This is a genomic window from Chryseobacterium sp. TQ-BC-N36, assembly GCF_058382295.1.
In genome coordinates this window covers 4295172-4525857 of the sequence record NZ_CM178175.1, presented here as the reverse complement: position 1 = coordinate 4525857, position 230686 = coordinate 4295172, and the positions used below count along the sequence as shown (strand labels likewise).

At 36.9% G+C, this 230686-nt stretch carries 211 protein-coding genes, 22 tRNA genes and 3 rRNA genes (1 of these 236 running past the window's edge); 88 read left to right on the top strand and 148 right to left on the bottom strand.

The window, feature by feature from the left end:
• Nucleotides 1-988, top strand: the 3' portion of a protein-coding gene (locus AC3FI7_RS20490; RefSeq protein ID WP_343661226.1) for a M23 family metallopeptidase. It extends 41 nt beyond the left edge of the window; only the last 988 of its 1029 coding nucleotides appear in the window; its start codon lies off the left edge, out of view; its stop codon occupies nt 986-988.
• A 56-nt stretch (nt 989-1044) separates the two neighbouring features.
• Here the strand turns inward: AC3FI7_RS20490 and AC3FI7_RS20485 are convergent, their stop codons facing one another.
• The 6 genes from AC3FI7_RS20485 to bamJ all read right to left on the bottom strand — a co-directional run bounded on the left by AC3FI7_RS20485 (nt 1045) and on the right by bamJ (nt 5765).
• The gene (locus AC3FI7_RS20485) at nt 1045-1728 is read right to left on the bottom strand and encodes a hypothetical protein (RefSeq protein ID WP_491460789.1); all 684 of its coding nucleotides are present in this window, start codon (nt 1726-1728) and stop codon (nt 1045-1047) included.
• A gap of 126 nt (nt 1729-1854) precedes the next feature.
• Entirely contained in the window at nt 1855-3027 is a 1173-nt protein-coding gene (locus AC3FI7_RS20480) for a MoaF-related domain-containing protein (protein ID WP_491460788.1), read from the bottom strand.
• A gap of 21 nt (nt 3028-3048) precedes the next feature.
• On the bottom strand, nt 3049-3702 hold the full coding sequence (locus AC3FI7_RS20475; protein ID WP_142724155.1) for an NAD(P)-dependent oxidoreductase: 654 nt from the start codon (nt 3700-3702) through the stop codon (nt 3049-3051).
• Between the two features lie 60 nt (nt 3703-3762).
• A complete protein-coding gene (locus AC3FI7_RS20470; protein WP_142724293.1) occupies nt 3763-4173 on the bottom strand; it encodes an Rrf2 family transcriptional regulator in 411 nt (136 codons plus the stop codon).
• 65 nt (nt 4174-4238) lie between these two features.
• Nucleotides 4239-5189: a hypothetical protein gene (locus AC3FI7_RS20465; RefSeq protein ID WP_142724156.1), complete on the bottom strand. Its 951-nt coding sequence runs from the start codon at nt 5187-5189 to the stop codon at nt 4239-4241.
• Between the two features lie 141 nt (nt 5190-5330).
• On the bottom strand, nt 5331-5765 hold the full coding sequence (gene bamJ, locus AC3FI7_RS20460) for a BamJ family beta-barrel-assembly machinery protein (protein ID WP_052198510.1): 435 nt from the start codon (nt 5763-5765) through the stop codon (nt 5331-5333).
• Nucleotides 5766-6058: 293 nt separating this feature from the next.
• Between bamJ and AC3FI7_RS20455 the strand changes: the two genes are divergently transcribed.
• Nucleotides 6059-7066 carry a catalase family protein gene (locus AC3FI7_RS20455; RefSeq protein ID WP_491460787.1) on the top strand — a complete coding sequence of 336 codons (1008 nt, stop codon included), beginning with the start codon at nt 6059-6061 and terminating at the stop codon, nt 7064-7066.
• 236 nt (nt 7067-7302) lie between these two features.
• Here the strand turns inward: AC3FI7_RS20455 and AC3FI7_RS20450 are convergent, their stop codons facing one another.
• From AC3FI7_RS20450 to AC3FI7_RS20410, 9 genes are all read right to left on the bottom strand, one after another.
• The gene (locus tag AC3FI7_RS20450) at nt 7303-7716 is read right to left on the bottom strand and encodes a DUF1348 family protein (protein ID WP_343661232.1); all 414 of its coding nucleotides are present in this window, start codon (nt 7714-7716) and stop codon (nt 7303-7305) included.
• A 3-nt stretch (nt 7717-7719) separates the two neighbouring features.
• The gene (locus AC3FI7_RS20445; protein WP_491460786.1) at nt 7720-8247 is read right to left on the bottom strand and encodes a TetR/AcrR family transcriptional regulator; all 528 of its coding nucleotides are present in this window, start codon (nt 8245-8247) and stop codon (nt 7720-7722) included.
• 408 nt (nt 8248-8655) lie between these two features.
• A complete protein-coding gene (locus tag AC3FI7_RS20440) occupies nt 8656-9630 on the bottom strand; it encodes a TerC/Alx family metal homeostasis membrane protein (RefSeq protein ID WP_491462105.1) in 975 nt (324 codons plus the stop codon).
• A gap of 157 nt (nt 9631-9787) precedes the next feature.
• Nucleotides 9788-10396 carry a TerD family protein gene (locus tag AC3FI7_RS20435; protein WP_142724161.1) on the bottom strand — a complete coding sequence of 203 codons (609 nt, stop codon included), beginning with the start codon at nt 10394-10396 and terminating at the stop codon, nt 9788-9790.
• A gap of 35 nt (nt 10397-10431) precedes the next feature.
• Nucleotides 10432-11379 carry a hypothetical protein gene (locus AC3FI7_RS20430; RefSeq protein WP_491460785.1) on the bottom strand — a complete coding sequence of 316 codons (948 nt, stop codon included), beginning with the start codon at nt 11377-11379 and terminating at the stop codon, nt 10432-10434.
• A 16-nt stretch (nt 11380-11395) separates the two neighbouring features.
• Nucleotides 11396-12571: a toxic anion resistance protein gene (locus tag AC3FI7_RS20425; protein WP_491460784.1), complete on the bottom strand. Its 1176-nt coding sequence runs from the start codon at nt 12569-12571 to the stop codon at nt 11396-11398.
• Between the two features lie 2 nt (nt 12572-12573).
• The gene (locus AC3FI7_RS20420; RefSeq protein ID WP_142724163.1) at nt 12574-13131 is read right to left on the bottom strand and encodes a TerD family protein; all 558 of its coding nucleotides are present in this window, start codon (nt 13129-13131) and stop codon (nt 12574-12576) included.
• A complete protein-coding gene (locus tag AC3FI7_RS20415) occupies nt 13121-13945 on the bottom strand; it encodes a phosphoribosyltransferase family protein (RefSeq protein WP_491460783.1) in 825 nt (274 codons plus the stop codon). The genes AC3FI7_RS20420 and AC3FI7_RS20415 overlap by 11 nt, the downstream gene beginning before the upstream one ends.
• Nucleotides 13946-13953: 8 nt before the next feature.
• Nucleotides 13954-14622 carry an HAD family hydrolase gene (locus tag AC3FI7_RS20410; RefSeq protein ID WP_491460782.1) on the bottom strand — a complete coding sequence of 223 codons (669 nt, stop codon included), beginning with the start codon at nt 14620-14622 and terminating at the stop codon, nt 13954-13956.
• 626 nt (nt 14623-15248) lie between these two features.
• On the opposite strand from AC3FI7_RS20410, the gene fusA reads away from it, so the two are divergent.
• Nucleotides 15249-17315: an elongation factor G gene (fusA, locus tag AC3FI7_RS20405; RefSeq protein WP_491460781.1), complete on the top strand. Its 2067-nt coding sequence runs from the start codon at nt 15249-15251 to the stop codon at nt 17313-17315.
• Between the two features lie 155 nt (nt 17316-17470).
• Here the strand turns inward: fusA and AC3FI7_RS20400 are convergent, their stop codons facing one another.
• Nucleotides 17471-19009 carry a SulP family inorganic anion transporter gene (locus AC3FI7_RS20400; RefSeq protein ID WP_142724167.1) on the bottom strand — a complete coding sequence of 513 codons (1539 nt, stop codon included), beginning with the start codon at nt 19007-19009 and terminating at the stop codon, nt 17471-17473.
• Between the two features lie 605 nt (nt 19010-19614).
• Between AC3FI7_RS20400 and AC3FI7_RS20395 the strand changes: the two genes are divergently transcribed.
• Both AC3FI7_RS20395 and AC3FI7_RS20390 read left to right on the top strand, forming a co-directional pair.
• Nucleotides 19615-20043 (top strand): helix-turn-helix domain-containing protein, encoded by a 429-nt coding sequence (locus AC3FI7_RS20395; RefSeq protein ID WP_142724168.1) that lies wholly within the window; start codon nt 19615-19617, stop codon nt 20041-20043.
• Nucleotides 20044-20054: 11 nt separating this feature from the next.
• Nucleotides 20055-20393 (top strand): helix-turn-helix domain-containing protein, encoded by a 339-nt coding sequence (locus AC3FI7_RS20390; RefSeq protein ID WP_142724169.1) that lies wholly within the window; start codon nt 20055-20057, stop codon nt 20391-20393.
• Nucleotides 20394-20823: 430 nt separating this feature from the next.
• Here AC3FI7_RS20390 and AC3FI7_RS20385 read toward each other — a convergent pair whose 3' ends face one another.
• The 5 genes from AC3FI7_RS20385 to AC3FI7_RS20365 all read right to left on the bottom strand — a co-directional run bounded on the left by AC3FI7_RS20385 (nt 20824) and on the right by AC3FI7_RS20365 (nt 25870).
• Nucleotides 20824-21663 (bottom strand): hypothetical protein, encoded by an 840-nt coding sequence (locus AC3FI7_RS20385; RefSeq protein ID WP_343661242.1) that lies wholly within the window; start codon nt 21661-21663, stop codon nt 20824-20826.
• 546 nt (nt 21664-22209) lie between these two features.
• A complete protein-coding gene (locus tag AC3FI7_RS20380) occupies nt 22210-22431 on the bottom strand; it encodes a phosphate ABC transporter substrate-binding protein (RefSeq protein WP_142724171.1) in 222 nt (73 codons plus the stop codon).
• A gap of 342 nt (nt 22432-22773) precedes the next feature.
• Entirely contained in the window at nt 22774-23301 is a 528-nt protein-coding gene (locus AC3FI7_RS20375) for a DUF6584 family protein (protein ID WP_343661244.1), read from the bottom strand.
• 237 nt (nt 23302-23538) lie between these two features.
• Entirely contained in the window at nt 23539-24201 is a 663-nt protein-coding gene (locus AC3FI7_RS20370) for a hypothetical protein (RefSeq protein ID WP_343661245.1), read from the bottom strand.
• Nucleotides 24202-24352: 151 nt separating this feature from the next.
• Nucleotides 24353-25870: a TROVE domain-containing protein gene (locus AC3FI7_RS20365; protein WP_491460780.1), complete on the bottom strand. Its 1518-nt coding sequence runs from the start codon at nt 25868-25870 to the stop codon at nt 24353-24355.
• A gap of 358 nt (nt 25871-26228) precedes the next feature.
• On the opposite strand from AC3FI7_RS20365, the gene AC3FI7_RS20360 reads away from it, so the two are divergent.
• The gene (locus AC3FI7_RS20360) at nt 26229-26681 is read left to right on the top strand and encodes a VOC family protein (RefSeq protein ID WP_343661248.1); all 453 of its coding nucleotides are present in this window, start codon (nt 26229-26231) and stop codon (nt 26679-26681) included.
• 345 nt (nt 26682-27026) lie between these two features.
• On the opposite strand, the gene AC3FI7_RS20355 is transcribed toward AC3FI7_RS20360, so the two are convergent.
• On the bottom strand, nt 27027-29723 hold the full coding sequence (locus AC3FI7_RS20355) for a DUF6493 family protein (protein WP_491460779.1): 2697 nt from the start codon (nt 29721-29723) through the stop codon (nt 27027-27029).
• 739 nt (nt 29724-30462) lie between these two features.
• Here AC3FI7_RS20355 and AC3FI7_RS20350 point away from each other — a divergent pair.
• From AC3FI7_RS20350 to AC3FI7_RS20335, 4 genes are read left to right on the top strand one after another with little or no spacing between them, the layout of a single operon-like run.
• Nucleotides 30463-30888 (top strand): MarR family winged helix-turn-helix transcriptional regulator, encoded by a 426-nt coding sequence (locus AC3FI7_RS20350; protein ID WP_142724176.1) that lies wholly within the window; start codon nt 30463-30465, stop codon nt 30886-30888.
• A gap of 7 nt (nt 30889-30895) precedes the next feature.
• Nucleotides 30896-31234, top strand: a complete 339-nt coding sequence (locus tag AC3FI7_RS20345) for a GIY-YIG nuclease family protein (RefSeq protein ID WP_142724177.1) — start codon at nt 30896-30898, stop codon at nt 31232-31234.
• Between the two features lies 1 nt (nt 31235).
• Nucleotides 31236-31676, top strand: a complete 441-nt coding sequence (locus tag AC3FI7_RS20340) for a DUF1330 domain-containing protein (protein ID WP_142724178.1) — start codon at nt 31236-31238, stop codon at nt 31674-31676.
• Nucleotide 31677: 1 nt separating this feature from the next.
• A complete protein-coding gene (locus tag AC3FI7_RS20335; RefSeq protein ID WP_343661253.1) occupies nt 31678-32562 on the top strand; it encodes an alpha/beta fold hydrolase in 885 nt (294 codons plus the stop codon).
• Nucleotides 32563-32618: 56 nt separating this feature from the next.
• Here AC3FI7_RS20335 and AC3FI7_RS20330 read toward each other — a convergent pair whose 3' ends face one another.
• The 32 genes from AC3FI7_RS20330 to AC3FI7_RS20175 all read right to left on the bottom strand — a co-directional run bounded on the left by AC3FI7_RS20330 (nt 32619) and on the right by AC3FI7_RS20175 (nt 50814).
• Nucleotides 32619-33170 carry a 3'-5' exonuclease gene (locus tag AC3FI7_RS20330; RefSeq protein ID WP_142724180.1) on the bottom strand — a complete coding sequence of 184 codons (552 nt, stop codon included), beginning with the start codon at nt 33168-33170 and terminating at the stop codon, nt 32619-32621.
• Nucleotides 33171-33260: 90 nt separating this feature from the next.
• Nucleotides 33261-33803 carry a 3'-5' exonuclease gene (locus AC3FI7_RS20325; RefSeq protein ID WP_343661254.1) on the bottom strand — a complete coding sequence of 181 codons (543 nt, stop codon included), beginning with the start codon at nt 33801-33803 and terminating at the stop codon, nt 33261-33263.
• Between the two features lie 114 nt (nt 33804-33917).
• Nucleotides 33918-34481, bottom strand: a complete 564-nt coding sequence (locus AC3FI7_RS20320) for a metallophosphoesterase family protein (protein WP_343661256.1) — start codon at nt 34479-34481, stop codon at nt 33918-33920.
• Between the two features lie 209 nt (nt 34482-34690).
• Nucleotides 34691-35635 (bottom strand): MBL fold metallo-hydrolase, encoded by a 945-nt coding sequence (locus tag AC3FI7_RS20315; protein ID WP_343661258.1) that lies wholly within the window; start codon nt 35633-35635, stop codon nt 34691-34693.
• 179 nt (nt 35636-35814) lie between these two features.
• Nucleotides 35815-36831, bottom strand: coding sequence for an RNA ligase, Rnl2 family (locus tag AC3FI7_RS20310; RefSeq protein ID WP_142724184.1), 1017 nt, complete (start codon nt 36829-36831; stop codon nt 35815-35817).
• A 6-nt stretch (nt 36832-36837) separates the two neighbouring features.
• Entirely contained in the window at nt 36838-37401 is a 564-nt protein-coding gene (locus AC3FI7_RS20305; RefSeq protein WP_142724185.1) for a DinB family protein, read from the bottom strand.
• Nucleotides 37401-37772, bottom strand: coding sequence for a cyclic-phosphate processing receiver domain-containing protein (locus AC3FI7_RS20300; RefSeq protein WP_491460778.1), 372 nt, complete (start codon nt 37770-37772; stop codon nt 37401-37403). Before AC3FI7_RS20300 ends, AC3FI7_RS20305 begins: the two co-directional genes overlap by 1 nt.
• A 49-nt stretch (nt 37773-37821) precedes the next feature.
• Entirely contained in the window at nt 37822-38307 is a 486-nt protein-coding gene (locus tag AC3FI7_RS20295) for a ribonuclease H-like YkuK family protein (protein ID WP_142724187.1), read from the bottom strand.
• 97 nt (nt 38308-38404) lie between these two features.
• Nucleotides 38405-38475 (bottom strand) — tRNA-Trp (locus AC3FI7_RS20290).
• A gap of 10 nt (nt 38476-38485) precedes the next feature.
• Nucleotides 38486-38557: transfer RNA gene (locus AC3FI7_RS20285), tRNA-Gln, on the bottom strand.
• A gap of 86 nt (nt 38558-38643) precedes the next feature.
• A tRNA-Phe gene (locus AC3FI7_RS20280) sits at nt 38644-38719 on the bottom strand.
• 83 nt (nt 38720-38802) lie between these two features.
• Nucleotides 38803-38878 (bottom strand) — tRNA-Leu (locus tag AC3FI7_RS20275).
• Between the two features lie 523 nt (nt 38879-39401).
• Nucleotides 39402-39473: transfer RNA gene (locus AC3FI7_RS20270), tRNA-Glu, on the bottom strand.
• A gap of 78 nt (nt 39474-39551) precedes the next feature.
• Nucleotides 39552-39638, bottom strand: a tRNA-Tyr gene (locus tag AC3FI7_RS20265).
• 209 nt (nt 39639-39847) lie between these two features.
• Nucleotides 39848-39929 (bottom strand) — tRNA-Cys (locus AC3FI7_RS20260).
• A 218-nt stretch (nt 39930-40147) separates the two neighbouring features.
• A tRNA-Asn gene (locus AC3FI7_RS20255) sits at nt 40148-40219 on the bottom strand.
• Between the two features lie 4 nt (nt 40220-40223).
• Nucleotides 40224-40297 (bottom strand) — tRNA-Ile (locus tag AC3FI7_RS20250).
• 2 nt (nt 40298-40299) lie between these two features.
• Nucleotides 40300-40374: transfer RNA gene (locus AC3FI7_RS20245), tRNA-Glu, on the bottom strand.
• Between the two features lie 3 nt (nt 40375-40377).
• Nucleotides 40378-40452: transfer RNA gene (locus tag AC3FI7_RS20240), tRNA-Pro, on the bottom strand.
• Nucleotides 40453-40521: 69 nt separating this feature from the next.
• Nucleotides 40522-40595, bottom strand: a tRNA-Arg gene (locus AC3FI7_RS20235).
• Nucleotides 40596-40602: 7 nt separating this feature from the next.
• A tRNA-Lys gene (locus AC3FI7_RS20230) sits at nt 40603-40676 on the bottom strand.
• A gap of 73 nt (nt 40677-40749) precedes the next feature.
• Nucleotides 40750-40823 (bottom strand) — tRNA-Arg (locus AC3FI7_RS20225).
• A gap of 8 nt (nt 40824-40831) precedes the next feature.
• Nucleotides 40832-40899: transfer RNA gene (locus AC3FI7_RS20220), tRNA-His, on the bottom strand.
• Between the two features lie 575 nt (nt 40900-41474).
• The gene (locus AC3FI7_RS20215; RefSeq protein WP_142724188.1) at nt 41475-41603 is read right to left on the bottom strand and encodes a penicillin-binding protein; all 129 of its coding nucleotides are present in this window, start codon (nt 41601-41603) and stop codon (nt 41475-41477) included.
• Between the two features lie 417 nt (nt 41604-42020).
• Complete coding sequence (locus tag AC3FI7_RS20210) at nt 42021-43043, bottom strand: soluble NSF attachment family protein (protein ID WP_142724189.1); 1023 nt, start codon at nt 43041-43043, stop codon at nt 42021-42023.
• Nucleotides 43036-44730, bottom strand: a complete 1695-nt coding sequence (locus tag AC3FI7_RS20205) for an APC family permease (RefSeq protein WP_491460777.1) — start codon at nt 44728-44730, stop codon at nt 43036-43038. The genes AC3FI7_RS20210 and AC3FI7_RS20205 overlap by 8 nt, the downstream gene beginning before the upstream one ends.
• Nucleotides 44720-47098, bottom strand: a complete 2379-nt coding sequence (locus AC3FI7_RS20200; RefSeq protein WP_491460776.1) for a hypothetical protein — start codon at nt 47096-47098, stop codon at nt 44720-44722. Before AC3FI7_RS20200 ends, AC3FI7_RS20205 begins: the two co-directional genes overlap by 11 nt.
• The gene (locus tag AC3FI7_RS20195; protein WP_491460775.1) at nt 47089-47832 is read right to left on the bottom strand and encodes a hypothetical protein; all 744 of its coding nucleotides are present in this window, start codon (nt 47830-47832) and stop codon (nt 47089-47091) included. The genes AC3FI7_RS20200 and AC3FI7_RS20195 overlap by 10 nt, the downstream gene beginning before the upstream one ends.
• Nucleotides 47805-48938, bottom strand: coding sequence for an AAA family ATPase (locus AC3FI7_RS20190; protein WP_491460774.1), 1134 nt, complete (start codon nt 48936-48938; stop codon nt 47805-47807). Before AC3FI7_RS20190 ends, AC3FI7_RS20195 begins: the two co-directional genes overlap by 28 nt.
• A 12-nt stretch (nt 48939-48950) precedes the next feature.
• Complete coding sequence (locus AC3FI7_RS20185) at nt 48951-49532, bottom strand: DUF4919 domain-containing protein (RefSeq protein WP_491460773.1); 582 nt, start codon at nt 49530-49532, stop codon at nt 48951-48953.
• Nucleotides 49519-50175 carry a hypothetical protein gene (locus AC3FI7_RS20180; RefSeq protein WP_172617044.1) on the bottom strand — a complete coding sequence of 219 codons (657 nt, stop codon included), beginning with the start codon at nt 50173-50175 and terminating at the stop codon, nt 49519-49521. The genes AC3FI7_RS20185 and AC3FI7_RS20180 overlap by 14 nt, the downstream gene beginning before the upstream one ends.
• A 246-nt stretch (nt 50176-50421) precedes the next feature.
• The gene (locus AC3FI7_RS20175; protein WP_142724195.1) at nt 50422-50814 is read right to left on the bottom strand and encodes a VOC family protein; all 393 of its coding nucleotides are present in this window, start codon (nt 50812-50814) and stop codon (nt 50422-50424) included.
• Between the two features lie 263 nt (nt 50815-51077).
• On the opposite strand from AC3FI7_RS20175, the gene deoD reads away from it, so the two are divergent.
• The gene (gene deoD, locus AC3FI7_RS20170; RefSeq protein ID WP_041462068.1) at nt 51078-51788 is read left to right on the top strand and encodes a purine-nucleoside phosphorylase; all 711 of its coding nucleotides are present in this window, start codon (nt 51078-51080) and stop codon (nt 51786-51788) included.
• Between the two features lie 52 nt (nt 51789-51840).
• On the opposite strand, the gene AC3FI7_RS20165 is transcribed toward deoD, so the two are convergent.
• From AC3FI7_RS20165 to AC3FI7_RS20115, 11 genes are all read right to left on the bottom strand, one after another.
• Nucleotides 51841-52626, bottom strand: coding sequence for a TatD family hydrolase (locus AC3FI7_RS20165; RefSeq protein WP_491460772.1), 786 nt, complete (start codon nt 52624-52626; stop codon nt 51841-51843).
• Between the two features lie 7 nt (nt 52627-52633).
• Nucleotides 52634-53461 carry an SIR2 family NAD-dependent protein deacylase gene (locus AC3FI7_RS20160; protein ID WP_491460771.1) on the bottom strand — a complete coding sequence of 276 codons (828 nt, stop codon included), beginning with the start codon at nt 53459-53461 and terminating at the stop codon, nt 52634-52636.
• 19 nt (nt 53462-53480) lie between these two features.
• Nucleotides 53481-53550, bottom strand: a tRNA-OTHER gene (locus AC3FI7_RS20155).
• Nucleotides 53551-53554: 4 nt separating this feature from the next.
• Nucleotides 53555-55486, bottom strand: a complete 1932-nt coding sequence (locus AC3FI7_RS20150) for a hypothetical protein (RefSeq protein ID WP_491460770.1) — start codon at nt 55484-55486, stop codon at nt 53555-53557.
• The gene (locus AC3FI7_RS20145; protein WP_491460769.1) at nt 55473-55994 is read right to left on the bottom strand and encodes a hypothetical protein; all 522 of its coding nucleotides are present in this window, start codon (nt 55992-55994) and stop codon (nt 55473-55475) included. The genes AC3FI7_RS20150 and AC3FI7_RS20145 overlap by 14 nt, the downstream gene beginning before the upstream one ends.
• Nucleotides 55995-56186: 192 nt before the next feature.
• Nucleotides 56187-56260 (bottom strand) — tRNA-Asp (locus AC3FI7_RS20140).
• Nucleotides 56261-56263: 3 nt separating this feature from the next.
• Nucleotides 56264-56335: transfer RNA gene (locus tag AC3FI7_RS20135), tRNA-Gly, on the bottom strand.
• A gap of 88 nt (nt 56336-56423) precedes the next feature.
• Nucleotides 56424-56552, bottom strand: a complete 129-nt coding sequence (locus AC3FI7_RS20130) for a hypothetical protein (protein WP_491460768.1) — start codon at nt 56550-56552, stop codon at nt 56424-56426.
• 1 nt (nt 56553) lies between these two features.
• Nucleotides 56554-57786: an SDR family oxidoreductase gene (locus AC3FI7_RS20125; RefSeq protein ID WP_491460767.1), complete on the bottom strand. Its 1233-nt coding sequence runs from the start codon at nt 57784-57786 to the stop codon at nt 56554-56556.
• Nucleotides 57787-57989: 203 nt separating this feature from the next.
• Entirely contained in the window at nt 57990-58640 is a 651-nt protein-coding gene (locus AC3FI7_RS20120; RefSeq protein WP_491460766.1) for a tRNase toxin domain-containing protein, read from the bottom strand.
• Between the two features lie 2 nt (nt 58641-58642).
• Nucleotides 58643-59356, bottom strand: coding sequence for a DUF434 domain-containing protein (locus tag AC3FI7_RS20115; RefSeq protein WP_491460765.1), 714 nt, complete (start codon nt 59354-59356; stop codon nt 58643-58645).
• 287 nt (nt 59357-59643) lie between these two features.
• On the opposite strand from AC3FI7_RS20115, the gene AC3FI7_RS20110 reads away from it, so the two are divergent.
• On the top strand, nt 59644-60483 hold the full coding sequence (locus tag AC3FI7_RS20110; RefSeq protein WP_491460764.1) for a DUF4822 domain-containing protein: 840 nt from the start codon (nt 59644-59646) through the stop codon (nt 60481-60483).
• Nucleotides 60484-60651: 168 nt separating this feature from the next.
• Here AC3FI7_RS20110 and AC3FI7_RS20105 read toward each other — a convergent pair whose 3' ends face one another.
• The 3 genes from AC3FI7_RS20105 to AC3FI7_RS20095 all read right to left on the bottom strand — a co-directional run bounded on the left by AC3FI7_RS20105 (nt 60652) and on the right by AC3FI7_RS20095 (nt 65449).
• Nucleotides 60652-61701, bottom strand: coding sequence for an MBL fold metallo-hydrolase (locus tag AC3FI7_RS20105; protein ID WP_491460763.1), 1050 nt, complete (start codon nt 61699-61701; stop codon nt 60652-60654).
• A gap of 12 nt (nt 61702-61713) precedes the next feature.
• Entirely contained in the window at nt 61714-63294 is a 1581-nt protein-coding gene (locus AC3FI7_RS20100) for a Na+/H+ antiporter (RefSeq protein WP_491460762.1), read from the bottom strand.
• Nucleotides 63295-63697: 403 nt separating this feature from the next.
• Complete coding sequence (locus AC3FI7_RS20095; protein ID WP_491460761.1) at nt 63698-65449, bottom strand: helix-turn-helix domain-containing protein; 1752 nt, start codon at nt 65447-65449, stop codon at nt 63698-63700.
• Nucleotides 65450-65643: 194 nt separating this feature from the next.
• On the opposite strand from AC3FI7_RS20095, the gene AC3FI7_RS20090 reads away from it, so the two are divergent.
• From AC3FI7_RS20090 to AC3FI7_RS20075, 4 genes are read left to right on the top strand one after another with little or no spacing between them, the layout of a single operon-like run.
• Entirely contained in the window at nt 65644-65835 is a 192-nt protein-coding gene (locus tag AC3FI7_RS20090) for a hypothetical protein (RefSeq protein WP_142724206.1), read from the top strand.
• Between the two features lie 8 nt (nt 65836-65843).
• Complete coding sequence (locus AC3FI7_RS20085) at nt 65844-68045, top strand: prolyl oligopeptidase family serine peptidase (RefSeq protein WP_491460760.1); 2202 nt, start codon at nt 65844-65846, stop codon at nt 68043-68045.
• A complete protein-coding gene (locus AC3FI7_RS20080; RefSeq protein WP_343661291.1) occupies nt 68046-70274 on the top strand; it encodes a lantibiotic dehydratase family protein in 2229 nt (742 codons plus the stop codon).
• Nucleotides 70267-71121 (top strand): thiopeptide-type bacteriocin biosynthesis protein, encoded by an 855-nt coding sequence (locus AC3FI7_RS20075; protein WP_491460759.1) that lies wholly within the window; start codon nt 70267-70269, stop codon nt 71119-71121. The genes AC3FI7_RS20080 and AC3FI7_RS20075 overlap by 8 nt, the downstream gene beginning before the upstream one ends.
• Before the next feature lie 136 nt (nt 71122-71257).
• On the opposite strand, the gene AC3FI7_RS20070 is transcribed toward AC3FI7_RS20075, so the two are convergent.
• Nucleotides 71258-71331, bottom strand: a tRNA-Ile gene (locus AC3FI7_RS20070).
• A gap of 62 nt (nt 71332-71393) precedes the next feature.
• Nucleotides 71394-71792: a methylmalonyl-CoA epimerase gene (gene mce, locus AC3FI7_RS20065; RefSeq protein ID WP_142724221.1), complete on the bottom strand. Its 399-nt coding sequence runs from the start codon at nt 71790-71792 to the stop codon at nt 71394-71396.
• A 94-nt stretch (nt 71793-71886) separates the two neighbouring features.
• On the opposite strand from mce, the gene rbfA reads away from it, so the two are divergent.
• The 7 genes from rbfA to AC3FI7_RS20030 all read left to right on the top strand — a co-directional run bounded on the left by rbfA (nt 71887) and on the right by AC3FI7_RS20030 (nt 79791).
• Nucleotides 71887-72246 carry a 30S ribosome-binding factor RbfA gene (rbfA, locus tag AC3FI7_RS20060; RefSeq protein WP_002983518.1) on the top strand — a complete coding sequence of 120 codons (360 nt, stop codon included), beginning with the start codon at nt 71887-71889 and terminating at the stop codon, nt 72244-72246.
• A gap of 3 nt (nt 72247-72249) precedes the next feature.
• Nucleotides 72250-73455 carry an ABC transporter permease gene (locus AC3FI7_RS20055; protein ID WP_142724222.1) on the top strand — a complete coding sequence of 402 codons (1206 nt, stop codon included), beginning with the start codon at nt 72250-72252 and terminating at the stop codon, nt 73453-73455.
• A 79-nt stretch (nt 73456-73534) separates the two neighbouring features.
• Nucleotides 73535-75325 (top strand): endonuclease, encoded by a 1791-nt coding sequence (locus AC3FI7_RS20050; RefSeq protein ID WP_142724223.1) that lies wholly within the window; start codon nt 73535-73537, stop codon nt 75323-75325.
• 62 nt (nt 75326-75387) lie between these two features.
• Nucleotides 75388-76125 carry a shikimate dehydrogenase family protein gene (locus AC3FI7_RS20045; protein ID WP_491460758.1) on the top strand — a complete coding sequence of 246 codons (738 nt, stop codon included), beginning with the start codon at nt 75388-75390 and terminating at the stop codon, nt 76123-76125.
• Nucleotides 76126-76199: 74 nt separating this feature from the next.
• Nucleotides 76200-78002 carry a DUF349 domain-containing protein gene (locus tag AC3FI7_RS20040; RefSeq protein ID WP_172617046.1) on the top strand — a complete coding sequence of 601 codons (1803 nt, stop codon included), beginning with the start codon at nt 76200-76202 and terminating at the stop codon, nt 78000-78002.
• Nucleotides 78003-78065: 63 nt separating this feature from the next.
• Complete coding sequence (gene ribD / locus AC3FI7_RS20035) at nt 78066-79091, top strand: bifunctional diaminohydroxyphosphoribosylaminopyrimidine deaminase/5-amino-6-(5-phosphoribosylamino)uracil reductase RibD (RefSeq protein ID WP_491460757.1); 1026 nt, start codon at nt 78066-78068, stop codon at nt 79089-79091.
• Nucleotides 79092-79131: 40 nt separating this feature from the next.
• A complete protein-coding gene (locus AC3FI7_RS20030) occupies nt 79132-79791 on the top strand; it encodes an IMPACT family protein (RefSeq protein ID WP_172617052.1) in 660 nt (219 codons plus the stop codon).
• Here the strand turns inward: AC3FI7_RS20030 and AC3FI7_RS20025 are convergent.
• The gene (locus AC3FI7_RS20025; RefSeq protein WP_172617047.1) at nt 79788-80498 is read right to left on the bottom strand and encodes a zinc metallopeptidase; all 711 of its coding nucleotides are present in this window, start codon (nt 80496-80498) and stop codon (nt 79788-79790) included. The two genes, AC3FI7_RS20030 and AC3FI7_RS20025, sit on opposite strands and share 4 nt — an antisense overlap.
• 105 nt (nt 80499-80603) lie before the next feature.
• On the opposite strand from AC3FI7_RS20025, the gene AC3FI7_RS20020 reads away from it, so the two are divergent.
• The 19 genes from AC3FI7_RS20020 (at nt 80604) to AC3FI7_RS19930 (ending at nt 101740) form a co-directional block, all read left to right on the top strand.
• A complete protein-coding gene (locus tag AC3FI7_RS20020; RefSeq protein ID WP_491460756.1) occupies nt 80604-81731 on the top strand; it encodes a GNAT family N-acetyltransferase in 1128 nt (375 codons plus the stop codon).
• A gap of 55 nt (nt 81732-81786) precedes the next feature.
• Entirely contained in the window at nt 81787-81963 is a 177-nt protein-coding gene (locus AC3FI7_RS20015) for a hypothetical protein (RefSeq protein ID WP_172617048.1), read from the top strand.
• A gap of 121 nt (nt 81964-82084) precedes the next feature.
• On the top strand, nt 82085-82456 hold the full coding sequence (locus AC3FI7_RS20010) for an NADH-quinone oxidoreductase subunit A (RefSeq protein ID WP_034693436.1): 372 nt from the start codon (nt 82085-82087) through the stop codon (nt 82454-82456).
• Between the two features lie 103 nt (nt 82457-82559).
• On the top strand, nt 82560-83120 hold the full coding sequence (locus tag AC3FI7_RS20005; RefSeq protein WP_002983540.1) for an NADH-quinone oxidoreductase subunit B: 561 nt from the start codon (nt 82560-82562) through the stop codon (nt 83118-83120).
• A gap of 6 nt (nt 83121-83126) precedes the next feature.
• Nucleotides 83127-83621, top strand: a complete 495-nt coding sequence (locus tag AC3FI7_RS20000) for an NADH-quinone oxidoreductase subunit C (protein WP_065400513.1) — start codon at nt 83127-83129, stop codon at nt 83619-83621.
• Between the two features lie 77 nt (nt 83622-83698).
• Entirely contained in the window at nt 83699-84922 is a 1224-nt protein-coding gene (nuoD, locus tag AC3FI7_RS19995) for an NADH dehydrogenase (quinone) subunit D (protein WP_065400512.1), read from the top strand.
• Between the two features lie 104 nt (nt 84923-85026).
• Nucleotides 85027-85536, top strand: a complete 510-nt coding sequence (locus AC3FI7_RS19990; protein ID WP_002983545.1) for an NADH-quinone oxidoreductase subunit NuoE family protein — start codon at nt 85027-85029, stop codon at nt 85534-85536.
• A 102-nt stretch (nt 85537-85638) separates the two neighbouring features.
• Complete coding sequence (nuoF, locus tag AC3FI7_RS19985; protein WP_491460755.1) at nt 85639-86997, top strand: NADH-quinone oxidoreductase subunit NuoF; 1359 nt, start codon at nt 85639-85641, stop codon at nt 86995-86997.
• 5 nt (nt 86998-87002) lie between these two features.
• Nucleotides 87003-87878 (top strand): hypothetical protein, encoded by an 876-nt coding sequence (locus AC3FI7_RS19980; protein ID WP_142724227.1) that lies wholly within the window; start codon nt 87003-87005, stop codon nt 87876-87878.
• Between the two features lie 41 nt (nt 87879-87919).
• The gene (locus tag AC3FI7_RS19975) at nt 87920-88918 is read left to right on the top strand and encodes an NADH-quinone oxidoreductase subunit G (protein WP_142724228.1); all 999 of its coding nucleotides are present in this window, start codon (nt 87920-87922) and stop codon (nt 88916-88918) included.
• Between the two features lie 88 nt (nt 88919-89006).
• Nucleotides 89007-90071 carry an NADH-quinone oxidoreductase subunit NuoH gene (nuoH, locus tag AC3FI7_RS19970; protein ID WP_142724229.1) on the top strand — a complete coding sequence of 355 codons (1065 nt, stop codon included), beginning with the start codon at nt 89007-89009 and terminating at the stop codon, nt 90069-90071.
• 124 nt (nt 90072-90195) lie between these two features.
• Nucleotides 90196-90753: a NuoI/complex I 23 kDa subunit family protein gene (locus tag AC3FI7_RS19965; protein ID WP_002983553.1), complete on the top strand. Its 558-nt coding sequence runs from the start codon at nt 90196-90198 to the stop codon at nt 90751-90753.
• Nucleotides 90753-91250, top strand: coding sequence for an NADH-quinone oxidoreductase subunit J family protein (locus AC3FI7_RS19960; RefSeq protein WP_142724230.1), 498 nt, complete (start codon nt 90753-90755; stop codon nt 91248-91250). Before AC3FI7_RS19965 ends, AC3FI7_RS19960 begins: the two co-directional genes overlap by 1 nt.
• Before the next feature lie 4 nt (nt 91251-91254).
• Complete coding sequence (gene nuoK, locus AC3FI7_RS19955; RefSeq protein ID WP_002983557.1) at nt 91255-91584, top strand: NADH-quinone oxidoreductase subunit NuoK; 330 nt, start codon at nt 91255-91257, stop codon at nt 91582-91584.
• A 2-nt stretch (nt 91585-91586) separates the two neighbouring features.
• Nucleotides 91587-93500, top strand: a complete 1914-nt coding sequence (nuoL, locus tag AC3FI7_RS19950; protein WP_142724231.1) for an NADH-quinone oxidoreductase subunit L — start codon at nt 91587-91589, stop codon at nt 93498-93500.
• Nucleotides 93501-93502: 2 nt separating this feature from the next.
• A complete protein-coding gene (locus tag AC3FI7_RS19945) occupies nt 93503-94996 on the top strand; it encodes a complex I subunit 4 family protein (RefSeq protein ID WP_491460754.1) in 1494 nt (497 codons plus the stop codon).
• 16 nt (nt 94997-95012) lie between these two features.
• On the top strand, nt 95013-96392 hold the full coding sequence (locus AC3FI7_RS19940; protein WP_142724233.1) for an NADH-quinone oxidoreductase subunit N: 1380 nt from the start codon (nt 95013-95015) through the stop codon (nt 96390-96392).
• Nucleotides 96393-96745: 353 nt separating this feature from the next.
• Nucleotides 96746-99211, top strand: a complete 2466-nt coding sequence (locus AC3FI7_RS19935; protein ID WP_491460753.1) for a TonB-dependent receptor plug domain-containing protein — start codon at nt 96746-96748, stop codon at nt 99209-99211.
• A 216-nt stretch (nt 99212-99427) separates the two neighbouring features.
• Entirely contained in the window at nt 99428-101740 is a 2313-nt protein-coding gene (locus tag AC3FI7_RS19930) for a GAF domain-containing protein (RefSeq protein WP_142724235.1), read from the top strand.
• Nucleotides 101741-101887: 147 nt separating this feature from the next.
• Here the strand turns inward: AC3FI7_RS19930 and AC3FI7_RS19925 are convergent, their stop codons facing one another.
• A complete protein-coding gene (locus AC3FI7_RS19925) occupies nt 101888-103063 on the bottom strand; it encodes a Pycsar system effector family protein (protein WP_343661313.1) in 1176 nt (391 codons plus the stop codon).
• A gap of 26 nt (nt 103064-103089) precedes the next feature.
• Between AC3FI7_RS19925 and AC3FI7_RS19920 the strand changes: the two genes are divergently transcribed.
• Both AC3FI7_RS19920 and AC3FI7_RS19915 read left to right on the top strand, forming a co-directional pair.
• Complete coding sequence (locus tag AC3FI7_RS19920; RefSeq protein WP_491460752.1) at nt 103090-106806, top strand: metallophosphoesterase; 3717 nt, start codon at nt 103090-103092, stop codon at nt 106804-106806.
• Nucleotides 106807-107085: 279 nt separating this feature from the next.
• Nucleotides 107086-107808 (top strand): hypothetical protein, encoded by a 723-nt coding sequence (locus AC3FI7_RS19915; protein WP_142724238.1) that lies wholly within the window; start codon nt 107086-107088, stop codon nt 107806-107808.
• A gap of 93 nt (nt 107809-107901) precedes the next feature.
• On the opposite strand, the gene AC3FI7_RS19910 is transcribed toward AC3FI7_RS19915, so the two are convergent.
• From AC3FI7_RS19910 to ruvX, 5 genes are all read right to left on the bottom strand, one after another.
• Nucleotides 107902-108774 carry a hypothetical protein gene (locus AC3FI7_RS19910; RefSeq protein ID WP_491460751.1) on the bottom strand — a complete coding sequence of 291 codons (873 nt, stop codon included), beginning with the start codon at nt 108772-108774 and terminating at the stop codon, nt 107902-107904.
• Nucleotides 108775-108826: 52 nt separating this feature from the next.
• A complete protein-coding gene (gene mazG / locus AC3FI7_RS19905; RefSeq protein WP_142724240.1) occupies nt 108827-109594 on the bottom strand; it encodes a nucleoside triphosphate pyrophosphohydrolase in 768 nt (255 codons plus the stop codon).
• Between the two features lie 237 nt (nt 109595-109831).
• Nucleotides 109832-110392: a DUF5606 family protein gene (locus tag AC3FI7_RS19900; protein WP_142724241.1), complete on the bottom strand. Its 561-nt coding sequence runs from the start codon at nt 110390-110392 to the stop codon at nt 109832-109834.
• Between the two features lie 75 nt (nt 110393-110467).
• Nucleotides 110468-111040 carry a peptide deformylase gene (def, locus tag AC3FI7_RS19895; protein WP_002983577.1) on the bottom strand — a complete coding sequence of 191 codons (573 nt, stop codon included), beginning with the start codon at nt 111038-111040 and terminating at the stop codon, nt 110468-110470.
• Nucleotides 111037-111453: a Holliday junction resolvase RuvX gene (ruvX, locus tag AC3FI7_RS19890; RefSeq protein ID WP_142724243.1), complete on the bottom strand. Its 417-nt coding sequence runs from the start codon at nt 111451-111453 to the stop codon at nt 111037-111039. The genes def and ruvX overlap by 4 nt, the downstream gene beginning before the upstream one ends.
• Before the next feature lie 115 nt (nt 111454-111568).
• Here ruvX and AC3FI7_RS19885 point away from each other — a divergent pair, with 115 nt between their 5' ends.
• Both AC3FI7_RS19885 and AC3FI7_RS19880 read left to right on the top strand, forming a co-directional pair.
• Nucleotides 111569-112045, top strand: a complete 477-nt coding sequence (locus AC3FI7_RS19885; protein WP_142724244.1) for a SixA phosphatase family protein — start codon at nt 111569-111571, stop codon at nt 112043-112045.
• A gap of 10 nt (nt 112046-112055) precedes the next feature.
• Nucleotides 112056-112919, top strand: coding sequence for an archaemetzincin (locus tag AC3FI7_RS19880; RefSeq protein ID WP_491460750.1), 864 nt, complete (start codon nt 112056-112058; stop codon nt 112917-112919).
• Nucleotides 112920-113140: 221 nt separating this feature from the next.
• Here AC3FI7_RS19880 and AC3FI7_RS19875 read toward each other — a convergent pair whose 3' ends face one another.
• Entirely contained in the window at nt 113141-114685 is a 1545-nt protein-coding gene (locus AC3FI7_RS19875) for a serine hydrolase (protein WP_343661323.1), read from the bottom strand.
• Between the two features lie 88 nt (nt 114686-114773).
• On the opposite strand from AC3FI7_RS19875, the gene AC3FI7_RS19870 reads away from it, so the two are divergent.
• The 6 genes from AC3FI7_RS19870 (at nt 114774) to AC3FI7_RS19845 (ending at nt 118218) form a co-directional block, all read left to right on the top strand.
• Nucleotides 114774-115238: a hypothetical protein gene (locus AC3FI7_RS19870; protein ID WP_142724247.1), complete on the top strand. Its 465-nt coding sequence runs from the start codon at nt 114774-114776 to the stop codon at nt 115236-115238.
• Nucleotides 115239-115295: 57 nt separating this feature from the next.
• Nucleotides 115296-115745: a hypothetical protein gene (locus AC3FI7_RS19865; RefSeq protein WP_142724248.1), complete on the top strand. Its 450-nt coding sequence runs from the start codon at nt 115296-115298 to the stop codon at nt 115743-115745.
• Nucleotides 115745-116242 (top strand): metallophosphoesterase family protein, encoded by a 498-nt coding sequence (locus tag AC3FI7_RS19860; RefSeq protein WP_491460749.1) that lies wholly within the window; start codon nt 115745-115747, stop codon nt 116240-116242. Before AC3FI7_RS19865 ends, AC3FI7_RS19860 begins: the two co-directional genes overlap by 1 nt.
• 94 nt (nt 116243-116336) lie before the next feature.
• On the top strand, nt 116337-116831 hold the full coding sequence (locus tag AC3FI7_RS19855) for a DUF8465 domain-containing protein (RefSeq protein ID WP_491460748.1): 495 nt from the start codon (nt 116337-116339) through the stop codon (nt 116829-116831).
• A gap of 18 nt (nt 116832-116849) precedes the next feature.
• Nucleotides 116850-117566: a DUF3822 family protein gene (locus tag AC3FI7_RS19850; protein ID WP_142724251.1), complete on the top strand. Its 717-nt coding sequence runs from the start codon at nt 116850-116852 to the stop codon at nt 117564-117566.
• A 79-nt stretch (nt 117567-117645) separates the two neighbouring features.
• Entirely contained in the window at nt 117646-118218 is a 573-nt protein-coding gene (locus tag AC3FI7_RS19845; protein ID WP_142724252.1) for an RsmD family RNA methyltransferase, read from the top strand.
• Here AC3FI7_RS19845 and AC3FI7_RS19840 read toward each other — a convergent pair.
• The gene (locus AC3FI7_RS19840) at nt 118215-118562 is read right to left on the bottom strand and encodes a winged helix-turn-helix transcriptional regulator (RefSeq protein WP_142724253.1); all 348 of its coding nucleotides are present in this window, start codon (nt 118560-118562) and stop codon (nt 118215-118217) included. The genes AC3FI7_RS19845 and AC3FI7_RS19840 overlap by 4 nt on opposite strands.
• 84 nt (nt 118563-118646) lie before the next feature.
• On the opposite strand from AC3FI7_RS19840, the gene AC3FI7_RS19835 reads away from it, so the two are divergent.
• Nucleotides 118647-119246 (top strand): nitroreductase family protein, encoded by a 600-nt coding sequence (locus AC3FI7_RS19835; protein ID WP_142724254.1) that lies wholly within the window; start codon nt 118647-118649, stop codon nt 119244-119246.
• A gap of 79 nt (nt 119247-119325) precedes the next feature.
• Here AC3FI7_RS19835 and murI read toward each other — a convergent pair whose 3' ends face one another.
• From murI to AC3FI7_RS19810, 5 genes are all read right to left on the bottom strand, one after another.
• The gene (gene murI, locus AC3FI7_RS19830) at nt 119326-120156 is read right to left on the bottom strand and encodes a glutamate racemase (RefSeq protein WP_491460747.1); all 831 of its coding nucleotides are present in this window, start codon (nt 120154-120156) and stop codon (nt 119326-119328) included.
• A 59-nt stretch (nt 120157-120215) separates the two neighbouring features.
• A complete protein-coding gene (hemW, locus tag AC3FI7_RS19825) occupies nt 120216-121340 on the bottom strand; it encodes a radical SAM family heme chaperone HemW (protein WP_491460746.1) in 1125 nt (374 codons plus the stop codon).
• A gap of 51 nt (nt 121341-121391) precedes the next feature.
• Complete coding sequence (locus tag AC3FI7_RS19820) at nt 121392-122342, bottom strand: PorP/SprF family type IX secretion system membrane protein (RefSeq protein ID WP_142724257.1); 951 nt, start codon at nt 122340-122342, stop codon at nt 121392-121394.
• A gap of 51 nt (nt 122343-122393) precedes the next feature.
• Nucleotides 122394-123467, bottom strand: a complete 1074-nt coding sequence (locus AC3FI7_RS19815) for an RluA family pseudouridine synthase (protein WP_172617050.1) — start codon at nt 123465-123467, stop codon at nt 122394-122396.
• A 73-nt stretch (nt 123468-123540) separates the two neighbouring features.
• Nucleotides 123541-124617 carry a PASTA domain-containing protein gene (locus AC3FI7_RS19810; protein WP_343661332.1) on the bottom strand — a complete coding sequence of 359 codons (1077 nt, stop codon included), beginning with the start codon at nt 124615-124617 and terminating at the stop codon, nt 123541-123543.
• Between the two features lie 156 nt (nt 124618-124773).
• Between AC3FI7_RS19810 and AC3FI7_RS19805 the strand changes: the two genes are divergently transcribed.
• From AC3FI7_RS19805 to AC3FI7_RS19790, 4 genes are all read left to right on the top strand, one after another.
• On the top strand, nt 124774-125757 hold the full coding sequence (locus AC3FI7_RS19805) for a D-alanine--D-alanine ligase (protein WP_343661333.1): 984 nt from the start codon (nt 124774-124776) through the stop codon (nt 125755-125757).
• Nucleotides 125758-125761: 4 nt separating this feature from the next.
• Nucleotides 125762-126103: a hypothetical protein gene (locus AC3FI7_RS19800; RefSeq protein ID WP_491460745.1), complete on the top strand. Its 342-nt coding sequence runs from the start codon at nt 125762-125764 to the stop codon at nt 126101-126103.
• A 106-nt stretch (nt 126104-126209) separates the two neighbouring features.
• Nucleotides 126210-126674, top strand: a complete 465-nt coding sequence (gene coaD, locus AC3FI7_RS19795; protein WP_002983612.1) for a pantetheine-phosphate adenylyltransferase — start codon at nt 126210-126212, stop codon at nt 126672-126674.
• 110 nt (nt 126675-126784) lie between these two features.
• On the top strand, nt 126785-127417 hold the full coding sequence (locus tag AC3FI7_RS19790) for a trimeric intracellular cation channel family protein (protein WP_142724261.1): 633 nt from the start codon (nt 126785-126787) through the stop codon (nt 127415-127417).
• Between the two features lie 68 nt (nt 127418-127485).
• Here the strand turns inward: AC3FI7_RS19790 and AC3FI7_RS19785 are convergent, their stop codons facing one another.
• Both AC3FI7_RS19785 and AC3FI7_RS19780 read right to left on the bottom strand, forming a co-directional pair.
• Nucleotides 127486-128055, bottom strand: a complete 570-nt coding sequence (locus AC3FI7_RS19785) for a DUF2892 domain-containing protein (RefSeq protein ID WP_142724262.1) — start codon at nt 128053-128055, stop codon at nt 127486-127488.
• 149 nt (nt 128056-128204) lie between these two features.
• A complete protein-coding gene (locus AC3FI7_RS19780) occupies nt 128205-128702 on the bottom strand; it encodes a dihydrofolate reductase (RefSeq protein WP_142724263.1) in 498 nt (165 codons plus the stop codon).
• 73 nt (nt 128703-128775) lie between these two features.
• On the opposite strand from AC3FI7_RS19780, the gene AC3FI7_RS19775 reads away from it, so the two are divergent.
• The 5 genes from AC3FI7_RS19775 to AC3FI7_RS19755 all read left to right on the top strand — a co-directional run bounded on the left by AC3FI7_RS19775 (nt 128776) and on the right by AC3FI7_RS19755 (nt 133210).
• On the top strand, nt 128776-129381 hold the full coding sequence (locus tag AC3FI7_RS19775) for a LemA family protein (protein WP_002983620.1): 606 nt from the start codon (nt 128776-128778) through the stop codon (nt 129379-129381).
• Between the two features lie 2 nt (nt 129382-129383).
• Nucleotides 129384-129812, top strand: a complete 429-nt coding sequence (locus AC3FI7_RS19770) for a TPM domain-containing protein (RefSeq protein ID WP_172617051.1) — start codon at nt 129384-129386, stop codon at nt 129810-129812.
• Nucleotides 129793-130602 carry a TPM domain-containing protein gene (locus AC3FI7_RS19765; protein WP_142724265.1) on the top strand — a complete coding sequence of 270 codons (810 nt, stop codon included), beginning with the start codon at nt 129793-129795 and terminating at the stop codon, nt 130600-130602. Before AC3FI7_RS19770 ends, AC3FI7_RS19765 begins: the two co-directional genes overlap by 20 nt.
• A gap of 193 nt (nt 130603-130795) precedes the next feature.
• Nucleotides 130796-131317 carry an NAD(P)H-dependent oxidoreductase gene (locus AC3FI7_RS19760; protein WP_142724266.1) on the top strand — a complete coding sequence of 174 codons (522 nt, stop codon included), beginning with the start codon at nt 130796-130798 and terminating at the stop codon, nt 131315-131317.
• A 3-nt stretch (nt 131318-131320) separates the two neighbouring features.
• On the top strand, nt 131321-133210 hold the full coding sequence (locus tag AC3FI7_RS19755; protein ID WP_343661336.1) for a monovalent cation:proton antiporter-2 (CPA2) family protein: 1890 nt from the start codon (nt 131321-131323) through the stop codon (nt 133208-133210).
• A 1-nt stretch (nt 133211) separates the two neighbouring features.
• Here AC3FI7_RS19755 and AC3FI7_RS19750 read toward each other — a convergent pair whose 3' ends face one another.
• Nucleotides 133212-134039, bottom strand: a complete 828-nt coding sequence (locus AC3FI7_RS19750; protein ID WP_142724268.1) for a GIN domain-containing protein — start codon at nt 134037-134039, stop codon at nt 133212-133214.
• Between the two features lie 253 nt (nt 134040-134292).
• Here AC3FI7_RS19750 and AC3FI7_RS19745 point away from each other — a divergent pair, with 253 nt between their 5' ends.
• The 4 genes from AC3FI7_RS19745 to AC3FI7_RS19730 all read left to right on the top strand — a co-directional run bounded on the left by AC3FI7_RS19745 (nt 134293) and on the right by AC3FI7_RS19730 (nt 138315).
• Nucleotides 134293-136434 (top strand): M3 family metallopeptidase, encoded by a 2142-nt coding sequence (locus AC3FI7_RS19745; protein ID WP_142724269.1) that lies wholly within the window; start codon nt 134293-134295, stop codon nt 136432-136434.
• 4 nt (nt 136435-136438) lie between these two features.
• Nucleotides 136439-137272, top strand: a complete 834-nt coding sequence (locus AC3FI7_RS19740) for a hypothetical protein (RefSeq protein WP_291904370.1) — start codon at nt 136439-136441, stop codon at nt 137270-137272.
• A 2-nt stretch (nt 137273-137274) separates the two neighbouring features.
• Entirely contained in the window at nt 137275-137706 is a 432-nt protein-coding gene (locus AC3FI7_RS19735; RefSeq protein WP_491460744.1) for a hypothetical protein, read from the top strand.
• A 231-nt stretch (nt 137707-137937) separates the two neighbouring features.
• A complete protein-coding gene (locus AC3FI7_RS19730; protein WP_491460743.1) occupies nt 137938-138315 on the top strand; it encodes a YchJ family protein in 378 nt (125 codons plus the stop codon).
• A 58-nt stretch (nt 138316-138373) separates the two neighbouring features.
• Here AC3FI7_RS19730 and AC3FI7_RS19725 read toward each other — a convergent pair whose 3' ends face one another.
• The 3 genes from AC3FI7_RS19725 to AC3FI7_RS19715 all read right to left on the bottom strand — a co-directional run bounded on the left by AC3FI7_RS19725 (nt 138374) and on the right by AC3FI7_RS19715 (nt 140138).
• Nucleotides 138374-138874, bottom strand: a complete 501-nt coding sequence (locus AC3FI7_RS19725) for an FKBP-type peptidyl-prolyl cis-trans isomerase (RefSeq protein WP_041462100.1) — start codon at nt 138872-138874, stop codon at nt 138374-138376.
• 145 nt (nt 138875-139019) lie between these two features.
• Nucleotides 139020-139268: a VF530 family protein gene (locus AC3FI7_RS19720; RefSeq protein ID WP_142724272.1), complete on the bottom strand. Its 249-nt coding sequence runs from the start codon at nt 139266-139268 to the stop codon at nt 139020-139022.
• 9 nt (nt 139269-139277) lie between these two features.
• Nucleotides 139278-140138, bottom strand: coding sequence for a hypothetical protein (locus AC3FI7_RS19715; protein ID WP_343661342.1), 861 nt, complete (start codon nt 140136-140138; stop codon nt 139278-139280).
• 166 nt (nt 140139-140304) lie between these two features.
• On the opposite strand from AC3FI7_RS19715, the gene AC3FI7_RS19710 reads away from it, so the two are divergent.
• The 3 genes from AC3FI7_RS19710 (at nt 140305) to AC3FI7_RS19700 (ending at nt 144847) form a co-directional block, all read left to right on the top strand.
• Nucleotides 140305-140457 carry a hypothetical protein gene (locus AC3FI7_RS19710; RefSeq protein ID WP_171006328.1) on the top strand — a complete coding sequence of 51 codons (153 nt, stop codon included), beginning with the start codon at nt 140305-140307 and terminating at the stop codon, nt 140455-140457.
• Between the two features lie 145 nt (nt 140458-140602).
• Nucleotides 140603-141808, top strand: a complete 1206-nt coding sequence (locus tag AC3FI7_RS19705; protein WP_491460742.1) for a metallophosphoesterase family protein — start codon at nt 140603-140605, stop codon at nt 141806-141808.
• A 3-nt stretch (nt 141809-141811) separates the two neighbouring features.
• Entirely contained in the window at nt 141812-144847 is a 3036-nt protein-coding gene (locus tag AC3FI7_RS19700; RefSeq protein WP_491460741.1) for an AAA family ATPase, read from the top strand.
• Nucleotides 144848-144923: 76 nt separating this feature from the next.
• Here the strand turns inward: AC3FI7_RS19700 and AC3FI7_RS19695 are convergent, their stop codons facing one another.
• Together AC3FI7_RS19695 and AC3FI7_RS19690 are read right to left on the bottom strand one after the other, a co-directional pair.
• Complete coding sequence (locus AC3FI7_RS19695) at nt 144924-145949, bottom strand: LLM class flavin-dependent oxidoreductase (protein WP_142724275.1); 1026 nt, start codon at nt 145947-145949, stop codon at nt 144924-144926.
• Nucleotides 145950-146334: 385 nt separating this feature from the next.
• The gene (locus AC3FI7_RS19690; protein WP_491460740.1) at nt 146335-148473 is read right to left on the bottom strand and encodes a S9 family peptidase; all 2139 of its coding nucleotides are present in this window, start codon (nt 148471-148473) and stop codon (nt 146335-146337) included.
• Between the two features lie 443 nt (nt 148474-148916).
• Here AC3FI7_RS19690 and AC3FI7_RS19685 point away from each other — a divergent pair, with 443 nt between their 5' ends.
• The 3 genes from AC3FI7_RS19685 to AC3FI7_RS19675 all read left to right on the top strand — a co-directional run bounded on the left by AC3FI7_RS19685 (nt 148917) and on the right by AC3FI7_RS19675 (nt 151542).
• Complete coding sequence (locus AC3FI7_RS19685) at nt 148917-149429, top strand: YceI family protein (protein ID WP_002983653.1); 513 nt, start codon at nt 148917-148919, stop codon at nt 149427-149429.
• A 79-nt stretch (nt 149430-149508) separates the two neighbouring features.
• Nucleotides 149509-150336: a 4,5-DOPA-extradiol-dioxygenase gene (gene ygiD, locus AC3FI7_RS19680; protein WP_491460739.1), complete on the top strand. Its 828-nt coding sequence runs from the start codon at nt 149509-149511 to the stop codon at nt 150334-150336.
• Nucleotides 150337-150381: 45 nt separating this feature from the next.
• Nucleotides 150382-151542, top strand: a complete 1161-nt coding sequence (locus AC3FI7_RS19675) for a carboxypeptidase-like regulatory domain-containing protein (protein ID WP_491460738.1) — start codon at nt 150382-150384, stop codon at nt 151540-151542.
• Between the two features lie 81 nt (nt 151543-151623).
• On the opposite strand, the gene AC3FI7_RS19670 is transcribed toward AC3FI7_RS19675, so the two are convergent.
• From AC3FI7_RS19670 to hutH, 3 genes are all read right to left on the bottom strand, one after another.
• Nucleotides 151624-153105 carry a S8 family peptidase gene (locus AC3FI7_RS19670; protein ID WP_142724278.1) on the bottom strand — a complete coding sequence of 494 codons (1482 nt, stop codon included), beginning with the start codon at nt 153103-153105 and terminating at the stop codon, nt 151624-151626.
• Nucleotides 153106-153225: 120 nt separating this feature from the next.
• A complete protein-coding gene (locus AC3FI7_RS19665; RefSeq protein ID WP_491460737.1) occupies nt 153226-153672 on the bottom strand; it encodes a GNAT family N-acetyltransferase in 447 nt (148 codons plus the stop codon).
• Nucleotides 153673-153762: 90 nt separating this feature from the next.
• On the bottom strand, nt 153763-155250 hold the full coding sequence (gene hutH, locus AC3FI7_RS19660; RefSeq protein WP_491460736.1) for a histidine ammonia-lyase: 1488 nt from the start codon (nt 155248-155250) through the stop codon (nt 153763-153765).
• 133 nt (nt 155251-155383) lie between these two features.
• Between hutH and AC3FI7_RS19655 the strand changes: the two genes are divergently transcribed.
• Together AC3FI7_RS19655 and uvrC are read left to right on the top strand one after the other, a co-directional pair.
• Complete coding sequence (locus AC3FI7_RS19655) at nt 155384-156142, top strand: hypothetical protein (RefSeq protein WP_491460735.1); 759 nt, start codon at nt 155384-155386, stop codon at nt 156140-156142.
• An 85-nt stretch (nt 156143-156227) separates the two neighbouring features.
• A complete protein-coding gene (gene uvrC, locus AC3FI7_RS19650) occupies nt 156228-158021 on the top strand; it encodes an excinuclease ABC subunit UvrC (RefSeq protein ID WP_491460734.1) in 1794 nt (597 codons plus the stop codon).
• Between the two features lie 419 nt (nt 158022-158440).
• On the opposite strand, the gene AC3FI7_RS19645 is transcribed toward uvrC, so the two are convergent.
• Genes AC3FI7_RS19645 through AC3FI7_RS19635 form a run of 3 tightly spaced genes read right to left on the bottom strand, consistent with a single transcriptional unit; the run spans nt 158441 to nt 161173 of the window.
• Nucleotides 158441-159187: a hypothetical protein gene (locus AC3FI7_RS19645; RefSeq protein WP_491460733.1), complete on the bottom strand. Its 747-nt coding sequence runs from the start codon at nt 159185-159187 to the stop codon at nt 158441-158443.
• A gap of 11 nt (nt 159188-159198) precedes the next feature.
• Nucleotides 159199-160281, bottom strand: coding sequence for a putative type IX sorting system protein PorV2 (locus tag AC3FI7_RS19640; protein WP_142724284.1), 1083 nt, complete (start codon nt 160279-160281; stop codon nt 159199-159201).
• A gap of 13 nt (nt 160282-160294) precedes the next feature.
• Nucleotides 160295-161173: a DMT family transporter gene (locus tag AC3FI7_RS19635; RefSeq protein WP_142724285.1), complete on the bottom strand. Its 879-nt coding sequence runs from the start codon at nt 161171-161173 to the stop codon at nt 160295-160297.
• A gap of 364 nt (nt 161174-161537) precedes the next feature.
• Here AC3FI7_RS19635 and AC3FI7_RS19630 point away from each other — a divergent pair, with 364 nt between their 5' ends.
• On the top strand, nt 161538-163166 hold the full coding sequence (locus AC3FI7_RS19630) for an acyl-CoA carboxylase subunit beta (protein ID WP_491460732.1): 1629 nt from the start codon (nt 161538-161540) through the stop codon (nt 163164-163166).
• Nucleotides 163167-163933: 767 nt separating this feature from the next.
• Here the strand turns inward: AC3FI7_RS19630 and rrf are convergent.
• From rrf to AC3FI7_RS19570, 12 genes are all read right to left on the bottom strand, one after another.
• A 5S ribosomal RNA gene (rrf, locus tag AC3FI7_RS19625) occupies nt 163934-164041 on the bottom strand.
• 171 nt (nt 164042-164212) lie between these two features.
• Nucleotides 164213-166965 (bottom strand): 23S ribosomal RNA (locus AC3FI7_RS19620).
• Nucleotides 166966-167118: 153 nt separating this feature from the next.
• Nucleotides 167119-167192 (bottom strand) — tRNA-Ala (locus AC3FI7_RS19615).
• A 94-nt stretch (nt 167193-167286) separates the two neighbouring features.
• Nucleotides 167287-167360: transfer RNA gene (locus AC3FI7_RS19610), tRNA-Ile, on the bottom strand.
• A gap of 223 nt (nt 167361-167583) precedes the next feature.
• A 16S ribosomal RNA gene (locus AC3FI7_RS19605) occupies nt 167584-169100 on the bottom strand.
• The 16S, 23S and 5S rRNA genes sit together here with 2 tRNA genes alongside, the layout of an rRNA operon.
• A 1003-nt stretch (nt 169101-170103) precedes the next feature.
• Complete coding sequence (locus tag AC3FI7_RS19600) at nt 170104-170481, bottom strand: VanZ family protein (RefSeq protein ID WP_142726080.1); 378 nt, start codon at nt 170479-170481, stop codon at nt 170104-170106.
• The gene (gene gcvH, locus AC3FI7_RS19595; protein WP_142726081.1) at nt 170456-170833 is read right to left on the bottom strand and encodes a glycine cleavage system protein GcvH; all 378 of its coding nucleotides are present in this window, start codon (nt 170831-170833) and stop codon (nt 170456-170458) included. The genes AC3FI7_RS19600 and gcvH overlap by 26 nt, the downstream gene beginning before the upstream one ends.
• Before the next feature lie 107 nt (nt 170834-170940).
• The gene (sov, locus tag AC3FI7_RS19590; RefSeq protein WP_491462104.1) at nt 170941-177981 is read right to left on the bottom strand and encodes a T9SS outer membrane translocon Sov/SprA; all 7041 of its coding nucleotides are present in this window, start codon (nt 177979-177981) and stop codon (nt 170941-170943) included.
• A 57-nt stretch (nt 177982-178038) separates the two neighbouring features.
• Nucleotides 178039-178623, bottom strand: coding sequence for a Holliday junction branch migration protein RuvA (gene ruvA, locus AC3FI7_RS19585; RefSeq protein ID WP_142726082.1), 585 nt, complete (start codon nt 178621-178623; stop codon nt 178039-178041).
• Nucleotides 178624-178851: 228 nt separating this feature from the next.
• Nucleotides 178852-181137: an NADP-dependent malic enzyme gene (locus AC3FI7_RS19580; RefSeq protein ID WP_142726083.1), complete on the bottom strand. Its 2286-nt coding sequence runs from the start codon at nt 181135-181137 to the stop codon at nt 178852-178854.
• Nucleotides 181138-181153: 16 nt separating this feature from the next.
• Nucleotides 181154-182005, bottom strand: coding sequence for an ATPase (locus tag AC3FI7_RS19575; protein ID WP_142726084.1), 852 nt, complete (start codon nt 182003-182005; stop codon nt 181154-181156).
• 85 nt (nt 182006-182090) lie between these two features.
• The gene (locus tag AC3FI7_RS19570; RefSeq protein WP_142726085.1) at nt 182091-182354 is read right to left on the bottom strand and encodes a hypothetical protein; all 264 of its coding nucleotides are present in this window, start codon (nt 182352-182354) and stop codon (nt 182091-182093) included.
• A 363-nt stretch (nt 182355-182717) separates the two neighbouring features.
• Here AC3FI7_RS19570 and AC3FI7_RS19565 point away from each other — a divergent pair, with 363 nt between their 5' ends.
• The 7 genes from AC3FI7_RS19565 to AC3FI7_RS19535 all read left to right on the top strand — a co-directional run bounded on the left by AC3FI7_RS19565 (nt 182718) and on the right by AC3FI7_RS19535 (nt 192622).
• A complete protein-coding gene (locus AC3FI7_RS19565) occupies nt 182718-183176 on the top strand; it encodes a GtrA family protein (RefSeq protein WP_142726086.1) in 459 nt (152 codons plus the stop codon).
• Between the two features lie 3 nt (nt 183177-183179).
• Nucleotides 183180-183917 carry a lysophospholipid acyltransferase family protein gene (locus AC3FI7_RS19560; RefSeq protein ID WP_142726087.1) on the top strand — a complete coding sequence of 246 codons (738 nt, stop codon included), beginning with the start codon at nt 183180-183182 and terminating at the stop codon, nt 183915-183917.
• Between the two features lie 30 nt (nt 183918-183947).
• Nucleotides 183948-185393: an MFS transporter gene (locus AC3FI7_RS19555; protein ID WP_491460731.1), complete on the top strand. Its 1446-nt coding sequence runs from the start codon at nt 183948-183950 to the stop codon at nt 185391-185393.
• A 91-nt stretch (nt 185394-185484) separates the two neighbouring features.
• On the top strand, nt 185485-186444 hold the full coding sequence (locus AC3FI7_RS19550) for a DUF3810 domain-containing protein (protein ID WP_491462103.1): 960 nt from the start codon (nt 185485-185487) through the stop codon (nt 186442-186444).
• A 671-nt stretch (nt 186445-187115) separates the two neighbouring features.
• Nucleotides 187116-188630 carry a thioredoxin domain-containing protein gene (locus tag AC3FI7_RS19545; RefSeq protein WP_491460730.1) on the top strand — a complete coding sequence of 505 codons (1515 nt, stop codon included), beginning with the start codon at nt 187116-187118 and terminating at the stop codon, nt 188628-188630.
• A 188-nt stretch (nt 188631-188818) separates the two neighbouring features.
• Nucleotides 188819-191014 carry a peptidase domain-containing ABC transporter gene (locus tag AC3FI7_RS19540; RefSeq protein WP_142726091.1) on the top strand — a complete coding sequence of 732 codons (2196 nt, stop codon included), beginning with the start codon at nt 188819-188821 and terminating at the stop codon, nt 191012-191014.
• A gap of 309 nt (nt 191015-191323) precedes the next feature.
• Complete coding sequence (locus tag AC3FI7_RS19535) at nt 191324-192622, top strand: HlyD family secretion protein (RefSeq protein WP_142726092.1); 1299 nt, start codon at nt 191324-191326, stop codon at nt 192620-192622.
• Nucleotides 192623-193246: 624 nt separating this feature from the next.
• Here the strand turns inward: AC3FI7_RS19535 and AC3FI7_RS19530 are convergent.
• The 7 genes from AC3FI7_RS19530 to greA form a co-directional block, all read right to left on the bottom strand.
• Nucleotides 193247-193320 (bottom strand) — tRNA-Met (locus AC3FI7_RS19530).
• A gap of 44 nt (nt 193321-193364) precedes the next feature.
• Nucleotides 193365-194657: a TlpA family protein disulfide reductase gene (locus AC3FI7_RS19525; protein ID WP_491460729.1), complete on the bottom strand. Its 1293-nt coding sequence runs from the start codon at nt 194655-194657 to the stop codon at nt 193365-193367.
• Nucleotides 194658-194718: 61 nt separating this feature from the next.
• Entirely contained in the window at nt 194719-194940 is a 222-nt protein-coding gene (locus tag AC3FI7_RS19520; RefSeq protein ID WP_142726094.1) for a signal peptidase, read from the bottom strand.
• A gap of 5 nt (nt 194941-194945) precedes the next feature.
• Nucleotides 194946-196925, bottom strand: a complete 1980-nt coding sequence (locus AC3FI7_RS19515) for a T9SS type A sorting domain-containing protein (RefSeq protein WP_142726095.1) — start codon at nt 196923-196925, stop codon at nt 194946-194948.
• Nucleotides 196926-196999: 74 nt separating this feature from the next.
• Nucleotides 197000-198187, bottom strand: a complete 1188-nt coding sequence (gene clpX, locus AC3FI7_RS19510) for an ATP-dependent Clp protease ATP-binding subunit ClpX (protein ID WP_142726096.1) — start codon at nt 198185-198187, stop codon at nt 197000-197002.
• Between the two features lie 68 nt (nt 198188-198255).
• Nucleotides 198256-198645: an HIT family protein gene (locus AC3FI7_RS19505; protein WP_291905128.1), complete on the bottom strand. Its 390-nt coding sequence runs from the start codon at nt 198643-198645 to the stop codon at nt 198256-198258.
• Between the two features lie 47 nt (nt 198646-198692).
• Nucleotides 198693-199163, bottom strand: a complete 471-nt coding sequence (greA, locus tag AC3FI7_RS19500) for a transcription elongation factor GreA (RefSeq protein WP_142726098.1) — start codon at nt 199161-199163, stop codon at nt 198693-198695.
• A 109-nt stretch (nt 199164-199272) separates the two neighbouring features.
• Between greA and AC3FI7_RS19495 the strand changes: the two genes are divergently transcribed.
• The 3 genes from AC3FI7_RS19495 (at nt 199273) to AC3FI7_RS19485 (ending at nt 202113) form a co-directional block, all read left to right on the top strand.
• Nucleotides 199273-199728: a hypothetical protein gene (locus AC3FI7_RS19495; RefSeq protein ID WP_142726099.1), complete on the top strand. Its 456-nt coding sequence runs from the start codon at nt 199273-199275 to the stop codon at nt 199726-199728.
• 8 nt (nt 199729-199736) lie between these two features.
• Nucleotides 199737-200186: a D-aminoacyl-tRNA deacylase gene (gene dtd / locus AC3FI7_RS19490; RefSeq protein WP_142726100.1), complete on the top strand. Its 450-nt coding sequence runs from the start codon at nt 199737-199739 to the stop codon at nt 200184-200186.
• A 268-nt stretch (nt 200187-200454) separates the two neighbouring features.
• A complete protein-coding gene (locus tag AC3FI7_RS19485; protein WP_491460728.1) occupies nt 200455-202113 on the top strand; it encodes a S8/S53 family peptidase in 1659 nt (552 codons plus the stop codon).
• An 88-nt stretch (nt 202114-202201) separates the two neighbouring features.
• On the opposite strand, the gene AC3FI7_RS19480 is transcribed toward AC3FI7_RS19485, so the two are convergent.
• The 11 genes from AC3FI7_RS19480 to AC3FI7_RS19430 all read right to left on the bottom strand — a co-directional run bounded on the left by AC3FI7_RS19480 (nt 202202) and on the right by AC3FI7_RS19430 (nt 209658).
• Entirely contained in the window at nt 202202-202714 is a 513-nt protein-coding gene (locus tag AC3FI7_RS19480; protein ID WP_291905136.1) for a hypothetical protein, read from the bottom strand.
• A gap of 59 nt (nt 202715-202773) precedes the next feature.
• Nucleotides 202774-203313, bottom strand: a complete 540-nt coding sequence (locus AC3FI7_RS19475; protein WP_491460727.1) for a hypothetical protein — start codon at nt 203311-203313, stop codon at nt 202774-202776.
• A gap of 86 nt (nt 203314-203399) precedes the next feature.
• Complete coding sequence (locus AC3FI7_RS19470) at nt 203400-204071, bottom strand: DUF1361 domain-containing protein (RefSeq protein WP_142726104.1); 672 nt, start codon at nt 204069-204071, stop codon at nt 203400-203402.
• 6 nt (nt 204072-204077) lie between these two features.
• Nucleotides 204078-205448, bottom strand: a complete 1371-nt coding sequence (locus AC3FI7_RS19465) for a DUF4153 domain-containing protein (RefSeq protein ID WP_142726105.1) — start codon at nt 205446-205448, stop codon at nt 204078-204080.
• A gap of 359 nt (nt 205449-205807) precedes the next feature.
• Entirely contained in the window at nt 205808-206293 is a 486-nt protein-coding gene (locus tag AC3FI7_RS19460) for a Coq4 family protein (RefSeq protein WP_142726106.1), read from the bottom strand.
• 23 nt (nt 206294-206316) lie between these two features.
• Nucleotides 206317-206613: a hypothetical protein gene (locus AC3FI7_RS19455; protein WP_491460726.1), complete on the bottom strand. Its 297-nt coding sequence runs from the start codon at nt 206611-206613 to the stop codon at nt 206317-206319.
• Nucleotides 206614-206643: 30 nt separating this feature from the next.
• Complete coding sequence (locus tag AC3FI7_RS19450) at nt 206644-206931, bottom strand: hypothetical protein (RefSeq protein WP_228451323.1); 288 nt, start codon at nt 206929-206931, stop codon at nt 206644-206646.
• 68 nt (nt 206932-206999) lie between these two features.
• A complete protein-coding gene (locus tag AC3FI7_RS19445; protein ID WP_142726109.1) occupies nt 207000-207290 on the bottom strand; it encodes a winged helix-turn-helix domain-containing protein in 291 nt (96 codons plus the stop codon).
• A gap of 232 nt (nt 207291-207522) precedes the next feature.
• On the bottom strand, nt 207523-208092 hold the full coding sequence (locus tag AC3FI7_RS19440; protein ID WP_491460725.1) for a hypothetical protein: 570 nt from the start codon (nt 208090-208092) through the stop codon (nt 207523-207525).
• Nucleotides 208092-208709, bottom strand: coding sequence for a hypothetical protein (locus AC3FI7_RS19435; protein ID WP_142726111.1), 618 nt, complete (start codon nt 208707-208709; stop codon nt 208092-208094). The genes AC3FI7_RS19440 and AC3FI7_RS19435 overlap by 1 nt, the downstream gene beginning before the upstream one ends.
• A 184-nt stretch (nt 208710-208893) precedes the next feature.
• Nucleotides 208894-209658 (bottom strand): enoyl-CoA hydratase/isomerase family protein, encoded by a 765-nt coding sequence (locus tag AC3FI7_RS19430; protein WP_491460724.1) that lies wholly within the window; start codon nt 209656-209658, stop codon nt 208894-208896.
• Between the two features lie 254 nt (nt 209659-209912).
• Between AC3FI7_RS19430 and AC3FI7_RS19425 the strand changes: the two genes are divergently transcribed.
• The gene (locus AC3FI7_RS19425; protein ID WP_142726113.1) at nt 209913-210464 is read left to right on the top strand and encodes a phage tail protein; all 552 of its coding nucleotides are present in this window, start codon (nt 209913-209915) and stop codon (nt 210462-210464) included.
• 36 nt (nt 210465-210500) lie between these two features.
• Nucleotides 210501-211322 carry a T9SS type A sorting domain-containing protein gene (locus tag AC3FI7_RS19420; protein WP_142726114.1) on the top strand — a complete coding sequence of 274 codons (822 nt, stop codon included), beginning with the start codon at nt 210501-210503 and terminating at the stop codon, nt 211320-211322.
• Between the two features lie 85 nt (nt 211323-211407).
• Here the strand turns inward: AC3FI7_RS19420 and AC3FI7_RS19415 are convergent, their stop codons facing one another.
• Nucleotides 211408-212094 (bottom strand): SMUG2 DNA glycosylase family protein, encoded by a 687-nt coding sequence (locus AC3FI7_RS19415; RefSeq protein ID WP_491460723.1) that lies wholly within the window; start codon nt 212092-212094, stop codon nt 211408-211410.
• Between the two features lie 196 nt (nt 212095-212290).
• On the opposite strand from AC3FI7_RS19415, the gene AC3FI7_RS19410 reads away from it, so the two are divergent.
• Nucleotides 212291-212968 carry a CPBP family intramembrane glutamic endopeptidase gene (locus tag AC3FI7_RS19410; protein WP_491460722.1) on the top strand — a complete coding sequence of 226 codons (678 nt, stop codon included), beginning with the start codon at nt 212291-212293 and terminating at the stop codon, nt 212966-212968.
• A 27-nt stretch (nt 212969-212995) separates the two neighbouring features.
• Here AC3FI7_RS19410 and AC3FI7_RS19405 read toward each other — a convergent pair whose 3' ends face one another.
• The 19 genes from AC3FI7_RS19405 to AC3FI7_RS19315 form a co-directional block, all read right to left on the bottom strand.
• Nucleotides 212996-213715, bottom strand: a complete 720-nt coding sequence (locus AC3FI7_RS19405; RefSeq protein WP_142726117.1) for an XAC2610-related protein — start codon at nt 213713-213715, stop codon at nt 212996-212998.
• A gap of 139 nt (nt 213716-213854) precedes the next feature.
• The gene (gene paaZ / locus AC3FI7_RS19400) at nt 213855-216350 is read right to left on the bottom strand and encodes a phenylacetic acid degradation bifunctional protein PaaZ (protein ID WP_491460721.1); all 2496 of its coding nucleotides are present in this window, start codon (nt 216348-216350) and stop codon (nt 213855-213857) included.
• Between the two features lie 105 nt (nt 216351-216455).
• Nucleotides 216456-217283 (bottom strand): alpha/beta hydrolase, encoded by an 828-nt coding sequence (locus tag AC3FI7_RS19395; RefSeq protein ID WP_491460720.1) that lies wholly within the window; start codon nt 217281-217283, stop codon nt 216456-216458.
• A 59-nt stretch (nt 217284-217342) separates the two neighbouring features.
• On the bottom strand, nt 217343-217921 hold the full coding sequence (locus AC3FI7_RS19390) for a transposase (protein WP_491460719.1): 579 nt from the start codon (nt 217919-217921) through the stop codon (nt 217343-217345).
• A gap of 92 nt (nt 217922-218013) precedes the next feature.
• Nucleotides 218014-218607 (bottom strand): acyltransferase, encoded by a 594-nt coding sequence (locus AC3FI7_RS19385; RefSeq protein ID WP_491460718.1) that lies wholly within the window; start codon nt 218605-218607, stop codon nt 218014-218016.
• A 102-nt stretch (nt 218608-218709) separates the two neighbouring features.
• Entirely contained in the window at nt 218710-219915 is a 1206-nt protein-coding gene (pcaF, locus tag AC3FI7_RS19380; protein ID WP_142726121.1) for a 3-oxoadipyl-CoA thiolase, read from the bottom strand.
• Nucleotides 219916-219966: 51 nt separating this feature from the next.
• On the bottom strand, nt 219967-220662 hold the full coding sequence (locus AC3FI7_RS19375; RefSeq protein WP_291905188.1) for a DUF6624 domain-containing protein: 696 nt from the start codon (nt 220660-220662) through the stop codon (nt 219967-219969).
• Between the two features lie 28 nt (nt 220663-220690).
• On the bottom strand, nt 220691-221104 hold the full coding sequence (locus tag AC3FI7_RS19370) for a PaaI family thioesterase (protein ID WP_291905190.1): 414 nt from the start codon (nt 221102-221104) through the stop codon (nt 220691-220693).
• Between the two features lie 9 nt (nt 221105-221113).
• Complete coding sequence (locus AC3FI7_RS19365; protein WP_142726124.1) at nt 221114-221422, bottom strand: hypothetical protein; 309 nt, start codon at nt 221420-221422, stop codon at nt 221114-221116.
• Nucleotides 221423-221502: 80 nt separating this feature from the next.
• Entirely contained in the window at nt 221503-222636 is a 1134-nt protein-coding gene (locus AC3FI7_RS19360; RefSeq protein ID WP_491460717.1) for a 3-hydroxyacyl-CoA dehydrogenase NAD-binding domain-containing protein, read from the bottom strand.
• Between the two features lie 81 nt (nt 222637-222717).
• Entirely contained in the window at nt 222718-223518 is an 801-nt protein-coding gene (locus AC3FI7_RS19355; protein ID WP_491460716.1) for an enoyl-CoA hydratase/isomerase family protein, read from the bottom strand.
• A gap of 150 nt (nt 223519-223668) precedes the next feature.
• Nucleotides 223669-224133: a 1,2-phenylacetyl-CoA epoxidase subunit PaaD gene (paaD, locus tag AC3FI7_RS19350; RefSeq protein ID WP_291905204.1), complete on the bottom strand. Its 465-nt coding sequence runs from the start codon at nt 224131-224133 to the stop codon at nt 223669-223671.
• 3 nt (nt 224134-224136) lie between these two features.
• On the bottom strand, nt 224137-224946 hold the full coding sequence (locus AC3FI7_RS19345) for an alpha/beta hydrolase (protein WP_491460715.1): 810 nt from the start codon (nt 224944-224946) through the stop codon (nt 224137-224139).
• A gap of 6 nt (nt 224947-224952) precedes the next feature.
• Nucleotides 224953-225702 (bottom strand): 1,2-phenylacetyl-CoA epoxidase subunit PaaC, encoded by a 750-nt coding sequence (gene paaC, locus AC3FI7_RS19340; RefSeq protein ID WP_291905206.1) that lies wholly within the window; start codon nt 225700-225702, stop codon nt 224953-224955.
• A gap of 90 nt (nt 225703-225792) precedes the next feature.
• Nucleotides 225793-226074: a 1,2-phenylacetyl-CoA epoxidase subunit PaaB gene (paaB, locus tag AC3FI7_RS19335; RefSeq protein ID WP_027373980.1), complete on the bottom strand. Its 282-nt coding sequence runs from the start codon at nt 226072-226074 to the stop codon at nt 225793-225795.
• 111 nt (nt 226075-226185) lie between these two features.
• A complete protein-coding gene (gene paaA / locus AC3FI7_RS19330; RefSeq protein ID WP_142726130.1) occupies nt 226186-227124 on the bottom strand; it encodes a 1,2-phenylacetyl-CoA epoxidase subunit PaaA in 939 nt (312 codons plus the stop codon).
• A gap of 85 nt (nt 227125-227209) precedes the next feature.
• Nucleotides 227210-228295: a 2Fe-2S iron-sulfur cluster-binding protein gene (locus AC3FI7_RS19325; protein ID WP_142726131.1), complete on the bottom strand. Its 1086-nt coding sequence runs from the start codon at nt 228293-228295 to the stop codon at nt 227210-227212.
• Nucleotides 228295-229611, bottom strand: coding sequence for a phenylacetate--CoA ligase family protein (locus AC3FI7_RS19320; protein ID WP_142726132.1), 1317 nt, complete (start codon nt 229609-229611; stop codon nt 228295-228297). The genes AC3FI7_RS19325 and AC3FI7_RS19320 overlap by 1 nt, the downstream gene beginning before the upstream one ends.
• 172 nt (nt 229612-229783) lie before the next feature.
• Entirely contained in the window at nt 229784-230362 is a 579-nt protein-coding gene (locus AC3FI7_RS19315; RefSeq protein ID WP_142726133.1) for a TetR/AcrR family transcriptional regulator, read from the bottom strand.
• Nucleotides 230363-230686: the final 324 nt, after the last annotated feature.

Here is a 230686-nt window from a genome sequence, read left to right as displayed (position 1 = left end):
CCTGGGGGGACTTTTACTAGTAGTTTTTGCACAGGGTGTATTCATTGCGAAGCTCTTTTCTGAAAGAGATGACAAAACCTACGAAGTCAACCTTGTAAAAATAAACACTGAAAAAGACAGTGTAGATTATTTAAAAATGAAAACTGATCTTACTCTGGTGGATCAGACCGTTGCCCAGCTCAACTCCTTCCTGAAATCTAAAGACGTTCCGAGTGAAAAGCTGATGATGCTTAGCCAGGACAGTATTTCGAATTCCATTTATCTTTCCAAACAAGCCAACCGGTACAGCCAGTATCTGATGGATCTTCAGAAAAAGCTGATGCAGGTACCGTTAGGCATGCCTACAGACGGATATATTTCCTCTAATTTTGGAGTGAGAAAAAATCCTATTCCATTCAAAACTGTTTTTGCATCAGTTAAAACAAATATACCAACAGAAGCAAAATCCACCGTTGCTGCAGCACCAAAGCCTGAAGCAAAAGCAGAACCTGTTGAAAAAACCATTGAACTTACGGACAGCTATGGAAATAAGAGAGAAGTGAAGGTGATGGTTACCCCAAAAGCTGCCCCTGTAGCAACCTCCTCTGCTCCTGCAACAACAAAAACGGCAGCCGGAACGGCTACAGTCAAAACGGGTGTTGCTGAAAAAAATAATCCACCTGCTGAAGCTGATCAGATGCAGTTTCATAAAGGACTGGACATTGCTGTTGCCTATGGATCTGATGTTAGAGCTGCCGCTGCCGGAACCGTTATTTTCTCAGGACAGAAAGGCGGCTATGGAAACTGTGTGATTGTTTCTCACGGAAACGGGCTGGCGACGTTATATGGGCATTTATCCGAACTTATATCTAAAGTGAACGATAAAGTAAAGGTAGGTCAGGTGATTGCCAAATCCGGAAATTCCGGACGTTCTACAGGACCTCATCTTCATTATGAAGTACACAAAAACAATACTCCGGTAAACCCGAAATTGTTTATGAATCTATAAAAAGAAAGGCTGTTCACATAGAACAGCCTTTTTATTTTAATCCTGGAGATCTGTTTTTACGGGAATTCAATATTCAACAGTTTTTTTGTCTTTCTGTCGAATGCTATATTGATAAAAGGGAAAACCTTATCTCTTTGACTTACTTCTCTTATTAAGATCATCTGTCCCAGATTGGGATTATCCAGAAATTCAAATCCCTGAAACTGTATTTTTTTAATTGGGCCTAATTGAGAATCCATTCTTGAAATTGTCTCTTTGACGATTTCTTTTTTAGGCTTAAATTTTGGTTCAAACATCTCAAGAATTCCGTTGTCATCTTTATTAATCAAAAATGAATTGATTTTATCAATTTCCGGATATATATCTTTTACTTCCTGCAGCTCTTTTTGAGTGAATGATTTTGTAAAACTGGCCCCGTCAGCTAAAAGTAATTTTGTTTTGACAACATCATATGCTCCAGGTTTTTGATTCTGAAAAACGATAAATGCAATATTGGCAGCATTGGATATTGCTCTTTGTGGTTGATTATTGATCAGTTTACTGTCTTTAATCTGTACTTCAAAAAAATCACTGGATGTCCCATTCAGCGTTTGCACTCCTTTCATGGTTTCAACATAGCCTCCGTAAAACTTAAGAACTTCGTCAACAGATTTTTTATCTTCGGATGTAGTCGCCAGTTTACCACAGCTGAATAAAAATAAGGACAACAATAGAAAAGGCAGAATTTTAATTAATTTCATGAGTTATTATTTGATTTAAAAAAATAAGCTACAGATCCTCTTCTCTTTTTAAAAGAATGATTTTCTGCAAATCAAATATAACAAAAAGTACATGCAAAAATTTACATGTACTTTTGATTCTTATCATTATTTCAAAATTTTAAGAGTTCCTTTCGGATGGGTAAATGTACCATCAGGACCTGCAATATTTGAATACACTATATTTTTATTATAATCCTGGATATGGGTTACATTGAAGCCAAGATGCGGCTCATGCCAATAGATCATAAAAACATTTTTCGCTACTTCAACAGCCGTATATTCTACAGTATCTGTACTGTTTTTTGAATTTCCGGCTGTTCCGGTAAAGGTCATTATTTTATTATCTTTAAAATCAAGAACAAATTTTACCGCTCCAAAATCCACCTCAACCTTGCGGCCAATTGCCGGATATGGTGATTTTAAATCCCAATCCATTTCCTTAAGGAAAACCTTCACTCCCATCTCCAGTTCTTCTTTTCCCGGCAGATCAGGATATTTCTTAACCATAAAATCTACAATGGAGGATAAAGTTTTATTCTCTGTCACTGCCTTTCTATAATTTTCCAAATAGCTTTTCACAAAATCAAGAGACTGCGGAGTTGTTGATAGCTTTGCAAAATGGGAAGGAATCACCTGCGCCGGATTCAATGCCTTCATGGCGTCAATCTGCCCTATCCACTGATCAATTGCTTTCACATTCTGAGTGTCAGCCATCCAGAGATGTGAGTCTACAGAAACTGAAATACCACCTGCAATGGTTCTAATGGAAGGAATCCAAAGAAAACTATGTGCCGGATCTTCCGGATTCTGTCTGATCTCAATTTTATTTCCTTCAAGATCAGGAATTGAAGCAGCTGCCTCAGGAACTATAATTTCTGACGGAGCATCTGCCTTCAGCTGCGGTTTCCATACTCCCATTTTATCATCTTTTGAGGCTGATATCAGGTAGGCAGTCTGTGCGGTTGAAATAATTTTAACATTGGGGAAAGCCTTCTTTATAACATCCAATCCAAAATAAAAATCCGGATCACTATGAGAAATGAAAACCGTTTTCAGGTTCTTTCCTGTTGCTTTTATTTCTTTAACCAGCTGTTCTGCATATTGCTTCTGGAACTGAGCATCTATCAAAATGGCATCTTTATCCCCATAAATAATGGTGGAAGTAATTGGGAAAATAGCTTTGCTCCCTGGATTATATACTTTTACTTTCAGATTTCCGGCCAATATACTGATAAAGCCCAGCAGTGCCAACACCGACCATAATTTCTTTTGTATCATTTCTGTTCTTTTATGTTTATGTTAGTAAGCTGCGGTAAAACGTTCACGGATGTGATTGTTCTGCTCCAGTTCATCTACTAGAACTACCGCTACATCTTCTACAGACAGTCGGCTTCTTCCGTTTTCATCAAATACCGGAGTTTCCAGTGAAGTTCTGTATTTTCCTGTTCTTTCTCCTACATTCGCCTGGTTCATTTCTATAGCAGGGCTGAAGAATGTCCAATCCAAAGAGTTATTTTCTTTGATTTTGTTTAAGTAATCTCTTGCTGCTGTTGCACCGGGCTTGTAAGCTTCAGGGAAGTCCGGAGTATCTACGATCTGTACATGATCCGGTGTGTAAAGGCTTCCTGCTCCTCCTACTACAATCAGTCTTTTCACCCCTGACTTTTCTACTGCTTTTTCAATGTTTTCAGAACCGTTTAAGAAATCATTGTAAAGATTAGGGTTTGTCCATCCGGCATTGAATGTACTGATGACCGCATCACTTCCTTTTAATGCTTCCGCTAGCTCATCTACATTATTTACATCAACACTTTTAGCGGTTACATTTTCCTGTGCTTTCACCTTCGATGCATCTCTTACCAGTGCCTCCACTGCATATCCTCTGTCTGCTAACTCTGTTACTACGTGTGTTCCTACAAAACCGGTTGCACCGATTACTGCTACTTTTTTCATAATGTTTTATTTTTAAATTAAATTGTAATAATTTTTGTTACATTTAAGGTTAAAAAATTTTTATTCAAACTGGTCAGTGAATTCCTGTAATGACTTGTCTCCTAAAAAATTGATAACCAATTGATCTGTTTCCTGAAATAATGTATTTAAATGATTGTTGATCTCCTTTCCTACACTGCACGCCGGATTGGGATTCTGATTTTTCTTTCCTAATACTTCTGTATTTTTTACTGCCTTATAGATCTCAGAAATTGTGACCGTATCAGCATTTTTTGCAAGCTGACTTCCTCCTTCTTTTCCCTGTCTGCTGATAATAAGACCTGCTTCTCTCAATACGCTGATCTCCTTTCGGATAATCACCGGATTCACATTGATACTACCGGCTATCCAGTCAGAAGTGAGCCACTCCTGAGGACTCTTTGCCAGTAATGTCATTATATGTACTGCCGTAGCAAATCTTGTATTGTTCATTGTAATTACATGGCAAAGATAAGCATTTTTTAAATGTAACAAAATTTATTACAGTTAAATTTTTCTTAAAGGATTAATTTATCCAGATCCAGCAGCAGATAATTAATGTTCTGATTGATGGTACGTGTGGCCGACTGCATCTGATTAAGCATGGCTGCACGGTTATGAAGATCATCTGCCCTGTAATATCCCCCATCACTGAAAATCACCGACTTATCTGCCACTTCTTTATTGTCATCAAACTGATAGTGGAGCCATCTCATCTTCATATTTCCGATGATGGAATGTTCTTCCCTGTTGGAAAATTTTTTCTCGGTATACATATACCAGATAAAAGGAGGAAAGTTGGGAGACTCCAGTTTTTCTTTCCAGATGTCTCTTAAAAGGTTTCTCTGGTGGATGAACTCCACTTTTTTTCCTTTGGGGTTAAGGGTCGCCAAACCAAAACCTGCCCCCAAGATACCTCCACCAATTCCTATTGCATTATCCCATCCATCGCTTTTTACAATTCCTCCGGCAATAGAAGAAGCTGCTCCGGCAATGATAGAATACAAAATCAGCTTATTATTTCTCGAGGAATTCAGATTATCCACATAATTTCCGATCTGTGCCACCCTTTCTCCCTCACAGTCGAATTCTGCAGCCACAGCATCAAGCTCTGTCAGAGCAATGGTAATCCTGCTGTTGATTTTTGTTTTAAGCTGTAATATCTTCACCTGTGAGGTCAGGGAAGAATCTTTTTTAAGCTCTATAATTTGATGAACATCATCCAGATTATTGAGTGCATTTAAAATTAATATACTCTGATCGGTAAACATCCCTTTGAGATCTTTATTGGCTGTTAAAATGGAATCTGAGTTATAAGATGGAAGCTTATTGTTATAATTGTATTTAAAAGGCGCCTTACAATAGCTGTCTTTCAGGGTAAGAATATTCTGCTGAATAGCCTGATTCTTTTTAGAAACACAGGATACCAGTAAGCCCGCAATAGCAAAAAGGTAAAAAAGTTTTTTCATGCAGTCATATTTTGTGTTGCCGGATGTATTGTAAGTTCATTTCTTGATTCTTCCTCATTTACAATTCATCCATACGAATATAATACAAATAAAAAAATTTACCTGAAATCAGGTAAATTTTTAATGTATTTTTAAGAAGGATTATTTAATATCCAGCAATTCAACTTCAAAAACAAGTGTACTGTTTGGCCCGATCTCCTTGCTGATTTCCTGATCTCCATACGCCAGATGCGGAGGGATAATCAGTCTCCACTTACTTCCGACAGGCATCAACTGAAGAGCTTCCGTCCATCCTGAAATCACCCTGTTTAAAGGGAAAGATGCAGGGGTTCCTCTTTTTACAGAACTGTCGAATACTTTTCCGGAAATAGTTGTTCCGTGGTAATGGCATTTTACCGTAGATTTCGGTCCTGGCTTTGGGCCGTCACCCTCTGTGATGATTTCATACTGCAAGCCGCTTGGTAACTGCACAACGCTTTCTCTTTTACCGTACTCTTCCATATATTCTTTACCATCTTTCAGGTTCTTTTCTGCCAATTCTTTTTTACGTTTAAATAACATATCTGCTACTCCCATATGATAATTTTTTACAAAGATAAGGCTTTTTAGTGTTGGGAGATGGCGTGAAGATGAAAATCCAGAATCAAAACATTATGATATTGCATCCTGCTTTTAAATATTCATTCATAACCTAAAATAACTAAACAGCTAATAATCAAAAATTTAACATATTAATTTATAAAATAGCAGGTTTAGTAAGTTGCAACATCCAGCTTCCAGCCTCTGTCTTACTCAAGAATTCAAATAATTGTAATATATTCTTAACACAGATTCCGAAACTTGGCGTTATAATTGGATTTAAAAACTAAATGCCAAATCCATTAAAATATAATAAGAAGTTTGATGAACTGAATGAAGAGGAAAAAAAGCTTCTGGCAATCAATAAAAAAACAATAGCGGATTTTGTTGAACAGTCCTCTTCCATCAGTGACGTCAATTATGCTACCAGGAACGCTCATGCTAAAACCTATGCGGCAGCAGAGGGTACATTATGGATTGAACCTGATATCCCAGAATCTCTTCAACCTTTTTTTGATAAAGACAAGTTTGACCTGATCATAAGATTTTCCAATGCTCAGCTCAAAATTCAAAATTCAAAAAAAGATATTCCTGCTTACGGTTTTGCAGTGCAGATCAGGGACGAAAAAGGATTACTGCTTGCTAATTATCCATTGGTCAATTTTCCATTATTTCCTGTCAATTCTGTTTCCACTTTTTTAAAGCTGTTTACTGCTGTTAATAAATTTTATATAAAAAAATGGAGCAGCCTGTTTCCGTTGCTTTTTCAAGTGATCAAAATGATTCCGTCATTATTAACGGGTGACATGATCCGTCACACGATCAGACTTTTCAGGAAAAGAAATGACTTTATTCTTTCGTTTGATTACTATTCAATAGGAGCATACCGCCTGGGAGATCAGATGATTAAAATAAAATTATGCCCTCAATCTGTTGATAAAAACACCGGCAGAAAACAAAAAATGAAAGATTCACTGCAAAATTATCTGCAGGCACAGGATTTTACTGCGGATGTTTTGATACAGATTTGTTATAACCTTAAAGATCAACCTATCAACAAACTGAATGTTGAATGGAAAAATGCTCCATTTATCAAAATTGGTGAGGTAAGAATAAATAAAGATTCCCTGTTAGACTCCCGTGATTGCACAACTGAGCTTCTTTCATTCAATCCATTTGAAAGTAAAATATTTTTTCAGCCGGTAGGAAAAATACAGAAACTGCGCGATGAAGCTTACAGAGTATCTGTCCAGACAAGGAGGAAAATTAATAAGTTACTGCATGGGAAAAACAGTTAAAATAATGATAAGTGATGAATTTTTGAATGAAGCGATAAAGGTTTATTCAAATAAAATAGGCTGTCTGAAAAATCAAATAATTTGGTCTATACCATTGACTACGCAGAATCTTAGATTTCTGACGAAGGAAGAATCTCATTAATAAATACTTGAGATTCTTCACTACATTTATCAACTGCATTCTCAGACTTTCAGTCTGTGCTCAGAATGACACTTTTGAGACAGCTCGCTCTATTTTATCTAAACTTCCGGTCTTCTTCTTTTATAGCCAGATCATTGATGCTTGCATATCTCTTAGCCATCAATCCATTTTCATCAAACTCCCAGTTTTCGTTTCCGTATGCCCTGAACCAGTTTCCTTCCTTAGTCTGGTACTCATATTCAAAACGAACGGCAATACGGTTATCTGTATGTGCCCAATATTCTTTCTTAAGCTTATAATTAAGTTCTCTTTCCCATTTTTTTTGAAGAAATACTGCTATTTCCTCTCTCCCATTTACAAATGAATCTCTGTTTCTCCATTCACTGTTGATGGTATATGCTTTGGAAACCTTTTCAGGATCCTGACTGTTCCAGGCATCTTCTGCCAGTTGGATTTTTTCCAGTGCCGTTTCAAGAGTGAAAGGCGGAAGCGGATGTTTCTGTTCCATAACTTATTGTATTAAATTGGTAACTAATTTTTTTGATTTTTCAATTAATTCATTGGATTTGAAAAGCTGGCTTTCTATGATGCTGCTTTCAAAAAGCATATAGATATGATCAGAAAGTTCATCATCACTCACCAATTCTGAAAAGAAGTTTCTGAGATCTGCTTTATGGGATTGAATAACACTCAAAATCTTAGTATTATCCATTGGTATCTCCGATAGAATATTCAAAAAGCTACAGCCTCTGAAGTTTTCTTTCCCGTTCATATAGACTAAGAAATCGAAAGTTTTGATAATTTTAGATTTTGAATCTTTTTCTTTTTCTAAAAAGCTATTGAGTTCCTTGAACCAATATTCATTTCTCACCTTCAGAAATTCTACACACAAATCTTCTTTGGATTTAAAATACTGGTAAAAGCTGGCTCTGGCAACTTCTGCCTCAGAAATAATCTGGTTAATTCCGGTGGAATTATATCCTTGTCTGGTAAACAATTGAAAGGTGGTTTCTATGATTCTTTCTTTTGGAGATTTCATATTGCTTTCTTTTATGGAACAAATATATGAAAAAAAATAATGAACAGACTGATCTGTCTGTTTTATTTTGAAAATATTTTTTTGATTTGGAAAAACGCAAAGACGCTAGATTTTTTATTGGTAAAGCATATTAAGGACGCAAGGATTTTATCTCCGATAAAATTTAACACTGTTAACAATATGCTTATGAATAATATAAATAATTTATAAAGCTCCTTGCCGAAAATCTCTGAAGTTTCAATTCTCCTCGTTTTAAAATTCAACATTGCTGAAAATCTTTGATTTTCTTGCGCCTTAAAAACACTATTAATATTAATATTAATCTTTAGCGCTTTTGCTTTTTTCCAACAACAAACAAAAAACCTCCGGAATTATATTCCGGAGGCTTTTATTTTATTTTAAATGTAATTATTTTTCTTCCAGTTCTTTTTTCTTTTCTTCTTCCTTTTCAGGGAAAATGATAGATAAAAGAACAGAGATCACCAGTACACCTCCTACGATTCCCAATGAAACCGGAGACGGAATATGGATCCACGGTGCAATCAGCATTTTAACACCAATAAACGAAAGGATAATCGCCAATCCGTATGGAAGTTTGCTGAACATGTGAATAAAATTCGCTAGCAGGAAATATAATGATCTTAATCCTAAAATAGCAAAGATATTTGATGTATAAAGGATAAACGGGTCATTGGAGATCGCAAATATCGCAGGAATAGAATCTACCGCGAAAAGAACGTCTGTAAATTCAATAACACCCACTACTACTAAAAGAGGAGTTGCCATTTTGATTCCGTTCTGAATGGTGAAGAATTTATCTCCATCATAGTTATCGGAAACTTTCCAGAAACTCTTGATCAGCCTTGCTCCTGCTGTATTGCTATAATCTTCATCGTCATCATCGTCACCATCACCCCATGATTTGATCCCTGCATATACAAGGAACAACCCGAACAATGTCATGACAACATTGATTTTCACAGCCTCTCCGAAGATATTCATTTCAGGAAGATAAGTCAGATTGATTAATCCTACACCCGCAAAGATAAATATAGCTCTGAAGATTAATGCTCCGATAATTCCCCAGAAAAGAACCTTATGATGGAGGTATTTAGGGACTTTGAAAAACCCGAAAACCAGAATAAATACAAATAAGTTATCCACAGAGAGTGCTTTTTCAATCCAGTAAGCCGCCTGATACTGTGTAAATTTCTCTACTGCCAAAGCATGGCTTTCAGGACTTCCATCGGTATTGAATACCCAGTAAACGACCCCTGAAAACACCATTGAAAGTGAGATCCACACGATTGACCAGATCGTCGCTTCTTTGGAAGACACTTCATGGCTTTTTTTGTTAAATACCCCTAAGTCCAGGAGCAGCATGATAACGACCGTTACCGCAAATCCCCACACCAGACCAGGGTGCAGTTCTAAAATACTTTGATGTTTTTCCACTTGAGTTATGTTATTATATGATAAAAGCAATAGATGTACAATGTACAAATATTGCTATTTTATTGACTTTCTGATTGACAACTGACTATAAGTAATTCATCTGTACCGTCTGGATCGTTTGCTCCAGCTTTCTGTCTGCTGTAGGATCTCCGATAGCATTGAATTTCCATTCTCCGTTTCTCTTATAAAAAACTCCCATTACCATGGCAACATGTCCTTTGAAAGAAGCATCATTCGCAATATCATATTTTGCAAAAACTTCTCTCACATTGGTAGGTGTTCCTTCATAGATACGGATAGAAGCAAAAGGAATGGTTCCGAAATCCTGACCTCTGTAGCTGTTCAGTACCATCGCCACATGTTCCACATTGGGTTCCAGTTTACTGAAGTCTACTGTAATCACTTCATTATCTAATCCGTCATCCCCGTCTACATCTCCGGTAAGGTCATCTCCACTGTGTCTTACAGATCCGTTTTTTGATTTAAGATTTCCAAAATAGATTACTTCAGTAACGTTTTTGTTTGAATCATATAAAATACAGCTTCCATCTAAGTCTACTGCTTCTTTTTTAGTTCCGAAAAATCCTTTCTTTTCAATTGCTCCCCAGTTGATTCCTACGCAAGCCTGGGAAAGTTCAGCTCCATTTTCTTTTTTAAGGTTGATTCTCTGACCTTTTTGTAAGTTGATAGCCATCTTTTTATGTTTAGTTGTTATTTACTATTTTATCTTTAGTTATTATTCAAATTTAAATTAAGCATTGCCCGCAGAATATTTGTTTCTTCGTCAAAGTCAAATATTTTGCTCATAATGTCTATATTTTCCAGGTTTCTGATATAATCTTTCAAAACAGCTTCTACCTCTTTGGGCAGGGTACGTTTTCTTTCGTTCATACTGTGTTCCAGCTGTTCATTTTTATTTCTCAGCTGATCAATAATGGAACTCTGATTAGACTGATTTTCAGAAATATCCAGCTTATCCAGTTCTTTATCGAAAAGATACAATTTCTTTCCATCCACACTGAAAATAAAATAATCATCAGACTGAAAGATCCTGAAAAGCTCATAATCATGGGTTCCGATCAGGTAACCACATACAAAACGGACTTTAAATCCCTGTATATTAAGTCTTCCCAACAGTTTCCTTTCAATGGAATAATCTTTATACTGATATGCAGGGAAAGAATCGGGTTTCAGCAACGCTTCGTCTGCCTCTGTCCTGTAAAATTCCTGGGCATATTTTTTATGAAAGTACAGTACATGATCCCAATTGGCAGTAAAGCGATCTTCTGTAAGATCCTTATATAAAGTTTTCAGATGTTGGGAAAATACTCCGCTGTACATTTTCCTGTCGGTTTGAAAACTGTCTACCCGCCTTTCTTCAAAACCTGAAATATATTTGTTGTTGACGTCAATTTCATTAATGACAGCCAGCATATCATTTTCCTTCTGTTTTTTAATTTTGGTAAGAAGCTCTATGAGGCTGTCAGTATACTGCAGGTGGAAAAGTTCCAGTTTATTATAATCCAAAGCCGTATTCTCCTGGAACAGATTGTGGATAATATCTGTTTTGATATAAATTGATATAATGTCAATATGTTCAAAAAAGTTTGCGAGAAGCTTAAGCTTTGTTAATCTTCTTTTGCTTTGCGACAATATGGTTGCTGCATCATCCCCCACCTTAGTAATCTATAAATTAACCTCTGACATTTGCTTTAAGTTCATGCTCCAATGTCTGAAGATCCTGATCCAGTTTTCTTCTGTTATCAGCTCCCTGTTTTTGGATCTGTTTCACTTCATTCAGTGTATTGATAAGCATCGATGTAGTTTCTTTCAATGTTTCCACAGAAACGATAGTCTGCTCGTTTGCTCTGGCAACATTCACTGAATTCTGACCAAGACGTTCCGCATTCTTTCTTAAGATTTCTTCTGTAGTGGAAGATACTTTCTGCTGGATTTCAATATTCTGCTGCTGTCTGTACATCGCTACAGCAAGAGAAAGCTGGTTTTTCCAGACAGGAAGTGTAGTGGTAAGAATTGTCTGTGCTTTTTCAGCAATAGAAACGTTGTTATTCTGTACCAGCCTGATCTGCGGAAGTGACTGCATCATGATCACGCGCACTACTTTAAGGTCAGCCATTCTTCTGTCTAATCTTGCAATGAAATCTCTCTTATCAGCAATCTGATAATCCTGATAGTTCTGAGAGTTAGCCTCCATTACAGCAAGTTCACCTGCGGCTCTTTCCATTCTGATATTACCGGCAATGACAAGCTCTTCAATCTGCTTGATAGAATTCACATTGCTTTCAAAAATAGTCTGAAGCACGGCATTATCTTTTGTAGAAGTAATGATCCCTGCATTTACCTTATAAGAAATCTGCTCGATATTGTTGATGATCTTGTCATATTTTGCAAATAAATTTTCCACCTGAGTCATCACCTTTTTCATGAATGGCAATTTGCTCAGGAAGCTTTTCACTTTATTTCCGTTAAGTTCATCTACATCCACATAATTAAGCTCTACCAAAAGATCATTGATAAGCCCTCCTACTTCTCCGGAATTTGATCTTCTTACATTTCCCAGGAAACTGTCACTCTGGTTTGTTAGCGTTTTCTGAAGTTCCGCCCCGAAATTCACAATGGAACCCGGATTGGCTTCGTCAATGGAGTTCGCAAGAACTTCATATTTCTGACGTTCTTCTGACTGCAGCTGAGTCAGGTTTACATTTCCCTCTCTGTCCACAAGAACTCCCGGCGCCGCATTCTGAACAGGCTGAGCCGGAGCTGGAGGAACCATTGGTGTAGGTTCAAAGGTTTTAAGAGGTTCTATTGATCCTAGCGGATCTATGGGTTGATTTTCCTGATTATCCATGATTACTTCTGATAAATTGATACAAATTTCTCAAGGCCTTCTCTCTGTCCTGCCCCTACAGCCTCAAATTTCCATTCTCCGTTTCTGTTGTAGATTCTTCCGAATTCTACTGCGGTTTCGATTGAAAAATCTTCATCCAATTCATATTTTAAGATTTCTTCATTCGTATCTGTATTGAAAATTCTGATAAAAGAATTTCTCACCTGTCCAAAGTTCTGTTTTCTGGAATCTGCTTCGTGAATTGTTACTACTACTGTAATTTCCTTGATCGCGTTATCAATTTTTGTAAGATCAATTTTAATCTGTTCATCATCTCCAGCTCCTTCTCCGGTAAGGTTATCTCCTGTGTGGATTACTGATTTATCCGGAGACTCAAGGTTATTATAGAAAATGAAATGATTGTCTGAAACTAATTTTTTGTCTTCACCAAGCAAAAATAAAGAAGCATCAAGGTCGAAAGCAGTTCCTGTAGAAGTATTATTGATATCCCATCCTAAACCTACAGTAAATTTAGGTGCGTTAATATTTTCTCTTTGTCCTTTTTGTAAGTTAATAGCCATAATATAATTCCGTTTGTGTTAAAGTATTGATGTTGTTTTTATATTCTTTTATTAAATGATAATTGTTGCTGATGGCCAGCTCCAAAAGCAGATCCATCTGTTCTTTTTTTACTTGAGACGTAAGATAATCAAAATTACTTGAATCCAGGCCTAAAATATATTTTACAATCCTCGTATTGAACTGAAAGCTTTCTTTGTTCATCACTTCTGCAACATGGTTAACATTACTTACCGCGTAGTAATTAAAAAAATTTTCAATCTTAGGATCAAGTTCAAAATTCATCAGTTCTGCATAGTACAGGAACATAAAGTCTGCCTCCACCTTATATTCATTCAGAATTCTGTTCACTGTGTATTCATGGCTTCCTGTAATTTTTATATCGTCTATAAAAATACAAAGTTTTCCTCTTAAAAAATCTTTATCAATATAATAAGTATCATTGGCAATCAGATTCTTACGATCTTCAAAATTAAGATTCCCATAATCTGTGATATACGTATGGTTACGATTGATTTTAGATAAAATACTGGATTTTTTTCCTTTCTGGAACAGATAAAAATCCAGATGTTTTTTAAAGTAAAAGCACAAAAAGTTGGACGCCGTAGGAATAGCCATATACGGGCTTGGAAGCACTACAATTTCTTTGTCGGTCTCTAAAAGCACTTCATTTTCGGAAATAAATCCGTCGAATAATTCTCTTGCAAATTTTTCAGCATACGACTTATCGCCATACTTGAAATAGCTGTATTCCGCCGGTGAGAAACTAAACTCATCTGCGGAATGAATGTGGTGTAAGCTGTATCTTTTATTCATGTTTATTTTTAGTGTTTAAGTAAATATGCGCTGAAACCGAAGTCTTTTGCTCCCTGATAATCGGCGATCGGATTGTCTCCGATATGAAGAACCTGATGCAGTGGCAAATCCTGATCTTTAATATGATTCTTCACCGCCTGAAAAATAAGCGGATTAGGTTTGGAACAGTTAATTTCATCAGAATAAATGTGGAAATCAATATACTGATCCAGGTTTTCATGAATCAGGAATTTTCTCATGGTCTCTCCCTTGATAAATCCTGTGTTACTCAGAACATTAATTGTTTTTCCCTGATTTTTGATATCCTCAAAAATATCATGAATATTCTCGAAAATCACAACCGGACTGTATTCCAGAAACAATTCTTCACTTTTCCTGTAAAACTCATTAAGTTTTTGTTTATTCAACGATTTCACATCTATATTCAAAGCCCCGAGAATCATCAGATAAATTTCAAAAGTATCAATATTCCCACCTGTCACCTCATTAATAGTATTGCAAAGATCATCATAATATTTTACGGTTTTCGCAACCTCCTCTATAGGTTTATCTACATTAAAAAATGAGGAGAACAGCTCAACTCTTTTCGCTTTAAATTCAGGATGAGATTTGATTAAGGTGAGCCACAGGTCAAAGGAAAAATGACAGTGGTTATGAATGTCGATATCTGTTTTCAATAGATTTTAAGTTAAAAGTTTTTATTTAGCTTCTTGAAAAAGATTTAAAATTTTCTAATCATCAAAAAGTGTTTACGATACTATTCTTCCCAAAGATAAAATATTTATCATAAAAGCATTATGTCCGTCGTGTGTTTTAAGATATTTTTATGAAAATTGACGAATCTGACACTTTCACAGAAGAATATTCTGAACCGTTTAATATCCTTTCGCAAAAATATTTTCAAAAATACTTTGAAAATCAAAAAAAAAAATTATAATTTCGCAACCGATTAAAAATCAATAATGTCAACAAAAATGATAAATATTATAACGTTAAGCAATCCTGTCAGAGCTGTGTTCTTTGGCAGCACTGAATATTTATCTGAATAGTTCTATAGATCTTTTATACCTAAAAATATAATAAAGACCTGTCTATTCGGATAGGTCTTTTTTGCTGCCCTTATTTCAGACTTTAACAATTCAAAGAATTTGTGTTATTTGTTAAGATCTCTGAAAATTTTTCATTGTTACAAAATACAAAAATGTTTTGCCGGCTTTATGAAGCCGGAAGGTATTTTGTGATCTTTTTTCTGAGGATCTTTTCTAAACACAAATCTAAAAATCAACAATTTAAATCAAACAAAATGAAATATAACACACGAAACATAGGGATTATAGCACATGTAGATGCAGGAAAAACAACATTATCTGAAAGGCTTTTGTATTACACGGGACTCATTCACAAAATAGGTAATGTAGATGACGGAAATACGACTATGGATAAAGACATCCAGGAAAGAAACAGAGGGATTACCATTTCATCAGCGGCAGTTTCTACCCAATGGAAAAAAGACAATAAAGTTTATAACATCAACATTATTGATACTCCGGGACACATTGACTTCGCCGTAGAAGTGGAACGTTCTCTACGCGTCCTGGACAGCGTTGTCGCAGTTTTCTGTGCTTCTTCAGGAGTTCAGCCTCAGACTGAGAATGTTTGGTTCCAGGCTGAAAAACACGGAACATCCAAAATATGTTTCATCAATAAAATGGACAGAATCGGAGCAGATTTCTTTGCTGTTCTCAATGATATAAGAACCAAACTGAATGCTGTTCCTATGGCACTTCAGATTCCGATTGGAGCTGAAAATGACTTTGAAGGTGTAATTGATCTGGTCAAAATGAAAGCATTATACTGGACCGATGAAAACGGGGAAATCATTGTAGAAAAGGAAATTCCCGGTCATTATATTGCTGAAGCTGATGAATACAGAATAAAGTTAATGGAAACTCTGGCAGAAAATGATGAGAAATTCTTTGAGATCTTTATGGATGCAGAACAAAAAGCCACTTCTGAAATGATCTCAGAAGCCATTCAAAGAGTCTGCAGATCAGGATCAGCGGTTCCTGTTTTATGTGGTTCCGCTTTTAAGAATAAGGGAATCCAGCCTCTTCTTGACGCTGTTGCAGCTTATCTTCCGGCTCCTGATCAACTGGCTGACCTGCAGGGAAAAGATCCTTATACAGAAGAATCCGTTACATTAGAAAGAAATGAAGCGGCTGCTTTTTCAGGACTTGTTTTCAAGGTGGTGATTGATAAACATATGGGAAGACTGGCAATGCTTCGTGTATATTCCGGATTGATCAAATCCGGAGATACAATACTGAATGTAAGGACAGGCGAAAGCTACAGGATTTCGAGAATTTTACAGATGCAGTCGGATAAAACGTTATCCATGGATGAAGCTAAGGCAGGAGATATTGTTGCTTTAACAGGAATAAAGGATGCCAAAACCGGAGATTCCTTATCTTCTCCTGAAAAGCCGGTACTTCTGGAAGCAATCACGATTCCGACTCCTGTGATCAGAGTTGCCATTGAGCCTAAAACCAATGGAGATGAAAAATCTTTCGGTTTGGTACTGGCCAAGATTCAGGAAGAAGATCCTTCTCTGGTTGTTGAAAGAGATCCTCAGACCGGAGAAACTTTATTAAGCGGGCTCGGAGAACTTCATTTGGAGGTAACATTGGAGAAAATCCGTCTGAATCAGGGCATTGAGATCAATCAGGGGAAACCTAAAGTTTCTTACCGTGAGATCTTAACAGAAACCAAAGTTCACAGAGAAAAGCTATCCAAACAAAACGGAGGAAGTGGTCAGTTCGCTGATATCACTTTTGAAATCGGACCGGGAAATGGCAATGAACACAGGTTAGAGTTCATTAATATGATCAAAGGCGGAGTTATTCCGACTGAATTCATCCCTTCTGTTGAAAAAGGATTCAGAGAAGCTATGGAATACGGGCCATTGAAAGGATATCCTTTAGAAAACATGAAGATTACTCTGCTGGATGGTTCTTTCCATGCTCAGGACTCTGCGGCACTTGATTTTGAAATTGCGGCAAGAGAAGGGTTCAAAACAGCAGCAAAGGGATGCAGCCCCAAACTGATGGAACCTATCATGCAGGTAGAGATCCAGAGTATTGAGGAATACACAGGTGCTGTTACTGCGGATATCAACAGAAGAAGAGGAATTATCACTTCTATTGACGAAAGATCAGGAAGAAAGATTTTTGCAGCGGAAGTTCCTTTAGCTTCAACGTTCGGGTACATTTCTGACCTGAGAACACTGACAAGCGGAAGAGCTTCTATCAGCATGAAATTATCGCACTATTCTTTAGTACCTGATTTCATCGCCAATACATTAATAACCTAAACAAGCAAGGACTGTAGATTTTTTTCTTACAGTCCTTGTCTGGTTATGGTATGTGTATTATGAATCGTCAATCGTCAATTCGCTACGCTTGTCAATTTCTATTCTGCAAAAATTCACTATTCGCTTGCAAAGCAAATTACTCATTGCCTTCCTTTCTATTTTTCCGGCATCACCTTATACGTCGGATCTTCCTGAATATTAACTTCTATTACTGCTTCTGCATTTTTAAGTATTTTTCTGCAGTCTTCACTGAGGTGGCGCAAGTACAGTGTTTTATTTTGCTGCTTGTATCTTTTGGACAGCTTGTCTAAGGCTTCTATCGCACTCATATCTACAATCCGGCTTTCCTTAAAATCAACGACGACCTGTTCCGGATCATGTATAGGATCAAATTTATCTGTAAATGCCGTTACTGAACCAAAAAACAGGGGCCCATATATTTCATAAAATTTTACTCCGTTTTCATCAACATATTTTTTTGCTCTGATCCTTTTGGCATTATCCCATGCAAAAACCAATGCTGAAATGATCACTCCAACCAAAACCGCCAAAGCCAGGTTATGTAAAATCACCGTGATCAATGCTACAGTAACTCCTACAAAGATATCTGACTTCGGCATTTTATTCGCAATCCGGATAGACACCCATTGAAAAGTACTGATGGCCACCATCATCATGACCCCAACCAAAGCTGCCATAGGAATTTTCTCTATCACAGGTGCTCCCACCAGTATGATGACCAAAATAAGCAGAGATGCGATAATTCCTGATAATCTTGCCCTGGAGCCTGCATTAAGATTGACCAGAGTCTGCGCTACCATAGCACAGCCACCCATCCCTCCAAAGAAACCATTGGTAATATTAGCCAGTCCCTGTGCGACAGATTCTCTATTGGTATTTCCTTTAGTATTGGTAATCTCGTCTACCATTGATAAGGTCAGAAGAGATTCAATAAGACCTACTCCTGCCATAATCAGGGCATATGGAAAAATAATCTGTAATGTTTGCAAAGAAAAAGGAATCTGAGGGATATGGAAACCTGGAAGATTTCCGCTGATATGGGCAATATCTGCTACTGTTTTTGTTGGGATATTAAAACCAAGAACTATGGCAAATACAATGATAATTGCAACGAGAGAAGCGGGAACAACTTTTGTAATTTTTGGAAAAAAATAAACGATAGCAATGGTCATAGCAGTTAAACCAGCCATGATATATAAGGGCATTCCCTGCAGCCAGCTTACAGCTCCACTGCTGTCTGTAACTTTAAACTGCTCTACCTGTGCCATGAAAATAATAATGGCCAATCCGTTCAGGAACCCATACATAACCGGCTGCGGAATCAGTCTCACAAACTTTCCAAGCTTAAAAATTCCTACCAGCATCTGCAACACACCTGCTAATGCAACTGTGGCAAAGAGGTATTCCACTCCATGAGATTTGATCAGGGCAATCAATACAACGATAGTCGCTCCTGCTCCTCCTGAAACCATTCCGGGACGTCCTCCCAGAACTGCCGTAACCAACCCCATCATACAGGCAGCATACAGTCCGGTAAGCGGAGATAACCCGGCAAGAATAGCAAATGAAAGAGATTCAGGAATCATTGTCATTGCTACCGTAAAGCCGGCCAGAAGCTCATTTTTGTAATTGATTTTTTTCGAAAAATCGAATAAACTTAAAGTATTTTTCATTGATATGCAAAGGTATGCACTGTCAGAATGGAATGCAATTTTTTCTTTTTGTCTTTTGATGAAACACTACGCTCTGAATAATTCACACATTAGTTCGTATAATATGTTAATTTTAATTAAAATTAATAGATAAAGCATGATTTTTATATTTTCGATTGTTTTTACTCCTTATTTTTGTTTACATTTGAAAACGAATAAGCAATTATTTGGTACTAACTAAAATTCAACGCGTAAAAAGCTGTTTATCAAATTGTCTACAGCTTTCACTCATAGAATTGTAAAAACCTTAATAGGTTATATATTATTTTACACAAATGGCAGGAAGGAAGTTTGAAAGAGAAGAAAAGGAAAAACCATTGAAATAAAGAATATATCACAGGTATATTAAGGTAAATGCATCTGTCTGCTATAGGATATTTGGAAAGACAACGAATCTTTTTAAAACTGATCTTAATTAAAACAGTCTGCTATTTTCAAATCGTAATCCTTTTTATGCAACGATTTCAAACTTAGGTGAACTATTTCCACCATATAAAATAATATATATCAATTATTATCGTTTTTTTGATATAAAAATTTAATCAAAAGAATAATATTCAATAAAAATGTTATACAAAGAAATCCATATTGGTAAATTCATTAAGGAAAGGGTTGATGAAAGTGAAATAACGATTGAGAGAATCTGCAAATTCTTAGGTAAAGATGAGGAAGTTATAGAAATGATGTATGACAGCAGATCGATGGATACGGATCTTCTTTTAAGATGGAGCAAATTATTGGAATATGATTTTTTCAGACTGTACAGTTCACATTTGATTTTATATGCTCCTCCTTCTGCGATCAACAAAAGCCAGCAGAAATCCGAAAAAACGCCTTATTTCAGAAAAAATATTTACACACAGGAAATCAAAGATTTTATTATGAAAAGAATTCTTTCCGGTGAAATGACCCAAAGCGAAGTAATTAAAGAATATTCCATTCCTAAAAGCACACTGCACAGATGGCTTCAGAAGAGTGACAATGCAAACAGGTAAACCCCAAAGACATGCGCCCCAATTACAAAAAAATTTATCTGGATATGCTCAGGATAGAATATCCCGACAAATTAAAAGATCCTAAAATTAAAGAACTTCTTGAAAAACTTCACACCAGTGAAGATGTACTTAAATTCAATGAAAAGCTATTCAAGCAGTCCAGAGAAAATCAGAAACTCAAAACATACGACAGGCAGACTATGCTCAAATTGCTGCAATACCAGAAAAAGCATGGTCATTCTACAAGTTATATGTCGAGAAAATACAAAATAAGCAGAACTACACTTTCAAAATGGAAACTCATGTTTGAAGAAGAGCTTGAAGATACAATGAAAAATGCCGGTAAATAATTCACCGGCATTTTTTAAAGGTAATCAAATAAGGAAAAAATCGGGATGTCGTTTACCGGAGTCTAACCGGATAACCTTGCCGGAGTGACCGGCTTCGCTATTCCTCCCGTCATTATGGCCGATGTATTTTTCCTGACGACACTTCAAAATGGTCATATAAAGAAGCTGGGAGTGGAAAGAAGAAAGAACTAAAGTCTGAACATATTCGGACTTTATAGAAAATTATGATACAAAGAGATCTTTCAACGTTCCACTTCCGGCTTCCGATATAAAAAAACAAGGCGACAGACGAATAATGCAGTCGTGCTCTAACCAACTGAGCTACTCTTCCTATATTAATCGTGTTTTTTTGCTGTGGAAGAGACGGGATTCGAACCCGTGACCCCGTCGTGATGAGCGAAGTAACATTTTTCTACGGCACTTGTTTATTTTATTTTTCTTCTTCAGCTATATATGTTTTAACAATAGGATGAATTCTGGCATTATCCGGATAATAGTTTAAACCAAACCCGCTCCATCCGGAAGACCAGTAAAGAATCATTTCTTTCAGATAAGGAATGTCTTTGGCTTCATCATATTTATAGTTTTCATTGAATATTTTTTGTACCTCATCAATAAGTTCCGGATAAAACATTTGATCCTCCTCATCAAAAACATTAATATAAATGTCAAGATGCTCTCTTAACTCATATAAAAGGTAAGTTCTGAAATCCCATCCTACGATGATAACATCTGAACCACTAATACTTACTACAGGATTCCATTTTAAATTTTTACTGTTTACCACACATGATGAATTTCTGACTGGCAGTAATTGAGGAAGCTTTGAAAACCATTCATCAAAGATTTCTTTTTTCCTTTCTAAAGATTTCGGTTTTAATCCCCATGATTTCAACCAAACATGATTTACACTGTTAACATCATTCCACATACTTTTATAAATAAATCTTATGTGACGGATAATTTCCGCCTCATTTTCAAGCCAGTTATAAAAGAAAGTACATTCTTCTGCAATCATTTCTCCTTCGTCTTCGTATTCAACAATTTCCTTTTTATCAATCGCATGAAGAATCTTTAGAAATTCTCGGTGTTCTGGAGTAAAGCTAACTTCATATTTTCTTTCAACCTGATCAATCTGCTCTTCAGAAAGCCCTTGCCATTTGGCACTATAAAATCCTTTGGGACAATTTTCATCATCTACAGACCACAGTTTTTCTGTGCGCTCTTTGATCCAGTATAAAAAATCAGTCAGATTACTTGGTATATTCATGGTTATTCATTTTAAAATAAAAAGAGGCAAGATTTGAAAAGACTTATACAAGATCGTTTTCATGACCTTTTGGAGTCGAACCAAATTAAACCGAAGCAGGCCTTTTCTACGGCACTCTTTTACAGATCAAGGTAATATTTTGAGAATCTTCCGTGCATTTGCTGTACCCGCTGAGCTACCTCTCCTTTTCGAGGAAAAAGGCAGGATTCGAACCTGCGACCCAATGTTTACTCAATCTCGAAGTATGATTCTAAGACGACACTTGACTATATTTTTTATTGGTATTCGTTTTAATAAAAAAGAGGCTAAGTTCGAAAAGACTTTGACAAAACTCTTTCGAGATCTGTTATGGAGTCGAACCAATATTATACCGAAGTAAGTCTTCTCTACGACACTCTTTTTTATAGTATCAGGGCAAAACGGCGGAATCTTTTCTTTTTCTTCTGCTCTATCTTTGAGCTACATTCCGTTTACAACAGGAATGGCAGGAATTGAACCTACATCTGAAGACTTAACTCGAAGTATGACTCCAAAACGGCACCTGATTTAATTTTTCCATTGGGTTTTTCTGTATTTCTTCCAGTTTCTCTGGAACTTTGTATACTTTGCATTCACTACTTCATAACCATGTGGAAAACAGTAGGAGCAACCCATTTCATTTCCATACATCAATCTTGAAATCTGTGTTCCGGAAATTTTCTTTGGAAAGTCAATGAGTCCATTTTCACTGAATCCAAATTTTTGCCTTAATGGTTTATTTTTTTTCATAAGTATTGAGTATTAACCTCAATACAATGTTCCTTTTAAATTGGATTTATAATTTTTCATAATTATTATTTTTATTTTTTCACAAATTTATATTGCGAGTGTGCATTCTTTTTACGCAGTTATTTTTTTATTAAAAACCAAGCAATAAGTTATAAGAGTAGTTGATGTTCAATTGAAAGTTGACGATGAAACTCTTATCTACGGCATTGGTTATAGCTACCGGGCAATCTGGTGAAAGACTCTGTCAGTTTGGAATCGAAGAATGTCTTTCTAACGGCACTGGAATTATTTAACACTGCAAAATTATATTGCATGTACGCAATCTTTTTACGTAGTTTATTTTTATTGAGAAAATAATGATGAAATTATTTCAAAAAGTTTAACAATTCCTAATACAGGAATTAATATTATAAGTCCAATTACTAGACAATTTACTATTTTACTTAAAAACACTGTTTGATTTTCTGAATAATTTTCCTTTTCTCTCGTTTTGGCTTTAAAAACAGGAATCTGTTTTGTGATTTTAAGACTATGTTGTTCAAGTTCAGTAATTACTTTCAATGCATATTCATCAAGCGTATTTTTATCTCCTCTGAAAACAATATCTTTTAAAATAGCATTTCCTGAATTGCTTAAAGACTTTCTGTAAATCTCAACTGCATTTTCCATTTCATTATTTTCCGGAGTATTCAGAATCCAGAATTTTCCTGCTTCATCAAGAAATCCAGCTTCAAAATAAATCTGTCCTAGTCTTTTTCTCAGTGAAAGATCATTGGGAAACTGATTGATCATATTTCTTAATCTGTCGCATGCTTTTTTCTTTCTGCCTACTTTAAGATCCTTTTCAATTCTGTAAAATAGATTCCCCATTGTTTTTTAAGCAGTTTTATTTTTTATTTACATATTTGTTCGTTTTGCCTTGAAGTAAAAGAACCAAAAGTTCAAGACCTGGAAACTCCGGCTAAAAATAATCTACACTCTCTAAAATTCTAAAACTTGCGCGAATGTAATATTACTTCTTCGTTTCAATTTCTGTGTCGCGCTTCAAACAGTAGAATTTTCTTAACGTTCGCATAGCTTATTTTATTAACACCTAAGTTTCCTATGTCATTCTTTAATCCCAGCCAATTGTTTTGAAATTTTCTCTGGATATTTGCAATTCAACGTTTTTAGAACAGATACTACTCTGTTTTTTAAATTGATTTGTTGCATGACTACTTTTCCTAACTCAGCTTTGAGTTCGGATTCTTTCACTTCTGCAACAATTTTTATATTTTCAACGTCTTCAACATTGGATTCTGTATATTCTGAGAAATAGACTTTCCCATTTTCTCTTTTGTAAAATACCCATGGATGTCCTATCCAAAGACCTTTCCATTCCGAAGATGGTGTCTTAAAAATATTTTTCCAATCATCAATATTGCTTATATCACCACAGCAGTTGGGTTGTATCAATATTTTATCTTCTATTTTTAATACAATTCCACCATCAAAAGCCATGACATATATATCTTCTTCAGATTCGTTTGGTGCCGTATCTTCCATTTTGGCTTCTACAATCATCTTCAGATTTTCATCATCTATGGTTTCGATATCTGTCAAGTAAGATCCTTTCTCAATGGTCTCAAAATTAAAATTCAGTTGAGAAACGGCTTCTTCCCATTTTGCAAACCAATCTTCGTGGTCTGGATAATCTGAAACTTCCGGTAATTCGACTTCTTCCCTGGAATACCGTAACGGGCTTATTTCAATGGTATTAATGAGTTTCATAGTATATAGTTTAATTCAATAGCCCCGATTGCAACGGCATCCTTTTTCTTAATGGCTTGAAGAGAGTATTGGCGAAAAAGATAAAGTGGAAAGCGGGATTAAGCTCCTCAATATATTAATTGTTTATCCTATATTTTAAAAGCAGTGCCTGTTACAGCACTACTTTCTGAATCATTTTCAATGCTGATTTTTTGTCCTCCAACGCATTCAGTACATCGAAAATTTTGTCTGACCAGCCTGCAATAAGATGTACATCATTTTTTCTGATATCAAGGGGCTGTTTTCCATAGCCTGCCAGGTCAAAGATATACAGTTTAGCATGAGGAGCAATGGCTTTATATCTGTTCCACACATCTTCGAATGATTTGCTGTTTCCTTTGCTGTCCCACATCTGTGTATCGGTGAACAACATCACTTTATCTGCTTTTTCCTTTCTTTTGATCAGATCTTCGATGACCAGATAACCGTTGGTAGAATATCCTACTTCGCCTTCACGTTTGTAAAATGCATCTACATTCCTTAAAATACCGTTTTTAGGCATTGGAACTCTCAGCCAGCTGTTACCGAAGATACCTGTCACTACGTTTTTACACTGTGACTGAAGGATCATAGACATCAGCAAACCGATATCATACAGCAAAATTTTACTTTTACCGGAAACCGCTTTCTGCATAGAACCTGATACGTCCGCAGCGATTACTACTGAAGTATCAAAACCAAATCCTTTAATATTTTTAGCACTTACCACCACAGCATCCTCCAGTGCTTCCAATACGGAGGACAGATAAGGAGAATCGATATTTTTCAACTCTCTATAAGCTGCGAGGAATCGGAACGGGAGCTGCTTTGAATTGGAAACTGCTCTTTCATCGGAAAGATACCTGCACACTTTATCCATTGCATCAGATGATACTCTCGCTTCCAGGATATTCCTCAGGTTTCTCATGGTTGCCATATAACCCAGCTTATTACTGAAGATCAGTTCTTCCCATTTGTTTTTGAAAGCCAGATTTCTTTCTGCATCGTCAGCAAATTTTGTCTGACCCAAAACAGAAAGTTCAACTTCCCAGGTATAAGGTGTTTCCAGAGTATTGCTCGCAATTTTGTTGAAAACAGCCTGCTGATTTTCATCTTTAGCTTTCGGGTGAATCAGGAAGAGTGCATCTTTCAGGGTCACGTCCGTTTTTCTGTTATACTTAGCAAACTGGTACTCATCAAATTTATTGAATGATTTCACCAGACCTTTCTGGATCTGTTTTGACAGTTTGTTCAGTTTTTTAGTTTCCGTTCTTTTATTGGCAAGCTGGTAATACGCCAGCAGTTCTGTGATTTCATCTGCTCTCTGAATAACATCATCTACGGTTTTGCTCACCAGGTCCGTACCGGAAGTCTGCTTTGCCAGTTCGATAGTCAGAACCAAAGGAATAGAACGGAGGTACATATCTTTTCTTGCATATACAGCCAGCTTTGCAACAAATTCGGGATCATTTTTTCTGATCAGAGACCGGATTCTTTCCAGCCTGTCATTTCCTTTTTCATAGTTGGCGTCTGACAGTCCTGTTGTAACAACAGCACTATATAATTCTTCTGCAGGTGTCATCACATACGCTTTTACACCTTCGTAGTTCTGTACTACTTTATGTTCTTTTTTTAAAAAATTAAATTTCATGGTTACTGTTTTTATTGTTAAACATAGAAGGATCCATACTTCCTCTCTGATTTCTGATGCAAAGTAAAAACAGTATTACGCAATCATTTTGCGTAGATTTTTTTATTTGATTTTTTTTAATTTTTATTTTTTGAAATAAGATTGAAAGCAATTATTGATATTTAACAACAATCTAATATCTAATATCTAATATCTAATATCTAATATCTAATATCTAATATCTAATATCTAATATCTAATATCTAATATCTAATATCTAATTATAAAATTCTTCTATCATTCAGTTTAATTAAAGAAATCAGTGATATATTTTTTTTAAAAGAGTGTTCTTTAGCTTTGTCATATTAAAATTAAAGCTATGATTAAAGGATTATATGAAACTCATGTTCAGGTAAGTGATTTGGAAAATGCGATACAGTTTTATACAGAAGTACTGGGATTGAAGTTAGCTCACAGGGATGAAACCAGGCCCATTGCTTTTTTATGGGTGGGAGAAGGTAAAGAATTTATGTTGGGATTATGGGAACAGAAAGAGAATCTTCAGACCAGACATTTTGCTTTTTCCAGCAGTAAGGAAGACATTTTAAATTACTCGGTAGAATTTTTAAAGAATAAACATTTGAAACCTTATAATTTTCTGAAAAACGGCAGTGTTGAACCTATGGTATTTGCCTGGATGCCTGCGCTGGCTATTTATTTTAATGATCCGGACGGAAACCAGCTTGAATTTATTTCTATTCTTGAAGGTGATGGCAGACCGGAATTGGGAGTGCTTAGTTATGAAGAATGGATAAAGCAATCAAAAAACTAATAAGAAATATTAACCAGGCAATGAAATAATGCAGTAGTGTATTTTTTTGCACTGCTGCTGTTATCAGCTAATAAAAGATATCCCCTTTCTAAACTTTCACCAGCTTTTTCACAGCCAGAATATGTTTACAGGGAGCCCTTTCTCCTGATATTTATTGAACCACAGTACAACGTTGTTTTTTATCTTCATGATCACCGTGTGATGTAATTTCCTCAGAAAAAACATGGGTACCCGTATTTTTATCTGTCTCACTATATATTTAGCGAGAAAAAGTTTTTCCACAGCATCTTTCCTAATCAGGGACGATCTTCCTGAATAGTTCTATATAAGTGTATCTTCCATGGTTTATTTTTTAAGTAGAAGATTACAGATTTTTTTAAGACTTGAGTTTTCTTTCCAGCTGTTTAGTTTGCTGATAATCTCTTTATGTGCTTCTGAATGATTCAAAGCTAATACTTCATGATAAATCTCGAGAATTTTCTTCAGATTGGTGACGGGTGCTTCCATCTGAAATAGTATATTTTCAATCAATTCTTCAAGGGCTATATTATGATTTTTACTGATATTCAGCATATGATGCTGTATAAGGTCTGTTAATCTTTTAACGGGCGCCCATTCCAGCTTTTCATGCAAACCGATCACTCTCCCTAATCTGGCATTGTCCATGATCTGCCCAGAAACTTGCTCCAGCCACATTTCAGCGGCTGTTGCACGAACGGTCTTATCACTGTCCAGAAAAATAGTTCCCAGATAGAGATATCCGATTTCATCCAAAGGCTTTTTGATCTGGTAAAGAGCATTTGCCGTATTCAGGACCAGGCTCCTTTCATACACTTCAGCAATTCCGGAGTAGAAAAGACAGTGCTTAATTACTTTTGCCAGAGCATTTGCCGGCGTATTTGGAAAACAAAGCATCAGTGCAGGAATTTCGATAAGCTCCTTTTGCTCAGCAACAAAATATTCAACGAACAGAGGTTCTTTTCTTTTTTCAAGATGGTATATAGGAATGGTAATGTTTAATTCTGCGGGATAATACGAGTTTTTTTTGCTGTCGATCGTTTTCCATTCGTATGACCCAGAAAAAAATTCCTGAGGAATAGTATCATATCCAAAACTTCTGAATTCTTCAAAGACAGCTTCCGGTGAGCGGGTAATTCCGGCGGTCATCCACCATGAAGGATGTTCATACGGCCCTTGCGGGAAAGTATTTTTTCCGAAAAAGAAAAGCAGCAGTTCTCTATATTCTCCTTTTAATCTTTTTTCAACCAGCTTTATTGCTTCTGAAGTATCATCTAAAGCGCAACGCTGCAATGCAAGCTGAATATCGAGATGATGCGGTATTACATTATTATTCTGATAGGCTTCCAGTCTTTCTACCAGGATGGCAGGAGAAATCCAGCACGGAGCATGGGTGATAGGAAACAACAGAGGAATCTTATCTCCTGACTGTATCTTTTGTACTACATGTATGGCAAGTTCTTTAAAAGCCTGCCTTGCAGGACAGTCTGCTCCTACATTTTCTATGGGACCTAATTTCTTCTGATAATTGGAATAAGATTCTCTCGATATCTCCTCCTCTTGGGTTTTCTGATATATTCTTTCCAGATTTTTTAGCTGCACAGGATATTTTTCAAGAAGGCTCAAACCATAATTGATAATAGCGTTGCACAATAAAACATTCAGAAACGGAACTTCCCATTTCGCAATCGTTTTACAGGCTTTTAAAAATACCGGCTCTATCAGTTTCACAGAATCAGCATCCACATTACCGGCAAAACGGATAAACCCGTTTAAAGCAATATCACAATGATGACTGTATGGGTCATCCATGGCCAGAGGAAGATGAAACATCAGATCTTCAAAGCTGTGAAGTACTCTGACAGCATTTTCGTCCGTAGTCAGAAATAATTGTTTTGAAGCAATAGCCTCAAGCTCATGCTGTTTCTCTTCAATATATTTGATCAAAAGCGGACGCACATTGGTCAGTATATTGTCAGAATAATGGGAAAGCGCTTCTATCATATTTTCAGAAGCGGGAATATATTTAAGGATAATCTTTGCTGCTTTTGACTGTATACCGTCATCTTTGCTTACAAAAGCAGTACTGAGAGGCATTCCCAATATTTCGGGATCAATATTTTTTCTCTGAAATATTTTTTCTATGAGAACCAGGCTTGCCACTACTACTGTTTTCACCTCTGAGCTCAGTAAATTAGGAAGATAGTGTGAGAATTCATCCGTCTTAAAGCCAGGGGTTCCTACAATTTTCTTCAAATGAGATAATATGGTATTGATGGCTTTTGATTGTGGAGAAGATAATCCGGAAAATAATTCGTCCTGTAGCTCATACAATTCTTCTTCCGTTGGCTTTAATGCAGTAAATGCGTCCATAAACCAACCTGTGACATTTTTATTAAAATTCCTGTTGGAAGCCAGAAGACATTCTTTCAAAAATCTTTTTCTTTCGATTTTTTTCTCTGCAATCAGTTTTTGAACAATAGGCAGCCATTCTTTTCGGAAAGGTAAAGATTTAGATGGATATTCACATAAATACCAGAAATGGGTATTGAGAGTTTCGGGGTGACGGTCAAGATCAGCCGGATAATTGCTCAGATGATGTCCCAGCAATTCCGGTTTGGGCTGTACATATCCTTTTTCTGTCCATCCTAAAATATCTTTGTAATTAAAAGCTGTAAATTCCGCTTCTACAGATTCGTTGATAAAGTCTGAGAACCATTCCGGACAACCCCATTCCAGTATCTGTTCTGTCTGTTCTGCGTTACGGAAAAGACTCCAGTAGTTTTTACCGAAATTCTTTTTATCCATGCAGACAAAAGAAGCAATATCAATGATCGAATGCTGGCTAACAGACCCTGCTGTGTGATAGGAATTTTTGGTCATTACGATCTTACTGATCTCACGGTCCATTTTCTTAATAGACGGCACCAATGTTTTTCTTTCCTCTATACTGAGCTGCTGTAGAAAAGGAATGATCTCATGTATTTTTTCCTCATTAAGGATTTCATAAAGTCTTTCTTTCATGTGCTTCTAATTTGATGTATCGTTTTCAGGTTATTTTATGTTTCCATTTTCTGCCAATTCCAGAATAACTCATCTGACTCATAGCAATATTTATTAAACAGCTATAACAAATCCCCTGGTATTTTTAAATACCGAAATCATGGGAAATGCCTTGTTTACTAAGACTTCAAAAGCCATACCACTCTATTCTCTTACTGATTAAACAATTCAACGAAAATAAGCCAACAAAATCTTCCGGAATTGTAAACTCACAATATAATACCTTACATAGCTGATAAAGCTCTACTGTAATGGTGTAATGGTATAAGCTCCTAATAAAAGGATGATGTCCCTCTATTTTATAGTTTCATATATCATCTTAAAATCTTCATCTACAAGAATAAATTTATTCATACCGGCTAAAATAAAAAAAATTGATTGACAGGCAGAAAATTATCCCATAAAAGTGAATTTTTTAACAAAATATTAAGTTAATAAAACGGCTCTAGCTCATTTGTCAATACCAAAAAAATAATTCCCAAACAAAAGATATATAAACAAAACCCAGTCTAAACCCTCTCTATTTTGACATTTAGACATCATTTGGTGTCTTAATTTTAAAAATTGTCCTTCCTTATGGTAAAATCATTTCAGTATACGGATACGTTAATTTTTTTTAAAATAATAAAAACAGTATTGCAATTCATTAAATTTTATATATTTGCAAAACAAAAATACTTGACAGATCAAATACTTCTCAATGATAAGCGATGAATTATTATTTTTAGTTAACCTGAATAAACTGCAGTCCGTAATCGCCAGAAAGTTCGATTCTTTGAGTGCCCATGGCCTGGGTCTCAATGATTTTGTTATTCTTTATATCCTCAGCTCTTCCTCTGAAAGCAAGATGCGGAGGATAGATCTTGCTGAAAAAATAGGGCTTACTGCATCAGGAGTAACCCGTCTATTGAATCCTCTGGAAAAAATTGGACTGGTTGCCAGAGAGGCCAATGAAAGAGATGCCCGTGTGAGCTATGTTGTAATCACACCTAATGGCCAAAAGATATTTGAAGAAGCTAAGCGAAGTGCTGAGCATATTACAAAAGAAATTCTTTCTTCCAGGAAAAGTAAGTCGTTAAAAACAGTGAACGAATTTTTGTTTGATTTAGGAGGAAATATACAATAATGAAAACATGAAAAATGCAATAAAGAAACAGCTACGGGAAAAGGCAAAAGATCACATCACAACGATGGGTGTTCTTGCTGTGACCAATACTTTAAATGGAAAACAGTATATCCAGGGATCTTTAAATCTTGAAGCGCTGGTGAATAGGATGAAATTCCTTTTAAATGGTGGAATGTTCACCCACCCTCAGTTACAGAAAGAATGGAATGAATCCGGAGGTGATGCTTTCATCTTTGAGTTTGTCACCATTGTTCCTGACCAGAACAACGAATACATCAATTACCGTCAGGAGATACAAAAGGCTGAACAGGCCTATATTTCAGAAAACAACATCCAATTATATTAGAATGAAGTCAGAAAAATATCTGTCTCCTACTTTTGAAGCCGGGAAACATTTGTTCACTAAAAAGATCCAGGGATCAATTATCAATCTGAATTTGATCAGACTTAAGAAAGAAGCCGATTATTCGGCACATCCGGATCTGAAGCCTGATGAAAAAACAAGCGGCAGGGATGCTTATTTTACGTATATCAGGGAAACGGAGCCATTTTTAAAAGAAAGGGGCGGCGAAATTTTGTTTATCGGGAAAGGAGATCTGTTTTTGATAGGCCCTGAAAATGAATATTGGGATCTTTGCCTGCTGATTAAACAGAAAAGTGTGAATGATTTTTTCAGTTTTGAACAGAATGAAGCCTATATGAAAATTATAGGGCACAGAATTGCCGCAATTGAAGATTCAAGGCTTTTACCGTTGGAAGAGATCCTGCTGAATGGAAAAAGAAATTAAAATGGAAACAGTCAAAATTGGTGATGTAGACCTTTGTTATGAGGTTTTTGGTGAGAAAAACACTCAAAGTATAGTCCTGATTTCCGGATTAGGGAGTCAGATGATCCGTTGGGATATTCATTTCTGCAATCTTCTGGTTGAAAAAGGATTTAAGGTGATCTGTTTTGATAACAGGGATTCTGGGAGTACAGTTTTTAATACAAAAAAAGAAATTCCTTCTGATAAAGGAATTGAAGAAGTTTTTGCAGCCCTCAGCAAAGAAGGTATTCCTTATTCGTTGATGGATATGGCCAATGATGTTATTGGTCTTCTTAATCATTTAAAGATTGAAAAAGCTCACATTGCAGGACGTTCCATGGGTGGAATTATTGCGCAGCTCTTAGGTTCATATTATCCTGAGAGGGTTTTATCATTGACGATCATTATGTCTACATCTTTGAATCCTGCTCTTCCGAAACCAGATCCTGAAATCATGGCGATGATGACTCAGCCTGCTGCTGATCCAAGTGTTGACAGAGAAGGATATTTCAGGGCAAAAATACATTTTGCAGAAAAAATATCAGGCTCGGGATATGTCTTTGACCTGAATCAGGAAACTGCCTTGCTTGAAGAGGAACTTACCCGTTCCAGAACCAAAAACGGCATAATCCGGCAACTTTTAGCAATGGGTTCCTTTCAGTATCCCCCTGATATGTTGAAAAAAATAACAGTACCAGTACTGATTATCCATGGGACAGATGATCTGGTCTTTCATCCTGACTGTGGAAAAGATATTGCAGATTCTATTTCAGGTTCTGAATTAATGATAATGGAAGGAATGGGACATTCTATTCCGAGGGAACTTAATGATTTTATCACTGATAAAATATGTGATTTAGTAAAATAAAAAGACTGCCTCATTAGGGAGGCAGTCATATTTACAAATCTGTTTTTATTTAGGATTTAATAATTCTTCAGGCACCAATGCAAAATTTTTGCAATGTTTTTTGCATCATCTACTCCTCTGTGGTGTGTCCCTTCCAAAGTCATACCCAATTCACCCAAAGCCCTGTGCATTCCTACACTTTTTCTGATGGTAGGGTGAATTTCACCAAATAATGTCTTCACATTGATGTGGTCATCACTCATTGGATAATCTGTGTAAAATCTCCTTGCCTGATTCTGAAGCATATTCAGGTCATAATTTCCGTAGCTGGCCCATGTAAGCTCTTCCGAATCATACTCTGCTCTCAGAATATCGAACGCATCATCCAGCATGATTCCTTCATGATCCAGCATATTTTGTGTAATGGTAGTCAACTCCGTACAGAATGGACTTACTTTTGAATATTGGGGCTTTATTAAAATCCCTTCATTTTTAGAGATCTTACCGGTTTTTGCATTCATAATACATACCCCGATCTCAATGATCTCACTTTCCTGTCCCCTTGGCGGCCGGTTTTCCCAACACGTTGCCTCGAGGTCTATGATTAATATATTTTCTGTTGTTTTCAATTGTTTAAAATTTAATTGTTAAATGTTGGAAGAAGGGCACTGTTTTACAGTCTGTAATCTACTTCCAGCCTCTTCCATCCTGATAATTACTTACAGAATTTTACTTAAAATCCTGGCTGTATTATAAGCATCGTCCGCTCCGCTGTGATGGGTACCTTCAAAATCCATATTCAGGTGGTTCAGGGCTCTTTTAAGACCCATTGACTTATAAAGTCTGAAATGTCTTTTGAATTCATACATCACATTCAGGTAGTGCTCCGAAAAAGGATTTCTTATCCCAAGCCAGTCACATTGTTCTCTGATCTGCTCTCCATCGAAGTTCCCATATCCTGCCCATGTAAGACATGTGGAATCGTATTGCTCTCTGATCATTTCACACGCTTCTTCGAAATAGATTCCCTTTTCTTCTATCAGCTGCGGGGTAATTCCGGTAAGTTTTGTACAGAATCTGTTGATATCTGACCGTTCGGGAATTACATAGATGCTTTGTTTCTGGGAAATTGCTTTTGATAATATATTTAATTTACAAATCCCTATTTCTATAATATCGACCTTTTGCCCTGCAGGAATTCTGTCGTTTTCCCAGCACGTAGCTTCCAGATCGATAATTATGATCTCATTGGTAGTTTTCATGTTATTATAAAATGTACGATGTAAAAAGTAAAATGTATGATGAAGGCTGTTGAATACTCAATGAAATATCGTTCTCATTTTTCCCTCCATCAAATCATTACTTATTACTCATCATTAATTTCTTGGAGCAAATGGAGGTGTCCATTTTTTTCTCTTCATTATTTCTTTGACTTCCTCGTAAGAAACCGGATAAAAATTGTGGCAGTCTACGCCTACGTCAAAACTCAGAGCCATCTCATCATCCGGGAGTGTTCCGTGCGAATGGCCGTATAACTGCCAGACTCCACGGTGTGAACCATTCCAGGTACGCATAGCATAGTGGAAAAGAATGATTTTCTGTTTCCCGTTATTCTGATCCGGTTCATCAATTTTCAGTTCGTGATAATCTCTGATGGAAGCAAACCGTTTTGGATACGTTAAAGCAGCCCCTTCATGATTACCTTTAATCAAATGGATATTCCCATTTAGCTGATCTAAAATTTCCTTTGTAAAATCCGGTTTTCCTAAACTTATGTCTCCTAAATGGTACACCGTATCGCCAGGATCAACTTTCTCATTCCATCTTTTAATGAGTTCTTCATTCATTTGGTCCAGTGATTCAAAAGGTCTCTCTGAAAACTTTATAATATTCTCGTGACCAAAATGATGGTCTGCTGTAAAAAATATATTGGGTTTCATTTTTTTAATTGTTTGTTTAACTACAAAATTTTCAACGTTTTGCCGTCATTCTGAATACAGGCTGAAAAGTCTGCGAACGCAGTTCATAAGTGGAATAAAGAATCTCTTTCACTTTAAACAGATTTTTCCTTCATCAGAAATCGTAGATTCGACGTAGTCAATGACACATTCAATGTTTACTTCGTAGTTGAGTCTAATAAATATTTTAATTAATTCTTGCGAAATGCTTTATAAAAGGCAGTTTCAATTTCTTCCTGATCGCTTTCCGTATATCTTCTTGAGAAATGGATCGGAACGGCTTCTTTCACCCGGCACTCATTCATGATTTTTCCCGACGCAGAAGCAAAACTGTGATGGTTAACCTTAGCAAATTCCTGATCTGTATCTTTATAAAAGCTTTCGATATATACCAGATCTGCCTCTCCAAATACAGCTTGTATTTTTTTGTAATTGTTCTCATCTGCCGCATGATCCATAATGACACCAAGCTTATATCCGGCATTTCGGGTTAACAGATGAAACAGATCCACTGCTTTACAGATAGCTCCTTCAATTTCGATTTCTTTTTCGCCATCATTATTTTCAAAAGCATTCTTCAGCTCACTGATCCATTTTCCTTTTCTGAAGCCGGAAGCATTTTCATTAAAAGTGACCGAATCTTTTTCCTTAAATAAATAAGCAATAGAATCTGTTTTGTGATCCAGAATAGCAAAGTCAACATTCACATATTTGTCCTCAAAGAGGAAATGCTGAGTTTTTACAAATTCCAGTTTCCATTGTGGCGGACGAAGGGTGTAAACATTAATTTCTTCTTTTGAAACAATCTCACGGATTTCATATACGATTGCGTTTTCATCAATCAGATTCCATGTATAAGATTTTAATCTTGCTTCCACCTGTAAATGAATATTCTTTGGTCCTACGATCACTACTTTTTCCCCACTTCCGATCTGATGCCTGAATATCCCGTCAAAATTTGAAAAGTGATCAATATGGGTATGGCTGATGAATACTGCGGATAAGGACTGCACTTCTTTCACCGTCAGCAAGCTGGCTTCCCCACAATCACACAAATAATGTTTTCCTGAATTCGGAACTTTAATTAATATACTGATGTCTTCCTTTAAAAGACTTTTTATTTCTGCCTGTAACATTTTTTTTCTTTTTTAAACCACCCCGTCAAAAATTCTTTGAATTTTCGCCCCTCCAAAAGATGGGAATTGTCACACTTTCATTAGTATTATTTCTCTTTAATGAAATAAAGTGTTTTCGTTCTTCTGACTTTGATGGTTACATTTATACATAAAAAAGTTCCGGTAAAAATTTACCGAAACTATACTTTAAGAGTCATCATCTCTTCTTTTATAAAATCAATCACAAAAGAATTCAACTTTTTGTTGATCCTTTTCTGTTCCTCTTTTTCAATGCTGGTGAAAGCCACCGGAAAGTCTTTCTCGAAGTCTTCCAAAATATCCTGAGCAAAAAGGCCAATTACCTTACCTATTATTTTAGGTTCGAATTCACCGATTTTGCTGACCACATTATTTAATCTGTTGACAGTCGCATATTTTTGAATTTCTTCCCATATTTCCTGCGCCTTTTCACTGAAATGAACCTGTTTATGAACAGCTTTCGCCTGTTTTTTAACCATTTTGGATTTTTCGACCCATTTTTCATTCTTATTTTTCAGAATGACTCTTGCACCGTTTCCAAAATATCTGGTTTTCAAAGTTTTCACGATGGTACCTTCACACATATTGTCTTCTAAATCAGGTAGTCCAAGCCAGGCTGGAATGTATGAATTAAAAGCATTGGGAAATTTCAAAGCTTCTTCCAGAGTTCCCTGAAATAGGATTTTAGCATAGAAAAATCCTGTTTCTTCAAAAATCTGATTGACAACTTCTGTATCCATATAGGTAATTCCATTCAACTTGATATCGAAAGCGTAAAATTCGTTGTAAGGGGCATACTCAATGCCTTTCTGCACTTTCACTGCATCTTTTACGGGTTCTACTTCGTTATGTTTGTAACCGCCACCGAACAATTCACCGTAGATTACCACAGTTTCTACATCCGGGTGGATGGTTTTCACTTTTTGAAATACTGCCATTACATTTTTTCTGTAGCGTTCCAAAATCTGATGGGCATTGAAAAATTTCTCATCTTTTTCGATGAAAGCAGTTCTCTTCGCGATTTTAATTTCCTTTCCGTCGGTAAAGAAAGAGAAATTAGCGCCATGAACTTTTTCCTGTACTATGAAAACCTCATCCCCAAAACCCTGTATCCTGATCTGTTCAATCACACGGGGTTGGTAAGCATTTTCTATAGAATTATATGTTTTGAAAATCATTTTGTTTTAGTTTTTAATCGTTTCTGATTCATTTTTCTTCATCTGGGTAATGTGCCTTTGGGCATGAAGCGAAAGGAAATAAATATATTCATATACATTAATTTTCCCAAGTCCATTCACTGTCATTGTAGTTGTATACAAAAGTCCTTCTCCATTTTTCATTACTTCCAGATAGTGTAAGCATTGAAGATACTGTTGGCTTATTAAGCTTCTGATTTCATCCGGACTCAGCTCTCCTTCCGGTTGCATATGATCCGGTCTTACCCATTCAAAAGCGCCATGTTTCCCTACTTTATTGAATTTTTCTTTATTGAAACTGTAGTTTTTTATTTCAGATTCAAGGTCAAGATGTAAAGAATTTTTTATTGCTTTTTTTGAGCCTTTCTCAATAAGGATCAGCAGATAAAAATTCGTAAGATAAATATGCTCTAAAATCTGCTGAATCGTCCAGCCTCCATTTAAAGGCTGATGATTCAACGTTTTTTTATCTTTTTCAAACCATCCATCTACATTATCAAATGTGAGTTTAAGATGGTTTCTTATATCCTGAATATGTCTAAAAATGTCCATTACAATTCTTTAAAGTTTTGCAGCAGGTTTAAGATATTTTCTTTTCCTACCGGGTTCATGGAGTGGCAATAGAATTTTGGCAGATCCAGATAATTGTCCATACAGTATTCTATCAGCCATTTGGCACAGTCATATCCTGTTTTTTCAACAAATTCCTGAGAATCCTGTTTCAGATAATGTTCATCAGCCAGATCATGGTCAAAAGAGATCATCTCCGGAAGTCCTTTTTCCAAAATCCTGTTGACAAACTGTTCATAATTCCGGACGATATGCCAGTCACTTCTGAGAAAAATATCCTGTTTCGTATAATGATAAGCCTCGATCGGATATCTTATATCATCCAGAAATAGTAATCTTTTTGTTTTTTCCATGATTTATTTTTTAAACTTCAATCCTTCCTGCATCTCTCTTCCAGCTTTATTACACCATCATATCAGCACAGTTGGAGCTTGCGAAAGCGTAAGGCTTTGCCTTGAACACATACCCCATTCCCAGGATATATCCCATGGCATCTTTTAATGCTACATTGGATTTAAAATCCGGGTCGGTATTAATGTCTGCGTGTACCTCCATTTCCACACCATAAGCATCCAACACAGAGCAGATCGCGTATGCAATTTCAACAGATTTGTTGACTTCATTCAGCATTCGCTCCTTGATACTGATACTCTGTATTTCTCTTTCTTTTCTGATAAAGGTAAACGCTCCTTTTCCCTCACGAATAAACACTACTGCCGTAGCATAACTGATGGCATCCCCGTATACATGAGAGTCTGATCCCACACATACTTTCAGACGGTGTCCGTTGGCCTGTTCGCGAATGATGGCTTCTTCTACCAGCTGTGTGATAGAGTGTTGGAAAATTTTTCCATTCATATTCTGCCATGTTTGTTGTTGCGTTTCCATTTTTTCTACATTTTTAATTCATAAATGATTGTTGATAATTGATAAATGACCATTAGCAGTCCTATTTTTAACACTGGTTTCTGCCTTCTATTTTTTGCACTCCGAACCGGACTCGAACCGATACCATCAGTTTTGGAGACTGAGATGCTGCCATTACACTATCAGAGTAAGTGTACTGTTGATTCATTAGGACTCGAACCTAAACTCCAAGAATCAAAATCTTGTGTGCTGCCAATTACACTATGAATCAATTTTAATGATAATTGATAAATGATGATAGATAATTGATGAATTACTCAGTAATCATTTATCATTGATCTCTTATCATTCATATTTTGGCGGAACAGACAGGAATTGAACCTGTACCTTTAGTTTTTCAGACTAACATGCAGACCTTCTACACCACTCTTCCATCTTATAATTGATCAATGATGGTTGATAATTGATGAATTGCTCAGTAATCATTTATCATTGATCTCTTATCATTCATATTTTTGGTACGGAAAGAGGGATTCGAACCCCCAAAAGCTTGATCCTAAATCAAGAGTGTCTGCCATTCCACCATTCCCGCAGGTTTTTCATAAGTAATGAGTAATTGGTAATTAGTAATATTTTTTATTTTCATTATTACTCATTGCTCATTACTTATATTCTGTACCTCTCCCCAGATTCGAACTGGGACTTTACGGGGTTTAAAGCCGTTTTCTCTGCCTATTGGAATAGAGAGGTGTATTTTATTAATAATGAGTAATGGATAATTAGTAATATGAAAATCTACGTTTATTACTCATTATTCATTGCTTATTATTCATTATAATGCTAGGTTTGAGAAAGCTCTGTCTGTTAATAAACTATGCCTGTTAGTGTTTGTAAAGATCTTCTGCGCTTGACAAACCTTTCTCATTTCCTAATTATGTTGTGTTTAAAAAAAGTAAAAGGCTGTCTGTTTTTATTGATTAAAGATCTTCTGCTCCTGACAGTCCTTTTCTCTTTTCTTCATTTTTGTGTGAATGGTAACTGGTCAATTTTTTTTAAAAAAATCTGAACTTTCATGGTATTATATCAATTCATATTGACCAGCTATTCACATCCAGTACTCTATAAGGGAATCGAACCCTTGTTTTCTGCTCGAAAGGCAGGCGTCCTTACCGTTAGACGAATAGAGCTTTTAAACCACTAACCAGGAATCGAACCTGAACAACAAGAGTACATTTCCTGCATGCTGCCTTTACATTATCAGCGGTTGGTGGAAGTAGTAGGATTCGAACCTACTCAGCAATGAAGCAACAGATTTACAGTCTGCCCCGACTCTCCAACTTCGGCGTACTTCCGGTTTCTCATGAGCAATTAGTAATGAATAATAAGTAATTCCTCATTTTTCCTTTTAAAAAGAAAAGGTCTGTCTTTATATTGAATGTTTGACTAAAGATCTTCTGCGCTCGACAGCCTTTTTCTTTTATTAATAAAGGATATTCTCTGCTATAGATGATAAAAGATCATTGATAAAAGATTCTTTATATCTCCTATATTTTTCATGTTGAGATGGTTATGGGATTCAAACCCACTCAGTTGACACAACGGTTTTGCAGACCGCCCCGACTCTTCCACTTCGGCGAACCATCAGATTAAAAAATAAAGTCTGTCTTCATGTATTGATATAAGAACTTCTGCGCCTGACAAACTTTATTTTTACCTAAAATTTTATAAATGATATGCTGTAATTCTCATTAATCCGGAGAGAAGAAAAGCCTGTCTGTATTTTTCGTGTTTGGCGTAAAGATCTTCTGCGCTCGACAAACTCTTACTTTTTCTCCTGAAACAATTAACAATTAATTACCTGCGATTCCGGAAAGACTCGAACTTTCAACTTCCGGTTTAACAGACCGGTGCTCTGCCATTGAGCTACAAAATCATTGTAATTCCGGAAGGACTCGAACCTTCAACCTTCGGCGTATCAGACCGACACTCTAACCACTTGAGCTACGAAATCATTGGTATTCCATAAGGGAATCGAACCCTTATCGTTCGGTAGAAAGCCGAATGCACTCACCATTATGCTAATGGAACAATTGGTCTGGAAAGCAAGATTCGAACTTGCGACCTCCCGCGTCCAAGACGGGTAAACAACCACCGTTATCTTTCCAGCTTTGGGGTTCACTTCTGTTTCTTTTCCGGGAGACAGCCGGATAGGAAAGTTTCCATGAACCTTTTTTGTGATTCCGAAAGGGCTCGAACCTCTAACCCTGGGTTTAGAAAACCCATGCTCTATCCAATTGAGCTACGGAACCGTTTTTGTAATCCCAGAAAGATTTGAACTTTCAACCCCCGGTTTAAAAGACCGGTGCTCTGACCATTTGAGCTATGAGATTGTTTTAAAGTCGTGAATAGTCAATAATCAATTCGTTTCGCTTGTCAATCTTAATTTCACTATTCATTTTTTTGTAATCTCAGAAGGACTCGAACCCTCAACCTTCGGTGTCGTAAACCGACGCTCTATCCAATTGAGCCATGAGATTATCTATTTTGGGTATCTCCGGGAATCGAACCCTGTTCTCCGGTTCCACAGACCGGCGCTTTACCAAATAAGCTAAAGAAACCATAAAAAAAGCGCCTCTTTTCGGGAGGCGCTTCATCTATTTTAACGTAAGAGATCATTAGCTGACCCACGTATATAAGCACCTTTTATCCACAATTCCACTTTCAAGAATACATGCAACACCTGTCGGCTCCTGTCCGAATAGTCTTGAATATCGATTGAATATGTTGTGTAACTGTTTCATTTTATTTTTGTTTGTTTCTAAATTATTTTTAAATGAATCCTGAAAACCTGTTGCTTTCAATTTTCGGTTGCAAAGTAAATATGAATTTTTGGAATCCGCAAATAAATTTTAAAATTAAATTATTGAAAATCAATTAATTACGTTGTAATTTTAGAATAGAGAATTTCTGTCCGCAATATTTTGCAGATCTCTTAATTACCTAAATGACTGTCTCTCACCGGGTTGCTTATCACTCTATTTTATCGAATTAAAGTTTCATTGTTGATTAAAAAATTTTCATGTTTATGGTTATTTTTTTTCATTCTAAATAATTTCTGACCTAAAAAACAAAAAACGCCTCGAAAAATCGAGGCGTTTCTGTCGTATTTTGATTAATTTTTTACAAGTTTACAGTAAATAATTTCCAAAGTCAGCACATTTCGCCTCATTCCATATCACCTCATCATACCCGAATAACCCTTTGATAGAAGGACTTTCGAATAGTTCTGCATTGATATGTGCTCTTTGTATTGTCATAATTTTCTGGCGCAAAGATAAATCTTTTTTATATTATTTTATAATGTTCATAATTATCGGGAGGTTTTTATATACATAAAGGCGCAAAATAATATCAAAAAATGATGCTTTAAAACACGAGGATTTTATCTGCGATAAAATTTAATACCACTAAAAATATATTTCTGGATAATGCAATAATTAATAAGTTACCCTGCTGAAAATCTTTGATTTTCTTGCGTCTGAAAAATTATACATTACATTTATAAAATCTTCGCGTCTTTGCAATTCCCAACAAAATAGAATTGCAATACTCTCATAAACGAAGTTTTTATTTTCCAAAATGATTATTTTTAATGTGCTAAGGGGAATCAATTAACATTCATTTGATGAAGCAAAAGCGTTTTTAAATATTTAAATTCTTCAATCTTTGAATATTTAATTCCTGAACATTTTATTTCTTCCGGTCTTGAATCTTGAAATATCTTTCAGGATTACCTGATCATCGGGATTAAAATATTTCAGTTCGTTTACAATTTCAGAACGGGTCGCTACTTTTTCGGCTATGATTTCATAAGCTATATTCCTTGTGACTGTATGTAACTTCGGATCTTTTCTGAATTCATATTTCATGGCATCCAGATACATAATTTTTTTATGGGCCGGAGTTTTTTCATACAAATCCCGTATTTCTGATTCCAGTTTTTTAATCTCAAAAATATTGGCAAAATAGTTATTCAGACAGTTGAATGCATCTTTATCCTCTTCCCATCCTTTCAGCAGTACTTTCTGTGCCTCCTCAGGTTTTTCCATTTTCTTACGGTATACCAGTGAAGCTTTCACCATCTGGTTATTCCCCGTATAATCATCCGCTACTATTTGGTAATAATGATGGGCATTTTTAAGATCATTGATTTCTTTATAGAGATCTCCTACTTTTTCCTTCTGTTCCATTTCTTTATAAAGGTCAATGGCTTTTTTATACTGCTTAGCTTTTTCGTAGCAAGCTGCAGCATCAGATTTATTATGCAGTTTTTTAAGATATACTACGGCTGCTTCGTTATAAAACCCTCCATTTTCCAGGGTCTTTGCACCTCTGTAATTATCCTGCAGCAGATTCATATAAACTCTTGCCGCTTTTTTATAGTCATTTTCAGCAATATATTTCTCGGCCAGTTCTTCATATTTACTTCGGATTCTGTCAAAAAGTGAATTTTCCAGATAGAAACTGCTGCTTCCGCTGCCTTTTCTTCCTGCTGCATTTCTTTTATTCTGCTCTTTATCTTTTAAAGAGGTGATCACAAGAAGAATGATGAAGGCTACAATTAAGAAAATGCCTAATGTTCCGACCACACTCCAGAAACTTTCATGGAAAAGCTGGGCAACAATACCGATAACTTTGAGCATTGCCAACAGCACAAATGCTGCCATAAATTTATCTAAAAACTTCTGTTTATTCATCGTCATCGGATTTTAAAATAGTTTTATCTTCCCTGAAAAGGCGATAAAGAATTAACAGCACTCCTATCACCAGAACCCAGACAAACCAGTTGTATCCGAACATTTCTACCAAGGGATAAAACAGATACACCAGCATCGCAACAAGAATTGCAATTAAAACAAATTTCACCCAGGCGGGCACGTTATCTCCTCCAAGGTTCAGGGATTTATTTTTAAACAGGAAAGAATACAGCCCTACCCCGGCAATCATCAGGATTACCATATACAGAATATCCGAAACCGGAGCTTTTTCTTTCAACGGAGTTCCCTCTGTTCCTATACCTTTTACTTTCGATTTGTCAATTGAGGCTGAAGATGGATCCACAATATCCAGGGTTCCATAGAGTTTTCCCAGAGAATCTGCCATCAAAGCTTTTTTCCTTTTCAGAAGATATTTTACTACATCGCCATTTACTGGTTTTCCCTTGGTATACTGCTTCAGGGAATCTGAAATTTTACGTTTCAGCTTTTCCGTTTTCTGTTCAAGATGTTTTGTGATTCTTTTGGTATAAATGGTTTTAAGAGAATCCCTGCTTTGCTTTTCTTTGTTAACAAGCTTACTGATATCTCTTCCTATTTCACTTACATCTCTTCCTCCAGCTTTTTTATAATTTTCTTTGTCTTCTTTTGTTTTGGACTCTATAATACCGGCATTGATAAGCTCTTTGGATAATCCTTTTCTCTGCTCATGATACATTGAATCTATCTTCAGATCGATTTCTGAAGTTCCAGACTGAAAAGCAATCATATCCGATGGTGCTTTTACTGCATTGTTTGCTATAGTTCCCGAAGAAGTAGTATTTTCTTGCTGCTCCTGATTATTTTTATCTGAAGGCAAAGCAATCCTCAGCACAATGGCCGCAATAATGACAGCCCAGAACACCCTGTGGAAATTCCTTGTTCCTGAGCTCCCAGTTTTTCCATCGGCTCCGCCAAATAGTCCTTCCAGCCAGGTAAATTTTCCGAAGCCATCTCCTCTGGAAGTTCCCATAATGTCAAGAGGTATACCTAATTCTACTGCGCGTTCAGGGTATTTTTCTATATACTTTAAGTACTTTTCTATTTCTTTTTTATTCCCGGCCATTACTTTTTTAAGGTCAAAAGGCAGGTTGTTCATCCATTCTTCTTCTGTTTGTTTGGGCTGTAATGTTTCCATGACTTTTTCGTCATCCATTTCAACCGTATAGCTTTCTATTTTTTGAGGAATCGAAACACCATTCAAAGGTTTCCTAACACTTTCATTGATTGTTCCGGGTTGCTGAATTATTGAAATCCAGTCGATTTCTTCGGACAGTTTTACCAATCCGAATTCAGGATGCATAATCAGGAAACGGGAATCAAGCTGTGCCCAGTCTTCCGGATTGATCTTAGGATAAAAAGTAGTGTTTTCAGGGATGAAAAGTCTGTCATCAACACATTGAAAATAAGCGTTCCTTCCTATTTCCTGTGGAGCATAGTCATTAAAAATAAGAAAATAGCCATACAGCACATTGGGACTATTGGCCGGAATAGCGAATGATCTTGCCTCATGTAAATTGATACCCAATATTTCCATTTCCTGCAGCCATACCACGGGTGAAGAGCCTCTGAGCAGAAGTCCTTTTTTAGGATAGTTATTTTTCGGGAAAGGTTTTATTCTAAGCTCCATAATCCAGAATCTGTTCTATAAACGGTTTCAAAAACCTGTCACACATATCATCCATTGTTCTTACCTTCAGCAGGGCGTGTTCCGGAAGATAATATTCTGATCCTCCGAATTCGGTATAGGTAGCCAGCGACAGGAAGCCGCCAAGCGTAGAGGGAATAAAAAATTCTTCAATACTCTTGTTACTGCTTCGGAAGGTCAGCATCCCGCGTGCATCTGTAATCATTTCACTTCCATCGGGAAATGTAAATTTATTTTTGTTCTGCTCGGCAAAAATTTGAATATCATATTTATTTTTAGAAAAATACAGTGTGTTTTCAGAGGCGCTGTACAATTCATTGCCTGAAATAACCAGATTTCCATACTGGTTGATTCCGATCTTATTGAAATTATTGATAATCCGCAACCCACTCCCTTTTAGTTTTGCAACTTCCGCTTCTGCTTTTATTGTATTTTTTTCAAGTTCTTTCTCTTTTGAAGTGATAGTTTCCACAGAGATATTCCCATCGATATTGATTTTGTAATGGTTTGAATTGTCCGGATGATGCAGATAAAAGTTTCGTCCAAAATAAATCAGTTTATAAAACGCCGGAATGTTCATCCCCGTGAGATTCTGTTCGGAATATTCCCCAGTGTTAAGATTAAGCTTTGATATCAACCTCTTATCATACTGATACTGACACAGAATAAAGTGCTGCTGCCTGTTCTTTGCCAGAGCAAACTGTCCTCTGGGTTTTATAGAAATTTTATCAAATAACACTTCACAGCCATGATGTGTTTTATAATAATCGTAAGAGTGCCTGTCGTAATAGTTATCAGAAAGATAAGTCTTCAGCAACTGCTTTTTTGAACTCAGAATGAAAAACTCTCCTTCATACAGGAACTCAGAGATCTTATTAACGGGCGTCGGAAACAGGATAGGATAGTTTTGCGGAAGGTCTGTTTTCTTTCCGTTGAAATTTTGAACAGATCGTTTTTGCTGAGGCGGATTGGCCCACAGCTCCTGCAATGGAAGTTTTATTTTCTGGATATGTTTTCTGGTTCCTTTGTGATGTTTGTAAAAATTTATCTCACCATCCTCAGTGGTGGTCACCAAAAATTTCAGCTTATCCCTGTTCTCGTGTACAATCCGCTGTATTTTTTCATTCTCCATATTATCGTGATGGGTGATGAAGAATACCTCAAGATCTTTTTCTGAATGCTTTTCATTAAAAAACTTTTCCAGGGCTTCAGAAACTTCCAGCACCGGACTTACCTGATTAAGACTTTCCACCACTTCTTCCACTTTATTGAGCGAAACAGGAACCGTTGCCTGTCCTAAGGTAAAAACTTTACATTCGGAGTGGGCTTTCGGATGTTTGATCACGGCAATGGCAGAGGCAAAAGCCAATACTTTTGGGGTTCCCCAGTTTCTGAGGGAAGTATCTATCAGGATAATTCTTTCAAAAATATTTTCTTCAGGCGGAATTTCTCTTTGAATATAAAGCGCCTCATTATTCGCCACACGATTCATAAAGACGTCATCTTCGTTGGCAAATTCGGAAAGGAGCATTCTGTGAAAATCTCCTTTGTTGGTCATATCGGAAATTCCTCCGATAGGCTGTTCACCGGGAGAAAGATGGCGCATTGGGATTTTCAGTCCGCTCCAGATTCTTTTGATCAGACTTCCTACCTGAAATGTTTTCGGTTCTTCAATCAATTCTTTGATAAAGTCTTTATCTGTATCTGCTGTTGTTTCTTCTTCTATTACTTCATCATCCAGTTCCGGTTCATCAATCAGTCCTTTCATGGCATCAATGATAGACTGTACTGTAGGAAACTTTTCATTCAGATTCAAAGCACTCAGATCTTTGTTCAGTACTGATTGGCTTGCATCCTGCTTTTCTGCACTGATGGCAAGCTCCTGTGGTCTTTTATAATAGATTTTTAAATTAACATCTGCTAAAAGAGAGGGTATCTTGTTATGACCATTGCTGAATAAAGTCTGCAGCAATACAATTCTGTTCTGTTTCTGCTTATAAACTTTGGGAAGGGACTGTATCTTTTCAAGGAATTCAATTTGTTTTTCCACGTTGAATTCAAAATCTTCCCCGCTGTAAAATTCAGCTGTGCGTTTTAAAGGTCCTGCAAAATCTGCATAACCCTCCTGCATCGCATACAGAATCATAAGCAATGCTCCAAAGGGAGGCCATCCCTGTGGCTGAAGTTCTTTGAGAATCTCCATCACATAAGGCCTGTAAGCTATCGCTCCCACTCCCGGAACCGAGAGGAGATTGTTTTCATGATAACCGGAATCACCGGGAACATCTTCATCAGTTTTCCATTCCCAAAAGTAATTTTCATAGGACTGGAAATAAGCCTTTAATTCCATTCTCTTGATTTTTCTGTCAGACGGAATGAGCTTACGGATAATGGACGGAAATCTGATTCTTTTACTGAAAGATAATTCCCATTTTCATCCCATAACAGCCATCCTTCCTGCTCTTGATTATATTTTTGCTGTAACAGTGTGCTTAGATTTTTAAATTCAAAATCCAGACCTGCCGGCAGTAAATGCCTGTCTTTGGTCCAATAGGTTTTCCCGGGAAAACTCAATAACGGAACTCCTAGAAATAAGGCTTTATTTCCTAACACCGTCCATTTTATTTTTTCAAGCTTAAACTTTGGTAATGCTGCGATGCTTTCTTTGATATCTGCTATATTGCTTAGTAAAGCGATTACCGGCTGCTCCTCATGGCTTTCTTTTAATTTTACCCGAACCTGTTCCTGAATTCCAAAATAGTTTTGGTTGGAAGGTGGCAGACTAAGCTGTAATGCTTTATCTATAGGTATCCAAAGCAATGCGGTTCTCATTTTTTTACTGGGAACCAGAGCCTCTTTTTTGAATAACAATCCATCACGTAGTTCATACAAAATAAAATCAGGCAACTGCTGTATTTCCGAAGCTTCCGCCTGTTCACCGGTAAAACCTTTCAGCCAGATTGTTTCTTCATCTACGGCAATCTGAATGTTTTTCCAGTCTCTGATTGAGCCCAGAAAATCTTCATCCGCACGGGGAAGTTCCGCCCAGAATTCTTTTAAACGCTTTGAAGAATCTTCTGCCATAAGCTTTCAATTTCCTGCTGTATATACTGCTTCTGTTCCGGGTTTCTGATCCAGTCGCAACGGGTCTGCAGATACCTCAGTTTATCTTTAATTACATTCTGCTCTTCAAAACTCAATGTTCCTCCATTCCATTTTTCCACCAGAATCTTTACGTCTTTCATCACTTCCTCAGGATTGGGTGTTTTGTTCTGCATCGCCTGCGGATGGGAATCCGGATGATCATCTTTCTCGATTGTCCTGTTGATGATTCCCTCCAGAATTTCAATCTGTTCTTCTGTATCCCAGATATGCTTCAATACCCACAGGTCTGAAAGCACCGCTTCTTTTCTACCACAGATCAGAGCACTTGCTGCAATCAGGTTCTGAAGTTTTACGGCTCTACGGTCCGAAATAGCAATTCCCGTATTCCTAAGTGTCATGATCGTATTCAGATAAACTTCATAAATCGGTTTAAGATCTATGGTTCTGCACAGGTTTTGTAACTGCCGGATTTCATCGGCATGAATTTCGGGAATTTCCGTTTCTTCTTCATTTTCCAGTTTTCTTCCTGCCAGAAGGACTTGTTGTAAAAGTTCCGGATTCACATAATCGACATTAATTCTTACCAGAAAACGGTCAAATAATGCGTTCAGCGCTTCATCTTCCGGAAGAACATTACTTGCTCCTACAAACATCAGTGCAGGTAAGTGTTTGGTTTCCTTTCCCCGTTTAAAGATTTTTTCGTTAAGCGCCATCAGAAGGGAATTCAGAATAGCAGAGTTCGCATTGAAAATCTCATCCAGGAAAACCATGGAAGCTTCAGGCATCATTCCTTCCGCATTGGTCAAAAGTTCTCCTTCTTTCAGCTTTCTGATATCAAAAGGACCGAAGATCTCGTTCGGTTCTGTAAAGCGGGTCAATAAATATTCAAAGTTTTTCCCGTCTTTCACTGTTTTCGCCAGCGTTCTGACAATAGCTGATTTTGCAGTTCCCGGGGGACCGTATAAAAAGGCATTTTCTCTTGCCAAAAGACATATTCCCAATAGGTCTACGACATCATTTTTTCCTACAAAAGTATCTTTTACGTAGTTTAAAACTGTATTGAGTTGATTGATATTCTGATTCATTGATTTAAAAAATTAAAATTTCCACCACTTTTTCTTCTGTGGCTTCTCTTCTGCTTTATTTTCTGCCTGTTCATTTCTTTTGCTGAATGAAAAAGCAAGTCGCTGATAAGGCACTTTGATATCGAAGTACAGCTGTGTCCCGTCATCCAGCGTGAGTGCATCCATCATCTTATCTCCGTCCCTGACCAGACTTTGTGATACGTCCTGTTTATTAAGATGCTGCCTGATCAGATCTCTTTCATCGGAAATTCTTGTGATAATATAGGGGGAATCCTTGGTTCCGTCTCCTGTTTTTTCAAGGCATTCAAAAATAATCTGTGCTATGGTCATTTCAATGCTTCTCCCTTTTTCATCGCCCAATTCCTTGTAAGCAAAATATTTATAGATATGTGCTCTTGGGCTTAACAAAATATTGACATTGACATATTGTATAACTTCTTCAAATTTTGCATCATCAAGCAAATCCTGGATATTTTCAAGGTCTTCCGAATAGGGATCATATTCAGGATCGTTGATCACCAGCTCACGGCATTTCAGGAATGTTTCTTTTGTCGGGTCTGCTAAAAATTCAAATACTTTCTCATACGTTTTCATTGTGGTCTTCGGTTATGGTTTTTAGTTCTCGCCAGAATGCGTTTTTGTGCATTCCGAATTCGGCTGTTAGTAGTTTATTGATAAACGGAATTTCTGCCAGTTTATAATCTTTTTTTTCAACAATTCTTTCCAGATAGAGTTTCCTGTAAGTTTTGTCTGCCAGTTCTTCCTGCCAGTTCACATCTTTCAGATCAAGATCATATCCTATTCCTGAATAGTGAAACCCGGTCAGAATATTTTCCAGCATAGCAATCAGCGGATCTTCAGGGTCAACTGTATTTAAAGCAATAATGATCTGGGGCAAAAACCTCAGCGATAAATCTGCAGATAAGATAGAAGAAATATCTCTTGTTCCTTTGAATCCGGGAATAAGTTTTTCAATATTTTTCTCTGTATTTTCTCTGATCAGATAGAGCTGTGCGCTATGATAGAGCACTTTTGCAGCCCATACGGCAGCCTCTTTGTTACAGGATAATTGGTCTGACAAAAACTCAAGCCGTTCTTTTTCGAATTCTGTTTCAAAATAACCTCCTGCTTCCTCCTCTTCCTGAGGGGAGATTTGCTGTAAGCCTGAAAAAAGAGTAATACATTCTTCCTTACGAAGCAAAAAGATCGTGTCTAAAAACGGTGACTTGGTTTCCATGATCTAACAAAAATAAAATTATTTCGTTGAGAATAAAATTTTTGTTGGGAAGATTCGTGTTAAATATGGATTCTTTTTGACGGTTACGAGGTTGGAAAAACGCAAAGGCGCGAAGAGAATAAGTCTTGTAATTATTTTTAAGGCGCAAGAAAATCAAAGATTTTCAGCAAGGCTATCCCTTTTTGCGTCTTTGCGTTTTTAAAATCATCAATAGATTGCTTCGTCGTTTAAGCTCCTCGCAATGACTTACTGTGATACAATTTCAATGATATTATTTTCCGGATCCAGAATGACACTTTCATAATAGCCGTCTCCTGTTGTACGTGGTTCTCCGGCAACTGTATAGCCGTCTTTCCTTAACACTTCCGTAAGTTCATCTACTTTTTCTTTACTGTTTACCGAAAATGCAAGATGGATGATTCCATACTGCTGGGATTCGTATGAGTTTTCACTTTCTTTGATATCCGGTCTGGTCATGATTTCAAGACGGCAGCCATTATCAAAACTTAGAAAATAGGATTGAAAGTTTTTAATAGGGTTATGGTATTTTTCATTGGAGACCGCTCCAAAATATTTCTGATAAAATGCTCTGGATTGTTCAATATCTTTCACCCAAATGGCAATATGCTCGATTTTCATTTTAAAATGTTTTAAATGTTTTACTTCTGCAAAAGTAGCCCGGCTGTTTTCACGATACCTGCTCCTTATTATTATTTTATTGTTTTGTATTTACCGGATTATATTTTGAATAATGTAAAAGACTTTTTATATCATCTCATTTATAGCACTTATTGCTAACATCTTATGTATTCTGATCATGACAGGCAACTTCATTGTTTACATTGACGCAATACCTGAAACAATCTAAAAGTTGTTATCTTTGCCCTATTCAAAATAACATTATGAGTATTCACATCAGTGCAAAAAAAGGAGAAATTGCTAAAGTAGTATTGCAGCCGGGGGATCCGCTTCGTGCACAGTATATTGCTGAAAATTATTTAGAAAATGCAAAACTGGTAAGCAAAACCAGAGGTATCTTTTACTATACAGGTCTTTATAAAGGAAAGGAAATTACTGTAGGGGCAAGTGGAATGGGGTTCCCAAGTATCGGGATCTATTCTTTTGAGCTGTTTACAGAATATGAAGTAGATACCATCATCAGAATCGGGACTTGCGGTGCTTACAATACGGATCTTAAACTTTTTGATATTTTAAATATTGATAAAGCTGCCAGTGAAAGTACTTATGCTAAATACGCATGGGGAATTGAAGACGAAATCCTTTCTCACCAGGGAAATATCTTCAATACCATTAATGAAACGGCTAAAGAACTATCCTTAAACGCAAAAGCAATCAATATCCACAGCAGTGACATTTTCTACAGAAAAGATCCTGCTACTCCGGAAATTGCTACAAAATATAACTGTCCTGCAGTAGAAATGGAAGCTTTTGGTTTATTCGCCAATGCTCAGCATTTAGGAAAAAATGCAGCGACTATTCTTACGGTAACGGATATTATCCCTACCCACGAAAAAATTTCTGCTGACGAAAGAGAAAAAGCTTTGAACCCAATGATGGAACTGGCTTTGGAATCGGCAATTAAGAGTTTGTAAGAACTAAATTCATTATAAAAAAAGAGCTTTACTTCATCAGTAGAGCTCTTTTTTATAGTCTGAAAAAATTTCTGGCAGTCTCTGTAGTTTCGTCTGCCACTTCGGAAATGCTGATCTTCTTCAGATGGGCAATGGTTTGTGCCACATAAGGTAAAAATGAAGGTTCATTCCGTCTGTTCTGTATTCTGGGCATGTTTTTCGGAAGCATAAAAGGGGCGTCCGTTTCAATCATCATCCTGTCAAGAGGGACATATTTTATAACGTCTTCAAGGTGTTTAAATCTTTTCTCATCACTGATAGCTCCTGTAAATCCTAAATAAAATCCTTTATCCAGATAAGTTTTTGCTTCGTTCAATGTTCCGGTAAAGCAATGTACAACCGCTGCCGGTAATTGGGAAAGATATTCATCTGTAATCTCATTAAATCTTTTAAATGCGGATCTTTCATGGAGAAAAAGAGGTTTATCCACTTCTATAGCGAGTTCAAGCTGTGCCTGATAGCATTTTTCCTGAATAGGTCTGGGAGAAAAGTCACGGTCAAAATCCAGCCCGCACTCGCCAACGGAAACCACATGATCCTGTTTTAATAATTTTCTGAGTTCAGCGGTACTTTCTCCGTTAAATGACTTGGCATCATGAGGGTGAATTCCGGCTGTTGAAAATAGAATTTCCGGATATTCCTCTGCAATTCCGGCAGATTCTTTGCTTCCTCTCACGCTGGTTCCGGTAAGAATCATATGCTCAAGCCCGTGATCCAAAGCACGGTTGATAATTTCTTCGTGTTCATTATAGAACTGTTTATTGGTCAGATTAATACCAATGTCAATATAAGTGTTCATTTGTTTTTTACTTTTTTATTATTTCCTGAATTATTGTTTTTAACGTTGGTAATGCTGATGTACTGCTTTCCCGAATTGAATAAAGTCTTTTGCTTCCTTTCAGAATATAATCGAAATAGGTATCACTTTCAGGGTTGACAAGGACAATCCACCTGGCTTTGATTTTTACTGTTTCTACAATATTGACAGGCAATGCAGTAGATCCCGAAGTTCCAATAACAAACAAAATATCGGTATGATCAGCAATATCATAAGCAGTATCAAAATAATAATATTTTTCATTATATGACTCATCAAACCATAAAGTATGAGGTCTTAGCCAGCTTCCGCATTTTTTACATTTCAAACCGTCAAGATCTTCTGATGTAAGATCTTCTGTATACTCTTTCTGCTTTACATTTTCCGGAAAGTCAATAGGTTCACTGCATTCTTTTGAGCAGCGTACTTTCTGTTTATTTCCGTGGATTTCATAAACCTTTTGGGTTCCTGCTCTTTGATGGAGACCGTCTACATTCTGGGTGATTAATTTAAATCTGTCGCCCAAAAGATTTTCAATTTCCGTCAGCGCAAGATGTCCCTTGTTGGGTTGGGCTTCAGCTATGAGTTTTTTCCAGAAAAGATTATACTGCCAGACTTCTTCTGTTTCCTGTCTGAAATATTGTAAGGTTCCGAATTCTTCCGGACGGTGATATTTTGTTCCTTTAATCCAGATTCCATCAATGGAACGATATGTTGGAAGTCCGCTTTCAGCAGAGATTCCGGCTCCGGTAAGAAAAGTGACATATCCTTTTTTCTCTTTAATGATGGTATGTAAAATTGATTCTAATTCTTCCATGATTTTTAGTTTAAAAAATAGAAACAGACCGGGTTCGAACCGATGACCTTCCTTTGAGTGGAATGTTTTTCCAGTTAAACTACTGTTTCTTGTTTATGTTTCTGCTCTCAGGAGATTAAAATACTCTGAAGCCGTCAAAGGCCTTATTTCTCCGGCCGGAGCTATTTTTTCCTTCAATTCGCAGATCAGCAAATCTCCTTGTCTTTTCAAACATCTGATATATGGAATCAGATTACTGTGTATTCTGAAGGTAGATGCAATGGCCGTTAAAGCATCATCTTTATACTCCTGTTCTATCCACAGCCAGTGTTCTTTTTTGGTGGAAGGGCACCAGCATTTCACAGCATAGGAATACTGCTGTCTTCCCCCCCATACAAATATTCCTAGTTTCTGATTTTCAACTTGGTGAACTTCATAACGGTTGGTTTTCCTGATTAACTTTTGGTTTCCGTTTTCATCATATTCAATATAATCAACTTCAATTTCTTTTTCATTGATTTTTTGAGCTTCCAGTTTTTCCATCAGATTTCCTACGCCATAATAGCTGAAACAGAAGAGTTTAAAATTCCGATTTTCTGCATTAAAAAATTCTTCAAACTTCATCGGTTCCACTTTATCCCACAGGCTTTCAATTTTATTTAAAATCTGTGTAAAAAACGGAGTATCAAAACTTTCCCACTGTCTTTCATATTCACGCGTCACAAAATTCTGAAAACTGCTGTGCCGCAATTTTAAAATGGCAATCAGCTTTCTCAAAGGATAACTTTTTTCATGAATCATAAAATGGAATGGCATCCTTGAAACAATGAACTGATCTTTTGTAAGATAGATATTATTATTAATTTTAAAATAAATATTCTTTGCAATCTGTTCAAAACCGTCATAGGTACTATACAAATAATTGTTGATACAGTTCAAAACCAGAAACTGAAGCCCCTGCTGTTTTGAATCACCCCATTCTCCAAGATATTCCAGTGATTTAAAATCTACTTGAACGTCCGCATGATAAGGAATCTGAATTTTCCCGTTAATTTTCTGAAGGTGTCCGAAACTGCCGCTTTCGTGGATGATCAGATCACCTACTTCAGCAATATTGGGAGCAATGGTTTTGAACGCATTGAAACTTCCTTTCACGTATTGAAGTGCATGCAGATAGCAGGTTTCAGAACCATAATACTGGTAGTTCCCATTAATATCTGTCAATACCGGAAATGCAGCTCCACTTCCACCATTGATGATAACATGTCCACATTTCTCAAGCGCCTGAAAGTTAACATAAGAACCACTTTGCAGATTAATGCTTCCGCTGGCTTCCTGAAGTTTTGGAAACAAAACTCTTGTATTATCCAGTCTCAGATTACCAATCAGTTTTTTCAGTTCCGGAAAATGATGGGTAAACCTGTGTCCGGATGCCTCATTACATCTTATTCTAAGCGTACCATGAACAAATTCCAGATTCGGAAATGAAATATTCTTACCTACAACATTGATCTTACCCCGCATTTCCCGATGAGGAATCACAATATTATCTCCAATGATATTGATATCAAAAATACCATCCTTCAGAAGCGCATCGGCCTGAAACTGGTACTGAACAGGAATAACAACTCTTGTTTTCAGCAACTCACCATTCCGGGCATATACCTTAGTATTTTTTACAGAAACATATCCACCGGTTATTTCCAGATTTTTAAAGGTAGCATCTATAATACATTTGAAATGGCCGCTTACTTTTCTAAGCTGATCCAGTTGGGTACGGCAATGCATTTTAAAATATCCTTCCACTGTTTCAAGAAATGGAATTTCACAGTTCGGTGCATCAATAGAAAGATTTCCTTTAATGTGTTTCAGTTCCGGAAACCGGCAGCCTTCGCCACGCAAAAGCAGGCTTCCTATTATTTCGGTGCAATGGAAGGTCATATTTTTAGCATATACCTCTATCAAAGCATATTCATCAAAAACAATATTCGCCCAATCTTCTTCAGAGAATATTTTGTATCGTCGTATGGTATCAGTCGTAGGCATTTTCTATCATTTGGGTTATCGGGTTATATTCCTGCTGGATATATTTTACAAAGCAATCACTTTCTATACGGAGCATTTTATGTTCATTATGAGTTATAAAAGCATCTTTTGCAATCAGGAATGTTTCTGTAGTTCCATTTTTAGCATAGATATGATAGTCTTCTGCTTTCATCATGTGCTGATTGCTTGTTTTCTCAAGACAGTATTCTTTATAGCCTTTGGTATATTCTGCCAGATTTCTAATTCTGTTCAGATAGTTTCTGTTGGATTTTCTTTCTCTTCCTGTTGAAAAGTATTCCGGTATATTTTCATTTTTGGTTACAAGTGTATCTTCAAAAGATTCCTGTTTAATTTCCAACGGAATTACTTCTGTCTTTCTAACCAGATCTGTTTTAGGAATTCTTGGTCTCGTAGTTCTTTCAACCGGTTTTCTTTCCTTCCACTGCATAGGCACTGGAACTTTTACTTCATCAATGATGTTCAAAAAAATCAATAAATCTTTAAGCATGGTATTATTTTTTAAAATGAAAGCCAGACAGACCGGGATCGAACCGGCAACCTATCCTTCAGGGATATATTTTTCCGTCTTAAACTGCCGCTCTGACTTTCGGGTTAGGGAGATAAGCGTGATTCGAACACGCAACCATTCTGGGCAGGAATTATTTTTCCATTTAAACTATTATCTCCATTATTTAAGTTGGGAGTACAGCAGGACTCGAACCTGCAACCTCGTCCGTGACAGGGACGCATTCTTCACTGTTGAACTATGTACTCCTGTGAAACGGGCGGGAATCGAACCCGCAGCCTCTGGCGTGGAAGGCCAACGCTCTTCCGTTGAGCTACCGTTTCAAGAATTGGGAGATAAGCAGGAATCGAACCTGCAACTCATTTCAGCAAAATGTATTTTTCCATTATTACTATTATCTCCGTATGGATTTTACCAGGTATGAACTTTATAGTTTTTCAATAAAACTCCACTGAAGTAATTTCCTTTTATTCCTTCCATCACAGGATGCAGAATTCTGGCTGCACCATCCACAGAGTCCAACGGTGGAATGTAGCCCATCTCAAACTGCTTCTTTCTGAGGCTTTCCTTCTCCTGTAGAAATCCATCCCACATCTACGGCACTCATATAAATCTGATCATTTTCAAATTCTTTTGCAGAAGTAAGAGTCATCATATTCAGCGCCGCTTTTGTCATATTGGTGTGCGGGTGGAAAACCGTTTTATTTTCGTAGCTGAAAATTCCCTCTGATGAGGTCACATTAATGATAAATTTTTCATTAAATGCTGAGTTTTTCATCAATGGTTTCAATTCTTTGATCAGGAAATAAGGCGCTATGTGATTGATGAGATTCACCTCTACCAGTTCGTACATGGAAACCTCTTCCAGCGTGGAATTCCAGCTTGTTTTTTCTCTGTTATCCACAGGCTGTCCGAAACGGGTAAGTGCCACTTGTGTTTCTTCATGATAAGCATATTCCAGTTTCGCAATTTCACTTGAAATATCTGTCTGATTCGGGATCAGGGTCTGAATATTTTTAAATTCTATCAGCTTTTCTTTTTCACGTTTTATTATAGGAAGGTAATATTCATCAGGATATTTTATGGTCTGTGCAGCATTATTGATCAGGATATCCAGTGTATCAAAATTAAATTGATAGAAGTTTATAAAATCCTGAATAGCCTTTAAATTTCTTAAATCCAGACCGTATATCCACAATCTGTCTTTCCAGTTGTCATAATCTGCTTCCTGCTGCATAAGCTCCATCGACAATGCCGGGAAACGGGTTGTCAAAACCAGATTGGCCCCGCCTCTTAACACCTTCAATGCGGTGGCAAAACCTACTTTCACTCTTCCCCCTGTCAGAATTACATTTCTTCCGGTAAGATCTGCCGTTTCAAAACGTTTTTCATAATTTTCTTCAGCACATACAGGACATAATCTGGAATAGAAAGAGTGCGCATACTGATAGCTCTGGTTACAGCAGTAGCAGTTTTTGGGAATCTGAAGCTTTGTAAGTTTCACTTCTTCCTTTTCATCATCATAAAAAGCAGAAACGCCTGCCAATGCTTTCCGCATCAATATTGAATTGGAATTTACGGCCAGATCATGAGATTTCATCTCAGAATAGTTCTCATAACGGCTTTGTTTTTTGGCGTTTTTATGAATTTTTGTAATCAGTCCTGAAAATGTCTGATTATCAGGATTCAGGAAAGGATTTTCCTTCAAAGCATTCAAAACTTTGAGGCAGTTTTCCCATTCTTCGGTTGAAAATTTTTGATCTGATTGATTCATAGCTTCTGTTTTATGTCTGCAAAACTAGAAGCTCAGTGCGCAATGTTTTTACGTAGTAAAAAAGAAGATAAAAAAGGTGGAAAAGTAAAATCTTCCATTAAGGGCAACGACTAAGGAAATGCTGCTATTGCTTAAAGGAACCTGCAAAATCTGCGAGAGCTTTATTTTCCCACGAATTTCACAGATGCCACAGAGGTTTGTGTTTATTCATTGATGAATTTTTCCAGAAAGCCGATCAGCTTTGTTCCTCCGTGACTCCACCGGATTCCATGGCCCTGTTTTTCCCTGACTTCAAAAACAAGTTCATGTTTATAGTGGAAAAAAACATTCCACCAGGTTTTATTTTCTAAAATTTCATGGATTTTCTCTATTACTTTTTCCTGCTTCTGCTGATTGTTTCCTTTGATTTCTCCCCAGAACTTATCATCCATTCTTCCGATATGTTTTTCCCAGGCTCTCTGGGCAATGGTGATTTCGTTATTGAAGGGCTCCTGACAAGCTTTGATAAGGATGGCTTTCAAAGGTGGAATAGCATTTTCATCACGAATGCTCGCTAAGGTTAATCTCTGTCCTAAAACATTCAGCCAATGTTCAAACGGAATTGCTTCCAGAAGTTTTGTCTTCACCTCATCTGAATTGTTACTTTCAAGAATGGTAATCAGTTTTTCAAGACTTTCTTCACGGTTGATTATTACTTCTTCGTTAAAATAAGGTGCATCCAGTTCCAGATTATTCTTCTTAAACTTAAATATATTTTCTTCCAGATGTTCCAGATGCTCTCTTTCTAAAATGGCTTTGTATTTACTTTTCCATGCTTCAGAAAAAAGGGAAATATAAGGTTCAAACAGATTCATATTCACATCATTTTGATCAGATTAACAGAAAGGTTTTCTTCTTTGATCAGATATCCGATCAGATTAAACCATGCTTTACAGTGATCCAGAATCCAGGCATCGGAGGAAATAACAGTTTCTGAACTTTCTGCCAGAAATTTATCGGGGTTGTACTGCAGATCACCTTCCCAATTGAGCTGATGCTCCTCAGCAAATTCCAGAATAATCTGTTTTATCCGTCCACTGTTGGAGACAGGCTTATCAAAGATCCAAACAAGCTTCTGAATCTTATTTTTCTGATAAAAAGAAGCGACTAGTTCTACTGCTCTCAGCGTTTGATTCACTCTTTTATAAGTTCCATGAACCCCTGAAAGGTCACGGATGCAGCCATCCAGTCCTTCAAAAATATATGCTTCAGAAAGCAGGCTTTCCAACAGGATCAGAACATTGAAGCCGTCAATATATACGGTCTCTCCTTTTAACGATGAAGAATTTACATGTTTCAACTGCCTGTTTTGTAGCTGTGTAGCAGATGCAGATGCTCCACGAAGAGCCTGTATCTGACGGGTTTTGAGCCTGTACCGGTTTCCTACCAGTTCAGAAGCTGCTTTTTCCGGGTATTCTCTACTCAGCAGATACAGCATGTCTTCAACAGCCAGTTTCAGCTTGCCGATCTGTTTCTCTGCGCCGAACAGGGTGTCATCACCTGTATTTTTTCCACGGTTTCTGTTATTCATGCTCAAAAATAGAGTTTTTATGGTAAGAAATATTTTTTATCTGAGAATATTAAACCATCCCGTCAAAAATTCTTTGAATTTTCGCCATCCCTCCAAAGGAGGGGAATTGTACGTATTCAATAGTAGTAGTTATTATAGCGTTGGTATGATTATGTAGAAATCAACACCAATATCATTTCTTACATTCTAATTTATGATCTGTTATGTTTTCTACAACAAATGAGATATTTTATACAACGCATTGATATCTATTAGGGATAAGTTTGCAAAGACTTAAAAATACCCTTATGAATACACTGAAAAAATTATGTTATTTGTCTGCGTCTGTATTGCTATCAGCATCTTTCATTTCATGTTCAACCGATGACAATGAAATGAGTATTGAACAGCAGACTCCCTCACAGGTACTGTCTTCTACTCCCTGGGAAACGACCGGAGCAAAAGATAAAAATGGAAATAATGTAGCCCTTACTGATGCCAGCGTAGCCGGATATGTAGGATTTGCTTACTTCAAGGCAGACGGAAAGTTTGCTATTTATAACCTGACAGATGTACTGAGATCGATGGGAACATGGTCTGTAGATCCACAGGGAAAGACCAGAACCATTGCTGCACTGAATCCGGACGGAACAACTATTTTCACCCGTGATGTTGAAATTCTTGTTTTGAACAGAAATGAATTCACTTACAGAATCCATCCTAACTCAAGTGATCCTTCTCTGTATTACGACATTATTCATACAAGAACGTCTCATGCCGAACCCGCTAACGGACAGCTTACACTTGCTTCTACTCCATGGGAAACCACAGGAGCAAAGGACAAAAGTGGAAATAATGTAGCCTTAAATGATCCCAGCGTCGCAGGTTTTGTAGGATATTCTTACTTCAAAGCCAACGGAACTTTCAGAATTTTCGGACTAAACGATGTATTAAGATCTGAAGGAACATGGTCTATTTCTCCAGACGGGAAAAAGAGAACACTTACCACCCCTACTTTTACCCGTGTTGTGGATATCCTGGTTCTGAACGAAACCACATTCACTTACAGAATTACTCCTGATGCATCCAATCCAGCTGTATTTTACGACATCATCCATACGAAGGTAAACCATAAGGAGCCTTTGTAGTGATTATTTTTTATAATAAGGAAGAACCTGCTCCGTGATGGGCAGGTTTTTTATATTAAATTTCACAAAGCCACAAACCTTTATTTAAAAAACTTTAGTTTACTTAAGTAAGTTTAAATGGGTAAAAATAACCGATGTGAAAATTCAGACAACTTCTGTTTATTTCATTTATCTATATTCTTCCCACCATTTTTTCCAGCTTGCTGATTCTAACTGATCGAGATTTACTTTTTCTCCGATCATGGGAAGTGTTATCGGAATGTTGTTTTCTTCTGCATGCTTTGATGCCAGCTCCAAAGGCTCATACCAGATGTGCTGTGCCAGCTTGAATTTGGAATTGTGTACAGGGATAAAATTTTTAGCTTTCAGCTCTTTTATTTCTGTCATCAGCTGATCTGGTAATGTATGAATATACGGCCATTTTTCATTGTACTGCCCATTTTCCATGACAGCAAGGTCAAACGGGCCATATTGGCTTCCAATTTCTGTAAAATGATTACCATAACCGCTGTCTCCACCCAAAAACAGATTTTTAGTGGGAGTTTTTAAAACGAAAGATGTCCAGAGAGAGATATTACGATTCAGCAATCTTCCTGAAAAATGTCTTGCCGGAGTAAGAGTGATCCTGAAACCTTCAGCAATGTCTATGCTTTCCCACCAGTTTTTCTCAATGATTTTGTCAAAGCTCCAGCCCCAGTATTCAAAATGTTGTCCGGTACCCAGACCACAAATGACTTTACCCACTTTATCTTTTAATTCCTGAACGGTTTTATAATCCAGATGATCCCAGTGGTCGTGTGAGATAAGCAGAAAGTCTATCTCCGGCATGTGTTCCGGCTTGTAGTAGTCTGCCCCCTGAAAAGCCTTTATGGAACCCGGCATTGGAGAGGCATTTCCACTGAAAACAGGATCTATCAGAAATTTCTTTCCATCCACCTGTATGAAGTAGGAACTGTGCCCGAACCATACCAAAACATTTTCCTCGGGCTGAAGATTCTTAAGATCAGTTACCACAAACGGAAGTGCCGCTTTGGGTGAGGTATTTTCTACTTTGCATAAGCTCTGGAGAAGCAGTTTGGTCATACTTTCACCTTCCAATAAGGCAGGTGTCGTCAATATATTCTGAAACCTCCCATTGAGATAATTGGGAAGCGTACTGAAATATTCTTTTCTTTTTTCATCGGGAAACTGCCCGAGCTGCTTTTTTAAATTTTTCATTCGCTTGATTTTTTACATTCTGAGTCTTTCTTCTTCCAGATCAAGCCTGGTTAAATAATGTCTTATATATTCTTCGTCAATATTAGGATTCCGCCTGTTTTCTTCCCGAAGCCAGATTCTTTGCTGTTCGAGAGTTTCAAAATAGATTTCTTTGGCCTCTTCGGATAACTTATGGATAGAGTCTTCTTTATCTTCCTGCTCCCAGCGGTCCATCAATTGGCTAAAGTATTCATTTTCCGTTCTTCTTTCTTTATAATTTTCATCCAGATATCTGAAGGCTACACGACGCATCTCCCTCCTTAAAAAATGCTCAGATTCTTCTTCAGACATATATCCTCCTCCCGAATCGGATAAATTAAGTGCTTTAATAAGGGTGGGTAATGTCAACCCCTGAATAATCAAAGTGGCAAGAATTACGATGAATGTAATGAAGAGAATAAGATCTCGGTGTGGAAAAGGCTGTCCGTTTTCCATCACAACAGGAATAGACAGTGCTGCAGCCAGTGAAACTACCCCACGCATTCCTGTCCAGCCCATCAATACCGGGGCCTTCATTCCAGGATTTCTGTCTGCTACATTAATAAAATTCCGCATAATCAAGGTTACAAAAACAGCACCAAATGAAGAGATAAAACGAACCAGAATCAATACAGCGGTAATCAGCAAGCCATAACCTATCGCATCGGATAAACTTATCCCTTCTTTATGTAAGCCCACCAAAATTTCCGGCAGATCAAGACCTATCAATAAAAATACAATTCCGTTGATCAGAAATACAAAGCTTTCCCATACATTGGACCCTCTCAGCCTGGATTGTGAAGTTCTGAAAATCTGATGCCTTCTTACGGAAAGGAATAAACCACCGCTTACCACGGCTAATACTCCTGAAGAGTGAAATTCTTCTGCCGCGATATACATCACATACGGAGCTACCAGGCTAAGGATCGCGTCCATATTGACATCAGTGGGAAATATTTTTTCTATTTCAAGAAAGACAAAAGCCAGTAGAACTCCTATTCCCAAACCTCCAAAAACCATCCATCCGAAGCTCAACGCTGCATCCTGCCATAAGAACTGTCCCGTAGCTACAGCCACCATTGCAAATCTGAAAATGATCAGTGAGGAAGCATCATTAAATAAGCTTTCCCCTTCCAGAACAGTAGACAGGTTTTTAGGAACTTTCACAAACTTCAAAATAGCTCCTGCACTTACCGCATCCGGCGGTGATACAATTCCTCCCAGCACAAAGCCTAACGCCAATGAAAAGCCGGGAATGTATAAGTTTGCTGCAAAAGCTACGGATATTGCCGTAAGGAAAACCACAATAAAGGCAAAACTGGTAATAATGCGCCTCATTTTCCAGATCTCCTTCCATGATACGGCAAAAGAAGCTTCGTATAAAAGCGGAGGCAGGAAAATAATAAAGATAAGTTCAGGATCAATTTTCAACACCGGCAATCCGGGAATAAAACTGATCAGCAGTCCTGCGATAACCAATATGATGGGATAAGCCACTTTCAGCCGATTGGCCAGCATAATAGCCCCGATAATGACAAGAACCAGCCCTAAATAATAAATAAAATTTTCCACCATTGCTTTTTCAATTAATTTTAAATTAAGTCTCTGTTTTTTGGATCACGAAATTTAAAAGAAAATTAAATATAAGCATAAGATCCTGAGATGTGAAAAATAAATTAACCGGCAGTGAAAATTTTAATCAATGATTTTTGGAGTAAATACATTAATATTTAGAAGCCATCGACCAGTCCCACCATAATTAATCCCAACATTGAGCCTAACAGAATTAATATAGCTAACGTCTTAGCAAAAGTTAACCAATACGTCTTTCCGGCAACTGTAAAATTTGCGGGATTGATATTGTAGCATAAACGGAAGGATTAATACGTAGATCTGGTCTAAACAACTCCCTGAATATACCTTCCTCTGTAAAGCTTTGAGATTTCCGATATCGTAAATGTAACCTGTATCTACTCCATCAAATTGGGTCAATAGAGTTTACAGCCTTTTCAATTTCTTTTAAATACACAGAAAGTAGAGTCCCTGTTTTCTTTTTAAAAGCCAAAGTAAATGCTTGCTCATTGTTATATCCCAGTTCTTCGGCAATAAATGGAATTTTATATGAGCGAAATCTTTTATCTTTTGCTAATCTGCCTATCGCATAATCAATGCGAAGATCGTTAAGATACGCTGTAAAATTCTTTCCTTTATGGGTATTAATTACCTCTGACAAATATTTAGAATTTGTCTTAATCATTTTTGCAAGTGTTCCCAGGGTAATTCCTTTATTTAAAAACTGTTCTTTACTTTCAAAAACACTAAGTCCTTTTAAAATGGTCTGTACAACGTCTTCGGAAACAGTTTTCGGTATTTTGTCCACTCCTGTTTCAGTTTTTTTCGGTACTTCTACAGCAACAGCTTCCATTTTTATTTCCGGTTTTTTTTCGCTCTCATTTTCATTAACAGCCTGGATCAGGTCCTGTGCAATCTTTCTATATTTTCTTTCTGAATTTTTGTATTTGAGGTAAAACCTGATTAATAGTGAAATAATTATAAATAAAGCAGTTAAAGCAATGTAAAAGAATATTTTCCGGTATTTCAGCTCTCTGATAATAGCTTCTTTTTCTTGTAACAGATTTGGGGTATCATATCGTCGGGGAAGTTCTCTGGAAATATATCTGAAGCGGGAATCCAATACCTGATCTACCTTTAAAAATCTTTCAACATAATACAGCTGCTTCTCCCTGTCATTGGTTTCTTTATAATAGTCAATAAGGTAAGTATAAACCTCTCTAAGCTCCGGAAAAACATAGTTCGTTTTGAGCACCATTGAATCAATTTTAGCAAAATTTTCTATTGCTTTAGCTCTTTCATTTAAGCCAGCATAAGATCTGCCTAAATTCAAAAGTGTGTAGTTCTGGTTTCTTTTGCTTTTGTAGTTTGCTGTAAAAAAGTATTTTTTGCACTGCTGTAAATTTTCAATGGCAAGATTATATTTTTTTAAGGAATAATTGTAATACCCCAATAAACCAAGATTCTGATAATAGCTATAAAGATTTTTATTTTTTTTTGAAGCCTCAAGTCCTTCCTGTATTAATACAAATGCTGAATCCAATTTATTACCGTCTATGTAAGCATCTGCCAGATTAATTTTAAGAAGATTATGTTCGTCCTCATTCAGATAATCAGCATTATATAAATAATATCTTAGAGTTTTAACAGTCTCAGCATGCTTTCCAATATAGTTTTTTAAATAAGCAATACTAATATTGGCCATGGCAATTTGCCTCTTATACCCCTTCTCTTTAGCATATTTCAATCCCAGTACATAATTATTCAAAGCAGCCTGAAGATTATCAAACTTAAAGTATAAATTCCCTCTTAACAAAAAAGTCCTGGCAGGATAATAGATCTCTTTGGATTGCCTTGTGATCATCTGGACGCTATCAAGATATTTCAATGCATTGGGCAATGATTCATCAAAATGCAGCATGATATAAGCTTCTGCAATTTGCGTTTCATCATGATCACTTTTTGCTTTTTCAAGGTATGATTTTGCAATATTTTTTCTACCATTAGTATCATCCGGCGAAATTTCATAGAATTTTCCCTCCAGTTCCTGATAACTATAATTTTTTAAAACACTTTTGGCAATATTTTCAGTGTTGTTTTTTTGTGCATAAAATAAATTACATAAAACGAGCAACAAAAGCAACCTTATTTTAAACATCTTCCTCTTTTTTACAAAAATATTATTTAAAAATGAGAGTCATACTAAAATCAAAAAAAACAATAACAAAATACTGAAAATCAGAAAATTAAAAAATCATACCAACTCTAAATTCATGAATCTAGAAAAGCTTTTTTACGATCAAATAGAAAAAACGCTTTTATTTGCAAACAATTAAAAAAAATTTTTTTACAATGAAAAACGAAAAAAAAGACAAAAAGAAACTATCTTTAAAAAAATTACAAATGGCAAAGATTGATAATCTTCATAAAATTTTTGGAGGAGGCCCTAATCATCTTGTACAACATATCGATGGTTGTGCCAATGGTGATGATGGTAGCTCACTTGATGATGGATTAGGACCAAAGATTCCTATTACTAAATAATTTTTAGCATGCACTATAAAATATTTTTCATTTTTATTCTTTTAACAACATCCTTAAAAGCTCAGTTTAATAACCAGGCCCCCTCGGTTCCTGCTACAGATGACTATTTTGGGTTTAAAATAACAGATGAGTTTAGAAATTTAGAAAATTTAAAAGATTCTACAGTAACCCGGTGGATGAAGTCTCAATCCGATTTTACAGCTTCAATTCTCAGTTCCATCCCCAACAGAAATTATTACTACAATAAAAGGTTAGAGTTTGATAAAAGAGAAGGATATTCTATCTCAGACTTAAAAGTAACCAGAAATGATAAATATTTTTATTTAAAAAGAAATGTTGGCGAAAAAACAGCAAAAGTTTATTATAGAGATGGTTTTTCCGGAACAGAAAACTTACTCTATGATCCATCAGAATTTATTTCGTCAAAGAAAACAACAGTTGGCACCAAAGCACCTAACTTCATTATCAACCTGATAAGCCCCAGTTGGAATGGAGATAAAATAGCAATTTCATTAACCCAGGGAGGCAAAGAACTCTCTGAGGTTATTGTAATGAATGTGGATAATAAAAGTATTTATCCGCAAACCATTATAAACACAAATCCTTCAACCGTTGGTGGAATTAAATGGCTGGATGATAACAATGGCTTTTTTTATACTTATTATCCTGTTGTTGATTTACAATCAAAAGACTTCAGAAAAAATACCCAGGCCATACTCTACCGGATAGGAGAAGACCCGAAAGCTCTCAATGACGTTTTTTCAAATGTACATAACCCTGACTTAAAAATCAGCAGCACTGAATACCCAGCCATATTATCTTTCAATCCTGAAGATCAATATTACATCGGTATACTGGTAGATGCCGAAAACTTTAGAAAGACATTTTTTATTGATAAAAAAGATTTATTACAAGGAAAAAAAAATTGGAAGCCATTATATGATAAAGATAGTAAGGCATTTTCAATAAGATTATCAGGAAATGATATTTACTTTTTATCAGGATATAATTCATCCAACTATAAATTATGCAAAACCAGCATTAACACAAGAGATTTTAAAAACCCTGAAGTTCTGGTTCCTGAGAAAAAAGATGAAGTCATAAAGCAATACACCATTACAAAAGATGGTATTTATTATGTAACCACCAAAAACGGTGTGGAAGCTAAACTATATCTCTATCGGGATGGAAAAGAAATCCCAATTAAATTACCATATGTTGCAGGCAGCGTAGATCTACAGGCAAAGGGAGATCAATTTTCAGATGTCTGGATAAACTCTTCAGGCTGGGCTAATGATGAACAACGCTTTAAATATTATCTATCAACAAACACTTTTACCCAGGAAAACCTTGTTCCTCTGATAGATTTTCCGGAATTTAAGGATATTATTGTTGAAGAGCTATCTATAAAGTCTTACGATGGTACAGAAGTACCATTATCTATAATCTATAATAAAAACAGTAAAAGAAATGGTAAAAATCCACTGCTTATAGACTGTTATGGAGCTTTTGGTGAATCTTCGACACCTTTTTTTGCAAAAAGTTATCTTTTGTGGGTAAACCAGGGAGGTATCGTTGCTATTCCCCATGTAAGAGGAGGAGGGGAAAAAGGGGCACAATGGCATATTGATGGGCAGAAAAATAAAAAGCCCAATACCTGGAAGGACCTTATTGCCTCCACTGAATATCTCATTAATCAAAAATTTACTTCTCCAGAAAAAATCGCAATATGGGGAGCCAGTGCAGGAGGAATTGCCATTGGCAGAGCAATGACGGAAAGGCCTGAATTATTTAAAGCAGCTATTATAGAATCAGGAGTATTGAATACCATCAGATTCGAGAATAATGGTATTCAGGCAACCAGTATCAAAGAATATGGTAATCCAAATGATCCTATAGAATTTAAAGGATTATTAGAAATGGATTCTTATGAACATATTAAAAAGGGGAAAAAATATCCTGCCACATTAATTTGTGCTGGAATCAATGACCCTAGAGTTGCAACTTGGCAATCTACCAAATTTGCAGCTAAATTATTGGCTAATAGCGATTCAAAAAAAACTATTTTACTAAATATTGATTATGAAGGAGGTCATGGCGGAAATATTCCGGTAGCCCAAAGGTATTCTAATTTATCAGATATCTTTGCTTTTGCTTTTTGGCAACTGGGTCATCCTGATTATCAGCCTCCAAAATCCCGTAAAAAATAAATGTCCCGTTTCCCCTATCAATTTTTTGAAGAATATGTTTTTCGTACTCCCTTATTTTCGCGGAAGAAATTCCAGGAGATAACAGGTTCTGATGAAATTCCAAAAGATGACCTGAAATCCATATATGCAGATCCGGTTTTTCAGGAAGCTATTTATCTTGCATCTCCTTACCTGCACAAAAAATTAAATGAATGGATCATATCCGGGTATGATCTTCATAATAAAGAAAATCAGAAACTTAAAAATAGTTTTTTAAAGTATTATAGCAGGATGAGCACCCGCTCTATTCCATTTGGGTTATTTACCGAGGTTGGTCTTGGTAAGTTTAGCGAAGCTTCTCAGCCTTTTATTAGAAAAGACCACCTATCGAGCAATCAGCTTATCAGGGAAACAAAACTTGATATGCATTTCCTGGTTGGTCTCTCTGATCATTTTGTAAAAATGCCAGAGATAAGAAACCGCTTATTATTTTATCCCAATAATAGTATTTACAAAATAAGAGATAGGATTCGATATGTTGAATATGAATACTCTTATGGAAAAAGAGATTATATTATCTCCTCAGTGCAGCTTTCAGATGAATTACAGGACATACTCGAATCTGCCCGCCAAGGTAAAACGATAGTACAACTTTCAGATATCCTGATCAACGAAGAGATCACCAAAGAAGAAGCAGAAGAATTCATCAATGAACTTATCGACAATCAGATATTAGTAAGTGAGCTGGAGCCGACTGTTTCCGGAAAAGATTTCCTGGACATTATGATTGATGCATTATCCAGATTAGAAATAAGAAAAGAAGCAGACATTCTGAATCAAATAAAAATCAAAATTAATGAAATAGATAATAAGATTGGAAACTCTATTTCTGTTTATTCTGACATCGAAAGTTCAATTCAATTATTTAATGCAGAATATGACCAAAAATATCTCTTTCAAACCGATTTGTATTTTAAAGAGAGGTTTATTTTACCCTCCTATTGGAAAAAAACATTAAAAGATGCCATTGTATTTTTAAATAAGATTACAATTCCTCTCCAAGACAGCAAGCTAGAGAGATTTAAAAAAGCTTTTCATGAAAGATTCGAAAAAAAGGAAATGTCATTACCATATGTGCTGGATACCGAGATTGGAATTGGCTACCGACAGGATATTCCAACAAAAGGAATGCATCCCTATATTGAAAATCTGAAATATTCTGAAAGCAACGAAAATTCAAATATAAAAATAGAACTGAATTCGTTTCAGCAAATCCTGAATGATAAAACACAACAGGCTCTATTCAATCAGCAATACAAAATCGAACTATTTGATAAAGATTTCGAAAATTTTCATGAAGAATGGAATGATCTGCCAGATACTATTTCTTTTGTCACAGAAATTATTTCTGATAACAATCAGGAAAAGCTATCGTTAAGTGGCGGTGGCGGAAGTAGTGCTGCAAATGTCATGGCAAGATTTTGTTCAGAAAAATCAGAAGTTCATGATTTTACAAAAAAAATAACCAGAAAAGAACAGGAATTAAATACAGACTATATTTCAGCGGAAATTGTTCACCTTCCTGAAGCAAGAATAGGAAATGTAATCAGAAGGCCGGCATTGCGGTCTTATGAAATTCCCTTTTTAACCCAGTCGGTCCTACCAAAAGAAAATCAAATTCCTATTGACGACTTATATATTTCCCTGAAAAACAACAGAATAGTTTTGCGTTCAAAAAGACTTAATAAAGAAGTTAAACCATATTTAACAAATTCACATAATTATTCTGCCAATCCCCTGCCTGTTTATCATTTCTTATGTGATCTTTATCAACAAAACATCAGACCAGCCATTAATTTTAACTGGGGAGATCTTAAAATGATTTATCAGTTTTTACCCAGAATTGAATATAAAAATATTATTCTATCCAAAGCCTGGTGGAAAATTACAGAAAAAGAGTTTACCCAATTTTCAATATTTCAAAACGATGAATTCGGTAATAAAGAAGAATTATTAGCAGAAATAAGAGAATGGAGAAATAAAAGACTGATTCCAAAATGGATACAATGGGTACAATCTGACAACAAACTCACCATTAATCTCGAAAATTATGATCTGGTGAAAGTTTTTGTTGATACCATAAGAAAAAATAAATCAATTATTATTGAAGAGTTTCTATATAACGAAAATAACGATTTTATGCATCAGTTTATTTTTTCAATATACAACAAAAGCAAAATTAATGACTGAAAAACAATCTATTATCACGGATGAATGGCTGTATTTTAAAATTTATACAGGAATAAAAACAGCCGATATTATTTTAGAGGAATCTCTAGAGCCATTACTTGAATATTTATACAAAAATAAACATATCTCAAAGTGGTTTTTTATCCGTTATAATGATCCGAAATCACATCTTAGAATACGATTAAAATTAAGGAATATAGATAAAAAAGAGCACTACACCGCAGCCTTTGATAAAATGAATAATATCATACAGCCCTATATAGAAAGTGGTGAAATCTCATCAGTATTGGTTGACAGATACCAACCTGAACTTGAACGATATGGATCTAATACCATGGAAGATGCAGAAACATTATTTCAGAAAAACAGTGAATTTGTCCTCAAATGCCTGCATTATACTGATGTTGAAAAAATAATGCTCGTCCTTTTTTATATCGATGAACTTTTGAATAAGATCAATATAAGCATTGAGGAAAAGCTTCAATGGAGTGCAGATTTCAATAATATTTTCAAAAAAGAATTCAACACCATAAAAAAGCTTAACAGCCAGCTGGATAAAAAATACAGAGAATTTAAACCTCTCTATTTAAATTTTATGCAATCAGAAGAATTCTCCAAAGAAAGGGATCTTGTTATGACAAATATAAAAGCAAGCAATGCTGCGTTGCAAAATATCATCTGCCATCATAAGAATCAAACTTTAGAAGTATCCTTACAAAGTTTTTTCCAAGCTATATTCCATATGAATATCAACAGGCTATTTACCTCTGATCAGCGTTTATTTGAAATGGTAATTTATGATTATTTACTGAGATACTATAAAACAGAAATGTTTAGAAAATCTTAAAATCACATACTGCAAAACTCATTCTTTAAAATCATACTGAAACGTATGATTATAAAAACCTTTACTTATTTTTAAGATATATTAAGGTTGAATTTCAATAAAAAACCGCTCACATACGTAAGCGGTTGATTTTCTGTGGTCCCACCTGGGCTCGAACCAGGGACCACCTGATTATGAGTCAGGTGCTCTAACCAACTGAGCTATAGGACCTCAAAACTTGGTTAAATTTTGTGTTTGCAAAAATAGTAAAATTTCTTTCACTACAAAATTTTTTATTGCTTTTCTTGGCAAAGTTCTACCAGCACGCCGTTTGTAGACTTTGGATGTAAGAAGACAACTAATTTATTATCAGCACCTTCTTTAGGTTCTTCGGAGATAAATTGAAATCCTTCTTTTTTCAGTCTTTTCACTTCATCCAGGATATTTTCTACCCCAAATGCCAGATGATGGATCCCTTCACCCTTTTTATCAATAAATTTTGAGATCGGACTTTCAGGGTTACTGGCCTCCAACAGTTCAATTTTACTTTCTCCTGTTCCATAGAAAGAAGTGACCACCCCTTCCCTTTCCACAGTTTCTTTTTTGTAGGATTCTTTTCCCAATAATCTGGCAAAAAGTTCATCAGAAACCCCTAAAGACTTTACGGCAATGCCAATATGTTCTAACTTCATAAATGATTAATAAATATAATTAAATCGTAAATTTGATACTGCAGTTGAATTTCAAAGTATCAATTCAAACAAAAGTACTAAATTTGCAGAAATTATGGAAAGTAACAGACAAAGAAAAGTAGCACAGATCATTCAGGAAGACTTCGCGGAGCTTTTCCGTAAACAGGCTGCAGAAAGCAAACAGAGCATATTGGTATCTGTTTCAGATGTAAAAGTAACTGCTGACTTGGGAATTGCCAAGATTTATTTAAGTATTTTCCCACAGGAATTCCGTACTGCTGTGATGAAGGAGATTGAAGAAAACAAACCTCAATACAGAAACTTCATTGGCCAGAAAATGGCAAAACAGGTGCGTATTATTCCACAACTTAACTTTTACCTGGATACCGCTCTTGATGATGTTGAAAGACTGGAAAGAGAATTACGAGGTGAAGGCGACAATCCTGTTTTATAGGTCTTGAAGAATATTGCATTTTACATAGCATCCCGATACCTTTTGGCTAAAAAAGGAAGTACTGCCGTGACGTTTATTACGTGGCTGGCCGTAGGTGCCATGACGGTTGCTGTGGCTGCAATGTTCGTCATTATTTCTGTTTTTTCAGGTCTTGAAGATCTGAATAAAGATCTTATTTCCAATCTTCACTCAGACCTTACTTTAAAAAGCACTTCCGGAAAAACAATTAAAAATATTGATAACGTCTATAAAATTCTGGCCAGCAATAAAGAGATCAGCAGTTTTTCCCGTGTTATTGAAGAAAAAGTATACATCAGCTTCAATGGAAAAGGCGATATTGCTTATCTAAGAGGTGTTGACTCCGCTTACATTAAGGTGAATCCCATCAACAAGGAGATTTTCTACGGAACTTATCCGAGTTTCAAATACTCTAATGAAGTATTGATGGAAAACAGCCTTGATAACAGGCTTTCAATCCCTGTGGATTCGTCTAACCATTATGCAACAGTTTTTATGCCCAAGCCGGGAACTGGGATCATTAATAAAGAAGAGGACATTTATAATAAAAGAGATATTCTGGTAACAGGTGTTTTCCCCGGAAAAGATCAGCTGGACAGCTATATCATCTCTCCTATCGAACTTACGGAAGAATTACTTAATCTTCCTAAAAAGTCAGCTTACCAGATTGTTATTAAATTAAAAAATCCGGAAAACGCAGATGCCGTAAAGCAGAACCTGCTTTCTTCACTCGGAAAAAATATAGAGATCAAAACCAAAGAAGAGGAGAATGCCGCTTTCTGGAAAATGATCAATACTGAAAAACTTTTTATTTATCTGATTTTTGCACTGGTCATTTTCATTACCACCTTCAATCTTGCCGGAGCGATTATCATCCTTCAGCTTGACAAAAAAGAGCAGGCAAAATCGTTGATATCACTTGGCTTCCCTTTAAGCCATTTAAGGATGACCTATTTTTATACAGGAATCCTAATTGTTGTTTCCGGTGTGATTACCGGATTGATCATGGGAACAGCACTTTGCTATTTCCAGCTTTATACCGAATTCTTCAGAGCCAATGAAGTTCTCCCTTTCCCGGTAAAGATCGTAGGAAAGAATTATCTTATTGTCGCGCTTACCGCTTCTCTGTTCGGAATAACAATTTCATGGTTCTTTTCAAAAATCAGCAAAGAATATATTACTAAAAACTAATGTTTTAAGTTTATATATTACATTAAATTAATACACTTCGTTAGCATTTTTTTGTACCTTTACGCCCCAATTTTAAAAAATGAAACGAATTTTATCTTTTTTTCTATTAAGCGTAACATTGATAAGCGCTTTAGCACAGGCTCCGGCAGGATATTACAACCAGGCAGCAGGATTATCAGGAGCAGCTCTTAAGACAGCTCTTAAAAACATCATCAGCAATGGACATGTAGATCATGGATATAATGGACTATGGACAGGCTATGCTACGACTGACCGTGACTATTTTTATGAAAATGACGGAACTATTCTGGATATCTATTCTGAAAACCCAAGTGGACCTGATCAATACAGCTACACTTATGGAACGAACCAGTGCGGAACCTATTCTACTGAAGGGCAGTGCTACAACAGAGAGCACGTTGTTCCTCAGAGTTTATTCAGCAGTGCTTCTCCAATGGTCGCTGATATCCACTTTATACGCCCTACAGACGGGAAAGTAAACGGGATGAGATCCAACTATCCTTATGGAATCGTAGGAAATGCCTCTTTTGTTTCTAAAAACGGATCAAAATTAGGAACATCCATCTCTGCAGGATACTCAGGAACTGTATTTGAGCCAATTGATGCTTTTAAAGGAGATATCGCCAGAATGATCCTTTATTTTGTTACAAGATATGAAGATAAACTTGTCAATTTCACATCCGGTGGAATGCTTGCCAACAGCACATTTCCAGGTCTTCAGCCATGGGCATTGAATCAATACCTGGCATGGCACGCAATGGACCCGGTGTCTCCGGAAGAGATTGCAAGAAACAATGCTTCTTACGCTTACCAGGGTAACAGAAACCCATTCATTGATCACCCTGAATATGTTGCTCAGATCTGGGGAACTCCTGTTGTTGATACTCAAGCTCCTACAGCTCCTACAAACGTTATTGCCAACAACCCTACTTCAAACTCTATCGCAGTAAGCTGGACGGCAGCTACAGACAACGTAGGAGTAGCTTCTTATCAGGTGTATGCCAACGGTAACCTGGCAGCTACTGTTTCTGGAACCACGACAAGCACTACAGTAAATTCTTTATCTCCACTTACCCAATATACATTCTATGTAATTGCTAAAGATGCAGCCGGGAATTCATCTCCACAAAGTACAACCGCTACAGAAACGACTCTTGACGGATCTACAGGTGGTGGAAGCTGTGGTACTGAAGATTTCAGTACCATGCAGGATGGTTCATCTTTACCATCTTCATATGCAACAAGAACATGGACAAACAATAATATAACCTGGACAGCAACTCTGGCAAGAACTGACGAAACTATTAATGGTAAAGCTGTTTGTACCAACAAGGGAACTCTAACGAGCTCTGTTGTTTCGGGAGGTGTTCAGACTTTAACATTGACAACCCAGAGAAAATACAATGGAAACAACGGTAACCTGAACGTTCTGATAAATAATGTTACTGTAGGAACCATCCCATACAGCAGTACTGTAACGACCACTACTATCAATGTAAATGTAGGAGGTGATGTAACCATTCAGATTGTCAATCCAAATAATGGTGACAGAGTTGCTATGGATGACCTTAGCTGGACATGTTTTGGTACGCTGGCAACTGCTGAAACACCAAAAAGTAAATCAGAATTCACAATTTACCCTAATCCGGTAAGAAACAATGAATTATCTGTAAAAGGAGAAAACTTAAGCAAAATTTCAAAAGCTGAGATCTATGATCTTTCAGGTAAATTAATTGAAACAATTACCAATCCTTTCAGATACTCAAACAAGATTAACCTTAAAGGAATGGTAAAAGGAACTTACATTCTGAAAACAGATAATTTCTCTACTAAATTTATCGTAGATTAATTATTAAAAAATATTTAAAACCAAAGGCCGGATTTGTCCGGTCTTTTTTTTATTTTTGATATATGGATTCCAATAAAAAATTAGGATTGATAGGACGAAATATTTCCTATTCCTTTTCTAAAAAATTCTTCGAAAATAAGTTCCAGAAGCTCATGCTGAAGAACTTCTCCTATGATATTTTTGATCTGAAAGAAATCAATGAAGTGGAAAATCTTTTTAGCTCTCCTGAGCTGCTAGGATTCAATGTCACCATTCCTTATAAAGAAAAAATAATTGATTATCTTGATGAATTAAGTGACGAAGCAGAGAAGATAGGTGCAGTCAACTGCGTTCTTATTCAGGATGGTAAAAAAACAGGGTATAATACGGATGCTTTCGGCTTTGAAAAAACGCTTCTTTTACATCAAAAGCCTATGCAGGATAAAGCACTCATCTTAGGAAACGGAGGGGCAGCAAAAGCTGTGAAATATGTTTTGGATAAACACAATATCCCTTCTGTAACCATTTCCAGAAGTACGGAGATCAATTTTGACAATCTTGGACAGGAAACCGTTGCAGAACACAAAATCATCATTCAGTGTACTCCGGTAGGTACATATCCGAATATTAAAGACTGCCTGAATTTCCCTTTTGACGGGCTTTCTTCAGATCATCTGGTTATTGATCTGATTTACAACCCCAATTATACCCAGTTCATCATCAATGCTTCTGAAAAAGGGGCCAAGACAGTAAACGGATATTATATGCTTGAGCAGCAAGCAGAAAAAGCCTGGGAAATTTGGAATTTTCAAAAAAAATAACATAAATTAGTGCTTTAATTGGCCTTAAAGCTATATTTAAAGGATATTAACGCCACTCACATAAAAGATTTGCTATGATTACAGAAAACAATCTTTCTGAAAACGAAGAAAAGAAAAATCCTAACGAAGTATCTCAGGACCCATCAGAAAACACCGTTTCTCATGATGCAAACCCGCATGAAGATGATGCAGAACATCTGGAAGAACATGAAGAGGAAGAGATTTCCCTTGCCGATGCTTTAAAGGAAATGGAAAAAATCATCAACACTCCCAACGCAGGAGAAAACTTCAAGAGATTCAACCAGCTGAAGGAAAAAGCAAGTCATTATATCCATGATGAAGTGGAAGACAAAAAGCATGAATATGTAGAAGCAGGAAACGCTCCTGAAAACTTCAGCTATGAACACCCTTCTCAGACTAAATATTCTGCGCTGGTCAATATTTTCAAGGAAAAACACGATGATTTTCAGAAAGGACAGGAAGAAGAACAGAAAAAAAATCTTGAGCATCGTCAAAACATTATTGAAAGACTTAAAAATTTATATACCAGCTCTGAACCGGGAATCAATCTTTTCAAATCCATCCGTGAGATTAAGGAAGACTGGTCAAAAGCCGGACAGGTTGCCAAGTCTGAATTCAAAATTCTTAACAATAATTACTTCCACCACCTGAATCAGTTTTATCAGATGCTGGATCTGAATAAAGAATTTCTGGAGCAGGAATACAGTCATAACCTGGAAAAAAGAGAGCATATCATTGCCCGGGCTAAAGAACTGGAAAACGAACCGGTAATCCAGAAAGCATTAAATGAACTTCAGTATCTTCACAAACTGTGGAAAGAAGAAGCTGAACCTGTTGCTGAAGAATTCCGCGAAAAGACATGGGAAGAGTTCAAAGAAATCTCCAATAAAATTCACGAAAGAAAATCTGAACTTTCTGCTTCTATTGAAAAGGAACAGAATGAAAACCTTGAAAAGAAAAATCAGATCATCGCTGAAATCAAGAAGCTTTCTGAGCCTTCAGAAACACCCAACCACAGCTATTGGCAGAATGCCATCAAAAGAGTTGAAGATCTGCGTTCCGATTTCTTAAAAACGGGAAGCGTACCAAGAAAACTTTCCAATCAAAACTGGAACGACTTCAAAACTACACTTAGGGGGTTTAATACCACTAAAAATAATTATTACAAATCTTTAAAAGGTTCTCAGCAGGCCAATCTTGAAGAAAAGTTAAAACTGATCCAGACAGCAAAGGACAATATGAACAATGAAGAATGGGATATCGCCGTTCCATTATTCAAAAAACTTCAGGAAGACTGGAAGAAAATCGGCCACGTTCCAAAGAGCATGACCAATAAAATCTGGGACGAGTTCCGTGATGCATGTAATGCATTCTTCAACAATTACAGAGAGAAAAGCAATACTTCTACAGACAACTGGAAGGAGAACTATAAGAACAAAAAAGCGCTTCTTGACGAACTGAAAGAAGTTTCCAATGACGAAGGAAGCATTGAAAGAATCGAACAGATCAAAACGTCATGGAACAATATCGGAAAGGTTCCGAGAGATAAGATCTCAATCAACTCAGAATTCAATAAAACATTAAGAGAGAAGCTTAAAATAAATAAGATCAACGAACTTGAACTGAAAGAGGAAGGTTTATCCGAAAATCAGCTTACCGACAAAGCCAGAAAGATCAAAAATCAGATCTCTGATCTTGAAGCGGAAATCGTAAAACTGGAAAACAACCTTTCATTCTTCAACAAGCCGTCAAGAGAAAATCCTCTGTTAAAAGATACTTATAATACGATTGATGAGAAAAAAGCTCATCTTGAAACATTAAAACAAAATCTCCATAATATCATCAGCGGAGAATAATACACAACAGAATACATAAAGGCGGAGCAAAGCAATTTGTCTTCGCTTTTTCTTTTTATCAATATGAACAACGACGAACTTTATATCAGAAGATGCATTGAGCTGGCTCAAAAAGCTCTCGGCAATACGTACCCTAATCCACTTGTAGGAAGTGTCATTGTACACAATGGACAAATCATTGGTGAAGGATACCATCATAAAGCCGGTGAAAATCATGCTGAAATCAATGCCATTAACTCAGTTAAAAATAAAGATCTTATCCCTGAATCTACAATCTATGTCTCACTGGAGCCATGTGCTCATTATGGAAAAACCCCACCCTGCGCTTTAAAAATTAAAGAACTGGGATTTAAGAAAGTTGTAATCGGAGCGATGGATTCCCATGATAAAGTAAACGGCAAAGGAAAAAAAATCATTCAGGATGCAGGTATTGAAGCCGTTTCAGGAATTCTTGAAAAAGAATGTGTTGAACTCAATAAAAGATTCTTTACATACCACGAAAAGAAAAGGCCTTATATTATTCTAAAATGGGCAGAATCCGGTGATGGATTTCTGGATAAAGATTTTAAACCGACTCCTGTTTCCAATACGCTGGTCAATCAATTCGTTCATCAGTTGAGAGCTGACGAACATGCTATTTTAGTAGGAACACAAACTGCTTTACATGACAATCCGAGCCTTACTGTAAGAAATGCGGAAGGAACAAACCCTGTCAGAATACTGATTGATTTTGATTTAAAAGTTCCTGTCAGTTTCAGCATTTATAATGATGAAGCAAAAACATTGGTTTTAAATTCTGTAAAAGAAGGTATTGAAAAACATATCCAGTTTGTTAAGATCAATAAGGATTATTTCCTGTCAGAATTAATGAAAGCACTGTACAAAGAACAGATACAGTCTGTCATTATTGAAGGTGGCCGTTTTACGCTGCAGCAGTTTATTGATGCTGAGCTTTGGGATGAAGCCATCGTGATTAAAAATGAAAACCTGAAACTGGAAAACGGAACAAAAGCCCCCGAATTCAATTATACCCCTGCAAGAATTGAAAATTTCAGAGATAATACGATCTCATTTTTCAAACAAAAATAAAAGAAAAGCCTTCTAAACTGACGGCTTATTTATGATCATGATGCAGAATACTAAAGCATTTAATATTTTTGCATACATAAAGTCGGAATATACAATGACGTTTGAGTACAAAACCATAGAAAAGCCCATAGAAAATACTCTTTTAAAAGAAAAAGGAAGTAAGTTTATCGGATTTGCCTACCCTGTAAACAATGAGAAAGAGCTAAAAGCGGCACTGGAAAAGATCAGGGAAGAACATCCGAAAGCTACCCACCACTGCTATGCCTTCAGAATGGGATTAAATGGTGAAAATTATCGTGCCAACGATGATGGCGAACCTTCCGGAAGTGCAGGCTTACCTATTTACAATCAGTTATTGGCTAATGAAATCACCAATGTACTTGTCATTGTAGTCAGATATTACGGAGGAACAAAACTGGGCGTTTCAGGACTGGTAAAAACCTATAAAGAATCTGCCAAGATCACATTGGAGGAAGCCAGTATCATTACCAGAGAACTGGAGACAGAAGTTGAAATTCAGTTTAATTTCAATCAGCAGAATATTATTTTCACTTTACTTTCAAAATTTGACGCCAAAGTTTTGAATTTCGATGCGAATGAAAACTGCATCCTTACAGCATCACTGAAACTGGCCCAAAAAGAAAGCATCTCAGAAAAGCTTTCCGAGATGCAATATGTTTCATTTGAATTTAATGATTAATCCCTTCTTCCACCAAGGAGCAAAGATGCCCAGTAAAGAAGTTGTGCCAGAGAACCTAAAGCCGCGACCACATAAGTTCTTGCAGCCCATTTCAAACTGTCCTGTACTCCAACAAATTCTTCTGCAGTTACAGTTCCTGTATCTTTAAGCCATTTCATAGCCCTGTTACTTGCATCATATTCCACCGGAAGTGTTACGAAAGCAAAAAGTGTTGTCACAGCAAACATTGCGACTCCAATTGCCAGCACAGTAGTGTTTCCATTTGGATTCTCAATCGTTCTTGATGCCGCCATTACTGCGATACCCGCGATAAGAACAAATTGCATCAGATTAGAACTTATATTAACAATAGGAACCAGTTTTGAACGTAAATTTAACATAGAGTACCCTACAGCATGCTGTACTGCATGTCCGCACTCATGAGCAGCTACTGCCGCAGCGGCTGCATTTCTCTGCATGTAAACCCCTTCCGAGAGGTTAACTGTTTTATCTGCCGGATTATAGTGGTCCGTCAACTGCCCGGGTACAGATATTACCTGAACATCATTTATCCCGTTATCTCTCAACATCTTTTCCGCTACTTCTTTCCCCGAAAGACCATTTCGAAGGTGTACATTGGAATAATATTCAAATTTCGATTTCAACCTGGAGGAAACCCACCAGCTCACCAGCATTGAAATACCAATAATGATATAATAACCCACCATTTTATATAGATTTTGTGTTTAATTTTTATCCATAATCAAATAAAAACTGTGCCAAAGTATAAGATTTTATTATTTATATTTGTCTTCTAATTCTTCTCAAAAAACATGTCTACAGTTTCAATTATTGAAGTAAAAACAGCGGATCAGCTCAAGCAATTCGTAAGATTCCCAATGGATTTGTATAAAAACAATCCTTACTATGTTCCATCCTTTATCAATGATGAAATCAACATCTGGAATGCTGATGAAAATCCTGCACTTCAATATTCGGAAGCAAAACAATACCTTGCCTATAAAAATAACAAGATCGCAGGAAGAATTGCTGTGCTTATTAACCACAAAGAAGAGAAAGAGTTAGGCATTAAAAAAGTACGCTTTGGATGGATCGATTTTATTGATGATACTGAAGTTTCAAAAGCATTGATTCAAAAAGCAATTGATTACGCAAAGGAGAAAAGCATTGACAAAATTGAGGGGCCAATGGGATTCACCAATCTTGATAAAGCTGGAATGCTCGTAAAAGGCTTCGACCAGCTGGCCACAATGATCGGAATTTACAATCATGAATACTATCCGAAACACCTTGAGAATCTAGGATTGATCAAGGAAAAAGAATGGGTGGAATTCGAAATTATCTTCCCGGAATCATTGCCTGATAAAATCCACAAATTCAATCAGCTTATCTCTGAAAAGTATAAGCTGAAAGTATTAAGATTTAAAACAAAGGAAGAAATCCTCCAGTATGTGGATGCCATGTTTGATCTTCTGGACGAAACCTACAAACACCTTTCCACCTATACTCCTATTTCGGACGAACAGCGTAAAACCTACAAGGAAAAGTATTTCAAACTGATTGATAAAGACTTTATTGTTTGCATTGTTGATGAGCACAACAATCTGATCTCTTTCGCAATAACGATGCCCTCTTACTCCAAAGCACTGCAGAAATCCGGAGGCAAACTGCTTCCTTTCGGATGGTGGCATTTCTTACAAGCAGGAAGAAAAAATGACAGGGCCAATTTCTATCTGATCGGAATTCACCCCGATTATCAGCGAAGAGGAGTAACTTCTATTATCTTCAAGGAAATTTTTGATGTCTTCAAGAAAAAAGGGGTAAAATTTCTCGAAACCAATCCTGAACTGGAAGAAAACAAAAGCATCCAGCTGTTATGGCAGGATTATAATCCGGTAAACCATAAAAGGAGAAGGACTTATTCAATGGAAGTGTACTAAGATCTACCGTTTCTTCCCAACCCTCCGACACTCAACCTTACAAACCAAAAACCTCATGAAACCACAGCTCATCATCTTTGCTATTTTAATTGCCGGGTTTATCAGTTATAATTTCTTTTTTCAATCACCGGACGACAAAACCAATACAGTGATCAATATCCTTTTTGCCAGCATCCTTTTTGGATATATATCGTTCATGGCGTATTCTCTCCTTAAAAAAATGAAGAAATAACTGTTATTTTTATTGATTCTAAATTATCGGTTTTCCCTATTTTCATCCGACTTTTAAGCTGATAAATTTCATGCTTTCTTGTTTATTCGCTAAATTTGCAAATTGAGATAATAATGCAAAAATGAATTTACCTGAAAGTTATATTCCAATCCTTATCCAGGCTGGTGTAGCAGTAGGATTTGTAGCGGTTTCTTTGCTTGGGGCACATTTCTTGGGGCCACAGCAGAAAAAAGGAAACTCTGTAAAAAACCAAAGCTGGGAATGTGGAGTTCCTGTAGAAGGAAATGCCAGAACGCCGTTTTCTATCAAGTACTTCCTGACTGCGGTATTGTTCGTACTATTCGATATTGAAATCGTATTCTTTTATCCTTACGCGGTAAATTTCAGAGAATTCGGCATGGAAGGATTCCTTGCTGTACTTACGTTCGTCGCGATCTTTTTCGTTGCGTTTTTCTATGTCTGGAAACGAGGCGCACTGGATTGGGATAAATAGAGCAATTATAAATTTTAAATTAAAAATTTTAGATGGTGATTTTAAATTAATACGATTGGTTTAATTTAAAATCTAAAATTTAAAATCTAAAATCATCTACAAGATGTCAGATAAAAAACCAGTAATAAGAACAGATGCACCTGCTCCCGAAGGCTATGAAGGAGAAGGGTTTTTCGCAACAAAACTGAGCAGTGTAATCGGGATGGCAAGAAAGTTTTCACTTTGGCCGTTACCATTTGCAACCTCTTGTTGCGGTATCGAGTTTATGGCTACCCTGAACCCCACTTATGATGCTTCAAGATTTGGTATGGAAAGAAACTCTTTCTCGCCAAGACAGGCAGATATGCTGATGGTTTGCGGAACTATATCAAAGAAATTGGGACCTGTCCTGAAAGAAGTGTACACTCAGATGGCTGAGCCAAAGTGGGTGGTAGCAGTGGGAGCATGTGCTTCCAGCGGCGGTATTTTTGATACCTATTCTGTGCTTCAGGGAATTGATAAAATTATTCCGGTAGACGTTTACGTTCCCGGATGTCCTCCAAGACCCGAACAGATCATTGAAGGAGTAATGCAGGTACAGGCTTTGGCTGAAAGCGAAAGCATCAGAAGAAGAGATATGCCTGAGTATCAGAAATTATTAGATTCTTACAACATAAGCAACTAAACGGAAATGACAAACGAATTTGTATTAGAGGCAATCACAAGAGAATTTCCGGAATCTGTCATTTCAAGTTCAGAGCCTTATGGGATGCTGACCATTGAAGTGAAGAAAGAAGATATAAAAAAAATCATTCACTACCTTAAAGATTCATCTCTGGAAATTAATTTCCTTACGGATGTCTGTGGAATTCACTATCCTGAATTTCCGGAAAAGGAAATAGGAGTTGTCTATCATTTGCATAATATGATGACCAATTTCAGATTACGTCTGAAAATCTTCATGTCCAGAGAAAACATAGAGGTAGATTCTCTTACAGATCTGTATGCAGGAGCGAACTGGATGGAAAGAGAAACGTATGATTTCTATGGGATCAAATTCAAAGGGCACCCGGACCTGAGACCTATTCTGAATATGGAAGATCTTGGATACCACCCAATGTTGAAGGAATATCGCCTTGAAGACGGGACAAGAACCGACAAGAACGATAGTATGTTCGGAAGATAAAAATAAAATATAAATGATAAATGATAATAGATAAATGATTATCGATTATCAACTATTAATTATCAATTATAATACTTATGAAAGATAACTCATTATCTAATATACTAAACCAGTACGAAAGTAAGGAACAGATTGACGGGCAGTTATATACCCTCAACTTAGGACCTACCCACCCTGCTACCCACGGGATTTTTCAGAATATCTTAACGATGGACGGAGAAAGAATCCTTCACGCTGAGCAAACAGTAGGATATATCCACAGAGCATTTGAGAAAATTTCCGAAAGAAGAAACTATTCTCAGATCACTACCCTTACGGACCGTATGAATTACTGTTCTGCACCCATCAATAATCTGGGTTGGCACATGACAGTAGAAAAGCTGATTGGTGTAGAAGTTCCAAAACGTGTAGACTATATGCGTGTTATCCTGATGGAACTTGCCAGAATCGGTGACCACCTGATCTGTAACGGAGTAACCGGAATGGATTCAGGAGCTATTACAGGTCTTACTTACATGTTCATCGAAAGAGAACGTATTTACGATATGTATGAGCAGATCTGTGGAGCCAGAATGACAACCAATATGGGAAGAATCGGAGGATTTGAAAGAGATTTCACCCCTAAGTTTCACGAGCTGATCAAGGATTTCTTAAAAACATTCCCACCAAGATTCAAAGAATTCTGTACCTTATTAGAAAGAAACAGAATTTTCATGGACAGAACCATCGGTACAGGAGCGATCTCTGCTGAAAGAGCATTAAGCTACGGTTTCACAGGTCCAAACTTACGTGCAGCAGGTGTAGATTATGATGTAAGAGTTGCACAGCCTTATTCTTCATACCAGGATTTCGACTTTATTATTCCTGTAGGAACCTCAGGAGATACTTACGACCGTTTCATGGTTCGTCAACAGGAAATCTGGGAATCAATCAAAATTATCAAACAAGCATACGAAAACCTTCCGGAAGGACCATTCCATGCGGATGTTCCTGATTTCTATCTTCCTGAAAAGGCAGATGTCTATCAGAAAATGGAAGCATTGATCTACCATTTCAAGATCGTAATGGGAGAAACTGATGTACCGAAAGGAGAAGTTTACCATGCTGTAGAAGGTGGAAACGGAGAATTAGGTTTCTATCTTGTGAGTGACGGAGGAAGAAGCCCTTACAGACTTCACTTCAGAAGACCATGCTTCATCTATTATCAGGCATATCCTGAAATGATTACAGGTTCTGTGATTTCAGATGCCATTGTAACGATGTGTAGTATGAATATTATTGCAGGCGAACTAGACGCATAACAATTGTAAAAAGTACAATGTAGCATGTACAATGTACTTGAAAATATAAATTAGTTAATAAATACTTTGTACTTTGTACAATGTACATTTTACAACAAAATAAAATGAGCGAAACAATAGCTTTTAAACCGGAAAGTTTAGCACAGGTACACAAAATTATCGCAAGATATCCTGAGGGAAGACAGAAATCTGCTCTTCTTCCTGTACTTCACCTGGCACAGAAAGAATTCGGAGGATGGTTAGATGTTCCTGTAATGGATTATGTTGCCGGACTATTAAGTATTAAGCCGATCGAAGTATATGAAGTGGCTACTTTCTATACGATGTTCAATATGAAGCCGGTGGGTAAATATGTTTTGGAAGTTTGCAGAACAGGGCCTTGTATGGTTTGTGGAAGCGAAAAAATCCTGGATCATATCAGAACCAAACTGAACATTAAAGACGGAGAAACCACTGAAGACGGTATGTTCACATTGAAACCTGCTGAATGTCTTGGAGCATGTGGATACGCACCGATGATGCAGTTGGGGAAATTCTTTCATGAAAATTTAACGATAGAAAAAGTAGATGAAATCCTTGATCTTTGCAGACAGGGACAAGTTGCTTTAGACTAATAGAAATTTTAAATTCTAAGTTTTAGATTTTAAATTATTCACTTAACGTTTAATCATAATTAATGCAAGAAGCCAAAAGCCAATTGCAATAAGCAAATAACAATGAGTAAAAAACTTTTACTTAAAGACGCACATATAGAAGGTATCCGCTACTTTGAAACTTACCGTAAGCAGGGAGGTTATACAGCAGCTGAAAAAGCCTTGAAAATGACTCCTGATGAAATTCTTGAAGAAGTAAAAGCTTCAGGACTGAGAGGTCGTGGTGGAGCCGGATTCCCTACAGGAATGAAATGGAGCTTTCTGGCAAAGCCGGAAGGTGTTCCAAGACACCTTGTCGTGAATGCAGATGAGTCTGAGCCTGGAACATTCAAAGACAGATATCTGATGGAGTTCCTTCCTCATTTATTGATCGAAGGAATGCTAATATCTTCCTACTGTTTAGGTTCCAATACTTCTTATATCTACATCCGTGGAGAATATTCATGGATTCCGGATATCCTTGAAGAAGCTATTGAAGAAGCCAAAGCAGCAGGATTTTTAGGTAAAAATATTTTAGGAACCGGTTTCGATCTTGAAATCTATGTACAGAGAGGTGGTGGAGCGTACATCTGCGGTGAGGAAACTGCATTGCTTGAATCCCTTGAAGGAAAAAGAGGTAACCCAAGATTAAAACCACCATTCCCGGCTGTAAAAGGTCTTTGGGAGAGACCAACGGTGGTAAACAACGTTGAATCTATTGCAGCAGTGGTTCCAATCATTGATATTACCGGTGCTGAATATGCTAAAATAGGGGTTGGAAGATCTACCGGTACGAAACTGATTTCTGCTTGTGGAAATATCAATAAACCTGGTGTATATGAGATCGATATGACCATCACTGTAGAGGAATTTATCTATTCTGATGAATATTGTGGCGGTATTAAAAACGGTAAAAAATTAAAGGCTTGTATTCCTGGAGGAAGTTCTGTTCCGATTGTTCCTGCAAACTTATTGCTGAGAACGGTGAACGGAGAGCCAAGATATATGAACTATGAGTCATTGGCAGATGGTGGGTTCGCTACCGGAACGATGATGGGTTCAGGAGGTTTCATCGTTTTGGATGAAGACCAGTGTATTGTAGAGCACACCATGACGTTGGCGAGATTCTATAATCACGAAAGTTGCGGACAATGTACTCCTTGCCGTGAAGGAACGGGATGGATGTACAAGATTTTAAAGAAAATCGAGAAAGGAGAAGGAAAAATGGAAGATATCGATCTGCTTTGGGATATCCAGAGAAAGATCGAAGGAAATACGATTTGCCCGTTGGGTGATGCAGCAGCCTGGCCGGTTGCAGCAGCGATCCGTCACTTCAGAGATGAATTTGAGTGGCACGTGAAAAACCCTGAATTGTCTCAGACACAAAATTATGGATTGGCACATTATGCTGACCCTATCCCGGCTGTAGAAAAGAACGCATAGTTGAAATGAAAAAATTGTTGGTTGTCGGCTTAATGATGTCGAGTTTTGTTTTCGGACAAAATAAAGAGAAGGATTCTTTAATAGATAGAAGTTCAGATAAAGGAGCATTGGTTTCAAGAAAGAAGCCGGAACCTTTAAGCAAAAAAGGTCAGATGTTCGTTTTCTTTGGATGGAACAGAGCAGCATTCAGTAATTCTGATATCCGTTTCACAGGAAATGGTTATGATTTTCAGCTGAATAATGTATCTGCACAGGACAGACCTACCAAATTTGGAATTGTTTATATCAATCCGGGATGGTTTACAGTAGTGCAGTACAATTTCAGAGCGGGATATTTTATTAAAGATAACTGGGCTTTGGTTTTGGGAATAGACCACATGAAATATGTGATGGATCAGAACCAGACCGTAAATTTCAAAGGCCATATTTCAGATCCTGAATATGCAGGAATGGTACAGAACGGACAGGTAAACCTGGCAGACGAGAAGTTCCTTACTTTTGAACATACAGATGGACTTAATTATGAAAACTTAGGTCTTGAAAGATATCAGAATCTTATCAACAAGAAAAATGTTGATCTTGTCTGGTCTTATGGAGCCGGAATCGGATTCATGTTCCCGAAAAGTAATGTAAAGCTTTTTGGAAATGAAAGGAGTGACCGTTTTCATGTAGCAGGTATGGGAACTGACATAAGAACCAGTCTTAACCTTGTACTTTGGGACCATGTGATGGTAAGATTAGAAGGAAAAGCGGGTTATATCAACATGTGGGACATTAAGACTACATTGAATAATAAGCCGGACAAAGCCCAGCAGGATTTTGTTTTCGGACAGGTCCTTGCAGGAATCGGATATACATTTAATACTAAGAAATATAAATAACAAAGCCTATTGCTTAATGCATAAAGCTTAAAGCATACAATATGAGCGAAGAAGTTAAAAAATTCAAAATAACTATAGACGGACAGACTACTGAAGTTTTGCCAGGTACTTCTATCCTTGAAGCGGCAAGACAAATCGGTGGAAAATCTGTACCTCCTGCTATGTGTTACTACAGCAAATTAGAAACCAGTGGAGGGAGATGCAGAACTTGTCTGGTAGAAGTTTCTAAAGGGTCTGAAGCAGATCCGCGTCCTATGCCGAAATTGGTAGCAAGCTGCAGAACTAATGTAATGGATGGGATGGAAGTAAAAAATCTTACTTCTGAGAAAGCTCAGGAAGGAAGAAAAGCGGTTACCGAGTTCCTGTTGGTAAACCATCCGCTGGACTGCCCTATCTGTGACCAGGCCGGAGAATGTCATCTTCAGGATTTAGGTTATGAGCATGGTGTGGAAAATACAAGAACAGAATTCGAAAGAAATACTTACGAAGCCGATGACCTTGGACCACACATCAAATTGAACATGAACCGTTGTATTCTTTGTGCGAGATGTGTATTGGCCGCCAACCAATTGACAGGTGAAAGAGAACACGGTATTCTTTTCAGAGGCGATCACGCTGAGATTTCAACGTACTTAAATAAAGCTTTAGACAATGACTTCATCGGAAACGTTATCGATGTTTGCCCGGTTGGAGCATTAACGGACAGAACAGCCCGTTTTGCCAGCAGAGTATGGTTTACAAAACCAATGAACGCTTCTTGCAAATGTGATAAGTGTTCCGGAAAAGCTGTAGTATGGTTTAAAGGAGATGAAATTGTAAGAGTTACTGCAAGAAAAGACCAGTGGGGTGAAGTGGAAGAATTCATCTGCGATACATGCCGTTTCGAAAGAAAGTCCTTATCAGACTGGAACATCGAAGGTCCTAGACATATCGACAGACACTCTGTAATTTCATTGAACCACTACGAAAAGCCAAAAGATGAGCTAAGAGTTTTAGACAATCCGATGGCTAAAGAAATCAGTGAAAAAGACGAAAAATAATTAATAAGACATCAGATTCAGATACCAGACTTCAGACAGCAAATTAAATCTGACATCTAGCATCTGACATCTTAATATCTAAATAAAAATGGATTTACTTACATTTAAACTTATACTTGTACTAGCACTTTTCCTGCTGTCGCTGACGATTGCCGCCTATTCTACCTGGGCAGAAAGAAAAGTTGCCTCTATCATGCAGGATAGAATCGGTCCCAACAGAGCCGGACCTTTCGGATTGCTGCAGCCTCTTGCTGATGGTGGAAAGTTTTTCTTCAAAGAAGATTTTACACCGGCCAATGCAGAAAAATTCCTTTTCGTATTGGGACCTGCGTTGGTTATGTTTATTTCATTGATTACAGGAGCTGTTATTCCGTGGGGTAAAAGTTTAAATATTGCAGGTACTTCTTTTGATCTTCAGGTAGCCAACATTGATGTTGGTGTACTTTTTATCATCGGAATGGCTTCAATTGGTGTTTACGGAATCATGATCGGAGGTTGGGCTTCGAACAACAAATATTCATTATTAGGTGCTATCCGTGCTTCTTCTCAGATGATTTCTTACGAATTGGCAATGGGGTTAGCGCTTCTTTCTATCATCATGATGACAGGAAGTTTAGATTTAAAAGAAATTACTGAAAGCCAGACTACCGGAAAATTATGGGGTGTTATTCCTTGGGTTTCCGGGTTGAACTGGAATATTTTCTACCAGCCGGTTGCCTTCCTTGTTTTCTTTGTAGCTGCTTTAGCAGAAACCAACAGACATCCGTTCGATTTACCTGAGTGTGAATCTGAATTGGTAACAGGATACTCTACAGAATACTCTTCTATGAAGTTAGGTTTATATATGTTCGGAGAATATGTGAACATGTTTATTTCCAATGCTTTTATGGTGGTTCTTTTCTTCGGAGGATACAACTATCCTGGTATTGAATGGGTAACGCAGAACTGGGGAGAAAATGCAGCAGGAATCTTGAGTATTGTTGCATTCCTTACGAAAACAGTAATCGGAATTCTGATCTTCATGTGGATCAGATGGACACTTCCAAGATTCAGATATGACCAGTTAATGCACTTGGGATGGAAAACATTAATTCCGATGGCATTGGTAAACCTGTTAATTACAGGAGCTGTAATTTTAGCGTTTGCAAACTAAATTATCTAAACCTAACGGATTTTAAAAACCTGTTAGGTTTGTGTAAATATTGAATATTAAAAATTAAGATAACAGACAAGATTAGTCTAAAATCTGGTGTCTAACATCTAATATCTATAATTAAATGAAACTTACAAACAGATCAAAAGTTGTTTCCAATAAAGAAATGACCCTTGCTGAAAAAATCTACTTACCTGCGATCTTTACAGGAATGGGGATTACATTTAAGCATGCTGTAAGAACCGTGATAAAGGGTGCTCCCGCAGTATATTCATATCCGGAAGTACAGAAGCCGAGAACAACCATCTGGAGAGGGCAGCACGTCTTGAAAAGAGACGAGGAAGGCAGAGAAAGATGTACAGCTTGCGGACTTTGTGCGGTAGCTTGTCCTGCAGAAGCCATTACAATGACTGCTGCTGAAAGAACTAAAGAGGAAAAACATCTTTACAGAGAAGAAAAGTATGCTTCAGTATATGAAATCAATATGCTGAGATGTATTTTCTGTGGTATGTGTGAAGAGGCTTGTCCTAAATCTGCCATCTATCTTACCGACAGATTGGTAGATGTGGAAACCAATAGAGGCTCTTTCATTTACGGAAAAGATAAATTAGTTGAAAAAATAAATGAAAGGATTGATATCACGACAAGACAATCCGAGAAACAAAAAAATGCGGTAAAATAATGGATCAGTTTTTATTTTTCTTGGTAGCGTTTTTAGCAGTGGCAAGTGCGGTTTATTTTGTGTTTGCAAAAAATCCTTTATATGCTATTTTGTCATTAATTGTTACAATGTTTTCAATTGCCGGAATGTACATTCTTTTAAATGCACAGTTCCTTGCAATTATCCAGATTATAGTGTACGCAGGTGCCATCATGGTACTTTTCCTTTACATCTTAATGATGCTTAACCTTAATAAGCAAGACGAAAGTAAGAAGAACAATACTTTAAAATTTGTTGGAGTTTTTACTGCTGGGATTCTTTTGGTGGGAGTATTAGGTGTTTTCAGAGGAATAAGAGAGAACCACATCGTTGTTGAAAATGTAGACAGAGGGGTTGGTCTTACGAAAAATCTGGGTAAACTTTTGTTTAATGAATATGTTTTACCGTTTGAGCTTGCTTCCATTCTAATTCTGGCAGGTATTGTAGGCGCGGTATTAATCGGTAAAAAAGATTTATAAAATTATGGGAGAAGTAAATACATTTATACAAAGCATCCCTTTGGACTACTTCATCATTCTTTCATCAGTATTGTTCTGTCTGGGAGTAATGGGAGTATTGCTTAGAAAAAATGCTATTGTGATTCTGGGCTGTGTAGAGCTTATGCTGAATTCTGTAAACCTTTTATTGGCAGCCTTTTCAGCATACAAAGGCAACGGCGACGGACAACTTTTAGTTTTCTTCATTATGGTGGTAGCTGCTGCTGAAGTAGCGGTAGGTCTGGCAATTATTGCTATGCTGTATAGAAACACCCGTTCTGTAGATGTGAGTATATTTAATAAATTAAGAGGATAAGAATGGAGAATCTAGTATATGCAATAGTACTTTTACCACTTTTAGGGTTTCTTATTAACGGGCTGTTTGGAAAAAATCTTCCAAAAATATTGGTTGGATCTTTAGCTACCGCAGTAGTTTTCGGGTCTTTCTGTATTGCGGTAAGTCTTTTCATGAATTTCAATTCTGAAAGCCAGCCTGTCATTGTAAAAGCTTTTGAATGGTTTAGAGTAAACGGAGTTCAAATTAATTTTGGATTCCAGATTGATCAGCTTTCTTTAATGATGGTAATGATCATTACGGGTATCGGTTCACTGATCCACTTATACTCTATCGGATATATGAGTCATGATAAAGGATTCTACAAGTTTTTTACTTACCTGAATCTTTTCATCTTCTCCATGTTACTTTTGGTAATGGGAAGCAACTACCTTATCTTATTCATCGGATGGGAAGGTGTAGGTCTTTGTTCTTACCTGCTGATCGGATTCTGGTATACTAACGAAGAATACGGGAAAGCAGCAAGAAAAGCTTTCATCATGAACAGAATTGGTGACCTTGCGTTATTGATCGGTATCTTCATGATCGCTTCTCAGACCAATGCTGTAGATTATCTTTCTGTAGCAGAAAACGCTTCAAAATTTGAATTAGACGGAACAGTGATCATCTTTATCACAGCGAGTTTATTCATCGGTGCTACCGGTAAATCTGCTCAGGTTCCATTATATACATGGTTACCGGATGCGATGGCCGGGCCTACTCCTGTATCAGCGTTGATCCACGCGGCAACAATGGTAACGGCAGGTATTTATCTGGTAGTAAGATCCAACTTCTTATTTACTTTGGCACCAACTGTTCAGGGAGGTATTTTATTCATCGGATTCTTAACGGCTGCATTGGCAGGGTTCTATGCACTTCGTCAGAACGACATCAAAAAAGTATTGGCATATTCTACTGTTTCACAGCTTGGATTTATGTTCATTGCTTTAGGTCTTGGAGCGTATACAACAGCAATGTTCCACGTAATGACACACGCATTCTTTAAGGCTTTATTATTCTTAGGTGCAGGTTCTGTAATCCACGCGATGAGCAACGAGCAGGATATGCGTTTTATGGGAGGTCTTAAAAAATATATTCCTCTTACACACGCTACATTCCTTATCGGGACATTAGCTATCTCAGGTTTCCCTTTATTATCAGGGATGATCTCTAAAGACGAAATTTTAGTAGCCGCTTTCGCTAAAAACCCAATTTACTGGGTCATCTTATTTGTTTTAGCGGCAATCACTGCAACCTATATGTTCAGACTGTACTATCTTACATTCCACGGAGAATTCAGAGGTACTGAAGAACAAAAACATCACTTACATGAAAGCCCGTCTAATATGACATTACCATTGATCGTATTGGCTGTTCTTTCTGTAATCGGAGGTTTTATCAACCTGCCACACTTCATCGGCCATGGTCACTATGCCAAACTGATGGAATGGTTAAAGCCTGTTCTTACAGAACAAAGCTTCAGCCAGATGGAAGCGACTCTTTCAGGAGTACCTTTCAATACTGAAATGATCTTATTAGCAGCTACAGTGATTATGTTCTTCTCTGTGTGGTTCATTGTTAGAAACACTTATGTAAAGAAGAAAAAAATGGCAGTTGCAGAAGAGAGCTACACCGGATGGGAAAAGCTTTCTGCTAAAAAATTATACGTTGACGAACTTTACAACGCATTGATTGTAAAAACTGTTGAAGGATTAGGACGCGGAGGGAAAATGTTTGATAAGGGTATCTTAGACCGTTTTGTAAACTTTGTAGGTGATGGTGCTGAAGACAGCGGAAAAGCTATGAAGCGTGTACAGAACGGAAATGTAGAGACGTATATTCTTATCATGTCTTTAGCTGTGGGAATTATATTAATTGTTAACTTTTTATTACAATAATAATGTCTTGTTTATTATTAACATTATTACTTTTACCTCTAGTAGGTTCGGGATTAGTTTTTGCCTGGAAGAATAGTTCCAGCAAATATTTGGCGCTTGGAATTGCATTGGTACAAATGCTTCTTACGTTCTATGTACTTTCGGATTTTGATTTTAATCCGACAGTAGACAGCGTATTGCAGCATGAGATCAATTATCCGTGGTCACAATTTATGAAGAGCTCTCTTCACTTCGGTATCGATGGGATGAGCATGCTTCTTTTATTATTGACCAATATTCTGGCTCCCATCATTATTTTATCTTCTTTCAACGAAAATGTAAACTACAGAAATACATTCTACGGATTGATTCTGTTGATGCAGTTCGGACTTGTAGGAGTCTTCACTTCTTTAGACGGATTGTTATTCTACATTTTCTGGGAAGTAACTTTGATTCCAATTTGGTTCATTGCCGGACTTTGGGGACAGGAGAATAAAAGGTTCGAATTCACTACGAAATTCTTCGTATATACATTCGTTGGATCATTATTTATGTTAGCAGGATTGATCTATGTGTACAACCACTCTGCATCATTTGCTTTAACAGATTTATATAACGCCCAGCTTAACGAAACACAACAGACTGTGGTATTCTGGTTTATCTTCTTTGCTTTTGCAGTGAAATTACCGGTATTCCCTTTCCACACATGGCAGCCTGATACCTATACTTACTCTCCTACTCAGGGATCGATGTTATTATCAGGGATCATGCTGAAGATGGCAGTATATGGTGTAATGCGTTATTTACTTCCAATCACGCCGCTTCCGATTGCCGGAATTTCAGGACAGATTGTGATCATCCTTGCTATTGTAGGTATTGTTCATGGTGCTTTGATCGCCATTATCCAGACGGATATGAAGAGAATCATTGCTTATTCATCTTTCTCTCACGTAGGATTGATGGTAGCTGGTATCTTTGCTTCTGCGGTAGTGACTCTCAGAGGAACATTCAACGTAGAAGGCGCGGAAGGAGCATTGGTCCAGACTTTTGCTCATGGGATCAACGTAGTGGGATTATTCTATTGCTGTGATATTTTATACAAGAGATTTAAATCAAGAGACATCAGACAAATGGGTGGTTTAGCTAAAGTGGCGCCTAAGTTTGCTGTATTGTTCCTGATCATTATATTAGGTTCAATGGGAGTTCCATTAACTAACGGATTCATCGGGGAATTTATTTTGTTGAAATCGGTTTATGATTTTAACGGAACAGCAACAGTAATTGCTGGTCTTACAGTAATTCTTTGTGCTGTATATTTATTGAGATTCTACGGAAAAGCAATGTTTGGAGAAGGTGATGAAGCCGTTTTAAGTACAGCAAAAGATTTATCTGGTGTAGAATTTTCTGTATTGGCAAGTTTAGCGGTTTTTGTGATTTTACTAGGTATTTTCCCACAACCGGTAATCGACATGGTGAGTAGTTCGGTGAAGTTTATCTACCAATCAATGGTAAGTTAATTTGATATTTTAAGAAATGAGTGTTTTAATTATTGTTTTCCTAACGGCAGTTATTGCGTTATTTTCAGGAGTTTTTGAACAAGGAAAATTCGCAAGATACATTGGGATTTTGGGATTAATCATCGCATTGTACGTAAGTTTTATGCCTGAATGTTCGTTCTTCGATCATTACAAGCATATGTATGAGTACAGTGGCAATACTGCATTATTCACTAAAATATCAATCGTAACAACTTTATTATTATTCTTCCTGGGAGGGTTTGCATTCAGCAACCACAGAAGCCACCAGTCAGAATTATATGCATTAATGCTGTTTGCATTATGCGGAGGGATTATCCTTTTCGGATATCAGAACCTGGTGACGATGTTCTTAGGAATTGAGATCCTTTCTATCCCATTATATGTAATGGCTGGAGCTAACAAAACTGATCTGAGATCAAATGAAGCTTCTATCAAATATTTCCTTATGGGTGCATTTGCAACAGGTTTCTTACTGTTCGGTATTGCATTTATCTACGGAAGCACAGGAAGTTTTGATCTGTATAAGATCCATGACTTCGGAGTGGCAAATCCAGGGAATGTAATGTTTATCTTGGGAGTATTACTGATTCTTTGTGCATTGGCATTTAAAGTGGCTTTAGCCCCTTTCCACATGTGGAGCCCGGATGTATATGCAGGTTCACCTTCACTGATCACAGCTTTTATGGCGAGTGTGGTAAAGATCTCCGGATTCTTTGCTCTCTTCAGATTGATGACTCTTGGTTTCACAGGAGTAACTCATGAATGGATCAATGTTTTAGGAGTATTCTTAATCATTACTTTACTTTTGGCAAACGTGATGGGTCTTGCTCAGACGAATGCAAAAAGAATGTTGGCTTACTCTTCTGTTTCTCACGCAGGATATATCGGATTGGTATTCTTCGGAATGACAAGCCTTTCCACTTACAATCTGGCATTTTATCTGTTTGCTTATTCTTTATCTACTGTAGGGGTTTTTATGTGCCTTATCTGGGTAGAGAAGTTAAAGAGAGAGACATCTTTCGGAGCATTCAAAGGATTGGCAAAAACTGAACCTTTATTAGCGACTGCTGCTGCGATCTCTATGCTTTCAATGGCAGGGGTTCCGCTAACAGCCGGATTTATGGGAAAATTTGCTTTATTCTCGCAGGCTATGAACGGTGCAGCTTTCTTAGTATTGGTAGCAGTATTAGGTTCTGCCCTATCAATTGCTTATTATTTAAGGCTGATCATCGCAATGTTCTTCTTTAAAGAATCAACTTTCAAATCATCAGAAAAAGTAACACTTACTTACAATATTGTTGCAGTAGCCGTAATCGTACTGATTATCATTTTGGGAATCTTCCCTGATTTCTTTGCGAATATGTTCGGATTGTAAACAACATTATAACGAATCAATATAAAACCTTCCAGTTAGCTGGAAGGTTTTATTTATTGAGTACCTATATAGCAGGTGATTGTGTAAAAAACGATCCAATACATTAATCATTCCAATAGGTTTCAAAAAAAATTACTATGCTATGCATTGGAAAAAAAATTGAGCAAAACACACAAAAAATAAAAATTATCAATTACATATTTTTATTTAATTAAAAATTAAAATAAAATAATGATTATCATATTTCAATGAAAATATTGTATTAAAAAAAGTTAAAATAAAAAATAAAAGACAATACAATATTCAATACATTTGTCTTGGATTTACAACAAAATACAATAAAAAAACATGAAATGATGAAGATCAACAACAATGCCGCTGCCGCATTTTTATTATGCTCAATAGGCATGGCACAAGCACAGGAAAAAGATTCAGTAACCGCGAAAAAGCTGGACGAAGTAGTGATGGTTGGCACCAGAACTGCTCCCAGATCGAGTATTTCTACTCCCCTCCCCATTGATAATATAGATGCGGCTATCATTCAATCGTCTGGCCATAGTTCTGTCGGGCAGGCATTACAGTACAGGATTCCCTCTTTTAATTCTACCAGCGCCGCAGTGCAGGATGCAACTTCATTACTGGATCCTTTTGAAATCAGAAATATGGGATCATCCAGAACACTTGTCTTGATTAATGGAAAAAGAAAGAATCAGTCTTCTCTTATCTTCACCCAAAATACAATTGGAAAGGGAGAAACGGGAGCTGATTTATCCTCTATCCCTTCTATTGCCATCAAAAAAATAGAAATCCTTAGAGACGGAGCTTCCGCTCAATACGGCTCTGATGCAATTGCCGGGGTCATCAATATCATATTAAAAGATAAAATAAGTTTTACGGAAGCCAGTGCCAATCTGGGGCTGTATTCAAAAGGGGACGGTTTTTCGCAAAATTTTAATTTGATCACCGGATCTACATTTAAGAACGGAGGCTTTCTTACATTTTCCACCAATCTTCAGAATAATGATTATGCCTACAGAAACGGAAAAGTAAATTCTTACTGGGAAGCACAAACATTTGGAGCCACTCAAAGTGACGTAGATGCTTATTTAGCTAAGTACCCTGATGCTCAAAATAAAAATGCATATCCCAAAAAGAACAGCATAAGTTTTTTGATTAATACTTCCATACCGGTATCTGATCGCTCCAATCTATATGCAAATGCTTCATTTGCTACCAAAAAGGTAAGCAGCTTTGCCAACCACAGAACACCTTATTGGGTAAATCCTGCTAATGTCCTGAATTCACCCGACGGCTTTACCCCTACATTTATTGGAGACCTTACTGATTATGGAGCCACTCTGGGATACAAAACCAAAACAGAAAGCGAATGGAATATAGACCTGAGTGCAACTTTTGGGGGAAACAAAATTTTATATACTGTAGGAAATACCTTCAATGCAGCATTAGGAGCATCCAGTCCTATTAATTTTAAGCCTGGCGGTTTCAGATTTAATAATATTATCGGAAATATTGATGTTTCCAAAAGATTGTCAGAACATATTGCATTGGCATTTGGTTCTGAAGCAAGAAAAGAGGAATATGAAATCTACGCTGGAGATCCCGCTTCCTATTATCAGACAGGATCCATTTCTTTTCCTGGAGCATCACCGGAAAATTCCGGAACTTTTTCAAGATATAATATTGGGGTCTATGCAGATGCAGCCTTTGATATTTCTGAGGCCACAACATTTAATGCCACTGCACGTTTTGAAAACTACAGCGATTTTGGGAATGCGTTGATTTGGAAATTCAGTGCAAGACAAAACATCATAGGAAAAAAACTGGTCGCCAGAGGGTCTGTTTCTACTGGGTTCCGTGCTCCCACCCTTCAACAGGTATATCTTTCTACCATTCAGAATGTTTTTGCTAACGGTAAAATCGTTGCAGAGGGACTGTTTAATAATGTCGGTAAAGAAGCTAAAGCTGTAGGAATCCCCAAATTAGATGCCGAAAAATCCCTCAATTTCACCTTAGGACTGGGAATTCAGCCCAATAAAAACTTTTCTGTAACCATCGACGGATATCTGATCAATGTGTATGACAGAATCTTACTAAGCTCCAGAATGAGTGATAAAACTACAATTCTAGATCCTTTAAACAATATAGGAATTACCAATGTGAACGCCGCAAGTTTTTTTATCAATGGTGTAGACACTAGAACGATAGGCCTGGACCTTGTAGCCAATTATAGAAATATAGACCTGGCAAAAGGCAAACTTGCCTTTAATCTTGCCCTGAATATGAATCATTCTAAAATAACGAAGAATTCAGACAAACTGAACGGGCTTAACCTTTCTGCTCCTTTTAACAGAACCGAGGAAGCATTAGCCACCACTTCAAGACCAGCTTTAAAAAGTGTTCTCGGTATAGATTATACCATTCAAAAGTGGAATATATCACTCAACAATACTTTATTTGGAAAGGCTACTTATGCAAACAGTGGTATGCCGGGAGCTAATCTGGCCTGGAATGATCCTGATGCCGGATCACAGTCCTACCTGAGATTCAGACCAAGAATGACTACAGATATCACCATCAATTACAATATCAACAGTAAAAACACCATTAACTTTGGTATCCTGAATGTATTTAATGTTCTGCCTAAATGGGAACTGCGGAACCTTCCATCAAATACAGCGTATGATGAAGTTTACAATACTGTCACCTTCAACGGAAGATATCAGCAGTCCAGTTATGATGCCCAGCATTTCAGTATTTTTGGAACACAGTTTATATTGGGATATAATATTAAATTTTAACGTTCCTATATTTTTAAATACTAAAGTTGTCCTGAATAATCAGGACAACTTTTTTTCAAATTCTTAAAAAAAACGTTTATCTGCACTTTATAAAAAGTTCAAAATAAAAATATGTATGAAAACTCTAACAAAAAAGAAGGGAATAATCATTTATACCCATTCAAAATACATTTGGAAATAGCGTTTTTTTCATAACTTTACTTTAAATTTCAGCTCTTGTCTAATCTCTATAAAAAAGACTCCCCTTTTCAGGTTTATATATCATTCAAAAAATATTTGGATGTTCTGGAACATATCCGGTATAATGACAGATTGGAATATAGGGTTAACTATGCAGAATCTTTAATTGAGAGTACCCGAAATTTTAAAGAGCTCAGAGAAGGCTTTCAGGATACTGCCCTTCTTGAAAAATATGAGGACCTCATCAGACTGCTCCTTGCTGATCTTTTTCCAACAGGTCTTACCCGAAATGAAATAAAAGCGGCCAGTATCCCTCTTTCTAATATTACATTCAATTATACAGAAAGATTTAAAGATATTCTGAAAGATGCCGGAAAAGATTTTGAAATAGAACTGAGAAATATTTCAGATAATGAATTTTATGTATTCTGCTGCTGTCTTATTCTTCAGAGTTATTTCAAAAAAGATATTAAAAGTACCATTCCGTTTTATTATGACATTCCCAACAAGCAGGGAATCATGAAACATTATAAAATTACGGTCAACTCAGATTTTACCGAAATCACTCCTACAGAAGATGCCAAAATTCCATCGGATGATATTTTGGATATGCTGTTGGAAAATCTGGATGATTTTAAACTGTGGAAGAAATATTTTCCATCACAATCATGGATTTTGAAAGGGTTTACAATTATTTCTCTGGTAGATTGTACCTCTGAAGTTGCACTCTCCGATCTGAAATCAAGCATGATTGAGATTGACCCTGAAGATTTGAATCCCAATGAAAACCTGACTGAAATTTTCAAATCGTACTTTGATGTTCCTGAACTCAGCTTTGGCCTGATGACTTTCAACAAAAAGGAACAGAAACTTGATAAACTTCCGATATACGAGAGCCTCCTCACCAATCATATTCTGGATTTCTGGATCAATGCCTTTGATGAAGAAACCCGTAAAAGTACTTTTAATAATCTCAATCACAATTCAAAACCGATTGTTGTTTCTAATGTCAACAACCTGGATGAAAATATCAAAAAGCTTCCTTCGTTCAATATTTTAAAAGATAATAATGTCAACAGTTTCATGGTAATTCCTATCATGAAAGACGGAGATCTTCTTGCAATTATGGAGTTTACTTCTCCTATTGCCGGCAGTTTCAATGGTTTGAAGCTGAAAAAGCTGGAATTTTTCACCGATATGATTCTTTTCTCTCTGAACAGGTTTTATTTTGAAAAAAATTATCAGATAGAAGCTATTATTCAGCGTGAATACACCACCATCCATGATAGTGTAGTCTGGAAATTCAGAAATGAAGCTGAAAAATATTTCACCGCATCTCTTGGAAAAAAAATATATACATTAAAACAGATTTCATTTAAGAATCTTACTCCATTGTTCGGGGTTTCGGACATCCGCTCTTCTTCAGAAAAACGGTTTAATCTGATGCTTCAGGATCTTAACCAGCAAATTGAATTACTGAATGAAATTTTATCACTCACCAATTCGGATTCAGAGAAGTTCATGCTGGCGCTGGATATTTTTGAAAATGAACTGAACAACGAAATCAAAGCTGATACCGAGCAGCGTTTTCAAAGGTTGTTAAGGGAAGAAATCCACCCTTTTTTGCAGGGGAAACTGGAAATAAAAACATCAAGAGAAATAAAGTCGAAGATCAAAGATTACTTTTCACAAGTATTTGCGCCTACTGATCTGTTTTATCATCACAGAAAAAACCTGGATGATTCTATTACGCTGGTCAACCGTAAGCTGGCAGATATGCTGGACGAGAGCCAGGTAAAGGCCCAGGAAATTTTCCCGCATTATTATGAAAGATTCAAGTCAGACGGCGTAGAGCATAATCTGTACATTGGTCCTAGCATTGCTCCTGAACTTCACTATACCTCAAAAGTGGTTCATAAGCTGAGATACTGGCAGCTGAAAACCATCTGTAAAATGGAACTAGACTTCCAGTCTTTCAAAAAAGATCTTCCCATACCGTTGGATATTGCTTCTCTGATCTTTGTGTATAATGAAAAAATAGACATCCGCTTCAGAATGGATGAAAAGCGCTTTGATGTAGATGGTGCTTATAATTCCTATTATGAAATTATCAAGAAACGCCTGGATAAAGCCCATATCAAAGATTCTTCAGAACGCATCACCGCTCCCGGAAAAATCACCATCGTCTATTTCGGAATGGAAAATCAGAAGGAATACCTTGACTATATTTCCAAACTTCAGAAGAAAGGTGTTTTACAGCATGATGTAGAATTTTTAAGGGTAGAAGATCTGCAGGGAATTACAGGATTGCTGGCAATAAGGGTTTCTTTTACACTTCCACAGGAATAATAAATCCGGAATATACACTCCTGATATATTTATTTTTTATGGTCAACAAAATCCTGATCTAAACTGCTATTTTACCAGATATTTAGACGTTTTACGAGAATAGCACCTACCAGAAATATTTATTCAATTCCAGGAAATATCTCTCTGTTAAAGACTCAGAAAAGCCGCTCCAAAAGACAGCACAGAAATAATAATCCCTGCCATAAAGATCTTATAGGTAATGGATAGAAGCTTATATTTCCTGTCCAGGACTTTACCAAGATAATACAGATCCTTCACCATAGAATCATAGATATAATCCCTGTCTTTAATAAGGTCTTTCATAGCATTATTATAATCATCAAATAACATTTGCTGAAAGTTTCCGAAGAACAGCAGGTTTACTTTTCTGTTCGCGATATCCTGGGCTGTAAAAGTTGTTTTCGTCACATTCGGTTTTGTAGATAAAATAGCAAATATGATGGTTAGAACACTTGAAAGTAACAAGATGAAGCTCGGAAGAATAAGATGTGAATTCTTAGGGGCATCCAGCTTGGGAACCAATACAGAAAGACAAACTGAAATAATAATGGCATTGACTGATAAAAGAATATTGGCTTTACTGTCTGCAATATCGCTCAGTCTTGTATGGTTATTAAGCGTAACCCTGAATAAAGTGTCAACACTTCTGTCTGACTTCTCCTTTTCCTTTTTACCTTCTGCATTATCTTTTTTATTTTCTTTCTTATCCTCTTCTTTCTCCAGCTTCTTCTCAATCTTCTTAATATTTTTCTTTTTCAGAGGCTCCCAGTTTTCTTTGGCATAATCCGTATAGAAAGTATGTTTGTTCTTCAGCATATCCAGATTCCCGGCATTCCATTCTTCATTAGAAAAACACCTGAAATTTGTAAGCTCCCATTCTTTTCTCAAAGCATCAGAGATATCATTATAATCGTGTCCCGCAAAATGGCTGAAATCAGCATCCTTTACAATTTTTTCAAGTAAATTCTGAGGCTCATAGTGTATTTTCGTAGCCAGAATCAGTTTTTCTACATCTGTTATATAGTCTTCCGGGTAATTTTCCTGTTGCAGAAAAGCTTTCATAATCTCCACACTCCTTTCCTCATGGTTCAGGGCGCACTCTATATATCCCGTATCATGAAACCACAATGCTACGAGTACTTTCTCCTGATCCTCTTCAGAAACAGGGGTATTTTTCATGATTTCTTCAGCCTTATTCACTGTATAGGCAGTATGGATAAAATTATGATAAAAATATACCGAAGATAACTTATCTTTGAATAAGATTTCAACATAATTTTTAGCTTTGTGTAGAATGCTCATTCCTGAATTTTTGTTAATGTAAATTTATGAATTTATCCTTTAAAACTCATCTAAAAAATACTTCTATTGTTCTTCGAACAGTAATGTCCGCAGGAGTCCTTTATTCCTGTGCTACATATAACGTACAAAAGGGCAAAAACTTATTTGAAGTAAAAGATTCCGAAATAAAATCAGAAAATGATTTTAAACTTTTTCTGATTGGAGACGCAGGAAATGCAGATGAACCCCAGGCCCAGAAAACATTGAATTTACTGAAAAACAAGCTGGATTCTGCCGACAGCAACTCTATGCTGATCTTTCTCGGTGATAATATTTACCCTAATGGGATGCCCAAAGAAAAAGACAAAGAATATGCACTGGCAAAGCAGAAACTGGAAAACCAGCTTGCAATCACCAAAAATTTCAGAGGAAAAACACTTGTAATTCCAGGAAATCACGATTGGTATAACGGGCTGGAAGGATTAAATGAGCAGGAAAAACTGGTAAAAAATTATCTTGATGATAAAAAAGCTTTTCTTCCAAAAAACGGATGTCCCATTGATGACATCAATGTCTCTAAAGATATTAAGCTTATTACCATTGACACAGAATGGGTAATTGCCAACTGGGATAATTACCCTGGCATTAACAAAAGCTGCAATATCAAAACCCGTGAAGATTTTTTTACAGAGTTTAAAGATCTTATCATTAAAAATCAGGGCAAAAAAATAATTGTTGCTTTACACCACCCTGTCATCAGCAGTGGAACCCATGCAGGATTCAACTCCGCAAGGTCTCATCTTTTTCCTTTCAATGGTAATATTCCTGCTCCCGGAATTGCCAGTTTCCTCAATATATTAAGAAGTTCCTCCGGAGCCAGCCCTGCAGATCTCAATAACCAGCATTATGCAGATCTGGCTAACAGGCTGAAAAGCATTGTCCAGGATAATGAAAATATTATTTTCGTGTCCGGGCATGATCATAACCTGCAATATCACGAAGATGGAAACCTGAGACAGATTATCAGTGGTGCAGGATCTAAAACAGACCCTTCCACTATTGTAGAAAGAACGGACTTCTCATACGGAGGAAGCGGTTTTGCTGTTTTAAATTTCAGAAAAGATGAAAGTACTGATGTTGAGTATTTTTCCACTAAAAATGAACAGCTCAAAAAACTGACTCATATTTCGGTAATTTCCAAACCTGATGTATTTGTCAATAATTTCCCTAATTCTTTTCCGCCAACATTCTCTTCAACGATTTACCCTGTACAGCTTACGGAAAAAAGAAAATTTTACCGATGGCTTTGGGGGGATCACTACAGAAAATATTACGGTATTCCTATTGAAGCTCCTACCGCCAATCTCTCAGAATTGAACGAGGGCTATATCCCATTCAGAGAAGGAGGAGGAAACCAATCCAACAGCTTACGTCTGAAAGCTCCGGACGGACAGGAGTTTGTAATGCGGGGCGTAAAAAAAAGCGCAATTCGTTTTCTTAACAATATGGCTTTCCAGAAAAGCACTTTGGGAGAAGAGCTTGCCGATACATTCCCTGAAAAATTTCTGCTGGATTTTTATACAACCAACCATCCTTTTACTCCGTTTACCATTGGAAATATGTCTGAAAAGCTGAATATATTCCACAGTAATCCAAAACTGTATTACATCCCCAAACAGCACGCCTTAGGAAGATATAACGAAAACTATGGGGATGAAATGTATATGATTGAAGAACGGTTTTCTTCCGATCCGAAAACCTTGGCATATCTGGACCACGCAAAGGATATCGTTTCTACAGAAGATGTATTGAAGAATCTCAACAAAAGCAGTAAATATTCTGTTGACAGAGAATCTTACATCAGAGCAAGATTATTTGATATGCTTATCGGTGACTGGGACAGACATTCTGATCAGTGGAAATGGGCAGAATATGAGGCCGGCGATAAAGTAATCTATAAACCCATCCCAAAAGACAGAGACCAGGCATTCAGCAAGTATGACGGTGCCGCCTTTAAACTTATCATGAATGTACCGGCCATCCGGCATATGAAGACATTTACAGAAGATATCAGCAGTGTGAAATGGCTTGCCATGGAGCCTTATCCTATGGATCTTGTTTTCTTAAAAAGCTCAGACCAGGGAGAATGGGAGGCACAGGCCAAGTACATCCAGGAACACCTGACGGATGCAGATATTGATGATGCTTTCCATAACCTTCCGAAAGAAGTTCAGGATGATACCATTGCGGAAATACAGAGAAAACTGAAAATAAGAAAAACAAAACTGCAGACTTATGCTGCTCAGTATTATGATGTGCTGCAGAAAAAAGTTCCTCTGGCCGGAACCATACATCCTGATAAATTTGTCATTACCAAGAATGGGCATTCTGTACTTGTACAGCAATATAAACTGGGAAAAGATAAAGATAAGCACGAACTTGTCTTTGAAAAAACCTATCACGATTCAAAAACAAAAGAATTGTGGATTTACGGATTGGAGGATGATGACATCTATGAAGTTGTAGGGTCCGGAAAACCTAAAATGACAATAAGACTGATTGGCGGATACAATCACGATACCTACAATGTTGCTGATGGCAGAAAAGTAAAAATTTACGATTTTAAATCTCAGAAGAACACCTACAACTCAAGAAATGCCACCAAAAATATTACTGATGACTATGACATTAACAGTTATAATTATAAACACCCAAAATACAACTCAGTAGCCGGATATCCGAATTTGGACTATAACCCGGATGATGGGGTTATTGTCGGGGTTTTGGCCAATTATACTGTAAATAATTTCATCCGTGATCCCTTCACTCAGAGACACAGCTTAAAAGCTAACTTCTATACAGCTACAGCCGGATTCAGCCTTACCTATAAAGGTGTGTTTAAAAAAGCAATCTCAGGCTGGGATATAAATCTGGATGCATTTTATACCACACCAAGATTTTCTCAAAACTTTTTTGGACTTTCCAATGAAAGTGATTATGACAAAGAAAATACAGAAAGAGAATACAACAGAGCCAGGATTTCCAAATTCAATTTCGCTCCTTCCATCTCTCAGAAAAGCTGGATGAATCTAAGTCATCAATTTCAGCTGACTTTTGAAGATAATAAGGTACAGAGAAAAGCAGACCGATTCATCAACCAGTCACCGGATGTAAGGCCAGGTGTATTTGACAGTCAGCAATTTGTAGGAGCCAATTACACGTTCGGCTATAAAAATGCTGATAATGCAGCTTTTCCTACTCTTGGACTTGAATTTATGCTTAATGCCGACTGGAAAGCTACACTTTCTGATTTTAACAAAAATTTTGTAACCGTAAAAGGAAGACTTGCTGTAGATCACAGAATAGACAAAAAAGGGAAATTTGTATTTGCCAACTCCAGTAATGTGATGTGGATCAATAATAATAATTTTGAATTCTATCAGGCCGCAGCTATCGGAGGTAACAATGGCATGAGAGCCTTCAGGAACGAAAGATTCTCAGGAAGATCTTATTTTACGAATAATTCTGAAATCCGATGGGACTTTGGAAGAGTAAGAAATAACATTGCTCCTGCCAATATGGGAATCCTTATCGGGTATGATATCGGGCGGGTATGGAATGACAATGAAAATTCCAGAAAATGGCATCAGTCTGCCGGTGCCGGAGTATGGCTGAGCATCGTAGAAATGATGTCTGCAAGACTGAATTATTTCTATGGATCGGATGGCGGAAGAATTTCAGCCGGAGTGGGAATGAAGTTTTAATTTTTCCATGCTCCCATTTAATGAGTATTGAAAATTCAATATCCAAACAGCTTTTAAAGTATTTTAGATCAGATATTAAAAAAATCCAATTTTAATAAAATTTAATATTTCAAATTTTCAACCCACATTTTTTACCGATAAAAAGAATATGGCTTTTAAATAAAAGCCATATTTTCAGCTCTATAAGTCAAAACTACGCATAGTTCAATATGATTGTCAATTCTTTAAAAAATTGACAATAAAAAAACATTCTATATTTGCCGCAACAAAAATCAACAAATGATGAAAAAGAAGCTATTGTACATAGCATTATTTGTTATGTTCATTAATTCAAATGCACAGATAGGGATTAAAACTTCAACCCCTCAGAATACTTTACATGTCAATGGCTCACTTCAGGTCGTTAAAGACCTGAATGTAGGTGGAGACGACAGAACAAAGGGAAATTCCGGAAACAAAGGGGAATTCTTAATGTCAAACGGAGCCGGGAATACTCCTGTATGGAAAACGATTGAATCTGAAAATTTTTTAAAAGTGGTGTACGTGGGAAATAAAACAGATATCAGCCCCGCAAGCGGAAGCTATACAGGTACCCATTCTACTCCTGTCAATACTCATGAAAGTTATTCACAGACCTATGTTTTCAATGTGAGTAATAAGATTGATACAGCCTATTTGACTTATAATTCTACAACAGGCCTTTTCACAGTAGTAAAACCTGGATTTTATAATATTGTACCCTATGCAACCTATGATCTCAATTTAAACCCATCAGGACAAACTGCAGGAACAGCCAATTCTTATATACAGAAAGTATCTCCGGCACTTACAACCCTTGCAGGCATATCTACAGGGCACGGAGAGCGTACAACAGGCCTAAACCATAATCTTTCATCCATTAACTTTTTCAACACAGGAGAGACCTTCAGGATACGCTGCCGTTATACCCAGGATTTCAGATTATCCAGCGGAAATATTCATATTTCTTATCTTACTCCGTAAGCAATACAAACGTCAATCACTTCAATTACATTCATATATTCAAAAAAATCCACAGAAAAATCTGTGGATTTTAAATTTTTAATTTATTACCTTCTATAAAGAAAATGTGTATACATTTCCTCCTTCGTCCTTCCCTTTCTCATCTGCAATTATTAATGTTTTATCATCCAGAAATACAACAGCTTCCTTCTGGGAATTATGATTTAATGGAGTTTTCTGAATCTTTGCAGAGTTGAAATTATCAGCTGTAAATCCGGTAAGAACATGAATATTTTTATGGGTAAGCAATACAATTTTATCTTTTGTACTGTTAATGGTAGCCGACGTAATAGCAGCATCATTATAACCACCCTGAAGCTTTAATTTCCCCACTAATTTTGCTTCAAAATTACCTTCTTTGTTAGGGACTTTGAATATCAGGAAAGTTCCGTCAAAACCTTTGCTCCTGTTCTTGGTGAACAGGTAAAAGTGCCCATTCATTTCTACAAAGGCTTCACAATCGTACAGCAGATTGGATTTTTTAGGAGGAAATTCAGTCTGCCCCTGATAATGGAATTTTGTGGTCTGAACAACTTTTGTTACTGTTTGCCTGCTGTCTTTCAAATCTGTCTTTAAGATGGCCAGATCCTGTCGGTCATTATCATTATTACCAAAATCCCCGATATAGATATTTCCCTGAGCATCTGATATGATATCTTCCCAGTCTGTATTTTCTGCATTTTCTACCGGAATTTTTGCCTGCATATCTCCCTGATCACTCAAACCGTATATTGCATTTTTATTTCCTCTGTCTTCAATCACCCAGATCGTTTTCTTATCTTTTGATAAAGTAATTCCGGAAACCTCCTTCAACTTTTTAGGTAAGGAGAATTGTATTTTTAGTTTATCTTCTTTAGCAGAGGAATTCTGAGCTTTTGGATTACAGCTCATCAAAAGTAAAGCAGGTAACATAAGAAAACGTAACATATTTTTTATTTTTTAATTGAATGTAAGAAGCATTAATTGTTCCAATCGGGAACTACGAAAGTTTTTTCGCCTTTTCCCATAGAACATCCATTTCTTCCAGAGACATATCTGCCAGTTTCAAATCCTGTTCCTCGGCAAGCCCTTCCATCTTTTGAAATCTTGAAATAAACTTTAGATTGGTTCTTTCCAATGCAGAATCCGGGTTGATCCCGGAAATTCTCGCATAGTTGATGAGGGAGAAAAAAACATCACCGAGCTCCTGTTCTTTTTTATCCAAATCTGTTTCAGCGTGAAATTCCTGAATCTCTTCATCCACTTTTTTCCAGGCATCTTCTGCATCATGGAACTCAAATCCTATCCCCTTTACTTTATCCTGAATTCTGTAGGCTTTCACCAGACTCGGCAGGCTTTTCGGAACTCCCCCTAAGATTGATTTATTTCCTTCCTTTAGCTTTAATTTCTCCCAGTTCTGTTTCACTTCCTCTTCATCTTTCACCTGGGTATCCCCGTAGATATGAGGGTGGCGGAAAATCAACTTCTCGTTCAGGGAATTGATAACATCGGCGATATCAAAACTTTCTTTTTCTGAACCGATTTTAGCATAAAAAACAAGGTGAAGCAAGACATCGCCCAGTTCTTTCTTTATCTCCTGTAAATCATTCTGCAAAATAGCATCTGAAAGCTCATAGGTCTCTTCAAGGGTAAGATGACGAAGGGATTCTAATGTCTGCTTCTGATCCCACGGACATTTTTCACGTAAATCATCCATAATATCCAGTAATCTTCCAAATGCTTCTAGTTTCTCCTGTTTCGTATTCATAAGTAATGGGAAATTCAATCTTATACAAATGTAAGGGTTATTCAGGCATCATTACAAACGTTGGAAGTAAAAGTTGCAGAGTACAGAAATCCGTATAGATTTGATATGTAAACCTAACAGGTTTTCGAAACCTATTAGGTTGGGACTATTAGCACCCAATGATCTGCTGTCTGGAAAAACAAAAAAACCTTGTCAGGAAATTCCCGACAAGGCCTTGTATTTTTAATTCAAAATGAATTATCCTTGTTTTCTGTGTGTGCTCTTCGGAGCAGATTTTGCTGCTGAAGTCGCTTTCACTTTTGGTGCAGCCGGCTTTTCTGCTTTAGGAGCCGCTTTCTTAGCTTCTTTTTCAATGCTTACTTCTTCCGTAGCAGGCTCACCTTCTAAGGTTTCTGGTTCTGCTTTCACAAAACTTTCAGGAGTGATATATCCTGCTTTCTGAAGAATGTTATACCATTGAGCCAGCTTCTTGATATCAGAAGAATATACCCTTTCTGTATCATAATTGGGAAGTGATGCCAGCATAAAGTCCTTAAGCTCTGAATCTGAAGATTTATGAGAGATCGTTTCTTTATAATCGTTGTTCTTAGCAATATTTTCAAAAACTTCGAATAAAGGAACTTCTTTTTCAAATGTAAACATGGCAATATTGTCCAGTAAACTTACCTGGCTTGAGTTTCCAATGCTTACTTTTTTCTTGTTGGTAACATCTTCAATGATGAATCCGTTTCTTAATTGAGAAACTAATTTGTAAAGTCCTGGCTTTCCAGAAATTGAAATTATTTTTTCTAACAGCATAATTTTATTTTTTGTAAATTCTGCAATCAGCACTAGCTTTTTGCTTTTTATTATTTCTTTTTATCCTTGTTTAAATTATTTTGGAAATCTCATTTTGTAACCGATGCTTACATCCCCCTGAGAGATTTTTGTCAGTTTCCCCTTTACCAGTTTCTTCTTAAGAGCACTCAGGTGGTCGGTAAACAGAATCCCTTCAATATGGTCATATTCATGCTGAATTACGCGGGCTCTAATATCGGAAAAAGTTTCTGTATGTTTCACAAAATTTTCGTCATAATATTCTATAACGATCGTACCTTTCCTTTTCACATCTTCTCTTACATCCGGAATAGAAAGACAGCCTTCATTGAACTTCCATTCTTCCCCTGATTCTTCAAGGATCTGAGCGTTGATGAATACTTTTTTGAACTCAGCCAACTCATCTTTAATATCTTCATAATCCTCATCTTCTGCAAGAGGAGTCACATCTATTACAAACAGACGGATATCCAAACCAATCTGAGGCGCTGCAAGACCTATGCCATTGGCGCTGTACATCGTTTCGAACATATTATCTATCAGTTCCTGTAATCCGGGATAATCTTTATCTATGTCTTTTCCCACTTTTCTCAAAACAGGATCCCCAAAAGCTCTTATCGGTAAAATCATCTTAATCTTTGTTCTAAAAAATTCTGCAATATGATGGTTGCGCTTACTTTATCTATTAATCCTTTTTCCTGTCTCTTTTTTTTGCTTTTTCCGCTTTGGGAAATAAAAAAAGAAGCCATTTTAGAGGTAAACCTCTCATCAAAACGGTGAACCGCAATATCTGAAAATTCCTTTTTGAATGCCTCAATGAATTTTAAAATATCGGTTTCCACTTCAGAAACATTTCCTTTCAAATCTATGGGAAGCCCAATCACTACTTCATCCACCTTGTTTTCTCTGAAATATTTTTTCAAAAATTCCATTAGAGAACGGTTCTCAACAGTTTCCAGCCCGCTGGCTATAATCTGCATATCATCCGTTACAGCAATACCACAACGGGCCTTTCCGTAATCTATAGCAAGGATTTGTCCCATAAGTCTGCAAATTTAGTAAAATTTACTGATTTTATTCATAACGCAGTTTTTTTATATAAATCATGTTTTATTCCATTATTTTTTTTATAATTTTAATCTTCCAAAAAACAATCATATGAAGAAACTCATCCTCGTAAGACATGCGAAAAGCGACTGGCCAGAGGAAACAGAGGACTTTGACAGGCCTTTAGCAGACAAAGGTCTGGAGGATGCTATGCACATGTCCAGATTCCTGAAAAGCAATAATATTTCCATTGATCATTTTGTATCCAGTCCTGCAGTACGTGCACTGAATACCTGCAAAATTTTTAATCAGACCTATCAGCTGAACTGCTCCACTGATCAGAAACTTTATAATCCTTCGGAAAGAAGCTTTGAATCTGTAATTTATGACCTGGATGATAATCTGAACTCCGTCGCTCTCTTTTCTCACAATAATGGAATATCCAATTTTGCCAATTCCATTTCTGAGGATATTTTCCATTTTCCAACCTGCGGTGTAGCCGGTTTCGAGGTAGACTGTGAGTCGTGGTCACAGTTTGATGGGGCTAAAAAGAAGCTTTTATTCTTTTATGAGCCAGGGAAAATATAACTTTATTTTTTTGTTTTTTTATGCTGTAGTATTCATTCTTCTTTTTTCTTGCGAAAAACAGAAGAATTCCTACATTGAATCTATTGCACGGAATGATATAAAGCTTTCTTCTTCACCAAAACCAGGAAGCTGGCGTTATAATCATGATGAACGTTTCCAGACATTTGAAGATTTTCAGAAGTTAAGAAAAATAAAACCCGGACCTGGAAAAAATATCATTTATATTCAGCCTATAGGAACTTTTGATGAACTTCAGAAAAAGGAAATAGTACTCACAAAAGAATATTTAAAAATATATTACCAGCTGGAAACAAAAATACTGCCTGCTCTGCCCAATACTATCTTTCCTGAAAAAGTGAAAAGAATTTCAAAAGAAGGACAGGAACAGATTTTGGCAGGATATGTACTGGACAGCATCCTGATCAAAAGAAAACCCAAAGATGCTCTAGTCCTGATGGGAATTACAGAGAAAGATCTTTTTCCCAAACCGGAATGGAATTATATTTTCGGGTTGGCTTCTTATGAAGATGGTGTAGGAGTAACTTCAATGTACAGATTTGCTGACGGCCGCTTAACACATTCTAATTTTAATGAGAGCTTTTTAAGGTTAATAAAAATCAGCTCTCACGAAATTGGTCATATGTTCGGAATCAGCCACTGCCTGAATGCCAACTGTGTAATGAATGGAACGAATTCATTACCGGAAACGGATTATCACCTGGCCAGAGCCTGTTCGCTTTGCCAAAGAAAACTGAGTTCAAGCATCCACTATGATCATAAAAAAAGACTTCTTCAACTAAAAAATTTCTTTGAAAAGCAACATCTCAATACAGAGCTCACTTTAGCCAACCAGGATCTGAATCTTGTCCAGTAAACCATTATTTCTTTTACCTACACATTCCCCTCCACCGGAGGGATGGCAAAAAATTTATTTTTGACGGGGTGGTTCATTTCTGCTAAAGCCTTTTTTATTAGAACTCCTGTTATTTGTGAACAAATTAATACCATTGGTGTTAAAGAAAAAAGAACAGACTAAAGCCCGTTCTTTTTAATATTTTTCTAAGATTTTATCTTTTACTTTTTAGCCTTTTGTATTTATTTTCTTTTTAAATCCAGGTCATCAAAATCAAAACTGAAATCCGTCACATCAGAAACAGCCTTCAATCTTGCAGATTCTGCTTTCCCGTTTTCATCATAGTTGAAAATAATATAAGCATCCGCATCATAACTTCTGTCATCCCATTTAATAATAAAAGAATTATTGGAGTAAGGAAGCAGTTCTCCTTTTAATCTCGGAGAGTTTTTACATGAAATTCTGTACGTATTGCCCTGCTGTGTAATTTCTACATCACCAAACCAAACATCATTGTATGTTCCTACAAACTGTTCTGCTTTTGGCTGAAGACCTTTCTCTTTCTTAAAAGCTTCTGATTTTGCAAAAGCATCTTTCTTCTGCTTATCAAATTCAGCTTCCATTTTAGACATTCTCTCGCCATATGTTTTCAGCCAGTTTCTGTCGGCTATCCCAAGGTAAGAATCTTTCACGGTATTGGTAATCGTATTGAAAGCGGCCCCGGATTGCTGGTTGGTCAGTACAACAATTCCCAGTTTCATATCCGGTATTAAAGTAAATTGTGTAACTGTTCCGATTAACCCTCCGGTATGCTGTACCTGCTTGTGTCCTTTAACATCACTCAGGAACCAGCCTAAGCCGTATCCATAGAAACTCGTATCATAAGGATTCTTCGCTGCCACCCTATCTGGAATCTGTAAGCTCCAAAGCTGTTGGGCATTTTTATCAGAAACCAGTTTTTTTCCGTCTTTAGTCGTAAAATTATTTAAGAGACATTCTGCCCAGGTGGTCATGTCTTTAATATTACTCATAATTCCGCCGGCTGCATTGGCTGTTTCATTCCAGTCATGAGGAACGGCGATTGCTTTTCCATCTACAGGTGCATGGGCATCAATTTTATTGGCTACCGCTTTTGCTCTGTTGTAGCTTCCAAAACTTGAAGTCATTCCTACAGGTTTCATGATTCTCTGCTCAATAAATTCTGCCCAGCTTAATCCGGAAACTCTGTGAATGACTTCTCCGGCTACAATAAACATGATATTGTTATAATCCAGTTTTGTTCTGAACGGATTCTCCGGTTTCAGATATCTCACATTACGAACAATATCATTAACGGTTAAGCTCCCTCCTTCCGGAAAAAACATCAGATCTCCCTGCCCAAGTCCTAATCCGGCTCTGTGTGTGATAAGGTCTTTGATTGTAACATTTTGTGATACGTACGGATCATACATTTGGAACTCAGGAATATATTTTGAAACTTTATCATCCCAGTTCAATTTTCCTTCATCTGCCAAAATAGCTAATGCTGTACATGTAAAACCTTTAGAATTGGAAGCAATTCCTACTAAAGTGTTATCATCCATAGGCTGCCTGGAAGTGAGTGAACGTACACCAAACCCTTTGGAATAGATCATTTTTCCATCTTTTACGATTCCTACGGACATTCCCGGTACATCAAAGGTTTTCAGGGTGTTTTGGATCAGCTCGTCCAGCTTTTTTTCTTCAACCTGCGCATTGGCCAGTCCTACGGTCAAAAGAAAAATGAAAAAAGAAAGTTTCTGTTTCATTGTTTATTTTAATTTTCCCAAATTTACTAAATATTAAGCGATGCTAATTTTAGCAGTGTTAAAACTTTACGATAAATCAGTTGTCTTCATGAAAAAGCCTATTTCTATCTGTATTTTCTCTCTTCTTATGACCTGCGGTATAAAAGCTCAGGACAGAACTGCCAATCCTTTACTTTTACAGACCTGGAATCTCAATAAAATGGATACTTATATTTATACTTATGAGAAACAGGATGGTTTTGAGGCCAGAAGAGAGGGGCTCAGATTTCAGAAAAATGGAAAAATTACAGGAAATCTGATTAAATCCACATTAAAATATGATGCTCTTGAAGAGCCCGTTATTAAAAATGAAAAAGCTGACCGTTATATCGGGAGCTGGAAAAAAGCTTCAGATTCTACAGTAACCATAGTATTCCCATCCAATACGAATATGACCGGAACTTTTATTATATCAAAGCTTACTGAGAACCAGCTGAAGCTAAAAAAAGTTTTCAGTGCAGATATAGAAAAGAAAATGGATTCCATCAGAAAAACAAAAAATATCACTGAATAAGATCCCGGCTCAGTTTATGAAAGCTTATCTATATTTGCAATCTAAAAAAATAGTAAAATGACATTAAACAGATTATTGGCTTTCTTCTTACTGATGATAAGCTGTAATTTATATTTTTCCCAGGACGTCACCATCAAAGATGATAAAGTTTTACTGGATGGGAAACAGATCCTGAAAGCCGAAAAAATCAATGTGGCACAGTATTCTTTTTTCTCCATGAAAGACGATGAAGAAATTCTTCTTTACCGGTATATGGATAATGAAACCCCGCGGTACGTAAGTGATGATTATTTTATCCTGAATTTCCTGACGGAAAAAACCAAAGTAGAATCTACGGATTTAGGCAAAATCTCTAATTTTATGAATTCCAAAAAAGGAATGGAAAAGCTGGTAAAATGGCTATTGAAAGAAAGAGTAATCAATCATGACGGAGAATTAAATCCGGACCGTCTGGCTGTGTTCAAAGATAAATACCACGAAAACATTACTGAAAGAACCCTTAGATAATGACAAAAGTTCTTCTTCTTTCCGATTCCCATTCTTATATTGACGACCGCATTCTTGAATATGCTTCTCAGGCCGATGAAGTATGGCATTGTGGAGATTTCGGGAGTCTTGATGTGATTGAACAGCTGGAAAAGATTAAACCTCTGAAAGGGGTTTACGGAAATATTGACCATGCTAAAATACAAGCAGAATTTCCTGAAGTGAACCGTTTTTTTTGTGAAAAACTGGAAGTTCTGATGATCCATATAGGAGGTTATCCCGGAAAGTATTCTCCACTCACGAAAAAAGAAATTTCAGAAAAGGCTCCGAAATTATTTATTTCAGGGCATTCACATATTCTGAAAGCAATGTATGATGAGAAAAACAAGCTTCTCCATCTGAATCCCGGTGCGTGTGGAAAACAGGGCTGGCATAAAGTAAGAACAATGATGCGTTTTGCAGTGGATGGTGAGGAAATCAAAGATCTGGAAGTTATTGAATTGGGACCAAGAGCCTGACGGGATGAGAGGGTTTGAGAATTTGAGAGTTTGTGTTCATCCATTTTACTTTCTACCTTTGCAGAAATATTGGTTCAGAAAGGCCTTAAAAATTATGAAGATCGGCGATAAGGTTTCGGTAGTAGATGAAGATTTAAGCGGGGTAATTACTTCCGTAAAGGGGAATATTGTTGTTTTTAAAGATGAATATGGCTTTACTCATCAGTATCCGAAAGAAAAACTGGTTCCTAAAGATGCTGATCTGTATGAAAATATCAGAATAGTTAAAAAAGCAGAGCCTAAAAAAATTATTTCCAAGAAACATCAGAAAAATCATTTGGTTTTAGATCTGCATTTTCATAATTTGGTAAAGAATCCCAATGACTATGACAGCTTTGAAAGATTGTTTATTCAAAAGGAAAAACTGATCGAAGTGATTGAGTTCTGCAGAAAAAACAACCTCAAGAGGCTGGAAATTGTGCATGGTATTGGTGATGGCACTTTACAGCGTATGGTTCGTGATGTGTTGGAAAGCCAGCTCAATATTGATTTTTATAATAAGGAAATACTTCACCATCAATCAGGTGCGGTAATGGTAGAATTTCACTAAATTTGCAGGAATTGAAATATGAACGTACTTAATTTACTTTTTACCAAAGACGGATTGATCTGCCAGATTGTTAAAAACAAAAACATTCTGGAGGAAAAATCTTATTTCGTTACTGAAGAGACACCAGCCAATCTTATTGAACAGAAGCTGGACGAAGTTCTTATCAAGCAGCGTTATGAAGAAATCCATGTGATTTCGGCATTCAACCATTTTACCCTGATGCCGGAAGGTTTTTCTGAACATGATGCAGGATTTGATTTAATTGCCTTTAATGCTCCTGCTGACAGGGAAAAAGAAGAACTGATGCTCTCCATCAACAAAAAATTCAATATTCAGTTTTATTATACTTTCCCGAAAAGCTATTATAAAAAAATAAAAGAACTGGCTATACCTGCTCATTTTAACTTCTCCGGTGAAAAGTTTTTAAGCTCGATCAATAATAAAACCACTAAAGAAATTCACATCAACCTTTATCATAATCAATGCGAATTTTTTGCAATTGATAATAAGAAAATCATTCTTTATAATAACCTGGATGTGAATTCGGAAGTGGATTTTCTTTATTTTATCATGTTTACCTTAAGCAAAATCGGTTTCGGAATCAATGAGACCAGCTTTTATGCATATGGAGAAACAACGGAAAATGAAACCTTTATTTCCGAACTTCAGAAGTTTGTTAAAAACTTAAAAATTGTTTTTGACAATATTCCCAACAAAAATTTTATACTTAATTAGGTTGCAGGCCGCAGGAAATAGCAATTAAAACATATTCACCTGCCACCTAAAATCTATTACCCTAAACCCTAACAACAATATGTTCAGAATAATATCAGGCAAATGGAAAGCCAAAAAAATTGCCGCTCCCAAGAACTTTGAAGTAAGGCCTACAACTGATTTTGCAAAAGAGGCTTTATTCAGCATTCTGGAAAACAAATATGATATGCAGTCGATCTCTGTGCTCGATCTTTTTGCAGGAATTGGCTCTATCACTCTTGAATTTGCTTCCAGAGGATGCCAGAATATTACTTCTGTGGAAATGAACCCAAAGCATACAGCATTTATCAATACTACTGCTTCTGAGCTTGATATGGCACTACAGATCAATGTGCAGAGAGGTGATGTATTTGACTGGCTTAAAAAATTCAGAAATAAAAAATCATTTGAGATTGTATTCTCCGATGCTCCTTTCGAAATGGAAGAAAAAAAGTATCACGAACTGATTTCTCTGGTTTTAAACAATAAATATCTGAAAGAAAACGGAGTCCTTATTGTAGAACACCAAAGCCGTATGAAATTTGATCACCCGAATTTAATTGACACCCGAAAATACGGAAACGTAAGCTTCAGTTTTTTTGAACCGAATAAAGAAGATAATCAGGAACTTTAATTCCTGATTATTTTTTTTGAAATGACCGGAGCTTCCTCACCCCATTTTGTAATGGCCTCCAGAACGGGTAATAAAGTTTTTCCAAAAGAGGTTAATTCATACTCAACGACTAAAGGAGGTTTCTCTGTAAAAACTTTTCTGTCAACAATTCCATCTTCTTCCAGCTGTTTCAGCTGTAAGCTTAACGTTCTTTCTGTAATCGTAGGAATTGACTTCCTCAGTTCGTTATATCGCTTGGCACCATCAATCAGGTGATGTAAAATTACTGCCTTCCATTTCCCACCTATAAATTTCATGGTAACACTGGTACAGCAGGGATAGGATTTATTATCTATGGTATACATTTTTATACTATCATTTTTTACCGTTATTGCAAAGTTAGGAAACTTAAATTAATTTTGTAACTATAAAAATGATAGTATAAAATTATGAACTTTTTAGACCAAATGAAAAAAAGGTATACCGTAAAAAAGTATAACCCACAAGGAAAAATCACTGAAGAGAAAGTTGCAGAACTTAAAGAAATTTTACATCTCAGTCCATCTTCTATCAACAGTCAGCCGTGGAACTTTGTCTTTGTGAATGATCCTGAACAGAAGAAACGGCTGGGAGAAAAGTCCTATTTTAATAAGGAAAAAGTGTTGCAAAGCAGCCATATTATTGTCTTTCAGGTAATCAAAGATGTAGAGAATTTTGAAAAACAAATAGAAGAAAATCTTCCGGAAGGTGCTGTTAATTATTACCACACTATGGTAAAGCCTAAGGGAGAAGAAGCTGTAAAATCATGGTTGAGGCATCAGGTGTACCTGTCATTAGGTGTACTTTTATCTGCCTGTGCAGCGATGGGAATAGATTCTACTCCTATGGAGGGAATTGAGCCTGAAGGATATGATGCAGTTCTGAATAATGGGAAATATGAGACGTTGTTTGCTGTGGTTATCGGGGAAAGAGATGAAACGGATGCTAATCAGCCTAAATTCAATCCAAAGAAGAGACTGAAAGCTGAAAAAGTAATTGTGGAGGCATAGTAATAACACGAATTTCACAAATTATTTCACCAATGACACTAATAAAAAAGTCTGCGTCAATATGAGGCAGACTTTTTATTTATAGTACTTTCAATTCTAAATCAATTGTTTTTCCGAAGAATTTCTTAGAGATTTTTTCAAAATTCTTGGTAAGATCCGAAAGGTAGAAATGATAATTCGGTTTGGGGTTGTTATCATTTAAAAGATTGTATTTATCCAGGATAATCTTCAGATGATTGGCAACAATATTCGGAGAATCAATCACGCGGACTCTGTTTCCGTAATACTGTTTAATTTCATCAATTAAAAGAGGATAATGGGTACAACCCAGAATCAATGTTTCAATATTTCTTAATTTACTGTTGCTTAAATAATTATAGATGATAGCATGAGTGATCGGATGATTTTTAAATCCTTCTTCAATAGCAGGAACCAGCAATGGGGTAGCCAGCTCATCCACTTTGATCCATTTATTATGTTTACGGATACTCTTTTTATACAGCCCGGAATTCACAGTCGCTTTAGTAGCAATAACACCAACATTATTATGGATCTCGTAAGATACTTTTTCAGCAACCGGATTGATAACGTCTATCACAGGAACTCTTCCTGCAACAGACTGCATTACTTCATTCAATGCATTAGCCGTTGCTGTATTACATGCAATGACAATCGCCTTACAGTTCTGCTCCAAAAGAAAATTGGTGATTTTTGTAGAATATTCAATGATGGCTTCCTTGGACTTCTCTCCGTAAGGAAGGTGTTTGGTATCTCCAAAGTAGATCAGGTCTTCATGAGGCAGAAGTCTTTTGATTTCTTTGGCAACGGTAAGACCTCCTACCCCGCTGTCGAAAATTCCGATAGGCTGGCTTGGTGAAAGATGTGAATAATCTTGTTTTTTAGTTTTCAAGTGAACTGAAATTTTATACAAAAATAGTGAATTTATGGTATATCATATACATCAAAATACTATACAATAAATAAATCTGAAGCAATTCCATCTGCCATAAACCAATGTTTTTCAGGAATTTTCAAATGTCCGTTTTCAGTGATTAAAATACCTTCTTCCAATTTCGGCTTGATCTCTGTCTGAAAATGCTCCAGCACTCTGTCTGAAAATTTACTTTTTAAGCTGGTGAGATCTACTCCCCAAATGGTGCGTAAACCAATCATAATCATTTCATTAAACTGATCTTCCTGGGAAAGAATTTCTTCTTCTTTGGCTAACAATTTATCATTAAGCTTTTTAATATACTGCTGATTATTGGCCACATTCCAGCTTCTGATATCAAATCCGTTATAAGAATGCGCAGAAGGCCCTATTCCCAAGTATTCACGGTATTTCCAATAAGAAGAATTGTGCCGCGAATAGAAACCGGATTTTGCGAAATTGGAAACTTCATAATGTTCAAAGCCATGATCTTTTAAAAAGTCTGATAAATAATAGAATTCCCTGTTTTGCTCTTCTTCCTTCGGACTTTTTACCTTCCCTTTTGCAATCCAGTTTTCCAAAGCTGTTTTAGGTTCTACTGTCAGGGCATATGACGAAATATGAGGCACTTCCAAAGCAATGGCTTTATTCAGATTTTCTTTCCAGATCTCAAAATTGGAAGTAGGTGAACCATAGATCAGATCAATACTCAGATTTTCAAAACCGAAATCCTGAGCCCGTTTGATAGAGCTTTCTGCTTCAGAAGCACTGTGAGCCCTGTTCATGAGTTTCAGGTCATCTTCAAAAAAACTCTGAGTACCAATGGACAGTCTGTTCACTGAAGTTCCTGAAAGCTGTTTCAAGAAGTTTTTATCCAGATCATCAGGATTGGCCTCCAGTGTAATTTCAATATCTTTTTCAAAGCTGAAATAGCGCAATACTTCATCGATTAAAGAACTTATTTCATCCACGGAAAGAATAGAAGGGGTTCCTCCTCCGAAATACAGGGATTTCAGCGTTCTGTCCTGCAATTCATCTTTCCTGAGTAGTATTTCAGTTTTCATGGCACGAAGCATTTCATCCTTGAAATTCAAAGATGTTGAAAAGTGAAAATTACAGTAACTGCATTTCTGCTTACAGAACGGAATGTGAATGTATATCATAAAAAAAGCTCTGAAATTTTTCAGAGCTCAAATTTATTTAAATTAAATTGATTAGTATCTAAATCCTCTCACATTAATAAAGTTGTCAAAGTTATACCCTAAACCAATCATGAAGCTGTTTCCGCCATAGCTCTGGATATCAGATAATCCAAGGTTATAGGTAGCTCCGATCATGAATTTGTTGAATCTTACTTTTACAATGGGAGAGATACTCAGGTTCTGATTGTCAAATCTGTTCTGAACTGTTCTGTAGCTTACCCCAAAAGAGAATGCGTTGATATCATTAGAGAATGTTGCCATAAGGTTCCAGTCAATCATTCTCGTAGAGTTTGTATTAAGGTTAATTAATGCTGATGGTGCCAATGTAATATTATCAGCAATATTCCAGTTATATCCTAAATTTAAGAAGAATTTAATTGGAGAAGGCTCATAATTGTTTACAATAGAAGCGTCATTACTTAATGCAATATCGTTTACGGAAACACCCCCGAATAACCCTCTATAAGTGGCAGCCAAACCGAAGTTTGCATACACCATAAAGATGTTGCTTTCTTCCCCTCTTAATAATGGGTCACCCCCTTCTTCAGTGTTGATTTTTGAATAATCAAAGTTCATGTTATAGAAGTTAACACTTGTACCGAAAGAGAACTGATCTTTTCTGTCTCCTTCACTACTCAGAGGAATAAAATATGAAGCACCCGCTGTAATACCTCCTGCAGAAATAGGTCCGTTGCTATCTCTGAATACGGAAATACCAGCACCTACTCTATCAAAGATATTCGCATTGATCCCGATTGACTGTACATTCGGAGAATTGTTGAACTTTGAAAATTGTTGTTGATAATTGGCGTTGAGCTGTACGTAATCTGTTTTTCCGTATTGAGCTGGGTTGAACAGGAACTCACCATCCAAAAGATATTGCTGATAGTATGGTAGTGATTCTTGTGCTTTGTATGCATTTGACAAAAGAGCTAAACATACGATAGCATATAGTTTTCTCATAACAAATCTTGATTTCAATTCAACAAATATAAAAAAATTCTCAATATATTTTTAGTTTTCCAAATAATTTCTCCATTTTTTTACAGCATCCGCCATATCTTTAGGCATTGGGCTCTCAAAATATAATTCCTTCTTTGTAGTTGGGTGTATAAATCCGAGGGTATGTGCATGAAGGGCATGTCTGGGCAAAATCTCAAAGACATTTTTAATAAACTGCTTGTATTTTGGAAGATTTACCCCTCTTAGAGGAGTATGCCCTTCATATCTTTCATCATTAAACAAAGTATGCCCTATATGTCTGAAATGCGCTCTGATCTGGTGTGTTCTTCCCGTCTCCAGCTTACATTCCACCCAGGTCATATACTTGAATCTTTCCAGTACCTTGTAATGGGTTACTGCATGTTTTCCCTGGCTCCCATCTTCATAAACAGACATCTGCATTCTGTTTTTAGGATGCCTTCCGATATGCCCCCTGATAGAACCTTCGTCTTCCTGAAGGTTCCCCCATACGAAAGCCCAGTACAGTCTCTTCGTAGTCCGGTTGAAAAATTGTTTTGCCAGGAAGCTCAATGCATATTCATTTTTGGCGATCACTAACAGACCCGATGTATCTTTATCAATCCTGTGAACAAGCCCTACCCTGTCAAGATCGGATTTCTCACCATTCTTTTCAAAATGAAAGGCAAGGGCATTGACCAGCGTCCCATCCCAGTTTCCGAACCCCGGATGCACTACCATTCCAGCCTCTTTATCCACAACAACCAGATCATCATCTTCGTAAATAATATTCACAGGAATATCCTGTGGAATAATGACGTTCTCTCTCGGAGGATGTGCAAGCAGTACGGAGATCTGGTCTCCAGGCTTCACACGGTAATTCTGCTTTACCGGAATTCCGTTGACTATAACATTTCCGGCTCTGCAGGTCTGTGAAATTTTATTCCTTGAAGAATTCTGTCTGTATATTAAAAGAAACTTATCAATTCTTAACGGTTCCTGTTTGCTGTCAACAGTGATATTAAGATGTTCATACAATCCCTTATTTTCCTCATCAATATCGATGTTTTCAATACTGTTGGAATCTAATAATTCTTCATCCAAAAAATCGTCGTTATCTTCTGACATTGTTTTATATTTTTTTACGCAAAAGGCCTCAACATTTGCAGTTGAAGCCTGTATTTTTGATATTAACCTAATTTTATTCTACGACAACCTTCTTAGCTTTTGGCTTTTGAGCAGGCTGTTGAGTCGTTGCAGATGCTGTTGGCTTGGCCGTATTATTTCCCGCAGCATGAGTGCCATTCCCGACGGATGTTTTAGGCTTTTCAGCCGTAGTCTGAGTTTTAGGAGTCTCTGTCTTCGGAACTTCTGGCTTTGGAGTTTCTTTTTTAGGGGCCGGAGGGGGGACTACCGGAGCTTCGTAGCTTGGCTCGCTATGTACTTCTTCATAACGTACCGGAGGAAGTGAAGTATCTACTTTCATACGGTAGATAGAATTCAGCTGCTCTACTTTAGCTCTTAATTCTGCCGGAGTTTTCTTACTCGCCCAAAGATCAATCTGCATTCCCTGATCACGAACATCTCCTGCAGCAGGATCCTGATAATAAATAATATCAGATTCATCTCTGCCTCCATCTTCATGTTCCACCAATCCTACTTCAAACATGCTCTTTGCAATCACTACTCTGGCTTCTTTTACCGTAAGTCCCACTACATTAGGAATCGAAATATTTCTCATAGGACCAGATCCTACAACCACGTCAATAACTGAGAATCTTGGCAAACGGGTACCGGGGTTCACAGCGTTTCCTTTATAAAGAATTCTTAAAAGAGCGTCTTTCTGGATACTCGGCTCGTAGATCGTATCTCCGATCTTAAGACCTACCTGATCCAGTCTCTGGAAAGCCAGTCCTGAATATTTGTTGATTACATTCGGAATCGCAATTGGCGCCCATGTTCTTGGATTTACCTTAAGCGTTACGGTTCTTCCGTCTTTTACGCGGGAACCTGGCGCAGGATACACCTGCAAAACCTGAAATGGTCTGTATTTAGGGTCATAATTGGCACTGTCTACTTCATATTCCAATCCTGTATCATCTAGTATTTTAACGGCATCATGCACCGATTTATTTACAACATTGGGAACAGGGATTTCCTGCCCGTGATTAGTATGGTACTCCAACCAGCGAAATGTGAGCCACACCAGCCCAACGAAAACACCGATGGCTACTACTAAATTCAGTAAAACTTTCCAATTGAAAAGTGATTTAAGCATACTTAAAAATACTTTAATTATAACCGCAAATATAGCTAATAATTTTAGAATGGACTTTTTATTTAACACAATTCATTTTTGATTTTAAATTTTGTCGATTTCCCATATTGCATTATATAAAATGATTAAATTTGCCTTAATTGATACTATATGGTTATGAATAAAAAAAGTGTTGCCGTAGTAATGGGAGGCTATTCTGATGAATATGTCGTTTCTTTAAAAAGCGGGCAATTGATTTATGATTCTTTAGACAGAAATCTCTATGATGTATATAAAGTAGTAGTCCTTAAAGATGAATGGTATTTTTTAGGAGAAAATGATAAAAAATACGAGATCAACAGAGGTGATTTTTCTGTGACTTTAGAAAACGGAGAAACTTTGAAATTTGATGTCTGCTTCAATATTATCCACGGAACTCCTGGTGAAAACGGAATTCTTCAGGCATACTGGGACGCAATAGGTCAAAAGTATACAGGCTGTGGCTTCTATCAGAGCGCTCTTACTTTCAATAAAAAAGACACATTGGCAGTACTCTCAAAATATGGAATTCCTTCTGCAAAAAGTATTTATTTAAGAAAAGGTGAAGGCATCAATGTAGATGAGATCGTATCAGAATTAAAGCTTCCTTTATTTGTAAAACCTAATCAATCCGGATCTTCTCTGGGAATTTCAAAAGTAAAAGAAAAATCTGAATTGATTGCTGCTACTGAAATTGCCTTCAAAGAAGACGATGAAATTCTGATCGAAAGTTTCTTAAACGGCATGGAAGTCTCTGTAGGGGTTATTGATTTTAAAGGAGAAACCATTGTTTTAGGAATCACTGAAATTGTTCCTACCAATGAGTTTTTTGATTATGAGGCAAAGTATGAAGGCGCTTCTGAAGAAATTACACCGGCAAGAATCGACGAAGAAACCACAAAAAGAGTGGAAGAAATCGCAAAAAGAGCCTACAACTCATTAGGGATGAGCGGTTTTTCAAGAAGCGAATATATTCTGATGGATGGTATTCCTTATATGCTGGAAATGAACACCAACCCTGGGTTCTCTCCGGCAAGTATTCTCCCTCAGCAGGCAAGACATTATGGAATTTCCATCATGGATCTTTGTGGAAATGAAGTTGAAAAAGCACTTAATAAATAATCAAATGATGAGGCTTCTTACTATTTCATTATTTGTTTCTTCTTTGGCATTTGCACAGAACTACAAAACTCTTGAATTACAACTGCCTAAAAATTCGCTTGAACCCAAAAGCGTCAAATTTAGTGATGATGCTGTTTACCTTGATGATCAGAAGTGTTTCAATTACATTAAAAAGCATGATGTTATCATTGATCATGAAACAGTTCCCAATTATTTTGAAATCAGTTCTCTGGACAACAAAATCTTGTTTTCAGGAATTATAAAGAAAAATGAAAGTGGAGTTTTTGAAAGTAAGATTAAGTTTCATCCCATCGACAAAGTTTACAAAAATTACAGGAAGAAATGATTTGATTCTAAATCTGTCTTCCAATCAGGTTCTAAATAACAACTGCAGCCTCAATCTTGAAAACCTAAGGCTGTTTTACGAAAAATCAAACGAAAACAACTAGAATATGAAAATTGCTGTTTTCCCGGGATCATTTGATCCTATTACCTTGGGACATTACGACATTATAGAAAGAGCGGCCCCGCTATTTGATAAATTAATCATCGCTATCGGGCAGAACTCCCAGAAAAAATATATGTTCCCTCTTGAAAAAAGAATGGAATTTATCCAGAACTCGGTCGCTGAATTCCCCAATGTGGAGGTAGATTATTTTGAAGGGCTTACTGTTGACTACTGCTTTGAAAAAAACGCACAGTACATCATCAGAGGACTGAGAAATCCTGCCGATTTCGAGTTTGAAAAAGCGATTGCCCACACCAACAGAACTCTGGCCCACAAAAAACTGGAAACAGTATTTTTACTGACTTCCTCAGGAAAATCTTTCATCAGCAGCAGTATTGTAAGAGAGATCATTAATCATGGAGGAGAATACGAACTACTGGTTCCTGAGTCCGTGAGGGTGGAGCGATAAAAAAATATAATTGATGAGCGATAAATGATAATTGATATAATGGCCAAGAATTTGCTTAAGCAGAAATCATTCATCAATTATGATTTATCAACAATCATTTATAATTATATATGCACGAACAGTTCAATTTTGCTATAGAAGTCCTGGGGACTATTGCCTTTTCCATGTCCGGAAGTTTTGCAGCAATGCAGAAACGGCTTGATCCGTTCGGGGTACTTATTATTGCATTTGTAACTTCTGTGGGAGGAGGAACTGTAAGAGACCTGCTGTTGGATATCCCTGTATTCTGGATGCATGATCTTCTGACGTGTGCCCTGATTCTGATAACCAGTATTTTTTCAATGGTCTTCAAATCACTTGAGAAAAACTTCAAGGTAACCCTGTTTATTTTCGATAGCTTCGGTCTCGGGTTATTTACCATTATCGGGGTTCAGAAAGGTTTAAATGCAGAAATCCACCCTATGATCTGTATTGCACTAGGAACTATAACAGGCTGTTTTGGGGGGATAATCCGGGATATACTACTCAACAGGATTCCATTGATTTTTAGAAAGGAAATTTACGCTACGGCATGCATTGTAGGAGGTTCGGCATTTTTATTAATGACAAAATACACTGCGTTTTCCTATACTTTTGTACAGGTTTTTACTATCTTATTGATTGTTGCAATCAGAACTTTCGCTGTAAAATATCATTGGCAGATACCTAAATTTTATGGCCATGATCACAGCTCAGAAATGTAGAATAGAATTTTCACAGATATAAAAAAAGCACCTGAATCAGGTGCTTTTTTTATATTTTTAGTTGATGACTAGAAGAATTTCCCTCTGTTTCTCATATTAGGATTGTGCATATGCTTCTGCATGGTTGGCATTTTCAACTGCTCTTTCATCATTTTGATCTGATCGGTCATCATTCCTGCACTGTCTAATCTTTTTGCTTCTTCCAGAAGCTTCTGCCCTTCCTGCTTTCTTCCTTTGGAAATAGCTGCTGCCGCAAGATTCAAAGTTGCCATTGCTCTGTCATGTTTCATATTCAAACCATATTCCAAAGCTTTTTTCATAAAAGGCTCTACTTTCGCAGGGTGATCCTGAGCCTGGGTCAATCCTGTTAAATAGTGAAAATATCCGTATTGAGTTTTATGAAGTTGTGTTTTATAATCTGTTATTTTTGATAACCATTCTCCCGCTTTTTCCATATTCTGCTTTCTCAGCTGCCAGAATGCCAAAAGAATATACTCATTTTTAAAGAATAGCAAGATTGGAAATGCAGCTAATAGAAATACAACAATACCCCATCCCAGATTTCTTGTGAAAAACATCATATAAAGTCCTGCCAGGATAAGAAATGCTGCTACTGCAATTTTTATGTATTTATTCATTATTAAATTTTAGAAGTGCAAAGATAATAAATTTAGGGCTTAAAGTTCAAAAAGTCAATGGTGAATGGTCAATTCGCTGCGCTTGTTAATTTTTGTAGCTGTAAGAAATTCACAATTCACCTTGCATAGCAAAAATTGACTATTGGCCCCTAAGCTTCTTTCTTAATTTTTTCAAACGTCCGGAAACAGAAATCATAACCGTTCTTTTCGTCTTTCTCATGGCAGATTTCATTGGTCAACTTCCAGATTTTAGGATCTATTTTCGGGAAGAATGTATCGGCTTCAAGATCTGCTTTCACCAAAGTAACTTCAAGCCTGTCCACCACCTCCATTGTCTGTTCATAGATATTTCCACCTCCGATCACGAAAACTTCTTCATCAATCTTCTTTGCAAATTTCAATGCTTCCTTGATGCTTCCTACAATAAGAATTCCTTCTTCAAACCAGTCTTTTTTTCTTGACACAACAATGTTGGTACGGTTGGGAAGAGGCTTTCCAATACTTTCGTATGTCTTTCTTCCCATAATAACCGGATGCCCTGAAGTAATTTCCTTAAAATGTTTCAAATCTTTGGGAAGATGCCAAAGCAACTGGTTTTCAAAACCAATTTCATTTTTCTCTCCCATCGCCACCACTATTGTTGTCATTCAAATAATTTTTTACAAAATTAGCACATAATTTGTATATTTGGTTAGCACAAAAAATTTAAAAAAATAAACTATGAAAAATAAAGGATGTCTGGGTGCAGGAACCATTGGTATCGCCCTCCTTATTATTGTTGCTGTTCTATTCTTCTGGGGAAAAAGCGGCTATAACAACTTTGTCAACAAAGAACAGACTGTCAATGCAAAATGGTCTAATGTAGAAACTGTATATCAGAAAAGAGCCAACCTTATTCCTAACCTGGAAAGAACTGTAAAATCGTATTCAAAATTTGAACAGGAAACTTTAACTCAAGTTGTGGAAGCCCGTTCAAAAGCCACTTCTATCAATATTGATCCTACCAATATGACAGAAGCAGATCTGGCCAAATTCCAGGCAGCGCAGGGAGAATTATCAGGAGCATTAAGCCGATTGATGGCCGTGGTAGAATCTTATCCTAACTTAAAAGCAGACCAGCAGTATATCAATTTCCAAAGAGAGTACACTGCTATCGAAAACAGCATCAGAACTGAAACTGTTTATTACAACGATGCTGCACAGGATTACAACACGTCTATCAAGACTTTCCCGAATAATATTCTGGCGAATTTCACCAATTTTAAAGAAAAACCTTATTTCAAAGCTGACGCAGGAGCTCAGAAAGCCCCTGAAGTATTTAAATAATAATGGGTAATTTCCTAACAAATCAACAGATCGCTTCCCTCGTGGAAGCGATTCAGTCTGCGGAAGATCATTCTACGGGAGAGATCAGGATACACATTGATTCCAATACGGAAAACCGTGATGCTAAAAGAGCATTTGAAGTTTTTAAAAAACTTGGTATGGATAAAACCGCTGACAGAAATGCTGTCCTTTTTCACGTTAATTTTGAACAGAAATATCTTACTATTATAGGAGATATCGGAATTCATGAAAAGGTAAGACAGTCATACTGGGATCACCTTCACGATTATATCACTGCTGAATTTGCCAAAGGAAATTATTATAAAGCACTGAAAAGTGCCATCCTGGAAACAGGACTTGAACTCAAAAAACATTTTCCTGTAGAAGGAGAAAATCCAAACCAACTTTCAAATGAAATTACGTTCTCTTAAAATAGTATTTTCATTTTTATTGCTATGCTTTTACACTTTTGTATCAGCACAGTATACTATTCCTGAAAAACCTGCAGTTCTCTACCCGGTTTTTGATGAAGCCGGATTACTTTCCCAACAGGAAAAAGATGCGCTGAATAATAAGCTGATCAAGTTTGCTGATTCTACCTCAACGGAAATTGAAGTGGTGATCATCCGCTCCACCAAAGGAGAAGATATTAATTTTCTGGCAACCATGTTTGGAGAGAAATGGAAAATCGGGAAGAAAGATGTGGATAATGGCGTAGTTTTCCTGATTGCCACAGAAGACAGAACAATGTCTATTCAGCAGGGACGTGCTGTAGAGCAATATCTTACCGCTTCAGTAGCAGGACAGATCTTAGATTATATCGTCACTCCAAATTTCAAGAAAGGACTTTGGTATGAGGGAATCAATGGAGGAACCTCAGCCATTATGGAGGCAGTTCAGGGAAAATTCAAACCTGTGCCGACAACAGCTCCCTCCGGTAATGGGAGTGCCTTTAAAGTGCTTATCATTGCTTTTATTATTTTCATCATTATTGCTATACTTTTTGGTAACAGAGGAGGCGGACGCGGCGGAAACAATGATGATGACGATGATGTAATCATCACCAGAAGAGGACGCCGAAATTATCCCGGAGGTTTCTTCCCATTCCCGGGCAGCTTCGGAGGAGGTGGTTTCGGAGGTGGAAGTTCCGGTGGTGGCGGATTCGGAGGCTTCGGCGGAGGCGGAAGCTTTGGAGGCGGTGGTGCATCCGGAGGCTGGTAACAAATACATTTTAAAAATCATATAAATCAGGTCATTAACGACCTGATTTTTTTATTTAAAACACTAAAATAATACCAATTCTTTAACTTTTCTTAATGTTAAATTGATCTTTAGATATTAAAAAATTAACAAAACCACACAAAAACCGTCTTTAATTCAATATTTTTTCACTATATTTACTGAAAACAGGATTATGAAGAAGACGCTGGTAGTATTTGCACACCCTTACCTGGAGCACTCCAATTCGAATGTAGAGCTCATTAATTTCTACGTTCGTCACCAGCATTTTACCTTAAGAGATCTTTACGAAGAATATCCTGATTTTCATATCGCTGCCTTCAGAGAAAGGAAACGCCTTAAAAATTATGACCGGTTTATTTTTCAGTTTCCTCTGATATGGTTTGGAATGCCTCCGCTTCTCAGATTATGGATTGATGAGGTTTTCGACAGAGACTGGCTTAAGGAAGGTGAATACAATCCACTGGAGGGAAAAGAAGTTTATATTTTGGTCACTACCGGCGGAAAAGAAAGATCTTTCAGTAAAACAGGTACCTATCAATACTCCATAGAAGAACTGATTAGCGGACTGATTGTTTCTTTAAAAGTTTTCAAAGCAGACATTAAGCATATCAAAATCGTATACGAAGCCAACAAACTATCCAAAAAGGAAATTATTTTACATAAAAAAGAATTTACAGAACTTCTCAATCAATAACATATGGAATCCAGCTTAGCAATGAACACATTAATTTTCCTGGGGGTTGCCATTATCATGGTTCCATTGGCCAGGAAATTAGGGTTGAGCTCTGTCATCGGCTATATTTTAGGAGGAATTATCATAGGCCCATATGTACTCAGGCTTACAGGAAAAAATGTAGATGATATCATGCACGCCAGTGAATTCGGTGTCATCATGCTTTTGTTTCTTGTAGGATTAGAACTGGAACCCCGTAAATTCTGGGAAATGAGAAAAAAGATAATGGGACTGGGATTGTCACAGATGGTACTTACGATTGCATTATTATTCCTCGTGTTCATCAGTGCAGGATGGAGAATAGACAAAGCCGTTGCCATCGCTATGTGTTTTGCACTATCTTCTACAGCAATTGTTCTGCAGACCTTACAGGAAAAAAACAATCTCAAGACCACCGCCGGAGAAGCCTCATTCTCTACCCTGCTGTTTCAGGATATCTCTGTGATCCCTATTTTAGCCATACTCCCTATTGTAGCCAATTATAAAGCCAAGCATCATGATAATGAAATCCAGATTCTGATTCAGAAACTGCCGGAATGGCTTCAGGCAGGAACTGTAATTTTCGGTGTTGCCTTGCTTATTTTATTAGGAAGATATGTTTTTGTTCCCTTCCTCCGATATGTTTCAAAATCGGGAATGACAGAGTTGTTGACCGCCTCTTCTCTATTCCTTGTTATCGGGGTTTCAGAGCTGATGGTTGTTATAGGCCTTTCACCTGCATTAGGGGCTTTCCTTGCGGGGGTAATGCTTGCCAACAGTGAATTCCGCCATGAGCTGGAAGCACAGATTGATCCGTTCAAGGGACTTTTACTGGCTGTATTTTTTGTCAGCGTAGGTTCTACTATTAATTTTAATATTATTCAGAAAGACCCACTGTTTATATTCAGTACTGTTTTTGCTGTACTGGCTGTAAAATTTATCGTTTTATACACCATTGGAAAGTTTTTCAGAATAGATACTCCTCAAAGTCTTTTTTATGCATTTGCACTTTCTCAGGTAGGAGAATTTGCCTTTGTACTGCTTAATTATGCATCAGATCTTTATCTGTTAGGTCCCGAGATGAATGCACAGATGATGGCCGTTACGGCAATCACCATGTGTATCACTCCTATCCTGCTTATTATCAATGATAAATTTATTACTCCGAAATTCATTAAAGAAATTCCGGAAGAAGAGCATGATTTTAATATCCTTGGAAGTGAAGTTACCCAAAAGAAAATCATTATTGTAGGTTTTGGTCATTTCGGAAGTACCGTGGGACGTCTTTTAAAAGCTAATAAAATATCAGCAACAGTTCTGGACCGTGATTCTGACCGTGTAAAACTGCTCAGAAGCTACGGCTTTAAAGTCTATTATGGTGATGCCACCAGAATTCCTATTCTAAGGGCTGCAGGAATTGAAGAAGCTGAAATTTTGGTTTTATGCCTGGATGATCCGGATGACAATAAGTTTATTGCGGAACTGGTACGCGAACATTATCCTGATGTGAAAATTTTTGTAAGGGCTAAAAACAGGATTGATGCTTATGACTATCTGAATAACGGGATCAATCATATTTACCGTGAAACATTAGGAACAGCTGTGGATATGGCTGTGGATGTACTTCATGAAACGGGAATGAGAAAATATGCAGCAAGACGTCTCGGACAAAGATTTATGTCTATTGACAAAGCATCGATCAGAAAGCTGGCAAAAATGAAAGAAAATGATGATGACATTACGCTTTTTACCACAAAAGAAATCCTCCAGCGTGAGGAGGAATTATTAGCATATGATAATCTCAATTTTGACAATAAGAACTGGGAAGGTTCCTCATCTGCTGACGAAGAAGATGAGGATGAATCCCAGGATTAGTTTATTGGATGCTTACGCTTCCACCACTACTTTCCTCTTTGCTTACATTCTTGAGCTCTCCTTTTTTCGAAATATCTACACTTCCACCAGATGAAGCTCCAGCTTTCACACTGGAAACAGCACTGATGTGAACACTTGCTCCACTGGAAGCATCTGCTTCTACATCATCAGCAATGACTCCTTTAGCTGAAACGCTGCTGCCAGAAGAAGCACTGATATCCGCCTTTTTAGCTTTTCCGGAAAGATCAAGGGTAGATCCTGATGAAGATTCAATATCAAGATTCACAGCCCATATTTTACCATCGAAGCTACTGCTGCTGCTTACATTGATCTCCATATCATTAGCCTCCAGGTCTCCGGAGATGCTTCCCGCACTTGATGCTTCGATATCTGTCTTCTCCTGGGTAAACTTATCTTTTACAATAATTCTCGCTGCTGAATCTGCAAGGAGCTTTTTAAAATCTTTTGCATAAATTTTTGCAGTCACTTTGCTGATGTTCATCACTCTGATTCCCGGTTTATAATGAATATGCAATTTCCCACCATCATTGTCAATAAGAATTTCATTGATGATGCTTTGAGGAGCTGAAATTTCTACTCTTTCTGTTTCAGATTTTATAACCTCTGCCTCAATCGCCTGAGAAACCTGAATTTCATCAAAATCTCCGGTAAATTCTTTATGCTGCATTGGGCCTGATTCTTTGCTGACTACTTTTTCTACCCAATTATTCCCATCTCCATCCCTGTCTCTGTTTCTGTTCTCATGTTTATCATTACATGAGGCTAATGCCACTAAGGCTGAAAAAATAAATAAAGTCCTTGTTTTCATGCTTATTTCTTTTGTCAATTATTTGTTTGATTTCTTTATATCTAAATAACAACTAATTTATAAAAAATATTACATTACCATTGAAATTACTGCAAATACCTGCTATAGGGTTTTATGAAAGACTTTTCCTTAATTAAGCATATAGTTTGTTCATTTTAAATGTTCATAAAAAGGTTTCAGTAAATACGTCTGCTAACATATATCCTATGATGCAAGTTTTTAATATCTTTATGCTTTAATAACAATTATATTTATGAAGAATATTTCATCGGTATTATTAATTTCTGCCTTGGCGTTCAATCAATCTTGTACTACAATGAAACAGACCGATATTCAACAGGAGCTGCCTGCTCCTGATCCGTCTTTATCTTCAAATCCTTTTATGAAGAAAAGCAGGCTTCAATATGAAGCTCCGGAATTTGACAAAATCAAAAATGAACACTTCAAACCCGCTTTTGACTATGGTTTAAAGCAGCATGAAGCTGAAATTATAAAAATTGCCAACAATCCGGCAGCCCCTACTTTTGAAAATACCATCGTTGCACTGGAAAAAAGTGGTGAAGTATTGAGAAGAGCACAGATTGTATTCTCTAATCTTACCAGTGCCAATACGAACCCTACATTGCAGGCTCTGGATGAAGAATATGCTCCTGTTTTCGCAGCCCATTCTGATAAAATGTACCTGAATGAAAATCTTTACAAAAGAATACAATCCATTAAAGAAGACGGCCTTGATTCTGAAAGTAAGAGACTGGTTCAGTTTTATAAGCAAAACTTTGAAATCGCGGGAGCTAATCTTTCCGCTGCTGATAAAGAAAAGCTTAAGCAGATCAATCAGGAACTGGCTTCTCTTTCTACCCAATATGCCAACAAGTTACTGGAAGCAAGAAAGCAGGGAGGTGTATTTTTCTCAGATGCAAAAGAACTTGACGGACTTTCTGCTGATGAAATTGCAGCGGCTGCATCTGATGCCAAAACGGCAGGACAGCCGGGAAAATATCTTCTGGCTTTACAAAACACTACACAGCAGCCTCTTTTGCAAAACCTAAAAAACAGAGCAACCAGAGAAAAACTGTTCAAAGCTTCATGGACAAGAGCTGAAAAGGGAGATGCTAATGATACAAGAGCAACTATTGAACAACTCGCTAAACTGAGACTGAAAAAAGCTCAGATTCTGGGAAAGAAAAATTTTGCTGAATGGAAACTTCAGGACCAGATGGCAAAAACTCCTGAAGCAGCTACTAAGCTGATGAACCAGATCGCCACTCCGGCAGTGGAAACAGCCAGACGTGAAGCAAAAGACATTCAGGATCTTATTGACCAGCAAAAAGGAGGCTTTAAAGTAGAGCCATGGGACTGGAATTTCTATGCTGAACAGGTAAGAAAAGCAAAGTTTGATCTGGACGAAAGTGAAATAAAGCCTTATTTTGAGATTACAACAGTTCTTGAAAAAGGAGTTTTCTTCGCTGCTGAAAAATTCTATGGGTTAACTTTCAAAAAGAGAACAGATCTTCCGGTTTATCACCCGGATGTTGTAACGTATGAAGTTTTTGATCATGATGGAAAATCTATCGCCATCTATTATCTGGATTTCTATACAAGAGATTCTAAAAACGGAGGGGCATGGATGAGCAATTTTGTTGAGCAGTCTTATTTATTGGGCACAAAGCCTGTGATTGTTAACTGCTACAATTATCAGAAACCGGCTCCGGGAAAACCTTCACTGATCAGTTATGATGATGTTTCAACCATCTTCCATGAATTCGGACATTCTATTCATGGAATGTTTGCCAGCCAGAAATATCCTTCTCTTTCAGGAACGAATGTACCGAGAGATTTCGTGGAATTCCCATCTCAGATCAACGAGCACTGGGCTTTAGATCCTGTCGTTCTTAAAAATTATGCAGTACATTATGAAACAAAACAGCCTATCCCACAGGCTTTGGTAGAAAAAATCAAAAAGGCAGCTACATTCAATCAGGGGTATATGACTACTGAATTGGTTTCTGCTGCTGAGCTTGATATGGATTGGCATACTGTAAGCAATGAAAGCCAGTTTATTCCTGTTCTTGATTTTGAAAAGCAGTCTTTAGCCAATCATGGATTCAATCTGGCAACGGTTCCGCCAAGATATCATACACCTTATTTCGCCCATATCTGGGGAGGTGGATACTCAGCTGGATACTATGCTTACTTATGGTCTGAAACATTGGACAATGATGCATGGGAATGGATCAGTAAAAATGGTGGTCTCACCAGAGAAAATGGTGATCGCTTCAGAAAGTATATTCTTTCCGTAGGAAATTCTGTAGACCTGAACCAGGCATTCAGAGACTTTACAGGACACGATCCGGATATCAAACCTTTATTGAGAAACAGAGGGTTTATTAAATAATCGTATGACAGTCAATACAGGAATAAAAGTTTTATCCTCATTAATTATTCTGACTTGCTTCTCATTAAAAAACAAAAGATTTGAAAGCAGGTCAGAATCTTTATTTCAAAAACATTCTGATACAGTTACACAGGAAGAAGCAGACAAATACTTTCAGGAACAACAAAAATATTTTGATTCTACCTGTAAGGCCGAAACAATAAAAGCTGAAGCGGATATTAAGAAGAATAAACTTGTTTATTTTCATTATTTCGGAATGGTAAAAAGCTACAGAAGCAATGATGAAATGAATATTCTTTTAAAAAAACACAATATCGAAGTAGATTCTGCACTTTATTATTGTACCGTTCCACAGGAGCTTCAAAATTGCTACGCTAAAGTAATGTCAAAGGAAATTAGGAGAAAGTTTGGCCCAAAGTTTATTGACTCTTTAAGACAGGTTGCAGATATACAGTATGTAGAAAAGAATTCCGATAAGCTCTATGATTTTGAAGAATGTGATACTATTTCAAGATATCCGGGAAGTAAATCCTACCGAAGTTTTTTTAAAGATTATAAAAGGGGGTTTTGGAAGAATGTACAATATCCCGATGAATTTGAATATCGGAAAGGCAAAGATTTTTATTCTTCCATTTCTGCGGAATTTACGCTTCACAAAGACGGGACGGTCTCAGATATAGACATTGACCTTGCTTTTCATAATAAAAAGAATTATAAGTACGCCTCTTACTTTATCAACGAAACTAAAAATTTTATAAAAAAGACAAAATGGATTCCTGCCAAAACCATGGGAATAACAGTAAATAGCAGGGTTCCTCTTACACTATTTTTTAAATAACAATGAAAAAAATTATTACAGCAACATTATTATCAGTCTTTGGAGCAATATATGCACAAAAAGGCCACGCAAAACCACAAGCCAATAAAATAGACAACAAACTTGTCGGCCTATGGAAAGGAAGCGAGAAAGACCAACAGATAGCAGGGATGGAAAAACGATGGGTGATGGAAAGAAAAGCAGATGGTACTTTTATGCTTATTTTTACCACGATTCAGGATTGCGAAGTCGATCAATTTATTGAGAGAGGCCAATGGTGGATTGAGAAGGGAGAATTTCATGAGCTCCACTTTAATTCAGGGAAAACAGACATATACACTTACAAAGTCCTGGACCCTTCCCATGTAAAATTTGATTCAAAGGAGCAGGCATTGGATATGGCAACTGATACCTATAGCTTTGTTGATACTAAAATTGATGAAGACAATCAGTAAGATATAATCAGAAGCATTCTTTAATCAGAGTGCTTCTTTTTTATGTTTCAGCGAAAGCCGATGAAGAATTTTGTTTTTCTATTTCTAAAAGGCTAAAGCCCGTCCTTATTGAATTCAAAATGCATCTTTTCAAATCCGAAAGTAGATCATGTTTAAACGTTAATCAAAAAATTAGCTGTATTAAACGGTCAGGATTCATTATTTTTGCATTTCAAATTTTAAATACAATATATGGACTGTCCATGCTGTTCAGGAAAATCCTACGAAGAATGCTGTAAACCTTATCACACCAGAGAAAAACATGCGCCTACCGCTGAAGCTCTGATGCGTTCAAGATTCTCCGCCTTTGCTATTCCGAATGGTGAATATCTGATGGAAACCACCCTTCCGGGAAAAAGAAAGTATCACAATAAGAAAGATCTTCAGGAATGGGGAGAAATCAATCAATGGACAAAGCTGGAAATCATAAAAACGCCTACTCTTAATCATGTAGAATTTAAGGCTTATTATACTGATCAGGATGGCCATCCACAAATTCATCATGAGTTTTCTGTTTTTCAGAAAATGCATGAGCGCTGGTATTATGTTTCAGGGGAATTTTTGGATTAATAATGAAATCCAATTGATACAAATAAAAAATGTCCGATTTTTCGGACATTTTTTATTTTTAGTGAGCATCAGTTCCGTCAATTCCGTGAGCGTGACCGTGTGCCAATTCTTCTTCTGTAGCCGGACGGGTATTTAAAACTTCTACCTGGAAGTCTAAAACTTTCCCTGCCATTGGGTGGTTAAGATCTGCTACCACAACTTCAGGAGTAATTTCTACTACAAATGCCTGGAAGTTGTTTCCCTGGTTGTCAGATAAAGGCAAAATAGCTCCTACCGGCGGAAGTCCTGATTCTTTAAACATCTCCACTGGTAATTGAGCAATAGCATCTGGCTGTCTTTCTCCGTAAGCTTCTTCAGGCTGAATCACAAAAGCCGCTTTGTCGCCAGCTTTTAAGCCTAAGATATTTTGTTCAAATTTTGGAATCATCATTCCCACACCATACAAAAATGTAAGCGGATTTTCTGTTGTTGTCTCTTCTACAAGAATCTTACTTCCATCTGGTTCGATAGTGTGAAGTATATACTTTACAGCTACAACGTGATTGTTTTCAATTGTCATATTTTTCTTTTTTTCGTGATTTTGTCTCACGATTAATGATACAAATATACTGTTTTTGAAATGATTCAGTGAGCTTGGAAGCCGGAGGTTGGAAGAGGGATGCTATGAAAGAATTAAAGAAATGGAGATCTTCTTTTTACAGCCTTTATTTTTTTCTACTTTCGTCTCTCTTTTTTTGTCTTAGCATAAAGAGATACAGACTCTCCACTTTTGTTCTGGCCCAAGGTGTTCTTCGCAGAAACTTCAGGGAAGAATTGATGCTTGGGTTATCTGTAAAACATTTTATATTGATCTGTTCGCCAAGCCTTTCGAAACCTTCATAGTATTCTACCAGTTCTTCCAGGATCGCATCCAGCCTTTTTCCGTGTAGAGGATCTTTGGACTGTTGTTCCATATTTTATTTTTATTTTTTTGAATCTTGAGTATCTTTATTTTCTGTCTTCTTATTTTTTTCCAGTTGATAATTCGCTATCTTTTTAAAGGCCTCGGTTGTCATTACAAATGCCCTATTCGATTTATGATTCCATATACTAGCATACTTTTTGGAAACTGTTGTATAGGTTTCCCATCCTGTAAGATTTTGGTATAGCATAAGAGTACAAATATCCGTAGGTGTAATCTGCTGCCAGTTATCTAAAACATGAGAATGAACTCCACTTGCATCACTACCTTTACCCATATTAGCTATATCATGTACAATTATTCCTTTATGTAGTTTTTCAACATTTTTTACTTCATTATCTTTATTAAAAGTTAACAAATAGTCATTGCCGAAAATAATCACATTATTTACAGAAGCTCCAGTGAGAACATAGACTTTCTTAGAACCTTTCTTAATGATGGGTACCAGATTAAAGTTTGCATTATTATACCGTTTAAAAATGGTATCATTATTTATTCTGATAAGCGCTTTCTGTCTGATGGTAAAATAATCCGCTTCAACAGATGTAAAGTCCCTTTCAGATAGATCAATTTTTGCGTTAGCAGGATTATAATTAGTAGGGAAAGAAATTGTAGCCACTACTTTATTCTGTTTGGAGAAGAAAATACATTTTGGAACATCATCCAGATAAGAAAAATATCCTCCTATATTTTCCATATTTTTAAAATTCTCTTTTAGTATATCGGTGCCATACCAACTTGCCATTTCGCTGCGATATAATGCTAAACCTTCCTCTGTTACTTCCTCTGATATTTTTTCCAGATCCTGAGCATTAATACATATATTTAAAAGAGCTAATAAAAATGTTAAAAAGAATTTCATGAATATTAATTTTCATCAAAAATACTAATAAAATAAATCTACCAGAAAAAGATTTATATGGGAGCTTTATCCATTTTTGACCTACATTTCCACCTGCATGTTTGTGTTTTGTTTCTTATTTTTGAAAAAGATATTTCTTACCATACCATTATTTGTTTCAAAAAATATGAGCAAAAATAACGAAGCCAACAGGAAAAAAAATAAAAAGAAAATTGACCAGAAAAAACGTAAAATACAAAATGCTGAAGCAGAAAGAAAAGCAAGGTTAAAACAAATCCGGGAAGATTTCAAAGCAAGAGAAGCTGACAATAAGCTATAAATTGTTTTATCCGAATTAAGGAAAACCTTATTTTTAAAAATTAAGTATTCTCTATCTTTACATTGTAATAGCTGCAAAATAATTCTCTACGAAGCAAGCTGAAAATTATGCTGCATATATTCTTTTTAATTCTCAAATTTAAATTATGAAAATTCTCCACACTGCCGACTGGCATTTGGGTAAACGCCTTGACCGTTTTTCCAGACTTGAAGAACAGGTTTTGGTTATGAATGAAATTGTTCAGATCGCTGACGAGCAAAACGTTGATTTAATTTTAATTGCCGGTGATCTTTTTGACAATTTCAATCCAGGTGTAGAGGCCGTTGAACTTTTTTATAAAACATTAAAACGTTTATCACTGAATGGTAAACGTCCCGTCATTGCGATTTCCGGCAATCATGATTCTCCAAGCTTAATCAATGCTCCTGATCCTCTGGCGCGGGAATGCGGAATTATTTTAATCGGCCATCCTAAAACTGAAATTACACCTTTCGGAACAGAATATTTCAACATTACCAACTCAAAAGAAGGTTTTATAGAACTGAAAATTGACGGAATAGATTTTCCTGTAAGAATCCTTCATACCCCTTTTGCCAATGAGATCCGGTTAAAAGAATATTTCGGTGAAAATAAAGAAGAGGAAATCAACAAAGTGCTTTCTCAAAAATGGAAAGATCTTGCAGATCAGTTTTGTGATCATTCCGGAGTTAATCTTCTGACAGCTCATTTGTATATGAATAAAAGAGGAGCTGAAATTTTAGAAGAGCCTGAGGGAGAAAAACCTATTAAAATCGGAAATGCTGACCTCATTTTTTCAGACAGCATTCCTGAGCAGATTCAATATACAGCACTGGGGCACCTGCATGGTTTTCAGAATATCGGTACGAAGGAAAAGCCTGTGATTTATTCATCCTCACCTCTCTGCTACAGTTTCAGTGAAGCCGGACAGACAAAATATGTCTCTATTATTGATGCGGAACCGGGAAAAGCAGTTAGCTATGAAAAAAAAGCTTTAAAAAACGGAAGAACTCTGGTCAGAAAAGCCTTCACTTCTGTAGAAAATACTGTTCAGTGGCTGGGTGAAAATCCCAATATATTTATTGAACTCATCCTGGAAAGTGAAACTTTTTTAACGGCTGATGAAAGGAGATTAATCTATCAGTCTCATAACGGAATTGTCCACCTTATTCCAAAAGTAAAAAATAAAGAATTTACAGAACAACAAGTTCATGAAATCAACCTAAATCAAAATATCGAATTATTATTCAAAGATTATTTTAAATCTAAAAACGGTGGGCAGGAAGCTAATGAAGAACTGATGAATTTGTTTAACGAAATTTTAAATGCATAACTCATGATCCCTGTTCAATTAACTATCGAAGGACTTTACTCTTACCGGGAACGTCAGACCATTGATTTCAGAAATCTTACTGAAGCGGGATTGTTTGGGATTTTCGGGGCGGTAGGCTCCGGAAAATCTTCAGTTCTTGAAGCCATTTCGTTTGCCTTGTATGGAGAAACAGAACGCCTGAACATGCGTGACAAAAGGGCTTACAATATGATGAATTTAAAATCAAACAGTTCTTATATAGAATTTGATTTTGTGAATTATGAAAATAAACTCTTCCGTGCCACCCGTGATTTTAAACGGAATTTAAAAAAGTTCGAAGAAGTAAAACCTAATGCGGTTACTTTTTATGAGTTTATCAATGGTAAATGGATTCCTTTGGATCACTCGAATGCAGAGGTTATTATCGGCTTGAGTTATTCCAATTTTAAGAGAACCATCATTATTCCGCAGGGACAGTTCAAAGAATTCCTTGAGCTGGGTGCTGCAGAAAGAACGAATATGATGAAAGAGATTTTTAATCTTCAGAAATTTGACCTTCAGAACAATGTTTCTGCTCTGAATGTAAAAAACAGATCAGAACAGGATCAGCTGGAAGGGCAGCTTAAAGGATTTGAAGACATCAATGAAGAGAAAATCAACATTCAGAAAGAACAGCTCACAAAAGAACAGAAAATTCTTTCTGAATCCAATGAAAAACTGGAGAAAATTTCCCAGACGTATCAACAGCTGAAAAACTTGAAAAGTGACTTCGACAGTTTACAGCAGAATAAAGAAAAATTCAATCAACTTACAGAGAAAAAACCTCAAATAGATGCTCTGGAGGCACAGGCGGAATTATATGATCGTACTTTCAGACTTTTTAATCCTCTAATTATTGAAAAAAATAAACTTTCAAAAGAGATTTCTGACAAACGAAATGAAAAAGAACAGCAAGTTAAAAACTGGCAGGAAACTGAAAAAGCTTTTAATATCATAAAGGAACAACTTACAGTTCTTGAACAACAGTTTAAAGCTTTAGAGCAATCCAGAATTCAGGAAAACGATTTGAATCTTATCATTCAGATTATAAAGTTTTATGAAGAGATTAAGATTTTGAATGAAAGAACTCAGAAAGGTTCCGAAAAAGTAAAAGAAGTAAATGTTAATAAAGAGAAAATTCAAAAAACGATTGATGAGCTTTCTGCACAGATTAAAGTCTTAAAGGAACAAAAACTGGATTCTGCACTACTTTCTGAAATGGGCAACTGGTTTATTCAACAAAAGAATTTAAAAAAATCACTGCAGGAACAAACCGAAAAGGTTGAGAAACATCAAAAGCAGATTGGAGAAATTGCAGAAGAATTAAAGCCTTTTGATTATACCGAGAATTATAAAGAAGGTTTCAAAAGCAGGAAAGAAGCTTTAGAAGCAAAGAAAAAGGAACTTTCGCAGAAATTGGATCATCGTAAAATACAAAAAGAGCTTTCCCGTTTCGCCAGTGAACTTCATGATGGTGAAAACTGTCCTCTTTGTGGTTCTAAAGAGCATCCGCATATTGTAGAATTTCATAATATAAATGCTGAACTGCTGGAAATTCAGGAGAAGATAACATCCGTGGAACAGGAAACGGCTGCTATTCAAAAGCAGGAAGCAGAAATCGACAAAATTCTGGATCGAAAAAAGATCTTCGAGGAACAGCTTCTTTCGGAACAAAAAATTGTTCTTCAAATTCAGGAAAACATTGAAAAACATATCCTGAATTTCACCTGGAAAACATTCTCTCCTGATCGGGAAGAAGAATTTGAAAAAAAACGTTCTGGTTCTTTTACACTGGAAAAAAAGATTGAAGAAACGGAGCGCAATATAGCTTTAGAAAGGGAAAATATGGACAGAGAAATCAAAACTCTGGAGAAATATAAGAACGCCTTGGAGGCTTTCCGTCTGGAAGAAGTTTCGAAGCAGGAACAGATCAATATCAGTCGTTCCGGTCTTAAAATCCTGGATTGGAACCTGTATACTCAAAAAGAAAAAGCTGAGATTGAAGAAACCTATCAAACACTGGTACAATCCAACAAAGAAACAGAAGAAAGTTACCAAAAAGCATTAGAGCAGGAAAAAATTCTTTCACCAAAATTGGCAGAGCAAAAAGCGATTGTCAGTCAGTCTGAGAAACAGATTGCAAATCTTGAAAAGGAAATTGCCATTAATGAAGACACGATCATCAAAGCTTTGGCAAATCAAAATTTCAAAGAGTTCAAAGAGGTTGAGAATATTTTACTTCAGGAAATCAATATTGAATTCGTGAGAACGAAAGTTCAGCATTTCAAAGTCGAATTTGAAGCTTTAAAAAAATTCATCGGAGAGTTGGAATTGAAACTGAAAGGCCTTTCATTTGATAATGAGCAGTTTTCTCTGACCGAAAAGCAATTCAATGAGGTACAAATCGAACAAAAACAGATCAGTGATTCTGTAGTTACAAAAACCGCTGAAATAGACCGACTGGAAAAAGAATTTGTAAAAAAACAAACTCTTTTAAAAGAATTAACAAAACTTCAGAAGCGTTCGGGCAATTTAAAAATCATGATGAATCTGTTTAAAGGAGCTGGCTTTGTACAATATGTTTCGTCTATTTATCTGAGACAGCTTTGTGATCATGCCAACGTACGTTTCCACAGAATGACCAGAAACCAGCTGAGTCTGCAGCTTAATGAAAATAATGATTTCGAAATTATAGATTACCTCAACGAAGGGAAAAGCAGAAGTGTAAAAACGCTTTCAGGCGGACAGGCCTTTCAGGTATCTTTGAGTCTGGCTCTGGCTCTGGCAGAAAGTGTTCAGGCCAATGCACAGGCTGATAAGAACTTCTTCTTTATTGACGAAGGCTTCGGAACCCAGGATACAGAATCTGTGAACATCGTATTTGAAACCCTCACCAATCTGATGAAAGAAAATAGGATTGTAGGTATTATTTCGCATGTTGAAGAACTGAAAGAAAAAATTCCTACGGCTCTCAATATTATCAAAGACGAAGAAAGAGGAAGTCTGATTGAAATTATTTAATTCAATATATTGTAAATAACAAAAGCCACAAAAGAAACAAATCTTTCGTGGCTTTCACACCTCACAAACTTCCCTGTTACAGTCCTTTTATAACAGGCTTCACTTCATTTCCAAACAATTCTATAGATTTCATCATTACATCATGTGCAGGATCTCCCACATCCATATGCCCGATAAATCTTGTGATTCCGAAAATTTCTTTCATATAAGCAATTTTATCTGCTACTTCAGATGGACTTCCGATAAACAGTGCACCGTCTTTGCTTCTTCCGCCTTCATACTGTGCTTTTGTGTAAGGAGCCCATCCTCTGGAAGCCCCTATTCTATCCATCTGGGATTTATAGTTATGGAAATATCCATCAACTACTTTCTGATCATCGCTCACAAAAGTGTGTGAATGAATGGCAATCTGCATCTTCGAAACATCATGTCCTGCTTTCTGATACTCTTGTTTATAGAATTCGATCAGATTCCTGAATTGGATAGGCATTCCTCCAATAATGGCTACCACTAAAGGCATTCCCAATTCCGCCGCACTTAAAACAGACTGCGGAGTACCACCCACCGCTCTCCAGATAGAAAGTTTTCCGTCATTTTTTGCCCGTGGATACACGGTTTGGTTCTGCATCGGAGCACGAAGTTTTCCAGACCAGCTTACATTTTCTTTAGAATTGATTTTCAACAATAATTCTAATTTTTCGTCAAATAGCTGTTCATAGTCATTCAATGAATAACCGTACAGCGGAAATGATTCAATGAAACTTCCACGTCCCACGAATATCTCTGCTCTTCCGTCTGAAATAAGATCAAGTGTTGAAAAATCTTCATATACTTTTACCGGCTCTGAAGAACTTAAAACAGTTACTCCACTGGCCAACTTTATATTTTTGGTAATACTTGCCGCGGCTGCCAAAACTATTTCCGGAGAAGAAACAGCATAATCCGGACGGTGGTGCTCTCCCATTGCGAAAACATCAATTCCTACCTCATCCATTAATTTTACCTGATCCAGTATTTCACGGATCTTAGTTCCTGCATCTCTATATTTCCCGGTTGACTGGTCAAAAGCTAGGTCACCGAACATTCCTATTCCTAATTCCATATTGTTGATTTTAGTAATACAAAGTTACCACTATGGAAAATCAAAAACATTGATGTTTGTTAAGATCGAAAAGTTACTTTTTTAAAACACAAATAACACTAATGTATCACTAATAACACGAAAGTGTCATTGCGAGCAAAGCGAATTGTGCTTTTGTTGGAAAACGCAAAGACGCGAAAGGATCTTTATCTTCATTCTGTTTAAGGCGCAAGAAAATCGAAGATTTTCAGCAAAGGTCAGTTCTTATAGTACTAGGGATTATAAAATTTTATCGCAGATAAAATCTTTGCGCCTTACGAAATCCATTAATAATCTTGCGCCTTTGCGTTTCCAAAAGATTAGCAAAAACAAAAAATCCAGCCTAAAACCAGGCTGGATTCTATTATTATTTTTTCAGATATAAATCAAAATAATCTGTGATTTTCTGCATCAGGTGAACCCTGTCTTTTCCAATCACATTATGCGGATGTCCCGGATAGGTAAAATAATCCAGCTGAACGCCGTTGTCAACAGCCGACTTGATGAATTTGATAGAATGCTGCCATACCACCACATCATCCTGTGCCCCGTGGATCATCAGTAATTTTCCTTTCAGGTTCTGAACTTTATCCAAAAGATTGGCTGCGGCATATCCCTGCGGGTTTTCCTGTGGCGTATCCATATATCTTTCTCCATACATGATCTCGTACATGCTCCAGTCGATCACAGGTCCTCCAGCTACCCCTACTTTGAACACATCCGGCTTGCGGAGCATAAAACTTGTCGTCATAAATCCTCCGAAACTCCATCCATGGATTCCCATTCTGTCTCCGTCTACATAAGGAAGAGACTTTAGATACTCTACTCCTTTCATCTGGTCGTTCATTTCTGTTGTTCCCAGATTTCTGAATACAGCCTGCTCAAACTTCAACCCACGGTTGGAAGAACCTCTTCCGTCCATTGTGAAAATGATGTATCCGTTCTGAGCCATGTATTCATACCAAAGGTTTCCTGAAGCCGGAAAGCTGTTTGTGACCAACTGTAAGTGCGGACCATTATACAGATAGACAATTGTTGGATATTTTTTGTTCGGATCAAAATTCGTTGGAAGAATAATTTTTCCATATAAAGCAGTTCCATCATCTGCCTTTAATTCTACATTTTTGATTTCCGGTCTCTGATAATTCTTTAATGGATTTTCAGAAGTAAGAATATTGGTAGTCTTTAAATTGGCTGTATTGATGATATTGGCAACTCTAGGTGAATTGGCATTGCTGTAGGCATCATACAGGTAGTTTCCATCACTGCTCAAAGTTCCGGCGTGCATACCTTCCGCACTGTCCAGTCTCTGCATTTTGAAATTCGTCCAGTTGATTCTGTATAAATGTCTTTCCAAAGGAGTCTCTTTCGTAGAGGTAAAATAGATTTCCTTTTTCTTTTCATTAAATCCTAAAATATCTGTTACCAGCCAGTCTCCTTTCGTAATCTGTGCAATCAGTCCTTTTTCCAGACTATAATGGAACAGATGATTATATCCTGTTCTCTGGCTTTGCCATATAAAATCTGTGTTGGAATTTGGGAAGAAAGTAAGTGGATGTTGCGGTTCCACGTATTTGCTGTCTGTTTCTTCAAACAGTGTTTTTACCAATTCTCCTGTAACAGCATCATATTGGTTCATCTTCATATGATTTTGCCCTCTGTTCAGAACTCCTACAAAGATGTATTTTGAGTCCGGGCTCCAGGTAACTGCCGTCAGATACTGATCTTTTTCCCCTTCGATTTTCAGAAAAGCAGTAGATTGAGTTTTGATATTGAAAACCCCAAGTGTTACCTGATGGGAAGTCTGACCAGCCATCGGGTATTTGATATTGTGATTGACAGCAGGCGTTACAGACCAGTCGATGATCGGGTAATCTGCTACCATGCTCTGGTCCATTTTATAAAATGCTACACTCTCAGAGTTTGGAGCAGGGAAAATTCCGGTATCAATCCCGAATTCGTTTCTGTGAACCGCCTGTCCGCTGATGATATTTTCGTTGGTTTCGTTGGTTACCGCAATGGTTTTCCCACTTCTGTTTACAAATAAATTATTCTTCGCGGTAAAAGCAAAGGTTTGGTTATCACCAAACATTTTTATGTTGGCAGCGTCCTGATCTATAACAGCTGTACTTTTTACTTTCCAGTCATTTCCTGATCTTTCAATCCATGACATTTTACCACCGGTCGTAAAATAACCGTTAGAATTTCCTGTAAATTTGATAGATGGAACAGTTTTCAGCTTATCATTGGATAGGTTTCTGTTCAGTTGGCTCAAGGAGACCAGGGTATCCTGTCTGTTAGTTTTCAGATCTGTAATCAGATAACCGCCTTTTACAGCCTGTATGTAAGATTTTCCATCTGCAGCCCACGAAAACTGGGAAATATTTTTCACGGCAAGGTTGGTTCTCATTCCATTTACAGCCTCCGCCATCGTAAATTTCTGGGTCTGGGCAAAGGCTGAACTGCCTAAAACCAGTATCAATAAAGAAAATTTATGTAATTTCATCGTATAAAATTGAATCCACCAAAAATAAGAAATAAAAACCATCCGTTAAGAAATGTTAAATTAAAACATTTGTAAAATGGAATTTAAGCATTGAAAGAAATTATTTCTTAACTTAATGGTAGATTTTTTAAAGGGATTAGAATAAGTCAATGGTGAATGGTCAATCCGCTACGCTTGTCAAATTTTTATTGTTGAAAAATTATAGTATTCACCATTCACTTGCGAAGCAAAATTGACGATTGGATGTTAAAAAGCAATTGTGAATAACCAATCCGTTAAGATGTCAAATTTTAATTTCAGACAGCTACAGTATTCACTATTCACTTGCAAAGCAAAATTGATGATTGACAAAAGAACTCATTTCTTATCCTATATCAATGTCTTGTATAGGTACGCTGTCCTAAATTTGCATCATTAATAACAAACAAAAAATACAAAATACAATGGCAACAAAATGGATTTTAGACCCAACGCATAGCGAAATTACTTTCAAAGTAAAACACATGATGATCTCTAATGTAAAGGGAAGCTTCAGAACTTTCACTGCTGAAATTGATTCTGAAGACGAATTCTTTGCTAATGCAAAAACGACTGCTACCATTCAGACAGACTCAGTTTTTACTAACAACACAGACAGAGATAATCACTTAAAATCTGCTGAATTCTTCAATGCTGAAGTACATCCTACAATCACTTTTGAATCACAGGCATTAAACAATACTGTTGTGGGTAATCTTACCATCAACGGAATTACAAAGCCAGTAACGCTTGACGTGGATTTCGGAGGAATTAATGTAGACCCATGGGGAAATACAAAAGCAGGTTTCTCTTTTGAAGGGAAAATCAGCAGAAAAGACTTCGGATTAAACTGGAATGCAGCTCTTGAAGCAGGAGGTGTAATGGTAAGCGACGATGTAAAAGTAGCTGGTGAATTACAGTTTGTAAAACAAGCATAGTTAATAACACACATTATAAAAGGTTCAGGGATTTTTCTAAAAGCCTTGAACCTTTATCCTTTTTATAATCTTCAGTATTATGAACCTCAATGATCTTCAAAACATAAGCGACGGTTTTAAAAACACTCAGAGAATGCCTGTTTTATTTCTTGGACATGGTTCGCCTATGAACGCCATTGAAGAAAACCAGTTTGTACAGGGTTTCCGGAAAGCGGCCTCAGAAATTCCTAAACCTAATGCTATCCTTTGTGTGTCTGCTCATTGGTATACCGATGGTACTTTTGTAACGGCTATGGATATGCCGAAAACTATCCACGATTTTTATGGTTTTCCCAAAGCACTTTTTGATGTACAGTATCCTGCACCGGGGAGTCCGGAACTGGCCAAAGAAACGGCTGAACTTCTTTTACCTGTTGATGTAGAGGAAGACCACAGCTGGGGACTGGATCATGGTGCCTGGTCAGTCATTAAACATATGTATCCTGACGCCGATATTCCTGTGATCCAGCTGAGCATTGATTATACAAAGCCTCCGCAATATCACTATGATCTTGCCAAACGACTGAATAAACTTCGTGAAAAAGGTATTCTGATCATCGGAAGCGGAAATATCGTTCATAACCTCCGTCTTATCGACTGGAAAAATATAAACACAGTGGGAGCCGGATGGGACTGGGCTGTTGAAGCACGGGAAAAAACAAACAACTGGCTTCTTGATGGTGATTTTCAGAATATTATTGATTATCAGAAACAGGGAACTTTTCTACAGTATGCCGTACCTACACCTGATCATTATCTGCCTTTACTGTACACTTTAGGCCTGAAGGATCAGTCTGAAGAGCTTACTATATTTAATGATGAACTTATTGGTGGTTCGCTGAGTATGACAAGCGTAAGGATCGGATAAAATTCTTCTTTTATGATCACTAAAAGTTTAGTAATATTGTTTACCATGAAAATAATATTACTATTTTTTTTGCTTACCTCTTCCGTTTTTTACGCACAACTGGTCAAAGGAACAGTAGTGGATGATGCCGGACGCAGAATAACCGGAGCCAACATCTATCTTGATGGAACTAAAACAGGGACTGTTTCAAAAGAGGACGGAAGCTTTATACTGAATCTTTCTACCCAATACGGAAATATCGTCTTCCAAAAAGATGATTATGAAACTTTTACAGTCGGCGTCTCCGAGGTGATTAACAAAACATTAAAGGTGGTAATAACCAAAACAAACGCTATTGAAGAAATAAGATTAATTCCTTATACTTCGGAAGCTTATCGGAATTATATCAATTACTTTCTGGACACATTTATAGGCAATAACCGTGAAGAAGTGAAAATCAAAAACCAAAAATCTTTAAAGTTTTCCTATGATAAAAAGAATAAAATTCTAAAAGTTAAAGCACCCAATATTTTAATTATTGAAAATAAAAAACTGGGGTATGAAATCAACTATGACCTGATCAGTTTTTCTGCCGATTTCAATTCTAAAATGGTTAGTTATACCGGAACAAGTTTTTTTAAAGAAATCAAAGCGTCCAATACGGTAAAGCTCAACCGCATGAATGCCTACGAGGGCAGTCTGCTTCATTTTTTCAGAACGATCTATGATCATAAAATTGCTGAATCAGGATTTATTGTCAATCAGGTCGTTAGGATTCCCAATCCACAATATCCTTCTGAGGAGCAGCTGAATACTTTAAAAAATTACCTGGAGCTGGTAACCCAGCCTGACTTTAATAATTTCCCTGAAAATATCAAAGAAATTGCCCGCAAGAAAAATGCTCAAAGTCAATATATGCTGGCAGTTGTAAAAACAAAAATTCCCGATTCGGATTATGTTAAAAGATCCAACGGGCAGGTTTTTCTCCAATTTAAAGATATTCTTCAGGTCAATTATTCGAAGTTTTACTATGAACTTAAAGGAAAAGAATTTATTAAAAGAAAAAATCAGAATGTATTATCATCATTCCTTCATTCTGATGACGAACCCTTTGAGATTTCAAAGGAAGGAAATATTACCACACCTGATCAGCTCATCAATGAGGGTGACTTTTCCAAAAATAAAATTGAAAACATGCTTCCTCTTGATTATCAATTAGGAGATTAATCGTAGAAAACCATTTTGATATAAAAAAATAAAAAGGAAATATCTCAGTGAGATATTTCCTTTTTATTTTCATATTCTTATTTACTGTACTGCTTTTAAAGCGTTGATATTTCCATAACCGTAGCTTGAATTTACATTGGAATAGTAGGTGGCAGACTGTCTCATTTTAGTAAGCACCTGCTCTCTTGTCCAAGATGGATTTTTAGACCAAACCAGTGCTGCGATCCCTGCTGTAGCTGCCGTAGCCACCGAAGAGCCACCCACATAATCTGCCTGTCCGTTGTAATAGCTTAAGACAGGAACCGTATTTCCTGAAGGTCTTTCCATCTGGAAGGTAAAATCAATCTGGCTTCCTGAATGACATACATCACATTTCTGATTGGATGTATTCTCTTTTACTCCTGTAATCGCCTGTGTTTCCGACATTGACGCAGGGAAAATAACCCCAACAAAATTGGTAAAACTGGTAGAAGTTCCGCCTGCACAGAAAATCAGCTTGCCTTTAGAATAAGCATATTTGACACCATCTTCAATTTTTCCTACCGAAAATATATGCCCCATCGACATTGAGATAATCTTTACATTCGTATTATTGCCCAATTCTGTGAAAGCCGTTTTTACAGCGGTTTGTTCACTGGAAGTTTCCAATACAACATTTTCTGCTGCCCTGTAAGCAATCAGATTGGCATTATAAGCCACACCTACCGGTAATCCTGCATTATTTCTCGGAGCCGCCATTACAGAAGCCATTTTGGTTCCATGTCCGCATTGATCTCCCGATCCATCCGAATTATACACTCCGAATTTACTGATCGTTCTTCCTGAAGAAGCTCCGTTGTTAAAGCTGCTGCCCAGTAAAGTCTGTTCCGGAGAAACCCCGGTATCAATAAGTCCAATAGTCACTCCAGCTCCTGTACTGTAGTTCCAGGCTTCAGGAATATTGTGCTTAGTAAAAGCCCATGGAATTTTTGCACTTGGTGTTGTAGAAGTATAATCTGCCGTGCTTAATGTTGCAGAAGAAAAACCACAGCCTGACGAGCCGCTTCCGGAAGATTTTGCAGCGGTATTATACTGGGCTTCAAATTCAAAATAATGATAATCCGCCGGCTCTACGTAACGGATGTTTTTCATTTGCCTGAGGGCAGTAATCGTTTCCTCATTTTCAATGACAACATCCATCTGATTAAGATATTGATCTGAAAGGATGAGAAAATTTCTTTCCTCTTTTCCTTCATATTTTTTGATCACAGACAGCACTTCTTTTTCCATATCGCTGCTGCTTGGAGATTTGCTTCTGTCAAAGTCATCCTTAGAAGCCCCGAAACCAATCGATACCATTTTGTTTCCACGGAAAATAGCACTCCATACAAAATGATCAGATTCATTTTTCCAATTAAAAGTACCATCCGTTTTTATGGCCTGATTGATTCTTTCATTAATCTGTTTTGCAGTCAGTGGATCTTTCTGCATCATTTCTGTTTTTACATTTTCACTCTGAAGTTCTTCTCTGGAACACGAATGAAGGGCAAAAAATATTGCCAGGAGGAATACAGTTTTTTTCATATGTTATTATTTTGGTTGGAACCACAATATAACACTTTACTGAGAATTAAAAACTTTTAAACAAAAAATTTACCATTACATGAATATTAATTAATTTAATACAGCTATGTAGCTTAAAAATTATAATACTTTTTCATAGCAGACACTTTGCTCAACTCCGGCGTATTGCCCATAGTTTGGGATCCTGTAAAATCCGTTTTTTTCATATACGGAAATTGCATTTTTCAAATCCCGGGAAGTTTCCAGTACTGCTTTTTTAAAACTCAATTCTGCTGCCCATCTTTCGAGTTCTTTAACAATAGCTGAGGCCAGTCCTTTTTTTCTGAAGTCCGGATTCGTAAACATTCTTTTTATTTCAACTGTTTCTTCTGACAATGGCTTGAATGCTCCACAAGCCGCCGGAATATCATCAATATAGGCTACAACACAGTTCTTAATGGTATCAATTTTATTGAACTGAGCAAAGAAACTATCATTTTCACCATTATGCTCAGATAAAGCAGCATCGAGGGATTTTACAAGGTTCTGAAAATCTGTATGGGCAGAATCTGTCCTGAATATGTGCATATTTATTTGATTTAGAGATTTAAAAATTGAAGGATTTAAAGATTTGTGAAAACAAAAAGCTCCCTTTCGGAAGCTTTTGATGTATTTAAATTAGTTGACAACAAATTTTCTTTCATTGATCAGCTCTGCGATCGCCAGCATATCTTTACCGATCAGTCTGTCATCTTCAAGCTTTGAAACTCTGGAACGAAGAATCGCAAAATTTTCTTCAATAATTTTAGAACATTTGGCAGGTCTTCTGAATTCCAGTCCCTGTGCAGCAAACATCAGCTCAACAGACAGAATATTCACAAGATTTCCAAGAACCTGATTGAATTTTCTTCCTGAGATACTTCCCATAGAAACATGATCTTCCTGGCCTAAACTTGTAGGAATAGAGTCTGCTGATGCAGGGAAACATAATGTTTTATTTTCTGTAACCAAGGCAGCTGAAGTGTACTGAGGGATCATAAATCCGGAATTTAAACCTGAGCTTTCCGTCAATAATCTTGGAAGTCCATATTTTCCTTCCAATAATAAATAACTTCTTCTGTCAGAAATATTTCCTAATTCCGCAGCAGCCAATGTAGCATAGTCTAAAGGCAGTGCCATCAGTTGTCCGTGGAAGTTTCCTCCTGAAATAGATTCTTCGGCACTTAAGACAATCGGATTATCTGTAACAGAGTTCAGCTCTGTTTCTGCCATATTTCTAAGATGTTCAAAAGCATTTCTGCTGGCACCATGAACTTGCGGTACACATCTCATTGAGTAAGGATCCTGAACCCTTTCACAATCTTCGTGAGCTTTCAAATTTTGAGACCCCTTAAGAAACTTAAGCATTCTTGCTGCTACTTTTTTACTTCCTTCAAAAGGTCTGATATCGTGCAGTTCCTTTTTGAAAGGGCTTGCCGAACCTCTGTAAGCTTCAATACTCATAGCAGCAGTCATATCTGCAAGGTCTAATAAATATTCAAATTTTTCAAGTCCTTTGATTGCATGAGCAAGGATAAACTGAGTTCCGTTGATCAATCCCAACCCTTCTTTAGGCCCTAAAGCCAATGGTTCAAGGTCATGTTTCTTCAGAACCTCCATAGTATCTGACACCTGCTCTCCTTCCCAAACCTGTCCTAATCCCAGTAATGGCAGTACCAAATGAGCTAATGGAGCAAGATCTCCTGATGCCCCTACAGACCCCTGCTCAGGGACTACCGGAATAATATCTTTTTCCAACATCAGGATCATTCTTTCAATCACTTCCAGAGAAACTCCGGAAAATCCTTTCGAAAGAGCATGAACTTTAGCAATCATCATGATTTTGGAAAGCTCTTTATCAATAGGTTTACCCACTCCTACTGCGTGAGAAATGATCAGATTATATTGTAGCTGGGCGGTTTCGTCAGCTGAAATTTTAGTATCACATAATGGTCCGAATCCTGTATTGATACCATATACACATCTGTCGGACTCTACTATTTTTTGTACGTTTTTCTGAGATTTTAAGATCTGTTCTTTTGCTGCTTTGTTAAGCTTTGCTTTATTGGGTTTTTTACAGATTTCCAGGACATCGTGGAAAGTAAAAACATCTACTCCGTATATCATTTCTAAAAATTTCCTTAAAATTACACATTTAACAATAATTGGAAAAGCTAAATTTCAATCTTCCATTTTTTTGTAAACAAACAAATTAATTTACTACTTTTGGCCCCGAAAATTAAAACCAATATACATGAGAATGAAAACTCTACTGCTTGCTTTATGTATTGCAGGAACAACCGCTTTTGCACAACAGAAAGTAAAATATTCTAAAGAGGAAAGAAAAGAAATGAACCGTTATCTGTTTAACGAAGGTTTCAACACCGCAACGGATAAAAAAGTTTCCACAATTATCCTAAAAGATAATACTGAACATCAGGGATACAGCAAATCGTGGGAAAAACAAAAAGGGCAGATTCTTTCCATCACCATTGAAGATGTTGATACCAGAAAGCCTATGAAATTTGCAGCAGCAGATATTGCTGAAATGTTTCTGTATGCGACTGAGACTGAAAAATCTATGAAAGCAGCCAAGTTTATTTCAAATATGAGGAATTACAGTACTAAAAAATACAGTAAATCCGTAACTGATGACGCCATTCCATATGAAAACCAGATTGTCTCTTTAAAGAACAAAAAAGAACCCAAAGCTTTTCTAATGCAGGTGATCAATCCTGAGTTCAACGAACTTATTACCGTTTATCATGATCCATTTGCTTCAGAAACTATTTCTACCGGGTTTGCCGGTGCTCCTGCATTTGGCGGTGGTGTTATTAAATCTTATTATATAAGAAAAGGTGATAAAGTAATGTGGCTGCACAAAGATGATTTCGAAGACAACTATGATTTTCTATTCGGAGATAATGTGGAATTTATGAAAAAATATCCTAAAAACTCTGTGGAATGGAATTATCTGAGCTTTCTGATCTATCAGTATACTGAAATGAGTCACGGATAAAATACACAATTGTCATATTAAAACCTGTAGAATCATCTGCAGGTTTTTCTTTTTAAAATAGGGAAAGTTTCCTTAATTTTGTTGTATGAATCCTTCTTTAGAACTACAGCTCAAAACCTTACCATCCGAACCCGGCGTTTATCGTTATTATGATAAAAACGAACATCTTTTGTATGTGGGGAAAGCTAAAAATCTGAAAAAAAGGGTTCTCTCCTATTTCAACAAAAACCTTTCCGGATACAGGATCAAAATTATGGTCAGTAAAATCCAGAGGCTTGAAACGACGATCGTAAACAGTGAATATGATGCCCTGTTACTGGAAAATAATCTGATCAAGGAGCATCAGCCGTTTTATAATGTCATGCTGAAGGATGATAAGACTTATCCGTGGATCTGTATCAAAAATGAAGATTTCCCAAGAATTTTTCTGACCAGAAATGTGATTAAAGACGGATCAGAATATTACGGCCCTTATGCAAAAGTACGCCCAGCAAAGATATTACTGGATACCATCAAACACATTTATAAACTCAGAACCTGCAACCTGAATCTTTCTCCGTCAAAGATTGCTGAAGGTAAATATAAAGTATGCCTGGAGTATCATATCAAAAACTGTGAAGGTCCGTGTGAAGATCTCGAAAGTAAAGAAGATTATGATGAAAAAATAGATGCTATACGTGGGATCATTAAGGGAGACTTCCGGAAAGCGAAAGATTATCTTGTGAACCAGATGATGAAACTGGCTTCCAATCTTAAATTTGAAGAAGCGCAGATCATTAAGGAAAGACTGGATATTCTTGAGGATTATCAGGCTAAAAATACGGTAGTTAATCCGAATATTGATGATGTGGATGTCTTCGGAATGACCAGTGATGAAACCGCCGCCTATATTAACTTCTTTAAAATCAGAAACGGAAATATCATCCAGAGTTTCACGACAGAAATCAAAAAAATTCTTGAGGAAACGGATGAGGATATTATGGAGGAAGCATTGATTGAAATCCGCCAGAAGTTTTCATCTGATTCAAAAGAAGTTCTTCTTCCCTTCCATTTGTCTGTAGAAATTCCCAATGTAAAATTGATTGTTCCAAAGGTAGGAGACAAAAAAAGAATTGTAGAACTCTCTGAAAAGAATGCCAAAGAATACCGCCTGGAAAAACTGAAACAGGTTCAGATTGTAGATCCTGAAAGACATACCAACAGAATCATGGCCGAAATGCAGAAACTTCTGAGAATGCCTGTAGAGCCAAGACATATTGAGGGTTTTGACAACTCAAACATCCAGGGAACCAATCCTGTATCAGCCTGTGTCGTTTTTAAAGATGGCAGACCGAGCAAAGCCGATTACAGAATTTTTCATCCGAAAACAGTAGAAGGTCCAAATGACTTTGCAACCATGGAAGAAGTCATCTACCGGCGTTATAAAAGGATGCTTGATGAAGGAGAAAGTCTTCCCCAGCTGATTCTGATAGACGGGGGAAAAGGGCAGCTGTCTTCCGCTGTAAAAAGCCTGAGGTTACTGGGACTTTACGGAAAAATTACCATCGTGGGTATCGCCAAACGTTTGGAAGAGATTTTCTTTCCTGAAGATCCTATTCCCTTGTATCTGGATAAAAAATCTGAAACATTGAAAATTCTTCAGCGTGTACGTGATGAAGCCCACCGGTTTGGGGTAAAGCACCACAGGACAAGAAGGAAAAATTCTACTATCAAATCCGAACTGGAAGAAATTCCCGGTGTGGGAGAAAAAACCATTGAGATGCTTCTGTCTAAATTGAAGTCTGTAAAACGCATTAAAGAAGCCAGTCTGGAAACCCTTGAAGAAATTTTGGGGAAAAGTAAAGCTAAAATCATCTGGGATTTTTTTAATGTCAATTGATTAATATTGGCATTAAGTGTTGGTTATTTTAACAAATAAGAAGTATAAAATTTCATTTACATTTTCCATTTACCAACTTGGGACAAAAACTAACATTTCATTCAATACAAAGAAAATATAATAATAAAAAATATTAATAAACAAACATTTTATTAAAAAAATACCATTATATATATTTTTTTCGTAAATTAGTATTATCAACTAATACCAATTATATGATGAAAACTTTTCTCATTTTGTAAATCTTTTATTTTTTTATCTTCCACCGTGGATAATAAAATTATTACGATATCTACTGAATATTGTTCCCATAGCAATTATATTTTTTTTGAAAAATAGAAAAACACATCAATATATATACTGTAAAAGGCTCTTTTTTAAGAGCCTTTTATACATATTGTTTCCTTTATCTTTTTAGATTATTTCGCTGTAAATACTTCTTTGGCATACTTTCCATCTGCCTGTGGAATATCTATTACAATGTTTCCATTTTCAAAATATCCAATAGTAGCACTTCCATCAGCAAGCTTTACAATGAAAACAGAATTCTTGGAAGTTGATCTAAAAACTGCAAATGGTACTGAACTACCAGATTTTGCAAGAATAAACTGGTTAGGATCAAGCTGTATTTTCTGAAGGTCTAGTTTTCCATTCGAGTAATTACTAGCTTCTGGAGTTGTTGCAGATATTGAAGAAACAACGGTCTCAGAGGCTGTACGATGTGTATTATTATTAGATGCTGGTAGTAGTAGCGTAACAGGGTTAGAGATCGGGATTTTAACCAATGCCTCCTTTAGTGCATCCTGCAACCCATCTTCAAACTCTTTAATTTTTGAAGCTCCCCGAGACTCTAAAATCATATTATTGTTACAATCTTTAAACTGTACTATTAATTTATTTCTAAACAGACTTTTATCGTTAATAACATCAGCACTTACCACATTACAAAAATTACTTTTAGCTTCTGTAGGCCAGTCATCTTTAATTATTGGAAGTAGTATATATTTTTTACCAGTTAAAGCTTTGGTAAAAAAGTTTTTTAAACCATAATCTTCCCTAAACGTTTCAAATTTTTCAGGAACTGAAACGTATTTATAATCTGAAACCTTTTGTGCAAAAGACATTGTTGAACATATGGCCAACATACATATTGATATCTTTTTCATTTTTTATAATTTTAATCGTTTCTGAATGCTCCCATATCCAATTTTAGTGAGAAGAAGTTGGAATAAAAATTAGATCCACCTATTCCTGAATTCGTAATAGCATAATCCAGGGTAAGTCCTCTGTATCTGATTCCAAGACCGGCACTCGGTTGAAAAGAAACTTTTCTTTTAAGATCCTCTATATCTGTAATCGACTGAAATCTATTGATCCCTAATCTCACAAAAATCATTTTCTGATATCCCAATTCAGCTCCGGCATATGGACTGATGCTGGCAAAATCTGTTGAAATCAATGAAGCAGTTTTGGCGAAATCTACATTCAGACCAGCTTCTGGCAAAACGTACACACTGCTGTTGATTTCAAATAATTTACTGGCACCCACATTCAGCTTGGGCATGGTAAGTTCCATTTTATCTTTCGGTGCAGGGTTGAATTCTTCACCATTGACAACTGTTGAAAGTTCTTTCTGATTTACACTCCAGAAGTTTACCGTGGTAGTAATATCACGAACCATTCCTCCAAACTTCCAACCATTATCTGCTTTATAAATTGCTCCTACATCAAAACCAAAACCATAGCCATTCGCAAATTTCCCTACATTTCTATAGACAATTTTTGCGTTTACCCCAACATCCAGTTTGGGATTTCCTCCTGGTCTGAAGGCATAGGAAAGGATGGCTGCATAATCAGATTGGGAAAACTTTGTAATTTTATCATAATCAATATTCCCTTCAGAATCAATCATCTGAGTGGTATTCAAAATATTGTCTACTCCAAGTCTTACTACTGAAACACCAAAAACGCCTTCTTCAAGGACCTTTGCATAGGCCAGATAATCATATTTTGCAATGGATTCAAAGTATTCTGCGTGCATTGCAGCTCCCTGCCAATCTCTTTCCACAGACATCAAACCTGCCGGGTTCCACATTGGAGCGTACACATCATCCTGATTGGAAATAACAGCACCTCCCATTGCAAGACCTCTTGCTCCTGCTCCGATATTTAAGAATTCATTGGAATATTTCCTGATGATCTGAGATTGAGAGAACCCAAACAGCAGAGAAAATGCAAGTAAAAAATATTTTTTCATCATATAAATTTGATGCTTAGTTTAAGTTTTTATTTTTTCTGGCTTTAATTAAACCATTTGCAATGATTGCCAGTATCATAACACCTGAAGCTATATAAAAAACAGGGCTCATATGTTCTGATTCCCCAAAGATAAAAAAAGCTAGTATAATTCCGTAAACAGGTTCCAAATTAACTGTTAAAATTAAAGTAAAAGGTGATATATACTTCATTAATTTCACTGATTCCAGCATTGGAAAAGCAGTGAAAACACTGGCTAACAAGCATATTAACGCCAGATCTCTGTAGTTTATTTCATTCATCTGAAAAATTTGGCCTGTAAGCAGATAAAATATCATTAAAATAAACCAACCACAGAAGATTTCATAAAAAATAATGTTTCCGGAACTTGTTTTACCAAACATTTTACCATTAAATACAGAAAAAACAGTTCCAAATACTGCACAAAGAATTCCGTAGATAATACCTTCCTTAAAATGGAATTCGGTTTTAAAGATTAATAATATACAAGCTACAATAACAGTTCCCATTACTACTTCTGATATATCAATTTTTCTTTTGAAAATAATGGGTTCCAGGATTGAGGCAAAAAGTGTAGATAAGGAAAGACAGCTCAATGCTATGGAAACATTGGATACTTTAATAGAATAAAAAAAACAATACCAATGAAGTGCCATTGCAAAACCTATGGCTGCCAACTGAAAAAATATTTTTTTCGAAACTTTTATACTTTCTTTTCTAAAAACCCGGATAAATACAAAAAGAAAAACAGCAGCAAAGAGCATCCTGTAAAATACAAGGATCTGAGCATTGGCATGAATCAATTTTCCTAAAATTGCAGTGAAACCCCATAAAAAAACTATTAAATGCAACCTGAAAAGTGCCAATTTATGCATACCCTATCTCCTTTTAATTTTTACCCTGCAAATTTACAAATCACAATCGCAAATATTGATAAAAAGATAGGTTTAATTTAAAAAATAAAGTTATAACACAAAAAACCCTGAAAATTTGTTAAACTTTCAGGGCCTTCAAATAATAAACTATTAAAAAAATAAACTAGGAACTTAGAGTATTTTGCAGAGAATATCACCTCTGTTACTCTAGTGTAAAGTTAGAAAAAATATAAATTATTTAAAAATATTTTTTAGTTAAAAATTTCACAATTTCCTATAAACCAAACTATTAAACATCTGTTTTACTTCTCATTTGTATTCCTCATAAAAATAGTATCTTTAAGCGTAAAAAATTGAAAATTTTATGGACATCGAATTCAATAAACGTGAAGATCAGAACAGACTAAAATTATCTGAAATAAATCGCTTACTTACTGAGATAAAAAAAGGAGGGGGTGAGAAGAGGCTTCAAAAGCTTCGTGATGAAGGAAAAATGACAGCAAGAGAAAGAATAGATTATCTTCTCGATAAAGATTCTGATTCCATAGAAGTAGGAGCATTTGCAGGATATGACATGTATAAGGAGCACGGGGGATGCCCTAGCGGAGGAGTTGTAGTAGTTATCGGCTATGTTTCCGGAAGACAGTGTATTATTGTTGCCAATGATGCTTCTGTAAAGGCTGGTGCATGGTTTCCTATCACAGGAAAGAAAAACCTCAGAGCTCAGGAAATTGCTATGGAAAACAGACTTCCGATTATTTATCTGGTAGACTCTGCTGGGGTTTATCTGCCAATGCAGGATGAAATTTTCCCTGATAAAGAACATTTTGGAAGAATATTCAGAAATAATGCTAAAATGAGTTCTATGGGAATCATTCAGATTTCGGCTGTTATGGGCAGTTGCGTTGCTGGAGGAGCTTATTTACCGATCATGAGTGATGAAGCTATGATCGTAGATAAAACAGGTTCTATTTTCCTTGCAGGAAGCTACCTTGTAAAGGCTGCTATCGGGGAAAGTATAGATAACGAAACATTGGGTGGTGCTACGACCCAATGCTCTATCTCAGGCGTTACCGATTATAAAGCGAAAGATGACAAAGATGCCCTGAATAGAATTAAAAATATTATGAAATCTATCGGAACCACAGAAAAAGCAGGTTTTGACAGAATAGAAAGTTTCCCGCCAAAAGAGAATCCTGAAAATATTTTTGGAATTATGCCGGTTTCCAGAGCTGAGCAATATGACACCTACGAAATTATCAAATGCATTGTAGACAACTCCGAATATGAAGAATACAAACCGGATTACGGTAAAAGCATTATCTGTGCCACAGCAAGAGTTGATGGTTGGTCTGTAGGTATTGTTGCTAATCAGAGAAAACTGGTAAAAAGCGGTAAAGGAGAAATGCAGTTTGGGGGAGTGATTTACTCTGATTCCGCAGATAAGGCAACCCGATTTATTGCGAACTGTAATCAAAGAAAAATCCCTTTAATATTTCTACAGGATGTTACCGGATTTATGGTAGGTTCCAAGTCAGAACATGGCGGTATTATCAAAGACGGAGCTAAAATGGTAAATGCAGTTTCCAATTCTGTAGTTCCTAAATTTACTATTATCACAGGTAATTCTTATGGGGCAGGAAACTATGCGATGTGTGGAAAAGCTTATGACCCGAGATTAATTGTAGCATGGCCTTGGGCAGATTTAGCCGTAATGGGAGGAGCACAGGCCGCAAAAGTCTTGGCTCAGATCCAGGAATCAACATTAAAAAAACAAGGAAAGGAAATCTCCGAAGAAGAGCACAACGAAATTCTTGATACAATTTCAAAGAAATATCAGAAACAAACTGAAGCAACTTATGCCGCGGCAAGATTATGGACTGATGCGATCATCAATCCTGCAGATACACGAAAATGGATCTCTATGGGAATTGAAGCCGCTAATCATTCTCCTATCACTGAGAAATTCAACTTAGGAGTCATTCAGGTCTGAAAGAATTTATACATAAAAAATAAAAACAGCGGTCTCAAATTGAGATCGCTGTTTTGTTATTACGTGCAGTACTTTATTTTATAAGTAAACTTTTTTAAAAATTTCAGAAGCTTTGTCCCGCTATCCATTCCTACTCCTCGCGCCAGGGCTTGTTTTCCTTGCTAATCCCAGTGCTTCCACCTCCTGCTGCGGGGTAACCATTCCTATCGGGGCTAGAAGTGAGTGAATGAATGATGAGTGATAAGTTATAAATGATGTGACGAGATTCGGGATACGGGTTCCGTGGTTATAGATTCCTGAGCTTTGGATTGGTAGTAGTAAGAAAGTAATAAAGTTACACATCGTGAGTTATAAATCCCCTCTGTATCAATGCCCTTACTCCTATTCCAATTGGGGTCATAAAGCATCCCTTCAAAATTGTACTGTGTTTCAACTAGCCACTTTCTTTTCATTTGTATTGGATTCTTTCCTACTGTGTCATTCCGCAGGAATCCAGGCTGTTTTATTAGAGTTTTAAACGATTTAAAAGGGTAAAAGTAATACTTGTGTTATTTTCTAATACTTTGTTTAGACTCCTACGGAGTGACAATGGGGTATGTGATGAATGATGAGTGTTAATTGATAATTGATTGATGTATCCTTTATCATTCATCAATTATTACTCATTACTTATTGCTCATTGCTTATTGCTTATTGCTTATAAGTCAGGTATACAACAAAAAAAATCCTTTATCGTCATGATAAAGGATTTTTAAAAATAAAATAAAAACTGGCGGCGGCCTACTCTCCCGCGTTAGCAGTACCATCGGCGCTGGTGGGCTTAACTTCTGTGTTCGGAATGGGAACAGGTGAGCCCCACCGCTAAAACCACCCTAAAGAAGGTATATATTGTAAAATGTCAGTTGTATTATCTACAATGTCGTTACATTATACTTTGTACATATTACATTTTACAAGTTTTAAGCGATAAAAACTTTCACAAAGACAAAACCTTTACTGCGCATAAAGTACTTGTCATTTTTTATAAATTTGATATAGCAACCATAGACTATAAATCTACGGGTAATTAGTACTACTCGGCTATGACATTACTGTCTTTACACCTGTAGCCTATCAACGTCGTCATCTACAACGACCCTTAAAAGATGTCTCATCTTGAGGCGAGTTTCGCACTTATATGCTTTCAGTGCTTATCTCTTCCAAACGTAGCTACTCAGCGGTGCACCTGGCGGTACAACTGATACACCAGAGGTTTGTTCAATTCGGTCCTCTCGTACTAGAATCAAGCCCTCTCAAACATCTAACGCCCGCAATAGATAGAGACCGAACTGTCTCACGACGTTCTGAACCCAGCTCGCGTGCCACTTTAATGGGCGAACAGCCCAACCCTTGGGACCTTCTCCAGCCCCAGGATGTGACGAGCCGACATCGAGGTGCCGAACCTCCCCGTCGATGTGAGCTCTTGGGGGAGACTAGCCTGTTATCCCCGGAGTACCTTTTATCCTATGAGCGATGGCCCTTCCATACGGAACCACCGGATCACTATGTCCTGCTTTCGCACCTGATCGACTTGTAGGTCTCACAGTCAAGCACCCTTATGCCATTACACTCTACGCACGGTTACCAAGCGTGCTGAGGGTACCTTTGAAAGCCTCCGTTACTCTTTTGGAGGCGACCACCCCAGTCAAACTACCCACCACGCAATGTCCTTCTGAAAGAAGTTAGGCTCCAAGTAAGTAAAGGGTGGTATTTCAACGACGGCTCCACAAACACTAGCGTGCCTGCTTCAAAGCCTCCCACCTATCCTACACATTACTTACTCAAAGTCAATACGAAGTTATAGTAAAGGTTCACAGGGTCTTTTCGTCCCATTGCGGGTAATCGGCATCTTCACCGATACTACAATTTCACCGAGCTCGTGGCTGAGACAGTGCCCAGATCGTTACACCATTCGTGCAGGTCGGAACTTACCCGACAAGGAATTTCGCTACCTTAGGACCGTTATAGTTACGGCCGCCGTTTACTGGGGCTTCAGTCAATGCCTTCGCTTACGCTAAGCACCTTCCTTAACCTTCCAGCACCGGGCAGGTGTCAGACCCTATACAGCATCTTTCGATTTAGCAGAGTCCTGTGTTTTTGATAAACAGTCGCCTGGGCCTCTTCACTGCGGCCACCATTGCTGATGGCGTCTCTTCTTCCGAAGTTACGAGACTATTTTGCCTAGTTCCTTAGCCACGACTCACTCGAGCACCTTAGGATTCTCTCCTCGACCACCTGTGTCGGTTTTGGTACGGGTTGCTTCACTTCGGCTTTTCTTGGATCAGATTACTCTACAGCAGCTTCGCCCGAAGGCTAGGCCTTGACTATTCCGTCAGTCTCCAGCAGATACATCCAACCGTCCCCTTTTATTGTGAGCAAGTCAGGGAATATTAACCCTGTATCCATCCACTACCCCTCTCGGGTTCGCGTTAGGTCCCGACTAACCCTCAGCTGATTAGCATGGCTGAGGAAGCCTTGGTCTTTCGGTGAGCAGGTTTCTCGCCTGCTTTATCGTTACTTATGCCTACATTTTCTTTTTCTATCCGCTCCACAATACCTCACAGTACTGCTTCGGCGCAAATAGAATGCTCTCCTACCAGATGTATAAATACAAATCCATAGCTTCGGTAATATGTTTATGCCCGATTATTATCCATGCCGGACCGCTCGACTAGTGAGCTGTTACGCACTCTTTAAATGAATGGCTGCTTCCAAGCCAACATCCTAGCTGTCAATGCAGTCCAACCGCGTTGTTTCAACTTAACATATATTTGGGGACCTTAGCTGTTGGTCTGGGTTCTTTCCCTCTCGGACATGGACCTTAGCACCCATGCCCTCACTGCCGACGAACATTTATTAGCATTCGGAGTTTGTCAGGAATTGGTAGGCGGTGAAACCCCCGCATCCAATCAGTAGCTCTACCTCTAATAAACTTAACATCGACGCTGCACCTAAATGCATTTCGGAGAGTACGAGCTATCTCCCAGTTTGATTGGCCTTTCACCCCTACCCACAGGTCATCCGAAGACTTTTCAACGTCAACCGGTTCGGTCCTCCACTCTGTGTTACCAGAGCTTCAACCTGCCCATGGGTAGATCACAAGGTTTCGCGTCTAATCCTACTAACTCAGCGCCCTATTCAGACTCGCTTTCGCTTCGGCTCCGGTACTTAATACCTTAACCTCGCTAGTAAAATTAACTCGTAGGCTCATTATGCAAAAGGCACGCCGTCACAGCTTTATGCTGCTCCGACCGCTTGTAGGCGTACGGTTTCAGGTTCTATTTCACCCTTCTATTCGAAGTGCTTTTCACCTTTCCTTCACAGTACTTGTTCACTATCGGTCTTTCAGGAGTATTTAGCCTTGGAGGATGGTCCCCCCATATTCAGACAGGATTTCACGTGTCCCGCCCTACTCATTTATCATCTAATTATGCCTTTCGAGTACAGGATTATCACCTTCTATGATTGTTCTTTCCAGAACATTCCTCTAAACATAAATAGACTTTTGGGCTAATCCGCTTTCGCTCGCCACTACTTACGGAATCTCTTCGATTTCTTTTCCTCCGGGTACTTAGATGTTTCAGTTCTCCGGGTTTGCTCCTCTTGCGAGGTGACATGTCTTCAACATGCCGGGTTGCCCCATTCGGATATCTGCGGATCAATTCGTGTGTGCCAATCCCCGCAGCTTTTCGCAGCTTACCACGTCCTTCGTCGCCTCTGAAAGCCTAGGCATCCGCCATACGCCCTTAACGATTTCTTTCCTATTGGTTACTCAAGCGCTTTATGCGCTCGGTTTTCTCTTTGTGATGTCTTTACCGTTAATGTCAATGATCTTAATGTCTTCTTTTCCTACTGATGAACAGATGTTGTTGTTGGCTCCATCCGTAACTTTTAAATCAGTATTCCAAAACTGTGGAGAATAAGGGAGTCGAACCCTTGACCTCCTGCGTGCAAGGCAGGCGCTCTAGCCAGCTGAGCTAATTCCCCCTCTAGGTTGATTTGAGATTTCAGGTTTGTGATTTGATATTCATACATAACGAATTTCAAATTTCAAATTTCCAATTTCAAATCACTTAATTAGTAGTCTCGGGCAGGCTCGAACTGCCGACCTCTACATTATCAGTGTAGCGCTCTAACCAGCTGAGCTACGAGACTCTGTTAGATTTGAGATTCATTATTTGATATTTGATATCCTAAACTTCAAATCTCGAAATTCAAATTTCAAATTCTATAATCTCTTGTCTCTCTATCCCTTTACTAATTTCTAGTGGGTGTTTTATTTTTATATAACCAACCAAACAAAAAACTAAAGCTATACTTTAAGTAAGTATTATGTATCTTACGATACTGATTTTGTTTAACGTCCAAAGACGCTCTAAAATGAGATGTTCCAGCCGCACCTTCCGGTACGGCTACCTTGTTACGACTTAGCCCTAGTTACCTGTTTTACCCTAGGCAGCTCCTGTTACGGTCACCGACTTCAGGTACCCCAGACTTCCATGGCTTGACGGGCGGTGTGTACAAGGCCCGGGAACGTATTCACCGCGCCATGGCTGATGCGCGATTACTAGCGATTCCAGCTTCATAGAGTCGAGTTGCAGACTCCAATCCGAACTGAGACCGGCTTTCGAGATTTGCATCACTTCGCAGTGTAGCTGCCCTCTGTACCGGCCATTGTATTACGTGTGTGGCCCAAGGCGTAAGGGCCGTGATGATTTGACGTCATCCCCACCTTCCTCTCTACTTGCGTAGGCAGTCTCACTAGAGTCCCCAACTTAATGATGGCAACTAGTGACAGGGGTTGCGCTCGTTGCAGGACTTAACCTAACACCTCACGGCACGAGCTGACGACAACCATGCAGCACCTTGAAAAATGTCCGAAGAAAAGCCTATTTCTAAGCCTGTCATTTCCCATTTAAGCCTTGGTAAGGTTCCTCGCGTATCATCGAATTAAACCACATAATCCACCGCTTGTGCGGGCCCCCGTCAATTCCTTTGAGTTTCAAACTTGCGTTCGTACTCCCCAGGTGGCTAACTTATCACTTTCGCTTAGTCTCTGAAGCTTGCGCTCCAAAAACGAGTTAGCATCGTTTACGGCGTGGACTACCAGGGTATCTAATCCTGTTCGCTCCCCACGCTTTCGTCCATCAGCGTCAGTTGTTGCTTAGTAACCTGCCTTCGCAATTGGTGTTCTAAGTAATATCTATGCATTTCACCGCTACACTACTTATTCCAGCTACTTCAACAACACTCAAGACCTGCAGTATCAATGGCAGTTTCACAGTTAAGCTGTGAGATTTCACCACTGACTTACAGATCCGCCTACGGACCCTTTAAACCCAATAAATCCGGATAACGCTTGCACCCTCCGTATTACCGCGGCTGCTGGCACGGAGTTAGCCGGTGCTTATTCGTATAGTACCTTCAGCTAGATACACGTATCTAGGTTTATCCCTATACAAAAGAAGTTTACAACCCATAGGGCCGTCGTCCTTCACGCGGGATGGCTGGATCAGGCTCGCACCCATTGTCCAATATTCCTCACTGCTGCCTCCCGTAGGAGTCTGGTCCGTGTCTCAGTACCAGTGTGGGGGATCACCCTCTCAGGCCCCCTAAAGATCGCAGACTTGGTGAGCCGTTACCTCACCAACTATCTAATCTTGCGCGTGCCCATCTCTATCCACCGGAGTTTTCAATATCCATCGATGCCGACAAATATATTATGGGGTATTAATCTTCCTTTCGAAAGGCTATCCCCCTGATAAAGGCAGGTTGCACACGTGTTCCGCACCCGTACGCCGCTCTCAAGATCCCGAAAGATCTCTACCGCTCGGCTTGCATGTGTTAGGCCTCCCGCTAGCGTTCATCCTGAGCCAGGATCAAACTCTCCATTGTATGTTTGTCTGACTCACTCAAAGTTTTTAACGCTTTAGTTTTTCCTTACTTGGTTGTTATATTGTATGTCAATGATCTTTATATCTTTCGCTTTTTACGAAGCTATCTCTCTGTCAGTGTCGCTCCGTATTTGCGAGTGCAAAAGTAAAACTTTATTTCTTAATGACCAAATGTTTCTAAAGAAAATTTTAAAGTTTTTTAAGTAACCTTAATTCCTTTACCAAACCTCAATCATCCTACTCCTGCGCTCCCTTAATTGGGACTGCAAAGATACAAACTCTTTTTTATCTCACAACTCTTTTTTTAAAAAAGTTTAAAGTTTTTTCGCCTGTCTCTTTTTTGAAGTAATAATGTTTTTGCCCATCTAAAGGCTCTCCTGCGCTACTGATCTACTCTCGTTTTCAGTGGGGCAAAGATAGCAACTTCTCATAACGCAAAACAAGTTTATTGAACTTAAATTTTATATCAAATAACCTATTGTGGATAAATTAAAGATTTAACTAATTGTTTTATTTATACTTACATAATTACCAATACTTATCCACAATAGGGAATTGTCTCTTTGAAAGAACTCCGGCAGGGTTTGGGCATAATATAACAGGTATTTTGATATGTGTTAGAGGTACTATTATATATTGCATTGTGCTTTGTAAGTTTGGGCTGAAGCCAATGAAGATATTTAATTCATTTGATTAGACTCAAGAGAATAGAGTGAGGACAGGCCTTCTGCTTATCATATATATTATAATTACAGAGGAGAACAGCTATTGCTTATAACAATCACCCACCATTGTAATATTGGCCCCCTGCCCTAGCCCCGATAGAAACGGTTACCCCGCAACAGGCGATGGACTCTTAGGCTACGCCAGGTAACAGCATTGGCGTGAGAAGTATGAGTGGATAGCGGGAAACAGCTCCTGATAGAGTTAAAGGGTTTGAGAGTGGAAATGGAAAGTTTATATTGGCAATAATATGAAATGACTAACTGTTTTCAAAGGAATGATCAGAAAAAACGTCTGACGAATATCTTATAAGCATAGTAGCCTAGGAGACACCCGATGGTATCTGCTACGATATCCAGTGTTTCCATAGATCTGCCCAATCCCATTTCTTCCTGTAGAATTTCGGTAAGGAAGGCATAAAGAAGGATGGTCTGAAAAAAGTATGCAAATTTTATTTTAGGGAATGTAGCAATAAAAAAGAAACCTAAGGCTGCAAATATACTTAAATGCAGAACTTTGTCGATACCGGTGAACATAAACCAATATTCATGGTTTTCTTCTCCCGGCTTGAGAAGCATATAAGTAAGAAATGCCCAATAAATGGGCAAAATCTTACTGAATATTTTTGAAATCTTATCCAATGATCGCTTTGTAATCATCTGCAGAAAGTAACTCTGACTGATCTGCTCCATCAGCAATTTCCAATTTGATAATCCATCCGTCTCCATAAGGATCTGTATTCAACAATTCAGGTTGGTCTTCCAGGTCTGAATTGAATTCAATAACCTTCCCTGAGATAGGCAAGAATAGATCTGAAACAGTCTTTACCGCTTCTACACTTCCGAAAACGTCTCCTCCATTAAGCTCATCGTCTAGAGTATCTACGTCTACATATACGATGTCTCCAAGTTCTCCCTGAGCGAAGTCTGTAATACCGATTGTAGCAACGTTACCTTCGATCCTGATCCATTCGTGATCTTTGGTGTACTTTAATTCTGATGGTGTGTTCATTTTTAAATTTTTATTTTGTACAAATGTATTCAAAAATATAGTAGCTTCAAATATTGGATATAAAAAAAGTCCTTCAAAACTGAAGGACTTTTAGGTTTGTATTATTTTTAGAATCCACCTCCGGATTCACCGAATGTAAATGTAGCTGAAATACCTGCTCTGATCGTAGACAGCGGGAATGCTGTGGAAATCTTATACTTTGAGGTCATCTGTTCGTAGAATACCCTCAGATTCAGATTCTCAGAAACATTGTAGTCTGCTGAAAGTTTGATATTCATCAGTCTTTGCCCTCCTGTCACCTGTGCATCATTCAGCAGGATATTCATAATGGATGTTTTACTGTCTCTTAATGAAATATCTCCTCTGATGTTAAGATCACTTCCTTTTCCTCTTGTTCCTCTTCCTCTGATATTGGCAGTTCCTAATCTGAAGTTTCGTACAATATATCCCAGTCTTACTACATATTCTGTATTGGCATCTTCGGTAAGCGTCTGGTTTACCAATCCCAACACCATCATTCTGGTTCTGTTATACTGTATCCCAAACTGCATATTGTTTCTCATGGTAACATCCACTCCAATAAGCGGCGAGAAAGATTCTACGTATCCTACCTGTGCAAATGTATATGGATTAATCTTATCTCCAGCATTTTTTTTCACATTACCAGCATCATCTACAGTCTGATAGTATCCGTTCGGATTGTCATGATAATCTACATTGCTTTGGATGCCCGTAGCAGTATAGGTCGCGGTATAAGCATGTAAAATATCAAATTTCGTGAACTGTCCGCTGATGATCGGGATATTTTTTAATCCTGAATACGTAATTCTCCAGTTTGGTAAAGGGAATCCTGATTTTTTAGGATTGGTCATCGGAGTCACAGACTTTCCTTCCATAGCTGCTCTAAAGGCAGGAATCAAGACATAGGCATTTCCGATGCTATAATGCTGAGCAAATCCATTGTTATCCAATACAGCTCCCGAACCTCCTAACTGTTGAGAAAGTGCTCTTGCATTTTCTCTGATTGCCTGGTAAACTGCCTGTCCATCTTTAAATGACGTACCAAGAAGCATTGTTGTATTAGAATAGGTTGTCAGTTCACTGGCAAATGTAAAGTCAGGATCCGGAACTCCGTTATTGGTATAATTGAATCCTGTATGTGAGAAGTTACTGTTAAAGGTATGCAATACATTAAGGTCAACTCTTAAATCATTCATAGGCATCACCTGTAAGTCTGCTCTCAATTCTTTGGTAGACATTCTTACGTATGGGTCTGTCATGTAATTGGAGCCACTTACCCATCCGTTTTCCATTACGGTTCTTCTGATATCAGCCTGCGATCCTAAAAGGAACCCGATTGTTGGTCCTCCCAGTGTCTGTCCGTATCCATACCAGTTCGGAGCTGATATTAGCCCCGGAAGCACTGTTCCGTTCGTTTCATTGTAACTTACATTCAGCTGTTTGAAAGAAGTCAGGAAGAATGCTGCACTTTGAAGTGGAGTAAGTCTGTTTTTAAATTTATATTTCTTATACCTGTATCTGTTCTTCTCCCACTGCTTTGAATATACATTATTCAGAGAGTCCATCTCCTGTCTGCGTTTCTGAAGTTTGGCATTGATGTTTTTGAAATAGCTAAACTGGCCGAAGAACTTAGGAAGATCCGCTGAAGCTGTTGCCTGAATAACGTTTGTATTCTGACCAACAGATCCTAAACTTGCCGGCTGATTCGTGTTAGGATCTACAAATCCAAGCAATGAGGTAGATCTTGCTGCCCAGTTATAAGTAAATCCATATCCTACTTCTGCATCAATGAAATCCAGATAAGGCAGATACTGGAACGGCAGTTTATAATTCAGCTGAGCTCTGTGGTTGTACAGTACCGGTCTTCCTGCTCTGAATACGTTTCCGAAGATCGACTTATTATCCATTGAATTTACATCCAGATTATCATTAAGGGTTCTGGTCGCAGAATTGATTTCCAGTTTTAATGATTTTGTGAAATTGAATCCTAATCCGTACTGCCATCCAAAGAAGAAATTTCTGTTTCTAATGGCATCGAAATTACTGTTCATGTCACCATTCAGGATCGCTTCCACATTTCTGAACTCAAGCTCGTTATAATTTCTGTCGATTTCAGTTCTGAAAGAGATTCTTGTAGGTATTGGATTAAAGTTGAATTCCTTCACCCATCTCAGATACTTTGTAGATTTCGCCGTATCACTGATCATTTTGTTGAACGGCTTGATCACCCATGGTTTAAATGTATAGTTGTAATCAATATACCCTCTCAGATACTGTCTGTAGTTTCTTTTGGTATAAATATCTCTGTAATAGTCATCATTATAAACAGCCGTTACAGAAACGTTTTCGATATCATAGAATTTAGGCTTCTTATTTGGATTTACTCTTTCCTTATGCATATTCACAACTCCTATACTTCTCTGTTGAGTATAAGTTCTCGCGACTTTTTTCAGCTGATCTTTATTAGGAGCCTTGCTGAATTCCACATCGGTGTCCAGAGGATTGTATTTCGGATCTTCGATAGTCTGTGAATAAGAATAGTTTAACGGAATTTTCACTCCGGTTTTTTCAGGAAGGAATTTGTCTACATTGATCGCAGTATTAATACTGAATGCTGATTGGGTAGACTGGGTTCTTTCCGCAGGTTTTGAATCGATATTCCCAAAACCAACAGATGTATAGGAAGCATTGGCATTCACGGTAGCCAAATCTCCCATATTAAAGTTTAAGCTGGCATTACCTGCATATCCTCCATCATTCTCAATTTCAGAAAGACGGATTTCATTAACCCAAAGAACTCTTGTTATGGTAGAGTTTGTTCGTGGATCTGCATTTCTTACTCCAATCATAATGGTAGTAATATTTCCTAAACTTGGTCTACCTTTTATATAAATATTTTTATACGGTTCCTGAAAGACAAGATCCATTGTTCTATTCGTGATTGCAACACCCGATTTATCTCTTCTGATTTTAGCATCTACAAAGTTCTGAACATCGAAGTCAACTTCATTTTCCATTGGCCAGATCTCCATTGGAGCTGTAGCAGTGGTAGAAGTAAGCTTCATTGTAGATTCATATTCATAATAGTTATCAGTAGCATCACTTCCAAAACGGATAAAGAATTTTGTCTTAGGATCATAAGTTCCTACATTTAGATCTCTATTTTCCGGATCATGAGCATGTACAAACAGCTTCAGCTTTTTGTATCTTCTCATATCCAATGTTGTATTTTTGAACACCCCTCTTGCCTCAGTTTTAAGATCTTTCACTTTCATGTAAAGTGAAGCCTCATTCTGTCTCTGAGCTCCTGCATTTCCACTCAAAACCTGTCTGTCAATTCCCGGAGGCAATACATATGGAGGCTGGTTCAGTGCATTTTCTTCAATATTTACACTTCCTATTTCAAAATTAGGATCTGTCACAGTCCCCGTTCCTTCTTCCGGATTAGTAACATTTAAACTTGCAATCTTACTGGTATATTTTCTCCAGTCCGACCTTACAAGATCCATTGTTCCGAATCTTAAAGTAGAGGTTTGATCAAATCCTGTCAGCATTAATCTTGCAAATCTCACGTTATTCAATACAGCATCTTCGTGCGTTCCTTCAGCTTTATCATAATTCGCCACAGGAATTCTGAACAAATACCATTTAACATCGGAAGTCTGCCCATTTTGGAATGTTGCCTTTACTGTTTTTACATCTACAATATTATTAGACCCAAGTGATAAACTTGGCTGGTCAAGCTTTATAACATATTGGTTATAGTTTTCAGTCTGATCAAGGTTATAATCTTTGTTGATATCTTCAGCATCCGGAGTTTGTGAAGCTACATTCAGAGAGTTTGCTTCTGAGTTTCCTTCAGGATTTCTGAAGTATTTGTAACGTTCTACAATTGAGGCTGCCTGGCTTCCTGTAAACTTATCAGACATATAAAATACAAAGTCATCTACCGCAGGGTCTGCAATATTGGTCACCGGGTTTACGAATGTATTTCCGAATCTCATGGCTTCCTGATCAGAGGTAAGACCATCATATCCGGCATCCTGTATTCTTCTGTCATCTCCTTCTGTAGAAAATGCATATAAAATCGGAGGCTGTTTTGGCTGAGTTCCCCAGTTTGAATTCGTAGTGGAAGAAGGGGTCCCCGGCGTTGGCAGTCCGTTTTCATACTGCATTTTTCCATCTTTCAGAACATCTTCGGAAACATTTCCTAAATGAAGTAAAAGCTTTGGATCAGTCCCCAATGTTTTACCATCAGCATAAGGATCCATCATCCAGAATTCAACGTATTCAATGTTTGAAGTAACAAAGTTCGGAACACTGATGGATCTCATAATTCCAGCCCATCTGCTTTGTGCCTGTTCAGTTACCGGATTTACGTTGTATGGTCCTTTCTCTTTAGGGAAATAGGAAATATCGAAAGTATTTGTAAAGGTTTGTTCTCCTGCTACGAAATCTCTGTTGTTATAAATTTCGGAATATTGCACCCTTCTGGAAGCGTGATTGGATACAGACTGTGGTGTAATACCTGCAGGAGCTTTTCCTCCGACACCCCAGAATCTTGGATCGATATTATACCATGTCAGTAATCCTCTTCCGTATCCACTTGTTATATCATCATTTGCCGGCACCGTATTAAATGGTGGCAATGTATTTTTTTCCGGTTTTGAAGCTAGGCTCCATGCTGCCGGTTCTTTTAGTGATATTTTAGAAGTTGTCTGTTCAAAATCGTCAATATAAGACTGGTTATTGGTTCCTTTATTTAGTCCTGGTAATAAGTAGGCCGCTTCCATCTTGAAGTTTAAGTTGGATGGAGCTTCGGTTTTTACCATTGGAATTTTATTGGTAAGTCTTGTAAGATAAGGAGCCTGATTGTTGTACATCAGGTTGATCCCTGCAATGGTATTGTTTACTGCTTCCTGCCCGAAATTTACTTTCTGCGTCAATGGAGATTCGGAGTAATTGATTACTGTTCCACCTAAGATAAAGTTTTCACTGAACCTTCTTTCTAAGTTTAACCCTAAGAATCTTTTTCTTTGGGTATTAAATGTCAGTTGGTTTTCCAGTGAAATATTGATCGCCTGTCCGGACTGCTTTACATTTTCATTGATGATGGTCACCGTTCCCAGCATATAGTCTACGGTATAGTCTACACCTTCCGTAAGCTGTACTCCGTTTGCAGCAACTTTCACCGATCCCTGAGGAACATTTACTGCACCCAAAGAAATACCTTGCCCCTGCACGCCTTTATAACGCCCTTCCATGGTATACCTTTGTGAAAGGTTACTTGAGAGCGCCTGTTGTTTCTGTTTAGTATAAAGATCCTGAAATACATATTGAGGATCACTTGTACCCAACTTTGATTCCAGATATTTACCGAAAGGCTGTACTTTGGTAAAGATGACTCTTCCGGTTTCCGGTCTGATAGTAAGACCATTGACAAAGTCGAAGATACCATCTCCTTTACTTCCGTCTTTATTGTTCTGAATATCGCCATTCATATTAAGGCGGTCCCAGTTAAATAATTTCAGTAAGTTCTGATCTTTTACAGGAGTGTCCGGAAGATAGTTTACCTTACCTCCTGTTTTGGGATCTCTGTAATATACGTTAAGGATAAATCCATCCGGCGCTACCTGTCCGGCGTCAATAGAGTAGATATTCTTCATCATCAGATCCCACATCGGAGACTGAGTGTTTACCTTGTTATTTACTCTCAATACTTTAGTTACCAGTACAGGGCTTTCTTCAGAAAATTCCCCTACTTTGTAGACTTTATTACTTCCGTTAACCGTATAAGAGTATGAAACGGCTAAAAGCTGCTGATCGTTAAGTTTTTGGTTTAATGAAATATATCCAAGTTGCGGCTGAAAAATATATTCATTAGCACTCAGCTTCCTGGCTTTTGTATTGTATATGAACTGTTCTCCGTTGTCATAAGGAGTAGGATCTCCCGGAAGCACTTGTCCCTGGAAAATAGTACCATAATTTTTCCCAGCTTCTCTGGTACCGGCTACTTCTGATACTTTATCATATAATCCGTTCAGAGAGTTATCTGGTAAAGTAGCTCCTCCCGCTGCTTCTCCCAGATCTCTGATACCGATAATGCTTTTCTGGTAAGCCAGGTTACTGTTCCCTTGATCCAATACCCAAACTTCTAATCTGGTGATGTTGATTGTAGAATTAATTTGTGGATAATTAATCAAAGCATCGTCGTACTTATTCAGGAAATAGTGCCCTAAAAAGAAATGCTGATTTTCTTCATAGTCAATAGCATTGACCTTAAAGTTATTCATCACACCACCACCTTGTACTACAATATTTCGAGCTTCACCCTGCTGTTGGGAAAGGACCACTGTTCCGAATGTTTTTCCTAACTGGAATTCTGTTTTCACCCCGAACAATGACTGGGAACCACGGATAAGACTGGTTGAAAGCGGCATGTTTACGTTACCAAACTCAACTCTTTTGATTATTTTATCTTCTCCTCCTTCGTTAGGTTTATCTACATTTCCAAGGCCTTTGCTTTGAAGATCTTTCCAGCTTCCTTTTGCCTGCCAGACAAGATTCATCCTGTTTTCGAAGGCAAAACCACTCTGGGTATCGTAATTGGCCTTTAACTGTAGGTTTTCCCCTACTTTCCCCAATAATCCCAGCTGAATTCTCTGATCTATATCAAAGGTAAAACTGGTTCTGTTTTGCGGCAGGATCATCGGGTTATCTATCTTCTGGTAAAGTCCTGCAAAATCAAGTGATGCGTATCCTGAAGGAATAATTTCAATCTTATTACCTCCGAAGATCGTCTCAAATAATTTGTTGTTGATCATTACCGAAGGGATAAGCCCCTTTCTTCTGGCATCTGATTTGTCTTTTCTGAAAAGGAGGTTATATTTATCAGATTTCTCTTTATAATAAGCTTTTGTCTGGGTGGCGAGCATATATTCTTTATACTCTTCCGGAGACATTGCTGTAGGAGGACCTGTAATGGTATTTCCGATTTTGGGATATACATAGTACATCCCGGTTTTTATATCGTAATAGGCTTCGTACCTTGTAGGGTCGGCCACTTTATATTGTTTTCTTATGATCGCTGTATCTCTCTGTGTCTGTGCCAAAGCACTGACAGACATCAACAGAAACGACAGGAACAAAAATATGTTAAGATGCTTATTATTCGCCACCAAATGTTAAATGTTTTTTAAGATTTGTTTAACCAACTCTTCTACCGAGATGCTTGGATTTTGTTTTATGATTTTATCCGCCATCTTCTCGCTCATTCGTTTAGGAATCCCTAAAACTTCTAATGCAGATAACGATTCTTCCTTAATTTTATTATCCACCATTACAGAAATATTCGAAGCCGGATCGCTGAATTTCTGCACTTTATCTTTAAGATCCACGATAATTCTTTCAGCCGTTTTTGCACCTATTCCTTTTGCTTTTTGGATCAATGCGCTGTTACTGGAAAGTATGGCAGAGGCAATCTCATCAAGACTAAGTGTTGACAGTAAAATAAGTGCTGAAACAGCCCCCACCCCATTAACACTTATTAACAGATTAAACATTTCTTTTTCTGAACGTGTGTTAAAACCGAAAAGAAGATGGGCATCTTCACGGATGATCTGTTGGATAAATAAAAAGGTCTGCTGATTCAAAACCAGCGTCTGTGAGGTCATCAAACTGATTCCCACGTAGTAACCAACTCCTTGCACATTGATGACAGCGTAGGTAGGCGTAAGTTCCTGAACTGTGCCTTGTAAAGAAAATATCATTATTAATTTTTAAAACTCCCAAATATAGCAATTTAAACTAATTAATGTTTTCATTTGACGTACGAATGATTTTTAACTTAAATTTGAAATGAGAATTCAAGGAATTAACAGAAAAACAAAAGACTCCAAAATATGGAGTCTTTTTACTATCTGAATACTGTTTAAAGTATCATTTTTTAAAATAAAAGAAATGAAAACTGATTTACAGTTATACCATAATTTTATGTGTTATTTCTTCTCTCTTCTCTGAGCATCAAGAACAGCAATTGTAGCAAGGTTCACGATCTCGTCTACACTTGAACGCATCTGAAGTACATGTACGGGCTGCTTTAATCCCATTAAGATAGGCCCGATCACCTGGGCAACTTTCATTCCTCTCAGTATCTTGTAAGAAAGGTTGGCACTTTCAAGATTTGGGAAAATGAATGTATTCGCCGGAGTTGTTCCTAATTTTGAGAATGGATAATCACTCAGATGGTCTGCATTCATTGCAAAATCCGGCTGAATTTCACCATCCACAACCATTTTCGGATATTTTTCATGAAGAATTCCTACTGCTTTCGCAACTTTCTTGGAAGTTTCGGAGATGGCAGCAAAATTTTCAAATCCAAGCATTGCGATTCTTGGTTCAATAGCAAAAGATTTTACTGTAAATTCTGCCATTTTAGCAATATTCACCAGGTCTTCTGCTGTTGGGTTCTGATTGATGGAAGTATCTGCAAAGAAGATAGGCTTCTTTTCAGACAGGATCATCATCATAGCCGCTACTTTGTCTACTCCTTTATCTTTTTCAATAACTTCTAAAACAGGACGTAAAACGGAAGTGTAGTTTTTAGAGAACCCAACGATAAGACCATCCGTATCACCATGTCTAAGCATCAAAGGTCCGAAATAATCTCTCTGACGAACATATCTTTTAGCTTTGTACTCGTTCATTCCTTTTCTCTGACGAAGTTTCCAAAGAGTTTCTCTGTATTTTTTTCTGTTTTCTTTCTGATCATCATCACTTGGATCAATGATAGGCACATCCAGAGTAATTCCGTAACGTTCCATCTGCTCCTTGATATATTTTTTATCTCCTAAGAGGCTTGGATAAGCAATTCCTTCTTCATAAAGGATCTGAGCAGCTTTCAACACGTTATACTCTTCAGCATTTCCAAGGGTGATTCTTTTCGGATTGGATTTCGCACGGCTCTGCATCATTCTTACCAGTCTTTCATCCCTTCCCATTCTGTCTAAAAGCTGGTGTTCATATTCTTCAAAATCCGTAATGGTTTTTCTTGCAACACCACTTTCAATAGCTGCTTTAGCAACAGCACTTGATACTTTTGTGATCAGTCTGTTATCAAATGGTTTAGGAATGAAATATTCTCTTCCGAACTGCAAACTCTGGACATTGTAAGCTAAAATTACAGCTTCCGGCACCGGTTCTTTTGCAAGGTCTGCAATCGCATGTACAGCAGCCAGTTTCATTGCTTCGTTAATTCCTGTAGCCTGTACATCTAATGCACCACGGAAGATATAAGGGAAACCTAATACGTTGTTCACCTGGTTAGGATAATCACTTCTTCCTGTTGCCATGATTACATCTTTACGGGTTTCAATGGCAAGGTCATAAGCAATTTCCGGATCAGGATTAGCCAAAGCGAACACGATAGGATTTTCGTTCATGCTCAACAGCATTTCCGGAGTCATCACGTTTCCTTTTGACAATCCGACAAAAACATCAGATCCTTTTACAGCATCTTCTAACGTTTCAATATCGGTCTGAGCAATGAAGTCCAGTTTTTCCGGAGTCAGGTTTTCCCTTTTATGATTGATCACCCCTTTACTGTCGCACATCAGGACGTTTTCTTTTTTAAGCCCTAGTGAAATATAAAGTTTGGTACATGCAATAGCTGCAGCACCTGCTCCATTCACCACCATTTTCACATCCTCAATATTCTTATTGGCAATTTGCAAAGAATTGATCAATGCTGCAGCAGAGATAATAGCAGTTCCGTGCTGGTCATCGTGCATCAAAGGAATATTCAATTCCTCTTTCAGTCTTTGTTCTATATAAAAAGCTTCAGGTGCTTTAATATCTTCCAGATTAATTCCCCCGAAAGTAGGCGCAATACCTTTTACGATTTCAATAAATTTATCCGGATCTTTTTCATCAATTTCTATATCAAAAACATTGATGTCTGCAAAGATCTTGAACAAAAGCCCTTTTCCTTCCATTACCGGCTTTGAAGCTTCAGCTCCTATGTCTCCAAGCCCAAGTACAGCAGTACCGTTAGAAATTACTGCAACCAGGTTTCCTTTTCCTGTATAATCATAAACCGTTTCCGGCTTATCATGAATTTCCATACACGGAACCGCTACCCCCGGAGAATATGCCAGAGATAAATCTCTTTGAGAAGAGTGCGGTTTTGATGGGATTACTTCAATTTTTCCTTTGGGTTCTGCTTTATGATAATCCAGTGCGGCCTGGCTAAAGTTCTTTTCGTCACGATTGTTGTTACTTGACATAAAATTTTGTTTTTTGTTAAAGTATATATTTAATGTGGTAATCTACTAAGCTTTCAATTGGTTTCTGTACAACATGTCCCACATTTAAATTAAGTTCTGCAGCTACAGAACGTAGTGTGTTTTCATAATAATAGGCAATAGAACCGATGAAATTAATCTCGGCATCATATGCTTCCTCATAAGGGAGAACCTGGTATTCAAAGAAGTTTTTCATTTCGTCAAAAACCATATCCCTGAAATAAGGATGATCTTTTCTTTCGATTACAAATTTGGTAAAATTTGCCAGATATGCATTAGGTCTTGGAGTATGATACATATTTTTCAACGCATCTTCCACGGTAAGCTGATAATCTGCTTCAAATTCGGCGTGAAGGTCTGAAGGTAATTTTTTCATGAAATATCTGCGTACCAATTGCTTCCCGATAGCACTACCACTTCCCTCATCACCGATCAGGAATCCCAGTGAAGGCAATTCTATCTTCACGTTTTTACCGTCAAAAAAACAGGAATTTGATCCTGTGCCAAGAATACACACGATAGCAGGCTTCCCACTGTAAGCAGCATAGGCAGCGGCCATAAGGTCTTCCTTCACAATAATCTCAGCTTTTCCAAAAACCTTTTTCAATTCTTCTTCTATGGTTTCGCAGTTTTTTTTCACTCCGCATCCTGAACCATAAAAAAATACCTTGGTAATTGAGTTTTTAACGGATATCAGATTGCTATTTTTCTGTATCTCAGGAGCGATAAGTTCTCTGTTGATGAAATTCGGATTGAACCCGATTGTTTCTGTTTTCAGAAAAACTTTCTTAAAGTCATCAAGTATTACCCAATCCGATTTAGTAGAACCACTATCTACAATAGCAACCATATTTTAGATTTTAATTTAAGGGTGCTAAATTATGAATTTATCTTCAATTAGCATTTAAAAACAATCTGGAAGCTGTCTAAAATCATTAATGCTTGATCTGTGTTTTTTTTTCGTTGAACTGTAAAAGCCAATCTTCTATTTCATCTTCCAGATAAGAAGTCTGCAATGCCATTGCATTGATAAAATCGTCAGGTACCGGCTCCCCAGTGGAGTTTTCAAGATTCCACAGTTCATTTGACATATTTTCATATTCAGAATACACTCTTTTGAAGCGGGAATTTTCTTTCTCAAGGGCCTCAATATTTTTCTGTTGAAGCTGGAATTTTCTGTATTTGTTTTGACGTTTCATACAAATATTATTAATAATTGGGTCATAAAATATTGGAGTATATGCGCTTAACCACGCACTACAAGATAGAAAAAACCATCAACACAAGGAGTTGAAAATGAATTTATTATCAGGTCTTTATTACATCATTCTGAATATTAAAATTAGACATATTTTTTATTAAAAAAAATATTTTAACAACTTTTTTCAGTGTTTAACATATAGTTATAAATTTGCATATTCATATTGTGAAGCGATCTAATAGTTGGGGTTATAAAACCGGCATTACCGCTAGAAATCCGGTAAGATGTTTATCTGATGAATGATACGTCATTACAGTACGTCATACAATATGTACAAACATTTAGTTTTTATACTCATTAAATGAAAGAAATACTCTTACGCCAGAAACAGGTTTTGTTCTTCATCATTGCCGGAGGACTGAGTGCCATTGTAGAAATCGGCAGCTTTAAGATTTTCAGCACCTATCTTCCGCATTTCTTTGCCAAGGAGACCAACTTTTATGGGATACATTATCCTCTGAGTAATATTTTTTCTACAAGCTGTGGGATTATTACCAATTATTTTCTGAGTATCTGGTTTGTATTTGAAAGAGGAAAGCATTCAAAGAGAAAGGAGTTTGCTTATTTTATGGTGGTATCTTTTTTTTCGACCCTGCTCAGCTTAGGCTTTTTTCAGGTATTTTACAGTTTCATATTTAAAGATAATATCAATTTATTTTTTTATACCTTAAGCCCGGAAATGATCAGCAAAATTGCAGCAATATTGCTGGTTTCCATTCTGAATTATTCGGTAAAAAAGAAAGTAATTTTTAACGGTTAAGTGGTGACAAAAATATTAAACTATCTCTGGAGATTCTGGCTGCTGCTGTTGGCATTTTTTCTGACCGTTACCATCGGAATCCCGGTCTATATTTTATCTTTTAATAAAAAACATTATAAATATGGCTATAAACTGGTCAGAATATGGTGTTTCGGAATGTTCTACGGAATGGGTTTCAGATACGATCTTATTAAACTTTCTCCCCAGGAAAAAGACAAAAATATACCGTATGTTTTTATCTCCAATCATACCTCCATCATGGATATTATGCTTGTCTGCATTTTGTTTCCTCATCATCCGATATGTTTTGTAGGAAAAAAAGAACTGGTAAAGATTCCTATTTTCGGAACTATATATAAAAGGATATGTGTAATGGTAGACAGGGCGAGTGCAAGAAGCCGTGCCGATGTATACCGCAGATGCGCTGAAAAGATGGAGGAGGGCAATAGTATTGCCATTTTTCCGGAAGGCGGCGTACCTGACGACACTTCTGTGATCCTGGATGATTTTAAGGATGGCGCTTTTATGCTGTCCTCAAAACATCAGTCTCCTATCGCTGTTTATACCTTTATAGGACTTAAGGAAATGTTCCCGTTTGATAATTCAAAAGGCTATCCCGGAAGAGTAAAGGTATATTTCAATGGAATTATAGAGCCTGCTGATTCGCCAAAAGACCTGAAGGCAGAGGCTTATGCGGAAATAAAAAAAACTTTAATCCAGTATTCCGTTGAAAGTAAATAGCTATATTTGTTTGTGAAATCTATAATAAATATGTCAAATTATTCTAAACAAACCAATTGGGCTCAATTCATTCCGTTGGTTACGGTATTCTTCTTTTGGGGATTTGTAGCAGCCAGTAATGATATTCTGATCCCGGTTTTTCAAAAAGCCTTCAACTTATCACAAACTGAAAGTATGCTGGTACAGATATGCTTTTATGTCGCATACACTGTAGGTTCCTTAATTTATATGGTCGTATCAAAGAGCCTGAAACAGGACTTGATCAATAAAATCGGGTATAAAAATGGTCTTATTGTAGGACTTTTGATTTCCGCATTGGGAACTCTATTGTTCTACCCTGCAGCCAATATGCATTCTTTCCCTTTAATGATCTCCGGATTATTTATTGTAGGTTTAGGTTTTTCCCTTCAGCAGATTGTTGCCAACCCTCTTGCTATTGAGGTAGGTCCTACGGAAACGGGATCACAAAGGTTAACCATGGCCGGAGGAATCAATAACTTAGGAACTACTATTGGGCCGCTTATTGTTTCATTTGCCATTTTCGGTTCTGCAAGCGCAGCCAATACAGAAGCAAGTGTTGAAAGCGTAAAAGTGCCTTATCTTATACTAGGAGCAGCTTTTGCTCTTGTCGCTTTAATGCTTAAATTCTCTTCACTTCCTGCTATCACTCCAACAAACACAGAAAATACTGATGATGTGACGCCGGGAGAGCACAGGACTTCTGCATTCCAGTATCCTCAATTGGTTATGGGAATGATCGCTATCTTCGTTTATGTAGGGGTAGAAGTTTCTACAGCAAGTAACCTTCCTGCTTATATGGAAAAAAGTCTTGGATTTGAAACAAAAGAAGTAGCCCCTTATATCTCATTATATTGGGCATCATTAATGATTGGCCGATGGACAGGAGCTGTCGAAGCATTTGATGTGAATGCCGGATTCAAAAAGATCTTAAGGTTCTTAGCTCCTTATCTGGCGTTTGGTGTATTTTTATTCGTAAATGCTATTGCCAACCACGATCTGTCTCCGTTCTATGTATACGGATTTATCATTATCGCAATGATCATTTGTGATATCTTAAGCAAAGGAAACCCAGCGAGAATGCTTTTAATTTTCTCAATAGCAGGAATTGCAGCATTACTTATTGGGATGGGAACGACCGGAATGGTATCCGTATATGCATTTACCAGCGTAGGCCTTTTCTGTTCCACTTTATGGCCATGTATTTTTGCACTTGCAATCAACGGGCTTGGAAAACATACCAACCAGGGTTCGGGATATCTTATCATGATGATTATGGGTGGAGGTATTGTAAGCTTTATACAGGGCTATATTGCCGATATCACAAACATTCACTTCAGCTATATCGTAGGAGTTGTTTGTTTTGCTTATCTTGCATTCTATGCGATCCGTGTAAGTGGAATCTTAAAAGCCCAGGGCATTGATCTTGATAAAATATCTAAAGGTGGTGGTCATTAACAGAACAAAAACAATATATAAGAAGAAAAGATTTTGGGCAGGTGTATTACTTGCCCAATTTCTTTTGTTTTATGGTTTCTCAAAATCCAGGATAATGATTTCTTTTTTTGAGAACTTTTTCGAACTACAGAAAGAAATACACCAGATATTATTCAGCTGGGTTCCCTTTTCTGTAGGTGATTTGATGTATATTGTATTAAGCATTTTCCTTTTATATTATTTAACTTCTTTATTCAGGAGGAAGCGAAGGAATGATTCGATGGTGAAAATCCTGATTATCATCAATGTTTTTTATTTCATTTATCAGATGTTTTGGGGAATGCTGTATTTCCAGACTCCGATCCTTAAAAAGCTTTCAAGCCAGGATGAGCCTAATGTAGACAAGGCAAAAAAACTGGCTCTTATCTATCTTGAAAAATGTAAGGCGACCCGGCAGGCTGTTCATGAAAATAGGCAGGGAGTTTTTATCATCACCAATCTTTCCTCCATACAAAAGGAAATCCTCAGCCAACAGGCAAAATTACCACCTTATATTTCGGATAAAAAAACCACTCAGATACTGGACATCAAGCCCAGCTTATTCAAAAACATTATGAGTTTTACCGGCATTCTCGGATATTACAATCCATTTACCGCTGAAGCTCAGTATAACTCTGAATTGCCATCTACTTTCATACCTTTCACAACAGCCCACGAAAGTTCTCATCAATTGGGTTTTGCAAGAGAGCAGGAAGCCAATTTTGTGGGATATTTGATAGGAATTAACTCCAGCAATCCGGAGTTGAGATACAGTACAGAATTTTTCACTTTAAAAAGTCTTTTAAGGTTCATTGTAGAGGAAGACCCAGAGTTTGTAAAAGCTATTCTTCATCATTATTCTCCCGCTATGAAAAGGGACCGTGCTTTTGAAAAGAACTTCGTTTACAGTCATCAGGGCTGGCTGGATGATTTCTTTGGATTCACCAATAACCTGTTTCTAAAGAGTAACCAGCAGGAAGGTTCCGTTACTTATTCTTACTTTATAGATCTCCTCTTAAACTACGAAAAATAGATATAAAAAAGAATCGTATCAGGCGATACGATTCTAAAAACACAAATGATGAAAAAAAATTTATTACCTTGACTTGTTCCCTCATTCAAGGCGATGTAAAAGTACGACATATTTTATAAATACAAAAACATTTCTACCCTTTTTTAAAACTTTATGAAAACTTTATGATTTTTTAAGTTTTTTTGAGTTCATTCCATAATATCATAAATCGTATCAAACATGGGTTTTCAATATACAAACCGATGTCAAATCTCATGTAACCTATAAAAAATTTAAAAAATAAAACAATTGTTTAAATAAAAAGCATTCTGTTTTTGTTATTTTTTTGACATTTTAAAAATTGGAGTTATCACTTATATTTTAGGGTATATTTCTACAATTTGCCTTCCAAAATTATATGATATTTTATGGTATAAAATGTCTCCATTTTTGTTCATTTTTGTTTCTATAAAATGCACTTCACTTTACATTCTCTTTAAAAACTTAAAAAAGATCAATTACTTGATTTTAAATAAACCCAACTAAGTAAATATTTTTTTAACCTGGGATTCTGAAAAATAAAATACTGAGGATCAAATAAAATCTAACAACAACAGTTTATATCTCACTAATAAAGGAAAATTTTTTTTGTATATTTAAAACATCTGTGTATTTTAGATAAAAATATTAATATGATTTTTGACAAACTAATTAACCACCTTAAACTAGATAAACAGGAATTTATTTTCCAGTTCAACTCACACCCCAATTATCCATCAGCATTGGCTTTTAGTGATACACTCAACTTTATGGGGGTGAAAAATGACGCTTATGAACTGGATAAAGAATACTGGGACGAACTTCCTGAAGAATTCATTGCCATTGTTGAAAATTCATTTTCTCTGGTAAAAAAATCAGGAAGTAATTATTCGGTATATTCAGAAAAAGCAAAAACTTTCGGTAAAGAAGAACTTTATAATAAATCAACAGACTTTGTACTACTCTTTGAGAAAACGGAAAATGCAGAGAGTAAGCTGGCATTCAATTTTAAGCCGGTCCTTTACATAATTTTTGCAGCTGTGCTTGCCTATTCTCTTATAAGCCAAACCATCTATGAAGCCATATTCAATCTTCTCTCATTGGCAGGAGTATATATATCTCTGGAAATTTTCAATCAGAAATTCGGAAATACATCTACTGTGATCGGAAGTATATGCGGGGGCGGAGGTACAGCTGCTAGCCAGACGGCCAATTCATGCGATAAGATTATTAAACAGGATAAAACCAGTATTCTGGGCTTAAAGTTTGCCGATTTTTCCCTGATCTATTTTACAGGACTTACAGTTTTAGGTTTATTTTTACCTGCTACAGCCTATATTGTAAAAGGATTCACTTTCGTTTCTGTACTGGCGATAGGATACTCTTTATATATTCAGGCATTCGTAGAAAAAACATTTTGTAGGGTATGCCTGCTGATTATTTCAATTCTTGTCGGTCAAATAGTAATAAGCAGTTTGTTTTTCGAGAATCTGTCTTTCAGCGTGGGAGCACTTTTACTCACTGTTATTCTGTGGGCTCTTGTATTCTCTGCCGTTATTTATTTCAACACTCTTCTTGAACAAAAAGAAGCACTCCAAAAATCGAATGCGAAAAATCTCAGATTCAAAAGAAATTATGAGCTTTTCAAAAACCAGATGGAGCAGAATCCAAAAATAGAATTTCAGGATACTGAAACTTTTGCTGTTGGGAAAAGAGATGCCAAACTTCGTATTTCTATTGTTTCCAACCCATATTGTGGTTTCTGTAAAGATGCTCATAAACTGATAGAAGATCTTTTGGAGAAATACCCGGATAATATTTCTTTACAAATGAGATTCAATTACAGTCCTGACAGAGCACCTGAAAAATATACACAGCTTATTTCAGACCTAACTCATATTTATCATAACAAACCTGAAAAAGAGTTTTTACATGCGGTAGAAGAATGGTTTGAAACCAAGGATGAAAGTAAAATTAATGTTCTTGCCGGAGGAAATGTAACTTCAGAAAATTTGAATCCATTAGTAGAGATGTCTAAAGAAAACAGTAATGCAGGATTAAGCTTTACCCCTATCTTCATCATCAATGGATATCAGTTCCCTGACAAGTATGATCGTGAAGATATCGTGTTCTTTATTGATGAATTAATAGAGGATGATGAGATTTAATAATTAAATCTTATTCATTTAAAAATTTCACTATCTTAGGAAAAACAAAATAACCATCTGAAAAGATGTAAAAGAGTAGAAAAACGGTGACAAATGGGACTATTTCCAGTGTACCATTTCATTGAATTATAATTGAATTAAAGCAAAAATGTCGCCATTCACTGGCGGCATTTTAATGAGTAGTAGTTTTGAAAAAAAAATTCCCTTTTTATAAGCAGCCAGACACTAAAGACTGCGGTCCAACCTGTCTTAGGATCGTAAGTAAGTATTATGGTAAAAGCATATCGCTGCAGCAGATTCGTAATCTTTCTGAAACAACACGGGAAGGAAGTAGCCTTCTTGGGCTTAGTGATGCTGCAGAAAACCTTGGATTCCGGTCAATGGGAGTCCAGATCGACTTTAATACTCTCAAAGAAGAAGTCCCTTTCCCCTGTGTGGCACACTGGAATAAAAATCACTTTGTCGTTGTTTATAAAATTGATAAAAATAATAAAGTATATATTTCAGATCCCAGTTACGGACTCATCACCTATACACGGGAAGAGTTCATCAGATCATGGATCGGAGAAAATGCCAATGAAAATACAGAAGAAGGAATTGTTCTGATTCTTGAAACAACTCCTGCATTCTTCCAGACTGAATTTGATGCAGAGGAAAGCAAAGCAAGTTTTACTTTTCTTTCCAAATATCTTCTTAAGTACAAATCACTTGTTATTCAGCTGGCTATAGGACTGTTGGGAGGAAGCTTACTTTCCCTGATATTCCCGTTTCTTACCCAAAGTATCGTAGACGTTGGAATTCAGAACCAGGATATCAATTTTATCTACGTGGTTTTACTGGCACAGATCATGCTTTTTCTGGGAAGAATGGGTATTGAGACCATCCGGAGCTGGATTTTACTTCACCTCTCAGCAAGAATTAACATTTCAATCATCTCCGATTTCTTTATCAAACTGATGAGACTCCCGATAAGCTTTTTTGACACGAGAATGACAGGGGATATCATGCAGAGAATCAATGATCATCACAGGATAGAACAGCTTCTGACAAGTTCTTCACTGAACACGCTATTCTCACTGGTGAATCTTATCATCTTCAGTATTGTATTGTTATTTTATGATTACAGACTTTTCCTCGTTTACCTGGTAGGAGCTGTATTGTATATAGGATGGATCAGCTTTTTCCTGAAAAAAAGAAAAGAACTTGATTATAAAAGATTTTCTCAGGTCTCTCAGGAGCAGAGCAAAGTGATTGAGCTTATCAACGGTATGCAGGAAATTAAAATGCATAATGCTGAAAAACAGAAAAGATGGGATTGGGAATTTCTCCAGGTAAAACTATTCAAAATCCGGATAAAATCTCTTTCATTAGAACAATGGCAGTCTGTTGGAGGTAACTTTATCAATCAGATGAAAGACATTCTGGTAAGTTTCCTTTCAGCAAAGCTGGTTTTAAGTGGAAATCTTACCTTAGGGATGATGCTTTCAGTTCAATACATCATCGGCCAGCTGAACAGCCCTCTTTTGCAGCTTATCGACTTTATCAAACAGACACAGGATGCCAAGATATCCCTGGAAAGATTAGGGGAAATTCATGATAAAGATGATGAGGAAGATAAGAATGAGCAGTATGTTACAGATGTTCCGAAGAAAGATATTGAGATCAGAGATATGTCATTCCGATATATCGGATCAGATGTTCCCGTTTTTGAAAATTTAAGCCTTACAATACCTTATCAGCAGACAACGGCTATTGTGGGTGCCAGCGGGAGTGGCAAAACGACACTGTTAAAATTATTGATGAAGTTCTATGACCCTGACCAGGGTGAAATCAAGATTGGAAGCACCAACATGAAAAATATTTCTCCAAGATACTGGAGAGATCATTGCGGGGTCGTAATGCAGGAAGGCTATGTTTTCAATGATACTATTGCCAATAATATCGCGGTGGGTGAAGATCATATTGATAAACAAAAACTGAGACGTGCCGTAGAAATTGCCAATATCAAAGAATTTATAGAAAGTCTTCCATTGAGTTATAATACAAAAATCGGAAATGAGGGAGTCGGAATAAGTGGAGGCCAGAAACAGAGACTTTTTATTGCAAGAGCAGTTTACAAATCTCCTGAATATATTTTATTTGATGAAGCAACATCCGCGTTGGATGCCAATAATGAGAAAGTAATCATGGAAAACCTTGAGCAGTTCTTCAAAGGTAAAACCGCTGTAGTTATCGCTCACAGACTTTCCACTGTAAGACATGCCGATAAAATTATCGTATTGGATCAAGGAAAGGTTGTAGAAGAAGGAAGCCATGCTGAGCTGGTGGACTTAAGAGGCGAATATTACAGGCTCGTAAGAAATCAGCTTGAGCTGGGAAGCTAGCCAATATAAATCATCATAGCGGAATCCGAAAAGCTTACAGAGTAGGAAAAATAAAAACAAGTAATTAATCATGAAAAATCTTAAAAAACTTTCGAGAAAAGATTTGACATTTGTCAGCGGTGGTGTTATCATCCCGGACAATAACTGCTGTGGATCCTGGTGTCTTGGTAGCTGGGTACCATGCCGCATAAAGCATTTTGAATGCCCGCCGGATGCAGACACTTCGCCACCATCATGGTATGACGGGAACTGCCCAATTATTTAAATTATATTCCCCCTGAAATATTGGGGGAAATTTACCTCAGAACAATGAAAGAAGACGTTTTAGACAATATTGAACTCCGCTCAGAAAGCGTACAGGATATTCTTACCCAGCCTCCGCATTGGATGATCCGTTGGGGAAATACCGTTATATTTATTATTCTACTGCTTATCCTTCTGATGAGCTACATTATAAAGTATCCGGAATTTGTACCGGCTCCTATTATTGTAACTTCTCAGAATCCTCCTGAGAAAATAGAAGCAAGGACCAGTTCTAAAATTGAAAAAATATTCATTAAAGATCATCAGGAAGTCAAAAAAAATGATGTTCTAATGGTCATGCAGTCCGCTGCCAATTACAAAGACATCTTGGAATTGAAGAAACTGATAGATTCTATTACTCCTGATAAATTGTACACCTTTCCTATTGCACAGACTTCCAGATTTAAATTGGGTGAGCTACAAGGTGAATATAACAGTTTTGCAAAAGCATTTCAGGATGAAGCTCTTTTTACCAGATTACAACCATATGCTCCGGAAAACCTGGCAGCGAATCAAAGTATTTCTGAATACAGGGGAAGAATAGCAACCTTAAAACAGCAGAAAAACCTGGAGTCTATAAAATATGATCTGACTAAGAAAAATTTCAACAGATCACAGGAACTTTTTAACCAGGGAGTTATTTCAGCAATGGAACTTGAAAATGAAAAAATTAAATTTCTTCAGGCTCAGCAAAACCTTGAAAATATTAAAATCTCTATATCCCAAATGGATGAAGGCATTTCCAATCTGAATAAAACCAAAAGCGGAACCGCCATTAATACAGAAAAAGACAGAATAACCTATTCTTCACAGACTTTACAGCTTCTTGAACAGCTCCGAAAATCTTTAAAACAATGGGAACTGAATTATCTTGTTATATCATCCACCGACGGTGTTGCCAGTTTTCAGCAGTTTTTTGGCGAAAATCAGTTCGTAAAAGTTGGTGAACCCATTCTTTCCATACTTCCTAAAAATAAAGAGCAGCTGGTAGGCAGAATGTCTGTTCCTACAACAAACTCAGGAAAAATAACCCCGGGTGAAAAAGTACTGATTAAACTTGATAATTACCGGTTCCAGGAATATGGCATCATCGAAGGAAAAGTACAGAATATATCTCTGATTCCCGATGAAAAAGGAAACTATTATGTAGATGTTATTTTACCGAAAGGATTAAAAACAAGTTATAATAAAACACTTATATTCGATAAGGAACTGAGGGGCAGTGCGGAGATTGTAACGCAGGATCTTCGACTGATTGAGAGATTCTTCTATCAGATCAGAAAGCTTCTTGGATATCAGGTTTAATGAACCCGTATAAAAAATAAAAGCCGTCTTACAATCTGTAAAACGGCTTTTTATATATTCTGTTTTTTAAATAACTGGTCCTGCAAATATCTTTGCTTGTTGAGATGGATTATTAGGACACTTTCAGTTTGAGTAAAGTATATGATCATGAAAAATCATTTCCTTCAAAAAAAGGCTGTATGAAAACGAATACAAGGAAATCAACCCATAAATTCATTAAGAAATAAACTATGAAAGAATGTGAGAAGTTGAGAAGTCAAGGATCTGTCTCAATATTATATTTATGGAATTTAAACTAGCGCAAAGTTTTTAGCCTCTTATCTCATATTTTCAAGGGAGCAAAGGATGGAATCAATTTCATTCATTCTTTCTAAGCTAATACATATCCTCTAAGCTTCTTCAGCCACAAAGTCGCACTTCTTAGCTTTCTAAAATAAAACATCTGAATCATTTTTTCTTTGTGATTAAAAAATGACCTGTCAGTTCAATAAAAAGTATAGATTTTGTACTAGTCCTCCACTTTTGCACCTGATCCGAAAATCTTTTGAAAGAATTAAAAGATAAACTGATGACTCTTTTAAAATTAAAAACCGCAATCATTGAATCAATGATTGCGGTTTATCGTAGCGAAGACGGGAATTGAACCCGTGACCTCAGGGTTATGAATCCTGCGCTCTAACCAACTGAGCTACCTCGCCGTTTTGGTGGTGCAAATATAGAAAATATTTCTTTACCTCCAAAATTATTTTAACTTAAAATATTCCAAAACATCTCCAACATGATCTGGCTTGCTGATTATCTTATTGTTAGCATCTAAAATAAAATACGTCGGAGTTGCATGAATATTGTAGGTATCAGTGTAACTGCTGTTCCATCCTCTCAATTCCGAATCATTCACCCATGGAAATGCAGCAATTTTTTTGGTATAAGAATTCTTATCCACATCTAAAGACAGCCCTACAATCTGAATATTTTTTGATTTCAGATCATTATATTTTTCCAGGAGTTTAGGAAGTTCACTTTCACAGTGCGAACATGTGGATGACCAAAACACAACAATCTTTTTATCGGCCTTTATATCGTGTAATGATTTCGCTGTGGTATTAACAGGTGACTGGAACTTATAATTAGGGAAAACAGCCCCCATTTCGATATTTGCATTCGATTTCAATGTAGAAGCAAGCCTGTCAGTGATGGTACACTTAAGGTTTTTGGCAAGAGACAAATATTTACTCTTATATTCATCCATCTGGTATACATCAAAAATATCAATCAGTTCTGACAATACAGTCTGCCCTCTTGGAGTCTCTACTTTTAAACGGTCTAACAGCTTATCAACAGAAGCTGTAACATTTGTATTTCCTCCTGAATTAAGATAAGCTACCAAAACCGGTCTCAATAATGATGAACTTTCAAGCATATCCCCCGATTTGTCCAGAAAGTTGATTATTTCTTCCTGGTCTACTTTTTTAGTGGAATCGGGTGAGTTGGAAATAAACTTGCTGTAATTCGTGTTATAATAAGCAATAAACGGGTGTTGTGCCGCATCAATAGAGCTGGATGCACCGGAAAGTCTCTCAATTTCTGCTTTCAAAGCTTTCCCAAAGTCCGTATTGTCCTTATAATATTCTTTAATCTGTGCTAAAGCTGGCAGAATAAGCTCTTTCTTTTGTGAGCCTTCCTGCTGCTTACTCATAAGATTGTTGGCTTCATCCAGATAGGTTACATCTTTGATTTTATTATTCTGAATATCAAGTTTAAAGTTGACATTTTTATTTTCAGAAATAAAGCTTACTGTATTGTTAGTACCCGGGAAATAAACTTTCATCATTCCCATATAATTACCTGGATATTTAAACGTCCAGGTATTATTCTTACTTTGTTCTTTAGTAACAATGATATCTTTTGAACCGTTTAATGTATATAGAATTGCATCCTGATCTTTAAAATCTGCCGGAGACTGAATGGTAACAGTGAATTGAGCCTGCAGAGCAAATGCGGCTAAAACCGCAGATAGCGTATAAATCTTTTTCATAGAGTAAAAATAAAAAAACTCTCTGACTAATCAGAGAGTTTAATATTATTTTAATAAAATTTTATGCTTTTACGCTCTTGTACTTTTTCGTAAAGTAAACAATAAGTCCAATTGCTACAATAGCAAGTACATATACATACATATCAATGGGTGCAGGTGCTCCGGTACCATTCCCTCCATTTCCTGATCCTGTTGGAGCTGCTTGTGGTTGTGGCGGAGCAGCATTTGCTAAAGATATAGCAAAAAGAAAAAGAGCTAATACTAGTTTATTAATAGTTTTCATGTGGTTTATTTTAAGATTTTAGTGTTAACAGTTTCTCCCTTATCTGAAACGATTTTTACAACATATGAATTTTTAACTGAGCCATCAAGCTCGATTACAAAATCTCTGGATGCATCAACCGCTTTTTTAGAGATTACCAGTTTACCGCTCATATCATAAACTTGAATATCTGCTTTTTTCCATTTTGGATCGAATCTTACGATGTAATTTGTAACAGATGGATCATATACTACAATTGTTCTGGAAACACTAGTAGCTGTTTTATCTACAGCTAAAGTAATATTACTTGGTTCACCATAATACAAATTAGCTTCTTCATTGGTTACAGGTACAACATCTCCCTGTTTTGCCTGTATCAGATTCCCATTCTCTGCTTTATAGTAGAAACCGATTCCTGAAGATAGCTGATGTGCACCAGCCGGAATCAGTACTGAGTTCTCTCTGATCTCGAACTTATAAGATTTCACCTTATCCAGGTAATAGTTAACTAACTTAACATTTTTACCCTGGAAGTTATTCTCATTAGCTTCGTTAATATATAACCAGTAGTTGGTATAGTTACTGTCATACCCTCCATTCAATGATTCTTCAAAAGTACCGATGATGTTTTTACCTGCTGAAGCCTGAACTGAAGTAGCTGCAGAAATCTGGTGACCTGTTGTTAAAGATGGAGAAACAACATAATATGTTCTGGAAAGTTCATTTCCATTAGCATCCAGACCTATTACACCAAGCTGTTTTACTGAATTGGTTCCCTTACCACTGGAGGACATTTTAGCTGCATTTACATCATAATTGGTACCTGCTGTTCTTGCCGTTGATTTAAACCTTCTCAGTGTATTAAAATTTAAAGTCTGAGCTGTGTTGTCTCTCAGCTTTATTTTAAATGACTGCATAGGCTTGATTACCACCAGGTCAACATCTCCGATAGCAGGAGCTACTCCATCACCTGTAGGTAAGAAAGTAACCACCTTAGAACCTGTAGCATAAGTAGAACCATTTGGAAGAGTTACAATGGTACCTGGATCATATTCAACTCCCCAGATATTTTTCACAGCATTTCCATCGGATCCAGTAACGCTTTCTGTATATCCAATATTGGCTAAATCCAGATTGGTAAGGAAAGGATTTCCGAATTGATAGAAATTTTGTCCAAATGAACCAGTCCATGGGTTGGTCGTAAACTCAAAACTATCATCAAGATAAGTATTATACTTCTCATTGTACTGGTTTAGAGCATTACCATTAGTTCCGAACACAACATTGGAAGCTCCTACGTTAGATTTTCCTGCATTCTGTAATGTTACAGCACTCGCATATGGAGCATATGGTTTTCCGTTGATATTGAATACGTTTCCTGTTGCAGGAGCACTTGGATTCCAGTCATTATTTTTAATCTTAAGCATATAATAACCTGAAGGATCCCAAGTAGTCGAGGTAGGAGCCAGATTCAAAGTGGTAATAGACACAGCATTAGCATTATCCCATTTAAGAATTGGATTATCATACCTTCCTGTATTGAAAGTTTTTCCAACTTCAGCAGATAATGAATTGAATGCTTTACCAAAGAAAGGCAAAGCAACCTGCTGGAAGTAATTACCGCTGCCGTTACTTGTCGTTCGGTACTCTTTAGTTACAATACCTGTAATGTTGGACTGGGATAGTCCGTCAATGTACAGCTGGCCATACGTAGAAGTAGCAAATGAAGCAGGAGTGTTAAGTCTTAGAATGATATTTCCGCCATCAGTTTTATCAGCGCCGGCAGCATCAATTGTCTTAAAACTATCTGTAGCAGATCCTACAACCATGATATTTCCATGCACGTCCAAAAGGCCATTACCTTTTGTCTGTACACCTCCACCGCTATAAACTAGGGTGCCTTCGCTCACATACATATTAGCATTAGTGTCAACATGACATAGTATCTGCGCCTGAACAGAATAACTAATTGCTAAAAGACCTATAGCAAATAAACTTTTTCTCATTGTATAAATTATTTGTGTGTTAATACAATCTTCACCCGCAAAGGTATTATTATTTTTCTTAAAAAAAAAATATTTTATCTATTAATCAAAACATTATCTTCTGTTAAGACAATCTCTTTCTCCTCTCCGATTGAAAACATATAGTCTTCCAAAACTTTTTCTGTGGTACCTCTGAGCCCTCTCGCTCCGAGTCCTTTTTCGATAGTTTCTTCAACAATTTTTTCAATTGCACCGTCTGTGATTACCAAATTTGTGCCATCCATTTTGAAAAGCTCCACAAACTGATTTACAATTGAATTTTTAGGTTCCTTCATAATTCTTACCAAAGTCTCTTTCGTGAGTTTATCAAGGTAAGTAATGATTGGAAATCTCCCCAAAAGTTCCGGAATTAATCCAAAAGTACGCAGATCAATTGCATTAATATTTGTTAATACATATTCATCCTCATCTACTTTGTTGATCTTTTCGGAGCTGAAACCGATGGCCTGCTTATTCATTCGTCTTTCGATGATCTCTTTGATTCCGTCAAAAGCTCCTCCGGCTATGAACAAAATATTCTGAGTGTTTACCTGAATATATTTCTGATCCGGGTGTTTTCTACCTCCCTGTGGCGGAACATTTACGATACTTCCTTCCAACAGTTTCAGCAATCCCTGCTGTACTCCTTCTCCGGAAACGTCTCTTGTTATACTTGGATTATCTGATTTTCTTGCAATTTTATCAATCTCATCAATGAAAACAATTCCTTTTTCAGCTTTTTCCACATCATAATCTGCCACCATCAGAAGTCTGGAAAGAATACTTTCAACATCTTCGCCTACATATCCGGCTTCCGTCAAAATGGTAGCATCCACGATACAGAAAGGAACATTAAGTTCTCTGGCAATTGTTTTTGCCAGAAGGGTTTTACCTGTTCCGGTCTCCCCGATCATGATAATATTTGATTTTTCCAGCTCCACCTCTCTGTTTTCGTCCTGAGCATGAAGCAATCTTTTATAATGGTTATATACAGCAATTGAAAGCTGTTTCTTGGCCTGATCCTGCCCTATTACGTACTGATCAAGAAATTCTTTGATCTCTTTGGGCTTTTTAAGCTCATCCATAGTGCCTGCAGGGGAATAACCTGTTTTGGATGCACTGTCTTTTACAATGGCATGTGCCTGTTCTATACAATTTTCACAAATAAAACCATTCTGCCCAGAAATCAGCATCTGTACTTCATTTCTTTTTCTGCCACAGAAAGAACATTGGTTGGAATTCATATGATATAATATATATGTATATGTTAAAGAAAATCGTAAAAAATTACTTTTTTACGATTTTCCGGTGGTTAAGAATTAATAATTGAGTGTTGAATCTCAGTATATTCTTCGTTCGTTAATTTTAATCTTTCATTTCTGAAATTCATGTCTTCCATCTTGTTTAAAGGAATCAGATGGATATGTGCATGAGGGACTTCAAGTCCTACTACCGCTACTCCTACTCTTACACATGGAATTGCAGTTTTGATCTTCTTGGCTACCTTCTGGGCAAATCCCCAGAGGTTTTTATATTCTTCACTTTCAAGATCAAAAATCAAATCCACTTCTTTTTTAGGGACAACCAGAGTATGTCCTTTCACCAAAGGCATGGCGTCTAAAAATGCAATAAAGTTTTCGTCTTCAGCAATCTTATAAGAGGGAATTTCGCCATTGATGATTTTCGTGAATATAGTGCTCATTTTATCAGAAGTTTGGTTAGATATTTAGAAACAGAATAGGTATCAGACTATAAAGAAATGTCTAATACTTCGAAAGACAGTTTATTTCCGTTCGGTAAAGTGATTTCAGCAGTTTCGCCAATAGCTTTTCCTAACAGACCTTTTGCGATAGGCGTGTTTACAGAAATTCTACCTGTCTTCAGGTCACTCTCATTATCCGGTACCAATGTAAATACCTGTTCCTGCTTGGTAGCATTATTTTTAAGTTTCACTGTTGTTAAGATCGAAACTTTTGAAGTATCTAATTGGCTTTCATCTATAATTTTAGAAGTAGATATTACGTCTTTCAGCTTGGAAATTCTCATCTCAAGCATTCCCTGAGCCTCTTTGGCCGCATCATATTCTGCATTTTCCGACAAATCTCCTTTGTCTCTTGCTTCTGCGATCTGCTGAGTAATTTTTGGTCTCTCCACAGTTTCCAACTGTTCCAGCTCAGCTTTCATTTTATCCAGGCCCTCCTTAGTTACATAGCTTGCCATAATTTTCAAAATTTAGTTTTAGTATAAAAAAATAATCCGACATTTGCCGGACAATGTTTTCGTGTTGTAATCGTTTAATTTTTACAAATATATAAAAATTTAAATTGAAATGAAAAAAACTTTTTCAATCTTATCTATTTTCAGTTTATTGATTTTCAGTAATTTAACCATCAACTCCTGTGGAAGCAGAGAAGATACGGTAAACTGCTTTCCCAATACTCCCATCAATGTATCCCTTAATTTAAATCTGCCCGCATATTATGCCTTAAACAATATTAATGGCTGGATTTATGTTAATGAACAACAATCCGGAACAAGAGGTCTGATTATTGTAAGAACGGCCAACGGATTTAAAGTCTATGACCGAAACGCGCCTCATATATGTCCTGATAACAATACAACCCTTGAAGTAAAAGATAATATTGCCATTGTATGTCCACAGGATAATACCAGATGGATTTTAGCGACAGGTCAGCCGGAATCCGGCGCTAAAACATCACTTCCTCCTAAAACGTATCCGTACAGTTATGATGCTGCAAGTAAAACGTTAAATGTTTATTATTAGAATACAAGATGAAAATTGTTATACAAAGAGTTTCTGAAGCCAGTGTACAGGTAGAAGGAAAAGCTGTCGGTGAAATCGGTAAAGGATTAATGCTCCTGACCGGTATAGATGAAAATGATGAAAAAGCTGATGCAGATTGGCTTGTACAGAAAGTTTTAAACCTAAGAATCTTTGGGGATGAAGAAGGTAAGCTTAATCTTTCCGTGAAGGATATTGCAGGAGAAATCCTTTGTATCAGTCAGTTTACATTGATTGCTGATTATAAGAAAGGAAACCGTCCTTCTTTTATAAAAGCAGCAAAACCTGATAAAGCAGTTCCTCTTTTTGATTATTTTAAGAATGAAATAAGCAAATCCGGATTGAAAACGGAAAGCGGAATCTTTGGGGCAGACATGAAAGTATCCCTGATCAATGATGGACCGGTCACTATTGTAATGGATTCGATCACCAAAAGCTAAATCCGGAAAATAAATATAACCATAAAGCAATACGTTTCAATTTTGTTGGAACGTTTTTTTTTGATTGATAAGCATAAAATGTATCAGCCTTTAAATCACAGAGGTTTTTAAAACCTGCGAAGTTATCCTTCCTAGACGATAAAATTTCCGATGCAGAAGGTGGTGATAAATTTTCCAATAATAAATTCACAAAAATGTGATTTGTTTTTGTTTTATTATTATTTTTGAAGTAAATCAAAACTGATTCACAACCATTTAACAAAATAGTATGAAAACAAAAATCAACCTTTTCGCATTGTTTGCGTTCTGCTCTTCCATCTCTTTTGGACAGGACATCCAGCACAAGATGGCTGATGACAAAAATTCAATAATTTATGTATGCTTTTCGAAAGGCATCAACTCTGAAAAAACAGCATTCAGCAGGAACGCTGATCTGGAAAGGTTTTCAAGAGAGAATCACATTTCATTCAGATATGATCTCGATTTTACAGAAGGTAAACTTGATGAAATGGCCAGAAGCAGCAGATCAATCGGCAATTCCACAGAATCTGTGGAAAAACTGAAAAGGATTTATAAAGCCGATATCCCTCTTCAAAACCGTGAATCTACTCAGAAAATCATTCAGACTCTTGAAAAATTCTCTGAAATAGAATATGTATCCGTAATGAGTGCTGATCCTGTTGAACCTCCTTTGATCAATGCTTTTGTGGCGACACCTGATTTAGAAAGTCTACAGACTTACCTCAACGACAACCCGGGCATCAATGCCAAATACGCCTGGTCCAAAGGAATCACTGGGCAGAACATACGGGTAAGAGATGTGGAATATGGATTCTACAAAACCCATGAAATGCTATCTAATCAGAATTCTATACAACTTGAACCCGGATATTCCCCAAATGCAGGATTAGCGAATAATAATTACCGTGACCACGGAACTGCTGTAGTGAGTATTTTAGGCTCAGTAAAAGACAACATCGGGCTTACAGGAGCGGCTTACAGTACTTCTGAAATAAAAGGATATATGGAATGGACCACTGTAGGTTACAACAGAGCTTCTGCGGTGAGCAGATCTATCAATGCGTCTCAGGCCGGAGATATTATCCTTTATGAAATGCAGACCGGAGGAAAAGACGGCCAGTATTGTCCTGCTGAATATGATAAAGTAATCTGGGATCTTACCAAAGCGGCTACTGATTCGGGAATTATCATCATTGCGGCTGCAGGTAATGGTAACCAGAATCTTGATGATCCGTTCTATGCAACATATCTTGCAAGAGGAAACAGCGGTGCAATCATTGTAGGAGCAGGGTCTCCCAATACAACCCATTCAAAATTAAGCTTCAGCACCTACGGAAACAGAGTGGATGTACAGGGCTGGGGAAGCACGGTGATGGCTGCGGGTTATGGATCATACGCGAAATATGATAATGACAACAACAGAACGTATAACTATTTCAGCGGTACAAGTTCTGCTACACCAGTAGTAGCTTCTGCAGCTATTTTAATTCAGTCATTTTACCGTCAGATTACCGGGCAAAATCTGACACCGACTGCCATGAGGAATCTTTTAATTTCTACGGGAATTCCACAAGGCGGAACGGTAACAGGGCAAAAGATCGGGCCACTTCCTAATGTTAAAAATGCTATACTTCAGCTGGAAAGTAAATTTGCCACACCTGTTAAGACTTTGCCTGCGTTAGAGGTTGCAATTTATCCTAACCCATCCAGCAGTTCCATTGCTATTCAAAGTAATGAAAATAAAAAGCTGGATATTGAAATCATCAATCTTCAGGGGCGAACAGTGATTAAAAGCTCTGTCTTATCTCATGAAAAAATTGATATTTCACAACTGCCAGCCGGACAGTACATTATCAATATTAATGAAGGCCAGAGAAGAGTTGTTGAAAAATTAACCAAAATATAGTTTTAAAATTTTTATATCATTTTACTTCACATTAAACCCTCTTTCAGTATTCTGGAAGAGGGTTTTTAATACTAATTTTTTATCCTTTTTATTGTGCAGGAACGCTGTTGAAATTAAGCGCTACCTTAATGTTCATATCTGAAGAAGTCTGATTCCTCAGTTCATACACTGTTCTTACTGTCAAACCTGAGCTTTTTACAATTTCATCCAGAAATCCTGTGTCATTCAGATCCAGATTTAAGCTGGAGGAGTTGGTGGAGATATTGGATCGCGACGCAACCAATCTTTCTCCCGTTCCGTTGGATGAAACGTAAATTTTAACGGTTTTGAATGCACTAAGATTACCTCCCGAAGGGGATGCTACAGAAATTTTAGCATCTGAAATTCTTACATCTTTAATCTTTGCGTTATTATTACCTCCGAACCATGTCTGTACATTAGTTGCTGTAGCCGTAGAAGAAACTTCTTTATCTGCCGGTACACCGGTAGACACCAAAACATTCGTTGTGTATGGAAATGTATTCTGAACCAGCGACTGTACGGTTCCACAACTTACGAGTACTGCTGAGGCGGCCATTGCTGTTAGAACTATATTTTTCATATTTTAAAATTTAAATTTCAGAAAATAGTTTGCAGAAATTGTACCAAATTGATCGAGTCTTATTCTATGCTTACCGTAAAGCTTCCTTTAGTATTTCCGGAAGCCATATTACTTTTCCCGATAATCAGCCATAGCTCACCCTTTCCAGGGGTTTCATAAGTAATTTCCCTTCCGAAGGGGCCATCATAGTTCCCGTTAGGAAGTCTTATCTGATTGAATCTGATATTGAAATCTTTTTCTTTTGTAGAAATTTTTGCTTTGATATTGGGACGGTCATAATGAGTCAGTTTTAAAACAAGGTCCTGATCATCTTTTGTAAATTCTTCTCCAATAGTAAACGGCAGCTGGTTAGCATCAGCAGTTCTTATAATCTGTCCTTCCTTTTCATCTCTCATTACACCTTTACGAAGAACTTCTTTGGTAGCCGGGGCATTGTTAATAATTGAATCTCTTTTTATCAATGCAGCAGAATCAGTCTTCACAACCGAGTCCGGCATTTCTGTGACAACTGTAGAATCCTTATCAGGGACATCAGCCACGGCAGGTTCTTTTTTACAGGCAACAATAATCAAAGGGATTAACAATAAGCTTTTTTTCATAATAATTAATTTTAAAAACGGGCAACATATATCCTGTTGAGCACTATGAAATGCTAAAACTGTTCCAATCCATGTAATAGTTTATTTTATGTTTGTAATTCTTTTTGCCCATTCGTTCCTGCCCATTTAAATGTAAAGTACATAAAGTTGAGCATCAACCCCATTAAAACAGTAACACCCCATGTCTTGGTGTATTCCATCGGATAGATGAATCTCACTATAATATCAGAGAAGAGACCAAAAGGGTTATTGAGCACATCCCAGCTGTTCCACCTCAGAAACCTCCCAAGGTAAACTCCGAAGCTGCTCATGAAAAGGAAAAAGATTATTAACCCGGTGATCAATTTTTTTTTACCATAATATGAAAGGCGCTGTTCAATATCATTAAGGCTAATAAAACCGCAGATCAATCCTGTCCAGGCATAGGAAAGAATTACAATCAGATCATACCAGATGGGTATTTCATTTCTTGCTTTCAGATGAAAAAGATCAGTAAGAATATAGGGTGAGTTGGGGAAAAACAGAATCCAGATTATGATAATAAAGATCAGTGAGATTCTGCTTCTGATATTAAAAGCAAGAATAAAGGAACTTAATAATAAAGGAATCCATGCCAGAAAAAGATTCCAGTTGAGAAATAAAAAGACTTTAGTATCACTGATATAATATCTGAAAACAGAGAGACTGAAACAGAATGCGGTCATTAATACGAGAAGCATACTGATTTTAAACCTTGAGGATCCAACTAGTTTTTTCATGATCAGTTATTGAATGGTTTGATAATAGAGAATCTTGGAAAGAAAGGTTTTGGATGTTTCATTTTTCACTTTATTCTGTATGGTCTTTTTAAGTTTCTGATCATTTTTTTCATCCGCATATCTCAGGAGTGCCTTATCGCTGAAATTGACAGATGTTAAATGATAATTGACGGCAAAATCTTTTCTTTTCATATTCTGAGAGGTAATAAAACCACCCCAATTAAAATAGCTGCACACTAAAACGGTTCCGTAAACATACCATACCATCGAATTGACAAGAAAAATATTTCTTTTCTTCTTTTGAATTTTAATGAAGGTTAAAGCCAGCCCAATCACTGACAGAAGAAGGAATGCAAAAACACCCAGCCTTTTATAGGTAAACGCATAATTAACGATATACTCATAGTTTTTAAGTGCGGCAGACAGAACAAGAACAGCATTGAGAAAAATCCAAATTTTAGCTAATATTTTTAACAAGCCCGCTTTCGGATCAAAATTAAATCCGGATTTAAAATAAAACATAATCACGAGAATAGCCATTACAATAGACATGATCACTGCGTTTACTCTTTCATGGGTTTCTTCTGACAACTGAACGGGAGTTTTTACCGCTTCATAAAACTGTTCATAATTATATGTAACAATAAAGAAGATCAGTAAAATATTCAGCAGAACAAAAGAGATGACTCCACTCATTCTTTCGGTATCAAGGTCGAGGAAAGAATAGGTAGCCTTTGGAATCCGGGAATCCCCGTTAAACTCGTTGTCCAGAACATGATTGTTTTTATAGATCAGTCTTTCCACAGCATAGTTCCAATAATTGAAGGCAATAAAGAACCCTAAAACAGAAAGACAGAACACCTGCCACAGATTAATATCCAGTTCATAATCTGTGAACAATGCTGCAAAATGATCGCTTCCTGCAGAATAAATTCCAAAGAAGACAGAAACCAGCACCAGCGGAATCAAAATGAAAGCCAGTGTCTTTTGCCATAATCCGGGAACATTTTTTTTAGGCAGCCATTCATCAAAACTAAAAAATCGACAAAATGATGTACAGCAATTCACTACAAAAACCGGAATCAAAAATAGGATCTTCAACCTTCTGTTTTTCGATTTGTATCCCAATAAAAGCAATGAACTCCCTACTGCAATAAAAGATGGAAAATCTCCAAACCAGGCAAATGCAATACTGGACAGAATACTTGTTGCAAAAAGGATATACATTGTTCTGGTTTTATTTTTTTCCGGCGTTCTGAACAAAGCCAGCATTGCATAAGTGATTCCCAGAATTCCAAGATTCAGCCCTATGTCCTGATCGTAGAAGACAATGACAAATAAAAGGGCCGTAAGAAATATATAATGATGTGTTTTCATGAGGTTAATTATTGAAAAGATTTAAATGAAAAGTTATCTCTATCAGTATTGGATTAGCAAAAATTAAAGAACAGAGTGAGATATAGAAAAGCAATAGGGATATTAAGCAATAATAGGAGTACAGAGTTTCCATTGCATTTTTTTTCCGATATATCACTCAGATACTCCATGAGTTCATATAGAGTGATCAGCAGATTAGCTACGGCAGCAATCACTACATAATAAAAACCCCATATGATCAGGAAATCTGCCTCCGTTATCCAAAATAACAGCAATAAAGATGTACCTATTAAAAAGGAAATCAGAAATGTCTTTTTTCCTAACAGACTGAATTTTATCTTTCCCATTATCTTTTAAGCTTAATGGAGAACTACCGTCTCTTTCTGTTGAATAAAGTCTTTGATATGTTCATAATTCTGCCAGAGCAGTTCTTCAAAGTCCCAATGATAAAAAGTTCTCATATTCTGACCTTTTTTGTAAGCTTTGATATAAATTTTCACATATTCCGGAAGAATAATTGTTCCTAATACGATTGCAGCCAGAAGGTGTGCATTGAGTTTACCATTTCCAAGGAGCAGATACTGCATGGCAATTTCATCTTCGAAGTTGGTCCCGCAGCCGGTAATCAGATGATGAACATCATGGTTTTCCATTTTGGGAATCATTGAAAAACCATGTTTCCTGTAGAATTCTCCAAGTTTTCGTCCTAAAGAATCTTCCTGGAATTCCAGCAGTTGTTTCTCATTGAACTGCCATTGTCTTTTTTTCTTTTTAAAATATTTTCTGTATAGTTTTTGAGTTTTATCATATACAAAAAGCAGAAACTGAACGCGTATTTTTTTCATAATAGTATTGATATTTATGGATATTAATCGAAATGCCCCAACCCTATAATAGCATACAGACATGCAATGGGAATATTGGCTGTCAAAATGAGTATTGCTATCATACATTCTTTGAATTTTGATCTGTCAATAATACCTTTTATCAAAAATCCCAGGATACATAATAAGTTGACTGGCACTCCAAAAACAATTAACAAATAACCTACTCCGGCAAACCAGTCATTCTTTGTGATAAGTGCTCCTAAAAGACAGAAAGTTCCCACTGAAAAAAACACTCCGAATATAGCCTTGCCTAGATTTATTATTTCTGAATCTTTCATCGTTATTGAGTTAGCATAATAAACAGAGCTTTAACTTCCCGCAAACGGACTTCCGAAAATTCCTACTGCAAGTTCAAGCCAGATTAATGCGAGAGCCAGTAAAATAAAAATAACGATTAAGACTTTCTGGCCTTGCTTTTTTATTCTGTTTCTGACCAGATTGATGAGAAAAGCTGTTGTAAAAAGCAAGATTCCTGCGATCAGAAAATCTGATCCTGACCAGTTAACTTCCTTCGAAAATAGATTTCCTACCAATGGGATACTGAGTAAAGCCAATGGAAGGGCATAAATTGTTTGTGTTGTTTGTTTTTGTGTCATTATTTTATTTAATTTTAAAAATATAAAGTACTTTGTAATTCAAAGTAAAATTTCAAAAAAATATAGGACTATCGTCCCAATAATTTTTCAAGGCCATCTAAATGCTCAGTAAATGCCTGCCTTCCTTTCTGTGTAACGCGATAAGAGGTTTTAGGTTTCTTCCCGACAAATTCTTTTTTAACTTCTATATATCCTGCTTTTTCCAATGCATTACTGTGGCTGGCAAGATTTCCATCCGTGATTTCCAGCAGTCCTTTCATTTCAGAAAAATCAACCCAGTCGTTCACCATGAGAACAGACATAATGCCTAATCTTACACGGCTTTCAAATTCTTTATTGAGTTGATTTATTTTGATCATTTTATTTTATATCTTTTGTTTTGAAATAGTCAAAATCTGACCATTTTTTATTCTCCTTAGCCCTCTACAATTGCAGAATTATAATTTTTATAATTTTCCTTTGCTTAAACGGGGACAAAATAAGAATTAAAAAAACTGTTCCTTTCAGAAAACTTTATTATATTATTTAATTCCACCTGCTATTAAAAAATTAGTATTAGCTTCCATATATACACTGCTACAGCACTGATCATTAGAGAAAAAAAAATATCAATAAAGGCCAGTAACCCATAATATCATTTTTTCTTTTAGAATAAAATTCTGTTGTCTCTACCAGATTGAGCTTTTTATCTGCATGCAAGGCTGATAATTCTTTATCAGTATCAAATATTTTCAGATCATCAGTTTTTGTATCTAATAAGAAATATCTATTACCTGCTGTTTTTCCAAAAATCTGAGTTGCATTCTCTTCTATTTTTTCTACCTCAGAAATCACTGTCACTCCATTTTCTTTATTGATACCTGCCTGTTCTGGAACATCGATAAATAGCAATTGATAGTCATTTTTCAAGGGAACATACCATGCATCACCAATTCCCATATCTACTTTTTTATTTTCGGATACAATTGATAAACTGATAATTCCTACAATATAAAAAGTATAAAATATGACAAAAGGACTTATAAATGCAAATATTATTTTTCTTTTCCTATTTTCTTTTTTACTGACAAAATAAGTACATGTACAGCTTAATATAGCAAATATAGAGCTAAGAATAAGCAGCATAAAAAGGTGTATTAATATGACAAGACCAATTCCCATTACTTGTACTTCTTATGCATAATCAATCCATAGATAATATGCAAAACACCGAAACCAATCGCCCAGAATAGCAATCCCCATCCTAAAATGAATAAAGAAATAAGTCCTAAAACAATCTCAAAATATCCCAGATACTTTACGTCCGTTAATGTATACCGTTCTGCTGCCACCAGAGCCAATCCATAAAAAATGAGTGTAGCCGGAGCAATGAAAACGAAAAGATGATGGTAAAGAAGTGCGAGACAAAAAACTCCTCCTGCGACCAAAGGCACAGCGAAGGTAATTAAAAGACGCTTTGTTGTAGCATCCCAGATTTTCAACCCTTTCTTTTTACTTTTATGAGCCGTAAAAATATAACCGCTAAGGACAGCAACCACCAAAATAACGGCCCCAATAAGAACAAGTTCTTTCACCAGAGCAGGACCCAAAATGTTTCTGTCCCCATCAAAATAACTGATTCCTTCTCTCTGAAAAACAAAATACACATATACTGCTCCAATAATTGCTGTCAACCCTGCAACAACTCCTGATAACCCACTTAAAGAAATAAATCTGGAAGACCGCTCCATCATGGAACGGATATGGGATAAGTCTTCGTGATAGTTTTTTGAATCCATAAAAAGAACTTTGAATTACAAAGTTATAATTTATTTTTAATCTCCCAATGATTTACTGTAAAATTTTGAAAATAATTTTCATAACCGATTTTAACACTATAAATTAAAAAATCCGGAGAAAAATTTTGTTTCTCCGGATAGTATGTTGAATGAGAATTATTCTATTTAAAAATTAAGAGGAAAATTATTTCACTCTTAACCTTTCTTTAATGGATTCAATATTTTTCTTGGCAGAATCTTCAAGGATAAGACTGGCACTCATATGAATTCTTGCAGGCATCAGTTCATTGAAGTGTTCCGTCCCCTCCCACGAAACTTTTTTAATTAATGCTAAAGCATCACTGCTTCTTGAAGCTAGTGTCTGTAAAAACTTCTCCAGTTTATCATCCATTTCCTGGATGGTATCTGAAACAGAATGATAAATATTATGCTGTTCAGCCCACTCTGCAGATCTGAAATCAGCATCAATGGCCATTGCGGAGAATTGTGACTTTCCGATTTTTCTTTCTACATAAGGTCCTATTACAAAAGGTCCTATTCCAAGATTAATCTCAGTAAGTGCTAAAGCTGAGTCTTTTGTTGCAAAACAGTAGTCCGCCCCACAAGCAATTCCTACTCCGCCGCCAGTTGTTTTTCCCTGAACTCTAACAACCACGATCTTTCCGCAGTTTCTCATGGCATTTAAAACTTTAGCAAAACCACCGAAAAACTGTGTGGAAGCTTCCAGCTCTTCAATCGCTAAAAGTTCATCAAAGCTTGCTCCTGCGCAGAATGCTTTCTCACCTTCACTTTTTACCAGGATAGCTTTTACCTCATCTTTCGATCCTTCTTCAAGGATGGTTGCTGCAAGTTTTTCTAAAATTGCTCCCGGCAGAGAATTACTTTTAGGGGTTCCGAAACTGATTTCGGCAATATTATTTTTAATTTTTGATGCTACAAATTCGCTCATTTTTATTTTTATTGGATTCTTACAAAAATACGAAATACAGCTCGTTCAGAGAAACTTAAATCCCATATTTTCTTTTTAAGCCAGCATAATTCATGGCATTATTACGTAGAAATACGGAGTTTTCAATTTGGTATTTTCTACTCTAGTACCTCGCAGCTATTAATCGTTCCTTTGGACTAAGAAATAATAACCTATGGCGGAATCTGAAAAGCCTGTAACAGAGTAAGAAATTTAAAAACTAAAAACGTATTATCATGGACGAGTACATTGGAATTGTAAAATTATTTGCAGGAAATTTCGCACCCAGAGGCTGGATGTTTTGCGATGGAAGCTTAATCAGTATTTCCAGAAATTCTGCCTTATTCTCTATTTTAGGAACCACTTATGGTGGAGACGGTATCACGACTTTCGCTTTACCCAACTTAAAAGGACGTATGGCTTTAGGGGCAGGAAATGTCAATTCCGGAGAAAATTATCCTTTGGGAATAGTTTCCGGTACTACACAAAATACTCTTTTATCATCAAATCTTCCAAGTATAGGTGCCGGGTTTCAGCTTAAAGTAGCCAATAAGAATGCCAATTCATCTACTCCTACTGCCACCTCAACCATTGCTATTTCAGGAACACAAGTGGGAAGAGATTTCAACGCGGTACCAAGTTTTGTAAATGATGCCAACCCTGATACAACCATTAATCCTCTAAGTATTTCTTATATCGGGCAGAATATCCCGGTAAATAATATGCCGCCTTATCTTGGCTTAAATTATATCATTTGTGTTGAAGGCATTTATCCACCAAGGGATTAATATTCATACTATAACCTAACATTTAAAACAAACATCATGAAAAGCACTACTTTTTTAACCATCTGTAGTCTGCTCATTTCAATTTTCTCATTCGGGCAGACCAGTACAGAATTATTTGAAACGGAATCGAACGGGAGTACAAGCTTCACCGATAATGGAGTCATTTTCAATATCATTTCACATGTAAGTGTCTTTGACATTCAGGCGAATTTTCCGGGAACAGGCTGGAGCGGAACAGCGAATGATAACCGGTACATTGATAATTCCAATGACTCTCAGTTTCCGCCATCATTTAGTATTAAAACTACATCTAATTTATTTAAGGTAAACAGGTTCTGGATGTTCCTGTCATCGTTAAACCTGGATCTGAATGTGGCCGGGACTCTTACAGTAACCGGAAAGCTAAGTGGTGTAACAAAATTTACACAAACCAAAACTACAGGATTTGCAACAGGTTTAGGTACCACAAATGGATATACACTGATTGATCTTACCAACTTAAACGGGCAAAATTATTCAAACATTGTAATTGATGAGCTGCAGATCACTGCAAACGGAGCCTTCCGTTACGTAGGTTTAGATGCTTTTACCTGGGTAAAAGACAGCAATCTTGTATTAGGTACATCAGAAGCTAAAAGCACTCAAAAAAACATGACTGTCTATCCCAATCCAACCAACGGGCCTCTTTCTATCACGACTGAAAAAGCCAGCGAAGCTAAAGTATATAACCTCGATGGTAAACTGCTGAAAACGGTACAAACTCAGAAAGGGAATAATGAAATCAATATTTCAGAGCTTCCAAAAGGAGTTTATATTATCAAAACAGCAACAGAATCTACCAAAGTTATTAAAAACTAAAAACCATGAAATTGCACATAAGTTCCATGTTCCCTTAAAGATTCTAATTCATAAATGGCAAATCCCTTTCAATAAAGGGATTTTGTCATTTTTTCAAAGCTAAAATATATTTGTCTATATAAAGCTGTTTTTCTTTTGATTTATACTGCTGAATATATCTTGGATGTTCCAGAACGGTCATAGTATCAAACAATTTTGCTTCTTTGTTTAATTTTGAAATAAAATCTGCATTCTTTTTACCCAGAATAAAAACTTCTGAGGTGTCCAGATTAAGATTGATATGCTTCTTCAGAGATTCGATCATAAAATCTTTTACTGAATTGAATAATTCTTTATCATCATAATAATTGGTATTAAGCCAGCCGGTTTTTGTTTTTCTCACGATAGCCAGCGGAAACGGAGAATTGATATAAACCTCTCTGTAAAACAGGTCTGCACCACCATATTCTTCAATCATATCATACATAAACACAGAAGAAATTTCATGAGTATGGGCGGATTCCATTTTTATTCCGCAGACGTTTTCCAACCTTTTTGTATCAGTAAATGGAATCCCTGTTACCCCTGCTCCATGTCGGCTGGGGTTAATTCCAATCATAAATTTTCTCCGGGATGAATCATCATAGTACTTTTGATAAAATTTCTGCATAACCGTCAATGTTTCGGGATTATCCAAATAGGGATTCAGAACTTCAAATCCTTCAGGAAGAGTTCCTGTATATCTAAGACTTTTATTAAACTCAATGATATGGTCTGCAAAAGTTGTGTTCATGAAATCACTATTTTAAAGCGCTTATTAATGTATGAAAAATAGCCAGAACCCAGGAGTAACTCATATAAATTATTATCAGAAGGAGTTGTATCGCCCTATTTTGGCTTTCATTTTTCGCTGTTAATTTATATTTATTTTTTTATTATATTCGTTTTCAACAAAATAGGATTTTCATTCTATCAAAAACTTTTAACCCATGATCGGAATTATCATTGAGCTTATCATTTCATGGCTTCTCCTTAAATTCATAGCAAAAAGGGATCTCTCTGTTTTAGGATTTAAGCCCAACTCAACAAGACTCATGTACTGGAGCATTGGTTTTCTTTTGGCTGCTGGGATTTGTACTCTGTACCATATTCTGACAACTGCATTCATCAATAACACCTTGATACTGAACAAGCAACTAACATTTTCGGCAGCATTAATGAACTCATGGTGGGTTCTGAAATCTGTATTATTTGAAGAATTGCTTTTCAGAGGTGCTTTGCTTTATCTTGCTATTGAAAAATGGGGAAGTACTAAAGCGTGTCTTTTTTCTGCTGCCTGCTTCGGTATCTATCACTGGTTTTCTTATAATGCTTTCGGAAATCCTTTTCAGATGGCAATTATTTTTGTAATGACTGCTATATTTGGATGGATGCTAGCTCTGTCTTTTGCTAAAACAAAATCGCTATACCTTCCTATAGGTCTCCACCTGGGTTGGAATTTGTTTAATATTATCATCTTCTCAAATGGACCGCTAGGCAGGCAGCTCTTTGTGAAAGCTAATGAAAGCCATCTGGAAGGCATTCCTTCACTGCTTGTTTTCTTGTTCCAGATATTTGCTTTACCTCTTTTGTTATATGGATATTTCAAACTTAAATCCCGAAAATAAAATAGAAAACGTTTTTTACAGATACTCTTAATATTCTAAAGGCTTATAGTTTTTAAAAGTCTTATAAAAATCTTCATCATTTCCTTTGAATGGTTTTTCTTCTACAACTCTGAATTTTCCGTCACCTCCTTTCTCTTCTACCACTATTTTATCAGAAACATCTACTCTGGCAAACTCTTCCAGAGCGTCTTTCTTGATTGTAAGAAATACCGTTGTGGTAGAGCCTGTCAAAATTAAAGAATTGATACAGTGTAATTTTTCATTGTAAGTTAAGTTCGGATAGGATTCAGAATTTTTAATGTGTATGAAATCTTTATTATCAGGATCATAAACAAATAATGTCATCACGATATTCCCTCCTCTTCCGGCGATAGCACTTTGATAGGTTATATCATTAAACCCATCATTATTAAAATCACTGATCTGAACATCTAAGCCTGTTACTCCATCTTTATCAAACTTAAAACTGTTTGTAAGTCTCCAGATGTCAATATCTGTTTTTTCACCTTTTATCCACTTTTTTTCCGATTTATAAAACTTAATTGACACAAATACATCGCCATTACCTGTATGTCTGAACTTCTCAAACTCAACTTTAGTTTTTCTTTTTTCTCCAGCATTCAAGCTATCTACAAATTTTTCTTCAGAAAAATAGCCGTCTTTATCTCGCTTAGGATTTCCCGAACAGGACAAAAAGAGTAAAAATAAAAAAGCACAAAAGACAATAGTGATTTTTAAAGATTTCATGATTTTTTTGAATTTATTAAAATATCAATACAATTAAAGCTGGATGGAATTTTTATTATCTGTTACCCTTGACAAGGGTCATGAAAAAGCCCCTCTAATGTAAAACTAAAAGGGCTATAAATTTATATTTTATTTTGAATTAAATCAATCCGAACTGTTGGAAATGATGAGTAAAATGCTTTCTGTGCATCAATTCCCACATTTCTTTATTCAGCTTTCCAAATACATAGTTCATGTGTTCTGCCTGTGGATTTTCTTTGTAGTAGATTACAAATTTCTTCAGATTATCCATGAAAGAGATTTTTGCCGCTTCCAGGTTCTTGTGGGTAGGTTCCGGAAGGGAGCCGTCTTTTGGTAAGAAGGGAGCCGTAAATTCTTTTGGCATTGCTCTGTGATTGTATAGAGAGTCCTGCCATTTTTCAAGGTTTTCTTCAGGAGTGAAACATTTTTCAGCCTCAGGTTCTCCAAAACTCACCAGCACTGCTTTCTCTAAATGTTCAATCATCTGCTGTGGGGACATTTTACCCCATTGTGGAGAAGTGCTTTCTGTCAATCCATTAAGCATTTTCTGAATATTTTTCACATTCAGATCAATGAAAGGAGATTGCTTGGCTACCAATGTCAGGATTGTTGCCACACAAACCACCTCATCTCTCTGGTTGACTACTTCCACCAGCCATTTTACAACGCCGGAAGGAATATTTCTTCCTTTTACCCCTCTGTTGATTTTCTCTTTTGCCGTTAAATAAACAGTAATGGTATCTCCTGCATATACCGGTTTGAAGAAGCTGCAGTCTTCCAATCCGTAATTGGCAATGACAGGTCCTTTTTTACCGGAAACAAATAGTCCTGCTGCTGCTGAAAGAATGAAATATCCGTGAGCTACGGTTTTATCAAAGATAGTACCTGTTAAGCTTGTAGCATCTGTATGCGCGTAGAAGTGATCCCATGAAACATTGGAGAAATTGACGATATCTGCCTCCGTAACGGTTCTTCCTGCGGTTTCTAAAGAGTCTCCCACTTCCACTTCTTCAAAATATTTCTGGAAAGGATGTTTGTCTGAGAATTTTTTCTCTGCTCCCTGCTGATAGATTTTGGTAATTGCTTTCAATACATCTGGTGATCCCTGAATAGCTGTTTTCTGCAGGAAGAAATGAAGACCGCTCAATCCACCCATTTCCTCGCCACCACCTGCTCTACCAGGACCTCCATGCATTAATGTTGGAAGTGGCGAACCGTGGCCTGTACTTTCCTTGGCATTATCTCTGTTCAGTACAAAGATTCTTCCATGCTGGGAAGCCATTTTCCATGAAGTTTCGGCAATAAAGTTCTCATCATGGGAAATGATAGATCCTACTAAACTTCCTTTTCCTCTTTTTGCCAGTGCAGCTGCTTCTTCAGCATCTTTATATGGCATTAATGTAGATACAGGACCGAAAGCTTCTACGTCATGAGATATATTTTTTTCGAAAGGCTTGTCGTTCAGAAATAGTTTCGGACTCATGAATGCTCCATTTTCATAGTTGGCATCTACCAGTTCATGTTTTCCGTCATAGACAAGTTCGGTTTCTGATTTTAATAGGTTTACTTTTCTCAGAACTTCTTCATATTGCTGCCTTCCCACCAAAGAACCCATTTTGGTTTCCCTGCTTAACGGGTTTCCGATTTTTGTCTGATCCAAAGCTTTAGACAAAGCATTCTGAACATCACCAATTAAGTGCTCAGGAACGATGATTCTTCTGATTGCAGTACATTTCTGTCCTGCTTTTGTAGTCATTTCGTTACGAACTTCTTTGATGAATAGATCGAATTCCGGAGTTCCCGGCTTTGCTTCCAATCCAAGAATAGAACAGTTCAGGGAATCTGCTTCCATATTGAAACGAACCGCATTTCCTGCAATAGAAGGAAGTGATTTTAATTTTCTACCTGTATGGGCAGAACCTGTGAACAATACAGAATCTCCATCCTGTACATAATCTAAGATATTTCCAGGCTCTCCGCACACTAACTGAACAGCTCCTTCAGGCAATACTCCACTTTCAATCATATCCTGAAATACAGCATTGGTAAGGTAAGATCCGAAAGGAGATGGTTTTACAATAGAAGGTACCCCTGCCAATAAAGATGTGGACAGTTTTTCCAACATTCCCCAAACCGGAAAGTTATACGCATTGATTTGTACAGAAACTCCTTCACTAGGTGTTAGAATATGGGTTCCCAAGAAAGTTCCGTTAGCAGAAATCTTCTGAGTGTCTCCATCTACCCAAAATGAAGTATTGGGAAGCATTCTTTTTGCCAGTCCGGAGTAAGTAAAGAATGTTCCGAAACCTCCTTCAATATCCACCCATGAATCCACGTGGGTAGCTCCTGTTTTGTATGATAATTCGTAGTATTTTTTCTTTCTTTCCAACAGGTAAAGTGCCACTTTTTTCAGCATTTCCCCACGGTCGTAGAAAGTCATTGAAGAAAGGTTTTTATATCCTACGGTTCTTCCGTAGTCAAGAGCCTGTTCAAAATTAAGCCCTTCTGTATCGGAAACAGCTACCTGTTCTCCTGTAACGGCATTGTACAAAGGGACTCCGTTTCCGGTACCTTCTACCCATTGTCCGTAGATATAGTTTTTTAACTTTTCCATAAAATATTTACTTTATCAATGCAGCAGTGTAACAGTTTATCAATAATTGTTTGCTATGGATTTATTGTTACATTTTCACATTGGTATATTATTACATTTATTTTTTTATTTCGGTTCCTGATAAGGAAACATTTTCACCAGTCCTTCATATAAACTTCTGTGAAGAATGGTTGCGTGATTGTCTGTTTCCATCATTTTATATTCCAATGTCCAGTTTTTCTTTCCTGCTTTTTTCAAAACATCGTAGAAAGCCTCAGCATCTTTTACCATCACCGGATGTTCTCCTTTTCCTACAGACACGTAAACAAATTTTTTCGTATCCGGAGATTTTGAAAGTAATTGAGGCGCCTCTTTTAAAAGACTTTCGTCATCCCACCATAAGCTTGGACTGATGATAAAATAGTTATTGAACATTTCCGGTTTTTTCAAAAGGATTTCTGTTGCCAGAAGCCCTCCTAAAGATTGCCCGAACAAATATTTGTCCGTAGTTTTGAACTGACTTTCCACATAAGGTTTTAATTCTTTTTCCATGAATGTAATAAACTTATCTGAATGTCCTGTTGTAGGATAATCTTTCTGCAGGTCTTTTAAATCTGTATGAAAGGTAAAATCCCTTTTTCGGTCTACATTAGCAACTCCCACCACAATGGTTTCCGGCATGGAATACATCTGATTAAAGAATTGTACTAATCCTGTCACGTGAATAAAGTCTTCATTCATACTTCCGTCTAACAAATAGATCACAGGGTACGATTTTGTTTTATCATATCCTTGTGGAAGGTAAATATTCAACGTTCTGTCTTCATTTAACATTTTAGACTTAAGCGTCCTCACTTCTCCTATGGTAAGCGGTTTTGTAGTAACTGTCTGGGCTGACACCACACTATTCATCGCCAACATCATGCTGCATACAAGTGCAATTTTTTTAATCATATTTATTTTTTGTTAAACCTAACGGGTTTTAAAAACCCGTTAGGTTTGATTATTAGCAATTATTCAAAATTTAAAAAGTCATATTCAATAGCAGACTGATGATAATTTCTAAAAACTTCTACCGAATCAAAATACTGCATGATTTCCTTTCTATTCAATTTACTTTCTTTTTCAGGATTTAAATATGAATTGTACGAAGAATTCTTCCATTGATCAATTTTATTTACAAACCCGTGATTAACCGGATTATTATGGATATAATGGAGAACTTTCAATAAATATTTCTCATCTGATATTTTCTTTCGTTTTACCGCATTCAGAAAAAGAGCTCCTTTTCTATTATATTTTTTGTTGTAAGCTTTAGCATAAGCATTCAATAAATTACCAAAATGCTTCATTAAAAACTGATGCTCATTTTCACTATTCACATCATCAAAATTCTTAAATCTTAATAACAGATGAAAATGATTAGGTAACAGACAGTAAGCATAAATATCAGCGACCAGCAGAATATATTTCTCTATCTTTTCCAGAAAAAATTGATAATTTGATGGTTCACGAAAAATAATTTCAGTCCCATTTACATGAGAGAAAATGTGATATGTACCTTCAAATTCAAAATTTTCTGTATTAATCATTCTTTTTAAATCTGATATTTAATTTAAATCCAACGGGTTTTAAAAACCCGTTGGGTTTGATTATCTGCAATTATTCAAAATAAGTTATACTTTTATTTTATATCATCCCAGATACTGTAATCAACAACTTTAGTTGGGGTCTGCTGAACATATTCCGTAAACGGCTCACAAGGCAGGATAGCTTCTTTCCCTTCTCTCGCCAATTCCTGATATAATTTCGTTCCTTCTGTTTTCCAATGAATCATTTCATCGGAAACATCGCGGATAATTTTGGCAGGGCTTCCTACAACCAGTTTTCTTGGTTCACATCTGAAATTCGCCGGTACAAAAGCCAATGCCCCAACAATACTTTCGTCACCGATATAGGCTTTGTCCATTACCACGGAATTCATTCCGATCAGACAGTTTTTCCCAATGTGTCCTGAGTGAATGATAGCTCCGTGTCCGATATGTGCAGATTCTTCCAATATGGTTTCTATATTCGGGAAAACATGCAGGGTACAGTTTTCCTGTACATTGGCTCCGTCTTTAATGATAATTTTTCCCCAGTCTCCACGGATTACCGCATTGGGACCAATATATACTTCTTCACCAATTTCCACATTCCCGATAATGACTGCCTGCGGATGAATGTAAGCAGATGACTTTATAATGGGACGAATCCCGTGGTATGAATAGATGTTCATAGAATTTTAATTTAATATACCAATTTAGCAATATAACAGTCTAGCAATAGATTCAATATTGTTACCATTGATAACTGTTATATTGTTACATTATTTAAAAAGCTATACTTTTTCAATGACCATTGCATATCCCTGTCCCACACCGATACAAAGGGTACACAATGCATATTTTTTGTCCTGTTTCTGAAGCTCCATGGCAGCAGAACCTACAATTCTTGCTCCGGAAACGCCCAGTGGATGGCCGATTGCAATGGCACCTCCGTTCGGATTTATTCTTGCGTCATCATCTTTCAAACCTAAGCTTCTGGTTACAGCCAGTGCCTGTGCTGCAAATGCTTCATTCAGTTCGATGATATCCATATCTTCAAGCGAAAGGTTTAATCTTTTTAATAGCTTTTGAGTAGCTTCTACCGGTCCGATTCCCATAATTCTTGGTTCAACACCTGCTACAGAAGATCCCAGAATTTTTGCTTTTGGTTTCAATCCATATTTTTTAACCGCTTCTTCGCTTGCTAAAATCAAAGCAGCTGCTCCGTCATTCATTCCGGAAGCGTTTCCTGCGGTTACTGTTCCTTCTTTTCTGAAAGCCGGACGAAGTTTAGCCAGACCTTCCATGGATGAAGAAGGTTTAATAAATTCATCTTTTTCGAAAACGACAGGATCTCCTTTTCTCTGCGGAATTTCAACTTTTACAATTTCTTCTGCCAGTCTTCCGCTTTCCTGAGCTCTTGTCGCTTTCTGCTGAGACCAAAGGGCAAATTTATCCTGATCTTCTCTGTTGATCTGGTGAATATCTGCTAAATTTTCGGCAGTTTCCCCCATTCCGTCAACGCCGTATAATTCTTTCATTTTAGGGTTGATAAAACGCCATCCGAAAGTCGTATCAAACATCTGGCTGTCTCTTCCGAAAGCAGCACTTGGTTTTGACATTACATAAGGAGAACGCGTCATATGTTCTACCCCTCCGGCAATATAAATTTCTCCTTCTCCTGCAGCTATGGAACGGAAAGCGTTTGCCACGGCGGACATTCCTGAAGCACACAGCCTGTTTACAGTTTCTCCACCGATTTTATACGGAAGACCAGCCAGTAAAAGCCCCATTCTTGCAACGTTTCTATTATCTTCACCAGCCTGATTGGCACAACCGAAAATAACATCTTCAATTTCCTCAACAGGAACTTCAGGATTTCTTCCCACTACTTCTTTGATCACAATAGCAGCCAGATCATCGGCTCTTACTTCTGATAATCCTCCCTGTAATTTTGAGATGGGAGTTCTGACATAGTCTATGATGTATACGTTGTTCATAAATATTTTAATGTAATAATCTAGTAATGTAACAGTGTAACAATACCAGATTTATTTGTTTTTATTTCTTAGTTCTAAAGCCTGTTTTAAAGTATAAGGTTCATATTTAAAGTCTGGTCCGAACATTCTTTTGGCATTTTCTTCAATGGTAGAATCGAAACCTGCTTCTTTTCTTCTTTTATTAACATTTTTGAGATCTTGTACCGGCCATACAAAATTGACAAAGACCTGTTTTCCATCTTTATCTTTTGTCATTTCACCTTTTCCCTGTGTTCCATAGATCTGTTCTTTGTCTTGCTGCATCAGGTATCTGTCCTCCATCATAGCAACCCAGGTGAAAGGAATTTCCTTCTTTTTTCCGGCTTCTTTAATGAGAGGCAGATATTTTCCAATTTTTGTTGAATGCTGGATGACATACCAGGCCGCCTGATTGGTAGGTTCTCCTACCAGTGTTTTTCCAGGATAGCCATATTGAGCAATAATATTCTCAATTTTTTGCATATTCAGACTATCATGTTCCGCCACTAGCTGCCAGCTTTTCTTTTTAAATTCTTCTTTGTCAATATTCAGATCTTTCAACAGCTGCTCCTTTTTCCCGGGAGTGATCTCAGTATCAAAAAGCATTCTGTATCCCTGATCTACCTTCATGATATCATCAAGTTCTTTTTTTAACACTTCGTTCACTTTCTGCTGAGCGTTGATCAAAAGGGTTGAAATCCCGAAAAGTAATACAAATATTTTTTTCATTCTGTTTGATCTGATGTCTGGATTAGTTTTATAAGTCGGTTACTTTTTTGCCGATTTTATAGACTGTTCCTACAAATTTTGCAATCAGTTCCTGATTTTGATTGGTAATCTGAATGTCATACACTGCTGTTTTCCTTGTATCGTTCACCAAAACACTTTCTGCCCTGAAAACATCTCCTTCTCTCCCTGCTTTGGTAAAATTAATGATACAGTTCAAGGCTACAGCCGCATCTCCGGTATTGTTGGAAGAAAATGCCAGCGCAGAGTCTGCAAATGCAAAGGTAACACCGCCATGAACTGTTTTAAGCCCATTCAGCATATCCTTTTTGATAGGCATTTCTATTAAACAGTAATTTTCTTTTACTTCAATCATCTTGATATTCATCCATTGGGAAAAATAATCCTGATTGAACATATAATCTGCTACTTGTCTTGGATTCATTTCTATTAATTATATGTTTGTTATGTCTTCATACAGCTCATCGGATAGCCTGTCGTAAACATTCATTGTTTTACCCAGAATGATCTGCCCGTATGAAAGATTTTCTGAGTCCGATGAATTTTCAGAGGGATAGGATGCGTTTAAATCAATTCCATTTTCATTAGCCAATCTTTTGATCAGTTCTTTATATTTTTCATTAAACTTTCCCAGCAACTCAAGTCTTTCCTGCTCATCAACAGAGGAGGCTTCCTGAGTTAAATACTGTTTCTCAATTAGAAGCCTGGTTTCCAGCTCAGCCCTGAATTCATCTATATTCATTTTTTAATGTAATAATTTAACAATGTATCAGTGCACCAATGCTTACAAAATAATGGTATACTGATACATTGGTACATTTTTTATAATTTACGGAGCAGTGGGCTTTGTCTGTATCTTTCTTCCTGATATTCTTCGTAAAGATTCTGAAGGGTTTCGGAGATTTTTGCATACCCGATTTCTTTACCCCAGCTTAATAAACCTTTTGGATAGTTGACGCCTTTCTGCATGGCCAGCTCAATATCTTCGTCATTGGCTACTCCTAATCTTTTCGCTTCAACCACTTCATTGATCAACATCGAAATGATTCTTAAAAAAATCTGCTGGTATAAAGCATCGTCTTTCAGAGCAACAGGTTTTTCTGCTCCTTCACTGTAATCGTAGAAACCTTTTCCTGTTTTCCTGCCATGAAGTTTTGCTTCAGACATTCTTTGCTGCAATAAAGATGGTTTGTATTTCGGATCGTAGAAATAGTCTTTGTAAACAGTAGTTGTTACGGCAAAGTTTACATCTACCCCGATGAGATCCATCAATTCGAAAGGTCCCATTTTGAAGTTTCCTAAAGTTTTCATGGCATCATCTACCTGTTCCGGTGTTGCGATGTTTTCTTCAACAATCCTCAAGCCTTCCCCATAATAAGGTCTGGCAATTCTGTTGACGATGAATCCGGGAATATCTTTGGCAATAACAGGGGTTTTCCCCCATTCTTTCATGAGGTTGTATATTTTTTCTGCTAATGTTTTTTCTGTTAATAGGGATGGAATAACTTCCACTAAAGGCATCAATGGAGCCGGATTGAAAAAGTGGATTCCGATGAAACGCTCCGGCTTCTTTAGTTCTGCACCAAGCGAGGTGATAGAGATAGATGAGGTATTGGAACTAAGAATACAGCTTTCTGAAACGTAATTTTCGAGCTCTGTAAACACTTTGGTTTTGATCTCTTTGTTTTCGATAATGGCTTCAATGATCAGCTCACAATCTTTGAAATCCTTCAATTCTGTAGCAATGGAAATATTAGCTAAAATTTCAGTCATTTTCTCCGCCGAAATTTTTTGTTTATCCACCAATTTAGTCAGTGTTTTTTCAAGACCTACCGTTGCCGATTCTACTTGTTTTGCGTTGGCGTCATACACCCATACTTTGCATCCGTTCGTTGCGGCTACCTGTGCAATGCCGATTCCCATTGTTCCGGCACCGATAATTCCAATATTTTTCATTTTGTACAATGTAAAATGTACAATGTAAAAAGTATTATCGGTGTACATGGTACATTTTACTTTCTACATTGTACAATCTTTTTATTTTCCTTTATAATTAGGTTTTCTTTTTTGTAAAAAGGCATTTACTCCTTCAATGAAGTCTTCTGTTTCTGCAGCTTCCTGCTGAAGATCTCCTTCCAGTTCAAGCTGTTCTTTCAATGTATTGTTATAAGAATTGGCAAATGCTTTTTTCGTAAGCTTAATGGCTGCTGTCGGCATGTTCGCCATTCTTTCAAGAATTTCCATAGATTTTGGAACGAATTCTTCTTCACCGAAAACTTCTGCTACAAGACCATAAGCTTTAGATTCTTCTGCAGATAATTTTTTACCTGTGAATGCTAAATAATTAGCTAACTGTCGCCCCAATAGTTTTGGTAAGAAATACGTTCCTCCTGTATCAGGAATCAAGCCGATATTTGAAAATGCCTGAGCAAAATATGCTTTCTCGTTAGCTAAAACGAAGTCAGAGATCAAAGCCAACATAGCCCCAGCTCCTACCGCTGGACCGTTGACTAAAGCAATAACCGGTTTTTTGCAGCGGGTAACTTCCAAAACCAAAGGGTTGTAATAATCTACCACAATTTTTCTGATGATGTCGTGATCATGATGTTCTTTTCCTACCACGAAAGCTTCATCCAGATTCTGTCCTGAGCAGAATGCTCTTCCTCTTCCGGAAATGGCAACACATCTTACCGTTTCGTCTTCGCTGCATTCTTTGACAAAATCCCTAAGATCTGCTAAAGCAGGCTTTGTAAGGGCGTTCATGATTTCCGGTTGATTAAGATAGGCGATTTTAAGCTTTCCGTCAAAATGCGTTTCAATATCGAGTTGTGTATACATAGTTTTTATTATTTTATTATTTAACAACGCACTAATTTAACAATATAAATTCATGTAACCACTTAAGATTTTAACAATCTGGCAATACCATCGTTATGCTGTGCATATTCGTCATTTTATTGATAAAACGGAGATTAATCTATTATTACATTAATGACATTTAAAATAATCAAAAGGCTCCAGGCAGTCTAAACATTGATAAGAGGCCTTACACAATGTAGACCCAAATCTGCTGATCTGCTTGGTATGCTCAGAACCACAGCGTGGACATTTTTTCGGTTTCCCGATGTGATGTTCGTCTGCTCCTTTTTCGGGAGGGGTAATTCCGTAAGCACGGAGTTTTTCTCTCGCTTCATCCGTTAACCAGTCTGTTGTCCAGATCGGAAACATCTTGGTTACCACTTTCGCATCCCATCCGTTTTCTTTCATCATTTTGACAATATCCTCCTCAATGGTAAACATCGCAGGACAGGCAGAATAAGTAGGTGTAATGATCACTTCACAGGTATTTTCACCTGTAACCTGTGCCTCTCTTACAATTCCTAATTCCACAATATCAATGACCGGAATTTCCGGATCGGGAATTGTTTTTAATAAATCTAAAAGCTGATTCATATCTTATTTTTTATCAGAATCAAGAATTGCTTTCATTGCATTCTGATAATCCAAATTATCTGTTATGCCGTTGTGATACTGATCTTTTAATACAATCAGACGATCACCTTTTTTAAAGTTATTTTTAAGTTGTAAAGAGGCTTTATAGTTAATAACCTCATCTTTATCACCGTGAAAAATAACGACTGGTGACTGAACGGTTTTTAAATATTCACAAGTCTCAAAATTATATTTCAGTAAAAACTTCGGAAGGAATGAAAATTTCTGATTCATTTCATCTTTCATACTGTAATACGGTGCCTGTAAAATCAATAATCCTGCATTATGCATGGAAGCTAATTTTGCAGCTAATCCTGTTCCTACAGAATATCCTAAAATAATAATCTTATTCTCAGGATATCTTTTCAAAAGCTCTTTATAAGCAGTATCAACATCCGAAAAAAGCTGGTCTTTACTGCTAATTTTATCTTCACTTTTTCCATAGCCTCTGTAATCAAGTATAAACGTATCATAGTTCATACCTTGATATAATGGAGCTACTGCTCCCCAATCTTTAACTGACCCTCCATTTCCATGAAGATAAAAGATGACTCCTTTTGGGTTTTGTGCTTTAAATAATACAGCATTTAAATTCTTATTATCTTTTGTTCTGATCGTTACTTCTTCAAAATCATTATCAAATTTAAATTTGTAATTTTCCGGTAGTTTTTCCGGATAAAAAATAATTTTCTCCTGATAGAAATAAAGCCCAATACATAATATCACATATACCGCAAGGAAAAAAGCCAATATTCCCAGAAGCAATTTCTTCATGACTTTTTACCACGTACATCCAGGATATGCTCTCTGCATATACTGAAGCTCACAAAGGATATATCCGAAATACTCTGTATGGTATCCTGTTCTGGATTTTGGCTGCATGAAAGGATTTGATGGATATTCCAACCCGAAATCTGCAAAATCTTTCTTTGTAATAACAAGAAATTCTTCATAAAGGGCATCTGTATCCGGAGCAATATTTAAAGCAACCAGATCACGCTCTCCTTCTGTTTTCGCAAAAAGGCCTTTCGTATATTCCCAGATATTTTCAACAGCTTTTACCAAACGGGATTTACTTTCTTCTGTTCCCTGAGCAAAAATTTTCATCCAGGAAGCAGCATGAGTATAGTGATATCTTACTTCTTTTAATGACTTTTGAGCAATAGCTGCCAATTCTTCATTAGCAGAATTTGATAAAGCCTCATACATCAGTTTCTGATACACTGCAAAAACGTAAACTTTCAGAATCGTCTGAGCATAATCTTCATTGGGAAGTTCTGTCCAGTGTGCGTTCAGATATTCATGTTCATATCTTAAAAATGCAATATCGTCTTCACTTTTCCCGTTATCGATCACTCTTGAAGCGTAAACGTAAAAGTTATTCGCCTGCCCAAGTTCGTCCAGCGCAATATTCGTTAATGCAATATCTTCTTCCAAGTAAGGACCTTCACCGCACCATGCAGACAAACGCTGTCCCATAATGAAACTGTCGTCTGCTAGTTTTAATAAATAATTATATAATGGGTTCATTGTTTAGTAGATTTCAGATTTCAGATGCTAGATTTCAGATTGACAAAAAAGTCCAGTATCTGAGATCTCACATCTTGAAGTCTTTATTAATTACATATTTTTTACATCGTTGGGAATCTCGTAGAAAGTTGGATGACGGTATAGTTTGTCATCAGCCGGATCAAAGAAAGCTTCTTTATCCACTCCTTCAGAAGTCACGATGTATTTACTTGGAACTACCCAAACAGAAGTTCCTTCTTTTCTTCTTGTATAAACGTCTCTGGCATTCTGCAAAGCCATTTCTGCTGTTGGTGCCTGCACAACTCCTACGTGTTTGTGGGATAATCCCGGTTTAGTCTGAATAAACACTTCCCACATATCTAAATTTGCCATAGTCAAATTAATTTAACAATGTATCAATGTACCAGTTTAACAATGAGATGCTTCGACAGGCTCAGCATGACAATGATTGTTACATTTCTACATTGGTATATTGTTACATTATTATATTACTTCTTTTTGTTGTTTTTCTGCAAATGCGATCGCTGCTTCTTTTACCCAGGCATTTTCTCTCTGCGCTTTTCGTTTCGTTTCGATACGCTTTTTATTGCAGGGGCCGTTTCCTTTTAAGATTTCCATGAATTCATCCCAGGGAAGTTCTCCGAAATCGTAATGCTGTCTTTCTTCATTCCATTTCAGATCTTTGTCTGGAATCGTCAGCCCTAAGAATTCAGCCTGAGAGACCGTAACATCAATAAATCTCTGACGAAGACTGTCGTTACTTTCTCTTTTTACTCTGTAATTCATAGAGATTTTAGAGTTTGGCGAGCTGTCATCATTAGGTCCGAACATCATTAGAGCCGGCCACCAGAAACGGTTTAATGAAGCCTGAGCCATTTCTTTCTGCTGTTTCGTTCCACGGCAAAGTGCCATCAGGATTTCATATCCCTGTCTCTGGTGGAAAGATTCTTCTTTACAGATTTTCACCATCGCTCTTGAATAAGGACCGTAAGAATTCCCCATCAGCATTACCTGGTTCATGATAGCGGCACCGTCTACCAGCCAGCCTATAGCTCCGATATCGGCCCAGCTTAAGGTAGGATAGTTGAAGATACTTGAATATTTTGCTTTTCCTTCCAACATATCGTCGTAAGTAGCATCTCTGTCAGCCCTGATGCTTCCGTCTCCTAAAGTTTCAGTGGCGGAATAAAGGTATAAACCATGTCCTGCTTCATCCTGAACTTTTGCCAAAAGAGCCATTTTTCTTCTCAATGAAGGAGCTCTGGAAATCCAGTTGGCTTCCGGCAGCATTCCTACGATTTCAGAATGGGCGTGCTGTGAAATCTGACGAACCAATAGTTTCCTGTAATCATCAGGCATTACATCTTTTGGTTCTACTTTATTTTCTTCGTGAACGTATTGAACAAATTTTTCTAAGTCCATAATTTTTTCAATTTAACAATGTATTAATCTAGCAATGTACCAATGATTGTTGTATTGGTAAATTGTTATATTGTTACATTAATTTTTAAACATCATAATTAAGCATCACCACATTGGTTGTCGGGTGACATTGGCAGGTAAGAACGTAGCCTCTCGCTACTTCTTCTTCGGTAAGCGCATAGTTTTTCTCCATGAAAACTTCTCCTTCCAAAACTTCCGCTTTACACGTACAGCAAACCCCTCCTTTACATGCAAAAGGCACAGGCAGATTGTCTTTCAATGCTTTATCTAAGATACTCTCTTTTTTGGAATTAAGGTGGAACGAATATTCATCATCATCAATGATTACGGTCACCATACTTTCAATATTGGCAATGGCCTTGAATTCATCGCTCATCTCCTCGGTATTCTCTTCATCAGGAGCCGTGAAATATTCAAATAACACCTGAATAGCAGGAACTTTTTTATCTTTCTTCAGGTAATCTGCAATACCTTTGATCATTTCTGCAGGTCCACAAATGAAGTATGTCGATTCTTTGACATCAATATCCGGATATCTCTCAAACAGCAGATCTAATTTTTCAGGAGAAATTCTTCCCTCAAAAATGGGATCTTCATGTTTTTCACGGCTTACTAAATAAATAACTTTCAGTCTTCCTTTAAAAGTCTCCACCAGCTTATCAATTTCAGCTTTTTTCATTACATGATTCATGCTTCTGTTGCTATAGAACAAATAAGCATTTGAATTGGGTTCCTGATAAAGGCTTTCTTTGATATTGGATAGCACAGGAGAAATTCCGCTTCCTGCAGCCAAACCGATATAAGTTTTCACGTTACTTGGATGATAAGAGGTATTGAAACCACCCATTGGAGGCATTACTTCCAGCATTTCATCCATATGAAGATGCTCATTGAAATATCCTGAAACTTTTCCGTTTTCCAATAATTTAACCAATACTTCCAGTGTATTGCTTTTTTCACTTGGAGCATTACAGATAGAATAAGAACGTCTTTCCTCATTTCCATTGATCATCATTCGGAAATTCAGATATTGTCCCTGTTTGAATCTGAACTTATCTTTCAGCTCTTCAGGAATTTCTACCGCTACATTTACCGCATCGGGAGTGTCTTTCTGAACTTTAACTGTTTTAAGTTTATAAAATGAATTCATTATTTTTTGAGTATTCTATTAATTTTTCCACCTTCGCACTTTGGCAAACTGTCCTGGGCATGAACTTTTACTTTTGTAGTGATCCCTACCCGTTTTTTTATCTCGTTTTCTATGTTTTTTCCGAAGTTCCCGACAAAATTAAAATAATCATCGGTATTCGCTTCTATTTTCTGAGACTTTACCATCTCATCATCTATTTCTACGTCAATATCCAACGCAATGCACATATGCTCTTTCTCCACCGGTGTCAGATAGTAATTGGGAACCACCCCCTTTACGTAAGAGAAAGCATCTTCAATCTGACTTGGATATACATTCACTCCTCTTACTATCAGCATATCATCAGCTCTGCCAACAATAGGTTTCATTTTCACCATTGTCCTTTTAGCATTTTCATCATAGTAAAGGCTTGTAATGTCATTGGTCCAGTACCGTAAAAGCGGCATTGCTTTTTTCGTTAAAGTGGTAATTACCAAAACACCTTCTTCTCCGAAAGGAACAGGCTGCTTAGTGATCGGATCTAAAATTTCAGGATAAAAATGATCTTCCCATATATAAGCTCCTCCTTTTTCTTCAAAATCCTCCATAGAAACTCCTGGTCCGATAATTTCACTTAATCCGTAAATATTGGTAGCATGAACTCCCAATCTTTCTTCAATATGACCTCTGATGATTTCGGTCCATGGCTCTGAACCTAAAACCGCATATTTAAGGCTGATTTCATCTGCTGATATTCCTCTCTTAGCAAATTCATCTGCAATTGTTAAAGCATATGACGGAGAACAGCAAATCACTTCCGGCTTAAAATCCACAATCAGATCTACCTGCCTTGCCGTCATTCCCCCTGAAATAGGAAGAACACTCATTCCCAGCATTTCTGCTCCGTAGTGAAGGCCTAATCCTCCGGTAAAGATTCCGTAGCCATATGCATTATGCAGCTGCATTCCAGGTCTCGCTCCTGCAGCATGTAAAGATCTTGCCACTACTTCACTGAAAAGATCCACATCTTCTTTTGTATATCCTACTACCGTTGGTTTTCCCGTGGTACCGCTTGAGCAGTGAATACGCTGAAGCTCGCTTTTAGGGACTGTAAATAATCCGAACGGATAGTTATCTCTTAAATCCTGTTTGTAAGTAATGGGAAGTTTCGTGATATCCTCAATCGACCTTATATTCTGTGGAGATATTTGCAATTCATCAAATTTCTTTTTATAAAATTCCGACTTCTCTCCCAAATAGCTGATCAGGCTGATCAACCGGTCGGATTGAAGCTGTCTCAACTGACCCAGCTCCAGATATTCAACTGAAAAATCCATAAAACTAACTAACATTTGTTAGGTGTAAATTTAAAAAGATTTTGGTAGCTGGCAAAATTTTTATGACTTTTGTCATATTTTGAATGATTCTAAATAACAAGATAAAAGCTCAATGCTTTTTCTTGTAAAAAGTATAATGTAAAATGTATTAATGATTCTTCTTGTCAAAGGCCTATGAATGTTGGTTTCCTAACAATCCGAAAAGGATTTTCTCTCTGATTTCTTCGGTAATTTCATCCGTGGAATCACTGCTTCTTTTGAACCAGAAATAAGAATTATTTAAGGTATGGAGGATAAATCTTGTAGTAAATGATGGTGATTTGAGCTCCCAGCCTTCGGCTTTGTAGATCTCGGAAATCAGTTCTTCTACCTCCTGCTGGTAGTTTTTTCTTAATTCTACAAATTCTGGAAGCCTTTCTTCAAGATGCTTCCACTCATTAGAATAAATATGAGTAACATCGCGGTTTTTAAGAACGACAGAAAGATGCCTGTCCAGAAATAAATTCAACTTTTCCTTTGGAGCAATATCTGTATTTTTTACTTCCTGAAGCTCATCAAAAAACTCCTGAGCAATGCCGAAACAGATCCATTCCAAAATTTCTTCCTTTGAACGGATATGCGCATACAGTGATGCCGCCTTGATATTGAGTTTCGTAGCAAGATCTCTTACTGAGCTTCCCATATATCCTTTCTCTTTAAAAAGCTCAACTGCTACATCTAGTATTTTTCTCTGTTTTTCTTTTAGTTCCATCTGGTAAAATGCAAAAGTAATTATTATGATTTAAACTGTCCATTTTTTTGAGGCTAAAAAGAAAAGATCATTTTTATTCTGATCCGGTTTCGCCATTTTACTAACTGCTTTACAAGGATATGACTATTTGTTCATGAGTTATAAAGAAATAATTGCGAAATCGGAAATTTTGTCAAGTTAAATTTCCGTTAAAAATGCAAAATCCGGAAATTTTGTCTGTATTTTTTGTAAATTTAATAATTGAACAGTTTTTGCGATACAGTCATCGAATTAAATGATTAAATAATTGATGGCATTAAGAAACTGAGCCTCAGAATTTGGTTT

Coding starts and splice junctions, on each gene's coding strand:
- AC3FI7_RS19345 (WP_491460715.1), bottom strand. CDS start 224,946: ATGAAGAAATTGCTTCTGGGAATATTGGCTTTTTTCCTTGCGGTATAT.
- AC3FI7_RS20185 (WP_491460773.1), bottom strand. CDS start 49,532: ATGAAAACGTATGAGAAAGTATTTGAATTTTTAGCAGACCCGACAAAA.
- AC3FI7_RS19945 (WP_491460754.1), top strand. CDS start 93,503: ATGTCTTGTTTATTATTAACATTATTACTTTTACCTCTAGTAGGTTCG.
- AC3FI7_RS19790 (WP_142724261.1), top strand. CDS start 126,785: ATGCACGAACAGTTCAATTTTGCTATAGAAGTCCTGGGGACTATTGCC.
- AC3FI7_RS19725 (WP_041462100.1), bottom strand. CDS start 138,874: ATGACAATTGAAAACAATCACGTTGTAGCTGTAAAGTATATACTTCAC.
- AC3FI7_RS19755 (WP_343661336.1), top strand. CDS start 131,321: ATGGAATCCAGCTTAGCAATGAACACATTAATTTTCCTGGGGGTTGCC.
- AC3FI7_RS19395 (WP_491460720.1), bottom strand. CDS start 217,283: ATGATTAAAAAAATTGCACTTGTATGCAGCATGATGTTGGCGATGAAT.
- AC3FI7_RS19775 (WP_002983620.1), top strand. CDS start 128,776: ATGAAAAATAAAGGATGTCTGGGTGCAGGAACCATTGGTATCGCCCTC.
- AC3FI7_RS19740 (WP_291904370.1), top strand. CDS start 136,439: ATGACAGTCAATACAGGAATAAAAGTTTTATCCTCATTAATTATTCTG.
- AC3FI7_RS20340 (WP_142724178.1), top strand. CDS start 31,236: ATGAAGTCAGAAAAATATCTGTCTCCTACTTTTGAAGCCGGGAAACAT.
- AC3FI7_RS19875 (WP_343661323.1), bottom strand. CDS start 114,685: ATGAAACAGAAACTTTCTTTTTTCATTTTTCTTTTGACCGTAGGACTG.
- nuoL (WP_142724231.1), top strand. CDS start 91,587: ATGGAGAATCTAGTATATGCAATAGTACTTTTACCACTTTTAGGGTTT.
- AC3FI7_RS19375 (WP_291905188.1), bottom strand. CDS start 220,662: ATGAAAAAAATATTTGTATTACTTTTCGGGATTTCAACCCTTTTGATC.
- AC3FI7_RS20325 (WP_343661254.1), bottom strand. CDS start 33,803: ATGAAAACTACCAATGAGATCATAATTATCGATCTGGAAGCTACGTGC.
- AC3FI7_RS20115 (WP_491460765.1), bottom strand. CDS start 59,356: ATGAATAACAGAAACCGTGGAAAAAATACAGGTGATGACACCCTGTTC.
- AC3FI7_RS20030 (WP_172617052.1), top strand. CDS start 79,132: ATGCAGAATACTAAAGCATTTAATATTTTTGCATACATAAAGTCGGAA.
- AC3FI7_RS19460 (WP_142726106.1), bottom strand. CDS start 206,293: ATGAAAAAAATACGCGTTCAGTTTCTGCTTTTTGTATATGATAAAACT.
- paaC (WP_291905206.1), bottom strand. CDS start 225,702: ATGAACCCATTATATAATTATTTATTAAAACTAGCAGACGACAGTTTC.
- AC3FI7_RS19815 (WP_172617050.1), bottom strand. CDS start 123,467: ATGTCAGAAGATAACGACGATTTTTTGGATGAAGAATTATTAGATTCC.
- AC3FI7_RS19770 (WP_172617051.1), top strand. CDS start 129,384: ATGGGTAATTTCCTAACAAATCAACAGATCGCTTCCCTCGTGGAAGCG.
- AC3FI7_RS19865 (WP_142724248.1), top strand. CDS start 115,296: ATGACATTAAACAGATTATTGGCTTTCTTCTTACTGATGATAAGCTGT.
- AC3FI7_RS19580 (WP_142726083.1), bottom strand. CDS start 181,137: ATGTCAAGTAACAACAATCGTGACGAAAAGAACTTTAGCCAGGCCGCA.
- AC3FI7_RS19965 (WP_002983553.1), top strand. CDS start 90,196: ATGAAACTTACAAACAGATCAAAAGTTGTTTCCAATAAAGAAATGACC.
- AC3FI7_RS19685 (WP_002983653.1), top strand. CDS start 148,917: ATGGCAACAAAATGGATTTTAGACCCAACGCATAGCGAAATTACTTTC.
- AC3FI7_RS19505 (WP_291905128.1), bottom strand. CDS start 198,645: ATGAGCACTATATTCACGAAAATCATCAATGGCGAAATTCCCTCTTAT.
- AC3FI7_RS20320 (WP_343661256.1), bottom strand. CDS start 34,481: ATGAAACCCAATATATTTTTTACAGCAGACCATCATTTTGGTCACGAG.
- AC3FI7_RS20380 (WP_142724171.1), bottom strand. CDS start 22,431: ATGAAAAAAAATAAACCATTAAGGCAAAAATTTGGATTCAGTGAAAAT.
- AC3FI7_RS19480 (WP_291905136.1), bottom strand. CDS start 202,714: ATGAAAAATATAGTTCTAACAGCAATGGCCGCCTCAGCAGTACTCGTA.
- AC3FI7_RS20180 (WP_172617044.1), bottom strand. CDS start 50,175: ATGGAAACCAAGTCACCGTTTTTAGACACGATCTTTTTGCTTCGTAAG.
- AC3FI7_RS20450 (WP_343661232.1), bottom strand. CDS start 7,716: ATGGAACAGAAACATCCGCTTCCGCCTTTCACTCTTGAAACGGCACTG.
- AC3FI7_RS20370 (WP_343661245.1), bottom strand. CDS start 24,201: ATGAAACTCATTAATACCATTGAAATAAGCCCGTTACGGTATTCCAGG.
- AC3FI7_RS20335 (WP_343661253.1), top strand. CDS start 31,678: ATGGAAACAGTCAAAATTGGTGATGTAGACCTTTGTTATGAGGTTTTT.
- AC3FI7_RS19670 (WP_142724278.1), bottom strand. CDS start 153,105: ATGAAAAAAACTGTATTCCTCCTGGCAATATTTTTTGCCCTTCATTCG.
- AC3FI7_RS19570 (WP_142726085.1), bottom strand. CDS start 182,354: ATGAAACGTCAAAACAAATACAGAAAATTCCAGCTTCAACAGAAAAAT.
- AC3FI7_RS19730 (WP_491460743.1), top strand. CDS start 137,938: ATGGACTGTCCATGCTGTTCAGGAAAATCCTACGAAGAATGCTGTAAA.
- AC3FI7_RS20360 (WP_343661248.1), top strand. CDS start 26,229: ATGATTAAAGGATTATATGAAACTCATGTTCAGGTAAGTGATTTGGAA.
- AC3FI7_RS20470 (WP_142724293.1), bottom strand. CDS start 4,173: ATGAACAATACAAGATTTGCTACGGCAGTACATATAATGACATTACTG.
- AC3FI7_RS20400 (WP_142724167.1), bottom strand. CDS start 19,009: ATGAAAAATACTTTAAGTTTATTCGATTTTTCGAAAAAAATCAATTAC.
- AC3FI7_RS19315 (WP_142726133.1), bottom strand. CDS start 230,362: ATGGAACTAAAAGAAAAACAGAGAAAAATACTAGATGTAGCAGTTGAG.
- AC3FI7_RS20015 (WP_172617048.1), top strand. CDS start 81,787: ATGAAACCACAGCTCATCATCTTTGCTATTTTAATTGCCGGGTTTATC.
- AC3FI7_RS20390 (WP_142724169.1), top strand. CDS start 20,055: ATGCGCCCCAATTACAAAAAAATTTATCTGGATATGCTCAGGATAGAA.
- AC3FI7_RS20420 (WP_142724163.1), bottom strand. CDS start 13,131: ATGGCTATTAACTTACAAAAAGGACAAAGAGAAAATATTAACGCACCT.
- AC3FI7_RS20425 (WP_491460784.1), bottom strand. CDS start 12,571: ATGGATAATCAGGAAAATCAACCCATAGATCCGCTAGGATCAATAGAA.
- AC3FI7_RS20375 (WP_343661244.1), bottom strand. CDS start 23,301: ATGGGGAATCTATTTTACAGAATTGAAAAGGATCTTAAAGTAGGCAGA.
- AC3FI7_RS19720 (WP_142724272.1), bottom strand. CDS start 139,268: ATGGAACAACAGTCCAAAGATCCTCTACACGGAAAAAGGCTGGATGCG.
- AC3FI7_RS20350 (WP_142724176.1), top strand. CDS start 30,463: ATGATAAGCGATGAATTATTATTTTTAGTTAACCTGAATAAACTGCAG.
- AC3FI7_RS19665 (WP_491460737.1), bottom strand. CDS start 153,672: ATGCACATATTCAGGACAGATTCTGCCCATACAGATTTTCAGAACCTT.
- ribD (WP_491460757.1), top strand. CDS start 78,066: ATGAACAACGACGAACTTTATATCAGAAGATGCATTGAGCTGGCTCAA.
- AC3FI7_RS19475 (WP_491460727.1), bottom strand. CDS start 203,313: ATGAAAAAAAGCTTATTGTTAATCCCTTTGATTATTGTTGCCTGTAAA.
- ruvA (WP_142726082.1), bottom strand. CDS start 178,623: ATGATATTTTCTTTACAAGGCACAGTTCAGGAACTTACGCCTACCTAC.
- AC3FI7_RS19870 (WP_142724247.1), top strand. CDS start 114,774: ATGAAAAAGCCTATTTCTATCTGTATTTTCTCTCTTCTTATGACCTGC.
- AC3FI7_RS20045 (WP_491460758.1), top strand. CDS start 75,388: ATGGATTCCAATAAAAAATTAGGATTGATAGGACGAAATATTTCCTAT.
- mce (WP_142724221.1), bottom strand. CDS start 71,792: ATGAAGTTAGAACATATTGGCATTGCCGTAAAGTCTTTAGGGGTTTCT.
- gcvH (WP_142726081.1), bottom strand. CDS start 170,833: ATGAACACACCATCAGAATTAAAGTACACCAAAGATCACGAATGGATC.
- AC3FI7_RS20150 (WP_491460770.1), bottom strand. CDS start 55,486: ATGCCTACGACTGATACCATACGACGATACAAAATATTCTCTGAAGAA.
- AC3FI7_RS20040 (WP_172617046.1), top strand. CDS start 76,200: ATGATTACAGAAAACAATCTTTCTGAAAACGAAGAAAAGAAAAATCCT.
- AC3FI7_RS19975 (WP_142724228.1), top strand. CDS start 87,920: ATGAGCGAAGAAGTTAAAAAATTCAAAATAACTATAGACGGACAGACT.
- AC3FI7_RS19835 (WP_142724254.1), top strand. CDS start 118,647: ATGAACTTTTTAGACCAAATGAAAAAAAGGTATACCGTAAAAAAGTAT.
- AC3FI7_RS19425 (WP_142726113.1), top strand. CDS start 209,913: ATGGACGAGTACATTGGAATTGTAAAATTATTTGCAGGAAATTTCGCA.
- AC3FI7_RS20195 (WP_491460775.1), bottom strand. CDS start 47,832: ATGGCAGAAGATTCTTCAAAGCGTTTAAAAGAATTCTGGGCGGAACTT.
- AC3FI7_RS19420 (WP_142726114.1), top strand. CDS start 210,501: ATGAAAAGCACTACTTTTTTAACCATCTGTAGTCTGCTCATTTCAATT.
- AC3FI7_RS19960 (WP_142724230.1), top strand. CDS start 90,753: ATGGATCAGTTTTTATTTTTCTTGGTAGCGTTTTTAGCAGTGGCAAGT.
- AC3FI7_RS20200 (WP_491460776.1), bottom strand. CDS start 47,098: ATGGAATTAAAGGCTTATTTCCAGTCCTATGAAAATTACTTTTGGGAA.
- hemW (WP_491460746.1), bottom strand. CDS start 121,340: ATGATATACATTCACATTCCGTTCTGTAAGCAGAAATGCAGTTACTGT.
- AC3FI7_RS20125 (WP_491460767.1), bottom strand. CDS start 57,786: ATGAATCAATCAGATCAAAAATTTTCAACCGAAGAATGGGAAAACTGC.
- AC3FI7_RS20210 (WP_142724189.1), bottom strand. CDS start 43,043: ATGAATAAACAGAAGTTTTTAGATAAATTTATGGCAGCATTTGTGCTG.
- AC3FI7_RS19765 (WP_142724265.1), top strand. CDS start 129,793: ATGAAATTACGTTCTCTTAAAATAGTATTTTCATTTTTATTGCTATGC.
- AC3FI7_RS20080 (WP_343661291.1), top strand. CDS start 68,046: ATGTCCCGTTTCCCCTATCAATTTTTTGAAGAATATGTTTTTCGTACT.
- clpX (WP_142726096.1), bottom strand. CDS start 198,187: ATGAATTCCAACCAATGTTCTTTCTGTGGCAGAAAAAGAAATGAAGTA.
- AC3FI7_RS19535 (WP_142726092.1), top strand. CDS start 191,324: ATGAAAGAAGACGTTTTAGACAATATTGAACTCCGCTCAGAAAGCGTA.
- AC3FI7_RS19705 (WP_491460742.1), top strand. CDS start 140,603: ATGAAAATTCTCCACACTGCCGACTGGCATTTGGGTAAACGCCTTGAC.
- nuoD (WP_065400512.1), top strand. CDS start 83,699: ATGAAAGATAACTCATTATCTAATATACTAAACCAGTACGAAAGTAAG.
- deoD (WP_041462068.1), top strand. CDS start 51,078: ATGAGTATTCACATCAGTGCAAAAAAAGGAGAAATTGCTAAAGTAGTA.
- AC3FI7_RS20480 (WP_491460788.1), bottom strand. CDS start 3,027: ATGATACAAAAGAAATTATGGTCGGTGTTGGCACTGCTGGGCTTTATC.
- AC3FI7_RS20050 (WP_142724223.1), top strand. CDS start 73,535: ATGAAACGAATTTTATCTTTTTTTCTATTAAGCGTAACATTGATAAGC.
- AC3FI7_RS19520 (WP_142726094.1), bottom strand. CDS start 194,940: ATGAAAACTATTAATAAACTAGTATTAGCTCTTTTTCTTTTTGCTATA.
- greA (WP_142726098.1), bottom strand. CDS start 199,163: ATGGCAAGCTATGTAACTAAGGAGGGCCTGGATAAAATGAAAGCTGAG.
- AC3FI7_RS19675 (WP_491460738.1), top strand. CDS start 150,382: ATGAAAATAATATTACTATTTTTTTTGCTTACCTCTTCCGTTTTTTAC.
- AC3FI7_RS20105 (WP_491460763.1), bottom strand. CDS start 61,701: ATGAAAAATTTAAAAAAGCAGCTCGGGCAGTTTCCCGATGAAAAAAGA.
- AC3FI7_RS20130 (WP_491460768.1), bottom strand. CDS start 56,552: ATGGGCTACATTCCACCGTTGGACTCTGTGGATGGTGCAGCCAGAATT.
- mazG (WP_142724240.1), bottom strand. CDS start 109,594: ATGAATACGAAACAGGAGAAACTAGAAGCATTTGGAAGATTACTGGAT.
- paaD (WP_291905204.1), bottom strand. CDS start 224,133: ATGAATCAGCTTTTAGATTTATTAAAAACAATTCCCGATCCGGAAATT.
- AC3FI7_RS19805 (WP_343661333.1), top strand. CDS start 124,774: ATGAATAAAAAAAGTGTTGCCGTAGTAATGGGAGGCTATTCTGATGAA.
- AC3FI7_RS19325 (WP_142726131.1), bottom strand. CDS start 228,295: ATGAATTCATTTTATAAACTTAAAACAGTTAAAGTTCAGAAAGACACT.
- AC3FI7_RS19360 (WP_491460717.1), bottom strand. CDS start 222,636: ATGAAAAATATTGGAATTATCGGTGCCGGAACAATGGGAATCGGCATT.
- AC3FI7_RS20440 (WP_491462105.1), bottom strand. CDS start 9,630: ATGCTGCTCCTGGACTTAGGGGTATTTAACAAAAAAAGCCATGAAGTG.
- AC3FI7_RS19735 (WP_491460744.1), top strand. CDS start 137,275: ATGAAAAAAATTATTACAGCAACATTATTATCAGTCTTTGGAGCAATA.
- sov (WP_491462104.1), bottom strand. CDS start 177,981: ATGTCTGTCAGTGCTTTGGCACAGACACAGAGAGATACAGCGATCATA.
- AC3FI7_RS20175 (WP_142724195.1), bottom strand. CDS start 50,814: ATGAAAATCGAGCATATTGCCATTTGGGTGAAAGATATTGAACAATCC.
- AC3FI7_RS20100 (WP_491460762.1), bottom strand. CDS start 63,294: ATGGTGGAAAATTTTATTTATTATTTAGGGCTGGTTCTTGTCATTATC.
- coaD (WP_002983612.1), top strand. CDS start 126,210: ATGAAAATTGCTGTTTTCCCGGGATCATTTGATCCTATTACCTTGGGA.
- dtd (WP_142726100.1), top strand. CDS start 199,737: ATGAAAATTGTTATACAAAGAGTTTCTGAAGCCAGTGTACAGGTAGAA.
- AC3FI7_RS20215 (WP_142724188.1), bottom strand. CDS start 41,603: ATGACAATACAAAGAGCACATATCAATGCAGAACTATTCGAAAGTCCT.
- AC3FI7_RS19690 (WP_491460740.1), bottom strand. CDS start 148,473: ATGAAATTACATAAATTTTCTTTATTGATACTGGTTTTAGGCAGTTCA.
- AC3FI7_RS19630 (WP_491460732.1), top strand. CDS start 161,538: ATGGACATCGAATTCAATAAACGTGAAGATCAGAACAGACTAAAATTA.
- AC3FI7_RS19390 (WP_491460719.1), bottom strand. CDS start 217,921: ATGATTAATACAGAAAATTTTGAATTTGAAGGTACATATCACATTTTC.
- AC3FI7_RS20345 (WP_142724177.1), top strand. CDS start 30,896: ATGAAAAATGCAATAAAGAAACAGCTACGGGAAAAGGCAAAAGATCAC.
- AC3FI7_RS19385 (WP_491460718.1), bottom strand. CDS start 218,607: ATGAACATCTATTCATACCACGGGATTCGTCCCATTATAAAGTCATCT.
- AC3FI7_RS20300 (WP_491460778.1), bottom strand. CDS start 37,772: ATGGAAAAAACAAAAAGATTACTATTTCTGGATGATATAAGATATCCG.
- AC3FI7_RS19465 (WP_142726105.1), bottom strand. CDS start 205,448: ATGAAAACACATCATTATATATTTCTTACGGCCCTTTTATTTGTCATT.
- AC3FI7_RS19405 (WP_142726117.1), bottom strand. CDS start 213,715: ATGAAATCTTTAAAAATCACTATTGTCTTTTGTGCTTTTTTATTTTTA.
- AC3FI7_RS19925 (WP_343661313.1), bottom strand. CDS start 103,063: ATGAGCATTCTACACAAAGCTAAAAATTATGTTGAAATCTTATTCAAA.
- AC3FI7_RS20010 (WP_034693436.1), top strand. CDS start 82,085: ATGAATTTACCTGAAAGTTATATTCCAATCCTTATCCAGGCTGGTGTA.
- AC3FI7_RS20385 (WP_343661242.1), bottom strand. CDS start 21,663: ATGAATATACCAAGTAATCTGACTGATTTTTTATACTGGATCAAAGAG.
- AC3FI7_RS20005 (WP_002983540.1), top strand. CDS start 82,560: ATGTCAGATAAAAAACCAGTAATAAGAACAGATGCACCTGCTCCCGAA.
- AC3FI7_RS19545 (WP_491460730.1), top strand. CDS start 187,116: ATGATTTTTGACAAACTAATTAACCACCTTAAACTAGATAAACAGGAA.
- paaA (WP_142726130.1), bottom strand. CDS start 227,124: ATGGACTTAGAAAAATTTGTTCAATACGTTCACGAAGAAAATAAAGTA.
- AC3FI7_RS20295 (WP_142724187.1), bottom strand. CDS start 38,307: ATGGAAACGCAACAACAAACATGGCAGAATATGAATGGAAAAATTTTC.
- AC3FI7_RS19850 (WP_142724251.1), top strand. CDS start 116,850: ATGAACGTACTTAATTTACTTTTTACCAAAGACGGATTGATCTGCCAG.
- AC3FI7_RS19655 (WP_491460735.1), top strand. CDS start 155,384: ATGAAAACTCTACTGCTTGCTTTATGTATTGCAGGAACAACCGCTTTT.
- AC3FI7_RS19440 (WP_491460725.1), bottom strand. CDS start 208,092: ATGGGAATTGGTCTTGTCATATTAATACACCTTTTTATGCTGCTTATT.
- AC3FI7_RS19715 (WP_343661342.1), bottom strand. CDS start 140,138: ATGAAATTCTTTTTAACATTTTTATTAGCTCTTTTAAATATATGTATT.
- AC3FI7_RS19845 (WP_142724252.1), top strand. CDS start 117,646: ATGTTCAGAATAATATCAGGCAAATGGAAAGCCAAAAAAATTGCCGCT.
- AC3FI7_RS20315 (WP_343661258.1), bottom strand. CDS start 35,635: ATGTTACAGGCAGAAATAAAAAGTCTTTTAAAGGAAGACATCAGTATA.
- AC3FI7_RS19750 (WP_142724268.1), bottom strand. CDS start 134,039: ATGAAAACAAGGACTTTATTTATTTTTTCAGCCTTAGTGGCATTAGCC.
- AC3FI7_RS20310 (WP_142724184.1), bottom strand. CDS start 36,831: ATGATTTTCAAAACATATAATTCTATAGAAAATGCTTACCAACCCCGT.
- AC3FI7_RS19710 (WP_171006328.1), top strand. CDS start 140,305: ATGAGCAAAAATAACGAAGCCAACAGGAAAAAAAATAAAAAGAAAATT.
- AC3FI7_RS19515 (WP_142726095.1), bottom strand. CDS start 196,925: ATGAGAAAAAGTTTATTTGCTATAGGTCTTTTAGCAATTAGTTATTCT.
- AC3FI7_RS19800 (WP_491460745.1), top strand. CDS start 125,762: ATGATGAGGCTTCTTACTATTTCATTATTTGTTTCTTCTTTGGCATTT.
- AC3FI7_RS20355 (WP_491460779.1), bottom strand. CDS start 29,723: ATGAAAGAAAGACTTTATGAAATCCTTAATGAGGAAAAAATACATGAG.
- nuoH (WP_142724229.1), top strand. CDS start 89,007: ATGGATTTACTTACATTTAAACTTATACTTGTACTAGCACTTTTCCTG.
- AC3FI7_RS19915 (WP_142724238.1), top strand. CDS start 107,086: ATGATGAAAAAGAAGCTATTGTACATAGCATTATTTGTTATGTTCATT.
- AC3FI7_RS19935 (WP_491460753.1), top strand. CDS start 96,746: ATGATGAAGATCAACAACAATGCCGCTGCCGCATTTTTATTATGCTCA.
- AC3FI7_RS19840 (WP_142724253.1), bottom strand. CDS start 118,562: ATGTATACCATAGATAATAAATCCTATCCCTGCTGTACCAGTGTTACC.
- AC3FI7_RS20395 (WP_142724168.1), top strand. CDS start 19,615: ATGTTATACAAAGAAATCCATATTGGTAAATTCATTAAGGAAAGGGTT.
- AC3FI7_RS20085 (WP_491460760.1), top strand. CDS start 65,844: ATGCACTATAAAATATTTTTCATTTTTATTCTTTTAACAACATCCTTA.
- AC3FI7_RS19990 (WP_002983545.1), top strand. CDS start 85,027: ATGAGCGAAACAATAGCTTTTAAACCGGAAAGTTTAGCACAGGTACAC.
- AC3FI7_RS19760 (WP_142724266.1), top strand. CDS start 130,796: ATGAAGAAGACGCTGGTAGTATTTGCACACCCTTACCTGGAGCACTCC.
- AC3FI7_RS19920 (WP_491460752.1), top strand. CDS start 103,090: ATGAATTTATCCTTTAAAACTCATCTAAAAAATACTTCTATTGTTCTT.
- AC3FI7_RS19435 (WP_142726111.1), bottom strand. CDS start 208,709: ATGGATTCAAAAAACTATCACGAAGACTTATCCCATATCCGTTCCATG.
- AC3FI7_RS20145 (WP_491460769.1), bottom strand. CDS start 55,994: ATGCTTAAAGATTTATTGATTTTTTTGAACATCATTGATGAAGTAAAA.
- fusA (WP_491460781.1), top strand. CDS start 15,249: ATGAAATATAACACACGAAACATAGGGATTATAGCACATGTAGATGCA.
- AC3FI7_RS19565 (WP_142726086.1), top strand. CDS start 182,718: ATGAAAGAAATACTCTTACGCCAGAAACAGGTTTTGTTCTTCATCATT.
- AC3FI7_RS19470 (WP_142726104.1), bottom strand. CDS start 204,071: ATGAAAAAACTAGTTGGATCCTCAAGGTTTAAAATCAGTATGCTTCTC.
- AC3FI7_RS20475 (WP_142724155.1), bottom strand. CDS start 3,702: ATGAAAAAAGTAGCAGTAATCGGTGCAACCGGTTTTGTAGGAACACAC.
- AC3FI7_RS19810 (WP_343661332.1), bottom strand. CDS start 124,617: ATGCTTAAATCACTTTTCAATTGGAAAGTTTTACTGAATTTAGTAGTA.
- pcaF (WP_142726121.1), bottom strand. CDS start 219,915: ATGAACAACGTATACATCATAGACTATGTCAGAACTCCCATCTCAAAA.
- nuoK (WP_002983557.1), top strand. CDS start 91,255: ATGGGAGAAGTAAATACATTTATACAAAGCATCCCTTTGGACTACTTC.
- ruvX (WP_142724243.1), bottom strand. CDS start 111,453: ATGGGACAAATCCTTGCTATAGATTACGGAAAGGCCCGTTGTGGTATT.
- AC3FI7_RS19700 (WP_491460741.1), top strand. CDS start 141,812: ATGATCCCTGTTCAATTAACTATCGAAGGACTTTACTCTTACCGGGAA.
- AC3FI7_RS20435 (WP_142724161.1), bottom strand. CDS start 10,396: ATGGCTATCAACTTACAAAAAGGTCAGAGAATCAACCTTAAAAAAGAA.
- AC3FI7_RS19785 (WP_142724262.1), bottom strand. CDS start 128,055: ATGAATAAATACATAAAAATTGCAGTAGCAGCATTTCTTATCCTGGCA.
- AC3FI7_RS19885 (WP_142724244.1), top strand. CDS start 111,569: ATGAAGAAACTCATCCTCGTAAGACATGCGAAAAGCGACTGGCCAGAG.
- bamJ (WP_052198510.1), bottom strand. CDS start 5,765: ATGGGAGTAGCAGATATGTTATTTAAACGTAAAAAAGAATTGGCAGAA.
- AC3FI7_RS20485 (WP_491460789.1), bottom strand. CDS start 1,728: ATGAAATTAATTAAAATTCTGCCTTTTCTATTGTTGTCCTTATTTTTA.
- AC3FI7_RS20025 (WP_172617047.1), bottom strand. CDS start 80,498: ATGGTGGGTTATTATATCATTATTGGTATTTCAATGCTGGTGAGCTGG.
- paaB (WP_027373980.1), bottom strand. CDS start 226,074: ATGGCAAATTTAGATATGTGGGAAGTGTTTATTCAGACTAAACCGGGA.
- AC3FI7_RS19745 (WP_142724269.1), top strand. CDS start 134,293: ATGAAGAATATTTCATCGGTATTATTAATTTCTGCCTTGGCGTTCAAT.
- AC3FI7_RS20095 (WP_491460761.1), bottom strand. CDS start 65,449: ATGTTTAAAATAAGGTTGCTTTTGTTGCTCGTTTTATGTAATTTATTT.
- AC3FI7_RS19450 (WP_228451323.1), bottom strand. CDS start 206,931: ATGACACAAAAACAAACAACACAAACAATTTATGCCCTTCCATTGGCT.
- AC3FI7_RS19860 (WP_491460749.1), top strand. CDS start 115,745: ATGACAAAAGTTCTTCTTCTTTCCGATTCCCATTCTTATATTGACGAC.
- AC3FI7_RS19635 (WP_142724285.1), bottom strand. CDS start 161,173: ATGCATAAATTGGCACTTTTCAGGTTGCATTTAATAGTTTTTTTATGG.
- paaZ (WP_491460721.1), bottom strand. CDS start 216,350: ATGGAAAAGTTAAAAAACTATATCTACGGACAATGGGTAGAAGGTACC.
- AC3FI7_RS19485 (WP_491460728.1), top strand. CDS start 200,455: ATGAAAACAAAAATCAACCTTTTCGCATTGTTTGCGTTCTGCTCTTCC.
- AC3FI7_RS19940 (WP_142724233.1), top strand. CDS start 95,013: ATGAGTGTTTTAATTATTGTTTTCCTAACGGCAGTTATTGCGTTATTT.
- AC3FI7_RS19900 (WP_142724241.1), bottom strand. CDS start 110,392: ATGCTGTTAGAAAAAATAATTTCAATTTCTGGAAAGCCAGGACTTTAC.
- AC3FI7_RS19415 (WP_491460723.1), bottom strand. CDS start 212,094: ATGAACACAACTTTTGCAGACCATATCATTGAGTTTAATAAAAGTCTT.
- uvrC (WP_491460734.1), top strand. CDS start 156,228: ATGAATCCTTCTTTAGAACTACAGCTCAAAACCTTACCATCCGAACCC.
- AC3FI7_RS20445 (WP_491460786.1), bottom strand. CDS start 8,247: ATGAAATCTCCAAAAGAAAGAATCATAGAAACCACCTTTCAATTGTTT.
- AC3FI7_RS20020 (WP_491460756.1), top strand. CDS start 80,604: ATGTCTACAGTTTCAATTATTGAAGTAAAAACAGCGGATCAGCTCAAG.
- AC3FI7_RS19555 (WP_491460731.1), top strand. CDS start 183,948: ATGTCAAATTATTCTAAACAAACCAATTGGGCTCAATTCATTCCGTTG.
- AC3FI7_RS19410 (WP_491460722.1), top strand. CDS start 212,291: ATGATCGGAATTATCATTGAGCTTATCATTTCATGGCTTCTCCTTAAA.
- AC3FI7_RS20415 (WP_491460783.1), bottom strand. CDS start 13,945: ATGAATAAAAGATACAGCTTACACCACATTCATTCCGCAGATGAGTTT.
- AC3FI7_RS19855 (WP_491460748.1), top strand. CDS start 116,337: ATGAAGATCGGCGATAAGGTTTCGGTAGTAGATGAAGATTTAAGCGGG.
- AC3FI7_RS19370 (WP_291905190.1), bottom strand. CDS start 221,104: ATGAATCCAAGACAAGTAGCAGATTATATGTTCAATCAGGATTATTTT.
- AC3FI7_RS19980 (WP_142724227.1), top strand. CDS start 87,003: ATGAAAAAATTGTTGGTTGTCGGCTTAATGATGTCGAGTTTTGTTTTC.
- AC3FI7_RS19525 (WP_491460729.1), bottom strand. CDS start 194,657: ATGAAAAAGATTTATACGCTATCTGCGGTTTTAGCCGCATTTGCTCTG.
- AC3FI7_RS20075 (WP_491460759.1), top strand. CDS start 70,267: ATGACTGAAAAACAATCTATTATCACGGATGAATGGCTGTATTTTAAA.
- AC3FI7_RS19695 (WP_142724275.1), bottom strand. CDS start 145,949: ATGGAATTAGGAATAGGAATGTTCGGTGACCTAGCTTTTGACCAGTCA.
- AC3FI7_RS19455 (WP_491460726.1), bottom strand. CDS start 206,613: ATGAAAGATTCAGAAATAATAAATCTAGGCAAGGCTATATTCGGAGTG.
- def (WP_002983577.1), bottom strand. CDS start 111,040: ATGATTTTACCGATAAGAGCTTTTGGGGATCCTGTTTTGAGAAAAGTG.
- AC3FI7_RS20305 (WP_142724185.1), bottom strand. CDS start 37,401: ATGGACATTTTTAGACATATTCAGGATATAAGAAACCATCTTAAACTC.
- AC3FI7_RS19910 (WP_491460751.1), bottom strand. CDS start 108,774: ATGTTACGTTTTCTTATGTTACCTGCTTTACTTTTGATGAGCTGTAAT.
- AC3FI7_RS19355 (WP_491460716.1), bottom strand. CDS start 223,518: ATGTATACACAACTCGATATTGAAACGCATTTTGACGGAAAGCTTAAA.
- AC3FI7_RS20455 (WP_491460787.1), top strand. CDS start 6,059: ATGCCAAATCCATTAAAATATAATAAGAAGTTTGATGAACTGAATGAA.
- AC3FI7_RS20205 (WP_491460777.1), bottom strand. CDS start 44,730: ATGGAGCTTAGAATAAAACCTTTCCCGAAAAATAACTATCCTAAAAAA.
- nuoF (WP_491460755.1), top strand. CDS start 85,639: ATGAGTAAAAAACTTTTACTTAAAGACGCACATATAGAAGGTATCCGC.
- AC3FI7_RS19780 (WP_142724263.1), bottom strand. CDS start 128,702: ATGACAACAATAGTGGTGGCGATGGGAGAGAAAAATGAAATTGGTTTT.
- AC3FI7_RS20365 (WP_491460780.1), bottom strand. CDS start 25,870: ATGAAATTTAATTTTTTAAAAAAAGAACATAAAGTAGTACAGAACTAC.
- hutH (WP_491460736.1), bottom strand. CDS start 155,250: ATGATATACGGAGTAGATGTTTTTACTTTCCACGATGTCCTGGAAATC.
- ygiD (WP_491460739.1), top strand. CDS start 149,509: ATGAACCTCAATGATCTTCAAAACATAAGCGACGGTTTTAAAAACACT.
- AC3FI7_RS20165 (WP_491460772.1), bottom strand. CDS start 52,626: ATGAACACTTATATTGACATTGGTATTAATCTGACCAATAAACAGTTC.
- AC3FI7_RS20160 (WP_491460771.1), bottom strand. CDS start 53,461: ATGGAAGAATTAGAATCAATTTTACATACCATCATTAAAGAGAAAAAA.
- AC3FI7_RS19320 (WP_142726132.1), bottom strand. CDS start 229,611: ATGGATTTTTCAGTTGAATATCTGGAGCTGGGTCAGTTGAGACAGCTT.
- AC3FI7_RS19575 (WP_142726084.1), bottom strand. CDS start 182,005: ATGGTTGCTATTGTAGATAGTGGTTCTACTAAATCGGATTGGGTAATA.
- AC3FI7_RS19430 (WP_491460724.1), bottom strand. CDS start 209,658: ATGAGCGAATTTGTAGCATCAAAAATTAAAAATAATATTGCCGAAATC.
- AC3FI7_RS20090 (WP_142724206.1), top strand. CDS start 65,644: ATGAAAAACGAAAAAAAAGACAAAAAGAAACTATCTTTAAAAAAATTA.
- AC3FI7_RS20465 (WP_142724156.1), bottom strand. CDS start 5,189: ATGAAAAAACTTTTTTACCTTTTTGCTATTGCGGGCTTACTGGTATCC.
- AC3FI7_RS19495 (WP_142726099.1), top strand. CDS start 199,273: ATGAAAAAAACTTTTTCAATCTTATCTATTTTCAGTTTATTGATTTTC.
- AC3FI7_RS20110 (WP_491460764.1), top strand. CDS start 59,644: ATGAATACACTGAAAAAATTATGTTATTTGTCTGCGTCTGTATTGCTA.
- AC3FI7_RS19645 (WP_491460733.1), bottom strand. CDS start 159,187: ATGAAAAAGATATCAATATGTATGTTGGCCATATGTTCAACAATGTCT.
- AC3FI7_RS19365 (WP_142726124.1), bottom strand. CDS start 221,422: ATGAATATAGATGAATTCAGGGCTGAGCTGGAAACCAGGCTTCTAATT.
- AC3FI7_RS20120 (WP_491460766.1), bottom strand. CDS start 58,640: ATGAATCTGTTTGAACCTTATATTTCCCTTTTTTCTGAAGCATGGAAA.
- rbfA (WP_002983518.1), top strand. CDS start 71,887: ATGGAAAGTAACAGACAAAGAAAAGTAGCACAGATCATTCAGGAAGAC.
- AC3FI7_RS19445 (WP_142726109.1), bottom strand. CDS start 207,290: ATGATCAAAATAAATCAACTCAATAAAGAATTTGAAAGCCGTGTAAGA.
- AC3FI7_RS19820 (WP_142724257.1), bottom strand. CDS start 122,342: ATGAGAAAACTATATGCTATCGTATGTTTAGCTCTTTTGTCAAATGCA.
- AC3FI7_RS20000 (WP_065400513.1), top strand. CDS start 83,127: ATGACAAACGAATTTGTATTAGAGGCAATCACAAGAGAATTTCCGGAA.
- AC3FI7_RS19600 (WP_142726080.1), bottom strand. CDS start 170,481: ATGATTACAAAGCGATCATTGGATAAGATTTCAAAAATATTCAGTAAG.
- AC3FI7_RS19640 (WP_142724284.1), bottom strand. CDS start 160,281: ATGATGAAAAAATATTTTTTACTTGCATTTTCTCTGCTGTTTGGGTTC.
- AC3FI7_RS20190 (WP_491460774.1), bottom strand. CDS start 48,938: ATGAATCAGAATATCAATCAACTCAATACAGTTTTAAACTACGTAAAA.